The sequence below is a fragment of the Rhizobium hidalgonense genome (assembly GCF_002914525.1).
In the GTDB taxonomy this organism is placed as follows: domain Bacteria; phylum Pseudomonadota; class Alphaproteobacteria; order Rhizobiales; family Rhizobiaceae; genus Rhizobium; species Rhizobium hidalgonense.
In genome coordinates, this window is record NZ_LODW01000059.1 from 1 (window position 1) to 224,997 (window position 224,997).

General features: G+C 61.6%; 207 protein-coding genes and 11 pseudogenes (1 of these 218 only partly in view). 147 read left to right on the forward strand and 71 right to left on the reverse strand.

Annotation, left to right across the window (positions count from 1 at the left end; genetic code table 11):
• Positions 1-306: 306 nt before the first annotated feature.
• Positions 307-495, reverse strand: a complete 189-nt coding sequence (locus ATY29_RS37745) for a DNA cytosine methyltransferase (protein ID WP_244597417.1) — start codon at positions 493-495, stop codon at positions 307-309.
• 32 nt (positions 496-527) lie between these two features.
• On the opposite strand from ATY29_RS37745, the pseudogene ATY29_RS17415 reads away from it, so the two are divergent.
• From ATY29_RS17415 to ATY29_RS17480, 15 genes and pseudogenes are all read left to right on the forward strand, one after another.
• Positions 528-650: pseudogene (locus tag ATY29_RS17415) on the forward strand (LysR family transcriptional regulator); the annotation flags it as partial.
• Between the two features lie 237 nt (positions 651-887).
• Positions 888-1,115 (forward strand): hypothetical protein, encoded by a 228-nt coding sequence (locus ATY29_RS36415; RefSeq protein ID WP_133118155.1) that lies wholly within the window; start codon positions 888-890, stop codon positions 1,113-1,115.
• Positions 1,116-1,634: 519 nt separating this feature from the next.
• On the forward strand, positions 1,635-2,519 hold the full coding sequence (locus ATY29_RS17420) for a dihydrodipicolinate synthase family protein (protein ID WP_097532836.1): 885 nt from the start codon (positions 1,635-1,637) through the stop codon (positions 2,517-2,519).
• A 7-nt stretch (positions 2,520-2,526) separates the two neighbouring features.
• The gene (locus ATY29_RS17425; RefSeq protein ID WP_003572574.1) at positions 2,527-3,204 is read left to right on the forward strand and encodes a GntR family transcriptional regulator; all 678 of its coding nucleotides are present in this window, start codon (positions 2,527-2,529) and stop codon (positions 3,202-3,204) included.
• Positions 3,205-3,259: 55 nt separating this feature from the next.
• Positions 3,260-4,588 (forward strand): ABC transporter substrate-binding protein, encoded by a 1,329-nt coding sequence (locus ATY29_RS17430; RefSeq protein ID WP_097532837.1) that lies wholly within the window; start codon positions 3,260-3,262, stop codon positions 4,586-4,588.
• Complete coding sequence (locus ATY29_RS17435) at positions 4,588-5,529, forward strand: carbohydrate ABC transporter permease (protein ID WP_097532838.1); 942 nt, start codon at positions 4,588-4,590, stop codon at positions 5,527-5,529. Before ATY29_RS17430 ends, ATY29_RS17435 begins: the two co-directional genes overlap by 1 nt.
• The gene (locus ATY29_RS17440) at positions 5,529-6,344 is read left to right on the forward strand and encodes a carbohydrate ABC transporter permease (RefSeq protein WP_097532839.1); all 816 of its coding nucleotides are present in this window, start codon (positions 5,529-5,531) and stop codon (positions 6,342-6,344) included. The genes ATY29_RS17435 and ATY29_RS17440 overlap by 1 nt, the downstream gene beginning before the upstream one ends.
• 18 nt (positions 6,345-6,362) lie before the next feature.
• Complete coding sequence (locus ATY29_RS17445) at positions 6,363-7,313, forward strand: sugar kinase (protein WP_003572570.1); 951 nt, start codon at positions 6,363-6,365, stop codon at positions 7,311-7,313.
• 394 nt (positions 7,314-7,707) lie between these two features.
• Entirely contained in the window at positions 7,708-9,030 is a 1,323-nt protein-coding gene (gene ugpB / locus ATY29_RS17450) for a sn-glycerol-3-phosphate ABC transporter substrate-binding protein UgpB (protein ID WP_097532840.1), read from the forward strand.
• 67 nt (positions 9,031-9,097) lie between these two features.
• The gene (gene ugpA, locus ATY29_RS17455; protein WP_003572567.1) at positions 9,098-9,982 is read left to right on the forward strand and encodes a sn-glycerol-3-phosphate ABC transporter permease UgpA; all 885 of its coding nucleotides are present in this window, start codon (positions 9,098-9,100) and stop codon (positions 9,980-9,982) included.
• Between the two features lie 12 nt (positions 9,983-9,994).
• Complete coding sequence (gene ugpE, locus ATY29_RS17460) at positions 9,995-10,843, forward strand: sn-glycerol-3-phosphate ABC transporter permease UgpE (protein WP_064844154.1); 849 nt, start codon at positions 9,995-9,997, stop codon at positions 10,841-10,843.
• Between the two features lies 1 nt (position 10,844).
• Positions 10,845-11,891: a sn-glycerol-3-phosphate import ATP-binding protein UgpC gene (locus tag ATY29_RS17465; protein WP_097532841.1), complete on the forward strand. Its 1,047-nt coding sequence runs from the start codon at positions 10,845-10,847 to the stop codon at positions 11,889-11,891.
• A 52-nt stretch (positions 11,892-11,943) separates the two neighbouring features.
• Positions 11,944-12,693, forward strand: a complete 750-nt coding sequence (locus ATY29_RS17470; RefSeq protein WP_097532842.1) for a glycerophosphoryl diester phosphodiesterase — start codon at positions 11,944-11,946, stop codon at positions 12,691-12,693.
• A 9-nt stretch (positions 12,694-12,702) separates the two neighbouring features.
• A complete protein-coding gene (locus tag ATY29_RS17475; RefSeq protein ID WP_097532843.1) occupies positions 12,703-13,488 on the forward strand; it encodes a DeoR/GlpR family DNA-binding transcription regulator in 786 nt (261 codons plus the stop codon).
• Positions 13,489-13,502: 14 nt separating this feature from the next.
• Positions 13,503-14,324 carry an HAD-IIB family hydrolase gene (locus tag ATY29_RS17480; protein WP_097533072.1) on the forward strand — a complete coding sequence of 274 codons (822 nt, stop codon included), beginning with the start codon at positions 13,503-13,505 and terminating at the stop codon, positions 14,322-14,324.
• Positions 14,325-14,352: 28 nt separating this feature from the next.
• On the opposite strand, the gene ATY29_RS17485 is transcribed toward ATY29_RS17480, so the two are convergent.
• The 3 genes from ATY29_RS17485 to ATY29_RS17495 all read right to left on the reverse strand — a co-directional run bounded on the left by ATY29_RS17485 (position 14,353) and on the right by ATY29_RS17495 (position 17,478).
• Positions 14,353-15,198: a carbohydrate ABC transporter permease gene (locus tag ATY29_RS17485; RefSeq protein ID WP_097532844.1), complete on the reverse strand. Its 846-nt coding sequence runs from the start codon at positions 15,196-15,198 to the stop codon at positions 14,353-14,355.
• A gap of 5 nt (positions 15,199-15,203) precedes the next feature.
• A complete protein-coding gene (locus ATY29_RS17490; protein ID WP_003572555.1) occupies positions 15,204-16,142 on the reverse strand; it encodes a carbohydrate ABC transporter permease in 939 nt (312 codons plus the stop codon).
• 88 nt (positions 16,143-16,230) lie between these two features.
• Entirely contained in the window at positions 16,231-17,478 is a 1,248-nt protein-coding gene (locus tag ATY29_RS17495) for an ABC transporter substrate-binding protein (RefSeq protein WP_003572554.1), read from the reverse strand.
• Positions 17,479-18,048: 570 nt separating this feature from the next.
• On the opposite strand from ATY29_RS17495, the gene ATY29_RS17505 reads away from it, so the two are divergent.
• Entirely contained in the window at positions 18,049-19,083 is a 1,035-nt protein-coding gene (locus tag ATY29_RS17505; protein ID WP_097532846.1) for a LacI family DNA-binding transcriptional regulator, read from the forward strand.
• 21 nt (positions 19,084-19,104) lie between these two features.
• On the opposite strand, the gene ATY29_RS17510 is transcribed toward ATY29_RS17505, so the two are convergent.
• Together ATY29_RS17510 and ATY29_RS17515 are read right to left on the reverse strand one after the other, a co-directional pair.
• Positions 19,105-20,040: an alpha/beta hydrolase gene (locus ATY29_RS17510; protein ID WP_097532847.1), complete on the reverse strand. Its 936-nt coding sequence runs from the start codon at positions 20,038-20,040 to the stop codon at positions 19,105-19,107.
• A complete protein-coding gene (locus ATY29_RS17515) occupies positions 20,037-21,185 on the reverse strand; it encodes a Gfo/Idh/MocA family protein (protein WP_097532848.1) in 1,149 nt (382 codons plus the stop codon). Before ATY29_RS17515 ends, ATY29_RS17510 begins: the two co-directional genes overlap by 4 nt.
• Before the next feature lie 278 nt (positions 21,186-21,463).
• Here ATY29_RS17515 and ATY29_RS17520 point away from each other — a divergent pair, with 278 nt between their 5' ends.
• Positions 21,464-22,282 (forward strand): sugar phosphate isomerase/epimerase family protein, encoded by an 819-nt coding sequence (locus tag ATY29_RS17520; RefSeq protein WP_097532849.1) that lies wholly within the window; start codon positions 21,464-21,466, stop codon positions 22,280-22,282.
• An 86-nt stretch (positions 22,283-22,368) separates the two neighbouring features.
• On the opposite strand, the gene ATY29_RS17525 is transcribed toward ATY29_RS17520, so the two are convergent.
• Positions 22,369-23,130 carry a DeoR/GlpR family DNA-binding transcription regulator gene (locus ATY29_RS17525; protein ID WP_097532850.1) on the reverse strand — a complete coding sequence of 254 codons (762 nt, stop codon included), beginning with the start codon at positions 23,128-23,130 and terminating at the stop codon, positions 22,369-22,371.
• A 230-nt stretch (positions 23,131-23,360) separates the two neighbouring features.
• On the opposite strand from ATY29_RS17525, the gene ATY29_RS17530 reads away from it, so the two are divergent.
• The 8 genes from ATY29_RS17530 (at position 23,361) to ATY29_RS17565 (ending at position 31,108) form a co-directional block, all read left to right on the forward strand.
• Positions 23,361-24,161, forward strand: coding sequence for a class I fructose-bisphosphate aldolase (locus ATY29_RS17530; RefSeq protein WP_003572548.1), 801 nt, complete (start codon positions 23,361-23,363; stop codon positions 24,159-24,161).
• Between the two features lie 3 nt (positions 24,162-24,164).
• On the forward strand, positions 24,165-25,097 hold the full coding sequence (locus ATY29_RS17535) for a PfkB family carbohydrate kinase (protein WP_097532851.1): 933 nt from the start codon (positions 24,165-24,167) through the stop codon (positions 25,095-25,097).
• A gap of 332 nt (positions 25,098-25,429) precedes the next feature.
• Positions 25,430-26,575 carry an ABC transporter ATP-binding protein gene (locus ATY29_RS17540; RefSeq protein WP_097532852.1) on the forward strand — a complete coding sequence of 382 codons (1,146 nt, stop codon included), beginning with the start codon at positions 25,430-25,432 and terminating at the stop codon, positions 26,573-26,575.
• 128 nt (positions 26,576-26,703) lie between these two features.
• Positions 26,704-27,780: a Gfo/Idh/MocA family protein gene (locus ATY29_RS17545; RefSeq protein WP_097532853.1), complete on the forward strand. Its 1,077-nt coding sequence runs from the start codon at positions 26,704-26,706 to the stop codon at positions 27,778-27,780.
• A complete protein-coding gene (locus ATY29_RS17550) occupies positions 27,780-28,625 on the forward strand; it encodes a sugar phosphate isomerase/epimerase family protein (RefSeq protein ID WP_003572542.1) in 846 nt (281 codons plus the stop codon). Before ATY29_RS17545 ends, ATY29_RS17550 begins: the two co-directional genes overlap by 1 nt.
• Positions 28,622-29,431, forward strand: a complete 810-nt coding sequence (locus ATY29_RS17555) for an alpha/beta fold hydrolase (protein WP_097532854.1) — start codon at positions 28,622-28,624, stop codon at positions 29,429-29,431. The genes ATY29_RS17550 and ATY29_RS17555 overlap by 4 nt, the downstream gene beginning before the upstream one ends.
• A 4-nt stretch (positions 29,432-29,435) precedes the next feature.
• The gene (locus ATY29_RS17560; RefSeq protein WP_097532855.1) at positions 29,436-30,137 is read left to right on the forward strand and encodes a ribulose-phosphate 3-epimerase; all 702 of its coding nucleotides are present in this window, start codon (positions 29,436-29,438) and stop codon (positions 30,135-30,137) included.
• A 14-nt stretch (positions 30,138-30,151) separates the two neighbouring features.
• A complete protein-coding gene (locus ATY29_RS17565) occupies positions 30,152-31,108 on the forward strand; it encodes an ROK family protein (RefSeq protein ID WP_097532856.1) in 957 nt (318 codons plus the stop codon).
• Between the two features lie 25 nt (positions 31,109-31,133).
• Here ATY29_RS17565 and ATY29_RS17570 read toward each other — a convergent pair whose 3' ends face one another.
• From ATY29_RS17570 to ATY29_RS17590, 5 genes are all read right to left on the reverse strand, one after another.
• Positions 31,134-31,526: a DUF4112 domain-containing protein gene (locus ATY29_RS17570; RefSeq protein WP_003572538.1), complete on the reverse strand. Its 393-nt coding sequence runs from the start codon at positions 31,524-31,526 to the stop codon at positions 31,134-31,136.
• A 58-nt stretch (positions 31,527-31,584) separates the two neighbouring features.
• Positions 31,585-32,658: an alcohol dehydrogenase family protein gene (locus ATY29_RS17575; protein WP_097532857.1), complete on the reverse strand. Its 1,074-nt coding sequence runs from the start codon at positions 32,656-32,658 to the stop codon at positions 31,585-31,587.
• Between the two features lie 11 nt (positions 32,659-32,669).
• Positions 32,670-34,049, reverse strand: coding sequence for an aspartate aminotransferase family protein (locus ATY29_RS17580; RefSeq protein ID WP_097532858.1), 1,380 nt, complete (start codon positions 34,047-34,049; stop codon positions 32,670-32,672).
• Positions 34,050-34,089: 40 nt separating this feature from the next.
• Complete coding sequence (locus ATY29_RS17585) at positions 34,090-35,586, reverse strand: NAD-dependent succinate-semialdehyde dehydrogenase (RefSeq protein ID WP_097532859.1); 1,497 nt, start codon at positions 35,584-35,586, stop codon at positions 34,090-34,092.
• Positions 35,587-35,706: 120 nt separating this feature from the next.
• The gene (locus ATY29_RS17590) at positions 35,707-36,204 is read right to left on the reverse strand and encodes an Lrp/AsnC family transcriptional regulator (RefSeq protein WP_003572534.1); all 498 of its coding nucleotides are present in this window, start codon (positions 36,202-36,204) and stop codon (positions 35,707-35,709) included.
• A 101-nt stretch (positions 36,205-36,305) separates the two neighbouring features.
• On the opposite strand from ATY29_RS17590, the gene ehuR reads away from it, so the two are divergent.
• The 10 genes from ehuR to doeB all read left to right on the forward strand — a co-directional run bounded on the left by ehuR (position 36,306) and on the right by doeB (position 45,906).
• Positions 36,306-37,691 (forward strand): MocR-like ectoine utilization transcription factor EhuR, encoded by a 1,386-nt coding sequence (gene ehuR, locus ATY29_RS17595; protein WP_097533073.1) that lies wholly within the window; start codon positions 36,306-36,308, stop codon positions 37,689-37,691.
• A 122-nt stretch (positions 37,692-37,813) separates the two neighbouring features.
• Positions 37,814-38,599, forward strand: a complete 786-nt coding sequence (gene ehuA / locus ATY29_RS17600) for an ectoine/hydroxyectoine ABC transporter ATP-binding protein EhuA (protein WP_097532860.1) — start codon at positions 37,814-37,816, stop codon at positions 38,597-38,599.
• A 55-nt stretch (positions 38,600-38,654) separates the two neighbouring features.
• Positions 38,655-39,503: an ectoine/hydroxyectoine ABC transporter substrate-binding protein EhuB gene (gene ehuB, locus ATY29_RS17605; protein WP_097532861.1), complete on the forward strand. Its 849-nt coding sequence runs from the start codon at positions 38,655-38,657 to the stop codon at positions 39,501-39,503.
• 76 nt (positions 39,504-39,579) lie between these two features.
• A complete protein-coding gene (gene ehuC / locus ATY29_RS17610; protein ID WP_003572530.1) occupies positions 39,580-40,239 on the forward strand; it encodes an ectoine/hydroxyectoine ABC transporter permease subunit EhuC in 660 nt (219 codons plus the stop codon).
• A gap of 4 nt (positions 40,240-40,243) precedes the next feature.
• Positions 40,244-40,903, forward strand: a complete 660-nt coding sequence (gene ehuD, locus ATY29_RS17615) for an ectoine/hydroxyectoine ABC transporter permease subunit EhuD (protein WP_025417758.1) — start codon at positions 40,244-40,246, stop codon at positions 40,901-40,903.
• 2 nt (positions 40,904-40,905) lie between these two features.
• A complete protein-coding gene (eutA, locus tag ATY29_RS17620) occupies positions 40,906-41,685 on the forward strand; it encodes an ectoine utilization protein EutA (RefSeq protein WP_003572528.1) in 780 nt (259 codons plus the stop codon).
• Between the two features lie 4 nt (positions 41,686-41,689).
• Entirely contained in the window at positions 41,690-42,688 is a 999-nt protein-coding gene (gene eutB, locus ATY29_RS17625; RefSeq protein ID WP_097532862.1) for a hydroxyectoine utilization dehydratase EutB, read from the forward strand.
• Positions 42,685-43,677, forward strand: coding sequence for an ectoine utilization protein EutC (gene eutC, locus ATY29_RS17630; RefSeq protein WP_003572525.1), 993 nt, complete (start codon positions 42,685-42,687; stop codon positions 43,675-43,677). The genes eutB and eutC overlap by 4 nt, the downstream gene beginning before the upstream one ends.
• Before the next feature lie 32 nt (positions 43,678-43,709).
• A complete protein-coding gene (gene doeA, locus ATY29_RS17635) occupies positions 43,710-44,891 on the forward strand; it encodes an ectoine hydrolase DoeA (protein ID WP_003572520.1) in 1,182 nt (393 codons plus the stop codon).
• A 7-nt stretch (positions 44,892-44,898) separates the two neighbouring features.
• Positions 44,899-45,906, forward strand: a complete 1,008-nt coding sequence (doeB, locus tag ATY29_RS17640) for a N(2)-acetyl-L-2,4-diaminobutanoate deacetylase DoeB (RefSeq protein WP_097532863.1) — start codon at positions 44,899-44,901, stop codon at positions 45,904-45,906.
• 27 nt (positions 45,907-45,933) lie between these two features.
• On the opposite strand, the gene ATY29_RS17645 is transcribed toward doeB, so the two are convergent.
• Entirely contained in the window at positions 45,934-47,751 is a 1,818-nt protein-coding gene (locus ATY29_RS17645) for a methyl-accepting chemotaxis protein (protein WP_003572516.1), read from the reverse strand.
• Between the two features lie 254 nt (positions 47,752-48,005).
• On the opposite strand from ATY29_RS17645, the gene ATY29_RS17650 reads away from it, so the two are divergent.
• Complete coding sequence (locus tag ATY29_RS17650; RefSeq protein ID WP_003572515.1) at positions 48,006-48,254, forward strand: hypothetical protein; 249 nt, start codon at positions 48,006-48,008, stop codon at positions 48,252-48,254.
• Entirely contained in the window at positions 48,251-48,664 is a 414-nt protein-coding gene (locus tag ATY29_RS17655; protein ID WP_025417765.1) for a type II toxin-antitoxin system VapC family toxin, read from the forward strand. Before ATY29_RS17650 ends, ATY29_RS17655 begins: the two co-directional genes overlap by 4 nt.
• A 28-nt stretch (positions 48,665-48,692) precedes the next feature.
• Here ATY29_RS17655 and ATY29_RS38345 read toward each other — a convergent pair.
• A pseudogene (locus ATY29_RS38345) lies at positions 48,693-49,461 on the reverse strand (EF-hand domain-containing protein); the annotation flags it as partial.
• A gap of 27 nt (positions 49,462-49,488) precedes the next feature.
• Between ATY29_RS38345 and ATY29_RS38200 the strand changes: the two are divergent.
• The 3 genes and pseudogenes from ATY29_RS38200 to ATY29_RS38350 form a co-directional block, all read left to right on the forward strand.
• Positions 49,489-49,617 carry a hypothetical protein gene (locus ATY29_RS38200; protein WP_280176733.1) on the forward strand — a complete coding sequence of 43 codons (129 nt, stop codon included), beginning with the start codon at positions 49,489-49,491 and terminating at the stop codon, positions 49,615-49,617.
• Positions 49,618-49,624: 7 nt separating this feature from the next.
• Positions 49,625-50,272, forward strand: coding sequence for a TetR/AcrR family transcriptional regulator (locus ATY29_RS17665; protein ID WP_003572513.1), 648 nt, complete (start codon positions 49,625-49,627; stop codon positions 50,270-50,272).
• Positions 50,273-50,386: 114 nt separating this feature from the next.
• Positions 50,387-50,638: pseudogene (locus ATY29_RS38350) on the forward strand (DUF1217 domain-containing protein); the annotation flags it as partial.
• A 211-nt stretch (positions 50,639-50,849) separates the two neighbouring features.
• Here ATY29_RS38350 and ATY29_RS17675 read toward each other — a convergent pair.
• Positions 50,850-51,173, reverse strand: coding sequence for a type II toxin-antitoxin system RelE/ParE family toxin (locus tag ATY29_RS17675; protein ID WP_097532864.1), 324 nt, complete (start codon positions 51,171-51,173; stop codon positions 50,850-50,852).
• Positions 51,173-51,454: a type II toxin-antitoxin system Phd/YefM family antitoxin gene (locus tag ATY29_RS17680; protein WP_097532865.1), complete on the reverse strand. Its 282-nt coding sequence runs from the start codon at positions 51,452-51,454 to the stop codon at positions 51,173-51,175. Before ATY29_RS17680 ends, ATY29_RS17675 begins: the two co-directional genes overlap by 1 nt.
• Positions 51,455-51,672: 218 nt before the next feature.
• On the opposite strand from ATY29_RS17680, the gene ATY29_RS17685 reads away from it, so the two are divergent.
• The 16 genes and pseudogenes from ATY29_RS17685 to ATY29_RS17750 all read left to right on the forward strand — a co-directional run bounded on the left by ATY29_RS17685 (position 51,673) and on the right by ATY29_RS17750 (position 64,390).
• Positions 51,673-52,665, forward strand: a complete 993-nt coding sequence (locus tag ATY29_RS17685; protein WP_097532866.1) for an LLM class flavin-dependent oxidoreductase — start codon at positions 51,673-51,675, stop codon at positions 52,663-52,665.
• Positions 52,666-52,688: 23 nt separating this feature from the next.
• The gene (locus ATY29_RS17690; RefSeq protein ID WP_097532867.1) at positions 52,689-54,038 is read left to right on the forward strand and encodes an LLM class flavin-dependent oxidoreductase; all 1,350 of its coding nucleotides are present in this window, start codon (positions 52,689-52,691) and stop codon (positions 54,036-54,038) included.
• 17 nt (positions 54,039-54,055) lie between these two features.
• A complete protein-coding gene (locus ATY29_RS17695) occupies positions 54,056-55,255 on the forward strand; it encodes a M20 aminoacylase family protein (protein WP_097532868.1) in 1,200 nt (399 codons plus the stop codon).
• Complete coding sequence (locus tag ATY29_RS17700; protein WP_037092698.1) at positions 55,252-55,815, forward strand: GNAT family N-acetyltransferase; 564 nt, start codon at positions 55,252-55,254, stop codon at positions 55,813-55,815. Before ATY29_RS17695 ends, ATY29_RS17700 begins: the two co-directional genes overlap by 4 nt.
• 37 nt (positions 55,816-55,852) lie before the next feature.
• Positions 55,853-57,631, forward strand: a complete 1,779-nt coding sequence (locus ATY29_RS38205) for an amino acid ABC transporter permease/ATP-binding protein (protein ID WP_097532869.1) — start codon at positions 55,853-55,855, stop codon at positions 57,629-57,631.
• Between the two features lie 92 nt (positions 57,632-57,723).
• Positions 57,724-58,668 (forward strand): ABC transporter substrate-binding protein, encoded by a 945-nt coding sequence (locus ATY29_RS17710; RefSeq protein ID WP_097533074.1) that lies wholly within the window; start codon positions 57,724-57,726, stop codon positions 58,666-58,668.
• A 65-nt stretch (positions 58,669-58,733) separates the two neighbouring features.
• Positions 58,734-59,669 carry an ABC transporter substrate-binding protein gene (locus ATY29_RS17715; protein WP_097532870.1) on the forward strand — a complete coding sequence of 312 codons (936 nt, stop codon included), beginning with the start codon at positions 58,734-58,736 and terminating at the stop codon, positions 59,667-59,669.
• 30 nt (positions 59,670-59,699) lie between these two features.
• Positions 59,700-60,734, forward strand: a complete 1,035-nt coding sequence (locus ATY29_RS17720; RefSeq protein WP_097532871.1) for an LLM class flavin-dependent oxidoreductase — start codon at positions 59,700-59,702, stop codon at positions 60,732-60,734.
• Between the two features lie 41 nt (positions 60,735-60,775).
• Positions 60,776-61,372, forward strand: a complete 597-nt coding sequence (locus tag ATY29_RS17725) for a 2-hydroxychromene-2-carboxylate isomerase (protein WP_097532872.1) — start codon at positions 60,776-60,778, stop codon at positions 61,370-61,372.
• A gap of 157 nt (positions 61,373-61,529) precedes the next feature.
• Positions 61,530-62,090, forward strand: a complete 561-nt coding sequence (msuE, locus tag ATY29_RS17730) for an FMN reductase (RefSeq protein ID WP_025417775.1) — start codon at positions 61,530-61,532, stop codon at positions 62,088-62,090.
• Positions 62,091-62,101: 11 nt separating this feature from the next.
• Positions 62,102-62,299, forward strand: a complete 198-nt coding sequence (locus ATY29_RS17735; RefSeq protein ID WP_025417776.1) for a hypothetical protein — start codon at positions 62,102-62,104, stop codon at positions 62,297-62,299.
• 121 nt (positions 62,300-62,420) lie between these two features.
• On the forward strand, positions 62,421-62,585 hold the full coding sequence (locus ATY29_RS36925; RefSeq protein ID WP_165779350.1) for a hypothetical protein: 165 nt from the start codon (positions 62,421-62,423) through the stop codon (positions 62,583-62,585).
• Between the two features lie 12 nt (positions 62,586-62,597).
• Complete coding sequence (locus ATY29_RS36930) at positions 62,598-62,750, forward strand: hypothetical protein (RefSeq protein WP_165779351.1); 153 nt, start codon at positions 62,598-62,600, stop codon at positions 62,748-62,750.
• Positions 62,747-63,328 carry an RBBP9/YdeN family alpha/beta hydrolase gene (locus ATY29_RS17740; RefSeq protein ID WP_097532873.1) on the forward strand — a complete coding sequence of 194 codons (582 nt, stop codon included), beginning with the start codon at positions 62,747-62,749 and terminating at the stop codon, positions 63,326-63,328. The genes ATY29_RS36930 and ATY29_RS17740 overlap by 4 nt, the downstream gene beginning before the upstream one ends.
• A gap of 9 nt (positions 63,329-63,337) precedes the next feature.
• Entirely contained in the window at positions 63,338-63,646 is a 309-nt protein-coding gene (locus ATY29_RS17745; RefSeq protein ID WP_097532874.1) for a hypothetical protein, read from the forward strand.
• Between the two features lie 3 nt (positions 63,647-63,649).
• Positions 63,650-64,390 (forward strand): annotated as a pseudogene (locus tag ATY29_RS17750) (gamma-glutamylcyclotransferase).
• Between the two features lie 24 nt (positions 64,391-64,414).
• Here the strand turns inward: ATY29_RS17750 and ATY29_RS17755 are convergent.
• Genes ATY29_RS17755 through tauA form a run of 3 tightly spaced genes read right to left on the reverse strand, consistent with a single transcriptional unit; the run spans position 64,415 to position 67,120 of the window.
• Positions 64,415-65,269, reverse strand: coding sequence for an ABC transporter permease subunit (locus ATY29_RS17755; protein ID WP_097532875.1), 855 nt, complete (start codon positions 65,267-65,269; stop codon positions 64,415-64,417).
• The gene (locus tag ATY29_RS17760) at positions 65,266-66,054 is read right to left on the reverse strand and encodes a taurine ABC transporter ATP-binding protein (protein WP_097532876.1); all 789 of its coding nucleotides are present in this window, start codon (positions 66,052-66,054) and stop codon (positions 65,266-65,268) included. The genes ATY29_RS17755 and ATY29_RS17760 overlap by 4 nt, the downstream gene beginning before the upstream one ends.
• A gap of 52 nt (positions 66,055-66,106) precedes the next feature.
• Positions 66,107-67,120: a taurine ABC transporter substrate-binding protein gene (tauA, locus tag ATY29_RS17765; protein ID WP_097532877.1), complete on the reverse strand. Its 1,014-nt coding sequence runs from the start codon at positions 67,118-67,120 to the stop codon at positions 66,107-66,109.
• Positions 67,121-67,340: 220 nt separating this feature from the next.
• Between tauA and ATY29_RS17770 the strand changes: the two genes are divergently transcribed.
• Positions 67,341-68,717 carry an FAD/NAD(P)-binding protein gene (locus ATY29_RS17770; RefSeq protein ID WP_193550365.1) on the forward strand — a complete coding sequence of 459 codons (1,377 nt, stop codon included), beginning with the start codon at positions 67,341-67,343 and terminating at the stop codon, positions 68,715-68,717.
• Between the two features lie 145 nt (positions 68,718-68,862).
• Positions 68,863-69,558: a GntR family transcriptional regulator gene (locus ATY29_RS17775; protein ID WP_097532879.1), complete on the forward strand. Its 696-nt coding sequence runs from the start codon at positions 68,863-68,865 to the stop codon at positions 69,556-69,558.
• A gap of 150 nt (positions 69,559-69,708) precedes the next feature.
• Here the strand turns inward: ATY29_RS17775 and ATY29_RS17780 are convergent, their stop codons facing one another.
• Positions 69,709-70,305: a TetR/AcrR family transcriptional regulator gene (locus ATY29_RS17780; RefSeq protein ID WP_097532880.1), complete on the reverse strand. Its 597-nt coding sequence runs from the start codon at positions 70,303-70,305 to the stop codon at positions 69,709-69,711.
• Positions 70,306-70,424: 119 nt separating this feature from the next.
• Between ATY29_RS17780 and ATY29_RS17785 the strand changes: the two genes are divergently transcribed.
• From ATY29_RS17785 to ATY29_RS17855, 14 genes are all read left to right on the forward strand, one after another.
• Positions 70,425-70,847, forward strand: coding sequence for a tautomerase family protein (locus tag ATY29_RS17785; protein ID WP_097532881.1), 423 nt, complete (start codon positions 70,425-70,427; stop codon positions 70,845-70,847).
• Between the two features lie 59 nt (positions 70,848-70,906).
• Positions 70,907-71,302 (forward strand): VOC family protein, encoded by a 396-nt coding sequence (locus tag ATY29_RS17790; protein ID WP_097532882.1) that lies wholly within the window; start codon positions 70,907-70,909, stop codon positions 71,300-71,302.
• A gap of 704 nt (positions 71,303-72,006) precedes the next feature.
• Positions 72,007-72,609, forward strand: coding sequence for an amino acid synthesis family protein (locus ATY29_RS17800; protein WP_025417784.1), 603 nt, complete (start codon positions 72,007-72,009; stop codon positions 72,607-72,609).
• 15 nt (positions 72,610-72,624) lie between these two features.
• On the forward strand, positions 72,625-73,470 hold the full coding sequence (locus ATY29_RS17805) for an alpha/beta fold hydrolase (protein ID WP_097532883.1): 846 nt from the start codon (positions 72,625-72,627) through the stop codon (positions 73,468-73,470).
• Positions 73,467-74,402, forward strand: a complete 936-nt coding sequence (locus tag ATY29_RS17810) for a flavin reductase family protein (RefSeq protein ID WP_097532884.1) — start codon at positions 73,467-73,469, stop codon at positions 74,400-74,402. The genes ATY29_RS17805 and ATY29_RS17810 overlap by 4 nt, the downstream gene beginning before the upstream one ends.
• On the forward strand, positions 74,399-75,439 hold the full coding sequence (locus ATY29_RS17815) for an LLM class flavin-dependent oxidoreductase (protein WP_097532885.1): 1,041 nt from the start codon (positions 74,399-74,401) through the stop codon (positions 75,437-75,439). The genes ATY29_RS17810 and ATY29_RS17815 overlap by 4 nt, the downstream gene beginning before the upstream one ends.
• Positions 75,440-75,443: 4 nt before the next feature.
• The gene (locus tag ATY29_RS17820) at positions 75,444-76,907 is read left to right on the forward strand and encodes an aldehyde dehydrogenase (protein ID WP_097532886.1); all 1,464 of its coding nucleotides are present in this window, start codon (positions 75,444-75,446) and stop codon (positions 76,905-76,907) included.
• Between the two features lie 5 nt (positions 76,908-76,912).
• Positions 76,913-77,236 (forward strand): NIPSNAP family protein, encoded by a 324-nt coding sequence (locus ATY29_RS17825; protein ID WP_097532887.1) that lies wholly within the window; start codon positions 76,913-76,915, stop codon positions 77,234-77,236.
• Positions 77,237-77,285: 49 nt separating this feature from the next.
• On the forward strand, positions 77,286-78,296 hold the full coding sequence (locus tag ATY29_RS17830; RefSeq protein WP_097532888.1) for an ABC transporter substrate-binding protein: 1,011 nt from the start codon (positions 77,286-77,288) through the stop codon (positions 78,294-78,296).
• A 110-nt stretch (positions 78,297-78,406) separates the two neighbouring features.
• The gene (locus ATY29_RS17835; protein ID WP_097532889.1) at positions 78,407-79,279 is read left to right on the forward strand and encodes an ABC transporter permease; all 873 of its coding nucleotides are present in this window, start codon (positions 78,407-78,409) and stop codon (positions 79,277-79,279) included.
• Between the two features lies 1 nt (position 79,280).
• Positions 79,281-80,081: an ABC transporter permease gene (locus tag ATY29_RS17840; protein WP_097532890.1), complete on the forward strand. Its 801-nt coding sequence runs from the start codon at positions 79,281-79,283 to the stop codon at positions 80,079-80,081.
• Positions 80,078-81,154, forward strand: a complete 1,077-nt coding sequence (locus ATY29_RS17845) for an ABC transporter ATP-binding protein (RefSeq protein ID WP_097532891.1) — start codon at positions 80,078-80,080, stop codon at positions 81,152-81,154. The genes ATY29_RS17840 and ATY29_RS17845 overlap by 4 nt, the downstream gene beginning before the upstream one ends.
• Positions 81,155-81,164: 10 nt before the next feature.
• On the forward strand, positions 81,165-82,619 hold the full coding sequence (locus ATY29_RS17850; RefSeq protein ID WP_097532892.1) for an NAD-dependent succinate-semialdehyde dehydrogenase: 1,455 nt from the start codon (positions 81,165-81,167) through the stop codon (positions 82,617-82,619).
• Between the two features lie 39 nt (positions 82,620-82,658).
• Positions 82,659-83,459, forward strand: coding sequence for a phosphate/phosphite/phosphonate ABC transporter substrate-binding protein (locus ATY29_RS17855; RefSeq protein WP_097532893.1), 801 nt, complete (start codon positions 82,659-82,661; stop codon positions 83,457-83,459).
• A gap of 298 nt (positions 83,460-83,757) precedes the next feature.
• Here the strand turns inward: ATY29_RS17855 and ATY29_RS17860 are convergent, their stop codons facing one another.
• Complete coding sequence (locus tag ATY29_RS17860) at positions 83,758-84,699, reverse strand: phosphatase PAP2 family protein (protein ID WP_097532894.1); 942 nt, start codon at positions 84,697-84,699, stop codon at positions 83,758-83,760.
• Positions 84,700-84,794: 95 nt separating this feature from the next.
• On the opposite strand from ATY29_RS17860, the gene ATY29_RS36420 reads away from it, so the two are divergent.
• On the forward strand, positions 84,795-85,262 hold the full coding sequence (locus ATY29_RS36420; protein WP_133118156.1) for a hypothetical protein: 468 nt from the start codon (positions 84,795-84,797) through the stop codon (positions 85,260-85,262).
• Between the two features lie 314 nt (positions 85,263-85,576).
• Here the strand turns inward: ATY29_RS36420 and ATY29_RS17865 are convergent, their stop codons facing one another.
• The 5 genes from ATY29_RS17865 to ATY29_RS17885 form a co-directional block, all read right to left on the reverse strand.
• Positions 85,577-85,930, reverse strand: a complete 354-nt coding sequence (locus tag ATY29_RS17865; protein WP_097532895.1) for a RidA family protein — start codon at positions 85,928-85,930, stop codon at positions 85,577-85,579.
• 14 nt (positions 85,931-85,944) lie between these two features.
• Entirely contained in the window at positions 85,945-86,766 is an 822-nt protein-coding gene (locus ATY29_RS17870; RefSeq protein WP_097532896.1) for an ABC transporter permease, read from the reverse strand.
• Positions 86,766-88,022, reverse strand: coding sequence for an ABC transporter permease (locus ATY29_RS17875; RefSeq protein ID WP_097532897.1), 1,257 nt, complete (start codon positions 88,020-88,022; stop codon positions 86,766-86,768). The genes ATY29_RS17870 and ATY29_RS17875 overlap by 1 nt, the downstream gene beginning before the upstream one ends.
• A 64-nt stretch (positions 88,023-88,086) precedes the next feature.
• Positions 88,087-89,136 carry an ABC transporter substrate-binding protein gene (locus ATY29_RS17880; RefSeq protein WP_097532898.1) on the reverse strand — a complete coding sequence of 350 codons (1,050 nt, stop codon included), beginning with the start codon at positions 89,134-89,136 and terminating at the stop codon, positions 88,087-88,089.
• 49 nt (positions 89,137-89,185) lie between these two features.
• Positions 89,186-90,268: an ABC transporter ATP-binding protein gene (locus tag ATY29_RS17885; protein WP_003572440.1), complete on the reverse strand. Its 1,083-nt coding sequence runs from the start codon at positions 90,266-90,268 to the stop codon at positions 89,186-89,188.
• Positions 90,269-90,504: 236 nt separating this feature from the next.
• On the opposite strand from ATY29_RS17885, the gene ATY29_RS17890 reads away from it, so the two are divergent.
• The 3 genes from ATY29_RS17890 to ATY29_RS17900 all read left to right on the forward strand — a co-directional run bounded on the left by ATY29_RS17890 (position 90,505) and on the right by ATY29_RS17900 (position 93,549).
• Positions 90,505-91,902 carry an aminotransferase-like domain-containing protein gene (locus tag ATY29_RS17890; protein ID WP_097532899.1) on the forward strand — a complete coding sequence of 466 codons (1,398 nt, stop codon included), beginning with the start codon at positions 90,505-90,507 and terminating at the stop codon, positions 91,900-91,902.
• A gap of 3 nt (positions 91,903-91,905) precedes the next feature.
• Complete coding sequence (locus tag ATY29_RS17895; protein ID WP_097532900.1) at positions 91,906-93,198, forward strand: NAD(P)/FAD-dependent oxidoreductase; 1,293 nt, start codon at positions 91,906-91,908, stop codon at positions 93,196-93,198.
• A gap of 99 nt (positions 93,199-93,297) precedes the next feature.
• Positions 93,298-93,549 (forward strand): ribbon-helix-helix domain-containing protein, encoded by a 252-nt coding sequence (locus ATY29_RS17900; RefSeq protein WP_097533075.1) that lies wholly within the window; start codon positions 93,298-93,300, stop codon positions 93,547-93,549.
• 216 nt (positions 93,550-93,765) lie between these two features.
• On the opposite strand, the gene ATY29_RS17905 is transcribed toward ATY29_RS17900, so the two are convergent.
• The 5 genes from ATY29_RS17905 to ATY29_RS17925 all read right to left on the reverse strand — a co-directional run bounded on the left by ATY29_RS17905 (position 93,766) and on the right by ATY29_RS17925 (position 100,155).
• Positions 93,766-94,743, reverse strand: a complete 978-nt coding sequence (locus ATY29_RS17905; RefSeq protein WP_097532901.1) for an ABC transporter ATP-binding protein — start codon at positions 94,741-94,743, stop codon at positions 93,766-93,768.
• Positions 94,744-94,747: 4 nt separating this feature from the next.
• Complete coding sequence (locus ATY29_RS17910; protein ID WP_097532902.1) at positions 94,748-95,575, reverse strand: carbohydrate ABC transporter permease; 828 nt, start codon at positions 95,573-95,575, stop codon at positions 94,748-94,750.
• On the reverse strand, positions 95,572-96,450 hold the full coding sequence (locus tag ATY29_RS17915) for a carbohydrate ABC transporter permease (protein ID WP_097532903.1): 879 nt from the start codon (positions 96,448-96,450) through the stop codon (positions 95,572-95,574). The genes ATY29_RS17910 and ATY29_RS17915 overlap by 4 nt, the downstream gene beginning before the upstream one ends.
• A 65-nt stretch (positions 96,451-96,515) precedes the next feature.
• Complete coding sequence (locus ATY29_RS17920) at positions 96,516-97,799, reverse strand: ABC transporter substrate-binding protein (RefSeq protein ID WP_097532904.1); 1,284 nt, start codon at positions 97,797-97,799, stop codon at positions 96,516-96,518.
• Between the two features lie 37 nt (positions 97,800-97,836).
• The gene (locus ATY29_RS17925; RefSeq protein ID WP_097532905.1) at positions 97,837-100,155 is read right to left on the reverse strand and encodes a family 78 glycoside hydrolase catalytic domain; all 2,319 of its coding nucleotides are present in this window, start codon (positions 100,153-100,155) and stop codon (positions 97,837-97,839) included.
• Between the two features lie 140 nt (positions 100,156-100,295).
• Between ATY29_RS17925 and ATY29_RS17930 the strand changes: the two genes are divergently transcribed.
• Entirely contained in the window at positions 100,296-101,354 is a 1,059-nt protein-coding gene (locus ATY29_RS17930; RefSeq protein WP_097532906.1) for a LacI family DNA-binding transcriptional regulator, read from the forward strand.
• 86 nt (positions 101,355-101,440) lie between these two features.
• Here the strand turns inward: ATY29_RS17930 and ATY29_RS17935 are convergent.
• Both ATY29_RS17935 and ATY29_RS17940 read right to left on the reverse strand, forming a co-directional pair.
• Positions 101,441-102,784, reverse strand: a pseudogene (locus tag ATY29_RS17935) (alpha-L-fucosidase); the annotation flags it as partial.
• Positions 102,785-102,805: 21 nt separating this feature from the next.
• Positions 102,806-103,813: a LacI family DNA-binding transcriptional regulator gene (locus tag ATY29_RS17940; protein ID WP_097532908.1), complete on the reverse strand. Its 1,008-nt coding sequence runs from the start codon at positions 103,811-103,813 to the stop codon at positions 102,806-102,808.
• A 187-nt stretch (positions 103,814-104,000) separates the two neighbouring features.
• Between ATY29_RS17940 and ATY29_RS17945 the strand changes: the two genes are divergently transcribed.
• From ATY29_RS17945 to ATY29_RS17990, 10 genes and pseudogenes are all read left to right on the forward strand, one after another.
• Complete coding sequence (locus ATY29_RS17945) at positions 104,001-105,926, forward strand: ABC transporter substrate-binding protein (protein ID WP_003572419.1); 1,926 nt, start codon at positions 104,001-104,003, stop codon at positions 105,924-105,926.
• Between the two features lie 104 nt (positions 105,927-106,030).
• On the forward strand, positions 106,031-107,017 hold the full coding sequence (locus ATY29_RS17950; protein WP_097532909.1) for an ABC transporter permease: 987 nt from the start codon (positions 106,031-106,033) through the stop codon (positions 107,015-107,017).
• A gap of 11 nt (positions 107,018-107,028) precedes the next feature.
• Positions 107,029-108,162, forward strand: coding sequence for an ABC transporter permease (locus ATY29_RS17955; RefSeq protein ID WP_003572416.1), 1,134 nt, complete (start codon positions 107,029-107,031; stop codon positions 108,160-108,162).
• Complete coding sequence (locus ATY29_RS17960; RefSeq protein WP_097532910.1) at positions 108,152-109,201, forward strand: ABC transporter ATP-binding protein; 1,050 nt, start codon at positions 108,152-108,154, stop codon at positions 109,199-109,201. The genes ATY29_RS17955 and ATY29_RS17960 overlap by 11 nt, the downstream gene beginning before the upstream one ends.
• Positions 109,201-110,259 (forward strand): ABC transporter ATP-binding protein, encoded by a 1,059-nt coding sequence (locus tag ATY29_RS17965; RefSeq protein ID WP_025417811.1) that lies wholly within the window; start codon positions 109,201-109,203, stop codon positions 110,257-110,259. The genes ATY29_RS17960 and ATY29_RS17965 overlap by 1 nt, the downstream gene beginning before the upstream one ends.
• On the forward strand, positions 110,259-111,092 hold the full coding sequence (locus tag ATY29_RS17970; protein WP_097532911.1) for a 5-deoxy-glucuronate isomerase: 834 nt from the start codon (positions 110,259-110,261) through the stop codon (positions 111,090-111,092). Before ATY29_RS17965 ends, ATY29_RS17970 begins: the two co-directional genes overlap by 1 nt.
• A gap of 51 nt (positions 111,093-111,143) precedes the next feature.
• On the forward strand, positions 111,144-113,018 hold the full coding sequence (locus ATY29_RS17975) for a GH39 family glycosyl hydrolase (protein WP_097532912.1): 1,875 nt from the start codon (positions 111,144-111,146) through the stop codon (positions 113,016-113,018).
• 11 nt (positions 113,019-113,029) lie between these two features.
• A pseudogene (locus ATY29_RS17980) lies at positions 113,030-113,859 on the forward strand (sugar phosphate isomerase/epimerase family protein).
• A pseudogene (locus ATY29_RS17985) lies at positions 113,852-114,865 on the forward strand (hydroxyacid dehydrogenase). Before ATY29_RS17980 ends, ATY29_RS17985 begins: the two co-directional pseudogenes overlap by 8 nt.
• 1 nt (position 114,866) lies before the next feature.
• Positions 114,867-116,282: an enolase-like domain-containing protein gene (locus ATY29_RS17990; RefSeq protein WP_097532913.1), complete on the forward strand. Its 1,416-nt coding sequence runs from the start codon at positions 114,867-114,869 to the stop codon at positions 116,280-116,282.
• Between the two features lie 281 nt (positions 116,283-116,563).
• On the opposite strand, the gene ATY29_RS17995 is transcribed toward ATY29_RS17990, so the two are convergent.
• Together ATY29_RS17995 and ATY29_RS18000 are read right to left on the reverse strand one after the other, a co-directional pair.
• A complete protein-coding gene (locus tag ATY29_RS17995) occupies positions 116,564-119,716 on the reverse strand; it encodes an efflux RND transporter permease subunit (protein ID WP_097532914.1) in 3,153 nt (1,050 codons plus the stop codon).
• A complete protein-coding gene (locus ATY29_RS18000) occupies positions 119,716-120,786 on the reverse strand; it encodes an efflux RND transporter periplasmic adaptor subunit (protein ID WP_097532915.1) in 1,071 nt (356 codons plus the stop codon). Before ATY29_RS18000 ends, ATY29_RS17995 begins: the two co-directional genes overlap by 1 nt.
• Positions 120,787-121,022: 236 nt before the next feature.
• Here ATY29_RS18000 and ATY29_RS18005 point away from each other — a divergent pair, with 236 nt between their 5' ends.
• The 3 genes from ATY29_RS18005 to ATY29_RS18015 all read left to right on the forward strand — a co-directional run bounded on the left by ATY29_RS18005 (position 121,023) and on the right by ATY29_RS18015 (position 124,533).
• Positions 121,023-121,709, forward strand: a complete 687-nt coding sequence (locus tag ATY29_RS18005) for a response regulator (protein ID WP_003572404.1) — start codon at positions 121,023-121,025, stop codon at positions 121,707-121,709.
• Positions 121,710-121,711: 2 nt separating this feature from the next.
• The gene (locus ATY29_RS18010; RefSeq protein WP_097532916.1) at positions 121,712-122,980 is read left to right on the forward strand and encodes a HAMP domain-containing sensor histidine kinase; all 1,269 of its coding nucleotides are present in this window, start codon (positions 121,712-121,714) and stop codon (positions 122,978-122,980) included.
• Between the two features lie 101 nt (positions 122,981-123,081).
• The gene (locus tag ATY29_RS18015) at positions 123,082-124,533 is read left to right on the forward strand and encodes an efflux transporter outer membrane subunit (RefSeq protein ID WP_097532917.1); all 1,452 of its coding nucleotides are present in this window, start codon (positions 123,082-123,084) and stop codon (positions 124,531-124,533) included.
• A gap of 17 nt (positions 124,534-124,550) precedes the next feature.
• Here ATY29_RS18015 and ATY29_RS18020 read toward each other — a convergent pair whose 3' ends face one another.
• The 5 genes from ATY29_RS18020 to ATY29_RS18040 are packed head-to-tail and all read right to left on the reverse strand — an operon-like array spanning position 124,551 to position 130,462.
• A complete protein-coding gene (locus ATY29_RS18020; RefSeq protein WP_003572401.1) occupies positions 124,551-125,387 on the reverse strand; it encodes an HpcH/HpaI aldolase/citrate lyase family protein in 837 nt (278 codons plus the stop codon).
• Positions 125,384-125,836, reverse strand: a complete 453-nt coding sequence (locus ATY29_RS18025) for a MaoC family dehydratase (protein ID WP_097532918.1) — start codon at positions 125,834-125,836, stop codon at positions 125,384-125,386. Before ATY29_RS18025 ends, ATY29_RS18020 begins: the two co-directional genes overlap by 4 nt.
• Positions 125,836-127,701 (reverse strand): acetyl/propionyl/methylcrotonyl-CoA carboxylase subunit alpha, encoded by a 1,866-nt coding sequence (locus ATY29_RS18030; RefSeq protein ID WP_097532919.1) that lies wholly within the window; start codon positions 127,699-127,701, stop codon positions 125,836-125,838. Before ATY29_RS18030 ends, ATY29_RS18025 begins: the two co-directional genes overlap by 1 nt.
• A gap of 8 nt (positions 127,702-127,709) precedes the next feature.
• Positions 127,710-129,320 carry a carboxyl transferase domain-containing protein gene (locus tag ATY29_RS18035; RefSeq protein WP_097532920.1) on the reverse strand — a complete coding sequence of 537 codons (1,611 nt, stop codon included), beginning with the start codon at positions 129,318-129,320 and terminating at the stop codon, positions 127,710-127,712.
• Positions 129,317-130,462, reverse strand: a complete 1,146-nt coding sequence (locus ATY29_RS18040; RefSeq protein ID WP_097532921.1) for an isovaleryl-CoA dehydrogenase — start codon at positions 130,460-130,462, stop codon at positions 129,317-129,319. Before ATY29_RS18040 ends, ATY29_RS18035 begins: the two co-directional genes overlap by 4 nt.
• 136 nt (positions 130,463-130,598) lie before the next feature.
• Between ATY29_RS18040 and ATY29_RS18045 the strand changes: the two genes are divergently transcribed.
• The gene (locus tag ATY29_RS18045) at positions 130,599-130,859 is read left to right on the forward strand and encodes a type II toxin-antitoxin system Phd/YefM family antitoxin (RefSeq protein WP_097532922.1); all 261 of its coding nucleotides are present in this window, start codon (positions 130,599-130,601) and stop codon (positions 130,857-130,859) included.
• Complete coding sequence (locus ATY29_RS18050; protein ID WP_097532923.1) at positions 130,849-131,268, forward strand: hypothetical protein; 420 nt, start codon at positions 130,849-130,851, stop codon at positions 131,266-131,268. The genes ATY29_RS18045 and ATY29_RS18050 overlap by 11 nt, the downstream gene beginning before the upstream one ends.
• Before the next feature lie 2 nt (positions 131,269-131,270).
• On the opposite strand, the gene ATY29_RS18055 is transcribed toward ATY29_RS18050, so the two are convergent.
• A complete protein-coding gene (locus ATY29_RS18055; protein WP_097532924.1) occupies positions 131,271-132,332 on the reverse strand; it encodes an AraC family transcriptional regulator in 1,062 nt (353 codons plus the stop codon).
• 83 nt (positions 132,333-132,415) lie between these two features.
• Between ATY29_RS18055 and ATY29_RS18060 the strand changes: the two genes are divergently transcribed.
• The 7 genes from ATY29_RS18060 to lpdA all read left to right on the forward strand — a co-directional run bounded on the left by ATY29_RS18060 (position 132,416) and on the right by lpdA (position 140,485).
• A complete protein-coding gene (locus ATY29_RS18060; RefSeq protein WP_003572391.1) occupies positions 132,416-133,183 on the forward strand; it encodes a 3-hydroxyacyl-CoA dehydrogenase in 768 nt (255 codons plus the stop codon).
• Positions 133,184-133,205: 22 nt separating this feature from the next.
• The gene (locus ATY29_RS18065; RefSeq protein ID WP_097532925.1) at positions 133,206-134,411 is read left to right on the forward strand and encodes an acetyl-CoA C-acyltransferase; all 1,206 of its coding nucleotides are present in this window, start codon (positions 133,206-133,208) and stop codon (positions 134,409-134,411) included.
• Complete coding sequence (locus ATY29_RS18070) at positions 134,408-135,535, forward strand: acyl-CoA dehydrogenase family protein (RefSeq protein ID WP_097532926.1); 1,128 nt, start codon at positions 134,408-134,410, stop codon at positions 135,533-135,535. Before ATY29_RS18065 ends, ATY29_RS18070 begins: the two co-directional genes overlap by 4 nt.
• A gap of 64 nt (positions 135,536-135,599) precedes the next feature.
• Positions 135,600-136,832 carry a 3-methyl-2-oxobutanoate dehydrogenase (2-methylpropanoyl-transferring) subunit alpha gene (locus ATY29_RS18075; protein ID WP_097532927.1) on the forward strand — a complete coding sequence of 411 codons (1,233 nt, stop codon included), beginning with the start codon at positions 135,600-135,602 and terminating at the stop codon, positions 136,830-136,832.
• A gap of 1 nt (position 136,833) precedes the next feature.
• On the forward strand, positions 136,834-137,847 hold the full coding sequence (locus ATY29_RS18080) for an alpha-ketoacid dehydrogenase subunit beta (RefSeq protein WP_003572383.1): 1,014 nt from the start codon (positions 136,834-136,836) through the stop codon (positions 137,845-137,847).
• A 3-nt stretch (positions 137,848-137,850) separates the two neighbouring features.
• Complete coding sequence (locus ATY29_RS18085; protein ID WP_097532928.1) at positions 137,851-139,083, forward strand: dihydrolipoamide acetyltransferase family protein; 1,233 nt, start codon at positions 137,851-137,853, stop codon at positions 139,081-139,083.
• 4 nt (positions 139,084-139,087) lie between these two features.
• Positions 139,088-140,485 carry a dihydrolipoyl dehydrogenase gene (gene lpdA, locus ATY29_RS18090; protein ID WP_003572379.1) on the forward strand — a complete coding sequence of 466 codons (1,398 nt, stop codon included), beginning with the start codon at positions 139,088-139,090 and terminating at the stop codon, positions 140,483-140,485.
• A 695-nt stretch (positions 140,486-141,180) separates the two neighbouring features.
• Here the strand turns inward: lpdA and ATY29_RS18095 are convergent.
• The 3 genes from ATY29_RS18095 to ATY29_RS18105 are packed head-to-tail and all read right to left on the reverse strand — an operon-like array spanning position 141,181 to position 143,230.
• Positions 141,181-141,546, reverse strand: a complete 366-nt coding sequence (locus ATY29_RS18095; RefSeq protein WP_097532929.1) for a GtrA family protein — start codon at positions 141,544-141,546, stop codon at positions 141,181-141,183.
• Entirely contained in the window at positions 141,543-142,247 is a 705-nt protein-coding gene (locus ATY29_RS18100) for an HAD family hydrolase (RefSeq protein WP_003572375.1), read from the reverse strand. The genes ATY29_RS18095 and ATY29_RS18100 overlap by 4 nt, the downstream gene beginning before the upstream one ends.
• On the reverse strand, positions 142,244-143,230 hold the full coding sequence (locus tag ATY29_RS18105) for a UbiA family prenyltransferase (protein ID WP_097532930.1): 987 nt from the start codon (positions 143,228-143,230) through the stop codon (positions 142,244-142,246). The genes ATY29_RS18100 and ATY29_RS18105 overlap by 4 nt, the downstream gene beginning before the upstream one ends.
• Positions 143,231-143,643: 413 nt before the next feature.
• On the opposite strand from ATY29_RS18105, the pseudogene ATY29_RS18115 reads away from it, so the two are divergent.
• Positions 143,644-144,382, forward strand: a pseudogene (locus tag ATY29_RS18115) (hypothetical protein).
• A gap of 6 nt (positions 144,383-144,388) precedes the next feature.
• Here the strand turns inward: ATY29_RS18115 and ATY29_RS18120 are convergent.
• Positions 144,389-145,806 (reverse strand): annotated as a pseudogene (locus ATY29_RS18120) (ISNCY family transposase).
• 291 nt (positions 145,807-146,097) lie between these two features.
• Positions 146,098-147,003 (reverse strand): sensor domain-containing diguanylate cyclase, encoded by a 906-nt coding sequence (locus ATY29_RS18130; protein ID WP_097532931.1) that lies wholly within the window; start codon positions 147,001-147,003, stop codon positions 146,098-146,100.
• Positions 147,004-147,404: 401 nt separating this feature from the next.
• Here ATY29_RS18130 and ATY29_RS18135 point away from each other — a divergent pair, with 401 nt between their 5' ends.
• Positions 147,405-147,881 carry an Lrp/AsnC family transcriptional regulator gene (locus tag ATY29_RS18135; RefSeq protein WP_003572365.1) on the forward strand — a complete coding sequence of 159 codons (477 nt, stop codon included), beginning with the start codon at positions 147,405-147,407 and terminating at the stop codon, positions 147,879-147,881.
• A 198-nt stretch (positions 147,882-148,079) separates the two neighbouring features.
• Here the strand turns inward: ATY29_RS18135 and ATY29_RS18140 are convergent, their stop codons facing one another.
• On the reverse strand, positions 148,080-149,456 hold the full coding sequence (locus ATY29_RS18140) for an aspartate aminotransferase family protein (protein ID WP_097532932.1): 1,377 nt from the start codon (positions 149,454-149,456) through the stop codon (positions 148,080-148,082).
• 13 nt (positions 149,457-149,469) lie between these two features.
• Positions 149,470-150,303, reverse strand: coding sequence for a GNAT family N-acetyltransferase (locus ATY29_RS18145; RefSeq protein ID WP_025417834.1), 834 nt, complete (start codon positions 150,301-150,303; stop codon positions 149,470-149,472).
• A 399-nt stretch (positions 150,304-150,702) separates the two neighbouring features.
• Between ATY29_RS18145 and ATY29_RS18150 the strand changes: the two genes are divergently transcribed.
• On the forward strand, positions 150,703-151,371 hold the full coding sequence (locus ATY29_RS18150; protein ID WP_025417835.1) for a haloacid dehalogenase type II: 669 nt from the start codon (positions 150,703-150,705) through the stop codon (positions 151,369-151,371).
• Between the two features lie 303 nt (positions 151,372-151,674).
• Here ATY29_RS18150 and ATY29_RS18155 read toward each other — a convergent pair whose 3' ends face one another.
• The 3 genes from ATY29_RS18155 to ATY29_RS18165 all read right to left on the reverse strand — a co-directional run bounded on the left by ATY29_RS18155 (position 151,675) and on the right by ATY29_RS18165 (position 156,123).
• Positions 151,675-153,132 carry an NAD-dependent succinate-semialdehyde dehydrogenase gene (locus ATY29_RS18155; protein WP_025417836.1) on the reverse strand — a complete coding sequence of 486 codons (1,458 nt, stop codon included), beginning with the start codon at positions 153,130-153,132 and terminating at the stop codon, positions 151,675-151,677.
• Positions 153,133-153,394: 262 nt separating this feature from the next.
• A complete protein-coding gene (locus ATY29_RS18160; RefSeq protein ID WP_097532933.1) occupies positions 153,395-154,849 on the reverse strand; it encodes an aldehyde dehydrogenase family protein in 1,455 nt (484 codons plus the stop codon).
• Positions 154,846-156,123 (reverse strand): NAD(P)/FAD-dependent oxidoreductase, encoded by a 1,278-nt coding sequence (locus tag ATY29_RS18165; RefSeq protein WP_097532934.1) that lies wholly within the window; start codon positions 156,121-156,123, stop codon positions 154,846-154,848. The genes ATY29_RS18160 and ATY29_RS18165 overlap by 4 nt, the downstream gene beginning before the upstream one ends.
• A gap of 251 nt (positions 156,124-156,374) precedes the next feature.
• Between ATY29_RS18165 and ATY29_RS37770 the strand changes: the two genes are divergently transcribed.
• Positions 156,375-156,662, forward strand: coding sequence for a hypothetical protein (locus tag ATY29_RS37770; protein WP_025417839.1), 288 nt, complete (start codon positions 156,375-156,377; stop codon positions 156,660-156,662).
• Here the strand turns inward: ATY29_RS37770 and ATY29_RS18175 are convergent.
• The 3 genes from ATY29_RS18175 to argE are packed head-to-tail and all read right to left on the reverse strand — an operon-like array spanning position 156,653 to position 159,091.
• Positions 156,653-157,009 carry a cupin domain-containing protein gene (locus ATY29_RS18175; protein ID WP_097532935.1) on the reverse strand — a complete coding sequence of 119 codons (357 nt, stop codon included), beginning with the start codon at positions 157,007-157,009 and terminating at the stop codon, positions 156,653-156,655. The two genes, ATY29_RS37770 and ATY29_RS18175, sit on opposite strands and share 10 nt — an antisense overlap.
• Positions 157,010-157,023: 14 nt before the next feature.
• Positions 157,024-157,947 carry a 2-hydroxyacid dehydrogenase gene (locus tag ATY29_RS18180; protein WP_097532936.1) on the reverse strand — a complete coding sequence of 308 codons (924 nt, stop codon included), beginning with the start codon at positions 157,945-157,947 and terminating at the stop codon, positions 157,024-157,026.
• 16 nt (positions 157,948-157,963) lie between these two features.
• Positions 157,964-159,091, reverse strand: a complete 1,128-nt coding sequence (gene argE, locus ATY29_RS18185; RefSeq protein ID WP_097532937.1) for an acetylornithine deacetylase — start codon at positions 159,089-159,091, stop codon at positions 157,964-157,966.
• A gap of 239 nt (positions 159,092-159,330) precedes the next feature.
• Here argE and ATY29_RS18190 point away from each other — a divergent pair, with 239 nt between their 5' ends.
• From ATY29_RS18190 to ATY29_RS18235, 10 genes are all read left to right on the forward strand, one after another.
• Complete coding sequence (locus ATY29_RS18190) at positions 159,331-160,206, forward strand: GNAT family N-acetyltransferase (RefSeq protein ID WP_003572345.1); 876 nt, start codon at positions 159,331-159,333, stop codon at positions 160,204-160,206.
• Between the two features lie 136 nt (positions 160,207-160,342).
• On the forward strand, positions 160,343-160,639 hold the full coding sequence (locus tag ATY29_RS18195; protein WP_097532938.1) for an acylphosphatase: 297 nt from the start codon (positions 160,343-160,345) through the stop codon (positions 160,637-160,639).
• Positions 160,640-160,747: 108 nt separating this feature from the next.
• Positions 160,748-161,398, forward strand: coding sequence for a Rieske 2Fe-2S domain-containing protein (locus ATY29_RS18200; protein ID WP_097532939.1), 651 nt, complete (start codon positions 160,748-160,750; stop codon positions 161,396-161,398).
• Positions 161,395-162,240: an aromatic ring-hydroxylating oxygenase subunit alpha gene (locus ATY29_RS18205; RefSeq protein WP_003572339.1), complete on the forward strand. Its 846-nt coding sequence runs from the start codon at positions 161,395-161,397 to the stop codon at positions 162,238-162,240. The genes ATY29_RS18200 and ATY29_RS18205 overlap by 4 nt, the downstream gene beginning before the upstream one ends.
• Positions 162,237-162,896, forward strand: a complete 660-nt coding sequence (locus ATY29_RS18210; RefSeq protein ID WP_003572337.1) for a glutathione S-transferase family protein — start codon at positions 162,237-162,239, stop codon at positions 162,894-162,896. Before ATY29_RS18205 ends, ATY29_RS18210 begins: the two co-directional genes overlap by 4 nt.
• Before the next feature lies 1 nt (position 162,897).
• A complete protein-coding gene (locus tag ATY29_RS18215; RefSeq protein ID WP_097532940.1) occupies positions 162,898-164,277 on the forward strand; it encodes an amidohydrolase in 1,380 nt (459 codons plus the stop codon).
• Between the two features lie 24 nt (positions 164,278-164,301).
• Positions 164,302-165,399, forward strand: coding sequence for a BMP family ABC transporter substrate-binding protein (locus ATY29_RS18220; protein ID WP_003572332.1), 1,098 nt, complete (start codon positions 164,302-164,304; stop codon positions 165,397-165,399).
• A gap of 3 nt (positions 165,400-165,402) precedes the next feature.
• Positions 165,403-166,926 (forward strand): ABC transporter ATP-binding protein, encoded by a 1,524-nt coding sequence (locus ATY29_RS18225; protein ID WP_097532941.1) that lies wholly within the window; start codon positions 165,403-165,405, stop codon positions 166,924-166,926.
• A complete protein-coding gene (locus tag ATY29_RS18230) occupies positions 166,923-168,023 on the forward strand; it encodes an ABC transporter permease (protein ID WP_003572328.1) in 1,101 nt (366 codons plus the stop codon). Before ATY29_RS18225 ends, ATY29_RS18230 begins: the two co-directional genes overlap by 4 nt.
• Entirely contained in the window at positions 168,020-168,931 is a 912-nt protein-coding gene (locus ATY29_RS18235; RefSeq protein WP_097532942.1) for an ABC transporter permease, read from the forward strand. The genes ATY29_RS18230 and ATY29_RS18235 overlap by 4 nt, the downstream gene beginning before the upstream one ends.
• A gap of 38 nt (positions 168,932-168,969) precedes the next feature.
• On the opposite strand, the gene ATY29_RS18240 is transcribed toward ATY29_RS18235, so the two are convergent.
• Positions 168,970-169,503 (reverse strand): NUDIX hydrolase, encoded by a 534-nt coding sequence (locus tag ATY29_RS18240; RefSeq protein ID WP_097532943.1) that lies wholly within the window; start codon positions 169,501-169,503, stop codon positions 168,970-168,972.
• 469 nt (positions 169,504-169,972) lie between these two features.
• Between ATY29_RS18240 and gabD the strand changes: the two genes are divergently transcribed.
• Positions 169,973-171,424, forward strand: a complete 1,452-nt coding sequence (gene gabD, locus ATY29_RS18245) for an NADP-dependent succinate-semialdehyde dehydrogenase (RefSeq protein ID WP_097532944.1) — start codon at positions 169,973-169,975, stop codon at positions 171,422-171,424.
• A gap of 105 nt (positions 171,425-171,529) precedes the next feature.
• Positions 171,530-171,610: pseudogene (locus ATY29_RS37775) on the forward strand (2-oxo-hepta-3-ene-1,7-dioic acid hydratase); the annotation flags it as partial.
• A 30-nt stretch (positions 171,611-171,640) separates the two neighbouring features.
• On the opposite strand, the gene ATY29_RS36425 reads toward ATY29_RS37775, so the two are convergent.
• On the reverse strand, positions 171,641-171,850 hold the full coding sequence (locus ATY29_RS36425; protein WP_133118157.1) for a hypothetical protein: 210 nt from the start codon (positions 171,848-171,850) through the stop codon (positions 171,641-171,643).
• A gap of 49 nt (positions 171,851-171,899) precedes the next feature.
• On the opposite strand from ATY29_RS36425, the gene ATY29_RS18255 reads away from it, so the two are divergent.
• Positions 171,900-173,087 (forward strand): alpha-hydroxy acid oxidase, encoded by a 1,188-nt coding sequence (locus ATY29_RS18255; RefSeq protein ID WP_097532946.1) that lies wholly within the window; start codon positions 171,900-171,902, stop codon positions 173,085-173,087.
• Positions 173,088-173,133: 46 nt separating this feature from the next.
• Here the strand turns inward: ATY29_RS18255 and ATY29_RS18260 are convergent, their stop codons facing one another.
• Together ATY29_RS18260 and ATY29_RS18265 are read right to left on the reverse strand one after the other, a co-directional pair.
• On the reverse strand, positions 173,134-173,718 hold the full coding sequence (locus tag ATY29_RS18260) for a cysteine hydrolase family protein (protein WP_003572318.1): 585 nt from the start codon (positions 173,716-173,718) through the stop codon (positions 173,134-173,136).
• A gap of 79 nt (positions 173,719-173,797) precedes the next feature.
• A complete protein-coding gene (locus ATY29_RS18265; RefSeq protein WP_097532947.1) occupies positions 173,798-176,164 on the reverse strand; it encodes a putative bifunctional diguanylate cyclase/phosphodiesterase in 2,367 nt (788 codons plus the stop codon).
• A 125-nt stretch (positions 176,165-176,289) separates the two neighbouring features.
• Here ATY29_RS18265 and ATY29_RS18270 point away from each other — a divergent pair, with 125 nt between their 5' ends.
• Positions 176,290-177,096 (forward strand): ABC transporter substrate-binding protein, encoded by an 807-nt coding sequence (locus tag ATY29_RS18270; protein WP_003572314.1) that lies wholly within the window; start codon positions 176,290-176,292, stop codon positions 177,094-177,096.
• A 100-nt stretch (positions 177,097-177,196) separates the two neighbouring features.
• Here the strand turns inward: ATY29_RS18270 and fdhA are convergent, their stop codons facing one another.
• A complete protein-coding gene (gene fdhA / locus ATY29_RS18275; RefSeq protein ID WP_003572311.1) occupies positions 177,197-178,387 on the reverse strand; it encodes a formaldehyde dehydrogenase, glutathione-independent in 1,191 nt (396 codons plus the stop codon).
• Between the two features lie 659 nt (positions 178,388-179,046).
• Here fdhA and ATY29_RS18280 point away from each other — a divergent pair.
• Positions 179,047-179,481, forward strand: coding sequence for a hypothetical protein (locus tag ATY29_RS18280; protein WP_003572309.1), 435 nt, complete (start codon positions 179,047-179,049; stop codon positions 179,479-179,481).
• 37 nt (positions 179,482-179,518) lie between these two features.
• On the opposite strand, the gene ATY29_RS18285 is transcribed toward ATY29_RS18280, so the two are convergent.
• Complete coding sequence (locus ATY29_RS18285) at positions 179,519-180,424, reverse strand: DMT family transporter (protein ID WP_003572308.1); 906 nt, start codon at positions 180,422-180,424, stop codon at positions 179,519-179,521.
• 112 nt (positions 180,425-180,536) lie between these two features.
• On the opposite strand from ATY29_RS18285, the gene ATY29_RS18290 reads away from it, so the two are divergent.
• Positions 180,537-181,412 carry a LysR substrate-binding domain-containing protein gene (locus ATY29_RS18290; RefSeq protein WP_003572306.1) on the forward strand — a complete coding sequence of 292 codons (876 nt, stop codon included), beginning with the start codon at positions 180,537-180,539 and terminating at the stop codon, positions 181,410-181,412.
• On the opposite strand, the gene ATY29_RS18295 is transcribed toward ATY29_RS18290, so the two are convergent.
• Complete coding sequence (locus ATY29_RS18295) at positions 181,387-182,379, reverse strand: GlxA family transcriptional regulator (RefSeq protein WP_003572303.1); 993 nt, start codon at positions 182,377-182,379, stop codon at positions 181,387-181,389. The genes ATY29_RS18290 and ATY29_RS18295 overlap by 26 nt on opposite strands.
• Positions 182,380-182,484: 105 nt before the next feature.
• Between ATY29_RS18295 and bcoG the strand changes: the two genes are divergently transcribed.
• From bcoG to ATY29_RS18340, 9 genes are all read left to right on the forward strand, one after another.
• Positions 182,485-183,387 carry a 3-dehydrocarnitine:acetyl-CoA trimethylamine transferase BcoG gene (gene bcoG / locus ATY29_RS18300; RefSeq protein WP_025417857.1) on the forward strand — a complete coding sequence of 301 codons (903 nt, stop codon included), beginning with the start codon at positions 182,485-182,487 and terminating at the stop codon, positions 183,385-183,387.
• A gap of 7 nt (positions 183,388-183,394) precedes the next feature.
• A complete protein-coding gene (locus tag ATY29_RS18305; protein ID WP_097532948.1) occupies positions 183,395-184,882 on the forward strand; it encodes a carnitine 3-dehydrogenase in 1,488 nt (495 codons plus the stop codon).
• A gap of 10 nt (positions 184,883-184,892) precedes the next feature.
• Positions 184,893-186,053 carry an acyl-CoA dehydrogenase family protein gene (locus ATY29_RS18310; protein ID WP_097532949.1) on the forward strand — a complete coding sequence of 387 codons (1,161 nt, stop codon included), beginning with the start codon at positions 184,893-184,895 and terminating at the stop codon, positions 186,051-186,053.
• 4 nt (positions 186,054-186,057) lie between these two features.
• Entirely contained in the window at positions 186,058-188,112 is a 2,055-nt protein-coding gene (locus ATY29_RS18315) for an acetate--CoA ligase family protein (protein WP_097532950.1), read from the forward strand.
• A 6-nt stretch (positions 188,113-188,118) separates the two neighbouring features.
• Positions 188,119-188,901: a carnitinyl-CoA dehydratase gene (locus ATY29_RS18320; protein WP_097532951.1), complete on the forward strand. Its 783-nt coding sequence runs from the start codon at positions 188,119-188,121 to the stop codon at positions 188,899-188,901.
• A gap of 118 nt (positions 188,902-189,019) precedes the next feature.
• Positions 189,020-190,609 (forward strand): ABC transporter substrate-binding protein, encoded by a 1,590-nt coding sequence (locus tag ATY29_RS18325; protein WP_003572292.1) that lies wholly within the window; start codon positions 189,020-189,022, stop codon positions 190,607-190,609.
• A gap of 97 nt (positions 190,610-190,706) precedes the next feature.
• Complete coding sequence (locus tag ATY29_RS18330; protein ID WP_097532952.1) at positions 190,707-191,714, forward strand: ABC transporter permease; 1,008 nt, start codon at positions 190,707-190,709, stop codon at positions 191,712-191,714.
• Entirely contained in the window at positions 191,711-192,538 is an 828-nt protein-coding gene (locus ATY29_RS18335; protein WP_003572288.1) for an ABC transporter permease, read from the forward strand. The genes ATY29_RS18330 and ATY29_RS18335 overlap by 4 nt, the downstream gene beginning before the upstream one ends.
• Positions 192,531-194,162, forward strand: coding sequence for an ABC transporter ATP-binding protein (locus tag ATY29_RS18340; protein ID WP_097532953.1), 1,632 nt, complete (start codon positions 192,531-192,533; stop codon positions 194,160-194,162). Before ATY29_RS18335 ends, ATY29_RS18340 begins: the two co-directional genes overlap by 8 nt.
• Before the next feature lie 59 nt (positions 194,163-194,221).
• Here ATY29_RS18340 and ATY29_RS18345 read toward each other — a convergent pair whose 3' ends face one another.
• The gene (locus ATY29_RS18345; RefSeq protein ID WP_097532954.1) at positions 194,222-195,007 is read right to left on the reverse strand and encodes a helix-turn-helix domain-containing protein; all 786 of its coding nucleotides are present in this window, start codon (positions 195,005-195,007) and stop codon (positions 194,222-194,224) included.
• Between the two features lie 121 nt (positions 195,008-195,128).
• Between ATY29_RS18345 and ATY29_RS18350 the strand changes: the two genes are divergently transcribed.
• Entirely contained in the window at positions 195,129-196,709 is a 1,581-nt protein-coding gene (locus tag ATY29_RS18350; RefSeq protein ID WP_097532955.1) for an ABC transporter substrate-binding protein, read from the forward strand.
• A 21-nt stretch (positions 196,710-196,730) separates the two neighbouring features.
• Positions 196,731-198,734, forward strand: a complete 2,004-nt coding sequence (locus ATY29_RS18355) for a CocE/NonD family hydrolase (RefSeq protein ID WP_097532956.1) — start codon at positions 196,731-196,733, stop codon at positions 198,732-198,734.
• A gap of 3 nt (positions 198,735-198,737) precedes the next feature.
• Here the strand turns inward: ATY29_RS18355 and ATY29_RS18360 are convergent, their stop codons facing one another.
• Complete coding sequence (locus ATY29_RS18360) at positions 198,738-199,649, reverse strand: alpha/beta hydrolase (RefSeq protein ID WP_097532957.1); 912 nt, start codon at positions 199,647-199,649, stop codon at positions 198,738-198,740.
• A 264-nt stretch (positions 199,650-199,913) separates the two neighbouring features.
• Here ATY29_RS18360 and ATY29_RS18365 point away from each other — a divergent pair, with 264 nt between their 5' ends.
• Both ATY29_RS18365 and ATY29_RS18370 read left to right on the forward strand, forming a co-directional pair.
• Positions 199,914-200,438 (forward strand): RNA polymerase sigma factor, encoded by a 525-nt coding sequence (locus tag ATY29_RS18365; protein ID WP_097532958.1) that lies wholly within the window; start codon positions 199,914-199,916, stop codon positions 200,436-200,438.
• Entirely contained in the window at positions 200,435-202,555 is a 2,121-nt protein-coding gene (locus tag ATY29_RS18370) for a vWA domain-containing protein (protein WP_097532959.1), read from the forward strand. The genes ATY29_RS18365 and ATY29_RS18370 overlap by 4 nt, the downstream gene beginning before the upstream one ends.
• A 293-nt stretch (positions 202,556-202,848) precedes the next feature.
• On the opposite strand, the gene ATY29_RS18375 is transcribed toward ATY29_RS18370, so the two are convergent.
• Positions 202,849-203,775: an SMP-30/gluconolactonase/LRE family protein gene (locus ATY29_RS18375; RefSeq protein WP_097532960.1), complete on the reverse strand. Its 927-nt coding sequence runs from the start codon at positions 203,773-203,775 to the stop codon at positions 202,849-202,851.
• 181 nt (positions 203,776-203,956) lie between these two features.
• Here ATY29_RS18375 and ATY29_RS18380 point away from each other — a divergent pair, with 181 nt between their 5' ends.
• Positions 203,957-205,027 carry a LacI family DNA-binding transcriptional regulator gene (locus ATY29_RS18380; RefSeq protein WP_097532961.1) on the forward strand — a complete coding sequence of 357 codons (1,071 nt, stop codon included), beginning with the start codon at positions 203,957-203,959 and terminating at the stop codon, positions 205,025-205,027.
• Between the two features lie 12 nt (positions 205,028-205,039).
• Here the strand turns inward: ATY29_RS18380 and ATY29_RS18385 are convergent, their stop codons facing one another.
• Both ATY29_RS18385 and ATY29_RS18390 read right to left on the reverse strand, forming a co-directional pair.
• A complete protein-coding gene (locus tag ATY29_RS18385) occupies positions 205,040-206,071 on the reverse strand; it encodes an L-idonate 5-dehydrogenase (protein WP_097532962.1) in 1,032 nt (343 codons plus the stop codon).
• Between the two features lie 10 nt (positions 206,072-206,081).
• Positions 206,082-207,023 (reverse strand): 2-hydroxyacid dehydrogenase, encoded by a 942-nt coding sequence (locus tag ATY29_RS18390; protein WP_097533076.1) that lies wholly within the window; start codon positions 207,021-207,023, stop codon positions 206,082-206,084.
• Positions 207,024-207,156: 133 nt separating this feature from the next.
• Here ATY29_RS18390 and ATY29_RS18395 point away from each other — a divergent pair, with 133 nt between their 5' ends.
• From ATY29_RS18395 to ATY29_RS18435, 9 genes and pseudogenes are all read left to right on the forward strand, one after another.
• Positions 207,157-207,921 (forward strand): SDR family oxidoreductase, encoded by a 765-nt coding sequence (locus ATY29_RS18395; protein ID WP_003572267.1) that lies wholly within the window; start codon positions 207,157-207,159, stop codon positions 207,919-207,921.
• 13 nt (positions 207,922-207,934) lie between these two features.
• A complete protein-coding gene (locus ATY29_RS18400) occupies positions 207,935-208,489 on the forward strand; it encodes a gluconokinase (RefSeq protein WP_003572266.1) in 555 nt (184 codons plus the stop codon).
• Complete coding sequence (locus ATY29_RS18405; protein ID WP_003572265.1) at positions 208,479-209,372, forward strand: NAD(P)-dependent oxidoreductase; 894 nt, start codon at positions 208,479-208,481, stop codon at positions 209,370-209,372. Before ATY29_RS18400 ends, ATY29_RS18405 begins: the two co-directional genes overlap by 11 nt.
• A 107-nt stretch (positions 209,373-209,479) precedes the next feature.
• Positions 209,480-210,976: a sugar ABC transporter ATP-binding protein gene (locus tag ATY29_RS18410; protein WP_097532963.1), complete on the forward strand. Its 1,497-nt coding sequence runs from the start codon at positions 209,480-209,482 to the stop codon at positions 210,974-210,976.
• 18 nt (positions 210,977-210,994) lie between these two features.
• Positions 210,995-212,035: an ABC transporter permease gene (locus ATY29_RS18415; protein WP_003572263.1), complete on the forward strand. Its 1,041-nt coding sequence runs from the start codon at positions 210,995-210,997 to the stop codon at positions 212,033-212,035.
• Between the two features lie 51 nt (positions 212,036-212,086).
• Positions 212,087-213,184, forward strand: coding sequence for an ABC transporter substrate-binding protein (locus ATY29_RS18420; RefSeq protein WP_097532964.1), 1,098 nt, complete (start codon positions 212,087-212,089; stop codon positions 213,182-213,184).
• Between the two features lie 92 nt (positions 213,185-213,276).
• Entirely contained in the window at positions 213,277-213,615 is a 339-nt protein-coding gene (locus ATY29_RS18425; RefSeq protein WP_097532965.1) for a hypothetical protein, read from the forward strand.
• A gap of 45 nt (positions 213,616-213,660) precedes the next feature.
• Positions 213,661-214,048 (forward strand): annotated as a pseudogene (locus ATY29_RS18430) (hypothetical protein); the annotation flags it as partial.
• Positions 214,049-214,454: 406 nt separating this feature from the next.
• Complete coding sequence (locus ATY29_RS18435) at positions 214,455-216,419, forward strand: HAMP domain-containing methyl-accepting chemotaxis protein (RefSeq protein ID WP_097532966.1); 1,965 nt, start codon at positions 214,455-214,457, stop codon at positions 216,417-216,419.
• A 77-nt stretch (positions 216,420-216,496) separates the two neighbouring features.
• On the opposite strand, the gene mctP is transcribed toward ATY29_RS18435, so the two are convergent.
• From mctP to ATY29_RS18460, 5 genes are all read right to left on the reverse strand, one after another.
• Entirely contained in the window at positions 216,497-217,972 is a 1,476-nt protein-coding gene (gene mctP / locus ATY29_RS18440) for a monocarboxylate uptake permease MctP (protein ID WP_003572259.1), read from the reverse strand.
• Positions 217,962-218,159, reverse strand: a complete 198-nt coding sequence (locus tag ATY29_RS18445) for a DUF3311 domain-containing protein (RefSeq protein WP_003572258.1) — start codon at positions 218,157-218,159, stop codon at positions 217,962-217,964. Before ATY29_RS18445 ends, mctP begins: the two co-directional genes overlap by 11 nt.
• A 247-nt stretch (positions 218,160-218,406) precedes the next feature.
• Positions 218,407-219,078: a two-component system response regulator MctR gene (gene mctR, locus ATY29_RS18450; RefSeq protein WP_097532967.1), complete on the reverse strand. Its 672-nt coding sequence runs from the start codon at positions 219,076-219,078 to the stop codon at positions 218,407-218,409.
• Positions 219,075-220,460 (reverse strand): two-component system sensor histidine kinase MctS, encoded by a 1,386-nt coding sequence (gene mctS / locus ATY29_RS18455; protein WP_097532968.1) that lies wholly within the window; start codon positions 220,458-220,460, stop codon positions 219,075-219,077. The genes mctR and mctS overlap by 4 nt, the downstream gene beginning before the upstream one ends.
• A gap of 99 nt (positions 220,461-220,559) precedes the next feature.
• Complete coding sequence (locus tag ATY29_RS18460; protein ID WP_003572254.1) at positions 220,560-221,024, reverse strand: Lrp/AsnC family transcriptional regulator; 465 nt, start codon at positions 221,022-221,024, stop codon at positions 220,560-220,562.
• 162 nt (positions 221,025-221,186) lie between these two features.
• Between ATY29_RS18460 and ATY29_RS18465 the strand changes: the two genes are divergently transcribed.
• The 5 genes from ATY29_RS18465 to ATY29_RS18485 form a co-directional block, all read left to right on the forward strand.
• On the forward strand, positions 221,187-221,966 hold the full coding sequence (locus ATY29_RS18465) for an ABC transporter ATP-binding protein (RefSeq protein WP_097532969.1): 780 nt from the start codon (positions 221,187-221,189) through the stop codon (positions 221,964-221,966).
• Between the two features lie 47 nt (positions 221,967-222,013).
• The gene (locus tag ATY29_RS18470; protein ID WP_097532970.1) at positions 222,014-222,787 is read left to right on the forward strand and encodes a transporter substrate-binding domain-containing protein; all 774 of its coding nucleotides are present in this window, start codon (positions 222,014-222,016) and stop codon (positions 222,785-222,787) included.
• Positions 222,788-222,799: 12 nt separating this feature from the next.
• Entirely contained in the window at positions 222,800-223,525 is a 726-nt protein-coding gene (locus tag ATY29_RS18475) for an ABC transporter permease (protein ID WP_003572251.1), read from the forward strand.
• A 12-nt stretch (positions 223,526-223,537) separates the two neighbouring features.
• On the forward strand, positions 223,538-224,227 hold the full coding sequence (locus tag ATY29_RS18480; RefSeq protein WP_097532971.1) for an ABC transporter permease: 690 nt from the start codon (positions 223,538-223,540) through the stop codon (positions 224,225-224,227).
• A 118-nt stretch (positions 224,228-224,345) separates the two neighbouring features.
• Positions 224,346-224,997, forward strand: the 5' portion of a protein-coding gene (locus ATY29_RS18485; RefSeq protein ID WP_097532972.1) for a homocysteine S-methyltransferase family protein. Its footprint extends 257 nt past the window's final position; only the first 652 of its 909 coding nucleotides appear in the window; its start codon is at positions 224,346-224,348; its stop codon lies beyond the right edge, outside the window.

A 224,997-nucleotide genomic window follows, 5' to 3' on the forward strand; every position in this document is an offset into this window, starting at 1 on the left:
AACGACATTATTCTCTGGGAACACTCTTGGGTGAGGCAATACGAATCTCACCGTGATTGTCGCCGCGCAGCAAGGGCGCCTTTCAGCTCTACGCCGTCCCGAACGACCACCGTCTGGCGACGAGCCTCGGCCCAGGCCTTCGCACCCTGCCACCCTAGCTCAGCCATCATCTCTCCTAGGGCGTCACCGAGATTGGTCCGCCATTCGGGGAACCGCGGCGGGGCGCGGAACCCGCCCATGTGCTCGGCCGACATGCCCACGATAAGAATGCGCGTGCGCTCCTCAGGAACACCGTAGTCTTCCGCTTCAAGTCGAACGATGAACCATATAGCCGGTCTTCTTCAGTCGCTTGAGGAAGTTTCCGAGGTGATCAGCGTGCCTCGCATGCAGCAACCCCACGACGTTCTCGAATACGAAGCTTCGCGGCCTGATCTCGTCGACTGCTCGCGCTCCTTCCAACAGCAGGTCGCGCGGGTCATCCTTGCCTCGACCCATGCCCTCGATCGAGTAGGGCTGGCATGGCAGACCTCGTGCGCGTTCTGGAGGACTGGTGCCCGCAGTTCGCGGGCTACCACCTCTACTACCCGAGCAGGCGGCAACCTTCGGCGGCGTTCTCGGTCCTGGTGGACGCGCTGCGCTACCGAGGATGAAGGTTGGGAAATGGACGAAACAACTATTAGCCGATCCTGCAGGGCGATGCCACAGTCCACGTCAGACCGGCTACGGATGCCGATGCCGAGATCCTGGGCCCATTCGGTGCGCAGCTCATGGCGCTTCATCACCACTTGGACAGTTTGCGCTCCATATCAGCGCGCGACAGTGCGTGTCTTTACGTCCTTATCTTCATGCATTGATCGTGTAGACGCTACACGCTGGCCGGAAAACGCTTGCAGATCACGCTCGCGGTCGCCACCATGAAAGGAAGTAATCCTGAAAAAATGAGCGGAAGCTTACACTTAGTTCGCTTCCTTGGACGTTTACGTCCGACCGTGGTAGCTATTTCATTTTACGCAATTGGGGGTGCATTTATGGCTATGGGGCAGTCTTCACATGCAGAAGACCTTCGGCAGGAACGTAGATCTGAAGCTTTGGGATCTCATGAAGGAAGACCGTAAGCGCCATCTTGAGGGGGCCGAAGATTACCGTTATCGGCACTGAGGCAAGTCAAGACTTCCCATGACCAGGTCGACTGGATCGGTGTCCGCCTATTACCTCCGGCGGCCCCCGCACTCGCGTTCAAACTTAACGCGGAGAAACCGCAAGACCTTATCTATAGGCGCAAACCTTCGCGGGCTTACCACCACAGGACGTTCTTGCCTGACCTGCAGCGTCGAAGGCGAGTGGTGCATCCGATGAGACTCGAGCACTCGACCTCAGCCTTCGGGCGGCATCCCATCCCGCATTCGCAGTGACCGCGATCGGCGCTCCGTGTCTGTGGATCGGACTATTTCCACTGCGAGCGATGCCCACGGGGGACATCGATTCCAGATACTTTGGGGCCTTTTCGGGGGTGCAAAAGGACATTGTGGAGGAGCGGGACCACCACCTCCCAGGCGTTGTAGTACGCAATCACCTCTTTACAGCTAACATGTCAGCCTGCTACATCTAATCTCCAGCAATCGGGAGGGATTTATTTGACCCAGAAATTTGGGCTGTCAGTCGCTCTCGCCACGCCGTTCGACGGTAACGGCGATATCGCGATCGATGTTATGATCGCGCAGGCGAGGCGATGCCTTGCGGCCGGGTGCTCGAGCGTCACGCTGTTCGGGACGACGGGGGAAGGCTCCTCGATCGGAAGCCGGGAACGTGACCGCGTCTTCGCGGCCTTTCTCAATGCCGGGATCGCGGCGAAGAACATCATCGTCGGCGTGCTGGTCGACGCCGCCGAGGATGCGGCGATGCAGGCCGATCATGCGCTTTCCAACGGCGCTCGCAATATCCTTCTTGCCCCGCCATCCTATTTCAAGAACGTTAGTGACGATGGCGTCTTCCAGTGGTTTTCGGCGGTATTCGCCATGCTAGGCGACAAGGCGCGCGACATCATCGTCTACAACCTTCCTTCGCTCACCATGGTTCCGCTGACCGTGTCGCTGATCGGACGGTTGCGGACCGCCTTCCCCGATATCGTGGCCGGCGTCAAGGATTCGTCCGGCGACTGGCCGTATACCGAAAGCCTGCTCAAGGCGCATGGCGATCTCATCATCCTGGTGGGTGATGAACGACATCTCGCCAAAGGCGTGCGGCTCGGCGGCCAGGGGGCGATCTCTGGGATGGCGAATTTCGTACCCCGCGACGTCAAGCTGATGGCCGAAGAAGGCAAGGACGACCCCCGCATCGAGGGTTTCGTGGCCGAACTTCTGAAATATCCTGTTGTCCCCGCCGTGAAGGCGATGGTGGCGCACGTGATGTCGGAGGAAATCTGGCTTGCGGTTCGTCCGCCGCTTGCTTCACTATCCGGCGAAGGACAGTCGCGGCTTGCTCTGGCTTTCGATAAGCTTTTTCAGTCGCAAGCGGCATAGGTCAGGCATGTTTCGGGAAGAGGCGATGGACGGAACGGACGAGCAGCCGACGCTGCGGGAAAAGGCGTATGCGAGCTTCACGCGCCATCTTCTTGCGCGTGACGTGCGTCCCGGCCAGTTCGTTTCCCAGCGCCGCCTCGTGGAACTGACGGGACTGACGCTCGGCGCTATCCGTGAACTCATCCCCAGGCTTGAAGCCGAAGGGCTGATCAAGACCGTGCCGCAGCGGGGGTTGCAGATCGCTCACATTGATCTCAATCTCATCCGCGAGGCATTCCAGCTACGCGTGTTCCTGGAGAAGGAGGCCGTGGCGCTCTTCACCCGGTCCGCGTCGGACGAGACGATCGCAAGGCTTTTGAAGCAGCATCGCGATATCGCCGACGCCATTCGCAGCGGCGACGGCTCGCATGAGCTGGAACTGCGCGCGCAGGCCGTCGATTGGGGCATGCACGACGCCTTTATCGATGCGCTTGGCAACACTATCATCTCGAACGCCTACCGCGTGAACTCGATCAAGATGCGCCTGATCAGCCAGGACCGGTTTCGCATCGACGGTCACGTCGGGCCTGTCATGGGCGAGCACCTGAAGGTGCTCGAGGCGATCGAACGACGATCGGCGGAGGACGCCGTCAACAGCCTTGTCGCACACATCAACGGTGCAAGGGATCGTGCGCTGAGGATATAATCGGGAATAATCAGCCGGAGATGAGGAGATCGACGGCAAAAGGAGGAGGAATCACATGCCATCATTTTCGAACCCGACGCGCAGAGGCTTTCTGGCGGGCACGGCCGCGCTTGGGGCCAGTAGCATGCTCGGCATGCGCTCGGCATTTGCTGCCGTCGACTGGAAGCGCTTCGCCGGCACCACGCTCGAAGTCAACCTGGTCAAGAGCCCGCGCAGCGAAATCCTTCTGAAGTACCTGCCCGAATTCGAGGAGCTCACCGGCATCAAGGTCAATGCCGAAGCGACACCGGAGCAGCAGCAGCGCCAGAAGACGACGATCGAACTCAGCTCCGGCAAACCGAGTTTCGACGTCGTGCATATGAGCTATCACGTCCAGAAGCGGCAGTTCGAAAAGGGCGGCTGGCTTGCCGATATCGGTGGGTTCCTCAAGGATCCCTCGCTGACCGATCCATCCCTGACCGAGGGTGATTTCGCCGAAGCCGGCCTCGCCTTTGCCAAGGACGCCGAAGGTGTTCTGCGTTCTCTTCCCTTCTCGGTCGACTACTGGATCATCTACTGGAATAAGGCGCTGTTCGAGAAGAAGGGGCTTTCCTACCCGACGACGTTCGAAGAGCTGGCAAGTGCGGCCGAAGCCCTCACCGATCCCTCGACCAACACCTACGGCTTCGTTGCCCGCGGCCTGAAGAACGCCAATACGCCGGTCTGGACGTCGCTGCTGCTTGGTTACGGCTCGAGCCCGCTCGGCCCTGACGGCAAGCTGCGCACGACATCGCCGGAAGCGATCGATGCGGCCAAGCTTTACCAGAAGCTGATGACCAAAACCGCGCCTCCCGGGGTCTCCGGCTTCAACTGGGCCGAGGCCCAGTCGGCCTTCCTGCAGGGCAAGATCGGCATGTGGCTGGATGGCGTCGGCTTTGCGCCGCCGATCGAGAATCCGGAAAAATCGCGCGTCGTCGGCCAGGTCGGTTACGGCATCATGCCGAAAGGCCCGAAGGCACAGGCCGCCGGCACCTTTGGCGACGGGCTTGGGGTCGTCGCGGCCAGCCGGAACAAGGAAGCAGCTTATCTCTTCTGCCAATGGGCGATTTCGCATGACATGGGCGCCCGCCTGCTGCAGGCCGGCGCCGGAGTTCCTTTCCGCCAGTCCGTGCTGGAGGATGCGAAGGTTCGCGAAGGCGTCAAGATGCCGGGCGCTTGGCTGGATGCCGTCGTCGGTTCCGGCAAGATCTCGCAGCTCGCGCTGCCGGTCATCATTCCGGTCACCGAGTTCCGTGACATCTATGGCGTCGGCCTCACCAACATGATCGGCGGCGCCGATCCTGAGGCAGAGCTCAAGGCCGCGACGGCACAGTTCGAACCCGTCCTGGCGAAAAGCGAGGGATAATGGCCTCGGCAAGCATCGAAACGGCCGCAGCCGCCAAGGCCGCCTCGAGGGCAAGGAGCAACGCGGGTCGCGTTGCTCCCAATTACTGGCCCTTCGTTATCCCGGCGCTGATCGTCATTGCGGCGGTCATCGTTTTTCCATGGGTCTTTACCCTTTGGATGAGCGTCAACAGCTGGACGCTCGGCCAGTCCCAGGTCTTCGCGGGGCTGGACAACTATGCCCGGCTGGCCGTCGACATGCGCTTCTGGGAGTCGCTGTGGCATACGGTGCTTTATACGACGCTCTCCGTGGTGGCGCCCCTTTTTCTGGGGACGCTCGCCGCGCTGATTTTTGATACGCAATTTCCGCTGCGCGGCCTTCTGCGCGGCATTTTCGTGATGCCGATGATGGCGACACCGGTCGCCATCGCCCTTGTCTGGACCATGATGTTCCATCCGCAGCTCGGCGTGCTCAATTATCTTCTTTCCTTCATCGGCATCGGCCCCCAGGAGTGGATCTACAATCAGAGCAGCGTCATCCCCTCGCTGGTGTTGGTCGAAACCTGGCAATGGACGCCGCTGATCATGCTGATTGTGCTAGGCGGCCTGGCGGCGGTTCCGCGCGAGCCCTATGAAAGTGCCGAGATCGACGGCGCCAATGTCTGGCAGAAATTCCGCTATCTGACGCTGCCGATGATCGCGCCGTTCCTGATGATCGCGGTGATCATCCGCAGCATCGATGCGGTGAAGAGCTTCGACATTATCTATGCCATGACCCAGGGCGGCCCGGGCACGGCCTCGGAAACGATCAATATCTATCTCTACAACACCGCTTTCGCCTATTACGATATCGGCTATGGCTCGGCCATGGCGGTGGTCTTCTTCGTCCTCATCGTCCTGCTCTCCTTCGTCCTTCTGATGCTCCGGCAGCGCGCCAACTGGACCGACGGGGAGGCACGCTGATGAACCGCAAGACACTCGATCGCATCGGACTGTTGTTTGTTGCGCTGGTGATGATCTCGCCGGTCGTCCTGTTCTTCCTCTGGATGATCTCGCTGTCGTTGAAATACGAGATCGACAATGGCGCCTATCCGCCGATCTTCATTCCGGAGCGTTTCGCCTGGACGAACTATCTGAAGGTCTTTGAGGAGAACAACTTCTTCCTCTATCTCTGGAATTCGGTGCTGGTGACGGGTGCCGCGACGCTTCTGGCACTGCTGATCGGCGTACCCGCCGGATACGGCATCGCGCGGCTGAAGGCGGAGAAGTCCGCAATGGTCATCATGATCGCGCGCATGACGCCCGGCCTTTCCTTCCTGATCCCGCTCTTCCTGCTGTTCCAATGGCTGAACTTGCTCGGCACGCTGATGCCGCAGATCATCATCCATCTCGTTGTCACAGTGCCGATCGTCGTCTGGATCATGATCGGTTATTTCGAGACGACGCCGATGGAGCTGGAAGAGGCTGCAAGCATCGACGGCGCCACACCCTGGCAGACATTCCGCCTGGTCGCCTTGCCGATCGCCAGGCCCGGGATTGTCGTCGCCTTCATCCTGTCGGTGATCTTCTCGTGGAACAACTTCGTCTTCGGCATCGTGCTTGCCAGCCGCGAAACGCGCACGCTTCCGGTCGCCGTCTACAACATGCTATCTTTTGAACAGGTCAGTTGGGGACCGCTTGCCGCGGCCGCCTTGATCGTCACCTTACCTGTGCTGATATTGACGGTGTTTGCGCAACGGCAGATCGTGGCGGGGCTGACGGCCGGCGCCGTCAAGTGAGCCGATGAGACGACAGCCGTGACGACTTCTTCTGCCTTAGACCCGCCTTCCGGTTCGGCGCGCAGCGTTTTATGTGTCGGCGCTGCCGTCCTGGACACGCTGTTTCGCGTGCGCTCGTTGCCGACTGGCCAGGGCAAAATTCTGCCTTACCATATGCTGCAGGTCGCCGAGGGCATGGCGTCGAGTGCGGCCTTTGCGGTCGCCCGGCTGGGTGGTAATGCCAGCCTCTGGGGTGCGGTCGGTGATGATGAAACCGGCGATCGCATCATCGCCGACCTCGGCAATAGCGGTATCGATACCAGCGGCATGGTCCGTGTGGCAGGCGCCCGCTCGGCCGTCTCGACGATCCTTGTCGATGATCAGGGCGAGCGCCTGATCGTGCCCTTCTACGATGCGGCCCTGCACGAGGTGGTCAAGCCGGTCGCAAAGCAGGACGTATCCGCTTTCGATGCGGTGCTGGTCGACGTTCGTTGGCCAAAGCTTGCATTGCGGACGCTGTCGGCGGCCCGAGAGGCGGGCAAGCCGGCCATTCTCGATGGCGACGTTGCAGGCGAGGGCGTCATCGAAATGCTGGCACCGGCTGCCAGCCACATCGTGTTCTCGCAGCCGGCCGCCGAGCGCCTTACCGGAACTACCGAACTCGTCGGGACCGTCCGCCTTCTGAAGCGAAAGTTCGCGCATGCCTTCATCAGCGTCACGGCAGGCGAAAACGGGTGCTTCTGGTTCGATGACCGAACCGGCGAAATCGTCCATCTCGCCGCTCCCAAGGTGAGGACGGTCGATACGCTCGCAGCAGGTGATATCTTCCATGGCGCTTTCGCGCTGGCTATCGCCGAAAGCTTGCCGATCCTAGAGACGATGCGCTTGTCGTCCATGGCGGCGGCGCTCAAATGCCAGGTGTTCGGCGGTCGTACAGGCGCGCCCACCAGAGCGGAGGTCTGCGATGCCCTGCGGCAATGGAATGGTTGATGTCCCCGACAGCAGGCAGATCGCAGGAGCGACGCATATGAGGCTTCAAAGCCGAGTTTACGAAAGTGCGCCATCAATTGCCAGCCACAAAGCAGGAATCAGCTAAAGGCCGGCAGCCTTCAATCGCCCGAATGGATAGCCTTGCGATCACGCTTTTTGCGCCGGCAACAAGTGCGCTCAGCCACATCGCTGATCAACATTTGAAATCAATTTCTGGCAGGCGCAGCCTCACGTAGAAATGAGGGGGTCGTCGCTCCTACAGAGATTGATCTGTCGTTGTGCAACAATCAAATGTTCATTTGAACATTTGATTGTTGCAAAGTGAAGATCGCCTGTTAGCATCGGCTCACGTTCGTAGCGGGAGGTTGCGGACCGACAACAAGTGGGAGTGAACATGAACAAGATCGCTTTTTTCCTGTCGGCAGGATTGACCAGCCTGTTCTTATCCGTTCCGGCAATGGCCGCCACGAAGATCCAGTGGTGGCACGCGATGGGCGGCGAGAACGGCGCGAAGCTTGAACAGATCGCCAAGGGGTTCAACGCATCTCAGTCCGATTACGAGATCGTGCCGGTCTACAAGGGCACCTATGACGAGACGCTGACGGGTGCGATCGCCGCGTTTCGCGCCAACCAGCAACCGGCAATCGTACAGGTTTATGAAGTCGGCACCGGCACCATGATGGCAGCCCAGGGTGCGGTCTATCCCGTTTACCAGCTGATGAAAGACGAAGGCGAGGCCTGGGACCAGAGCAAATTCATTGCCCCTGTCGTCGGTTATTACTCAGACACCAGCGGCAACGTCTTGTCTTTGCCGTTCAATTCCTCGACGCCGATCATGTATTACAACAAGGACGTCTTCAAGAAGGCCGGGCTTGATCCGGAAACACCGCCGAAAACATGGGCGGAGGTCGAATCCTTCTCGCGGACGATCATGAAATCAGGTGCTGCCAAATGCGGCTTCACCAGCGCCTGGATCTCCTGGATCCAGACCGAAAATCTCAATGCCCTGCACGACAAACCCTACTCCACCAAGGCCAACGGCTTTGGCGGCCTGGACGCCGAATTCACCTTCAACAACGATCTGACGATCCGTCACTGGGACAACTTGAAGAAGTGGCAGGACGAAGGCCTCTTCAAATTCGGTGGACCTGTCGGCGGCGACAACGCGCCCCCGATGTTCTATTCGCAGGAATGCGCGATGTATATGAACTCGTCGGCCGGCCGGGCTGGCGTGATCAACAACGCGAAAGGCTTCAAGGTCGGTTTTGCACCGCTTCCCTTCTATGATGACGTCATCAAGCAGCCGCTCAATTCGATTATCGGCGGTGCCACGCTCTGGACGCTGAAGGGCCGTCCGGAAGAGGAATACAAGGGCGTGGCGAAGTTCTTCACATACCTGCAGAAACCCGAAGTTCAGGCCGATTGGCATCAGTTCTCCGGCTACCTGCCGATCACCGAAGCTGCTTACAAGCTCGGCCAGGATCAGGGCTACTACGAGAAGAACCCCGGCTCCGATATCGGCATCAAGCAACTGACGCGGGTGACGCCCACCGACAATTCCAAGGGCATCCGCTTCGGCAACTACGTCCAGGTGCGTGGCATCATCGACGATGAGTTTGCCGCATTGCTGGGCGGAAAGAAGACGGCGAAGGAAGCAGTCGATGCGGTGGTTTCACGCGGCAACGAACAGCTTCGCGATTTCGAGTCCGCCAACTAATGGGCATCACGACGGGGGCTGATGAAAAAGACCGGCCCCCGTTTTTAATCCGTCAGTGTGAGGACTCATGCAAACCAAACGGACCGTATTTCCCAACAAGCTTTTACCTTACCTGCTCATTGCCCCGCAGATATTCGTGACCGTGGTATTCTTCCTCTGGCCCGCCGCAACTGCATTCTGGCAATCCTTCCTGCGCCAGGACGCCTTCGGCTTCAAAACGAATTTCGTCTGGTTCGAAAACTACCGTCGGCTTTTTGCCGATCCGATCTATATCAATGCCTTCGGCCACACCCTCATTTTCGCCATTCTGGTAACGGTGCTGTCAACGGCGATCGCGCTGCTCCTGGCTGCCGCGGCAATGCGGGTGCTCCGCACCTCTCGAATTTATTCGACTCTGCTGATTTGGCCCTATGCGGTCGCCCCGGCGATTGCCGGTATTCTCTGGTGGTTCATGTTCAATCCGTCGATCGGCATCGTCGCCTATATGCTGCGCGCGATGGGCGTCAGTTGGAACCATCTGATCAATCCCGACGATGCGATGATCCTCATCGTGATTGCCGCGACCTGGAAACAGATATCCTATAACTTCCTGTTTTTCCTGGCTGCGCTGCAATCCGTGCCGCGCTCGCTTCAGGAAGCCGGGGCCATCGATGGGGCCGGTCCTGTGAAGCGTTTCTGGACGATCGTCTTCCCGCTGATCTCGCCGACGACCTTCTACCTGATCGTCATCAATATCGTCTACGCGATGTTCGATACTTTCGGCATCGTTCATGCGACCACCCAGGGCGGGCCGGCGCGCGCAACCGAGATCCTGGTCTACAAGGTCTACTTCGACGGCTTCATCGGACTGAATCTGGGCTCGTCGGCGGCCCAGTCCGTCATTCTGATGGTGATCGTCGTCGCCCTTACGGCGGTGCAGTTCCGCTTCATCGAACGCCGCGTGCAATATTGAGGGAGCTTAAGGATGGTTGAAAATCGCCCTTTCCTAAATTTCCTGGCCCACCTTGTTCTCATCCTCGGCGTCACGATCGTCGTGTTTCCCGTCTACGTGGCTTTCATCGCATCGAGCCACGGTCCCAATGACTTCCTGTCAGGCGTCGTGCCGCTGACCCCGGGCAGCCACATCATCGAGAACTATTCGACGATGCTCTCTTCCGGGATGACAAGCTCGGGAGCGCCGCCGATCGGGCCGATGATGATCAACTCGCTGATTATGGCGGTCGGCGTCGCCGTCGGGAAGATCGCCATATCGATCCTTTCGGCCTTTGCCATCGTCTATTTCCGGTTTCCGTTTCGGACCTTGGCATTCTGGATGATCTTCATCACGCTGATGCTGCCGGTCGAGGTTCGCATCGTGCCGACCTATAAGGTGGTCGCCGACCTCGGAATGCTGAATAATTACGGCGGCCTCATCATTCCGCTGATCGCCTCGGCAACGGCGACCTTCCTGTTTCGTCAGTTCTTTCTGACAGTGCCTGACGAACTGATGGAAGCCGCCCGTGTCGACGGGGCGGGGCCGATGAAGTTCTTCCGTGATATTCTGCTGCCTCTGTCGATCACCAACATCGCAGCGCTCTTCATCATCCTCTTCGTGCTCGGCTGGAACCAGTATCTCTGGCCGCTCATCATAACCACCGACCAGAGTTTCTACACCGTCGTGATGGGAATTCAGCGCATGGCAGCGGTCGCCGATGCCGAGCCGCGCTGGAACCTTGTGATGGCGGCCGTCATTCTGGCTGCCCTGCCACCCGTCCTCGTCATCGTCGCCATGCAACGCCTTTTTGTCAAAGGCCTGGTCGAAACGGAGAAATGAAATGGCCACGATCAATATCATCGACGTCAAGAAGAACTATGGCGCCGTTCCGGCTGTCAAAGGCATCAACCTGTCGGTGGCGGACGGCGAACTCATCGTGCTCGTCGGCCCCTCCGGCTGTGGCAAATCAACCCTGCTTCGCATGGTCGCCGGGCTGGAAACGATCAGCGAAGGCGATGTCGAGATTGCCGGCCGCAACGTGAACAAGGCAGAACCGGCCGACCGCGACATTGCGATGGTCTTCCAGAATTATGCGCTTTATCCGCACATGACGGTGCGCGGAAATCTCGAATATGGTTTGAAAAACCGCGGCACTGAACGGGCCGAAATCAACCGCCGGGTGGCGGAAGCCGCCGAGATCCTCGAAATCGGGCCGATGTTGGATCGCAAACCGCGCGAACTCTCCGGCGGGCAGCGTCAGCGCGTGGCGATGGGACGCGCCATCGTCCGCGAGCCGGCCGCCTTTCTTTTCGACGAGCCGCTGTCCAATCTCGATGCCAAATTGCGAGTGCAGATGCGCGTCGAGATCCGCCGGCTGCAACGGCGTTTGAAGACGACCAGCATCTACGTCACCCACGACCAGCTTGAAGCAATGACCCTTGCAGATCGGTTGGTGGTGATGAACGGCGGGCTTGTCGAACAGGTCGGCACGCCCGTGGCGGTTTACGACCGGCCGGCGAGTTTGTTTGTCGCCAGCTTCATCGGCTCGCCGCCTATGAACCTTGTGCCGGTCGACGTGGTGAGGGCCGCTGATAGTGCAGGCACCCTGGTATTGCCTGCCGGCACCGACATGGTCGGCCTTCGCCCCGACGCCTTGCTCGTCATCAAGCCGGTGGAGCCTACCGTTCGCCTGAATGCGACGGTCGAGTTGCTCGAACCGATCGGCGGAGAAAGCCATCTGCATGTGCGATTGGGTAAGAGCCAGCGGACAGTTGTCCTGACCGTACCGGGTCGCCCGGACTTTGCCGAGAATGCGAATATCGACGTTTTCGCCCGCGTTGACGCGATGCACCCCTTTAACAGCGATACCGGAAAACGCACGGATTGACGCAGGATTTTCATTTGTTCATTCAGCAGAAAACGACGAAAGAGATGAGACGATGACGCCCGTAGAGCCGCGATCCGGCCCGACACGCAGTGAAGTTCAGGCCCATCGCGGCGCCTCAGCCGTGGCGCCCGAAAATACCATTGCAGCCTTCCGTGCCGCCGCCGAACAAGGCGCTGAATGGGTCGAGCTCGACGTCGCACTTCTGGGGGATGGTACTCCGGTGGTGATCCACGATGTTTCCATTGACCGCTGCTCGTCGTCAAAGGGAAATCTCGCAGACCTCACAGCGTCGGATCTCAAGGCTATCGATGCCGGCGCATGGTTTGCCCCGCAATTTATGGGCGAACCGCTGCCGACGCTAGCGAGCGTCGTTTCGGCACTCGGCGAATTGGGCCTCAACGCCAATGTCGAGATCAAGCAGCATGCCCATCACAAATCGCTCGACCAGTTGGTAAACATCGTCGACCGACATCTGAAGGCGCGGGCACCGCACACCAGGATCATGATCTCGAGCTTTGATGCGGCTGCGCTGAGAGGAATGCATGCGCTCGATCCAAGCTACGAACTCGCCATGCTGTGGAGTAGGGTGCCTGCGGATTGGCTTGATATCCTTCGGTCGATCCCGGCATCGACCATCCATCTTGACTATAAGGCTCTGAGTATCGGCTTTCTCGAAGAGGCCGTCCGTTGCGGCATCAAGGTTCGGGCGTGGACCTGCAACGATCCAAAGCGGCTCGCATCTTTCTGGGACGCGGGTTTGGCCGGCGTGATAACAGACGACCCCAGTGTCTACCTCACCTAAGGAGCGGCGATGGGGCAGCGGATCATATCGAGCCGACAACGCGAGATCCTTGGGCTGATCGAGACCGAAGGTGTTCAGTACATCGAGGACTTGGCACGGCGGTACGATTTGACGACGCAGACCATTCGGCGCGATATCAATGCTTTGTGCGATCTGGGGCATGCGCGCCGCTTCCACGGCGGCGTCGACCTGCCGGTCGAGGGCAGCAACATCTCGCTCAATGCACGCGCCCAGCTCAACCGGCGGGCCAAGCGGCTTATCGCACGGCGCGTCGCAGCCGACATTGGAGCGGAGGCGACAGTATTCCTCGGGATCGGCAGCACGGTCCAATTTGTTGCTGACGCGCTGCGCGATCACCAGGGTCTGACGGTGATCACTAACAACATCCATGTCGCCTTGAGCCTTTGCGACGCGCCGAGTGTCGAGGTCCATTTGACCGGCGGTCTTCTGCGTCACGATGACCGCGACGTGGTCGGCACCGATGTGATCCGGTTCATCGAAAAATTCTATGCAACCCACGCGGTGGTCGGCGCAGGTGCTCTGAGCCCGCTCACCGGCCTGATGGATTTCAGCTATAGCGAAGCCCAGATCACCAACGCGCTTTTAGAAAATTCACAAACGAAGTTTCTCGCGGCAGACGTCAGCAAGTGGACGCGCACCGCCTCCGTGCGGGTTGCGCCATTCAGCAAACTCACCCGGTTTTACACGGACCGGCTTCCTGGCGAAGCGTCGGCCGCCAATGCTCTCGCCGAAAGCGGCTTGGAAGTGGTGACATGCAGCGAGGAGACAACATGAGCTCCGTAGACGACATAAGCTACGTAGACCGGGCGCCATCAGCGCGGGAACTGCAGGAAGTGCGTTACCTGTTCACCGACATCGACGATACGCTGACGACAGAGGGAAAGCTCCTGCCGCAAACCTACGAGGCGCTGTGGGATCTCAGCCGGGCCGGCATTGCCGTCGTGCCGGTCACGGGCGGTTCAGCCGGCTGGTGCGAACATATCGTCCGCGCCTGGCCGGTGGCCGCCGTCATCGGCGAAAGCGGCGCATATTGCGTGACCCGCCGGGATGGCGATGTCGTCTTCGCCTATTGGGAGGACGCCGCGCTGCAAGGTGAGCGGCAACGCCAGCACATTCAGGCGATCAAAGCGCTGATCGCGCAAAAGAGCAGGCCGTTCAGGATCGCCCACGATCAGGTCTTCCGGCTGGCGGATGTCGCAATCGACATACAGGGTCACGATCCGCATGACGTCGAGGATCTCGCCTCCAGCATCAGAGCTATCGGCGGAACGGTGGCGATCAGTTCCATCCACATCAACACCTGGATCGGCGACTACAACAAGCGGTCGATGAGCGAGCGGGTTCTAACCGGGCTGTTTGGTGTTGATCCGGCGGAGACGCCAGCCGTTACCGCCTTTGTCGGCGACTCTCGAAACGACGCGCCGATGTTCGGCTTTATCCGCAACTCCTTCGGCGTCAACAACATCATCCCGGTCCTGTCACAATTGCAGCACGCGCCGAAGTGGGTCTCGTCGCAACCCGCCGGCCTCGGCTTTGCCGATATTGCCCGGACGATCCTGCACGCGGTCGCCGAGAGGCACGCCCCAATACCTGGGAAGAATGAGCTCTAGCCTCGACGGGCTGGTAGCCAGGCCACCATCAGCTTTTGACCGAGCCGGCGGTCATACCCGCCAGGAAATAGCGTTGGGCAACCAGGTAAAGCACCAGGAGGGGAAGGGAGCCGAGCACGCTCATCGCCATCATTTCATTCCATTCGAAAGCGTGCTGGCCCATCAGCAGCTGGATACCGATCGGAACGGTTCTGAGGTCCATCGATTTTGTCAGCGTCAGGGCGAAGAGGAATTCGTTCCACGCCAGCAGAAACGTATAGACCGCGGTGGCGACGATCCCGGGGATGGAGACGGGAACGATGACGCGCCAGAGCGCTGTCCAGCTCGAGCCGCCGTCGACGAGCACGGCCTCGTCCAGCTCCTTCGGCAATGTGTTGAGGTAGCCGGTCATCAGCAGGACGGCGTAAGGCAGCGTGAAGACCATATAGGTGAGGATCAGTGCGAGATACGTATCGAAGATCCTGAAGGCGACGACCATGCCGAAATAGGGGATGAGAAGGGTGATCGGCGGAACGGTCTGCGTGCTGATGATGAAGATGTTCAAGGTGTTCTTGAAGCGGAACTGATAGCGGCTGAAGCCGTAGGCAGTCAGGATCGCGATGACGAGGGTCAGGCAGGTGACGACGCCGGCGACGAAGTAGCTGTTGATGAAGAACCGCACTTTCACCGGATCGTTGAAGATCGTCAGATAAGCGGCCACCGTGAAATCCTCCGGCAATAGCCGCGGCGGAAGAGCGAAGATTTCCGTATTCGATTTCAGCGAGCTGAAAAACATCCAGACGATCGGGAATGTCGAAAAGATGAGGCCGACCACAAGCCCGAGATAAGTCAGGATGGTCGGCAGTGCCGAGCTCTTGAAGGAACGCTTTGCCATGGCGGTCACCTGCGCTGCTGGTGTTTGATGTAGAAGTAGGTGACGCTCATCGAAATGATGAGGATGATCATTGCACTGGCCGAAGCCAGAGAGAATTCATATTGGGAGAAGGCGAGCTTGTAGGTGAAGGTGGAGAGCACTTCCGTCGAATAGATCGGACCGCCGCCGGTCGTCATCCAGACGAGCGGAAAAACCTGCATCGTCCAGATAAAGTCGAGAAGCGCGATGCTGATGATGATCGGCATCAGTTGCGGAATGGTGATGTACCAGAATTTTTCCAGCTCGTTGGCGCCGTCGATGCCGGCTGCCTCATAAAGCTCCTTCGAAATGCCTTGGAGGCCGGCAAGCAGGCTGACCATATAGAGCGGATAACCCGCCCAGATATTTGCGAAGGTCAAAGCGTGGATGGCGGTGCGTGTGGAGGAGAACCACTCGACCTTAAAATTGATGATATGAAGCGCCATCAGCACGCTGTTGACGACACCGTTCGGGTCGAGCAGTAGGCGCCAGATGATGGCGATGATGACGGCGGTGAACAGCCAGGGCAGGATGAAGAGCACACGCAGGATGCTGCGGATGAGCGGATCGACGCGGTTGGTGTTCAACAGCAGCGCGAAGGCCAAGCCGATGATGAAGTGGAAGACGACGCTCATGATCGTGAAATAAAGCGTCTGCACCACCGACTGCCAGAAGACCGGATTCTCGAAGATGGTCAGATAGTTCTGCACCCCTGCGAAGGCCGCGTCCTTTTTCATGATGGCGCCGTCCATCAATGAATATTTGAGGACCATCACCATCGGGAACAGCATCAGCAGAACCAGCAGCAAGGTCGCCGGCGACACGTAGAAATACGGCACCAGCTTCCTCAAAGTGCTGTAACGAAACCTTCTTTTCCCTCGCGCTTTGACTTGGGCAGCGACCAGAGCCGGAGCGGAATGATTCATGAGCAGTAACTTCCCATTCTGCCGAGATTGACGACTTGCACCGGCAGCGTCAGGTTATGCTGCCGGTGATCTCGTGAAAGCGACGTGCTTAAAACTTTGCGAGCCACGCCTTCTCGGTATTGGCAGCGGCATCCTTGGCTGACTGCCCACCGTCGAACATCTTCTGAACTTCCACATTCATGTCGCGCATCAGCTCTTCGGCAACTGGAAGGCCGACGAATTCGTTTGCAGGATAGCCGCTCTGGAAGATTTTGAAAGCTTCCGCAAAGATCGGGTCAGATTTGACGAAGTCCGGCTTGGCATGGACGTTGCCGGGGAAGGCGTTGGCAATCGACACCAGGCGGCCATTGACGTCAGGGCTCATCAGATATTCCACAAGCTTCCAGGCTTCCTCCTTATGCTTGCTGCCCTCGCTGATGCCGATGCCCCAGGAGGCATAGGGCATGCCGCGTTTGCCGGTATAGCCATCGGTGGCCGGCAAGGCGGAGATGCCGAACTTGAGTTTCGGATTGCGCTCGCGGATGAGGTTCACATGGGCGAGGGAATCGACCATCATGCCGACGCGGCCATTGACGAATTCCTCGACCTTGTCCTGTTCTTTCTTGGCGAAAATGCCGGGAGAAATAACGCCTGCCTTGTTGAGGGAGGCGATATAGTCGAGCGTGCCGACGACAGCGTCATTTTCGAGGTCGGGCTTGCCAGCCTTCAGCATCGAGGCGCCGGAGGCCCAGACCCAGGACATCACGTCGTTCTGAATGCCGCTCGGCGACTGCAGCGATAGCGGCAGCACCCAGCCATACTGGTTCTTCGGCGCATCGGTCATCTTCTTCGCAGCTTCGGCAAATTCCGTGCGGGTGGTCGGCAGCTTGTCGACGCCGGATGCCTTGGCGATATCGAGGTTGACGAAGACGGGATAGACGAAGGATGCCAACGGGAACATCACGCTTTTGCCGTCCACCTTGACGATATCGGTGATCTGGCTCTTGTCGTATTTCGCCTGGTCCATCAGTTCGTCCATGGAGGCGATCGCGCCCTGCTTGGCAAGCCCGTTTACCCAGGCGCCATCCAGGCCCACCACATCACTCAGCGTTCCGGAGGCGGCGCCGACGACGATCTGGTCACGCGTCGTGGCATAGGGTCCGCTGACCAGCGTCACCTTGATGCCGGGGTTGGCTGCCTCGAAATCGTTCATGATGCCGCGGAGCGCACCGGACGGCATTTCCGGTTCCCACCATTGAATGAATTCGATGGTGGTGTCGGCAAACGCCGATGTGGCGCAAAGCGCCCACACAGCGGCGGCCGCCCGCATCGTCACGCCGAATTTTCTGATTTTCATGTGTGCCTCCCAGAGATTTCAGTTAATCGATCCTCCTCAAGATCGTAGGCAAAGTAGGGTCCCTGAGGTCCCCGCCTGTCAATGAAGAACTGTCATAGGGAAAAAACGGCAAGCCGGCATTCACGGTGTTTCGTATGTTAAGTTATTGATATAACTGAACGAAGTATGTGTACGTCGCTGCTGATTTTTTGCAGCATTTGTGTTGCTTGTGACGCATTTTTTCTTTACTTTCGTAAACAAATGAAAGTTTGCCCAGCAAAACGAAATACGCGGCGCCATGGTTTCCCGACTGCAGATTTGAATTCAGGGCCTGAAACAAGCCCATTGTGCAATCACGCGGCGCAGGCTTGCCCAAGGCACAAATGAAAAATATTTCGATTTTCGAAAGACAGGCGTTGGTGGTACCGAAGATGATAGATGACGCCGGCTTGCCCGGCGAGTTCCGAAAAATCCGGAAAGCAGATCGTGCTGTACAAATTGCCCCATGCGTGATTTGGCGCGTCGATGAATTTGCTGCCGATGTGAGATCATTGCGATCCAGCGTGTCGTCGCCCCTCCGATAGGAACTGAATGGCCAAGAAGAGTTATAAATCGATGGACGACTTCGCGGCCGCCTCTGGCGTATCGCGTCCGACATTGTCGAAGTTTTTCGATGATCCCTCGCAGATCAAGGAGGTGACCCGCAAGCGGATCGAGGCGGCTCTCAAGAAGTCGAATTTCGAGCCCAACCTTTTCGCGCGGCACCTCAATCGCAAGCGGACCAGGAATATCGGGATTCTTGTCCCGACCATGTCGGATCCCTTTTATGTGCAAGTCGTTTCGCTGATCGAGCTGGAGTTGCGCGAAAAGGGGTTCTGGCCTGTCCAGATCTCTTCGCACACGCGGCCGGAATTGGAGGCGGAGGCGGTCAGGACCTTGCTCTCGCTGAAGGTCGCCGGCGCGATCGTGGCGCCGCTCGGAGCCGGTTCGCGCCGTTCCGCGTTGGAAAGATTAAAGGATGCGATTCCAGTCGTCTGTTTCGACAATCCTGCCAGCGCTGACCTTCCTTATGTCGGCAACGACAATGCGCAAAGCATGGCAGCCATCGTGCAATATCTCTGCCGGTCCGGTGAGCCACCGATATTCCTGGAAATCCCGCATATGACGGAAAATGCCGGCGAACGGCAGGCGAGTTACCGCGCGACCATGGTGAGGGAGGGACATTCGCCGCTGGTCATCGATTGCGACGCGCCACCCTCCTGGGAGTTCGAGCGCCTCGGATACGAGCAGATGCAGAGGATGCTCGCGAAAGGCAGCCTTCCCGGCAAAACGCTTCTCTGCGCAAACGACCGGTTCGCTTTCGGCGCGATGGCGGCGGCATTCGCTTCGGGACTGAAGATCGGCCGCAACGATGGCTGTGACGTGCGCATTGCCGGGCACGACGACCACCCGTTGAGCCGATATACCTGTCCGTCGCTGACGACCATGGCTCAGAATGCGTCCGAAATCGCCGCGAAATCCGTGGAGCTTTTACTGGCGCACATCGAGAGCGAGGACGACGGAACGACACCCGCGACGAACAAGGTGATCCTCGAAGCGACGCTTGTTATGCGCGACTCGGCTTGAGATCCAATCGCGGCTACGGCTTCAGCGGGTAAGCGCAGGGTCCATGCCGCGCCACGCCATTGCAATGGCTTCAATGGCCTCTTGGGCCTCCGGAATGGCTCGTCTTTTCGATACGAAGCCATGGATCTGTCCGGGCCAGGTCCGGCTTATGGCCTGCGCTTCGGAACGGAGCCGCTCGGCATAGGCGGCGCCTTCGTCGAACAACACGTCGTGTCCGGCAAGGATGACGAAGGCCGGTGCCACACCCGTCAGCGACGCCGCGCTTAGCGGCGAGGCCCGCCAGTCCACCATGCTCCCGGCTTGCGGCAGATAGTGGTCTCGAAACCATTTCATCGCCGCTGCGGTCAGGCCGAAACCTGATGCGTAGTGTGAATAGCTGTCGGCAACCTGCAACTGGTCGGTCACCGGATAGAGCAACACCTGGCCGATGATATCAGGCACCTGTCCGTCGCGTGCGAGCAGAGCGATGACGGCGGCGAGATTTCCGCCGGCGCTATCACCGGCGACGACAATTCGCAAGGGATCGACGCCGAGTGCGTCAGCCTGATCCGTCATCCAGACGAGTGTCGCTGCGCAGTCTTCGATCGCTGCCGGAAAGGGATGTTCCGGGGCGAGGCGGTAGTCGGGCGAAACCACGACGGCGCCGGCCATATTGGCGAGGCTCCGGCAAATATCCTCGTGGGTTTCCGGTGCGCCGATCACAAATCCGCCGCCATGGAGATAAAGCATGGCGGGCGCTGCCTGGCGCGGCGCGCTTCGGCCGCGCCATATCTTCAACCTGATTGCGCCGGCATACCTTTCCCGGACCTCCGCCACGTCTTCGAGCGGCCACTGGATGTCTGCGAAACTGTTTAGATACTGTCGCCTCGCCAGCGCCGGCGTGCAGCTTTCCACAGGCTCTTGCGGATCGCCCGGCCATTCAAGTGCAAGTCTTGCAGATCCATCCAGTTGCGTCATGCCAGCAAGCTCCTTGCTTCGTCTTCTTTCAATTCCCTCGGCTGCACGACAGTCCCGGGGATGGTCTGCGCGACACCGGTTTCACCGGCGCGAAGGATTGCCTCCATGACGTCGAGCACATGCAGCGCGAGCTCGCCCGAGGCACGGGGCGCACGACCTTCGATGATGGCGCGCGCGAGATCGGCAAGACCAAGCATGCGATAGTTAGCACGATCAGGCGCTGCGACCGGCCAATTGACCGCGCCGAAGAGTGCGCCTGATGTATCCGTTTCCTGCCAGGGCGCGCCCCGGCTGGAGAACGCGACGCGGCCGCCGAAATTATCCGGGTCGGGCAGGCGCAGCGAGCCTTCGGTGCCGTGCAGCTCGATCGGGTGGTTCGAGTGGCGGAACACGTCCCACGAAGTGCCGAAGGTGACCGTGGCGCCGCAGTCGAATTCCAGCAGCGAAAGCACGCTGGTCGGCGTGCCAACCTTGAATGTGGTGCCCTGCTTCGGCCCCTCGGCGGTGATCAGCCGCTCCTTCTGCCCGCTTGTAGCGACGGCCTGTACGCGGCGGATCGGCCCCATCAGATTGACCATCATCGTGAGATAATAGGGACCCATGTCCATGACCGGGCCTGCCCCGGCCTGGTAATAGAAGCATGGATCCGGATGCCAGTGCTCCATGCCGCGGCCCATCATGAAGGCTGTTCCCGTCACCGGCTTGCCGATGGCGCCGGCCTCCATCTGCCACCGGGCATGACGTCCGGCCGCCCCCAGGAACGTGTCGGGCGCCGAACCGAGCATGAGGCTCTTTTCGGCGGCCGCGTTCACCAATCGGCGTCCCTCCGCGGCCGTGACGCCGAGCGGCTTCTCGGTGAAGACATGTTTGCCCGCCGACAGCGCCCGCATCGAGACATCGAAATGTGCAGCCGGAATCGTCAGGTTGAGGACGAGGTCGATGTTCTTGTCGTCGATCAGATCATCGACGTCGGCCGCACGCAAATTGAACTCAGATGCACGGCGCTTGGCGGCGTCGGCGTTGAGATCTGCGCAGGCGGTGATTTCGACGCCGCGAAACAGCGGCGCGTTGCGCATATAGGCGAGCGAAATGCTGCCGCATCCCACAACGCCGATTCTAAGTTTCATATTATTCGCCTGTGCCATCTAAGAACCTGACCTTGCCGTTTCGTGCTCGGAGAGTTGGGGATTTTTTGCGTCGGAGGCGCGAGGAAGAAATTATGTTGACGCACGCTAACATTTTCCCCTACGAAATGACAAGACGTTGGCAGGCGTCGTAAGATCCGATGACGAACTCTCCGTTCGCGATCTCGACCGCCTCGTGAAGGGTGACTTTCTGCAAGGTGGGCGCCAATGCCCACAATGATCGGCTTCGCTCCGACTTCGATATCGGCTGTCAAAAACGAGTAGGTCAGGACCAAGATATGAACAATGCTGAGCTGAAGATCGGCTGCCAGACATTCACCTGGGAAATGCTGGGTAAGGGCTGGCGCGGCGGGCCGGATGATCTGGTGCGCGCCATCGCCGATGGCGGGTATGCCGGTCTCGAAATCACCGACACGATGATCGGTTACTACGCGCTTAGGCCCGCCGACTTCGCCCGGACTCTCGCGGTTGCCGGCCTGACGCTGGTTTCCTTTGCCTTCGGCTCGGGCAGCGGCTTCACGGTGGCGGAAAAGATTGCCTCCGATCTGGAGGCGGCGCGGCGATGGGTAGATTTCGTAGCGCACTTTCCCGGTGCGATGGTGTCGATGGGCTCGGCCACCGTCGTTTCGGACGGCCGGCGTGATGAGAAATTCGCGATTGCGGCTGAGTGCTATAATCGGGCGACCGAGATCGGACGCTCGGCCAGCGTCGCCGTTGCCGTCCACCCTTCCTCGCACCACAATACGCTGCTCTTCACCCGCAACGACTATGATCGGCTGTTTGCTCTGCTGGATCCGCGGGTAGGTTGGGTGCCGGATACCGGCCATATTCTGCGTGGCGGCCAACAGGTCGACGATACGCTTTCGACCCACCGGGACCGCATCCGCTACGTGCATCTGAAGGATGTCGACGCCGGCGGGATCTGGGTAATGCTCGGCGAAGGTGTCTGCAATGTGCCTGCTGTGATTTCGGCCGTTCGGGAGGCACCGCTGTTCGCCGGCTGGATCGTAGTAGAGGAAGAATCGGACCATGCCGGAACCGATCCTGCCGCGGCGGTTCGCAAGAACCGCGAGACGCTTCGACGACTGGGGTTTTAGCCGACTGCGTTTCCCCGGTCTGGCCGAAACCTTTCGCGAGCGCCCAAACCCCTCCAGGCTCCGTTCGAAACTGGGCAGGCTGCCTGTCACGCGTAACGCACCTCCACGCCGAGTTTTTCCAGTCGGTGGCGAATGCTGTGTGGCATGTTGCTGTCGGTGATGATCAGATCGACACGCGACAGCGAGAAGGCTTTGGAGGAGGCGCCGATGTCGAACTTGCTCGAATCCGCCACGAGCACGACGCGCCGGGCCATGCGAACCAGGTTGCGCTTGGTGCGCGCAATATCCTCGGAAACATCGACGACGTCGAAGGCCTGATCGATTGCATGGGCGCTGACAAAGGCCTGGTGGGCGACGAGTCCGCCGACCGCCTTGTCGGAATCCGAGACGATCGTGCTGACGGTGCTCGGAAACACCCGGCCGCCGATCATGTGCACGTCGAGCCCCGGCCGGTACATCAGATGCTGGGCGATGTTCATCGCCGTCGTCGCGACCACGACATTGTTGACCGGCGGCATCTGCATGGCCACCTGCAGCAGCGTTGAGCCGCTGTCGAAGACAATCGACTGATTGTCGATGATCTGCCGCGCCGCCATTTGGGCGATGCGTCGCTTCGCATCGAAGTTGCGCTGCATGCGTTCCTCGAAGGCTGCTGCCGGCGAGTCGGATGGCAGGGCGATTGCCCCGCCATGCGTTTTGATCAGCTGCTTCTTGGCGTCCATGATTTCGAGGTCGGAGCGGATCGTGACTTCCGAGACCTCGAAGAATTCCGCGAGCTGCCGGGTGCGTGCCTGACCGACCCGTTGAAGTTCCAGCATGATCTGCTGCCGCCTCTGTTCTGCAAGCATATGTGATCCCGACCAGCCGCTATTGGCGACATCCTGACTTTTGAAAAACGAAAGTTCGCCGCCTTGGTTTTCGGCTCATCCAGTAGAAATAGCGCCTTAGCGGCGGAAATGCACGTTGAAAATTCGGCATTCACCCAAAAACGAAAGAAATCGAAATATTGAATGTTTGTTTATTTTCGAGTTAGGGTTTTCTCAGCCTCGCCATCAGCAATCACAAAGGAAGTATCGCCATGGGTCTCGGCACCAAAATCCGCCTCGCACGCCTGTTCTCGAATCCATCGGGCCATCTGTTCGGAGGCGCGGTTGATCACTTTGTCGGTTATGGCAATGTGCGTGAGGGCGGGCTTGCCGATCTGCCGGGCGCGCTCAAACGCGTGATGGCCGGAGGCCCCGACTACATCAGCATCCAGCCGGGTGCGGCGCGCCACCTCTGGTCGGATTATGCCGGAAAGGCAGCGCTCGTCATTCAGGGCGGCTGCTTCACCGCCGACGACCGCATTCGACAGCTCATTGCCACCCCGGAAGACGCGGTGCGTTATGGTGCGGATGCGCTGGCTGTTGCCATTCCCGTGCGCGGCGCCACCGAAGGAGAATACATCCGCTGGCTTACCGACACGGTCAACGCCGCCGCCCGCTTCGAGATGCCGGTCGTCGCCCATGTCTATCCCCGCGATTTCTCCGACGGCGGCAAGATCGTGTTCACCCCGGATGAGATTGCTTACGCGGTGCGCATCGGCTTCGAGGCCGGTGTCGACGTGATCAAGGTCGGCTACACCGGCGATTTCGAGTCCTTCCGCGAGACCGTTGCGACTTGCCCTATACCCGTGGTGATCGCCGGCGGCCCGAAGACCGATACGCTGCTCGGAGCGCTCATCCAGACTTCGGAAGCATTGCGGGCCGGAGCCAAAGGCGCGGTCGTCGGCCGCAACCTTTGGGGTCACGGCGATACGACCATGGCCGCGCGCGCCTTCAAGCTCGTCATTCACAAGGGGATGGCGCCGGAGGATGCGCTGGCTGCGGCCGGTGCTTGAGAGGTGTCGCGCCCTTTCCAGGTTCTGGGCTTCGGCGCCCTTGCCATCGATGACATCATCTATGTCGATCGCGGGCTTTCGGCCGGCAAGGGGAAGGTGACGAAGCGTGCCACCGACCATGGCGGCAATGTGGCGACGGCTCTTGTTGCCGTCGCCCGGCTCGGCGGGCGCGCCGGCTTCATCGGCTGGCTTGGCGATAAGCCGGCGGACGATGTAGCCGGTGCCGAACTCGAGCGTGACGGCGTCGACATATCACTTGCACCCCGCCACGCCGATGCGGCGCCGATCCGCTCCGTAATTACGGTCGGCCCTGACGGCGACCGGTTCATAGCCTATGACGACGATGTGCTGCACGGCACCTCGGATGCGCTGCCCGACCACGTTCTGACCCAGGCCCCGGTATTGCTGATCGATGGCTATGCCACCCATTCGGAAAGTGTCGTGGCGCGGGCCCGCGCGCTTGGCCTTGCCGTGATCGCCGATATCGAATGGACAGTCGGCACTGCGACGGACCGCATCCTGGCTTTCGCCGATCATCTGGTGCTCCCGCTCGCCTTCGGGCAGCAATACACCGGTGAGGGTGATCCCACGATGATCCTCGACAGGCTCTGGTCCGCAGATCGCTCCGCTGTTGTCCTGACCGATGGCGAGCGCGGGACCTATCTCCGCCAGAGCGGTGATTCCGTCAGGTGGCATTTGCCGGCCTATGCGGTTCAGGCGGTCGACACGACCGGCGCCGGCGATTGTTTTCACGGCGCCTACGCTCTTGCGCTTGCCGCGGGAAAGAGCCCGCTTGATTGCGTAGCCTATGCCACGGCGGCTGCCGCCATTTCCGTGACCGCACGGGGAGGGCGCAGGGGCTTACCGGACAATCGGACGTGCCTGGCATGGATGGCGGCCGAGAACGCACCAATGCCGATCCCGATGCCCGGATAAGCGTCTTCCGGATATGAGCCAGGTCCACGCGGTGACCAATGTCGATGCTGGTCGACTCACGGCTGATGAAAAATCATCGCTTGGCGAGATCTCAATGCCCGCCAAGCCCGCCAAAAAGTTACGCGCGATAAAAAATATAATCTCGCAAATAAAACGAATAAAATCGTTAAATTTCAGTTTGATAATCGGAATAGGCGGGCGCTCGCCGCGAGGCAGACTTCGATTCTTTTATTGACTTTGACGCCCAGTCCTGAGCCTTCTTGTCGAAAGGGTCGGAGACGGCAGGGGGCGCCGTTTGAGATCTGTTCCGGACTGATGCGGGAGGACGAGACGTGGCTGTGGTTGTACTGGACAAGATCTGCAAGACCTATGGAAACAGCTACCATGCGATCAAGGATCTGAGCCTGACGATCCATGACGGCGAGTTTCTGATTTTGGTCGGTCCGTCCGGATGCGGAAAATCGACCGCTCTGCGCATGATTGCCGGGCTCGAGGAAATCAGCAGTGGTACCTTGAGCATCGGCGGTCAGGACGTCGTCGATCTGGCGCCGAAGGACCGGGACATCGCCATGGTCTTTCAAAGCTATGCCCTTTATCCGCACATGACCGTTTTCGAAAACATTGCCTTTTCGATGAAACTGGCTGGAAAGAGTAAGGCCGAACGCACCAAACGCGTGCACGAGATCGCCAAGATCCTGCAGCTGGAATCCTTGCTGGGCAACAAGCCCGCACAGCTTTCCGGCGGCCAGCGCCAGCGTGTTGCGATGGGCCGCGCCATGGTCCGCGAGCCCGCAGCATTCCTCATGGACGAACCGCTCTCGAACCTCGATGCGAAACTGCGTGTTCAAATGCGGGCAGAGATCGCCAGCCTGCAGAGACAGCTCGGCGTGACGACGATCTACGTGACGCACGACCAGACCGAAGCGCTCACCATGGGCGATCGCGTCGCGGTGCTGAAGGGCGGCGTGCTTCAGCAGGTGGATACGCCGAAGGCCTTGTATCACCGCCCGGTCAATGCGTTCGTCGCCGGCTTTATCGGTTCGCCGTCGATGAACCTTTTCGAGGGGCGTCTGGAGGGCGGGCGAATCCATCTACCCGGCTTCTCCATCCCCTTGTCCGCCGGCGCCTTCGAGCGCGCTCCCGGTCTTTCCGACTTCGAAGGAAAGGCTGTAATTTTTGGGGTCAGGCCCGAGGACCTCTACGACAGCCGGTTGCCGTCTGGAGCCTCCCATCCGACGATCCCAGTTGTCGTGAGATCGATCGAGGAGCTTGGCTCCGAGTTGATCGTGCATCTGAAGGTCGACGCGGTCCGGATCGACTCGGGCGATCCCGATGCCGTCGAAGACCTGAGCGGGGCCGCCAACGCGGTTGCGCGGTTCGAAGCGGTCAGCACCGTCGAGACCGGACAATCGATTGATCTAGCAATCGACCCGGCAAAACTGCACTTTTTCAATCCTCAAACACATGTTGCGCTCTGACGACGAGGAGAGCGGCTCGCCCTGGTTGCGGTCGGCCAGAAGACGCGTTCGGCGTTTGATGTCTTGAAAGCATTCCAGTCCACGCCGAACCGGCGTTCTTCTTCAATATCCTGCTCAAAGGTTTATCGATGCCAGCAAAACAGGAACGACGTCTCCGCATCGGCGTATTGGGTGCGGGCCAGATTGCCCAGGCCGCGCATTTCGAGAGCTGCACGAAAGCAGCCAATGCAGACCTCTATGCGATTTGCGACGTTGCCGAAGATCTCCGCGAACGTATGGCAATCACCCACGGGGCGGAAAAAACCTATGACGACTACGATAAGATGCTGGCCGATCCCGACCTCGACGCCGTGATCATCGCGACCGCCGACGCTTTTCACGTCCCGGCCTCCATTCGCGCCCTTCAGGCAGGCAAACATGTGCTGTGCGAAAAACCCGTCGGTGTCACCGTCGAGGAGTGCCATGAACTGAAGGCCGCGGTAGACACATCGGGAAGGGTGTTTCAGGTCGGGCATATGAAGCGTTTCGACGCAGGGCTCCAGGCTGCCAAATCCTTCATCCGTGATGAAATGGGAGAGATGGTCGCTCTGAAAGCCTGGTATTGCGACAGCACGCACCGCTATCCGATGACCGATGCGGTCCAGCCCCTGATCGTCACCAGCGCCAACGCGAAGAAACCTTCGGCCAATCCGAAGGCCGACCTGCGGCGCTACTATATGCTCGCGCATGGCTGCCACCTGATCGACACGGCGCGCTATTTCGCCGGCGACATCGTCTCCGTCACCGCTCGCCTGTCGGAACGGGCCGGTATCTGGTGCTGGTTCGTGGACGTCGAATTTGCCTCCGGCACGCTCGGCCATCTCGATCTCACCGTCCAGGTGCGCATGGACTGGCACGAAGGCTTCCAGATCTATGGCCGGAACGGCAGTATTTTGGGCAAGACCTATAACCCGTGGTACTACAAGACCAGCGAGGTGGATATTTTCCGCGAAGCCGACGGCGCCACCCATCGCGTTCTCGGTGCCGACGGCCATTTTTACCGCCGCCAGGTCGAAGGCTTCGCTCGCACCATTCTCGATGGCGCTGTCATGGAAGGCGCCGGCATCGATGACGGCCTGGCATCCGTCCGTGCCATGGTCGCCGTTGCCCGTTCGGCCGAAAGCGGCAAGGCGGTTGCGCTGGCTGACGTCACGGGTGGCGTGTGATGAAGCTCGGCATCTTCGCAAAGACTTTCGAGGGAACGGAACCCACAACCGTTCTGAATGCGGTCGCCGAGGCTGGATTCGCCTGTGCACAATACAATATGGCGTGCTCCGGTCTTGCCCCGATGCCGGAGACGATTACCGAAACACAGGCTCGTTCGGTTGCCAATGCGGCGCTGAGCAGCGGCGTCGAGATTGTTGCCGTTTCCGGCACCTTCAACATGATCCATCCCGATCCTTCCGTTCGCGCGGCCGGCCTTCGCAATTTGGCGACGCTGGCCGAGCGCAGCACCGGCATGTCGACCGGCCTGATCACGCTCTGCACCGGCACGCGCGACCCCATCGACCAGTGGAAGTCCCACGCCGACAACGACACGCCGGAGGCGTGGCGGGATCTCCTCGAAGCCATGGAGACGGCCAGCGAGATTGCCGAGCGCCACAATGTGGACCTTGGCATCGAGCCCGAGCTTGCCAATGTCGTCAACTCGGCTGAGAAAGCCCATCGGCTGATCACGGCACTGAAGAGCCCTCGCATCAAGATCGTGCTCGATCCGGCCAATCTCTTCGAGGTTGCGACGCTGGATGAGCAGCGGCGCATCGTGTCTTCCGCCATCGACCTCCTGGCCGATCGGATCGTCATGGCGCATGCGAAAGATCGCAATCCCGACGGCAGCTTCGCGACCGCCGGCAAGGGCGTCCTCGACTATCCGCATTATCTGGGCCGGCTCAGGGCGATTGGCTTTGCCGGCAGTCTCGTCACTCATGGTCTTTCGGCCTCGGAGGCGGCCGGAGTGGCGATCTTCCTGAAAAATAACCTCGACGATGAAACCGCGGGGACAGGAGGATGAGACGAGCTGACCCGTTCGAAACCAGAGACGGGACCATTCTTAACGTGGATATGGCAGGCGACGGCGCGTCCGTCATATTCCAGCATGGCTTATGCGGCGACGCGGCGCAGACCGACGAGGTCTTTCCGCCCGACGCGGGTTTTCGCCGGGTGACGATCGAAGCGCGCGGCCACGGCTATTCCCAAGCCGGCAATCTGGAGCAGCTATCGATCGCGACCTTCTGCGATGATATCGCCGCTTATATCGAGAAGAACCTTGCAGCGCCGGTTGTGATCGGCGGTATCTCGATGGGGGCCGCGATCGCCTTGCGTCTCTCAGTCAAGCGGCCCGATCTCGTCAAGGCTCTGATCATCGCAAGGCCGGCCTGGCTGGCTGCATCGGCGCCGGAAAACATGGCGCCCAATGCCGACGTCGGGGGGCTTCTGAAAATCCTGCCGCCGGATGAGGCAAAGCAGGTGTTCCTTGCCGGATCGGTCGGTGTACGGCTCGCCGCCGAGGCTCCGGACAATCTGGCCTCGCTTGCCGGGTTTTTCTCCCGCACGCCGTTGGATGTGACCGCCGAGCTGCTGACCAGGATTTCCAACGACGGCCCTGGCGTGACCGACGCGGACATTTGCAATCTTGCCCTGCCGACGCTCGTCATCGGCCATGAACGTGACAGCATCCATCCTCTTGGCCACGCGCGTGCTCTCGCCGCGCGGATCGCCGGCGCGCGTTTCGTGCAGATCACGCCGAAAGCTGAGAGCCGGCCGCAATATGTCGCCGACTTTCGGCTTGCCGTCGGCAATTTTCTGAAGGAGCTCTGAAACAATGACGACCCCCTCCAAGGCCTGGATCGACGATCTCCCCAAGGATCGCCTGATTGCCGAATTTTCCGTCTGGTCGGCCGATCTCGTGCATCTGGCGGATGATCTGGCGCGTGTCGATCCTTACGTCGACATCCTCCACATCGATGTCGCCGATGGCCATTTCGCGCCGGCAATGTTGTTTTTCCCTGATCTTGTTGCCGGTGTGCGCAAGCTTTCCGCGCGCGCGATCCATGTTCACCTGATGGTCGCCGACAGCATCCTCCTGTCGCAGATCGAGCAGTTTGCCGATGCGGGCAGCGACCTTATCAGTCTTCATGTTGAAAACGAAAGCGTTGCCGAGGAGGCCCTCGATCTTCTCGATCGCCGCGGTGTCGCAGCCGGCATGGTCCTCAAGGTCGAAACTCCTGTCGAGCGGATCGAGAAATACGTGTCCCGGCTGCGCTTCGTGACGCTGCTCGGCACGGCGATCGGTGTGAAGGGCCAGGGTCTCGACGAAAAGGCCGGGGCCAGGCTTCGACAGGCCAAGCAGATCATTTCCAATTGCGGTGCGGCTCATCGGATCGTGCTTGCGGCCGATGGTGGTATTCGCGAGCACACGGTTCCTCTGCTGCGCCAATCCGGTGCGGAAACGGTCGTTCTCGGTTCTCTGGCTTTCAATGCGCCCTCGCTCGATGAGCGGATGACGTGGGTTCGGGGCCTCTAACTCTTGGTCTTCACATGCAGCAGGTTGCCATTGGTATAGACCTAGGCGGAACGCAGGTGCGCGCAGCCCTTGTCGACGAGCAGGGCAGGATCCTGGCACGCTTGGCCGAGCCAACGGATGCGCTGGCAGGTCCCGACCGGGTGCTCGCCCAGATTTGCGGCCTGGCCGATCGATTGCTTGCAGCGTCGAAGCCTGCTTCGGTGGTGGGCGTCGGCGTATCCGCCCCGGGCCCACTCGACACGGTTGCCGGTGTCGCAACCGATATCCCGACCCTTCCGGGCTTCGTCGATTTTCCGCTGAAGGCGGAATTGCAGAAGCGGTTTCCGTTTCCGGTCGACCTCGAAAACGACGCCATCGCCGCGGCGATCGGGGAGTGGCAGTTCGGTATCGGCAAGGGGCTCGATAACCTCGTTTATGTCACGGTCAGCACCGGGATTGGCGGCGGCGTCATCTCGGACGGCCGCGTGATCCGCGGCCGCAAGGGCATGGCAGCCCATGTCGGCCACATGTCCGTGGTGCCGGACGGCGAGCTTTGCCCTTGCGGTAACAGGGGCTGTTTCGAGGCCTATGGATCCGGACCGGCTTTTGCGCGGCGCGCCCAATTGAGGGCGATGGAAAGTCGCGGGACGACGATCGGTCGCGATGGCGGCGCCATCGACAGCCGCAGCGTTTTCGCGGCGGCCAGAAATGGCGACCCTCTGGCAAATCAGCTCGTCGACGAGGAAGCGGAAATTCTCGGTCGCGGCTTCACCAGCCTGATCCATATCTTCAGTCCCGATATCATCGTCATGGGGGGAGGGCTCTCCCACGAATTCGATCGGCTGCAACCGGGCATTCAGGCTTATATCAGCCAGTGGGCAATGTCGGCATTCAAAGATGTCAAAGTGATGCTGGCGGCTTTGGATCAGAACTCGGGTCTCATCGGCGCGGCGGGTCTGGCATTTCTGGCGGGGAAGGTCGCTCCGACGTGAGCGGGTCCCCGGACGATCGGTTTTGTCAAATTCGGCGATCGAGCTCGTCTTCGTTCACGCCGAAATGCTCGAGAATGATGCCGACGTTGCGGCGGTGAGACTTGAAATAGACGTCGAAGAGATCGCCGATCAGGGGGACCGTTCCGCCGGCGGCGTCGATCCCGAGATTGACGGCCATGCGGGCGAGCTTGTGGGTGGGAAGGCCAAGCCGCCTTGCCTCATCGATGATGAAAAGACCGATCAGCGATCCGGCAATATCGCCGACGGCCGGGATGAGGCCGAGGACCGAGTCCGCGCCGATCCTGACGCCGATGACCGGCAATCGAACCGCCGTATCCATCAGACGGGCTATGCCGACAGCGCGCCGAATTCGCCCGAGTTCGGCAGAGTTGAGGTATGTCGTTTTGCCGGTGTCCATGGCCCTGAAACGCCGCAAAACCGATAAGGTTCGCCTGCGGCGTGATCGGAGATCGCGCTTATCTCTTGTCGGGCACCACGACCAATTTGCCGACGAAGTGCTTCGCCATGAAATCGGTCTGGGCGCGGTGAAATTCCGACAGCGGATAGACGCCGCCGACGAGAGGCCGGATCTTCCGGCTCTCGATATAGCTGATAAGCCGGCGGAAATCGGCGCGGCTTCCCTGGCTCGATCCGTGCAATTCCAATTGCTTCAGATACATGGTGCGCAAGTCGAGCTGGACGACCGGGCCGGCAATGGCGCCGGCGGTGGTGTAGCGGCCTTCCGGGCGCAGGATCTTAAGGAGGTCGTTGAACAGCGGCCCGCCGACCAGATCGGCGACGACATCGATCGGTTGACCACGGCTCGCGGAATGCACTGCTTCGACCAGTTCGCCCCTGCCGCGGGTCACCACCGCTTCGGCGCCGATAGCGAGCATCGCCGCCTCCTTGCCGGGGCCTGTGACAGCAATCGGGATGGCGCCGCGAGCACGCGCGAGCTGAATGATCGCCGAGCCGACGCCGCCAGAGGCGCCGGTGGCGAGGACGCGTTCGCCAGCCGTAAGCCTTGCCCGTTCCAGCATCCGCTCGCCGGTCAGATAGGCGCAGCAGAAGGTAGCGAGTTCGACGTCAGTCAGGTCGGTGGCGACGACATGCGCGTTTTCGGCCGGCAGCGCCATATATTCGGCATAGCCGCCATCCCTCCCGTGCCCCATGTAGTCGATGTCGGCGAGGCTGTCGTCGTCGCGGTTATAGATCGAGAAGTCGACCATGACGCGCTCGCCGATCCGCGCCGGGTCGACGCCGGCACCGACGCCGACGATATGGCCGACCGTATCGGTGCCCTGAATGCGCGGGAAGGTCAGCGTATTGCCCTGCCGGCGCCAGGTGGAGACGGCGGCCGGGTCATCCTCGGTGCCATAGGCGCCCTCCCGCACCCAGACGTCGGTATTGTTCATGCCGCAGGCGGTGACGCGGATGAGCACCTCGCCGTCTGCGGGCGCCGGCACCGTCACGTCACTGCGGTAGATGAGCTTGTCCAAGCCGCCATGGCCGGTCAGCAATACGGCCGCCATCTTTTCCGGGATCGTCATGCCGCTTCCCCTCAGAGACCGTTGAAGACGGTTTCGATCGTCTCTGCCGCGGCCTTAACGACGATGTCTGCCTCCTCGCGTGTCAGGCAGAGCGGCGGGGCGAAGCCGAGGATATCGCCCTGCGGCATGGCACGGCCGATGACGCCGCGTTCGAGAAGGGCGGATGCCACCTGCGGGCCAATCTTGCGGTCGGCATCGAAGAATTTGCGGTCGTCCCTGTCCTCGACAAATTCGATTGCTGCCATCAGCCCGTCACCGCGGACTTCGCCGACATTTCGGTGGCTGCCGACCGCCTTTGCCAGTTCCGAGCGGAAATAGGCGCCGGTGGCGCCGGCATTCTCGACGATGCCGAGTTCATCGATCAGTTCGAGATTGGCAATGCCCGCGGCAGCGCAGATCGGATGCGCGGAATAGGTCCAGCCGTGGCCGATCGCCCCCATCTGATCGGAGCCTTGCACCAGCACTTGCCACATCTTGTCGGAAACGATCGAGCCGGAAAGCGGAGCGTAGGCAGAGGTCAGGCCCTTGGCGATGGTGATCAGATCCGGCTTCATGCCGTAGTGATCCGAGCCGAACATCGTGCCGAGACGGCCGAAGCCGGTGACGACTTCATCGGCGACGAGCAGGATGTCGTATTTGTCGAGCACGGCCTGGATTTTCTGCCAGTAGCCCTTCGGCGGCGGCACGATGCCGCCGGTGCCGAGGATGGGTTCGCCGATGAAGGCTGCGACCGTTTCCGGGCCTTCGGCGAGGACCATCTCCTCCAGCCGGTCAGCGCAATATTGCGAGAACTGCTCCTCGTCCATGGAGCGGTCGGACCGGCGGAAATAATAGGGCGCTTCGGTGTGCAGCACCGGCGCACGCGGGAGGTCGAAAGCATTGTGGAAGAGCGCCAGGCCGGTGAGGCTGCCGGTCATGACGCCGGAGCCGTGATAACCGCGCCAGCGCGAGATGATCTTCTTCTTCTCGGAACGACCGAGGATGTTGTTGTAGTACCAGATCAGCTTGATGTTGGTCTCGTTGGCATCAGAGCCGGAAAGCCCGAAATAGACCCTGGACATGCCGTCAGGCGCACGGTCGATGATCATCTTCGAAAGCATAATCGAGGCCTCGGTGCCATGTCCGACATAGGCGTGGTAATAAGCGAGGTTCTTCGCCTGTTCGGCGATCGCATCGGCAATCTTCTGGCGGCCGTAGCCGACATTGACGCAATAGAGGCCGGCAAAAGCGTCGAGGCTTTTGCGGCCTGTCGTGTCGGTGATGTAGACGCCTTCGCCGCCGGCAACGACGCGTGTCGGCGTATCGCCGCGGGCGTGCCCGCCCATATGGGTCGAGGGATGGAAGAAGTGATCGCGGTCCCAGGCGGTGAGTTCGTTGCTTTTCTCGAGCATGTCCTATCCTCTTTCTTGAAATGGGCTGACTTGAAATGGGTCAGGCGGCCGTGTCGATGCAGAGATATTTGAGCTCGGTGAAGGCCTCGAGCCCATGGCGCGAACCCTCGCGGCCGAGGCCGGACTGTTTCCAGCCGCCGAAGGGAACGGGGCCGCCGGTGACCTTCACGCGGTTGACAGCCACCATGCCGTATTCCAGCGCGCGGCCGAGGCGCATCTGCCGGGCGCCGTTTTCGGTAACGACATAGGCGACGAGGCCGTATTCGCTATCGTTGGCGCGGGCGATCACCTCTTCTTCGGTGTCGAAGCTGGCAACAGCCGCAACAGGTCCGAAGGTCTCCTCGCGCATGATCAGCGCATCTTCAGGCACATCCGTCAGCAGCGTCGGCTCATAGAAGAACCGGCCGGCCCTGTGGCGCTTACCACCGATGACGAGCTGCGCGCCGCGCGCCAGTGCATCGGAAACCTGTTCCTCGACCTTGGCGATGGCGCGTTCATGCATCAGCGGTCCGATGTCGACGCCATCCTCAAACCCCGTCCCGACCTTGAGATCGGCGATGCGGGCGGCAAAGGCTTGAGCAAAAGCATCGGCGATGCGCCGCTGGACGAAGATGCGATTGGCCGCGAGGCAATCCTGGCCTGACGTGGCAAACTTGGCGTTGACGGCGATCTCGACTGCCTTTGATATATCGGCGTCGTCGAAGATGATCAGCGGCGCGTGGCCGCCGAGCTCCATCACCAGCCGCTTCATGGTCGGAGCGCACTGGGCGGCGATCAGGCGGCCAACCTCGGTGGAACCGGTAAAGCTCATGGCGCGCACACGGACGTCGGCGCACATCCGTCCGACGATCGTTGCGGCATGGCCGGTGACGACATTGAAGACGCCGGCGGGAATGCCGGCGCGTTCGCCGAGTTCGGCAAGGGCAAGGGCGGAAAGCGGCGTCTCGGAAGAGGGATGGGCGACGACCGTGCAGCCTGCCGCAAGCGCGGCGGCGGCCTTTCGGGTGAGCATGGCAGAGGGGAAATTCCAGGGTGTAACCACGCCGACGACGCCGAGCGCCTCCCGCCGGACGAGCATTTCCGCGCCGGGCAGATGGCTGGTGACGCTCTCGGCATTCAGCCGTTTGCCTTCCTCGGCGTACCATTCGACGAAGGAGGCGGCGTAGTCGATCTCGCCGCGCGCTTCCGCCAGCGGTTTGCCCTGTTCGAGCGTCATGATCAGTGCGAGATCCTCCCTGGCGGCGAGCATCAGCTCAAACCATTTGCGCAGGATCGCTGCGCGGCTCTGCGGCAGCATGGCGCGCCAGGCGGCCAAAGCCTGCGAGGCCGCATCGATCGCCGCCGCCGTTTCCTCCGCGCCGAGGCTTGCAACCCAGGCCAGCGTCACCGAAGAAGCCGGATCCGTAACCTCGAAGCTCTTTCCCGCGGCGCCGGCGATCCAGCGACCGCCGACATAGGCGAGATCGCGCAGGAGATGACGGTCGGCAAGCTGCGACAGCGCGTCATGAAAGGCGGGGCGGGCAAAAACGGCGGTCATGTCCAATCTCCTCGTTGCGGAAGAGCCGAGTCTTCCACGGAAGCGGGCGAGAGATTGTCTGTTGGCGGATGCGGAAAGAGAGAGATGGTCTAAAGGGCAGCGCTCTCGTAGAGAGATTGTCTACGACGCGGACTGCTCCTCACTGTCGGCCACGAAGGACGAAACCGGAAGCACCGTTTCCTCCTTCACCACCTTGGTGACGATGTAGGTGAAATAGCGGTCGATGCCGAGTTCGCGGTCGAGAAGCCCGTCGACCAACCGCTGATAGGCGTCGATATCGGGCGCCATGATCTTCAGGATGTAATCGACGCCGCCGCCGACCGACCAGCAGGCGACGATCTCAGGGATTGCCGTGACGGCGCGCTCGAAGCGCTCGAAATCCGCCTGGCGATGGTTGGCGAGCGTCACTTCCATCATCACACTGGCGACCGGTGCAATCCGCCGCGGTGCCAGGCGTGCGTGATAGCCGGTGATGATCCCAGCCTTTTCGAGCTTGCGCAGCCGCATCCAGCACGGCGTCGGCGACAGGCCGGCCTTTTCGGCCAGCGCCAGTTTGGTGATGCGGCCGTCGCGCTGGACGGCGTCGAGAATACGCAGGTCGATGGCGTCGAGCTTCATGGGGCTTTCTTTGGAAAGAAATCATTTCAAACGCTGCGAAAAGACAATGGGAGCGCACTTTGGCATTGTCAATTGAACTGATTTTCAGCAGTGTTAAAATCATGACAAAGTGGCGCCCCGATCCCTCGCAACTTCGCCGACCGGCCTACCTCTCGCTCGCCGAGCAGATCGCCAGCGCGATCACCGACGGCAAGCTTTACGATGGGGCGCAATTGCCGCCGCATCGCAAGCTGGCGGATGATCTGCATCTTTCCGTGCAAACGGTGAGCCGCGCCTATGAGGAGCTCAGCCGCCGGGGGCTGATATCAGGCGAGATCGGGCGCGGCAGCTTCGTACAGACGAGGCCGCGCGAGCCGGAGCCGCCTTATCTGCCGGAACGGCTGGGAGAACTGATCGATCTCTCGATCCTGAAACCAGTCTGCGAGCAGATCCATCTCGAAAAGATGCGCCAGGCCTTCGGCTGGCTTTCGGAAAACCTGCCCTCCAGCTCGGCGCTTTCGTTCCGGCCGAACATGGTCTTTCCGCGCCACCGCATTGTTGCCACCGAATGGCTAGCGCGCTGCGGGCTGGAGGTGTCGCCGCTGAACATCAGTGTCACGAACGGCGCGACATCGGGCATGACGGTGGCGCTGATGAGTGTTGCGCCGCCCGGCTCGACGGTGGCGACCGAGGCGATCAGCCACCATACGCTGGTGCCGCTCTCCACCTATCTCGGTCTGCATCTCGAGGGGATCGCGATCGACGAGGAAGGCATGATCCCGGAGGCGCTCGACGAAGCCTGCCGGACGGGGCCGATCCGGGCAATCTTCCTGCAGCCCTCGGTAATCAATCCGATGGCGGCCCTGATGAGCGCGAAGCGCCGGCAGGCGCTTGCCTCCGTGGCCGCCAAACACGACATAGCCATCATCGAAAACGATATTCTCGGCCCGATGGTCGAGGACCGCGCGCCGCCGATGGCGGCATTCGCGCCGGAGCGCACGCTCTACGTCACCAGCTTCACCAAGATCACTGTTCCCGGCTTGCGGATCGGCTATCTCACGGCACCCGACCGCTATGTCGCCGCTGTCGCGAACCGTCATCTGGTCTCCAACTGGATGGCGACGCCGGCCATGGCCGAGATTGCCACCCGCTGGGTCAGCGACGGCACGGCGATGGAATTGGTCAACTGGCAGCGCCGCGCCCTCTCGAGCCGGCATGCGATCGCGGCGGAGATGCTGACCGGGCTTACCTACCGATCCCACCCGCAAAGCCTGCACGTCTGGCTGCCGCTCTCCGGCAATCATACCGAGGACGGTTTCGTGTCGCAGGCACGGCTGCACGGCGTGGCAATCGCCCCCGGCAAATCGTTCCGCACCGGGGATCAGGGCTGGACGCCGGCGGTGCGCATTTCGCTTGGTTCGACGACAGAAAGCGAGCTGCGGACCGGGCTCGGGATCGTCGCCTCACTGGCGCAAGGAAATCCTGAAGAGCTGCTGCTTGCAATTTGATGCAGCTGCCGCGTGTTTGAGCAGGCGCAGAATAATTGTCATGATATTATTTTACGAATTGACATGATTTTGATGCACCGTCATCGTTAGGGCATTGCTTGTCTCAACAGGGAGAGACATGGATGCCTTCGCCCATCATTCGCATCGACAATATCGTCAAGAGATACGGCCCGCTGACCGTGCTCGACGGCCTGTCGATGAATGTCATGCCCGGCGAAAAGCTGGCGCTGATCGGGCCGTCCGGCTCCGGCAAGACGACGATCCTGCGCATCCTGATGACGCTTGAGACGATCAGCGGCGGCCATATCGAGGTCGACGGCGAGCAGCTCTATCACATGCCTGCCGGCAGCGGGCTGGTGCCGGCCGATGAACGGCATCTGCACCGGATGCGCGAAAAGATCGGCATGGTCTTTCAGCACTTCAACCTGTTTCCGCATAAATGCGTGCTCGACAACGTGACCCTGGCGCCGATGCTGACCAAGGGCATCAAGCGCCCCATGGCCGAAAAGTGGGCAATGGAGCTTCTCGACATGGTCGGCCTGGCCGACAAGGCGAAGAGCGTCCCGGCGCAACTGTCCGGCGGGCAGAAGCAGCGCGTCGCCATTGCTAGGGCGCTGGCGCTGTCGCCGAAGATCATGCTGTTCGACGAGGTGACCTCGGCGCTCGACCCGGAACTGGTCGAAGAGGTGCTGAGTGTCATGCGGCGGCTCGCCTCGGAGACCGACATGACCATGCTACTCGTCACCCACGAGATGGGCTTTGCCCATGATTTCGCCGACCGTGTGCTGTTCTTCGATCGCGGCAAGATCGTCGAGGAAGGCAAGCCGGCCGACATCTTTCGCAACCCGACGCAGGAAAGGACGCAGACCTTCCTGCGCAAGATTATTGCGGCTGGGCACCGCGTCTGAACCAGACACTGCCCGCAAAAACAAACTCAAACGAAAGCCAGAGGAGTTGGGAACGATGAATGCAGGATATCTTTTGACCGCCGCCAGCCTGTCGGTGCTGCTGATGGCCGCCGCCTGCCCGGCATCAGCTGCCGATGACAAGCTCGAACAGTTGAAGGAACAGGGCTTTGCCCGTATCGCCATCGCCAACGAGCCGCCGTTCACCGCCGTCGGCGCCGATGGCAAAGTGTCCGGCGCCGCCCCCGATGTGGCGCGCACGATCTTCGAAAAGCTCGGCGTCAAGGAAGTGGTCGCCTCGATCTCCGAATATGGCGCGATGATCCCCGGCCTGCAGGCCGGCCGCCACGACGCGATCACCGCAGGCCTGTTCATGAAGCCGGAGCGTTGCAACGCCGTCGCCAATTCCGAACCGATCCTCTGCGACGCCGAAGCCTTCGCTCTCAAGAAGGGCAACCCGCTGAAGCTGACGAGCTACAAGGATATCGCCGACAATCCGGATGCCAAGATCGGCGCGCCGGGCGGCGGCACCGAGGAGAAGCTGGCGCTTGAGGCCGGCGTGCCGCGTGACCGGGTCATCGTCGTTCCGGACGGCCAGAGCGGCATCAAGATGCTGCAGGACGGCCGCATCGACGTCTATTCGCTGCCGGTTCTGTCGATCCACGATCTGATGGCCAAGGCAAACGATCCGAACCTCGAAACCGTCGCTCCCGTCGTCAATGCGCCAGTCTATTGCGATGGCGCCGCCTTCCGCAAGCAGGACGTCGCGCTGCGCGATGCCTTCGACGTCGAGCTGAAGAAGCTGAAGGAATCGGGCGAATTCGCCAAGATCATTGAGCCTTACGGCTTCTCGGCTAAGGCGGCGATGTCGACGAGCCGCGACAAGCTCTGCGCCGCGGCGAAGTAACCAGGGGTAAGCAGCCGGCCGTGCTTTGGGCATGGCCGGCTTTTCCTCGCACCATCTCCAGAGAAGTGAGTTGCCGATGTCGGTATGGTCCGGCTATCTGACATTGATCCTTGAGGGCGCCCTGGTGACGCTCGAACTGACGGTCATGGGCTCAGTGCTGGCGCTTGTTATGGCGTTCCTGGCAGGCCTCGGCCGCCTGTCGCGCTTCTTTGCCATCAGGGCTCTGGCGACGGCCTATATCGAGTTCTTCCGCGGCACGTCGATCTTCGTCCAGCTCTTCTGGGTCTATTTCGTGCTGCCCTTCGCGGGATTGACGCTGACGCCGCTGCAGGCGGGCGTGCTGGCGCTCGGGCTCAACGTCGGCGCCTATGGCGCGGAAGTGGTGCGCGGCGCCGTCAAGGCGGTCGGTCGGGAACAGTCGGAAGCCTGCATCGCGCTCAATCTCTCGCGCTATCAGCGCATGCGCCACATTATCCTGCCGCAGGCGCTGCCGCTGATGCTGCCGACCTTCTGCAACAATGCGATCGAGCTGTTGAAGGGCACGGCCGTCGTGTCGCTGATCTCGCTGACGGATATGACCTTTCAGGCGCAGGTCGTGCGGGCGCAGACCGGCAATACGCTGGTGCCCTTCGCGACGATCCTCATCCTCTATTTTCTCATGGCTTTGGCAATCTCGGCTGCGATGCGCTGGCTGGAGCGGCGCATGGCACGTGGCGTCGACGGCATAAGGACCTGATCATATGGAATGGGATTGGGACTTCGTCTGGCAGATCATGCCGACCCTTCTCGAAGGGTTCAAGATCACCATTCTCGCGACCATCCTCGGGGCGGTCGTCGCCATGGTCGTCGGCCTCGGCCTCGCCATCGCGCGGCGGTCACCGATCGCCGCCGTTTCCAGGACCGTCGCTTTCGTCTGCGAATTCATCCGCGGCACGCCGCTTTTGGTGCAGCTCTACTTCATCTTCTACGTGCTGCCGGATATCGGCATCCGGCTGGCGCCGCTGGTCGCCGGCGTCATCGGCATGGGCATTCACTATGCGACCTATACCGCCGAGGTCTATCGTGCCGGCATCGAGAATGTGCCGCGCGGACAATGGGAGGCGGCCAAGGCCACCAATCTGACGACACGCCAGGCTTGGATCCACGTGGTCATTCCACAGGCGATCCCGCCGATGATTCCGGCGCTCGCCAATTATTTCATCGCCATGTTCAAGGAGACGCCGTTGCTTTCGGCGATCACCGTGCTCGAACTGATGAACCAGGCGAAAAGTATCGCCAACAGCAACTATCGCTATATCGAACCGATGACGCTGGTCGGCGTCTTCTTCCTCGTCGTCAGCCTGATCTCGGTTCTGGGCTTGCGCTGGCTCGAAGAACGTTACGCCAGGATGGATGACTGAGCATGACTGCAAAGATCGAGATCATAACCGCCGGCCGGGTGCCGCGACTGGATGACCGCCCGCTCAAAAAACGCGTCGGCCTGGTGATCCTTGCCACCGACCATACGACCGAAGTCGATTTCCAGCGGATGGTCGCCAGCGACGATATCGGCGTCTATGTCAGCCGTATCCACTACGCCAATCCCGTGACCCCGGAAAACCTTTTGAAGATGCAGCCGTCGCTGACGGCGGGTGCTGCGCTGATCTTGCCGGACGAGGCGCTGGATGCGCTCATGTATTCCTGTACCTCTGCCTCGGTCGTCATTGGCGACCGCAACATCGAAGCGGCGATCCATGCGGCCAAACCGGGTGCTCCCGTGGTGACGCCGACGGCGGCGGCGGTGAAAGGGCTGCAGGCGCTCGGCGCCAGACGGATCTCGGTGCTGACGCCTTATACAGTCGAGACCAGCCGGCCAATGGCCGATTATTTCGCGGATCTCGGCTTTGCGATCGACCGCTTCACCTGTCTTGGCCTCGCGGATGATCGCGAGATGGCGCGGATCGCGCCCGATGAAATCGCAGCCTTCGCGCGCCAGGCGACGGCGCCACAATCCGATGCGCTGTTCATCTCCTGCACGGCGGTGCGCGCCGCTCAGGTCGCGGCCCGGATCGAAGCGGAGATCGACAGACCTGTCGTCACCAGCAATCTCGCCACCGCCTGGGCTTGCCTGAGGCTCTGCGGCGATGACCGGCCGCGGCCCGAACTCGGGCGGCTGATGGCCATGCCCTATCCGGAGGGTTGAGACGATGGCGAGCACATGGCCGGTTTCATTGGAGGATATCCGTGCTGCGGCGCGCCGGATAGCTGGTCGGGTGCGCGTGACTGCGATGGCGCAGTCGGTTTCGCTAAGTGAAATCGCAGGCGTGCCCGTCCATCTCAAGCTCGAACATCACCAGACGACTGGCAGCTTCAAGCTGCGCGGCGCGACCAATGCGGTGCTGTCATTGTCACCGGCTGAACGAGCTCGCGGTATCGTTGCGGCCTCGACTGGAAATCACGGCCGGGCGCTTGCCTATGCCGCAGAGGCGGAAGGCGCGGTTGCGACCATCTGCATGTCGCGGCTGGTGCCTGAGAACAAGGTTTCTGAGATTCGCCGCCTCGGCGCCGATGTCCGCATTGTCGGGCGCTCGCAGGACGAGGCGCAGCAGGAGGTTGACCGGCTGGTGCGCGAGGTGGGGTTGGTGATGGTCCCGCCCTTCGACCATCCCGCCGTCGTGGCCGGGCAGGGCACGCTGGGGCTCGAAATCATCGGGGCATTGCAGCAGGTGTCGACGGTGCTGGTGCCGCTTTCGGGCGGTGGCCTTGCGGCGGGTGTCGCCGCCGCGATCAAGGGCGTCAATCCGAAGACCAAGGTGATCGGCCTGACGATGGAGCGGGGCGCGGCGATGAAGGCGAGCCTCGATGCTGGGCGGCCGGTGCAGGTCGAGGAATTGCCGAGCCTCGCCGACTCGCTCGGCGGGGGCATCGGCCTCGACAATCACGTGACCTTTGCCATGTGCCGCGATCTCCTCGACGACGTCATCCTGCTTTCGGAGGCGGAAATCGCCGCCGGCATGCGCCATGCCTATGCCCTCGAACGCGAGATCGTCGAGGGAGCGGCAGCCGTCGGCATCGCGGCCCTTCTTGCCGGAAAGGTCAGGGCCAATGGTCCTGTCGTTGCGATACTGTCCGGACGGAATGTCGACATGGAGCAGCACCGGCGCGTGATCAATGGCGAGATGCTGTTTGCGGAGGATGGGCGATGAGCCGGATGATCATTCTGACGGAAGCGGAACTGAGGAACGTCATCACGCTCAATCGCGATGCCGTCGGCTGCGTCGAGCAGGCTTTCGAAGCGCTGGCGACCATGGCGGTCGCCATGCCGCCGATCCTGCGGCTCGATATTCCGGAGCATCGGGGCGAGGTCGATGTGAAGACCGCCTATATCCCCGGCGTCGAAGGTTTTGCGATCAAGATCAGTCCCGGTTTCTTCGACAATCCCAAGCTTGGTCTGCCAAGCACCAACGGTATGATGGTGCTGCTATCGAGCCAAACCGGGCTGGTGCAGGCGCTGCTGCTGGACAATGGCTACCTCACCGATGTGCGCACCGCGGCGGCTGGCGCCGTCGCGGCCAAACATCTGGCGCGTGAAAATTCCACCGTCGCCGCAATCTTCGGCGCCGGCATGCAGGCGCGGCTGCAGCTCAAAGCGCTAACGCTGGTGCGGCCGATCCGTGAAGCGCGAATATGGGCGCGCGATACCGCAAAGGCTGAAGCTGCGGCCGCTGACCTGACGAAAAAGCTTGGGTTTCCCGTCACTGCTATATCGGACCCCGGACGGGCGATTGCCGGCGCCGATATCATCGTCACCACCACGCCTTCCGAAAAACCGATCATCGAGGCCGGATGGCTGGCACCCGGCCAGCATCTGACGGCCATGGGCTCGGATGCCGAGCACAAGAACGAGATCGACCCGGCTGTCATCGCCGGCGCCGGCCTTTACGTCGCCGACAGCCTGAAGCAGACGCGCCGCCTCGGCGAGCTGCATCACGCCATCGAAGCCGGATTGGTCGCGAGCGATGCTGAATTCACCGAGCTCGGGCAGATCGTTGCCGGCCGAACTCCGGGGCGGACGAAGAGCGACCAGATCACCATTGCGGACCTCACGGGAACCGGCATCCAGGACACCGCCATCGCCACGCTCGCCTTTGCGCGGGCCGGTGCGGCGAAGGCCGGAACCACTTTCGAAAGCTGACCGGCACCGCGCCGGACAAGAAGGGAAGAGACATGACCCAGCCCAATCTCAAATTCTCGCTCGGCGAATATGCCGCGCGGTTGGAGAAGACACGTCGTGCCATGGAAGCGAAGGGTGTCGAGCTTTTGATCGTCAGCGACCCCTCGAACATGGCCTGGTTGACCGGCTATGACGGCTGGTCCTTCTATGTGCACCAGGCGGTGATCGTGCCGCCGTCCGGCGAGCCGATCTGGTTCGGCCGCGGCCAGGATGCCAATGGCGCCAAGTTCACCGCCTATCTGAAGCACGACAACATTGTCGGTTATCCCGATCATTACGTACAGTCGACCGAACGCCATCCGATGGATTACCTCTCCGGCATCCTGACCGAGCGTGGCCTCGGCAAGCTGACGATCGGCGTCGAGATGGACAATTACTGGTTCTCGGCCGCAGCCTTTGCGGCGCTGCAGAAGCATTTGCCCAATGCCCGTTTCGTCGACGCCACCGCGCTCGTCAACTGGCAGCGCGCGGTCAAGAGCGAGACCGAGATCAAATACATGCGCAACGCCGCCCGTATCGTCGAAGCGATGCACGCCCGCATCTTCGACAGAATCGAGGTCGGTATGCGCAAGTGCGATCTGGTCGCCGAAATCTATGATGCCGGCACCCGTGGCGTCGACGGCATCGGCGGCGACTACCCGGCGATCGTGCCGCTGCTGCCGTCGGGCGTCGAAGCCTCGGCACCGCATCTAACCTGGGACGACCGGCCGATGAAGAAGGGCGAGGGCACCTTCTTCGAGATCGCCGGCTGCTACAATCGCTACCACCTGCCGCTGTCGCGCACCGTCTTCCTCGGTAAGCCGACACAGGCTTTTATCGATGCGGAAAAGGCAACGCTCGAAGGCATGGAGGCCGGCCTTGCGGTCGCAAAGCCCGGCAATACCTGCGAGGACATCGCCAACGCCTTCTTCGGCGTCTTGAAGAAATACGGCATCGTCAAGGACAACCGCACCGGTTACCCGATCGGTCTGTCCTATCCGCCGGATTGGGGCGAACGCACCATGAGCCTGCGCCCCGGCGACCGGACGGAATTGAAGCCCGGCATGACTTTCCATTTCATGACCGGCCTCTGGCTGGAGGACATGGGTTTTGAGACGACCGAGAGCATTCTCGTCACCGAGAGCGGCGTCGAATGTTTCGCGAACGTGCCGCGCAAACTGATGGTCAAGGATTGAGGCTGTCATGAACGAGATTGGCTTGCGGCCGTCGCCGATCAGCGCGACGGTGGATTTCGCTGCCGAGGGCATCCAGCACGGTTTCCTCAGGCTGCCTTACAGCCGCGACGATTCCGCCTGGGGCTCGGTGATGGTCCCGATCACGGTCGTCAGCAACGGCAACGGTTCGACGGCGCTTCTGACCGGCGGCAATCATGGCGACGAGTATGAAGGACCGATCGCGCTCTTCGATCTCGCCCGCTCGCTGAAGGCCGAGGAGGTCAGCGGCAGGGTCATCATCGTACCGGCGATGAACTATCCGGCGTTTCTGGCGGGAACCAGGACGTCGCCGATCGACCGGGGCAATATGAACCGCAGCTTCCCAGGCCAGCCGGACGGGACGGTGACGCAGAAGATCGCCGACTACTTCCAGCGTGTGCTCCTGCCGATGGCCGATCTCGTTCTCGACTTTCATTCCGGCGGCAAGACGCTCGATTTCCTGCCCTTCTGCGCAGCACACATCCTGGCGAACAAGCAACAGGAGGCAAAGGCTTTCGAATTCGTCACGGCCTTTGCAGCGCCTTATTCGATGAAGATGCTGGAGATCGATGCGGTCGGCATGTACGACACCGCGGCCGAGGAGATGGGCAAGGTTTTCATTACCACGGAACTCGGCGGCGGCGGGACGGCTACGGCCAAGAGTGCGGCGATTGCCAAGCGCGGCACCATGAATGTGCTGCGCCATGCCGGGATCGTTGCAGGCGCCGCCCATATTGATCCGACGACCTGGCTCGACATGCCGGACGGCCGCTGTTTCTCCTTTGCGGAGGAGGGCGGCCTCATCGAGCCTCTTATCGATCTCGGTGAAGCCGTCAGTGAGGATGCAGTCATTGCTCGGATCTATCCGACCGGGCGGACCGGGGTGGCCCCCTGCGAGATCCGCGCCGGCATGAGCGGCATTCTCTGCGCACGGCATTTCCCGGGCCTGGTCAAACCAGGCGATTGCGTTGCCGTCGTCGCAACCGTCGACGAATGAGGTGACGGAAGAAGCCCGACCGTCGCGTCAAGCGGCTTGACGCGGCCTTGACATGCTGGCTGCCGCGTCGATCTGAAAGCGTCTGACGACCCCTTCCAATGTCTGCGTTTGGGCGCCGAGCGCGCGACAGGCCGAAGCGGTTTCGACCGCCATCGTCGCGTTGCGTTGCGTCACCTGGTCGAGAGCGTTGACGGAGGCATTGATCTCGCGGATCGCGACCGCCTGCTCGGAGGATACAGTAACGATCCGGGCGATCAGCCCGGCAACCTGCTCGACCTGTCCTTCGATTTCCTGAAGCGCCTTGCCGGTGCGGTTGACAAGCTCCACCCCGGTGGAGACCTGAGAGGAGGATGTGGAAATCAGAGCCCTGATCTCCTTGGCGGCGTTGGCCGAGCGCATGGCGAGTTCACGCACCTCCTGTGCCACGACGGCAAAACCCTTGCCCGCCTCGCCTGCGCGGGCCGCTTCAACCCCGGCATTGAGCGCCAGAAGATTGGTCTGGAAGGCGATTTCATCGATGACATTGACGATGTCGCCGATCTGTGAGGACGAGCCTTCGATCCGTTCCATGGCGGCGATCGCTTCGCGGACGACGGCCGCCGAACGTTCGGCGCTGCTGCGGGTCTCGGTCATCATGCCGGTCGCCTTGCCGGCATGATCCGAGGCGTCTTTCGCCTTGGCATTCATCTCGCCGAGCGCGGCTGCGGCCTCTTCAAGCATCGCGGCTTGCTGTTCCGTGCGCGATGCGAGGCTCTCGGTTGCACCCGTAATGTCGGCCGAGGCGCTATCCACCTGTTTGGAGGTTTGGGCGATCTCGGCCATCGAGGCGCAAAGCGCATCCATGCTGTCGTTGAACTTGGCGCGCAAAGTCTCGTAGGCGGTGGCAAAGGGCGTGGTGATCCGGCAATCGAGATTGCCGTGCGATAGCTGGTCCAAGCCATGGGTCAGCTGAGCGATCACCGTTTCGCGGATCTGCTCTTCGGCGGCTTTTTCGGCCATCTGGCTGCGTTCACGTTCAAATTCCGCATCGCGAAGTGCCGTCTCGCGCTTCTGCGCCTCCTGGCGCTCGAGCGCGTTGCTGCGGAATACCGCCACGGCCTTGGACATTGCGCCGATCTCGTCGGGACGGTCGGCATAAGGGACGTCGGTTGAAAAGTCGCCGTCCGCGAGGTTGCCCATATAGGCTTTCATGCCATCGAGCGGCACGATTGCCCGGCGGCGCAGAAGATAGAGTCCGACCAGCAGCAGCCCGAACGATCCGAAGCCGGCAGCGCCGGCATAGATCGTCCAGGTGACGATTTCGGAGGCTGCGTTCTTTTCCTCGCCCTTCAGGAAGGCATCGGAATTGGCGACGAGTTTCTCCACCGCGTCCTGGTGCGCATGGAAGGCGACGCGCAATTGCTCGATCGCACCGTGCGCCTTGTCCTCGTCCTTTGCATTCAGCGCCGGGATGATCTCACGGTTCATCACGTCCCAGAATGTATCACCCTTGGCGATAACATCGTTTTCGAGTTCGTCCTTCAAAGCCTGCGGCAGCCGGGTGGTTTTCCAATAGGCGCGACGGTCGTCGTAAGCGGCTTTGAGATTGGCGATCTTGGCGAGATTGGTGGCGGTGAGTTCGGGAAATTTGCTCGCCTCGAAGGAGAGCATATAGGATTCGACCACGAAGAGCGGGGGCGGCAGGATATCGGCGATCAGATCTTTGCCGTAGACGACCTGCTCGTAAACCGGGCCGTTGACTTTCAGCCGTTCGAGCGCCGATTGCTGCAATCCGATCGACATGAAAAGGCCTGTCGAAACGGCGACACCAAATGCCACCAAGCTGCGCGCAATAGTAAAGGCCAAAGGACCGTCTCCAAATAACTTGTGGCTTCGCCCGCAAGACGCCTGATCTACGTATGGCATTATTTCGCGCGAACGCTGAAATATGGTTAATTCTTCTAAGTATCAGAGGTTGATTGGGCCTGTCCGAGGCGGTGCAAGCGTCCAAAATTGGGGTGTTTGAGGGATCGTTCAGGTTATTTTTTGGCACCAAGCCACCATCTGCCATCTTGATGGCTTGCGGCGAGGCCGCTATATCTATCGCAAAGGAGATCAACATGGCTGAACCTCAGCTTTCCGTACGGAGCGCGAGGGCGCGTGACCTTGCTCACCGGCTTGCCCGCCGCGAAAACCGTTCGATAGCCGACATTGTCGAGCGAGCGCTTGAATCCTATGAAATACGCGAAGCGGGTCGTGAACCGGCATCATCCTTCTACACCAGGCTTTCGCAGCAAAGCGGGACGGATATCGACCTTGAAGCCGTTGTCAGGGCAGGCCGGCAGGCGCATAAGGGCCTCGAGCTTTGATTTTTCTCGATACTAACATTGTTTCGGAAACTTTGAGACATTCGCCGGATGAAGCGGTGATCGCATGGCTCATCCGGCATGATGCTGAATTGGCTCTGCCGACGGTGACGATCGCCGAGATCGCTTTCGGCATCCAGAAGATCCGGCCCGATCATCGGGCCGAACGCCTCGAACGGGGACTGTCCGACTGGCGGCGTCGGTTCGCGGACCGGATTTTTGGCCTGACCGAGGAGGCCGCTCTTGCCTATGGCGAGATCATGGGGACGGCAACTCGTCACGGGCGCGGCATGTCAGCGCCGGATGGCATGATCGCAGCTATTGCGCAGGTGAATGGTGGTCGACTTGCCACGCGAAACCTGGGCGATTTCGTCACCACGAACCTTGAATTGATCTCCCCGTGGGAGTTTTGATCTCCCGAAGCAAGCAGCGGCCTAAATCCACGTCCTCCGGCTTGCCGGCCATGAATTCCTCCAATGTCACGCGCCCGTCTCCATCCGTGTCGAGATCGGAGAGCAGGGATGCAGACTGGTCATCGTCGGCGGGCGGCGGTCCGTCGGGACGCTGCGACGAAGGAGAGGACATAGCCTCGGTCAGCGCATCAGCCGATAGCGAGCCGGCGCTTTCGCTGTCGAAGCTGTCGAACAGTGTGCCGGCCTGATCCTCGCTCACATCGGACGGCCGGCCTGCGACGAATTCTGCCCTGCTCACCAGCCCGTCTCCATCGGTATCGAGATCGGAGAGCAGCGATGCAAGCTCGTCATCACCTTCGGGCGGCGGCCGTGGTCCGCCCGCCCGCGCGGATCTCTGGGCGGACATGGCCTCGGAGCGCATCGACCGACAGCGAGCCGGAACCTTCGCTGTCGAAGCTGTCGAATAGCGTGCCGGCCTGATCCTCGGTCACATCAGACGGTCTGGCTGCGACGAACTCGGCCTTGCTCACGTAGCCGTCGCCATCGGTGTCAAGCTGCGCAACGTCCGTGCCGTCATCGCCGTCCTGCCCCCCGTTGGAGCCGGACTGTCCGGTAAGGCCGTTCATCGCCAGCGACATCAGCTGGGACATGAGTTTCTCGGCGCTGTCGGACTGCTGGCTTGTGGTTGATTTTTTTGCCGAAACCGTACTACAGGATAGAATGTCCTGGGCTGCGGATGTCGAATTCTTACTACAGGAATAGGAGGAAATCGATGTCGCGGCGGAAACGGTTGTCATACGCGCTCCATCGCTAAGAGGGTCGGGATGCAACGCATTGCAGAACTGATTAGTTCTCTAATAGAAATTGCTAATGCCACAACCGAAAAAATCATCCCTCAGATTCGCGGTTTGCTTTTCAGGGCGGTCGGCGTGCACTTCGGTAAAGCGGTTTAAGATCGTCATGGGTGGTGTTGATGAGCCCGCAGATGAGCCGCGCAAGCGAGGCCGGCCGAAAGTCTCCAGCGATGAGGACAAGCGGACGCATATCGTCGAAATCGCCCGCCGCGTTTTCGTAAAATACGGTTATGCCGGAAGTACGACCGCGGTCGTCGCCGCCGAGGCCGGCGTCTCGAAACAGACGCTCTACAAGTTGTTTCAGAGCAAGGAAGAGCTGTTTGCCGCCGTGGTCGGTGCGCATCGGCGTCTGATGCTCGACCTGCCGAGGCCCGCGGAAGACCTTCCGATCGGCCAGAGCCTCGAACATATCTTCATGATCGACATGGATGAGGAGAAGGATGCGGATCACGCCGGTTTTCTGCAGCTTGTCTTTCACGAAGCGTCGCAGTTTCCTGAGCTTGTCGACATTCTGCAGCGCGAAGGCATCCTTGCTAGCCGTCAACACCTCGCCGAGTGGTTGAGCGATCGCCAGGCGGAAGGCCAGCTGACGCTCGATGATCCGGCGAGTGGAGCCCGGATGCTGATGGACATGATCTTCGGAGGGATGGTCCCGCCGGAAGGGCGCGCTCAGGCCTGGCCCGACCGGGCCGAACTGCTCGCCCATCTTCGCCGCTGCATCGCAATCTTCGCAGCCGGCGTCGGGGCCTCGTAGGCCCAAAAAGGCATCCTCCGCCTTTTGTTCCAATTCCATATTGGATGAATAATAGAACTATACAGTTCGTTTAAATTGATTCAGGCTTTCGCGCCCGTTGGCCGCGCCCATGACATGGGACAGACGTTGGTCGCCACTTAGGTAAGCTATCTCGCAGTCGCACCAAATCCGACGCCAGCCTCTCGAGCGTGGCGTCCCAGGCCACGGTTGCGCGACAGAGCCTATTACAAGGAAAACATCGGCAAGGTCACCACTGTCGATCAGTTCAGGGCGATTACGAACTCTACTCCTATGCCATGAAAGGCCAACGGGCTCGACGACACGACCTATGCCAAGGCCTTCATGAGGGCGCTGGCTGAGCAAGACAACCGGGCCGCGGCCGAGGCGCGAGAGCAGGGCAGCGGGGAGACGGCCGTTTCGAACCGGCAGGACGAAGCGCAAGGCGGGCGACCGGGCAACCACGATGAGGGTGGCTGACTGAAAACCTTCCCGCTCGGCCTCGTTCTGCAAGCTCGCCCGGCGTGCGTTCTTTTGGCCGCACAAAGGACGCTCTAACACTTTGAAACAGCGCGCCGTGTTAGCGGATGAGCCTTCGCTCCAGAAACGCCTGCATGTCGCGGCGTCCGTCTACGACGCAGTAGACGACGACATCGGTGCCGAGGATGCGATAGATCATGCGCCATGGCTTGTGGTGGAGTTCGCGATATTCGGAGATTCCGATACTCGCCAGTTCCTTTGGAATATTTCCGCTGGCCGGGAATTCTTCGAGATCGGCGCAGGTGCTTTCGATGTCGCTTAGCACCCGCTCTGCAGTCTCGGCGCCGTCGCGGCCGGCGATGAACCGATAGAGATCCTCGATGTCCCGTTCCGCGTCCTCGGCGAAAAGAACACGATAGGCCATCAGGACTGGCTATCGGCCAGACGTTTGCGGAGGCGCGCGAAGGTTTCCGCAGCGGGGCGCAATTTGCCCTCGTCGACCTGCCGGTTGGTGAGGGCCAGCACTTTCAGGAGCGCCAGCGTCTCCTGGGTTTCTTCATATTGTCCGACATCCTGAAGGATCGCCTTCGCCTCACCGTGCAGCGTGATGACCACCGGCTGCGGGTTATCTTTCAGCGTCCGGATGATCTCGGGCGCATGTGCCTTGAGGTAGCTGATCGGCTTGACCTGTGCTGAAAGCTTCATGCGAGCTCCATTTCGACCAGAATATAGATCATTAAATGGTCGATTGAAAGACGACTTTCAATCGACGGCATAACACGTTCGCGACATCCGATTGTCCGATTCAGGTGCGCTGCTTTTTTCACACAATGCGTCCGAAAGAGAATGCCATTTCTTATAAAGGAGTTTGTCTACTGATTTTATAGACTAAGATTTGCAACCAGCGATCGGATCGTGGTCTCATGACTTACCTTCTCAGCCTGCTCGACAAAAGTCCAATCGAAGAGGGGCTTACCGCGGCGGATGCGCTGCGGGCGACGGTCAAGATTGCCGCCCGCGCCGAGGAACTCGGTTATCACCGTTTCTGGGTCGCTGAACATCATAACATGTCCAATCTGGCGAGTTCCGCGCCGGAGGCGCTGATCGCCTACCTCCTCGCCAGGACCTCGAATATCCGGATCGGTTCGGGCGGCGTCATGCTGCAACATTACAGCGCCTATAAGGTCGCCGAGACCTTCAATCTACTGGCATCGCTTGCGCCCGGCCGTGTCGATCTCGGCGTCGGCAAGGCGCCGGGCGGTTTTCCGTTGTCGACCCGGGCTCTGCAGCTTGCTGTCGATCCGGCCAGGAAGCCGGATTTCGCGAGCCAGCTTTCCGATATCAACACCTATCTCGCCGCCGACCCGAATTACCAGGGCGCCCAGGCAACGCCGTTCCCGCCGACGGCGCCTGAACGTTTCCTGCTCGGCGCCAGCGTCGAGAGCGCCGAACTCGCCGCGGAGAAGGGCTGGGAACTGGTCTTTGCCGGCCACCTGAACGGCGACCCTGACAATCTGCGCCGGACTTTCGAGGCCTATGAGCGGGCATCCGGCGGTAAACGACCGATCCTGGCGCTCGCAGCCTTTGCCGCCGAAAGCGAGGATTATGCCCGCGAGCGTGTCGGCAGGCTGCGCATCGTCAAGGTGTTCCTGCCGAACGGCCAGACCGTCAATGTCGGCAGCGAGGAACAGGCGGCCGAATTTGCCCTCCAGGCCGGCGTCACCGACTACCGTGTCGAGGAGAAGGTGCCGAGCGTGCTGCACGGCACAGCAAAGCAGATCCGTAAGGAGTTGGACGAACTTCACCACCGCTACGGCGTCAAGGAGTTCGTGCTCGACACGCCGGCGCTTTCGGTCGCCGAGCGCCTCGCCTCCATCGAGCTGCTCGCCGAGGAGCGGCTTTCGCTCGTCGCCTGACCGTTTCAACAAGGATTGATCCCATGGCTCAGAAACACGTCACATTCGGCATCATGCTGCAGGGGCCAGGCGGCCATATGAATGCCTGGAAACATCCCAGCGGACCGGCTGATGCCAGCGTCAATTTCGACTTCTTCGTCAAGACGGCGCGCAAGGCGGAGGCAGCCGGCATCGCTTTTGCTTTCGTCGCCGACGGGCTCTATATCAACGAGCAGTCGATCCCGCATTTCCTCAACCGGTTCGAGCCGATCGCCATTCTCTCGGCGCTTGCCGCCTCGACCTCGAAAATCGGCCTCGTCGGCACGGTCTCGACCTCCTACAGCGACCCCTTCACCATCGCCCGCCAGTTTGCCTCGATTGATCTCATCAGCGGCGGCAGGGCAGGGTGGAATGCGGTGACCTCGCCGCTCGAGGGCTCGGGGCGCAATTACAGCCGCGAACACCCCGAACACGAGCTGCGCTATGAGATCGCCGAGGACTATATCGATGCGATCAAGGGCCTCTGGGATTCCTGGGACGATGACGCTTTCGTGCGCAATCGCGAGACCGGCGTCTATGCCGACAAGACCAGGATGCATCGCCTCAACCACAAGGGCCGCTTCTTCCGCATCGAAGGGCCGCTCAACATCGGCCGTTCGAAGCAGGGCCAGCCGGTGATCTTCCAGGCAGGAGCGTCGGACTCCGGCATCAGGCTTGCCGGCAAACATGCCGATGCCGTCTTTACCAATGGCGGGCCGTTCGAGGAGGCGCAGGCCTTCTATCGACAGCTGAAGGACAGCGTCATCGCGCATGGGCGCCGGGCGGCCGAGGTCGGCATTTATCCCGGCATAGGCCCGATCGTCGGGAGGACGGCCGAGGAAGCGGACGCCAAATATCAGGCGATCCGAAATCTCGTCACCATCGAGGAAGCGCTCGCATATCTCGGCCGCTTCTTCGATCACCACGACTTCAGCACCTATCCCCTGGACGAGGCTTTCCCCGAACTCGGTGATATCGGCAGGAACAATTTCCGCGCCACCACCGACCGCATCAAAAGGACGGCGCGGGAGAAAGGCCTGACGCTCCGCCAGGTCGCACTCGATTCGGCAACACCGCGGACCGCCTTCATCGGCACCGCCAAGCATATCGCCGACGAGATCATCCGCTGGGTGGATCAGGGTGCGGCCGATGGGTTCATTCTCGGCTTTCCCGTCATCGCCGAGGGTTTCGACGATTTCTCCAGATATGTTCTGCCGATCCTTACCGAACGCGGTTATTTCGATCCGATCCTGAAGGGCGAGACGCTGCGCGACCATCTCGGTCTGCCCTTCCGCGAAAGCCGCTATGCGGCTGAGGCCAGCCAGGTCGAGCCCGGAAAGGCTGTCGGCGCCTGAGGCGCCGGCGAACCGCCATGGATATCATCGCTCAAAACCCACGCAGCAACGATCCGGTCGAGAAGGGCATCGCCTCTTATCTCGACGAGATCATCGCGCTTCGCCATGACCTGCATCAATATCCGGAGCTGGCGTTCCAGGAGCTGAGGACCAGCAAGCTCGTGGCATCCCGCCTGTCCGCCTGGGGCTACGAGGTGGCTACCGGCATTGCCGGCACCGGCATTGTCGCCACCCTCAGGCGTGGTGACGGCAGAAAGCGGATCGGCATTCGCGCCGACATGGATGCGCTGCCGATCGAAGAGGCGACCGGTCTTGCCTATGCCAGCAGCAATCCCAACGTCATGCATGCCTGCGGCCATGACGGCCATACCTCGATCCTGCTGGCGGCTGCCCGCTATCTCGCAGAGAACGGCAATTTCAGCGGCACGCTGAGGCTGATCTTCCAGCCCGCCGAGGAAATCGGCGCCGGCGCCCGCAAGATGATCTCGGAAGGTCTGTTCGAGCGTTTTCCGGTCGATGCTGTCTTCGGGCTGCACAATTGGCCGGGTGTGGAGACGGGCCAATTCGGCTTCGTCAGCGGCCCGGCCATGGCCTCGGTCGACAAGGCGATCATCAAGATCGTCGGGAAGGGCGGCCATGGCGCCGAACCGCACAGGACCGTCGATCCGGTGCTCGCTTCCGCCTCCTTCATCACGGCTCTTCAGAGCGTCGTCTCGCGCAATGTCGACCCGCAGGACATGGCGGTCGTAACCGTCGGCTCGATCCATGCCGGCTCCGCCTCGAACGTCATCCCGGAAAGTGTCGAGATGCAGCTGACCATGCGGGCCTTCAGCGAGACGGTTCGCCAGCTGCTGCAGCAGCGCATTCCAGCCCTTGCCCGCGCCCAGGCCGAAAGCTTCGGCGCCGAGGCGAATGTGAATTATCGCCTCGGTTTTCCGGCCTTGGTCAATCACGCCAAAGAGACGGCGTTTGCCCGTGATGTCGCCTATGACGCACTCGGCCTCGCGGCGATCGAGAAGGATTTCCGGCCGAGAACCGCGAGCGAGGATTTTGCCTTCATGCTGCAGGCAAATCCCGGCAGCTACCTTTTCGTCGGCAATGGCGACAGCGCGCCTCTCCACAGCGCTCACTACAATTTCAACGACGCGATCATCGCGCCCGCCGCCCGCTACTGGGTGCGGCTCGCCGAAACCTTCCTCACTGATGACAACGGGTGACGAGCGATATGAGCGAAACGTTTCTCTATACGAGCCCTCTCGATCCGCGCGCCAAGCCGCTGATCGACGAATTGATCCACGAATATGACAGCCGCTACGGCACCTATTTCAATGCCGAAGGTGCCGCGGCCGAGCTCAACCGCTATCCCGCCGAAGCGTTTGCGCCGCCTCAGGGCAATTTCCTGCTGCTGATCCGTAATGGTGAAACCATCGGCGGCGGCGCCTTCAAGCATTATGACGAGCGCACGGCCGAGTTCAAACGCATCTGGACGCGTTCCGACCTGCGCCGCCAGGGGCTTGCCCGCAAGGTACTGGTGGAACTGGAGATCCAGGCCGCCCGCCAGGGCTACGGCCGTATCTACCTCACAACCGGTTTCCGCCAGCCGGAGGCCGTCGGCCTCTATCTGAAGGACGGCTACACCGCTCTCTTCGACACATCGGCCGACCCAGAGATCTACAAGAGCCTACCCTTCGAGAAGGATATCAGCCATCTGGCCGGGCTTGCCCTGGAGGATGTGGCGGCCGAACCGCGCCTGCGCGTGGCCGGCGCAAATCACTGAAAACGGCAAAGATCGACAATCATAAAAGGGAAGCGCAATGGCACTGACAACGGATTTCGTCGGTATCGACACCGGCAGCAGGAAGGTCGAATCGAAGCAGGATTATTCCCGTTACCGGATCGTGCCGGCACGCCATCCCGGCCGTCTGGCAGGCACGATCTTTGCCGCCGTCGTCATCATTGCCGTGCTCTATTCGACCTTCACCAATCCGCGCTGGGGTTGGAACGTCTTTGCCGAGTGGTTCTTTGCCGAGCCGGTGCTCGTCGGCCTCGGCAGGACGTTGCTCCTGACCGTGCTTGCCGCCATATCGGGTTCCATTCTCGGAACGGCGCTGGCGCTTGCCCGCGTCTCCAGGTCGCCGCTGCTATCGGGTCTTTCCTGGGGCTATATCTGGCTGCTGCGGTCGATCCCCGTCATCGTGCTGCTTTTGATATTGAATAATCTCGGCTATCTCTACGAAACGATCAAGATCGGCATTCCCTTCACCGATACGGTCTTCATCGACTATCCTACGGTGCAGCTGCTGACGCCTTTTGCCGCCGCTTTCCTCGGCCTCACGCTCAACCAATCGGCCTTTTTCGCCGAAATCGTCCGCGGCGGCATTCTGTCGGTGGATCATGGGCAGCTGGAAGCCGCCGCCGCACTTGGCTTGCCGCGCCGTCGCCAGGCCTTTCGCATCGTCCTGCCGCAGGCCATGCGATCGATCCTGCCGACCGGCTTCAACGAGCTGATCGGATTGGCGAAGAGCACGTCGATGGTCTATGTGCTGGCGCTGCCGGAACTCTTCTACACGGTGCAGGTGATCTATCGCCGCAATCTCGAAGTCATCCCGCTGCTGATGGTCGCGACCGTCTGGTATCTGATCATCATGACGGTGCTGTCGGTCGCGCAGCGCTATATCGAGCGCTACTTCTCCAAGGGCGCCGTGCGCAATCCGGCTCCGCTGCCCTTTCAGGCATTTTTCCAGCGCTTCCGCCGTCCGCTTCCTGTCGTCGATACGGCGACCGACATCGCGCGCAAGGTCGGATTCCGGGATGCGGCGGTCCTCAGGGCCGCAGGCGGCGCAGTGCGCATTCAAGGCATCTCCAAGAGTTTCGGCACTCTGAAGGTGCTTGACAATGTCGAGCTCAGCCTGCCGGCCGGCAGCGTGACCGCCATCCTTGGTCCGTCCGGCTCCGGCAAGTCGACGCTGCTGCGCGCCATCAACCATTTGGAGCGTGTCGACGAGGGTTTCATCTCGGTCGACGGCGATTTCGTCGGCTACAGCAGGAAGGGCGACACGCTCTACGAGCTCAAGGAGAAAGAGATCCTCCAGTCCCGCGCCGATATCGGCATGGTCTTCCAGAGCTTCAATCTCTTTCCGCATCTGACCGTGCTCGAGAACCTCATCGAGGCGCCGATCCAGGTTCGCGGAATCGGCCGCGAGGATGCCGTGCAGTTGGCGCAGGAGCTTTTGGCGCGCATCGGCCTCAGCGACAAGATCAACGCCTATCCGCGCCAGCTCTCCGGCGGCCAGCAGCAGCGTGTGGCGATCGCCCGCGCATTGGCGCTGCGTCCCAAGGTGCTGCTCTTCGACGAGCCGACCTCTGCACTCGATCCGGAGCTGGTCGGCGAGGTGCTCGACGTCATCAAGGAACTCGCCCGCACTGGCACGACGCTGGTTGTCGTCACCCATGAAATCGGTTTTGCCCGCGAGGTCGCCGATACCGTCGTCTTCATGGAAAGCGGCCGCATTCTGGAGGCCGGCCCGCCGGCCCGCATTTTCACGCAGGCCGAGCATCCTCGTACACGCGAGTTCCTCGCCAAGGTTCTCTAGCGCCCGATAGCGCTGGCGAAATGCCGGGCCGCGACGGGCTGCTCCGGTCGAATGACAACAGTCACAACCTGAAGATGAAATGGAGATGGGGCATGACATTTGCAGTTAAAGCAAGGCTTCTGATAGCAGGAGCCGTGACGGTTGCCGCGATCGGCTTCGGTTCGGCGCAGGCGCAGCAGAAATTCGATCTCGGCCCGGAACAGCCGAACCGGCTGCGGGTGGAAAAGAACGAGAAGCGCATTGCCGAAGTCAAGGACTTCAAATTCGTCGAAAACGGCGTCTTCACTGTCGGTATCAGCTCGAGCGGCAACCTGCCGCTGCATGATTATGCCTCCGATTCCAAGACGGTTATCGGCTACGACGTCGATCTCGCGCAGGTCATTGCCGACAGCCTCGGCCTGAAGCTCAATCTCGTTTCCGTCGCCTGGGCCGATTGGCCGCTGGGGCTGACGTCAGGAAAGTTCGACGCGGTGATCTCGAACGTGACCGTCACGGAAGAGCGCAAGGAGAAATTTGACTTCTCGACCTACCGGAAGGACGAGCTTGGCTTCTACGTCAAGGCAGATAGCCCGATCACGGCGCTCAAGCAGCCGAAGGATATCGCCGGCCTGAAGGTCATTACCGATGCCGGCACCAACCAGGAGAAGATTCTACTGGAATGGGACCGGCAGAACGTTGCGGCCGGCCTCAAGCCGATCGAGGTGCAATATTATGACGACGACGCGGTCAAGGATCTCGCCGTCCAGTCGGGCAGGGCCGACGCCATCTTCAGCGTCAACGCGACGCAGGCCTATTCGGCCGGCATCAACGGCAAGACCAAGCTCGTCGGTACCGTCAGCGGCGGCTGGCCGATCACCGCCGAGATTGCGGTCACCACTCGCAAAGGCAGTGGCCTGGCGGCGCCGGTGACCGATGTCGTCAACGACCTGATCGCCAACGGCGCCTATAAGAAGATCCTCGATACCTGGAATCTCGACCCGGAAGCGATCGACAAAGCGCAGACCAACCCGCCCGGCCTGCCGAAGAGCGGCTCCTGATCCTTGTCCGGCCGGCAGTATTCCTGCCGGCCATTCCTGCCTGCCAAATTAGGAGATTGAAGACGATGACTGCCTTCCCGGCATTCCGGACCCTGCTGATCGCCGCCATGACGTCCGGCCTTTCCTTCGGTGCAACCCGTGCCGCCGATGATTTCGACCTCAGCCCGCAGCAGCCGGGCAGGCTGCATGCTGCCAGGAACGAGGCGGCGATTGCCTCTATCCCTGTGGCATTCAAGTTCGTCACGCCGAGCAAGTTCACCATCGCCGTCAGCCCCGGCGGTCCTCCGCTTGCGACCTATGCCACCGACGCCAAGACCGTAGTCGGGGCAGATCCCGACTATGCCTACGCCATTGCTGACAGCCTCGGCCTGACGCTGGAGATCGTACCCGTTGCCTGGATCGACTGGCCGCTCGGCCTCGCCTCGGGTAAATACGATGCCGTCATCTCCAATGTCGGCGTCACCGAGCAACGCAAGGAGAAGTTCGATTTCTCCACCTATCGCCAGGGACTGCACGGGATCTTCGTGAAATCGGACAGTCCCGTTGCCTCGATCAAGGAGCCGAAGGATGCGGCCGGGCTTAGGATCGTCGTCGGCGCCGGCACCAATCAGGAGCGCATCCTGGTGAAATGGAGCGAGCAAGATGTCGCCGCAGGCCTGAAACCGATCGAGCTGCAATATTACGACGATGAGGCGACGAGCCTTCTGGCGCTGCAGTCGGGCAGGGCCGATGTCATCGTCCAGCCGCATGCGCAGCTCGTCTTCATCGCCGCGCGCGACAAGAACATCAAGCGGGTCGGCACGCTGAGCGCCGGCTGGCCGGATCGCTCGGATGTGGCGATCACCACGCGCAAGGGAAGCGGGCTGGCGGACGCGCTGACCATCGCTACCAACGGCCTGATCAAGGACGGCACCTACGCCAAAATCCTCGAGCACTGGCATCTTTCCGAGGAGGCCTTGCTGGCGTCCGAGACCAACCCGCCCGGCCTGCCGAAATACTGATCGTCTGATGGCAGCAGGAGAAGGGACGACATGAGTAGCCGCAATATATCCATCAGCCATATCGGCTTTCTCACCCCCGGCAATTATTCCGACGACGATCCGCTGTCGGGATTGGAGCAGACGCTTCAGCAGTTGCAATATGGCGAGGAGCTGGGCTTCGAGAGCGCCTGGGTCCGCCAGCGGCACCTGGAGCCGGGAATTTCTTCGGCGAGCGCCTTCCTGGCGGCGGCGACGCAGCGAACCAGCCGGATCGAGCTCGGAACCGCGGTCATTCCGATCGGCTATGAAAGCCCCTATCGGCTGGCCGAAGACCTGGCGACCGTCGACGTTCTCGCACGTGGGCGGCTGAACATCGGCGTCAGCGCCGGCCGGCCGCTGCACGCTGAGCTGATCGCCCCGCTTGTCTTCGACGGCGACTGGAGCGGTTGCGATTTCTCGCATGATCGCGTGCTGCGCTTTGCCGACAATCTGCGCGGCGCCTATCTCGGCGACGCGCAGACTTTGATCAAGACGCCCTTCGGTCCGCAGCGGCCGCGCCTGCAGCCTTACGCCAAGGGTTTGATCGACCGGATCTGGTACGGCGGCGGGTCGCAGCGTTCGGCCGCGTGGGCCGGCCGTAACGGCTTCAACCTGTTGACGGGCAATGTGATAGCGGGCGAGGGGACGGATGATTTCTTCGTTGCCCAATCGCGATTGATCGAAACCTTTCGTCGCGCGGGCAGCCATCGCCGCGTCGCAGTCGGCCGCGTCATCGTGCCTTTCGACAGCGCCGATGCGGCAACGCGCCGGCGGTATCGAGACTATGCCAATGGCCGCCACGAGCGGACGCTTTCGCCGCAGGGCGAACGGCGCACCTTGTTTGCTCGGGATGTCGTCGGCACGTCGGACGAGATATTGGAGCAGCTTTTCGCCGATCCCATCCTGCCCGAGGTGGGCGCGTTGCGGCTGGAGCTTCCCTACGAGTTCGAGCACGAGGAATATCGCCAGATCCTCCACGACTTCGTGACGACGATCGCACCGGAGCTCGGCTGGAAACGGCAGCCGGACATCCGGGTTGCGTCCTGACGGACGTCACGTCGGAACAACCATCTACGAGGAATTGATCAGTGACCAAAACCGTGGATTATTTCTTTTCGATCGGATCGCCCTGGTCCTACATCGGCTTCGACGCTTTCACCGAACTGGCAGCGAAGAACGACGTCGTCGTCACGCCCTATCTGACGACGGTCGTCGAGGAAAATGGCGGCATCTTCTCACGCAACCGCCCGGAAATCCGGCGCGCTTACTGGATGCGGGATCTCAAGCGCTGGGCGCGCGTCCGCGGCAAGGAGCTGCGGCTCGATCATCGCCCGGAGCTCGGCGATCCGACGCCGGCTTCCCTCTTCGTGATTGCAGCCTATCTCGACGGACAGGATTGGATCGGTGTTGCCCGCTCCCTCCAGCACGCCTTCTGGAGCGAAGCGAAGGATATCGGTAGGCCCGATGTGCGCGAGGCGATCGTCGTCGCCGCAGGTTTCGATGGCGCCGCCCTTCTCAGGCGGCAAGCCGACGACGATGTCCAAAACAAGTGGTCGGCGGACCGCGTCCATGCCCGTGACAGCGGCGTCTTCGGCTTCCCCACCTATGTCTATGATGGCGAGATCTATTGGGGACAGGACAATTTGCCTTTCCTCGAACGGCATCTTCACGGCGACAAGCCTTGATCATGGAGTCGCTCCTCCGTCGATCAGGGTGCAGCTTATGCGTGCTCACGCGACGGCGAACGTTTTTTTCAACGGCGCAAACAAGGAGAGATGCACATTCCTTTAATCTATGAATTTGATAGACAATAATTGAGGCAACCTAAAGAGAGGAAAACTCATGTCAGGTTTCAAACTCGTCGGCATTGCCGGCAGCTTCAATCGTCCATCGAAGACACTGGCGCTCGTGCGGCACGTCGCCGAACGTGCGAGTATTCGCTACGGATTTGCAAGCAAGACCTATGATCTGCATGATGTCGGTCCGTCGCTGGGCAGCGCCTTGTGGCGCAAGGACCTCGACGAGCAGGCCAGGCGGGTCGTCGACGAGATCGTGCAGGCCGATGCCCTCGTCATCGGCTCGCCAACCTACAAGGGTTCCTATCCCGGCCATTTCAAGCACCTGATCGACCTGATCGACCCGCAGGAGCTTCGGGGCAAGCCGATCATCATCACGGCGACAGGCGGCGGTGACCGGCATGCTCTGATGGTCGAGCATCAGCTTCGGCCGCTGTTCGGCTTTTTCATGGCCCATACGTTGCCGACGGCCGTTTATGCGTCCGATCGCGATTTCACCGATTATGCGGTCTCATCCGATCCGATTCTGAGCCGCGTGGGCGAGGTGGTCGGCGAATTGGCAGCCTTCTTTCCGGGCGCAAACCCGGCATTGGCGGCGGCGGAATAAGGACCGTCGCCATGGCCCGATCTCAGGAAGCAACGATCCCCGATGCGGAGCGGCCGGCCGCCGGCGAGCAATTGTGGAGCGTCTTCGAATTCGCCCGACGGTATCGGCTGGCGAAACGCGAGGAGAACCGTCTGCTGATGCTCTACGGACCGACCGCGTCGCTTCACGATCTTCTCGCCAATGCGCAACGCCATTCGCTGCTTTCGTAAAAAAGGTCGTGGAGAGCTGTGCAGCGGTTTGCGTGAACGACGCGCTTTAAACGATGCGTCGATTTAAAGAGTGAGAGCACGGCTCCAGCTGCAGAATATCGGTCCCTGACAGGAGGTTCGCATGACGCTTGATTTCCATTTGTGGCTGAAACGCGCGCTCGGTCTGCTCATGCCGAAGATGTCGAAGCCCGTAGACGCATTGTTCGCGCGGGACGACGAGCGCGACCTGTCCGCCCGAGAATACGAGCTTCACTATTGGGGCACTGTGCCCGGCCTTTGGTATTGAGGAGATAGCGTCATGGCAGTCGTCTTTGAGAGCGGCCTTGGTCGGCACGGTGGAAGCAGAACATCGGCGAGCCTCATGTCGCAATTTCGGCATGCGGTCGGGCTCTGCACGATCGCCGGATCCTTCACCTTCCTGTTTGCTCTGGTGATCGGGCTGATTCGATGAGCGAAGTCCTCATCCTTCCCGGCCTTTTCGGCTCTGGAGAAGGGCATTGGCAACACCACTGGCTGGAGGACCAGCCGGGCAGTCGTTGCGTCGCTCAAGATGACTGGGATCGTCCGAACCTCGAGGCTTGGCTGCCGCGGCTGGAAGGCGCGCTTGAAGAGGCCGGCGAGGCCTATCTGGTTGCCCATAGTCTCGGATGCCTGCTTGCCGCCCGCCTGGCGGGGCGAAGTGCGGCGCGCCGCGTCAAGGGGGCGCTGCTCGTCGCTCCCTGCGATCTGCAGGACACCGAAATTCTGCATCCGGGACATATCACGTTCGGCGGCATGCCGACGGCGCCTTTGCCTTTCCCCAGCATCGTCGTCGGCAGCATGAACGATGCCTATATGACGGTCGACCGGCTCAGCCTTTTCGGCCGTCTGTGGAACGCCGAGACCAGGAATATCGGCCTTGCCGGCCACATCAATGTCGCCAGCGGCTTTGGTCGCTGGCGCAGCGGTTACCGGCTGCTGGAGGCCTTGAAGACGCAGGCGCGCGGGCGCAGGCCCGCCGTTTCCATGCTGCCGGCCTTTGCGGTGTGAGACAGCGCAATGTCCGATATCGTCGCCGATCTCTTGCGCCTGAGTGAAGGTCCGAACGCCGATCCAAGGAGACGGCGCCGGCAGACGATGGAACGGTTGGTGCAGACGCTGCTGGCCATGGCCGATGCCGAAACGGGATCGGAAGATGCGCAGCATCGCACGTCGATCGTCCAACTGACGACGATCATCCGCGACATGACAGGAAGGATCGCAGAGGCCGATGATGCGACATTCTCGGCAATCGTCAGGGAAGCCGCGATGCTCCTGCGCAGCTTGCAACTGCGGCAGGCCGAGCCGGCCACATCCTCGGTGCATTGACGGATGAGCGACCTGGGGAGCACGATATTGATGACCGGACCGGGAATGGCTCTGACCGACGAACTCGTGTCGCTGAGCCTTCGCCCCGAGGTCGATGTCGGTCCGGAGCCGCACCGAAAACCGTTGACGGACGCGGAGCTGGAGATGCTTGCCGAGCGGCTCCTTCACGAGTCGGCGGGCGCGCCGCTTTGGATCTTCGCCTAAGGATCATTGATATGGAAGCCGGACTTTGACGCCGTCGAAGCGCAACATGGCGCCACACGAGGGTGGCACCGCTCCTTCTGCCTGGAGATGACCCGCTGGCGGGGAACGCGGGCGCAGCCCGGCCTGATGATGGCGCTCGACCGGGGTGGCCGTTGCAACGGCATCGTCTTCAGGCTCGCCGACGACGATCGCCTTGGCCAGCTCCCGCGGTTGATCCGGCGTGAGGTCGGCACGATGGACGACGCCGCGACGGTTCGCTGGATCCCGGTCGTGACTGCGCATGGGCTCGTGCGCGCGCTGGTTTTTTGGGCTGGCCCCAAGGGCGAGCGTGTTGCCCGCAAGTTGCCGCTGGAGACGGTGGCGCGGGTGTTGGCGCGCGCCTGCGGGCACATGGGCTCCTGCGCCGAATATCTCTATCTGACCGTGAAGCATCTGGAGGAACGCGGCATTCGGGACCGCAATTTATGGCGGCTTCAGCAACTGGTCGCAGCCGAACTCGTCGCCATACACGGGCTGAACGGGGCGACAGGCAGCCATTGAACATGGCTGCCTGTAGCCGTTCGGTCAGAGCTTGCCTTTCCAGGGGACGAGGAATGCCTCGAGGAACCGGATAGCGGCCGAGAAGGTGAAGGCGCAGATCGCAATGATGCCGATCCCGACGAAGACGACGTCGGTCGCCAGGAACTGCGATGCCGACATGATCATGAAACCGATCCCGCGCGTCGAGGCGATCAGCTCCGCCGCAACCAGCGTGCCCCAGCCGACACCAAGCGCAATCCGGATGCCGGTGAGGATCTCGGGCAGGGCGGATGGCAGGACGATGTCGAGGAAGAGCTGCAGCCGGCTCGCGCCGAGCGACCGGGCGGCATTGACGCGCTCGATCGGGAGAGACCGAACGCCTGCTTGAGCAGAGAGGCAGATCGGCGCGAACATCGCCAGCACTAGCAGCGTGATCTTCGACGTTTCGCCGATGCCGAGCCAGATGATCATCAGCGGCAGGTAGGAGAGGGGCGGAAGCGGCCAGTAGAACTCGATCGGCGCGTCGAGCACGCCTTTCGCCCAGCGGTTCAGTCCCATGAGCAATCCGAGCGGAATGCCGGCGGTGATGGCGATCAGGGCAGCGACGACGATGCGGAACAGGCTTGCAAAGACATGTTCGGAGAGCGACGCTCCGGCGTAACCGTCGCGATAGATGGCGCCGATCTGCGTCAGCACTTCATCCGGGCGCGGCAGAAACAGGTGCGGGACGACGCCGAGCGCGGATACGAGCCACCACAGCAGCAGGATCGCCAGGGCGGTGGCGATGCTGATGGCCACCGTGGATTTCTCGCCGGCGCCGAAGCTCGCCATTTTCACCAGCTTGACCTGACGGTCCTCTCTATGCGCGCCAATCGGCGGGGCCTGGACGATATCGCTCATGCCGCACTCCTCAAATCTTCGCTGCTGTGAAGGATGGCGCGGATTTCCTCGCGCAGTTCTGCAAATCGCGGCGACGCCTTGATCGAGCGGGCATCGCCGGTTTCGGCGAAGCGGCGGACAAAATCCAGATCGAAACGCGCCACGACACGCCCCGGCCGAGGCGACATGACGAGAACCTGGGTGCCGAGGAACAGGGCCTCTTCGATCGAATGGGTGATGAAGAAAATCTTCTTGGCCGTTTTATCCCAGATGGACACCAGTAGTTCCTGCATCTGCTCGCGGGTCAGGCTGTCGAGCGCGCCGAACGGTTCGTCCATCAGCAGAATGTCGGGATTTGTCGCGAGCGCTCGGGCGATGCCCACACGCTGGCGCATGCCGCCCGACAGTTCATAGGGAAAAGCGCCGGCGAATTCGTCGAGGCCAACGAGCCGGAGCAGTTCCAGGGCGCGGGCTTGCCGCTCCCTCCGATTGACGCCGGCGAATTTCAAACCGAGCGCGACATTGTCGGCAACCGTTTTCCACGGCAGCAGCGAGTCCTTCTGAAAAACGACGCCGCGATCGGCGCCCGGCCGTTCAACGGCCCGGCCATCGAGCGTGATCCGGCCATCGGAAATCGGGAGAAAGCCGGCAATCGCGTTGAGAAGGGTTGATTTGCCGCATCCGGACGCCCCGAGCGCAACCACGAAGCCCCGATCGGGAATATCGAAGGAGACGCGATCGAGCGCTTGGACGGTGCGTCCGTCGCGGGCTGAGAAGAAAACGCTGGCGTGGTCGACTTTAAGCATGGTGCCGCTCGCAGGTTGACCCTGGCGCGTACCGCGCCAGGGTCGGGGAGGATCAGTTGCTGACGCCGGTGAGCGCGTCTGCGGTGACGAAGGCGCCGTAATTTTCCAGCACATCGGAGACCTTGCCCTGCCCCTTCAGGAACGAAGCGGTGTCCTTGAGGATCTTGCCGGCCCCCGCCTTTTCGCCGCCGCCGAGCCAGGCGTCCGATGCCTGGACGTCAGGCGTCAGAAGCGTCAGGTTCTTCAGGGCCGATGCCTGCTGTTCGGGCGTGCCGCCGAGAAGCTTGGAGAGCGACTTGGCATTGTCGCTGTCGGGACCCCAGGCAGCTTTATCAGATGCGAAGGAGGCGTAATATTTGTTAATGACCGAGGCGAAGCCCTTCAGGAATTCCGGGTTGTCGCCGGCAAATTTCGAGGTCGCGACCCAGGCCGAGAATGTCGGGGCCCCCTTGTCTGCCACGTCCTTGGAGGTGACGAGCACCTTTCCGTTCTTCTTGAGCTCGGTCAGGGCCGGATCCCAGACGAAACCGCCGTCGATATCGCCGCGGTTATAGCTCGCGACGATTTCGGGCTGCGGGATGGCGAAGACCTGAACGTCTTTCTCGGTCAGCCCGAGCGATTTGATCAGCGCCAGGAGCTGATAATGGTCGGTGGAAACAGGCGCGGCGGCAAGCTTCTTGCCCTTCAGATCGTTCAGGCTGTCGATGCCGGATCCGTTGCGCACGACGAGCGCTTCGTCGATGCCGGAGATGGAGGCGAGGTAGAAAGCCTTGACCTCGAGCCCGCGCGAGACCGCAGCCGCAAACGGACTGGAGCCGACATAGCCGACCTGGACGTCGCCGGAGGCGATGGCCGCAAAGATCTCGGCGCCCGAATTGAACCTGCGGAAATCGATCTCATATCCCGTCGTCTTGGCGAATTCGCCGTTGGCGATCGCCACGGAAGACGGCAAGGCATCGGTTTGATAGCCGACGACGACCTTCTTGTCTGCCGCCTCAGCGATAACTGCCGTTGCAAGAGTGCCGACGCCGATCGCGATCGCGGCAACCAATTTTTTGAAATTCATCCTAAGCCCCTTTGTTTGAGGGCCACCCGGCCCCCTTGATCTCACCCTCAAAAGGGTAATCGTTGAGAATGGGCTGGCGGGAGAAATAACAAACTATATTTATAGACTATAGAGATAATTGTTTTCGTGATTCTGCCGCTGGTGCGATCAGCAGGGACCGGTGAGCGACACGGGGCTTGAATGACGAAATGTCTCGATGACGTTCTGAGCTTCAGGGAGAGTGCATTTGACATATGATGTTATCGTGGTTGGTTCCGGTTTTTCGGCGATAGCGGTTACCTGTAATCTCATCGAACAGCTTCCCGCTTCGGCGAAAGTCGCCGTCGTCGGCGACGATCCTGGCTTCGGCCGCGGGACGGCGTACCGGACGGAACTCTATCTCCATCGCCTCAATGTTCCCGCCGGCCGCATGAGCCTGTTGCCGCATCAACCCGACGACTTTGTCGACTGGCTGAAAAACCATGGACGTCAGTTGCAGGCCGGCGATTTCGCCTCGCGCGGCGATTACGGTCTTTATGTCAGGGATACGCTTGCGCGGCTGCTTCGAAAGCGGGACGGCCGTTGCCGGGTGGACTTCATCAAGGCCAAGGCGGCGGGATGCGTTGAACGTTACAGCAGCACGCTGGCATTCCATCTCGGCAATGGTGACGAGATTGCCGGGAAGAACGTGGTGCTCTGCCTCGGCGTGGGGAACGCGACCCTTCCGGTCGCTCCGGACGGAGTCCCGCCATCGCTGCGATCACGGATCATCGAGAACCCGTGGCGGCTCTCCTGGCTCAGGCGCGTCGCACCCTTCGATGCGGTCTGCATCCTCGGCTCCGGTTTGACGATGATCGATCAGGTTCTGGCACTTCGCGCCCACGGCCATCGGGGCAGGATCGACGTGCTTTCACGGCGCGGGCTTGCACCGCTCGGACATGCGAGGACGCCGCCGGCGCCTCTGCCGATCGACGTCGCGAGGCTCCCGGATACGATCAGCGGCCTATTGAAGACGTTGCGGGAAAAGAGTCGGGAGGTCGCCGACTGGCGGAGCGTGATGGACGGCCTGAGACCGGTCACGCAAATTCTCTGGCAACGGCTTTCGAGCGAGGAGCGGGCGCGTTTCCTGCGACATGCGCTTGCATGGTGGAACATCCACCGTCACCGGGTCGCGCCGGACGTGTTTTCCGCGTTCGAGAAACTGGTTTCGGACGGAACCGTTCGCTTCCACGCGGGCTTCTTGAAATCGCTGGAGGCCGGGGAAGACGGGCTCATCGCCTGTTACAGGGTCAGAGCGAAGGGGGAGATCGCAGAGATCCGGGCGGACTGGCTGGTCAACTGCACGGGTATGGAGCGCGCCGGGATCAGCCACTCGCCGCTTTTGAAGGAAATGAGCCGATTTCAGCTGATCGTTCCCGATCCTCTCGGCCTCGGCATCCAGGTGAATGCGGCTTCCGAAGTGACCGCCCCGTGTCGAATCTCGCCCGCTCGGCTGTTTGCCGTCGGCGCCTTGACTGCGGGGCAATTCTGGGAGATCACCGCCGTCCCCGACATTCGGGTACAGGCAAAGACCGTGGTCGAAGAGATTGTCAGAGCGCGGTCGAATTCCGATGCATAGGCTGACCATCCTGGGATCGGCACGGTGCTGTTGAATTGCCGGCCGCCGACAGTTACAGTATTTGGTAGGCCATAATACGATTCCTGAATTCGGCTGTCGCGGCAGAACGTGAGCGTGCGAAGTCAATCCAATACTGAGGTACAGCATGAGCGGTGCTCTGAAGGACGCAGCAATCAGGGTCGAGCGTCCTGCGAAGACATTGCGGGAATTGGCGCTCGACAAGGTCCGCGAGGCCATCGTCAATGGATATTTTCGTCCTGGAGTCCGGCTTGTCGAGCGTGACCTCTGCGCCCAGCTCGGCGTCAGCCGCACAGTCGTGCGCGAGGTTCTGAGACATCTGGAATCAGAAGGGCTGGTTGCCAATCTGCCCAACAAGGGACCGATCGTCGCCCAGCTGGATATCGACGAAGCCAGACAGATCTATGAGATCCGCGGTGCGCTCGAAGGCATGGCGGCGCGGCTGTGCGCCGAACGCGGCAGCCCCGAGATCGTCACAGCACTCGAGGAATCCCTGACCGCAATCCGCAACAGCTATCACGATAACGATATGGCGGGCGTGCTTGCCAATACCTCTTCCTTCTATCAAACGCTGTTCAACATGGTCGACAGGCATGTCGCCTGGGGCGTCGTCAACCTGCTGACCGTGCGCATCAACCACCTGCGCTCGATGACGATCAAGACGGAAAGGCGCAGCATCGAAGGGCCGCTGCAGATGTCGAAGATCATCGACGCCATCCGGCGCGGCGATGGCGAAGGAGCCCAGCGGGCGGCGATGGATCATGTGGCCGCCGCCTGCGCAATTGCCGAAGCGGTATTGTCGACGCAGAAGCCTGCCGAATAGGGCTGGAGCCGCCAGAGCTTTCTGTTGGACGTAGGCGGGCTGGGCGTGGTGGGCATATCGCTTGGTGTTAGAAGGCCGTCGCTGAATATTTTCTTCAGAAAGATGTTGATGGGCCGCCAGAGCCGGCGAGCGTTAGAACGGCTCGCGGCCTCATGCTTCCGGCCTCTCCCCGCGCAATGCTTCCGTTGTTACAAGCCGAGCGATCTTCTCGGATAGCGCAGGATTCGAGACAGCCCGGGCAAGAGTAACACCGCCGGTAAGCAGGGCGAGTAACACAATGGCCCTATCTTCCCGCGAGGAACCTTCAGGAGCGTCTGGTGCATCTGGGAGGCCAGCAGCGATTTCCGCGATGAGGCGCTCCAGTTTTTCGGTATAAGCATCTCGGGTTTCGTTGTCGGTGCGCATCACGTCGGCTGACAAAGTTGGCAATGCGCAGCTTTCGCCGAGATCGCAGGTCCGCTTGTAGCCCAAATAATAGTTGACGAAGGTTTTCAACCAGCCCCGTTTGTGTTGGGCCCTGAGGGCCGATATTCCCAGCCGCAACTCTTCCAACCCGGCAAGGACGGTAACGCGGAAGGCTTCGCTCTTGGATCGAAAATGCCCGTAGAAGGCACCGTTTGTCACTCCTGCTGCCTTTGTCAGTGCGTCGATCCCCGCACCACCATAGCCTTCTTTGCGGAACACCTGTCCAGCTGCGGTGATGACTTTCGCCTGAGTACGCTGCTTATGTTCAGCGCTGTAACGCATTTAAAACCCCATAAAGAGAGATCGCTCTCTTTTATATTGCATAGAGAGTTATTGCTCTCTACTGATAGAGAGCGTTCGGTACATATTGCATCCGGACATGTTGAAAACAAGGAGAGACCATGCCCATCACATTGACCATACCGGAAGGCCTGCTGTCCCCTAGCGCGCAAGCGGAGGCCTTTGCAGGGCTGACGGAGGCCGTCCTCGAGGTCTCCGGCCTCGATGGAAATGCGTTCATGACTTCGAATGTTGTCGGCTCGATCAACGTGCTTCCCAAAGAGCACGTGCTTGTGGCAGGGAAACCAGCGCAGGCAGCGTTCGTGGAACTGAAACTGCCCGAAATCGCCCTGGCGACGCCGGAAACGAAGAGAGCGTTTATCGAGAAGGCAACGGACGTCGTCGAACGCGCTGCGGCCGGGCGGCTCCGGCGCGAAAACATCTGGTCGAACATTGTTTATGCGCCCGAGGGAGCTTGGGGGATTGCCGGCCGCAGCTACAGCAATGCTGACCTGGTAAGCGCCATCACGGGGTCAGTTGCCTAGACGGTTGGACATCGGGAAAAGCCGGGCCAGAAGGCCCGGCAACTATAGGAATTTGATGTATGCAATTGGCCAACTATCTCTTCTTCACCACCCAGTGTGAGGCTGCGTTAGCCTTCTATACGGAATGCGGCCTTGGTCGGACAACGATTTTGATGCGCCACGGAGATCACGGCATTCCACTCGCCAGCGAGGAAATGAAGAGTAAGGTGATGCATGCCCGTTTCGAGGGACCGGGCATTTTGTTCTTCGCCTCGGACAATGACGACGCAGAGCCGATGAGAGGCTCTGCCCATATTCTCCTCCTGGACGATCGTGGCCGGACTAACGATCTGTTTGCGAAGCTAGCGGCTGGCGGCAAGGTGACGACGCCTCTCGCGATGCAGCCTTGGGGGAGCTACTATGGGAAGCTCACGGATAGGTACGGGGTTCAGTGGATGTTGGATTGCAAAGTCTAGAGCGATAGCGCTGGACGATGCTGGTCACCGTATTCTTGCCGATGCCAAGGTCGCGCGCAACCCAACGGTAGCTGCGGCCTTCAGTAATCAACGCCACGACTTTCGGTGCGAGCCGGTCTGATTTAGGGCGTTCGCCGGGTTGCGGCCAAGCCTTTTACCCGCGCCTTCGCTGCAGCAAGCCCGGATTCATCCGCTCACTGATAAGGTCACGCTCAAACTCGGCAATGCCAGAGGAAATGTTGCGAGCATGCGGCCATGGGGCGACGAGAGATCGAACGCCATTCCGTTCATGGTAATGGCCGAGACTTTCCCACCTCCAGTTCGCGAAGGGTGTGGAGCAGATCCACTGTGGAGCGGCCCCAGCGAAAAAGCTCTGTGACCAGCAGCGCGTCAGTCTGGCGCGCGGCTTGAAGCGGTTGGCGCGTGCCGCACGATGTCTCCAGCGATCTCGCAGGATACCGTCGGCAGCGCTATCGCATCGACACTTGTCGTTGCCTCCCGCATCACATTCTACGGGAACGATGAGAATTCAAACTCCAAGCTTGACACCCAACTTTGCTCGATGTGATGGTATGCCATAATCAATAATATAAGGCGGCATCATATGAACTGGGCCGGATCTCGACCTGCGTCTCAGCAGAAAGAAACTTGACACCCATATATTATGGTATACCATAATACGGAATAGAGAGACGAGGTGTTCCATGGCCATTCAAATTCGCAAGACGGGACTGCAGATCGAAACGACGCTGATTGAGGGCGGCAAGGCCGCGGCGGTGCCGCTGAAGCTGTTCACCGCCTTCGCGGTGGTGAACAATCCCTGGGCGGGACTTGGCTTTGTCGAGAACCTCAAGCCGGAAATCCATGCGGCGGCTCCCATTCTTGGCGAATTGCTGACCAAGATGATCATCGATGCGGTCGGGTCCGGCGAGGCTGTCGAAGCCTATGGAAAGGCTGCCGTCGTCGGCCTGAATGGCGAGATCGAACATGCCTCTGCGCTCATCCACACGCTGCGCTTCGGCAATTTTTATCGCCATGCCGTCGGCGCCAAGTCCTATCTCGCCTTCTGCAACACCCGCGGTCCTGCCAATGCACCGATCATGATCCCGCTGATGGACAAGAATGACGAAGGCCGCCGTTCGCACTACCTGACCATCCAGACCTCGATCCCCGACGCGCCTGCCGCAGACGAGATCGTCGTCGCTCTCGGCGCTTCGGTCGGCGGACGTCCTCACCACCGCATTGGCGACCGCTACCAGGATCTGAAGGACCTGGGGCAGGACGTCGCCAATCCTGCGGGCGTTTGAGGGAGCGCGTCTGAGATGCTGACAGCCGGATCGACGACGGGCACCGCTGCAGCAAAGAGCGCCGCCGCTGACTTGACCCGAAAGAAGACCGCAGGCGGAACGGCCTATCACGAGGCCGGCAGCGGTGAGCCGCTGGTTCTGATCCACGGCGTCGGCATGCGGCTCGAAGCCTGGGCTCCGCAGATCGCATTTCTGTCGGCCGGCCATCGTGTCATCGCCGTCGACATGCCGGGCCATGGCGAGAGTGCAAAACTGCCGGCGGGCAGCCGCCTCGAGGAGTTCGTCGCCTGGTTCGGGCGGTTTCTCGACGAGATGGCGATCGACGCGGCAAATGTTGCCGGCCACTCGATGGGCGCGCTGGTATCGGGAGGGGCGGCGGCGACGTTCGGCGAACGGATCAGACGTGTCGCCTACCTCAACGGCGTCTACAGGCGCGACCGGCAAGCAAAGGCCGCCGTGCTCGCACGGGCCGCGGCCATTCCGGTTACAGGCGTGGACAAGGAAGGTCCCTTGGCGCGCTGGTTCGGTGACGATCCCGATAGCGTCGTTGCGCGTGAATTGACACGGAAATGGCTCAACCTCGTCGATCCCCAGGGGTATGCTGTCGCTTACGCCGCCTTTGCCGGCGGAGACGAGACTTATGCCGATCGCTGGAAGGACGTCCAAGGTCCGGCCCTGTTCCTGACGGGGTCCGATGACCCGAATTCGACGCCCTTGATGGCAGAGCAAATGGCGGCGCTCGCGCCGAAGGGCTGGGCCCGTATCGTGGAAGGGCATCGTCACATGGTGAACCTGACCGCGCCTGATCTCGTCAATTCGCTGCTCGCTGAGTGGCTATCGTTCGGGGAGGATGGACGATGACAATGCAGACTGTCGACCCAAGAGCATTGCGAGATGCATTCGGGGCTTTTCCGACCGGCGTGACTGTCGTCACCGCCTGCGACGGGGATGGAAATCCGATCGGCTTCACCGCGAACTCCTTCACATCGGTCTCGCTCAATCCACCCTTGCTGCTCGTATGCCTTGCCAAGACCTCGCGCAATTTCGCCGTCATGACCGGCGCGGACCATTTCGCGATCAACGTGCTGTCGGAAACGCAGAAAGACGTGTCGAACACCTTTGCCCGACCGGTCGAACACCGGTTTGCGGCGGTCGAATGGGCCAAGGGATCGGCAGGCTGCCCGGTCTTCTCGAATGTGGCGGCCTGGTTCGAATGCGCCATGGAAGAGGTCATCGAGGCCGGCGACCACGTCATCCTGATGGGACGCATCGAATCCTTCGACAATAGCGGCCGCAATGGCCTCGGTTATGCCCGTGGCGGTTATTTCACCCCGACGCTCGCAAGCAAGGCGGTTTCCGCCGCAAGCGAAGGCAATATCGAACTTGCAGCCGTCGTTGAACGCCGCGGCGAGGTTCTGCTCCTCGGCGACGATGTGCTCTCCCTCCCAAGCATCGACGCCCATGACGGCAATCCGACCGAGGCGCTGGAAAAATATCTGGAGACGCTTACCGGGCTGAAGGTCAGCATCGGCTTTCTCTATTCGGTCTACGAGGGCAAGAGCGACGGCAAGCAGCACATTGTCTATCACGCCGTTGCCGGGGATGGCGAGCCTGCCGGCGGCAGGTTTGTAAAACCTGACGCACTGGCTGCGGCAAAGTTCAAGACCAGCTCGACCGCCGATATCGTCAACCGTTTCGCGATGGAAAGCTCGATCGGCAATTTCGGCGTCTATTTCGGTGACGAGACCGGCGGCAAAGTTCATCCCATTCCAGCCAAGGGCGCAAAAGCATGAAGTTCTCCCTCTTCGTCCATATGGAACGGCTCGACGCCAGCCAGAGCCATAAGAGCCTTTACGACGAATTTGTCGCGCTCTGCGAGATCGCCGACAAGGGCGGCATGCATGCGATCTGGACGGGTGAGCACCATGGCATGGATTTCACCATTGCCCCCAACCCGTTCGTGACCATTGCCGATCTGGCGCGCCGCACATCGCGGGCAAGGCTCGGCACGGGAACGGTGATCGCTCCCTTCTGGCATCCGATCAAGCTTGCCGGCGAAGCTGCCATGACCGACATCATCTGCGACGGCAGGCTCGATATCGGCATTGCGCGCGGCGCCTATTCCTTCGAATACGAGCGCCTGCTGCCCGGCCTCGACGCCTGGGGTGCCGGCCAGCGCATGCGTGAGCTCATCCCGGCGGTCAAGGGCATATGGGCCGGCGACTACGCCCATGACGGAGAGTTCTTCAAGTTCCCCGCGACGACGTCTGCGCCGAAGCCGCTGCAGCAGCCGAACCCGCCGATCTGGGTTGCCGCACGCGATCCGAACTCGCATGAATTTGCCGTCGCCAACGGCTGCAACGTTCAGGTCACGCCGCTTTGGCAGGGTGACGACGAGGTCCAGTCGCTGATGGAGCGCTTCAACGATGCTTGCGCCAAGAATCCCGATGTCGAGCGGCCGAAGATCATGCTGCTGCGCCACACCTATGTCGGCTCTTCTGAAGAAGACGTTGCCCAGGCGGCCCATGAACTCAGCGTTTACTACAACTACTTCTTCGCCTGGTTCAAGAATGAGAAGCCGGTGACCCAAGGGCTGATCGAACGGATCCCGGACGAGCAGATCCAAGCGAACGCGATGCTCTCAGATCAGGTCATGCGCACCAACAATGTCGTTGGCGACGCCGAGACCGTCATCAGCAGGCTCAAGGCCTATGAAGCCCTCGGCTACGACGAATATTCCTTCTGGATCGACACCGGCATGAGCTTCGAGCGCAAGAAGGCGTCGCTCGAACGTTTCATCACCGAAGTCATGCCGGCATTTCAGGAGTAGGACCATGCGGCCTTTCCAGCATTATATCGACGGCGAATTCTCGGATGGCGAAGCCTCCTACCCGAGCATCGATCCCGCGACCGGCGCGGTCTGGGCTGAAATGCCGGAAGCGCGTGAAGGGGATGTCGATCGGGCGGTCAACGCTGCCGACAGGGCACTTTACGAAGGCGCCTGGCCGAAAATGACGGCCACGCAGCGCGGCAAGCTGCTCTATAAGCTCGCCGACCTCGTTGCCGCCAATGCGCAGGTGCTCGCGGAGCTGGAAACGCGCGACACCGGCAAGATCATCCGCGAAACATCCGCGCAGATCGCCTATGTCGCCGAGTACTATCGCTACTATGCCGGCATCTCAGACAAGATCGAAGGCGCCTATCTGCCGATCGACAAGCCCGACATGGATGTCTGGCTGCGCCGCGAGCCGATTGGCGTCGTTGCCATGGTCGTGCCATGGAACAGCCAGCTCTTCCTGTCCGCGGTCAAGATCGGCCCGGCGGTTGCGGCCGGTTGCACCATGGTGGTCAAGGCCTCGGAAGATGGTCCGGCGCCGCTGCTCGAATTCGCCCGCCTCGTGCACGAAGCGGGCTTTCCCGCTGGCGTCGTCAACATCATCACCGGTTTCGGCGCCTCCTGCGGTGCGGCCCTCGGCCGTCACCCGAAGGTCGCCCACGTCGCCTTCACCGGCGGTCCCGAGACCGCCCGGCACGTCGTTCGCAACTCGGCCGAAAACCTCGCTTCGACATCGCTGGAACTCGGCGGCAAGTCGCCTTTCATCGTCTTTGCCGATGCCGACCTCGAAAGTGCTGCCAACGCTCAGGTCGCCGGCATCTTCGCCGCAACGGGACAAAGCTGCGTTGCCGGATCGCGGCTGATCGTCGAACGCAGCATCAAGGACAAATTTGTCGCGCTGCTGCGTGAGAAGGCGGAGGCGATCCGGATCGGCGCGCCGCTCGATATGGCGACCGAAGTGGGCCCGCTTGCCACCAGGCGCCAGCAGGACAATATCGGCGCCCTCGTCGAGAGGTCGATCGAAAGCGGCGCCCGTCTCGTCACCGGCGGGCGCAAGATCGACGGCGAAGGCTTTTACTTCGCGCCGACGATTCTCGATTGCGACGATGTCGCCTCGCCCTCGCTGATCGAGGAATTCTTCGGCCCGGTCCTCTCCGTCGTGTCCTTCGAGACCGAGGCCGAGGCGCTGCGGCTTGCCAACGACACCCGCTACGGCCTGGCCTCCGGCGTTTTCACCCAGAACCTCACCCGGGCGCACCGGCTGATGAAGAGCATTCGCGCCGGCATCGTCTGGGTCAACACCTACCGCGCCGTATCGCCGATCGCGCCCTTTGGCGGCTTCGGCCTGTCGGGCCACGGCAGGGAAGGCGGCATGGCCGCAGCCCTCGACTATACCCGCACCAAGACGATCTGGCTGAGGACCTCCGACGATCCGATCCCCGATCCCTTCGTGATGAGGTGACGCCGATGTTTTACGAAATCCGCACCTATCGGCTGAAGAACGGCACGATCCCGCAATATCTCAAGGTCGTCGAGGAAGAAGGAATCGAGATCCAGAAGAGCCATCTCGGCCGGCTCGTCGGCTACTTCTTCTCGGAGATCGGGACGATCAACGAGATCGTCCACATCTGGGCCTTCACAAGCTTGGACGACCGGGAGGCAAGGCGCCAGCGGCTTCTGGCCGATCCCCGATGGCAGGCCTTCCTGCCAAAGATTCGCGATCTCATCGAGGTGGCGGAAAACAAGATTATGAAGCCGGCAAGCTTTTCTCCCAGGGGCGAGGCGCACTGACGGCATAAGGCATAACCCGTAGGACAAACCAAAACAGGGATAAGGGAACATGAAAACGACATTTGCATTCGCGGCGGTTGCCGCATTCGTTGCGGTCTCCGCGCCGGCCAAAGCCGACAACATGGTCTTCTCCAGCTGGGGTGGGACGACCCAGGACGCGCAGAAGGCGGCATGGGCGAGCCCGTTCACCGAAAAGTCCGGCATCACCGTCGTTCAGGACGGCCCGACCGACTACGGCAAGCTCAAGGCCATGGTCGAGGCCGGCGAAGTCACCTGGGACGTCGTCGACGTCGAAGGCGATTATGCCGCCCAGGCCGGAAAGAACGGCCAGCTCGAGAAGCTCGACTTCTCCGTCATCGACAAATCCAAGCTCGACCCGCGCTTCGTCACCGACTATTCGGTCGGGAGCTTCTATTATTCCTTCGTCATCGGCTGCAATGCCGACGCCGTTAAAGCCTGCCCGAAGACATGGGCGGACCTGTTCGACACAGCGAAATTCCCGGGCAAGCGCACATTCTACAAGTGGTCGGCTCCCGGCGTGATCGAAGCGGCGCTGCTTGCCGACGGCGTGGCTGCCGACAAGCTCTATCCGCTGGATCTGGACCGTGCTTTCAAGAAGCTCGACACGATCAAGTCCGATATCATCTGGTGGTCGGGCGGCGCCCAGTCGCAACAGCTCCTGGCATCCGCCGAAGCGCCCTTCGGCAGCGTCTGGAACGGCCGCATGACGGCGCTTGCTGCGACCGGCATCAAGGTCGAAACCTCCTGGGAACAGAACATCACCGCCGCCGATGCGCTCGTCGTGCCGAAGGGTTCGGCGAATGTCGACGCTGCGATGAAGTTCATTGCACTGGCGACCTCGGCCGAACCGCAGGCAGCCCTGGCAAAAGCCACCGGCTATGCGCCGATCAACGTCGATTCGGCCAAGCTGATGGACCCGGAAACGGCCAAGACCCTGCCGGACCAGCAGACCGCAAGCCAGGTCAACGCCGATATGAACTACTGGGCTGATAACCGCGATGCCATTGGCGAGAAGTGGTACGCTTGGCAGGCGAAATAAGACTGAAGCTTAAGATCAACGGGCACGGCGAAGGTCGCCGTGCCCCGCAGCGCCAGTGCCAATCGGTTGCACCCCCGGCGCCCGCGGATTGACGGGTGGGAAGGACTGTCATGTCGACGTATAGCGATGCCTCCGGCGTAATTGCGCCCTTGCCGAAGATACGCAGGCCAACAGGGTTTAGCGGAGTCGTTCCGGCTTTCGCCTTCGTCGGCATCTTTTTCGTCGTGCCGGTGGCGATACTGCTGCTGCGAAGCGTGCTGGAACCCGTGCCCGGTCTCGGAAACTATGCGCAGCTGATCGGGTCTTCGACCTATCTGAAGATTTTCGCCAATTCATTCATCGTCTCCGGTCTCGTCACGGTGATTTCGCTCGCGGTCGGTTTTCCGGTCGCCTGGGCGCTGGCGATCATGCCCGGACGGCTGACCTCGGTGATCTTTGCGATCCTGCTCCTGTCGATGTGGACCAACCTGCTCGCCCGCACCTATGCCTGGATGGTGCTGCTGCAGCGGACCGGGCTGATCAACAAGATGCTGATGGGAATGGGGCTGATCGACCAGCCCTTAGCGCTCGTCAACAATCTGACCGGCGTGACGATCGGCATGACCTATATCATGCTGCCTTTCATCATCCTGCCGCTCTATGGCGTGATAAAGAAGATCGACCCGTCGATCCTGCAGGCGGCGGCCCTTTGCGGCGCCAACCGCTGGCAGTGTCTGACGCGGGTTCTACTGCCCCTGGCCACACCCGGCATGGCGGCCGGCGCCCTGATGGTCTTCGTCATGTCGCTCGGTTATTTCGTTACGCCCTCGCTTCTCGGCGGTACCGCCAACATGATGCTCGCAGAACTGATCGCGCAGTTCGTGCAGTCGCTGGTCAACTGGGGAATGGGCGGCGCCGCCGCACTGGTTCTCCTGGTGGTGACCCTGTCGCTTTATGCCGTGCAGCTGCGTTTTTTCGGCAACCAGAACCCGGGAGGGCGTTGATATGTTGCTCAATTTCGACCGTCTCGGCTGGTGGAAATATGTCCTTCTCGGCATAACGCTTCTAACCGCTGCTTTCCTTCTGCTGCCGATCGTCTTCATTGCGGCGCTGTCCTTCGGCTCCTCGCAATGGCTGATCTTTCCGCCGCCCGGCTGGACGTTTCGGTGGTACGGCGAGCTCTTCGCCGACCCGCGCTGGCTGGAATCGGCTCTGACGAGCTTCAAGATCGCGGTCATCGTGACCATCCTGTCGGTGCTGCTCGGGCTCGTGACGTCCTTCGGACTGGTGCGCGGTTCGTTCATGTTCCGGGATGCGCTGAAAGCGCTGTTCTTGACCCCGATGATCCTTCCGGTCGTGGTCCTCGCGGTCGCCCTCTACGCCTTCTTCCTGAGGATCGGCCTTGGCGGCACTCTGACCGGCTTCGTCATTTCGCACCTCGTGCTCGCACTGCCCTTTTCGATCCTGTCGATATCCAATGCGCTGGAGGGTTTCGACAAGTCGATCGAAGATGCGGCGGTGCTCTGCGGCGCCTCTCCCCTGGAAGCCAAGATCCAGGTTACGCTTCCCGCGATCAGCCATGGGCTGTTCTCGGCTGCCGTCTTCTCATTCCTGACATCCTGGGACGAAGTGGTGGTGGCGATCTTCATGTCCAGCCCGACCCTGCAAACGCTGCCCGTAAAAGTATGGGCGACGCTGCGGCAAGACCTGACGCCTGTTGTCGCGGCCGCGTCGACCCTTCTCATCCTTTTGACGATCATCTTGATGGCCCTGGTTGCCGTCGTGCGTAAGGTACTGAAACAATGAACGAACCATTCCTTCAGATCCGCGGCATACGCAAGGAATACGGCCCTGTCGTCGCCGTCCACGATGTCACGCTCGACGTTCGGCGCGGGGAGTTCCTGACCTTTCTCGGGCCCTCCGGATCCGGCAAGAGCACGACGCTCTACATCCTGGCCGGATTCGACAATCCGACGAAGGGCGACATTACGCTGGAGGGCAAGACCCTGCTCGCCACGCCCTCGCACAAGCGCAACATCGGCATGGTGTTCCAGCGCTATACCCTGTTTCCGCATTTGACGGTGGGTGAGAACATCGCCTTTCCGCTGAAGGTCCGGCGCAAATCCAAGGCCGAGGTCGACAGCAAGGTGAAGGAGATGTTGCGTCTCGTCCGGCTCGAAGGTTTCGAGGATCGCAAGCCGGCGCAAATGTCCGGTGGCCAGCAGCAGCGCGTCGCCCTTGCTAGGGCTCTGGCCTATGATCCGCCGGTGCTTCTGATGGACGAGCCGCTGTCGGCGCTCGACAAGAAGCTGCGCGAGGAAATCCAGCACGAGATCCGCCGCATCCACCAGCAGACCGAAGTCACGATCCTCTACGTCACGCACGACCAGGAGGAGGCCCTGCGGCTTTCCGACCGCATCGCCGTCTTTTCCAAGGGCGTCATCGATCAGATCGGAACCGGCCCCGAACTCTACGCCAATCCCAAGACCCGCTTCGTCGCAGAATTCATCGGCGATAGCGACTTCATTTCCTGTGATCTGGTGTCGTCGTCCGATGGGCAGGCCACCATTTCGCTCGGCCGCGGAACTGTCTTCAACCGCATTCCGGTGCATGGAAAAGCCGCCTCGGGCACGAGGGCGGCCCTGATGTTGCGACCGGAGCGCATTCGGCTGTCGCGCGCCCAAGCGGGCGCGGGTCTCGCCGCCACCGTCAGCGACATTACCTTCCTCGGCAACAACATCCACGTTTCCACGGAAACGGCGAATGGCGAGGCGTTGGCGGTTCGCCTGCCATTCGGTCATGAGGCGATCACCGGCCTCAGCCGCGGCGATACAGTCCATCTGGATTTCGATCCGGGTGCTGCTCACGTGTTCTGTTGAGAGTTGTCCTATGAAGCTCAATGATCCCTCGCTGTTTCGTGAGGCGTGCCCGGTCGCCGATCGCTGGATCGAAGCGGAAGGCCGGCAAGCAACGACGATCCGCAATCCTGCGACAGGCGAGGCGCTCGGCGCGGTCCCCGATCTCGGCGCCGCGGAAACGGAAGAGGCCATCCGCGCCGCCGTCATTGCCCAGAAGCTTTGGGCGAAGAAGACCGCCGGCGAACGCGCCGCCGTTCTCAAGGCATGGCACCGCCTGATGATCGAAAACCGTGACGATCTGGCGATGATCCTGACGCTGGAGCAGGGAAAACCACTCGCCGAGGCCAAGGGGGAGATCACCTATGGCGCAAGTTTCATCGAATGGTTCGCCGAGGAAGCAAGACGTATCAACGGCGAGACCATACCGGGACATCAACCGGACAAGCGCATCCTCGTCCTGCGCCAGCCGGCAGGCGTGGTGGCGGCGATCACACCTTGGAACTTTCCGAACGCGATGATCACCCGCAAGGTCGGGCCCGCGCTTGCCGCCGGCTGCGCCGTCGTTCTCAAACCGGCGCCGCAGACGCCGTTCTCGGCAATCGCGCTTGCCGTTCTCGCGGAGGGAGCCGGCCTGCCGCCCGGTCTGCTCAGCATCGTGACCGGCGACGCGGCAGCAATCGGCGGAGTGCTGACCTCAAGCCGCGACATCAGGGTCCTGACCTTCACCGGCTCCACCCGGACGGGCGAGCTACTTTACCGGCAATGCGCGCCGACGATCAAAAAGCTCGGCCTCGAGCTTGGCGGCAATGCCCCCTTCATCGTCTTCGACGATGCCGATCTCGATGCCGCGGTCGAGGGCGCGATCATCGCCAAGTTCCGCAACAACGGCCAGACCTGCGTCTGCGCCAACCGGCTCTATGTCCAGGACGGCGTCTACGAAGCCTTCGCCGCCAAGCTCGCCGAGGCCGTATCGGCATTGAAGGTCGGCAATGGCCTGGAGCGTGATGTCGCGCTGGGGCCGCTGATCGACAACAACGCCGTCGCCAAGATTGAAAGCCATATTCACGACGCTGTTGCAAAAGGCGCCGGCATCGTATCGGGGGGCAAGCGCCACGCCTTGGGCGGCCATTTCTTCGAGCCAACGATCCTGCGCGATGTCGATGCCGGCATGCAGGTCGCGCGCGAGGAAACCTTCGGGCCGCTTGCACCGCTTTTTCGTTTCCGCGACGAGCAGGATGTCATTGAAAAGGCAAACGACACCGAGTTCGGGCTTGCTTCGTATTTTTACGCGCGTGATCTGTCGCGGGTATTCCGTGTCGCCGAAGCGCTCGAATACGGGATGGTCGGCGTCAACACCGGCCTCGTCTCAACCGCCGAGGCGCCGTTCGGCGGCGTCAAGATGTCGGGCCTCGGCCGCGAAGGGTCGAGGCACGGGTTGGACGAATATACCGAACTCAAATATGTATGCCTGGGCGGCATCGCCTGACCTGGTCGATGCCTGCGCTTCGCCGCAGGAAAAATCGGAATGCCTCTCGTCAGCATCGCCATGTATGTCACATCGGAACCGCTCGCGGCTGCGACGGCTGAGCTCTGGTCGTTCCTCCGGCATTATCTCGCGCAAGCCGGCCTGACGGACTTGCCTAAGACACCCGATCGGACGGTGCCCTATGACGAGGCCTGGCTGAGACCGGATCTCCTCCTCTCGCAGACCTGCGGCTATCCCTTTGCCAGAAGCCTGCGCGGCAGCGTTCGCCTGGTGGCGACGCCGGTCTACGACCATCCCGGCTGCGACGGCCCGCTGATGTGCAGCTTCATTATCGTCCGCAAGGATTCGTCGCTTGGTTCGCTGGAGGATTTGCGCGGTACCACGGCTGCGATCAACAGCCCTGACAGCAATTCCGGCAGCAATCTCTTTCGCGCCGCCGTCGCTCCGCTTGCCCAGGGCGGCCGCTTCTTCGGCCGGATCATCGACACCGGCAGCCATGGCAGCAGCATTGCGGCGGTTGCTGAAGGTAGGGCCGACAGCGCGGCCATCGATTGCGTCACCTATGCCAATATCCGCCGTTTCGATCCCGCCCTTGTCGAGGGAGTCCGCATTATCGCAGAAACGCCCAAAGGCCCGGGGCTGCCGTTTATCACCTCCGGCAACACCTCGGACGACCAGGTCCTTCTGATGCGGCGCGCACTCGGCGCCGCCATCAGGGAGCCCTCGCTGGCTGCCATGCGCGCCACGCTTGGCCTTGTCGATTTTGCCGTGCTTTCCGAGGATGACTACCAGCCGCTCTTGTCGCTGACCGGCGAGGCGTTGCCGCAGCTGCGAGCTTGAACGGCAGGCCGATTTTACCCAGATTTTTCTTGTTTCAGAGCCCTGGCTTTGCTCTCGTTTCGGCGAGACGATGAGCGATGCGGTCGGCATTGGCCATGATGACCTGCCACTGAGAATTTCCTTCAGAATGGATTAGAGTCCGGCCGATTAAAGGACGGACGACTGAAGAAACGGAGCTTTACGGAACAGCAGAACCAGCCGTGACGAGCGCCGGCTTCATCGACAGATGGCATTTAAGCATTTGCTGGTGCGATGGTCGCGGATTGCTTCCAAGGAGTCCATCTGAATCATCAGGGGATTATAACTGTTGCACGTTTCTTGAAAATTGGCTGCGATAGAATTGAACGCTCCCGCTACGCGAAATATACAGCACCGATGCTATGCTGAAGCCGGCAACACCGATTCCAGCAACCAGATCGACGACATAATGTCCGCCTTCGGTGATGGCGGCCAGCAACATTAGCGTATTTAAGAGCATCATCGGAAATCTTATCCATCGTATTGCCCATGCGCCCCAACTACACAAAACCGCTACCGCCGCATGGACTGAGGGGAATGAGATTATGCCACTTGCATGCTCCAATTGCAGGACAAAATTCGGGTCATCTCTGACGGCTAAAATTTGTGGAACGTATTCGACGCCGAGTATGCCATTGATGTTTTTGAGATCGCCAGGACGCAGGGAAAAATCAGTGTAGGTTCCGAGCGCTGGATACCAAATGGTGATGATACTCGCGATGACGCAAATGAGGCCATATGTACCAACGACCTGATACGCACGCGAGCGATGACCGCACAGGCTCAGCACGATGGGAAGGAATAGAAGCTGATAGTGGAATGCTTGATATGCAAGCATCAGTGACTTTGCGAGCAGCGGATGAGCGTCGAAAAAGGCAATCAAGCTCATCCAGTCGATGCCAAGAAAGCGATCCAGTTGGAGAAGCTGTTGATCCTGCAGAGGCAGCTTCAGAGCAAAAGCAATGTAGGTGGATACGACAAGCGGGCTTGTTAGCAATAAGCCAAAGCCAGTGCATTCAACAATGCAGAGTAGTGACGGGATCCCACGCCAATGGCACAGGAGGCCGAAGCCCAAAAGAAAAATCAGGGCGACCGTGCTTAGCTGCGCGAACCCTCTTGGATCCACTGACAGGCCAACGAGCCAAGCCAGTATCGGAACAATCGCGTAAACGAATCCGGTAAGGCCTATCAAAAAGGCTCGCGCTCTGGATGTCTCGGTCATGAGATAAGCCTTTAACGTGTTTGCGAACTTCTACTAATCACAAGTTAAGGTTTAGTAGATTTTTGCGACCATCCGTTGCTAATTCTGAATGCTCGTTGATTGCGTTTCCGGCAGGTATGAGGGTCTGGATCGCGGGCGGCGTGACCGGCCAAGAACGGCTTGGCCTGATCCTTATCGCCACGAGGTCTTTTGCTTTCGCGGTCGAAGACGATCTGATCAATGTCCTTTCGTTTAACGGGGTCGGCAGACCGCTTCATGTGAGCGACTGGAAACAGGCAAATTCATCTGGCCCTGTCAGCCAGAGCGGCTCCGCCGTGCGAAAATCTTCAGCCCTCGACTATGGAAGGAACCGGCTGACGCAATCGCTGCTGCACGCACCGACCTTCCAAGGTAGGCTGACCACGTTGATGTTCTTCTGTTTGTTATGGATTTTGCCAGCGGCATTGGCCCTATCCCATGCGATGCTGCAATCCGGAGATTGCCGGATTTCTCGTCTTGGCTGTGGCGCCGGGAGCACGTTCCGCTGCTGCGGAGGCCAATCTTGCACAACTGCGCCATCGTGACGACCCCGCTTTGGCTTCCTTGCGAGAGCCAAGCTTCGCAACGCCCGCGGCCGGCGAGGCGGCGGAAGGGCTGAGGAAAGAACACAAGGCTAAAAAAAGCTGCTCGCCAACAGATGCTTGATGCAGCAGCACTCCCCGAGCTTCTATCATAAAGTGGCAGAGCCCGTCGCCAAGCGTGAACCTAACGCGCTTATCGGCTCTCATGGGCCTATTCGTCGCTCGTGATCGCGCAAAATGCCTGTGGCCATCGCGGCTTCAACTCCGCGAGTGTGATCTTGCTATTGTCACAGGAATGTCCAGCGACGAGTTCTTTGTTATGCGGCGGCAGCGATAATTCCGATTTCGACACTGTATTGTCGCTCGGCGAGCTTAGCTTCGACCGTGGCGCGCGCCGGCGCATGGCCCGATGGCACCCAGGCATCCCAGACGGCATTCATCTCTTCGAAGCTGGACATATCCGCAAGCCAGATCGTCGCGCTGAGGATGCGTGTGGGATTGCTGCCCACGCGTTCCAGGAGATTCGTGATCCGTGCCAGGATGTTGGCCGTCTGCTCGCGGACGGACGAACCCGGCGCATCGATGGCGACCTGGCCTGCGAGGAAGACAAAGCCGCCATAGATCACGGCTTGGCTCATCCGCTTTCCGGTTTCGTAGCGTTCGATCTGCATGCTCACCCCTTGGATCAATCCCTATGCGCAATCTTCTGGCGTTCGGCGCGTCGCTGCAGCCACTGGATCGTGGCAAGGAACAGCGTCGAAAACAGGATGAGCAACGTGGCGACGGCGGCGATCGTCGGGCTCAGCGTTTCGCGCACACCGCTCCACATCTGGCGCGGCAGCGTGCGCTCCTCGGAGCCGGCGATGAAGAGCGCGATCACCACTTCGTCGAACGACGTCACAAAGGCGAAGAGAGCGCCGGATGCTACTCCCGGGGCGATGACGGGAAGCATAATGCGCAACGTCGCTTCAACAGGCGCTGCGCCGAGGCTCGATGCCGCCCGCATCAGATTGTGATCGAAGCTTGCGAGTGTCGCCGTCACGGTGATCACCACGAAGGGCGCGCCGATCGCCGTATGCGCCAGCACCAGCCCGGTCAGGCTGTTGAGCAGCCCGACGGCGGCGAAGGCATAATAGATGCCGACCGCCGAAACGATGACCGGCACGATCATCGGCGAAATCAGGATGGCGGTCAGCGTCGCCCGCGCCGGGCAAGATGGCCGGCTGAGGCCGATGGCGGCAAGCGTGCCGAGAAAGGTCGACAGGACAGTGGCGCAGACGGCGACGATGATGCTGTTCTTCAGCGCCAGCTGCCAGACGTCGGAATCGAAGAATTCGCGATACCAGCGCAGCGACAGGCCGGGCATCGGATAGGTGAAGAACGGCTCGGCATTGAAGGAGAGCGGCACGATCGCCACGATTGGTGCGATCAGGAACAGGATCACCAGGCCGCCCATCAGCCACAGAAGGATCGAAAACAGCCGCGGGAAAGAAAGGAAGTTGATCATCAGCCGATCCTCAGCCTGTCGATGCCGACGATGCGATTGTAGACGGTATAGAGGATCAGCACCGCCACCAGCAGGATCGTGCTCAAAGCCGCCGCCATGCCCCAGTTCGTGACCTGATTGGAGTAATAGGCGATGAAATAGCTGACCATCTGGTCTCCCGGCCCGCCGACCAGGGCCGGGGTGATGTAGTAGCCAAGCGCCAGGATGAAGACGAGCAGACCGCCGGCGCTGACGCCGGGCATGCTCATCGGTAGATATATGCGAAAGAAGGCCGAGACCGGCGGCGCACCGAGCGACGAGGCGGCCCTGAGATAGACCGGCGGTATGCTCTTCATGACGCTGTAGATCGGCAATATCATGAATGGTAGCAGAATATGGGTCATGGCGATCAGCACGCCGATGCGATTGTAAATCAGATCGAGCGGATGGGCGGGATCGATCAGGCCCAGCCAGATGAGCCCTGAGTTGATCACGCCGCGCCCCTGCAGTAGCACGACCCAGGCGCTGGTGCGGACCAGAAGCGAGGTCCAGAACGGCAGAAGCACCAGGATCAGCAGCGTGTTGGCAACTGCGCCTTTCGACCGGGCGATCAGGGCGGCGAGGGGATAGCCGAGAAGCAGGCAGATCACGGTCACCGAAGCGCTGACGACGAATGTGCGGATCAGGACATCGACATGCACCGCATTTTCAGCCGAAACCCTGCCGATGGCGCCCGAGGCGTCGCGCTCCAGGTCGAGAGAGGCGAGCAGGTAATAATCGGTGAAGGGCGGCAACGCGTTCTTGATGATCGTCCAGTAATGCGGGGTCTCCCATTTGGGATCGATGGCAACGAAGGCGGGTTTGTAAGGCGGCTGCGCGTCACGGATCGTGCGTGCGGTTTTCAGGAGCATCGAGCGCATGCCCGTCTCGTAATAGTTGAGACGTTTGGCCACCTCGGCGATCTGATCGCGCGGCGACTGCTTCAGATCGGCGGCAAAGGCGGCAAACAGCGCTTCGTCGGGAGGCGATTGTTCCTCCCAGGCTGAAAGCGCCGACATCGTATAGGGCAGGGCGGCGGAAGCCGCCCTGTTGTCAACGGCGCGCGTCAACAACAGGGCGATCGGGAGGACGAAGACGAGCAGCAGGAAAACCAGCAGAGGCGCGACCAGCAGCAATGCCCTCAGCTGCGCGTTGGTTTTTGCGCCGCCGAGGGTTTTCACCCGTATGCGGGCTGCACTCGTCGCCTCGTCGCCGTCATTCATTGTCGCGATTACCATCGCTGATGCCTTCCTGAGAGAAAGGGGCGGGCGAAGCCGGGGGACACTCGCCCGCCCGACAAGGTTACTGTGCGAGCCACTTGTTGAAGCGCTCGGTCAACTCCTCATCATGGTCGGCCCAGAATTCGGAGGAGACGACAAATGCGTTCTTCGTGTTGTCAGGCGCGGTCGGCAGATCGACGAGAATATCCGGCGGAACCTTGGCGATGGCCGCTTTCAGGGTCGGGCCATAGGAGATGTATTTGGACTGCTGCGCCATCACGTCGGGATTGACGGTGAAGGCGACGAATTTGTCCGCTAACTCCTTGTTCTTCAAGCCCTTCGGCTCGGCCCAGAGATTGAAATCCATTCCCTGGCCGTCCCAAACGATCTTGAAGTTCTTGCCGCTATTCTTGACGGCATCGAAGATGCGCCCGTTCCAGGCCGTGGTCATCACGACTTCACCGTCGGCGAGAAGCTGCGGCGGCTGGGCGCCTGCCGTCCACCAGACCTTCACATCCTTCTTGATCGTGTCGAGCTTCTTGAAGGCGCGATCGACGCCTTCAGGCGTTCCGAGCACGTTGTAGACCTCGGCGGGTTTGACGCCATCGGCAATCAGCGCGAATTCCAGCGTGGTCTTCGGCGACTTGCGCAAGGCGCGCGGTCCAGGGAATTTGGCCGTATCGAACAGATCGGCCATGGTCGTCGGCCCGCCATTCGGAAACTTGGCAGCGTCATAGGCATAAATGGTGCCGAAGACGATCGTCGCAACCGCGCAATCCATTGCGGCACCGTCGATGAAGGCATCCTTGCCGCCGAGCTTCGAATAGTCGATGGTTTCAAGCCAACCTTCGTCGCAGCCCTGCAGCGCATGGCTGGGCTCGATGTCGACGACATCCCAGGTCACCTGGCCCGTTTCTACCATGCCCTTCAGCTTGGCGGTCGAGCCGTCCCATTCATCCTGGAGAATCTTGGTGCCGGTTTCCTTGGCGAAGGGTTTGAAAAAGGCCTCCTCTTGGCTCTTCGTATAGGCGCCGCCCCAGGATGTGACGGTCAGCGTGTCTCCGGCAAATGCTGCACCTGCGATCGCAAGAGCCATGACGGAGCTGAGAAGCATGCAGTTTAAACGCATCATGGTGGTTCCCCTTTTTGTAGCTGCGTTTGCGAAAGAACGAGTGGTCCGGTCAGGACAGCGCGAGCGCGCGGCAATCCTCCGGCGCCCAACCGATGACGGCATTCGCGCCGAGTGACTGGACCGGAATATCCTGTGCGGCGGCGACTTTGATGAAGACGTCGTCGCAACCGCAGGCTGAGACGCGCAGTCTGACGTGGTCGCCGTGGTAGATGATTTCCTTGAGCGTTGCCGTGAACCGGTTCGGAACCTCGGCGGCAGGCGCCAGCTGGATCCGCTCGGGCCTCAGGACCAGGGTCGCCCGCGCCCCTTCCTTCAATCCTTCTCCGGCCTGGCCTGTGATGACCGAACCGTCGGGCGCGCGAATCCGGCAGAGGGCATTGTCGATCGCGACGACGTCGCCCAATATCGCATTGTTCTCGCCGATAAAAGTTGCGACGAAGGGGTTTGCCGGCGTCTCGTAGAGCGCATGCGGTGGGGCGATCTGCTGCAGGATGCCGTCATTGAACACGCCGACCCGATCCGACATGGTCAGCGCCTCGCTTTGATCGTGGGTGACATAGACGACGTTGATGCCGAGGCGGGCATGCAGGTGTTTGATCTCGAGCTGCATATGTTCGCGAAGCTGCTTGTCGAGCGCGCCGAGCGGTTCGTCCATCAGCACGAGCTGCGGTTCGAAGACCAGCGCGCGGGCAAGCGCGATGCGTTGCTGCTGTCCGCCCGAGAGCTGATTGGGCCGCCGGGTCTCGAAACTCGCCATGCGCACCATGTCGAGAGCGCGGCGAACCCGCTCGGTGATCTCAGCCTTGCCGAGCCGGCGCATCTTCAGCGGGAAGGCAAGATTCTCGCCGACGGTCATATGCGGGAAGAGGGCATAATTCTGGAACACGACGCCGATATTGCGGCGATGCGGCGGAACGCTGTCGATCCTGTTGTCGGCAAGGATGATGGTCCCGCTGCTCGGGGCCTCGAAACCGGCCAGCATCATCAGCGTCGTGGTCTTGCCGGATCCGGAAGGGCCGAGAAGGGTCAGAAACTCGCCCTTGGCGACGTCGAGGTCCAGGCCACGCACGACATAGCTGACGCCGTCATAGGATTTTCGCACGCCCTCGAAAGCAATGAAGCGCTCGCTCATGAATTCCTCCTGTTTGCATCGGCCGGGTCCCTGCCTCTTTGTCTCGATGCATGACCATATTGTCTCGGTCAGTTTCTGTTTGTCAAGCCACACAAATTATTTTGTATGGCAGCGACTGTGGGTCTCGAAAACCTAAGGAAAGCGTGTTATGTCGCAGAAATCGAGCTGAATCGCGATACGGCAACCAAATACCTTGCGTCCGGCCGATGGAATTGTACACGGATTGCAGGAATTGTATGTCTGAAGGATCGGAACTGAGCCAGACAAACCAGGAGCGGGAAACGCGCATGCCGGCCTATCTCGAACTCGCGAGCGAGCTCGAGGCGAGGATTCGCTCGGGCGCCCTGCCTCCCGGCAGCCAGCTCCCGCCGCAGCGCGAGCTCGCACGCGAGCGCTCGCTCAACGTCTCCACGGTCACGCGCGCCTACCGGGAATTGCAGAACCTCAATCTTGTCATGGGCAGCACCCGGCGCGGCACGATCGTCACCGGCGACGGCGCCATGCCGCGGGTCGACCGGGCGGCGAGCCCGGCAGGCATCATCGACTTGACCGTCAACCGGCCGGCTGTCGACGATTTCCAGCAGCGCCTTGCCCAATCCCTGCCGGACCTGTCGTCTGACCCGCGCTTTCGCCAGATGCAGGAGTATCAGCCGCCGGAAGGGCCGGCCTGGGCGCGCCGTGCGGCGAGAAAATGGATATCGCTCAACGGCTTCGATCCGTCCGAGGATGATATCGTGGTGACCAGCGGCGCCCAGCACGCTTTGCTGGCTGTCATCAGCAGCCTCGTAGAGCCCGGCGACACCATCGTCTGCGATCGGCTGACCTATTACGGCCTGATTGCGCTTGCCCAGATGTTCCGCTTTCGCATCATCGGCATCGGCAGTGACGATCAGGGCATGTCGGCGGTGGAGCTTGACGATCTTTGCAGCCGCGAGAGAGTGCGTGCCGTCTTTACGGTCCCCTCGATGCACAATCCGACCGTCGTCACGATGAGCGAGGCGCGCCGCCGGGAGCTGGTCGAAGTCGCGGAAAAGCACGATCTCGTCATCATCGAGGACGATGTCTACGGACCGATGCTCGGGACGCGCACGAGCGCGCTGATCACGCTCGCTCCGACCAGGACCTACCATATATCGGCGCTCTCCAAGGCCTTGGCGCCGGGTCTGCGCGTCGGTTATCTCACGTGCCCGCCCGGCCGCGCGCTGCTCTCCGCCGAGGCGGTCCGCACCACCGCCTGGATGCCGTCGCCACTGCCGCTGCTGCTGGCGACCCGCTGGCTAGAGGACGGCACGGCCGATGCGATCCTGAAGGCCCAGCTTGCCGAGCTGCGCGCCCGCCATGCGATCGTCGCGACGATCCTTGCCGGCCACGCCTTCTCCGCTGATCCGCGCTGCATGTTCCTGTGGCTGAGGCTGCCGGCGCCGTGGCGATGCGAGGATTTTGCCGCCAATCTGCGCGCCCACGGGGTTGCCGTCATGGCTGCCACCGCCTTTGCCTGCGATCGTCAGCCGGTCGAGCACGCCGTCCGCGTCAATGTCGGCTGCGCGTCGTCACGGGACGAACTTGCGACGGCGCTGCGCATCATCGCCGCGACGCTGAACGATCGTCCCCGTGCTCTGGCGGGCCTGGTCTAGGCCATGAACAAGCCGCTGCCCGAGCTTCAGCCCTTGCCCGACGCAGAGCGCCGGCATGTGGCCGTTGTCGGCGCGGGACTGGTCGGCCTCTGCTCGGCTCTCTGGCTGCAGAGGATGGGGTATCGGGTCACGATCATCGATCCGGCGCCGCCATTGGGTGATGCATCTTATCGGCAGGCTTGTTCCTACGGGAATGCCTGCACCTTTGCGCCGCACGGCGTCGTTCCCGTCGCGATGCCTGGCGTCATCTGGCGCGTGCCGGGAATGCTGCTCAATCCGCTCGGTCCGCTGGCGATTGTCTGGAGATACCTGCCGCAACTGGCGCCGTGGCTGCGCGCTTTCCTCGCCTCGAGCACGAAGGCCGAGGTCGAGCGGATCGCTGGAACACTGGCAGTGCTGCTGTCTCACGCCGATGCCGCCTGGCAACCGTTGGTGACGCAGGCAGGCGCCGAACGGCTAAAGCGGCATGACGGCTGCCTCTATCTCTACAAGACGGAAGCGCAATTCCGGGCGGGCGATGCCGAGTACGGGCTGCGTGAACGCCATGGCGTCGCCATGGACCTCTTGGACCAGGCCGATATCCGCGGCATCGAGCCCAATCTGGCGCCGCTCTACCACAAGGGCGTGCTGTTCCGTGACGCCTATATGTTTTCCAGCCCCAGGCAACTCGCCTTCGCGCTGGCGCAAGCGCTGGTAACCGGCGGCGGAGACATCGTCCGCGGCGAAGTTTCGGCGATCGAGCCGCGTAACGACGGCATTGGCCTCAGGATCGCGGCCAAGAAGATCCTTGCGGACCACGCTGTCGTCGCCGCCGGCGCCCATTCGCGCAAGCTTGCTGCATCGGTCGGCGACCGCGTTCTGCTCGATACCGAGCGCGGTTATCACGTCCTGTTCCCGCAGGCGGGCAATCTCTTGTCGCGTCCCGTCTGCTATCCCGAGCACGGCTTCTACATGGTGCCGATGGCAGATGGATTGCGCGCGGCCGGAACAGTCGAACTCGGCGGGCTTGCCGCTCCGTTGAACCCGAAGCGGACCGCGATGATCCGGGAGGGCGTGAAAAAGCTTCTGCCGGGAGCAGGAGAAGGCAGCGACGAGTGGCTGGGTTTTCGTCCGTCCATGCCGGATTCGCTTCCTGTGATCGGCGCGTCCCGTCGCTGGCCTCGCATCACCTATGCCTTCGGCCACGGCCATCTCGGCCTGACATTGTCCGCTTTGACTGGCTATCTGGTTTCCCAGCTTGTCGCGGGACGGATCCCGGCCATCGATCTCACGCCCCTGCGGCCCGACCGATTCTGAACCGCGGACGGACCTCGGGTGAGCGAAGGTCGGCGTGATGAATATGGACAATATATGCTACGCTATCCATGATAAGGCGAAGCGAAAAAGGACATGCCGATGGCATCGGGCAGCATTCATGTGAAGGTCAGCGGTCAGTTGCAGCATCATATCCAGCAGCAGGTCGGCGATGACGGCCTCTATGAAAACGCCAGCGAATATATTCGCGCCCTCATTCGCCGCGACTTGCAGACTTGTGATAAGGCCTGGGATGTGCTGCAGAAGGAGCTGGCGCCGGCGATGCGGGCCGACGACAGCGAATTTGTCGCCGTTTTGGCCGAAGACGTCATCCGCCGCAACAGGCGCCGATAAGCCTGATGGCGGCCATCGATTTTATTCGCGCGCCGATGCCGCGAAAGACAAGATCTGGCGCGATACGGTCTAGAAGCAGGCCGAGGCATATGATCTGGGGCTGCACGCCTTATTTGCAGCGTTTATGCGAGGATCGGCTGATCTGGCGGCTCTCTTAAATAAACAACGGTAGGGATACTTGGTCGGCAGGACTGCTCCTTGGGAGCTTTGATCGCCTCAGAACCGGTGTTCTGTCCCTTCGACCGGATTTGCCCAGACCGTCATGCCCGATGCAAACGGCGTCTCGCCATCGGCGCGCACGACCATCTCGCCGAGTTCGGGCACATCGAGATAGAGGATCGCGTCGGCGCCGAGCCGCTCGACATGCCGGATCTTGCCCTGCCACTTGCCGGCGCCTTCCGAGAGCCTGATATGTTCCGGGCGGATGCCGTAGGTCGTGCAGTTCAATCGCCGTGCGATCTCGCCGCCATAGAGGTTCATCTTCGGGCTGCCGATGAAGCCGGCGACGAAGGGGGTGGCGGGATTGCGGTAGAGTTCCATCGGGCTGCCGATCTGCTCGACCGCTCCGCCGTTGAGGACGACAATCTTGTCGGCCATCGTCATCGCCTCGACCTGGTCATGGGTGACATAGATCATCGTCGATTTCAGTCGCGCGTGAAGATCGGCTATCTCAAGACGCATCTGGGCTCTGAGCGAAGCGTCGAGGTTGGAAAGCGGCTCGTCGAACAGGAAGACCTTGGGATTGCGAATAATCGCGCGGCCGATGGCGACGCGCTGGCGCTGGCCGCCGGAGAGCGCTTTCGGTTTTCTCTGCAGGAGGTGGGTGAGCTGCAGCGTTTCTGCGGTCGCCGCCACCTTGGCGGCGATTTCCGCCTTCGGGCGGCCGGCAAGCGAAAGTCCGAAACCGATATTCTCGGCAACGGTCATATGCGGGTAGAGCGCATAGCTCTGGAAGACCATGGCAATGCCGCGGCCCGAGGGTTCGGCATAGGTCACATCCTTGCCGCCGATGGTCAGCGTGCCCGACGTCGTCTCCTCCAGGCCGGCGATGATGCGCAGCAGCGTCGATTTTCCGCAGCCGGACGGACCGACGAAAACGACGAATTCGCCGGAGGCAACCTCCAGATCGACGCCCTTGATGACCTCGAGAGCGCCAAAGCTCTTGCGAACCTGTTTGAGAGTGAGCTCAGCCATTCTGCTACCCTTTGACCCCGCCTGCCGTCATGCCCGCAACGATCTGGCGGTTGAAGAAGATGAAGACGATCAGCGGCGGGATCGTCACGAGAAGGATGTTCATGAAGAGCAGATTGTACTGGCTCGAATACATGCTCTGGAAGTTATAGAGCGTCAGCTGCACCGTCACGTTCTCCTTGCCGGGAAGGTAATAGAGCGGATTGGTGAAGTCGTTGAAGATCGCGATCGATTGCACGACGATATTGGTGACGGTCACCGGTTTCAAAAGTGGCAGCACCACCCTGAAGAAGATCTGCCGGGGCTTGGCGCCGTCGATCAGCGCCGCCTCATCGAGATCGCGGGGGATGGTCGAAATGAACGACCGGTAGAGCAATATCGAAAAGGAGAGATTATAGGCGACCTGGATCAGGATCATGCCTGTCATGGTCTTGAAGAGACCGATCTCCTGCAGCAGGCCGATGGTGGGCACGACTGCCGGCGGCATCATCAGGCCCATGAAAAGGGCAATGAAGGCCACTTTGTTCCAGGCGGTCTTGCGGCGCTGCATGACATATCCGACCATTGCCGACAGCAGGATCAGGATCGTGACGGAGATGACGGTAATCAGGGTCGAATTGAAATAGGCGAGCGCCAGCTGATAGTCGCGCGCTTTGAAAACGGCGACGAGATTGTCCCAGAACAGCCATTGCTCGGGTAATTCAAAATCGAGGCGGGACGCTTCCGATTTCGATTTGACCGCCTGGAGAGCGACGAAAACAAACGGCATGACGAAGATGACGGCCGCCGCCGCAAGGGCGATCGCGCCGGTCACATAAGGTCGGGTCCCTCTCATTCTTCGACCCCGCGCCGATTGAACCACAGTGTGAATGGCAAGATGATCACGGCAATCAGCGCGAACAGGATGACGTTGCCGGCGGTCGACAGACCATAAAAACCCGCTTGGTATTGCTTATAGATGACCGAGGCAATCACGTCGGAGGAGAAGCCGGGTCCGCCGCGGGTCATGGCCCATATCAGGTCGAAGGAGCGAAGCCCGCCGATCAGAGACAACGTCACCACGATGACGGTGGCGGGCCGCACGAGCGGCAGGGTGATCCGAAAAAATTGCTGGAGGCGCGTCGCGCCATCGATTCTCGCCGCCTCGTAATAATCGGGGCTGATGGCAGCGAGACCGGCAATAAAGATCAGGGTGGCGAGGCCGACACCCTTCCAGACATCGACCAGGGCTACGGAAAAAAGCGCGAGCGCCGGATTTGTCAGCCATCCCGGCCCCGGAATGCCGAGGGTCTCGAGCGTGACATTGATGATGCCTTTGGTCGGATGCATCATCACCGTGAAGGTGATGCCGATGCCGATCGTCGAGACCAGGACGGGAAAGAAGACCAGGGTGCGCAGGAAGCCGCGGGCAAAGATATTGCTGGTCAAGAGCACCGCCAGCAGCAGCCCGCAGACCGTCTTCAGGCCGGAGGTCGTGACGGCATAGATCAGCGTGTTGACCAGCCCTTTGACCAGGAACGGTTCGGAAAAGAACTGCTGAAAGTTTTCAAGCCCGATGAATTCAGCCGTTGAAAGATCCCAGCGGGTGAGGCTGTACCAGAGAGACGATACCGTCGGAAACAGAAATAGCACGCCGTAGATGACGGCGGCGGGAATGAAAAACCATAGCGGATAGGGCGATTTGCGCGAGCGGGGGCGTGTCTCGGTCATGACTACCTCTTCGATCGGGTGGAACCTCGCTCCTTCAGGAGCGAGGTGATTGGCCCGAAAGACCGCTACCAGTTCGGCAGGCCGAGCTGCTTGGCCTGTTTGCGCACATCGTCGTCATAGAGTTTCGCAGCCTCGGCCGGCTGGCGAATACCGGAGCCGACCTCGACGGTGATCTGCTCGAGCGCCGGCCCCTTGACCGGCGAGACGAATTCCAGCGCCGGGGTCGTCTTCCCTTCGGCCTCGAAATAGGGGAGCATGTCCTTTACCGCAGGCGGTACGTCGGCGGGCAGATCGCAGCCGTCGATCAGCGGAGGCCCCTGCACGGTGTTGGTTTCCACCATGATCTTGCAGCCTTCGACGCTTCCGGCGAAATCGACGAACTTCTTCGCTTCCTCGGCGTGCTGGCTGGTCAGAGGAATATAAAGGGCCGGCGGCATCCACACCGTCAGGCCGTTCGTCGCCGCATCATCGCTCGGCTGCGCGAAGAAACCGACATCTGTAAGGTTCTCGGGATAGTTCTGCTTGATCGCGCCGATGGCGAAGCTCAGCATCGGATAATGCGCGGCCTCACCGGTCGCCACCATTTTCAGGCCGTCATCATAGCTTGCCGCGCCGAAATCTTCGTTCATCAGGCCGGCGTCGTGAACGTCCTTCAGCCGTTCGAAGCCTTTCATGGCTGCCGGCGTCTCTGCATATTTGGCCTTGTTGGCGGTATAGTCGGCGGCGAAGTTCGGCACCGTGGCATGCAGATTGTAGTAATCGGCCAGAACGAACAGCTGCGAGGTCCAGGTGTCGCGATAGGTCTGCGCCACGGCAACCTTGCCAGATGCCTTGACCTTGGCGTTGTTGGCCATGAAGTCCGCCCATGTCTTTGGAACGGTGAGTCCGAGGTCCTGATAGATCTTCCTGTTATAGAGGATGCCGCCGGCCATCGCCGTGCCGAAGGGAACGCCGTAGAGCTTGCCATCGGCGCGGACGACCGACTTGAAGCCGTCGTCAACCTTTGCCTGCGCCGGCAGGGCGCTCAGATCGACGAGCGTCTGCGCCGGCTTCAGCGCCTGAAGCAGCGAGCCGGAATTATAGAGGAACACATCGGACATCTCGCCCGTTGCCAAGCGCGTCTTGATGATGTTGTCACCCTCGCCGCCGCCTGCGCGCGGCTCGATTTCGATCGTCACGTCGGGCGCCTTGGTCTGGTAGGCGGCAACGAGAGCCTCGGCCGCTGCGACCGTGTCGGGGTTGTTGTCGATCAGGAAAGACAGCGTGGTTTCCGCATGCGACGTGCTGGCCGCGACCAAGGCCAGAAGCGCGGATGCGCCGGCGAGAATGCGCTTTATCCGATATGTCATGACGTTCCTCCTCTGAACGATGTGACGTGTATGCTCCTCAAATAAAGGGTAGCGAAAAGACCAGCCGGTGTGTGCCCGGGGGAAGAACGGCTTCCTCGCCGACAGGCTCTCCGTTGAGTGTCGGGTTCCGGTGCCGCCGCCCGGGCCGGAAGCGGCCGGTGCAGCCGTCCGGAAGCGTCAGCACATAGGTGACCTGATTGCCGGTGCAATGCCAGCCGGCCTCAATGCGCCCCCGGCTGATGTCATGATGGGCTGAAACAGGTGACAGGGACGAGATCGGTGCAGGATCGACGATCACCTCGGCAAAGCCGGGTGCGTCCGGGTTCGGCGAAATTCCGGCGACGCTTTCGAACAGCCATTGGCAGACGGCGCCATAAGCATAGTGATTGTAGCTGTTCATGTCGGGTTCGTAGATGGTGCCGTCGGGCGCCATCGAATCCCAGCGCTCCCAGATCGTCGTCGCTCCCTTCGAGACCTGGTAGAGCCAGCCTGGCACATCCTCCTGCAGGAAGACCTTTTCGGCGAGATCGTCCATGCCGAGCTTGGTCAGGGCCGGCAGAAGGGCGGGCGTGCCGATGAAGCCGGTGCCGATCTTGTAGTCGGCATCGATGATCACTTGGCGGAAATGCCGCTCGGCGGCTTGCCGATGCTCTGCCGGTATCAGGTCATGGAGGAAGGCCAGCGCATAGGATGTCTGGTCGTTATGCGCCAGCCGTCCAGCCGGCGTGATGAACTCGTTGGCGAAGGCCGATCGGATTTCGCCGGCGCGCCGCTTCATCTCATTTTCAATCTTATGCTCGCCGAGAACGGCTGCGATCTTGGCCAGAAGCTCGGTCGAGATGAAGTGATAGAGTGTGGCCGCGCAATCGTCGGCAATCGTCGGACGCGGCTTTCGGTTATCGCCAACCGGCTGCAGCCAGTCCCCGAAGGTAAAGCCGCGATCGCCCCAGCGCGACGGCGGGCGCACGAGCGGACCATCCGAGATCGACCAGACGAAATCGACCCAGCGAACCATGGAATCCAGGCACTCTGACAGAACGGCGCGATCGCCGTAATGAGTGTAGAGAACCCAGGGGATGACGACGATCGCGTCGCCCCAGCCCGTCGATCCGGCAAAGCCCGGGAAATTGGCGGGATGCAGGCGTGTCGGATCCGGCGAAAAATGCGAGACGGCGCCGTCCTCGCGCTGGTCGGCCATCACGTCGCGCAGATATTTCCTCAGGAAAGACTGGCTGTCGCTCAGCCAGCAGGCCGTTGCGGCAAATACCTGGGCATCGCCCGTCCAGCCCAGCCGTTCGTCGCGCTGCGGGCAGTCCGTGGGCACTTCGACGAAGTTGGCGCGCTGCGACCAGATAGTATTCTCAACGAGGCGATTGACGAGCGGGTTGCCCGAGGTGAAGCCGCCCGCGGGCTCCGGCACCGACGAGATCGGCACGGAGGCAATGGCAATGATTTCGGCATCGCCCTTGATCGTCACCCGGGCATAACGGAAACCTTGGAAGGTGAAATGCGGGGCGTAGGTCTCGTCGCCGTCGCCGCTGAGCGTATAGATGGTCTGCGCCACGGCGGTGCGATAGTTGCGATTGTCGAAGTGACGGTCGGGGCCGAGCACTTCCGAATGCTCGACCCGTACTTCGGCGCCGGCAGCGCCCCGGACCGTATATCTGATATAACCACCGGCATTCTGGCCGAAATCGTAGACCGTCCTGCCGTCGTCGGTCCAGCTTTCAACGGGGGCGAGCGGCGGCAATTCGCGTACCGCCGCGGTTTCATGGGCGACGAGCAGCGCCTTGTCGAACGGCAAATTCTCGGTGCCATGGGTCTCGACAAGATTTTCCGCGCGAGCATCGTAGACCTCGCCGAAATAGATCCCCGACTTCACGATCGGCAGAAGACCGCTCCGCCAGGTGGTGTCGGTGGAAAGAAGGGTGCCGCCCGGCCCGATCAGATCGGCGATGGCGCCGATCCTGTCGCCCCAGCAGTTCGGGATTGCCTGGGCGCCCCACATCAAGGGCGACCGGTACCATCCGTCGGCCAGCCAGATCTCGATGCGGTTCCGGCCCGGCTTGATGAGGTTCGAGACATCGTATCGCTGATAGGCGATGCGATCGTCGTAATTCGTCCAGCCCGGCGTCAACAGGTCGTTGCCGACACGCTCGCCGTTGATGAAGCAGCGGTAAAGGCCGAGTGCGGAGATGAACAGCTCGACCGGAAGGCCGGGGCCATCATGTTCGAAGCTTTTGGCGATGAAGCTTGCCGGCGTTCCCTGACCGCCATCCGACAGCGGCGCGATCATATTTCCGGACCAGGGGCGCGAAACGAGATTGCCGCTGATGGCTGCCGGCTGAAAGTTCATCAAAGCCTCCCGATGATTTGTAGAACGTTCTCCATATAACGTTCTACATTTTCTTCGGAAGTGCAATAGAAATTTCGTTGCCAGTCTGCCATGGTGGTTTTGCGGGCGATTGACGACCCGCAGCCGAAGACAGAGATTTCATGTCCATCGACGACAAACAAACGCGACAACGAAACGATCGGGTGACGATCCGGACCGTGGCAGCCCGTGCAGGCGTCTCGGTCGCAGCGGTTTCCAAGGTGATGCGAAACGCCTATGGCGTCAGCGAAGCGCTGCGTACAAAAGTGACCGACGCGATCGATGCGCTCGGATATCGCCCTTCCCGGGCGGCGCGGGGGTTGCGTGGCCGGAGCTTCACCATCGGCGTGCTCCTGATCGACATCCGCAATCCTTTCCTGCCGGAGGTGATTGCCGGCGTCAATGGCGTGCTGGCGCCGTCGCATTATCAGGCGATGATCGGCGTCAGCGATGCGCGGGTGCAGCTCGAGACGTCCCTGATCGAGTCGATGATCGACTACAAGATGGACGGGCTTATCCTGGTTGCGCCGCGGCTGCCCTCGGAGATCATCGCAAAGTTTGCGGTGCAGATCCCGATCGTCGCCGTCGGTTACCACGCTGCCGGCGCCACGGCCTTTGACACCGTCAATGCCGACGACCAGCGCGGCGCTGAGATTGCGGTCGAAGCGCTGATTGCCTGCGGCTATCGCAATATCGAAATGCTCAGCCTCGGCGAGCGCGAGGGGCATGCCGTTTCGGTCGTGCGCCAGCGAGAGATCGGTTTCCGCCGAGCGATGCAGCGCGGGGGCTTGGGGTCCTCCGCGCCGATCGGCAAAATTCCAATCGCCTCGCCAAAGCGGGAAGAGGCGATGCGAAAGTTCCTATCGAGGAAGGACAGGCCGCGTGCCGTTTTCTGCTGGAGTGATCTCGACGCGATCACGCTTCTTTGCCTGGCGATGGAGATGGGCGTGCGTGTGCCCGAAGATCTCGCCGTCGTGGGATATGATAACTCGTCGACCGCAGCCCTTGGACTCGTCAATCTCGCCAGCATCGATCAATCGGGCAGGGAACTCGGCCAGGTCGCCACCCAGACGCTGATTTCCAGGGTCGAGGGCCGCACCGGCGCCGAGCATATTCTCCAGATACCCTCGCTGGTCAGCCGCGGCAGCCTTGAGCTTTCTGACGGCACGAAACAGGGCTGATGGTAAGGGCCGGTAGCGGGACCAGGCGAGCTATTTCCGAAGCGGACTACGTCTTGCCCGCTCCGGCAAACGCCGAGACTCATTAGCTAGTCCTGAATACCGGACGCACTCCCCGCCTTGAGCTTGACCTCGATGACCGGGACGACGACCTTGGGGCGGCGCACCGGCAGGACGAATGTCAGCTCGTCCTCGCCGACGGGGAACTGGGTGTTTGCCCATAGCGTATTCGCCGACGGTCGCAGCCAGGTGACCTCGCTGGCATCATGCAGGAATTGCGCATATTCGATTTTGCCCGCCAGCGCATCGAAATGCAGATGTTTGTAGGGCCAGTTGAAGAGGTGGATATAGAGGCGGTCGCCGTTCTGGGTCAGGCGGCAATCGGGTGGGGCGGTGAAATCGGACTGGGTGCAGCCGACGATGCTGCGCTCGTGCAGCGCCATCCAGTCCTCATAGGCTGAAAGCGCCGATATGGCGCGGTGGTCGAGCGTGCCACGCGCCGTCGGGCCGACATTCATCAGCAGATTGCCGCCTATGGCAACGGTGCCGACCAGCATCTGCACCAGTTGCTCCGTGCTTTTCCAGGTATCCTCGTCGCGGTGATAGCCCCAGGAACCGCTCAGCGTCTGGCAGGCTTCCCAGACGACGCGCCTGCCGTCGCGTTTCGGCCAGGCGCGCGGCATATATTGTTCTGGCGTGACGATATCGGGCTGCAGGCCGGCAAGGTCGAGCCGGTTGTTGATGATGATATCGGGGGCAAGCTCGCGAACCAGGCGCACGAGCTTCTCGCTTTCCCAATCCTGGTGGCCCTTTCCCACAAGTTCACCGAGCTTCCACTGCGGATAGCTAAAGTCGAACCACATGATGTCGATCTGTCCGAACTCGGTCAGCGGTTCACGCACCTGCTCGCGCATGAAGGCTGCATATCGCTGCATGTCCCGGCCTTCGTTGATCTTCGAGGCATCCGGATGATTGCGCTGCGGGTGGCGCGGATCGACCGTGAAGTCGGGATGGTGCCAGTCGATCAGCGAATAATAGAATCCGATCCTCAGGCCCTCCGCCCGGAAGGCGTCGACAAAAGGCCGCAGCAGATCCTTTCTGTAAGGCGTGTTGGTCACCTTGAAACCGGTGGCCTTGGTATCCCAGAGGCAGAAGCCTTCATGGTGCTTGGTGGTCAGCACCACATATTTCATGCCCGCCGCCTTGGCGCGTCTCGCCCATTCGCGGGGGTCGTAGAGGTCGGGATCGAAGTGATCGAAATATTTCTGGTAGTCGGCGTCATCAAGTTCCTCGCGGCTTTTGACCCATTCGTGGCGCGCCGGCAGGGCATAAAGGCCCCAATGCACGAACATGCCGAACCGGTCATGGACGAACCAGGACTTTTTCTCCTCGGGCAGGGCCAGTGACTGCAGATTGCCGGCATCCATCGGATATTCCTCCTGTTGGTCTTGGAGTCAGGTCGTTTCGCGGATGATGAGTTCGGGCACGATGATGATGCCGTGCTGACGGTTCTTGGTGGCGATGCGGCTGAGCAGCAGCCGCACGGCCTCCTCTCCCATTTCGCGTTTCTGCACCCTGAGCGTGGTGAGCGCCGGAGACAGCAGTTCCGCGGTCGGGATGTCGTCGAAGCCGATCAGGGCGATCTGCTCGGGGATCGAAATGCCGGCGGCCCGGCAGGCCTTCATGGCGCCGATCGCATTGAGGTCGTTGTAGCAGACGAGGGCGTCGATGCCGGGCGTTTCCGCCAGCAATTCGGCCGCCGCCGTCTGTCCGCCCGCGGCCGTCGGATCGCAATAGACGATGCCGTGCGCCTTGAGCCCATGGGCCGCCAGAGTCTTGCGAATGCCGACAAGGCGGCTCTTGCCGCCGAACGAGCTGCGCGGCCCAGCAATGACTGCGATTTTGCGGCGGCCGCGCTCGACCAGATGGTCGACGGCCCGCGAGGCGCCCGTCTCGTAATCCGTGACGATGGTTCCGGCGATCTCGTTCGGAGCCTCGCGGTTGATAAGCACGACGGCGCGATGCGGTGCCAGCGCTTTGTGAAGTGCTGCATCGGGCAGTCGCGCGCTGCAGACGATGATGCCGTCGACCCGATGCCTGAGCAGCGTCTCGATCAGTTCCTCTTCCCGCTTGCTGCTTTCGACGACATTGGAGAGAAGCAGGTTGTAGCCGGCGGCGCTCGCCGCATCCTCGGCGCCCCGGATGACCTCGGGAAAGAACGGGTTGGTGATGTCGGGAACGAGTAGGCCGATGGTCTTCGATCGATCGGACCGCAGCCCGCGCGCAAAGGGATTGGGCCGGTAATTAAGCTCGTTCGCCGCTGAGAGAATGCGTTGACTGGTTTCGGCGCTGGCGCCGCCCCGGCCGTTGAGGACGCGCGATACCGTCATCGGCGAAACGCCGGCGGCGTGGGCGACGTCGGCGATGGTGATTTTGGAATCTGGTTCTTTGGAGCTGCTCAAGGGCTGTCTCTGAGAGGGCGATATTTACGATAACGATAACTAACATAGTTTCGGCGAAAGCCAAGCTTTGGCGGGTCTGAATTGGTCAATACGAATTTTTTTTGACAAGATGCAACGATAACGTTAACGTTCGGAGTTGAGGAGAATACGTTAACGATAACCTAGACGAGATCATTGGGAGGAAACAATGCAACACGTCAGAATCCTACGACGGCAGGTAGTTTCGACCGTTGCCGGTGCGATCCTCATCGGTTCCACTTGGGCCGGCGCCGCTCTCGGCTTTCAAGAAGCGCCGGAGCTCAAGGCGCTCGTCGATGCCGGGAAGCTGCCGCCTGTCGAAAAGCGGGTGCCCAGGGAACCTCTGGTCCTGACGCCGCTGGAATCGGTCGGTACCTATGGCGGCACCTGGCGCACGGCGACCTTCGGCGGCGGCGACAGCGAGATCGAGCGTTCGATCGGTTATACCAGGCTGGTCCGCTGGAACCCGGAATGGACCGAGGTCATCCCAGACATCGCCAAGAGCGTCGAGGTCAATGACAACGCCACCGAATATACGTTCACCCTGCGGGAAGGCACGCGCTGGTCGGACGGTGAGCCCTTTACCGCCGACGATCTGGTGTGGTGGAACGAGAATGTGCTGCGCAACACGAAGATCACGCCTGCCGCACCCGACTGGCTGACCGCAGGCGGGGAGCCGGTCAAGGTCGAAAAGCTTGCCGGCGACAAGGTCGTCTTCAAGTTCGCCGCGCCGAACGGCCTGTTCCTGATGAATATGGCGACCGTGCGCGGCTCCGACATCCTGGCGGCCGCACCGGCGCACTACCTCAAGCAATTCCACAAGGATTTCAACCCCGACGGCGTCGACGCCCTGGTCAAGGCAGCCGGCGCAACCGACTGGGTCCAGCTCTTCAACAACAAGATCGGCTTTCCCGGCCGCTGGCGCGATCTCGGCCGGCCGACGCTCGATGCCTGGGTGCTGACCGCGCCCTATAACGGCACCACACAAGTCGTCGCCGAACGCAATCCCTATTATGCCAAGGTCGATACCGCAGGAAACCAGCTGCCTTACTTCGATCGCATCACCATCGACGTGATGCAGGATACGCAGGCGATCATCCTGAAGGCGATCAGCGGCGAAATCGACATGCAGAACCGCTTCATCGAGACGACGGACGCCCGCACGGTGATCGTGCAGAACCAGCAAAAGGCCGGTTACGGGCTGTTCATCGCCCGGCCGGCATGGTCGAACGCTCTGCTGATCACCCTGAACCAGACCCACAAGAATCCGGCGCTCCGCGCTGTCTTCTCCAACAAGGATTTTCGCATCGGCCTCAGCTACGCGATCAACCGCGAGGAGCTCAACCAGCTGATCTATGCCGGACAGGCCAAGCCCTATCAGGCAGCTCCGCGCGAAGGCACGGCCCTCTACGATGAGAAGATGGCGACGCAATATCTGGAATATAATGTCGACCTTGCCAATCAGTATCTCGACAAGGCGGGCATCACCAAACGTGACGCCGAAGGCTATCGTCTCGGTCAGGACGGCAAGCGGATCACCTTTGCGATCGATGCGCTGACCGGAAGCCCGATCCAGGTCGACGCGCTGGAGATGATCCAGCGCTATTGGCGGGCCGTCGGCATCGACATGCAGCCCCGCCCGGCCGAACGGTCGCTGATCTTCTCCCGCCTGCAGAACAATGAGAATGACGGCCTCGGATGGGTTGGCGGCGGCGGCTACGACTTCCTCGGCCTGCTCGATCCCAAATGGTATTTCCCGCACGAATATGAGTCGAGCTTCGCCACGGCCTGGGGCCTTTACTACCAGAATCCCAAGGATCCGAACGCTGAGGAGCCGAGCCCGGCCGCCAAGAAGCAGATGGAGCTTTACCGGCAGGTGCAGGAAGCCCCGACGCTGGAAAAGCAGCTCGCCGCCATGAAGGAATTGCTGGCGATCACCCGTGACGAATTCTACGTCATCGGCACGAACCTGGAGCCGGATCGCGTCGGCATCGTCAAGATTAATATGCACAACGTGCCGAAGGTCATTCCGAGCACCTCGTTCTACATGACGCCGGGACCGGCAAAGCCGGAGACCTTCTACTACCAGCAGTAAGGGTAGACGATCGGCCGGAATGGCGTCCGCGGTCGCCATTCCGACACCAGCCCAGTCCCAATCATCCAGTCCGATCGGCGGTCGCTGGTCGAAGGAGCTTGAACATGGCCGGCTTCATCATCAGACGTCTGCTTTATATGATCCCGATGATGTTCGCGATCTCGGTCGTGACCTTCGTCATCATCCAATTGCCGCCGGGGGACTTCCTGACTGCGATGACCGCGCGCCTGGCCTCGCAGAACGAAACGATCGATCCCGGCGTCATCGCTAGCCTGCGCGAACGTTATGGCCTCGATCAGCCCTGGGCGGTGCAATACTGGAAATGGATCAGCGGCATCCTGCTGCGCGGCGATTTCGGCCAGTCCCTCGACTGGAATAAGCCGGTCAGCGAGCTGATCTGGGCGCGCATGGGCCTGACCATGGTGGTCTCGGTCACCACGCTGCTCTTCGTCTGGGCGGTGGCCTTTCCGATCGGCATTTATTCGGCGGTGCGGCAATATTCGGTGGGCGATTACTTCGCCACCTTCTTCGGCTTTCTCGGCCTCGCCATCCCAAACTTCCTGCTGGCGCTGGTGCTGATGTATGTCTCGGCACAGTATTTCGGCCAAAGTGTCGGCGGCCTGTTCTCGCCCACCTATATCAATGCGGTCTGGAGCTGGGCCAAATTCGGCGACCTGATTTCGCACATGTGGATCCCGGTCGTCGTGCTCGGCACCGGCGCCACGGCAGCGCTGATCCGCATCATGCGCGCCAATCTCCTGGATGAACTCTACAAGCCCTATGTCGATATGGCCCGCGCCCGGGGCCTGAGCGAAATCCGGCTGCTGCTGAAATATCCGGTGCGGGTGGCGCTCAATCCCTTCGTCTCCACTGTCGGCTGGGTGCTGCCGCACCTCGTCTCGGGTTCGGTGGTGGTTTCCATCGTCCTCAGCCTGCCGATCACCGGGCCGCTTCTGCTCAATGCCTTGTTTGCCCAGGACATGTATCTGGCCGGCACCTTCATCCTGCTGATGAGCATGCTGACGCTGATCGGCACGCTGATCTCCGACCTGCTGCTCGCCTGGCTCGATCCCCGCATCCGCAACGGCTGAAGGAGACAGAAATGACCGATCAAGCCATCGCGCTATCTCCTGAACCGATCAGAAATACTGCCGCCGTCGCAGGGCAGTGGAAGCTCATCTGGTGGCGCTTCTGCCGCCACCGGCTGGCGCTGGCGGCAGGCGTTGTCATCTTCCTGATCTACATGGTCGCCCTCTTTGCCGAGGTTCTCGCCCCGGTTTCGTCGCAGGCCTATGATTCCCGTTACACCTATGCGCCGCCCCAGCAGCTGCGGTTTGCCGGCTACGACGCGGCGGGGCAATTTCATCCGCTCTATGTCAACGGCTATTCGATGAAGATCGACCCGATTGCGCTCAGCCGCAATTACGTGGCCGATCCGGCCGTCGTCATTCCCGTCGGCTTCTTCGTCAAAGGCGAACCCTATCGGCTCTGGGGACTGTTCGATCTCGACCGGCATCTGATCGGCCCGAACGAGGCAGGCAAGCCGTTCTACCTGTTCGGCGCCGACCGGCTCGGTCGCGATGTCTTCAGTCGGACGGTGCATGGCACCCGCGTTTCGATGTCGGTCGGCCTGATCGGGGTGGCGATCAGCCTGATCCTCGGCATTATCCTCGGCGGCATCTCCGGCCTCTACGGCGGTTGGGTCGACGATGTCATCCAGCGCTGCATCGAGCTCATCAACTCGATCCCGACCATTCCGCTGTGGATGGGTCTTGCGGCCGCCGTTCCGATCAGCGCCGATCCGATCCTGGTCTATCTCTGGATCACGGTCATCCTGTCGTTGATCGGCTGGACCGATCTCGCGCGGGTGGTGCGCGGACGTTTCCTGTCGCTGAAGACGGAAGATTTCGTCATCGCCGCCCATCTCGACGGCTGCTCGCGGATGCGCATCATCTGGCGGCATATGGTGCCGTCCTTCATGAGCCACATCATCGCCTCGGTGACGCTTGCCATCCCGACGATGATTCTCGCCGAAACCGCGCTCTCCTTCCTCGGCATCGGCCTGCGTCCGCCTGTGGTGAGCTGGGGCGTGCTGCTTCAGGAAGCGCAGAACATTCTGGCGGTCTCGAGCGCCCCCTGGCTGTTCCTTCCCGGCCTTGCGGTGATCGTCACCGTGCTCGCCCTCAATTTCCTCGGTGATGGATTACGCGATGCTGCAGATCCCTATGAATACTGATAGAAATTTCGCTGCCGCCGGCGGCCGGCGCGCCGATCGCGACCCGCTAATCGAGGTCGACGACCTCAGGACCCATTTCTTCGGCAGGGCGGGCACGGTGAGGGCGGTCGACGGCGTCTCCTTTTCCATCCCGCGCGGCAAGACGGTCTGCGTCGTCGGCGAATCCGGCTCCGGCAAGAGCATCACTGGCCGCTCGATCCTCAACCAGGTTCCGCGCGGTGGGCGGATCGTCTCGGGCGCGATCCGCTACCGGCCCGATCCGGCAGCCCCCGCCATCGATCTCGCCTCACTCGATCCGCGCGGCCGCGACATGCGGGCGATCCGCGGCGCCCAGATCGGGCTGATCAGCCAGGAGCCGATGGCTGCCCTTTCGCCCGTCCATACGATCGGCAATCAGATGGTCGAGGTGATCCGCCTGCACCTCAAGATGGGACGCAAGGAGGCGCGCGAACATGCCATCGAGACGCTTGCCCTGGTCGGCATCCCCCGTCCGGCTGAGCGCATGGAAAGTTACGCGTTCCAGTTTTCCGGCGGCATGCGTCAGCGCGTCTGTATCGCGCTTGCGCTCGCCTGCCGCCCCAAACTCCTGATCGCCGACGAGCCGACCACCGCGCTCGATGTGACCACCCAGGCCAATATTCTCGATCTGCTCGCCTCGCTGCAGGCCGAATTCGGGCTCTCGGTGCTGTTCGTCACCCATGATCTCGGCGTCGTCGCCGAGATCGCCGACGAGGTTGTCGTCATGTATGTCGGCCGGGTGGTGGAGGCGGGCGATGTCGACACGATCTTCCATGCACCTGTTCATCCCTACACCAAAGCGCTGCTGCAATCGGTGCCGCGCATGCATGGCCAGCCGACCGAACGGCTGGCGATCATTGACGGCATGGTACCGTCGCGTTTCCACAGGCCCGAGGGCTGCAGCTTTCATCCCCGATGCAAACAGGCGAGGGCGGGCCTGTGCGACCAACGGGATCCGCAATCCGTCGCCATCGGCGAAGGGCACGTCGCCAGCTGTCTGCTTTATGAGGGAGGACGATGATGGCCGATCCCATGACACAACCAAGTCCGCTGCTCGAACTCAACGATCTCAGGATGCATTTCCCCATTCGCAAGGGCGCGTTCCGGCGGGTGGTCGGGCATGTCAAAGCAGTCGACGGCGTCTCGCTTCGCGTCGAAGACGGCGAGACGCTCGGCATCGTCGGGGAGTCCGGCTGCGGCAAGTCCACACTGGCCCGCACCGTGCTGCGCATCTACCAGCCGACCAGCGGAGAAATCCGCTATCGCGACCGCAGCGGCGGCACGGTCGATCTCGCTACTTTGTCCGGTCCGGCGTTGGACGAAATCCATCGCGACCTGCGCATCGTCTTTCAGGATCCGCAATCCTCGCTCAATCCGCGCCTTCCCGTCATCGACATCATCGGCGAGGTGCTGAGCGTCAACGGCATCGCCAAGGGCCGGGAACTCGAACACCGGGTTGCCGAGCTGATGCAGAGCGTCGGCCTGCGGCCCGAATATATGCGCCGCTATCCCCATGCTTTCTCCGGCGGTGAACGCCAGCGCATCGGCATTGCCCGGGCGCTTGCATCCAATCCGCGTCTGGTGATCGCCGATGAGGCCGTCTCCGCGCTCGACGTCAGCGTGCAGGCGCAAACCATCAATCTCCTGCAGGACCTGCAGGAACAGTTCGGCCTGACCTATCTCTTCGTCGCCCACGACCTCTCGGTCGTCCGGCATATCTCCGACAATATCGCCGTCATGTATGTCGGCCGCGTCGTCGAAAAGGCGCCGACCGAGCAGATTTTTTCGCGTCCGCTCCATCCCTATACCGAAGCGCTGCTGTCGGCTGTGCCGATCGCCGATCCGAGGCTGCGCCGTCACGGCCGGCGCATCCGGCTGGGAGGCGAAGTCGCCGACCCTGCCCATCCGCCTCCCGGCTGCGCCTTTCATCCGCGCTGTCGCTACGCCACCGAGCTGTGCAGGCAGGAGGTGCCAGGCTTGCGCACCGTCACCGCCGATGGACATGCGGTGGCCTGCCATCATGCCGAATCCCTGACCCTCAATCCTTTCGCCGATCGTACCGTTCCGGAGTTCAATTGATGCCCGAATTCATTCCACGCTCCGAGCAGCGTCCCATTGTGGATACCTCCTCCAGGACGCTCGATCTCATCTACTTCGACCTCGTCACGCTTCCGGCCGATGGCCGGGACACGCGGCGGCTGCCTCTGCACGAAAGCCTCTACGTCGTGCTGTCGGGGCAGGTGGATATCGAGGTGGACGAGATCAGCTTCGAAGCTGTGGGCCGGCGAGCCGATATCTGGGGAGGCGATGCGGATTCGGTTTACGCGCCCGTCGACGCCAATGTCCGGATATCGGCCCGTGGCGGCCCGGCGGAAATCGCCATCGCCGGCGGCCTCTGCGAGACCCGTTACGCCCCGTTCCGGATCTCGCCCGACGAGGTCGACGCCGTCAATGTCGGTTCGCCCGACACGCATAGCCAGCGGCGGATCGTCCACCTGCTCGGGCAACGCCAGAACGGCCGCTGCGGCAATCTGCTGGTGAGTGAACTCTATGCCGGTGAGGGCTGCTGGTCGGGCTATCCTCCCCACAAGCACGACACCGAAGACGGCGATGCCGAGACCCTGCATGAGGAGCTCTATCACTACCGTTTCCAGCCAGAGACCGGCTTCGGCAGCCAGATCACCTATGACGACAATGGTCCGGTCAAGATCCTCATGACCCGCAACGGCGACACTGTCCTGGTCGACCGGGGTTACCATCCGACCGTCACCTCGCCTGGGCATCGTGGCTATATCTTCACCATCCTTGTCGGCAAGCATCGCCGGGGGCTGATCCAGCGCTTCGATCCCGCCCATCAGCATCTGACCAAAACCATCCCCGGCATCGATGCGATGCGCGACAAGTTCAAATAATCCGGTGCGCCCCGGCGTACTGCCAAACTTCCGCCCACGGAGATATCAGCGATGCGTGACCGTACGCGAATAAACGTCGATGCCAGCCAAGCGCTGCGTCCGTTCAACCGGTTCTGGCGCGGCACCGGCTTTTCGCCGGCCGAGCTGCTGCTCGAACCCGAGATGCGCCAGATGCTCGCCTATATCGGCGGCCTGCCGAACGAGGGCATCCGGTATTTGCGCGTCCACTACCTCTACAATCTGCTGCGCGCCATCGGCGGCGAAGACAAGGTCGTCTATGACTGGTCCCTGCTAGATCGCGCGCTCGACGTGATGATCGAACACCGCCTGAAGCCGTTCTTCGAGCTGATGGGCAATCCGTCGGGCATGTTCACCGACTATGAGGACATGGATCAGGTCAAGCGCTGGCGGGATCTCGTGACTGCAACGGCCGACCGCTATGGCGCGCGCTACGGTATGGGCGAACTGCGCACATGGTATTTCGAGACGACCAACGAGGCCGACTCCGGCTGGTGGACCTACGGGATCAAGAGCTATACCAACTATTACGACGCCTGCGTCGCCGGCCTCGACGCCATCGATCCCGGCCTGCCCATGGGCGGGCCCGGCACCGCCCGCACGCTCTCGCCGATCTTTCGCGCCCTGATGGCCCATTGCGACAGTGGCACGAGCTGCCTGACCGGCGACGGCCCGCCGCGCATCGACTACATCTCGATCCACGAAAAGGGCGTCAACGGCAGCAAGGAAGACCTGACGCCGAAAACCAACGCCATCGTCGACCGCACGCTTCTCGTCGTCGACTATCTCAAGGAGCACCACCCGCGGCTTGCGGGCCTGCCGATCGTCAACGACGAATGCGATCCACAGCTCGGCTGGAGCGATCATCACAGCTGGCACGGCAAGGCCTACTACGCCGGGATCATCGCCCGCATCATCGAGCAGCACGACCGGCGCATCATTGCCCCGAAAGCGGCGGATTTCACCTTCCTCAGCAATGACCACGCCTTTATCGGCGGCTGGGGCCAGCGCACGATCTTTGCCTATTTCGGTCCGCGCAATTTCACCAAGGCGCAGTGGGAGCACAAGACCGATTTGGGCACGCTGGTCACCGATGTCGATGCCGCCCCGCCGTTCGATCTCATCAAGAAGCCCGGCCTGACGTCGATGGAATTGCTGGCAACGCTTGGCGACACTGTCTGCAAAGTGACGGCCGAACCCCCGCTGGCTCCCGACCAGGATGGCCTGGCAATCCTGCCGACACGGCTGCCGGGCGGCGGTGTTTCCATCAGCCTCATCCACAGCGTCGACGCCATCAATCGGTCGGGCCGCACCGCCGTTCGTCTTGAAGTGGACGGCTTGGTCCCTGGCCGCCACGCGCTTTGCCTGCTGCGCATCGACGAGGAATTCACCAATCCGATGGAGGTGTGGGAGGCCCAACGCGACCAAAGCAATCCCCGCGGGCTCTTCGAGCCGGTCGGCGCGCCGCCTCAGCCTGATGAAGCGCAGTTTGCCGAACTGCGCCGCGCGCAGGAACCCGCCTTGCTGCATCCGATCAGCATCGTCGATTGCGAGGAGGGCCGGATCAGTGTCGACATCGATGTGCCGCTGCCGTCGCTGACGCAAGTGATTGTCGTTCCCGACAGCGGCGCGCCGCCGGCCGCACCCACCGGTCTCGTCGTCGAGCGTTACCTTGGTCTCGGCGGCCGGGAAGAGCGCATGCTGTTCTGGGCGGCGGGTGATAACAGCCCCGCCATCTTCTATGATGTTCTGGCCTGCACCGATGGCCAGACCTTTGAAAAGGTCAGCTCCGTGCCGCTGATCTCGACGGCATTTCTGCACATGTCGGCGCCGGAGGGGGCGCGATACGCGGTGCGGGCCCGCGATGCGTTCGGCCGCCGCAGCGAGCTTTGCCTTTCCAGTCGATGAGCAGGGAAATCATGAATATCGCCTATTTCACCAAGTCCCTGGAGGGCCTGCCGCTGGAGAAGGCGGCGGAGATCACGGCGGGCTTGGGGTTCGACTGTGCCGATCTTCTCGTTCGCGACGGCCAGGCCGTTACCCCGGAGAGGCCGGAGGAAATCGTCAAGGCCGCAAAGCTCTTTGCCGCAGGCGGCCTGCGCGTCCCGATGGCGACCATCGACGCCATCCGGCCCGACGATGCTGCGTCCCGGCTGCTCGGCTTTTGCGGCGAGGCCGGCATCGGCCAGGTCCGGCTCGGCTTCTGGCGTTATGATCCGTCCCAGCGCTGGAAGGTTCAGGTCGATGAAGCCAGGCGTGACCTCGATGGTTTTGAGCGCCTCGCCGAACGGTTCGCCGTCAAGCTGACGATCCAGCTTCACGGCGGGACGCTTCACAGCTCGGGCGCTCTGGCGATGCACTTGCTGGCTGGGCGCGATCCCGTCAGGATCGGCGCCTATCCCGATCCGGCCAACCAGGTCATTCGCGAGGGGACCGAGGACTGGCGTCTGACCCTCGACCTTCTCGATCCGTGGTTCTGCTGCATGGGCGTCAAGAACAGCGGCTGGTTTCCCGGCGTCTATGGGGCAGAGGGCCAGCGTACCTGGCATTCGGATTGGTATGGGCTCGACGACGGCATGGTGCCCTGGAACGAAATCATTCCGCATCTGGTCGCCACGGCTTTGCCGGGGTGCTCTCGATGCATTCCCAATACCGGGTCCCCCGGGAACAGGCGCTCGACAAGATCCGCGCCGATCTCACCCATCTCAGGCGCCTGGTCGCCGCAGCGAAAGAGCAAAATCTTGCGTGAACAAGCTCCCGTCATTGCCGTCCTTTTGACCGAAAAGACCCGCCGCATGATGTTGGACGATGCGGCGACCGCTGAGTTGAATGCCCTCGGCGAGGTACGCTGGCCGACCGGCGCCACAATCGATGCCGCCGATGCCGACCGGCTGCTGCAAGGCGCCACGGCCTGTCTGACCGGCTGGGGCACGCCACCCTTCGATCCCGCCGCGCGCCAACGCCATTCGCAACTTGCCCTCGTCGCGCATTCGGCCGGCAGCGTCCGCACGCTCGTTCCCGCCGGTCTGTTCGAAGACGGCCTTCGCGTCAGTCATGCCGCTTCGAAAATTGCAATTTCGGTTGCGAATTCGTCGTCGCCGAAGCATTGCTCGCCATGCGCGGCATTCATCGGTTGCATCAGCGATTGCGCAAGGGCGGCGAATGGCTCGACGTCCGCGCTGCAGTGCCGCAGAGATTGCTCGGCGCCAGAACGGTCGGCATCGTCGGCGCCGGCTATGTCGGACGGGCGGTTATGCGGCTGCTCCTTCCCTTCGGCTGCCGCGTGCTGGTCGTCGATCCCTATCTCAGCGACAGCGAGGCCGCAGCGCTCGGCGTCGTCAGAACAGGACTGGACGATGCACTCGCTGCGAGCGATGTGATTTCCTTGCATGCGCCCGTTCTGCCCGAAACGCGCCGGATGATTGGTGCCCGTGAATTGGCGTTGCTGAGCCCCGGCGCATTGTTCATCAACACCGCGCGCGCAGAGCTGGTCGATGAGACCGCCTTGCTCGCCGAGATCCGCTCCGGCCGTATCGAGGCGGCTCTCGATGTCTTCGACAACTAGCCGCTGCCGCCGGACAGTCCCTTCCGCGCCCCCGCACTCGTCAATGTCACCATTTCGCCGCATGCCGCCGGCCACACCGAGGAGGCGCATTTTGCCCAGGGGCAGGCCATGGTGGATGAGATAGGCCGGCTGCTGCGGCGAACCGCTCCAGCACGAAGTGTCGCGCGCCATGCTCGACCGGATGGCATGACATGGACAGAAGTAGGGGAGCTTCCGTGACGGCGCCGCGTGTCAGAATCGCCGAGATCGACGCTTTCGAGCGCGACATCAGGCTGCGCCTGCCGTTCCGCTTCGGCGCAGCAACTCTCGAAAAGGCGCCGCAGGCCTTCCTCAGGGTGCGCGTCGAGGATGAAGGGGGAAGGACGGCCATCGGCGCTGCCGCCGAAATGATGGTGCCGAAATGGTTCGACAAAAACCCGGCGCTGACGCCGGCACAGAATGTCGATCAATTGCGCGGTTCGATCCGCACCGCCGCCGCCGCCTCGCTCGAAGCCTCCGCGCCGACGACATTGTTTGCCGCCGCCCGCCTGAACGAGATGGAAACCCTGCGGCGCCTGCCCGGAAATCTATTGGCCGCCGGCTTCGGGCCTTCGCTCATTGCCCGCGCTGCGCTCGATGCCTATTGCCGCCTTGCCGGCATTTCCTTCTTCGATGCGGTGCGCGGCAATCTTGTCGGCATCGGCGGCCCGATGCTGCCCGACGATATCGGCGCGGACGAGGCTTCCGCCGTGCTCGCCGGCCTTCGCCCGGCCGGTTCGATATCGGCGCGCCATACGATCGGACTTGTCGACCCGATCACCGAAGGCGATATCGTCGATCCCATCGGCGATGGCCTGCCGCAAAGCCTTGAGGCAGTGAGCGCGCGCTATGGCAATCGCTGGTTCAAGATCAAGCTTTCGGGCGCGGTCGACGCCGATATCGACCGCCTGGCGCGGATCGCCGCCGTGCTGGACCGTCTGCCCGATTATCGGGTGACGGTCGATGGCAACGAACAGTTTGGTGCGGCCGAGCAGTTCGCCGCCTTGCTGGCACGGATCGATTCAACACCGCGGCTGGCGAGGCTGCGTGCGGCCATCGCCTTTGTCGAACAGCCGTTCTCGCGCGATATCACCATGCAAACGCCGCTCGGGGATCTGGCGGCGCGGTTGGCCTTCCTGATCGACGAGAGCGATGACGGCGACGATGCCTTCGCCCGCGCCCGGGGGCTCGGCTATACCGGCGTGTCCTCGAAAACCTGCAAGGGCGTTTACCGCTCGCTCATGAAGGCGATCCGCATCCGAACCGGACCGACGCCGGGGCTGTTCCTGTCGGGGGAGGACCTGACCTGCCAGGCCGGGCTCGCCGTGCAGCAGGATCTGGCGCTGGGTTCTCTGCTCGGCCTTTCCCATGTCGAGCGCAACGGCCATCACTATGTGGCCGGCATGCAGGGTGCGCCGCAGGCGGAGAAAGAACGCTTTGCCGCGGCCCATCCCGATCTCTACGCGTGGGGTGCCGACGGCCCGCTGCTGTCGATCCGCGAGGGTCGGATCGCGATCGGTTCGCTCGCCGCTGTCGGTTATGCCAGCGGCGTCTTGCCCGATTTTGAAGCGATGACGCCATTGTCATGACGCCCGGCAATGGTCGGAATTCTAATAGCTGTGCTGATATTAAGCGCGGTTAAAAGCGCGATGCCGCCAAAAGGAGCGAGGGCAACTGCAACCGGGGTGATGAGTGCCTGGACTACCGCTTTCAACAGGCAGGACGCGCAGGCGGCATGGGGCCGCCTGCGGGGGATATACGTCCCGCGGTCTCGTTCCGGGGGAGGGAATTCGACCGAAGAGGTTGCCGTGAAAGTCGCCAGGCGTTGCCCGCATCGGGTGCGGGAGCATCTGGCAGCTAGCCGAAAAGATCATCGCTGACCGTGCCCCCGTCTTGATTGCTCGGGCTGGAAGGCGATCGCTGCATGATCGTTGGAGGCATGCGGTTTATCCCCGGCGATTTCCTGGACCAGTCCGATCCGGCGCAGCAGCCGTTTGAGGATCTGTTCCAGATCGTCGACGAAGGTGAAGATGACGGGGATGACGATGAGGCTGAGCAGCGTCGACATCATCACGCCGCCGATCACCACGATCGCCATCGGCTGGCGGAAGCTCGAATCCCCGCCCATCAGGCTGAGTGCGGCCGGCAGCATGCCCGAGGCCATGGCGATGGTGGTCATGACGATCGGCCGTGCACGCTTGTGGCAGGCATCCACCAAGGCATCGAACCTGGCCATGCCACGCTGGCGCGACATGATCGCATATTCGATGAGCAGGATGGAGTTCTTGGTCACCACGCCCATCAGCATGAGCAGGCCGATGACGGCAGGCATGGAGAAGCTCGTTCCGGTCAGCACGAGCGGCACCAGTGCGCCGCCGAGCGAGAGCGGCAGAGCCATCAGCAGGGTGAGCGGCTGCAGGAAATCGTGGAAGAGCACGACGAGAACCGCGTAGATGCAGAACACGCCGATTGCCATTGCAAGGGCGAAGCTCTGGAACAGTTCCGAACTGCGCTGGAGTTCACCCTGTTCGACAAGGGTGACGCCCGGCGGCAGGTGCTGGAGCGCCGGCAGCGCTTGCGCCTCGCGGTTGACGTCGCCGAGGATACGGCCATTCAGTTCGACGGAAATGGTGACATTGCGCATCCGATCGATCCGATCGATTTGAGAGGGGCTGCCGCCGATCCGGATATCGGCAATCGATCCGAGATCGACGTTGCCGTGCGTTCCCGCCACCCGCATATTCCTGATGTCGTCGAGCTTGGTGCGTGACTCAGGGCTGAAGCGGACGACGATCGGAACCTGTCGCTGAGGGAGGTTGAGCTTCGGCAGATCGGAGGAATATTCCCCGTTCGTCGCCACGCGCACGGCGCTGGCAATGGCGCTCGACGTTACCCCGAGCGCTGCGCTGCGCGCAAAGTCGGGTGTGATCTGGATTTCCGGCGCCTGCCGGGCCGCCGTCGATGTCACCGCGCCGATGCCCTGCAGCGAGCGGAGCTGTTCCTCGAGCGCCGTGCTTGCGCTGTCGAGGAGGTTTGCATCGTCGCTCGCCAGCGTGAGCTCGAGCTTCGTGCCATTGCCGCCGCCACCGACCTCCACGCGCACGCCGGGGAGGGCGGAGAGCGCCTGCCGGATGTCGTTTTCGATTTCCGATTGTTTGCAGCTGCGCTCGTCGATTGGCGGCAGCACGGCGACGATCGTGGCGGATCCGACATCGCTCGTGGTGCTGGCATTGGGTCCGCCGCCCGAGGATACCGATCCGACGGCAGAGAAGACATGCGTCACGTCGGGAAGCTTGCTGACGATATCCGCGGCCTGCCTGCTCGTGGCGTCGGTCTGTTCGATGGTGGCGCCCGGCTGCATGGTGAGCGTGATCTGGGTTCGCGCGTCGTCGGAAGCGGGCAGGAAGCCCGATTTCAACAGGGGAATGGTCGAAAGCGAGAGCGCAACGACGATGGCAGTCATGGCCACGGTCGTCTTCCTGCGGTTCATGGCGGTCTTCACGATGGCGATATAGGCACGCATGATTCGGCCATCCTTCTGCTCGGTCGGATGGGCCTTCATGAAATAGGCGGCCATCATAGGCGTCAGCAGGCGCGCGACAACGAGCGAGGCGAGGACGGCGACGGCGGCGGTGATGCCGAACTGGCGAAATATAAGGCCCGGTATGCCGCTCATGAACGCCGTCGGCAGGAAGACGGAGACCAGCGTGAAGGTGGTTGCGATGACGGCAAGTCCGATCTCGTCGGCCGCTTCGAGGGCGGCATCGATCGGCCGCTTGCCCATCTGCAGGTGGCGGGCGATATTCTCGATTTCGACGATGGCATCGTCGACGAGGATGCCGACCACCAGCGACAGCGCGAGCAGCGTGACGATATTCAGGCTGAAATCGGCAAGGTACATCACAAGAAAGGTCGGTATGACAGACAAGGGCAGCGCCACGGCCGACAGGATCGTCGCCCGCCAGTCCCGGAGGAAAAGCCAGACGACGATGATCGCCAGGATCGCGCCTTCATACAGCATGTGCATTGAACCATCGTAGTTGCCGATGATCGGGCCGATCGTGCTGTAGGCCGCGTCGATCTGCACGTTGGAATGCTTGGCTGCGAACTGTTTGATCGCCTTGTCGATGTCATCAGCAACACCGCTGTCGGAAAATCCGTTCGAGCGCTTGATCTCGACCGCGATCACCGGCTTGCCGTCGAGATAGGCCATCGAGGACCGCTCGGCGAAGCTGTCGGTAATGGATGCGACGTCATCGAGGCGAACCTGCTGGCCGTTGGCCAGGGGGATTTTGAGCCCTTTCAGCGCCTCCACCGACGGCAGGGCGCCGAGTGTGCGCAAGGTCTGGCGGGCGCCACCGATTTCGCCAAGGCCGCCCGACGTATCCGTCTGCACGGCCTTCAGCTGCGACGATACGGTGGCCGCGGTGACCCCGAGCGACGCCATCGTGGCGGGATCGAGATCCACATGAACCTCGCGGTCGATCCCGCCGATGCGGTTGACTTGCCCGACGCCGGAGACCGAAAGCAGGGCCTTGGTGAGATCATTGTCGACAAACCAGGAAAGTTCTGTCTCGTTGAGCGCAGTCGAGCCGACGGCATAGGTGACCAGCGCCGAGTTTTGTACCGTGACCTTGGTGACACCAGGCGTCTCCATCTGCGCCGGCAGGTCGCCCTTGACGCTGTCAACGGCATTGCGGACTTCGTTCAGCGCCGCTTCGCTATTCTTTTCCAGCTTGAACGACACCTTGATCGAGACGGTACCGTCGGTGATCGTCGTGGTGATATGGTCGAGATAGGTGAGCGCGGCAAGACTATCCTCGATGGTGCGGGCGACCTCGGTTTCGAGCTGCGTCGGCGCCGCGCCGTCGAGCGTGGCGGTGACGTTGATCGTCGGAAGGTCCATATCGGGGAAGTTCTGGATCGGCAGCTGTTTGAAGGCCAGGAGCCCGCCGCCTGTCAGCATCACAAACAACAATATCGCCGGTACGGGGTTGCGGATCGACCAGGCTGAGAAGTTCATCAGTTTTTCTCCGCAATCTTCACGAGGTCGTTGTCAGACAGGAAGGCGCCACCCGAGATCACCACCGTCGACGAGCGATCTATTCCGGAGACGATTTCCACTTCGCCATTGTTGCGACGGCCGGTTTCCACCCGGACCCTTTGCACCCGTTGATCCTCGCCTGTAGTGAAGAGGTAGCTGATCCCATCGCGGAAGACGATCGCCGTTTCGGGAACGGTCAGCGCCGGGGAGGTCTGGAGCTCGATGTTGCCGGTCACGTAAAGTCCGGTGCGCGGACGCATGTCTGCGGGAAGCGCGACATAGACGATCGCCCGGCTGGTATCGGTGCTGACCGATGGACCGACGAGTCTCACCTTGCCTTCGATGACGGTGTCGTCCGCCCCGTCGATCCTGACGCTCAATCCTTCCGAAATGCGCGGGAGGTAGCGTGCTGAAACTTCAGCCTGCCATTCGATCCGCTGTTGGCGAACCATGCGGAACAGCTCGGTGCCGGCCGAGACGACGGCGCCGAGATCGGCAGAACGCGAGGTGATGAGACCGTCATCGACGGCGGTGATGGTCGTCTGCGCAAGCTTGATCTTTTCGCTGTCGAGTGCGGCCTCTTCGGATGCAAGACTTGCCGTTGCCGTCTGCTCGTCGGCCAGATATTCGACGATCTTCTCGTCGGAGAGCGCGCCTGAAGGTTGGAGCTGCCGCGCCCGGTCGGCGTTGGCTTTGGCCTTCGAAAGGCTCGCCTTGGCGGTCGCGACGGCTGCCTCCTGCTTGCGAAGATCGGCGAGCACGCTTTCCTGGGAAAGCCGGACGAGTGTCTGGCCCTCGGTGACCACGGAGCCGACATCGACCAGAACATCGGTTATGCGCAGGCCGCTGGTCTCGGAGGCGATGACGGCTTCCTGCCACGGCTTCAGCCATCCGCTCGCCGGAACGGTCTCCGGCCAGTCCCGCTGCGCCGGTGTCGTCAGCGAGACGGTGAGAGCGGGTGCGGCTTGTTCGGCCAGGGCATTGCGCAAGGGAAAGAAAAGCGCGGCTGTCACGAACGCGGCGACCCATAGCCTTGATGGTCTTCTCAACGATGCACTCCTTTGTGGTCAAGGGCATCGCTGCCTTTTCCCGATCCGGGATCAACTCGATGGTGGATTGCGGCTCATGCACGCCAATCCGATCCCGGCTCGCGTCGATGTCATGGCAGGATATGTAGCGGGGCGAACGTTAAGTGCGGTCAAGTTAGTGTTAAGTTGGGTAAAACTTGGCCGCCTGATGGTGTTCGTGCTGTATGGCTTGCCGGGATTGATAATGGATAACGCGAATGAACAAGGTTCTCCTCATCGACGACGATGCCGAGCTGACGACGCTTCTGCAGGAATATCTGGTCGAGGAAGGATATGACGTTGTCACCGATACCGACGGGCGCGCCGCCATTGCTGCGGCTGCCGGTAATACGGTCGACATCATCGTGCTCGACATCATGATGCCCCGGATGAACGGCATCGAAGTCCTGCAGCGGATCAGGAAGCTGAGCCAGGTGCCCGTGCTGATGCTGACGGCCAGAGGCGACGACGTGGACAGGATATCCGGTCTCAATCTCGGCGCCGACGACTATGTGCCGAAGCCATGTTCGCCGGGCGAACTTGCCGCGAGGCTGCGCGCCATCCTGCGCCGGGCGGGTCAGCCGGCGGCCGGCGCCGCGAACGACACGGTGAGGGCGGGGCGGTTGGTTATCCATCCGGGCAGCAGGATCGCCGAGTGGCGCGGCGAGACCCTTGACCTGACCGGCACCGAGTTCAGCCTGCTCGAAGTTCTCGCCCGCAGCGCCGGCCAGCTCGTGTCGAAACAGGATATTTCGAAGCGGGCGTTCGGCAAGCCGCTCACCCCGTTCGACCGCCGGATCGACGTCCATATCAGCAGCGTTCGCCAGAAGCTCGGACTGAGGGAGGACGGGCAATCCTGGATCCAGTCCGTTCGCGGCCAGGGCTATCAACTTCTCGTGGATTGACCATGCCCCGGCTTTTCTGGAAGTTCTTCGCGACAATCTGGTTGACGCTGGCAACGACGCTCGCGGTCATCATCGTGATCGTCAACCTGTTTCAGATCCCGCCCCCCGGCCGCGATCGGGAGTACCAGGAGCGGGCGATCATTCTGAAGCTGACGGCGAACGTGCTTGCCAGGGATGGCGAGGACGCCGCCGCGCGCTTCGTCCGCAGCAGCCAAGATGCGGTGCCGCTTGGCCTGACGCTGTCGAAAATCGCCGATTCAACAGTGTGCGGAGACGAGAGCACGGCCGAGGCGAGATCCATCCTCAAGGGCGGAACTTGTTACCGGATCTCCGTGGCGCCGGAAGCCAGCTTCTTTCTCAACGTGATGGACAATCTGGCTCTGCTGGTGCCGTGGCTTTCGATTTTCGTTTCGAGCACGGTCGCAGCGGCAGCACTCGCCAGATACCTCATTCGTCCCGTCGTCCACCTTCGCGACGGGCTGAGTGCGCTTGCCCATGGCCGCTTCGACGTCCGTATTGGAGAGAAGATGGCGGGACGCAGGGACGAGGTCACCGCACTTGCGCATGATTTCGATTCCACCGCTGCCAGGCTTCAGGAGCTTCAGGCTGCGCAGCAGAGGCTCTTCCATGACGTGTCTCACGAACTGCGTTCGCCCTTGTCCCGCCTGCAGGCTGCCGTCGGCGTGCTCCGGCAGAGCCCGGCCAAACTCGGCGCCATGCTGGACCGGATGGACCGGGAGGTCGAACGGCTCGATGCGCTGGTGGGCGAAGTTCTGACCCTTGCCAGGCTGACGGCAGGGTCCGGCCTGCCGCTGCAGACGCAGGCGGTCGACGTCATCGAGCTGCTGAACGAAATCCTCGGCGATGCGGCTTTCGAGGCCCAGGCACGGGAGGTCTCGATCACGACGAGTGTCGAGGGCGTCTTCCGGGCCGAGGTCGAGGGCGAGCTGATCTACCGGGCGCTCGAAAACGTCGTTCGCAACGCCGTCAAATATACGGCCGATCATTCGTCCATCTCGGTGTCCTGCGAGACGACAGCTGACCGCCTCAAAATCTCCGTTACGGACCAGGGGCCGGGCGTCAAACGGGATGAACTCGAACGCATCTTCCAGCCGTTCTCACGCGGGAAAGACGCGGTGCCGAGAGGCGGATACGGTCTCGGTCTCGCCATCACCAGGCAGGCCATCGAACGTCATGGCGGGCGCGTGCATGCGTCATTGCCGGAGGCGGGGGGGCTGGCGATCACCCTGGAGCTTCCGAGAAGGCGCTGATCCCTTCTGCCGGCTTTTACCTAACTTTACAGTTTCTTAACCGCCATTAACGCTGGCGTCGCTAAGCCTGAACCCACGATCCAGGTTCGGAAGGCTCCCCAGTGAGTACGTCGCTTTGCACAAGACTATCATCCCTCCGCTACGCGACATCGGCACTCGCGCTTCTGCTGGCAGGCTGCGTCAGCGGCCCGGATCACGTTCCTCCGCAGATGCCGCTTCCGGCGAAATTCGAAGAGGGGAGCAGCAAGAGCAACGGCAATGTCGTGACGGCCGAGTGGTGGACCGCTTATCGCGACAAGCGGCTCGACGACCTGGTAACCCACGGCCTCGCCGAGAACCTCGATGTGCTGCAGGCACTCGAAAGCATCAATTCGGCTTCAGCCAATGTCACGGTTGCCGGCGCCGGCGCCCTGCCGAGCCTGACGGTCGACGGATCGCATACGCTATCCGGCGAGAAGGGGCGGTTGCGCACGACCGTCGGCACGACGAACACGTCAGGCGGGGAGGCCAGCCTTTCCTGGCTGCTCGACATCTTCGGCCAGTACCGCCGCTCGAAGGAGAGTGCGCTTGCCTCGCTGGGGGCCGCCTATGCGACGGCCGACAATGCAAAGCTCACCTTCCTGAAAGACCTGGTCGAGAGCTATATCGACGCGCGCTATTATCAGGAGCGGATCGCGCTTTCACAGACGAGCTTGAAATCCCGCCAGCAGACTTACGAACTCACGCAGCTGCAGCTGAAAGCCGGTGCGGCCTCCCGCCTCGACGTCGTTCAGGCCGAAGGCTTGGTACAGTCGACGAAGTCCGACATTCCCGGCCTCGAACAGAGCTTCACCGAATCGGCCCATCACATTGCTACTCTGCTCGGGATGCCGGCAGCTTCGCTGACGGACGAACTGCGGAAGGGTGTAGGCCAGCCGGTTTTCCGCGGTGACATTCGCGCCGGCATTCCGGCCGATCTCCTCCGCAACCGTCCCGATATAAGAAAGGCCGAACGCGAGTTGGCCGCTGCCGTCGCCGATATCGGTGCTGCCGAAGCCCAGCTTTACCCGTCGATCGCGCTTTCCGGCTCAATTTCGCCGAGCTGGGTCAAACCATCGGGCGCCAGCGGCGCCAGCCTGACCAGTTGGTCCTTCGGACCATCGCTCAACCTGCCGATCTTCGATGGCGGCAAATTGCGGGCCAATGTCAATATCGAGAAATCCGATGCCAGAACGCAATATCTGGCGTGGAAAGCGGCGGTGTTAAACGGTGTCGAAGAGGTCGAAAACGCGCTTTCGGCCGTTCGCCGTGACACGCAGAAGCTCGAGCCATTGCGCAGGCAGGTAGAGACGTCGCAGGAATCGCTGGCGCTTTCGACCACGAGCTACAAGGACGGCGCCTCGTCGCTGCTCGACGTGCTGGACGCGCAGCGTTCGGTCTCCGATGCTCAAGCAAGTCTTGCGGCCGCGGTGCAGCAGGTCGCCAAGGATTATGTCGATCTCTACGTCGCCATCGGCGCTGGTTACCTCGGGCCGGAGCATGCCGCTGCCAAGCCAACGGCAAAATCGGGCTGATTCGCCGTCACTTCGGCCTATCGCCCGGCGCTTTCCAGAAGGCGGAGCGCGAGCTTGAGATGCGGCAAGTCGAGCATGCGCCCGTCAAGCTGGATGACGCCGGCGTCGGGCCGGGCGGCAAAGGCGGCGGCGACTTTCTCTGCCCAGGCGATTTCGGAAACGTCAGGCGTGAAGGCGTGATTGATCGCTTCGACCTGGCTCGGATGGATGGCCATCATGCCTGAAAAGCCGTCGCGCCGGGCGCGGCCGACATAGGCGCTCAGACCCTTGAGATCGCGGAAATCGGGATAGACGGTTTCGATCGCGGGAACGGCGGCGGCATGGGCCGCGAACAGCGTCAGCGAGCGCGCAAGTTCGTAAGGCGGGGTATAACGGCCATCCGTCCTCCGCGCAGTCGTAGCCCCGATCGCGGCGGGCAGATCCTCGGCGCCCCAGGTCAGGCCGCAAAGGTTCGCCGAGACCTCCCGGTAGCTGCCGATCTCGAAGATCGCGGATGGCGTTTCGGTGGCGATCGGCAGGATGGGAATGGCTGGCGTCAGCGAGACTGCGAGTTTGCGCACGGAAGCGGCGCCCTCGGCCTTCGGCAACATGACGGCGAAGGGATGAAGGCCGCTGAGAGCGGCAAGGTCGGCTTCGAATTCGGGGGAGGTCAGGGGATTGATGCGGATCAGGAGTGCGGTCTGGCCACCATAGCGGAGGACGAATTCGCGCACGGCCTCCCGTGCTCGCGGCTTGTTCGCTGGCGAAACCGAATCTTCCAGATCGACAATGACGGCATCGGCGCCGGAGGCGAGCGCTTTTTCGAAACGCTCCGGCCGGTCGGCGGGCACGAAGAGCAACGAGCGCAGCCTCATGACGGTTTCACCTTCAGCATCGCCGTGCGCAGGCACTGGCAGACGATCTCTTCACGCTGGTTCAACGTGACATGCCGGAAGGTGACGATACCGGCATCGGGGCGGGAGTTCGAGCGGCGCAGCTCTGTCACCTCGGTTTCCACCCGCAGCGTGTCGCCGATGAAGACCGGTTTCGGCATCGTCACCTTGTCATAGCCGAGATTGGCGACGAGCGTGCCGAGCGTGGTGTCGCCGACCGAAAGGCCGACGGTCAGCGCAAAGGTGAAGGTGCCGTTGACGACGATCCGGCCGAATTCGGTGCCGGCGGCATAATCGGCATCGAGATGCAGCGGCTGCGGATTGTGGGATAGCGTCGTGAACAGCAGGTTGTCGGTCTCGGTAACCGTGCGACGGATTGCGTGGGCGATGCGGTCGCCGACCGTCCACTCGTCGAAATAGCGGCCGGCCATCATGCCTCCTCCTTGATGACACTGATGACTAGCTGGTTTTCCGAGACCCTGGCCCCAGTGGAAACCTGCAATTTTCCGACGATGCCGTCGAAGGGTGCGCGCAACGCATGTTCCATCTTCATCGCTTCCACCGTCAATAGACGGTCCCCCTTGGCGACAGGGTCGCCTTCGGCGACATCCACCGAGATGACGAGGCCTGGCATGGGCGAAAGGATCGCGCCGTCGCCCGCGCCGTGATTTGCCTCGATTTCGCCCGCATGGGGCAGGCCGATCGACCAGGCATTTCCCGCATCGAAAAGCACGGTCGCCTCGTCCATCTCGATAACGTTTGCTTCGAGATCGGCGCGCGCGCGTCCCCAATGGAGGTGACCGTCGATGCGCAGGCGCACGCGGCTGTCGCTTGGCCCGGCAATGCGGAAGCCGGCAAGTGCGGACCAGGGGTCGCCACACGTATCCTTCGAAAGTGCCGTGGCTGCCCTGTCGATGACCGTCTCGTCAGGCTCGCTTGTGACAAGGCTTTCGCCGTGGCGGTCGAGAAAGCCGGTATCGATGCGTGCGGCGCGAAAATCCGGATCGACGGCGATGCGGGCGAGCAGGCCGGCATTGGATCTGACCGGCCAGACCTCGATGCCGGTGCAGGCGGCTGCGAGCTTCGACAGTGCGGCCTCGCGGGTCGGTCCATGCGCAACGATCTTGGCGATCATCGGATCGTAGAAGGCGGTGATCTCATTGCCCTGTTCGACGCCGCTATCGACGCGGACCCTCGCCGGGAGTTTGAGATGTTCGAGCCGGCCGATCGAAGGCAGATAGCCCGCGGCGGGATTTTCGGCATAGAGCCGGGCTTCGAAGGCCCAGCCGTTGATGACGATCTCGTCCTGGCTTTTCGGCAGCGGCTCGCCGCTCGCGACCTTCAGCTGCCAGAGCACCAGATCCTCGCCTGTTATGGCTTCTGTGACCGGATGCTCCACCTGCAGGCGCGTATTCATCTCCATGAACCAGATACGGTCGGGATGCAGGCCTTGAGAAGCGTCGGCGATGAATTCGATGGTGCCGGCGCCGACATAGTTCACCGCTTTTGCCGCTTTCACCGCCGCATCGCAGATCGCAGCGCGGGTGGCGGCATCGAGGCCGGGGGCAGGGGCCTCCTCGATGACCTTCTGGTGACGGCGCTGCAGCGAACAATCGCGTTCGAAGAGGTGGACGCAGTTGCCGAACGTGTCGGCAAAGACCTGCACCTCGATATGGCGCGGATTGGCGATATAGCGTTCGATCAGGACGCGGTCGTCGCCGAAGGCGGCGGCTGCCTCGCGGCGGCAGGAGGCGAGAAGCTCGGCAAAATCCTGCGGGCGGTCGACGCGGCGCATGCCCTTGCCGCCGCCGCCGGCAACCGCCTTGATGAGCACGGGATAACCGATGGCATCGGCCTCGGCCGCCAGTCTTGCTTCGCTCTGGTCCGGCCCGAGATAGCCCGGGGTGACGGGCACGCCGGCTGCCTGCATCAGTTCCTTGGCGGCATCCTTAAGCCCCATCGCCCGGATGGCAGCCGGCGGCGCGCCGACCCAGATGATTCCGGCCATCTCAACCGCTTCGGCAAATTCGGCATTTTCCGACAGGAAACCATAACCGGGATGGATGGCGGCAGCACCGGTTTTGCGGGCTGCTTCCAGGATGCGGTCCGGCGAGAGATAGCTTTCGCGAGCCAGGGAGGGGCCGATGGCGATTGCCTCGTCCGCTTCTCTCACGAAAGGCAAGCCGGCATCGGCTTCGGAATAAACGACGATCGTGCGGATGCCCGCAAGCTTTGCGGTGCGGATGATGCGGCGGGCGATTTCGCCCCGGTTGGCAATGAGCAGGCTTTCCATCATATCGCGCCTCACATCCGGAACAGGCCGAAGCGCGGCCCTTTCGGGATCGGCGTATTCAGGCAGGCGGAAAAGGCAAGACCCAGCACATCGCGCGTCTGGCGCGGGTCGATGATGCCGTCGTCCCAGAGGCGGGCGGTGGCATAATAGGGATTGCCCTCCGCCTCGTAGCCGGCGCGGATCGGCGCCTTGAAGGCCTTCTCGTCGCCAACAGGCCAGTTCTCGCCGCGCGCCTCCATTGCGTCGCGGCGGATGGTGGCGAGAACGGAGGCCGCCTGTTCGCCGCCCATGACGCTGATGCGGCTGTTCGGCCAGGTAAAGAGGAAACGCGGGCGATAGGCGCGGCCGCACATGCCGTAATTGCCGGCGCCGAAGCTGCCGCCGATGATGACGGTGACCTTCGGCACGGTCGCGGTGGCGACCGCCGTCACCAGCTTTGCCCCATCCTTGGCGATGCCGCCCGCCTCATAGCGGCCGCCGACCATGAAGCCGGAGATATTCTGCAGAAAGAGCAGCGGCACCCGGCGCTGACAGGCGAGCTCGATGAAATGCGCGCCCTTCAGCGCACTTTCGGAAAACAGCACGCCGTTATTGGCGATGACGGCAACCGGCATGCCCCAGATGCGGGCGAAGCCGCAGATGAGCGTTGTGCCGTAGAGCGGTTTGAACTCATGCAGTTCCGAGCCGTCGACGATCCGGCCGATCACCTCGCGCACGTCATAGGGCGAGCGCACGTCATCGGGGATGAGGCCGTGGAGATCCTCGGGATCGAGTTTCGGCGGCCGCGGAGGCTGGATGTCGATATCGACCGATTTCACGCTGTTGAGGCTGGCGACGATATCGCGCACGAGGAGCAGCGCATGTTCGTCGTTCTCGGCGACATGATCGACGACGCCGGAGCGGCGGCCATGGGTTTCGGCGCCGCCGAGTTCTTCGGCCGAGATGATCTCGCCGGTGGCGGCTTTGACCAGCGGCGGGCCGGCGAGGAAGATCGTGCCCTGATTGCGCACGATCACCGTTTCATCAGACATGGCCGGCACATAGGCGCCGCCGGCCGTGCAGCTTCCCATGACGCAGGCAATCTGCGGAATGCCTTCGGCCGACATCTGCGCCTGGTTGTAGAAGATCGCGCCGAAATGATCGCGGTCGGGAAAGACTTCAGCCTGATGCGGAAGATTGGCGCCGCCGCTATCGACCAGGTAGATACAGGGCAGCCGGTTCTGCAGGGCGATCTCCTGCGCCCTGAGATGTTTCTTCACCGTCAGGGGGTAATAAGCGCCGCCCTTTACCGTCGCGTCATTGGCAACGATCATCACCTCGCGGCCGGATACGCGGCCGATGCCAGCGATGATGCCGGCGCCGGGCGCCTCGTCGCCGTACATGCCGTTGGCCGCCAGCGTGCCGATCTCCAGGAAGGGGCTGCCGGCATCGAGAAGCAACTGGATGCGGTCGCGCGGCAGGAGCTTGCCTTTGCCGGTGTGGCGTTCGCGCGCCGTCGGCGATCCGCCCTCGCGCGCCTTTGCCGAACGGTCTTGGAGTTCGGCGACGAGGGCTCGATTCTTGGCTGTGTTGGCTTGGAAGCTTTCGCTGTCGCGGTCGATCGCCGTCGAAATCACGGTCATGATGCGATGAGCTCCCGGCCGATGAGATAGCGGCGGATTTCATTCGTGCCGGCGCCGATATCATACAGCTTCGCATCGCGTAAAAAGCGCTCGACCGGCCACTCCTTGGTATAACCGGCCCCGCCGAGCGCCTGGATCGCCTCCAGCGACACTTTGACGGCATTCTCGCTGGCAAAGAGGATCGCGGCCGCCGCATCCGTGCGCGTCGTGCGGCCGGCATCGCAGGCCCGGGCGACGGAATAGACATAGGCGCGCGCCGAATTCAGCGCGACATACATGTCGGCGATCTTGGCCTGCATCAGCTGGAAATCGCCGATCGCTTTGCCGAACTGCTTGCGATCGCGCACATAGGGCAGCACGACATCGAGGCAGGCCTGCATGATGCCGAGCGGACCGCCAGCAAGCACCGTGCGCTCGTAGTCGAGGCCGGACATCAGGATTTTCACGCCTTCTCCCTCCCGGCCCATCAGCGCCTCGGCCGGCACCTCGCTATCCTCGAAGACCAGCTCGGCAGTGTCGCTGCCGCGCATGCCGAGCTTGGAGAGCTTTTTCGAGACGCTGAAACCGGGCAGGCCTTTTTCGATGATGAAGGCGGAGATGCCTTTCGCGCCGGCGGCCGGATCGGTCTTGGCGTAGACGACGAGCACATCGGCATGCGGCGCATTGGTGATCCAGAACTTGGTGCCGTTCAGGATATAGCGGTCTCCCTTTGGCTCGGCACGCAGTCGCATCGAGACGACATCCGAACCGGCGCCGGCCTCGGACATGGCAAGCGAGCCGACATGTTCGCCGGAGATCAGCTTCGGCAGGTAGTGGCGTTTCTGCTCCGTCGAGGCCCAACGGCGGATCTGGTTGACGCAGAGATTGGAATGCGCGCCGTAGCTAAGACCCACCGAGGCCGAGGCGCGCGAGACTTCCTCCATGGCGACGACATGCTCGAGATAACCGAGACCGGCGCCGCCGAACTCTTCCTCGACGGTGATGCCATGCAGGCCGAGTGCGCCCATTTCGGGCCAGATCTGGCGCGGAAACGTGTTGCTTTCGTCGATTTCCGCAGCCAGCGGAGCAATCTGATCGGCAGCAAATCGCGCCGTCGTTTCACGGATCGCGTCCGCAGTTTCCCCGAGCGAGAAATCAAACATGGCACTCCTCCCGCTGAAATATGTAGCGCGGGTTGCGAAAGGTTCAAAGTGCCTCGGAAGGAGGTGTGCAAGAACTCTGTTTTCTTGAAAACATGGAAAACATGGAATATATGGAAATAACGTGGGAGATTTTATCATGCGACAGTTCACGACAGGGGATCTCAACAAGCAGGTCGGCGACGTTACCGATGCTGCGAGCCGCGAACCGATCGTTCTCACCCGGCATAACAAGCCGCGTTTCGTGCTGATGAGCTATGAGCACTACGAACGGATGCGTAGCGGCATGGATCCGCGTCGCGCCCATACTACCTCGGAGATGCCGGATGAGCATGCCGAATTGTTCGGTGAGTCGATCGAGCGACTGGCACAGGGCGAAGGCTACGACGATGAGCCATGAGTTTCGCCCCGGTGAGGTGATAAGCTATCCTTATCTCTGGGCATGGCAGCAGCAACGCGGCGAGACAGAAGGACGAAAACCGCGACCGGTCTGTATCGTGATCGCAATTCGTAGTGCGCGTGACGGAAATACGCACCTTGTGCTCCTGGCAATTACCACGCAGCCGCCGCAGGCGGGGAGAATTGCCCTTGAAATTCCCGATATCGAGCGTCGGCGGGCCGGCCTTGGAGATCTCAAGCAGAGCTGGATCGTCGTAGACGAATACAATTACGATATCGTCGAGCACTCCTGGTACATCGAGCCCTATCAGGCAGTCCTCGGTCGCTTCAGCAAATCCTTCGTGATGAAAATTGCCGCGTTGTTCGCAAAAGTGCGAAGTCAATCGGGTCAAGTTAAGCGGTTCGACTGACCCTACGATAGATTCTCTGCTTCCTCTCGCCGGAAAGTCTCAGGGCTCTTGCCCACCCATTTCCGGAAGGCTCGAAAGAAGGCACTGGGTTCGGAATAGCCGAGTTGCACGGCGATCTCGCCGATCGTTTTCGAGGTATTCAGCAGCAGTTCGACGGCGAGGTCCCGGCGGATGTCGTCCTTTATGGCGGCATAGCTTTGTCCCTCGTCGTGCAGACGGTGGCGCAGCGTCGAGGGCGGCATGCGCATGTCGGCGGCGAGTTCGGCGAAGCTGCGCCACGTGGCCGGCGTCACCTGGTTCAATCGCCGGCGGACGGCGGCGGCGATGCCGGCATCGTAGCGGTAGCGCACCAGAATATTGGCGGGCGCGCCGCGCAGGAACTGTTTCAACGCCAGCTCGCTGCGTGAAATCGGTAGGTCGAGCAGGGCGCTGTCGAAGCCGAGCCGGCTGACCGGTTGCGAGAAGCGTACTGGTGCGCCGAAGAAAAGCCGGTAGTCGGCGCCTTGCTTCGGCTCGGCGCAGCAAAAATCGACGAGCCGGATCGGAATGCGCCGGCCGACCAGCCAGCAGGTGATCCCGTGCAGGATGATCCAGTAGGTGCGGTAGGCGAAAGCCGAGCGCGGGCCGCCGGCATCCTGGAGCTCGACCTCGGCGAGGCCGTCGCGAATGACGAGCCTGCCGCAGGGGTCGTCGAGCACGACATCGAGGAAGCGCAGCGCCCGGCGCAGCGCATGACCGAGCGTCGGTGCATGCAGCACGCAATGGCAAAGCAGCGTGAAGCTGCCGCTGCGCATCGGACGGCAGCCCATGCCGAAGAATTCATCATCGAGTTCGGCGGCGATCGCCAGCCAGAGCGCGCCATAGGTTTCCGCCGAAACCGGCTGGTCGATGACGACCGGCAGCCCAACGCGGTCAAGGATCGGTTCCGTCGGCTTGCCCAGCCGCCGCAGGCTGTCGAGCGCCTCCTCGACAAAGCCCGGTGCGATCATCCGTCGCTCGATCTCGGCCATATCAAACCTCACGCTATGGCAAAACTGGCCGAAATAATGGAGCACTTCTGTCATCGCTTGCAATAGGCGGAGTGAATAAAATCATCTCTGCCGGTTGCGCTTCGAGGAGGGCATGGCCGGCGGGGAGGAACAGATTGATGCTGATCCGTGGAGCAAGTTTCATCATCACCGGCGGCGGTTCCGGGCTGGGAGCGGCGACGGCGCGCATGCTGGTCGAGGCCGGCGGACGCGTGACGATTGCTGATCTCAACGTCGACGCGGGCGAAAGGATTGCCCGGGAATTCGGCAGCGATGCCCGCTTCGTCAAAGCCGACGTGACCGATGGCGAGGGTGGGGCTGCGGTGGTCGCCGCAGCGGTGGAAGCCTTCGGCGCCTTGCACGGCTTGGTCAATTGCGCCGGCATTGCGCCGGCCGAAAAGGTGATCGGCCGCGACGGGCCGCACCGGCTGGAGAGTTTTGAGCGCACCATCAGCATCAATCTCATCGGCACGTTCAACATGATCCGGCTTGCCGCAGCAGCGATCCGGACGGCGGAGCCGGATGCGGAAGGCGAACGCGGCGTCATCGTCAACACCGCGTCGGCTGCCGCCTTCGACGGCCAGATCGGCCAGGCGGCTTATGCCGCTTCCAAAGGCGGGGTGGCGGCGATGACCTTGCCGATTGCCCGCGAGCTTGCCCGCCACGGCATCCGCGTCGTCTCGATCGCGCCCGGCATTTTCGAGACGCCGATGATGGCCGGCATGCCGGCCGAGGTTCAGGCAGCCCTTGGCCAAAGCGTGCCCTTTCCGCCGAGGCTCGGCCGGCCGGCGGAATTTGCCGGGCTGGTGCGCCATATCTTTGAAAACAACATGCTGAACGGCGAGGTCATCCGCCTCGACGGGGCATTGCGAATGGGCGCGCGGTAAGCGCTTGCCCGAAGGAGGAAAGATGGCACAGCAGGATCCCATCGTCATCGTCGGTGCGGCACGCACGCCGATCGGCAGTTTCCAGGGAGAGCTGAAGGAGGCGACGGCGCCGGGCCTCGGAGCTGCGGCAATCCGCGCGGCGCTGCAGAGCAGCCGCGTCGAGGCCGAGGCGATCGAGGAGGTCGTCTTCGGCTGCGTGCTGCCGGCAGGCCTGGGGCAGGCGCCGGCGCGACAGGCGGCGATCCATGCCGGCCTGCCTTTTTCGACCGGGGCCAGCACCGTCAACAAGATGTGCGGCTCCGGCATGAAGGCGGTCATGATGGCCCATGATCTGATCGCCGCCGGCAGCGGCTCGATAGCCGTCGCGGGCGGCATGGAAAGCATGACGAATGCGCCCTATCTCCTTGATCGAGCCCGCGCCGGCTATAGGCTCGGCCATGGGCGTGTCGTGGATCATATGTTCCTCGACGGGCTGGAGGATGCTTATGACAAGGGGCGCTTGATGGGCAGCTTCGCGGAGGAATGCGCTGAGGCCTATCAGTTCACGCGCGAGGCGCAGGATAATTACGCCATCACCTCTCTGACGCGGGCGCAGAAGGCGATCGCGGAGGGCAGTTTCGAAAGCGAGATCGTGCCGGTCACGGTGAAATCGGGGCGGACCGAGCAGGTGGCGAGCCGCGACGAACAACCCGGCAAGGCCAGGCTCGACAAGATCCCGACCCTGAAGCCCGCCTTCCGCGACGGCGGCACGGTGACGGCCGCCAATTCCAGCTCGATTTCCGATGGCGCGGCAGCCTTGGTGCTGATGCGCCGCTCCGAGGCCGAGCATCGCGGCCTGACGCCGCTCGCCACGATCCTCGGCCACGCCACCCATTCACAGGCGCCTAATCTTTTCGCCACCGCACCGATCGGCGCGCTGCAGAAGCTGTCGGACCGCACCGGCATGGCAATCTCGGACGTCGATCTCTTCGAAATCAACGAGGCTTTCGCCGTCGTCGCCATGGCGGCGATGCGCGATCTCGACCTGCCGCATGAAAAGGTCAATGTTCATGGCGGTGCCTGCGCGCTGGGCCATCCGATCGGCGCGTCGGGCGCCCGCATCCTTGTGACGCTGCTTGCGGCGCTTGCGCGCTACGATCTGAAGCGCGGCATGGCCGCGCTCTGCATCGGCGGCGGCGAGGCGACGGCCGTCGCCATCGAGCGGACTGAGGGGAGGGCAGGCAGATGATCCTTTCCGACCTTCAGCAGCAGATCTCAGATGTCGCCCGCGATTTTGCCCGCGATCGGCTGGCGCCGGGGGCAGCCAGACGCGACCGGGAGCATCTCTTCCCGCGTGAGGAACTGCAGGAGATGGGCGAGCTCGGGTTGCTTGGCATGCTGGTGCCGGAGGCCTATGGCGGCTCGGATACCGGTGTGCTCGCCTATGCTGCAGCACTCGAGGAGATTGCCGCCGGCGACGGGCCGTGCTCGACGATCATGAGCGTGCATAGCTCCGTCGGCTGCGTGCCGATCCTCAAATTCGGCACCGAGGAGCAGCGGCAGCGCTTCCTGCCGAAACTCGCAAGCGGCGAATGGATCGGCGGCTTTGCATTGACCGAGGCGCAAGCCGGTTCCGATGCCTCGAACCTGAAAACCCGGGCGCGGCGTGACGGCGACCACTACGTGATCGACGGCGCCAAGCAGTTCATCACCTCGGGAAAGAACGGCAATGTCATCATCGTCTTTGCGGTTACCGATCCCGACGCCGGCAAGAAGGGCATCACCGCCTTCATCGTGCCGACGGAGACGCCGGGCTACGAGGTGATCCGCGTCGAGGAAAAGCTCGGGCTGCATTCCACCGATACCTGTCAGATTGCCTTCAACGCCATGTGCATTCCTGCGGATTTGAGGTTGGGCGCGGAAGGCGAAGGCTATCGCATCGCGCTTGCCAATCTCGAGGGCGGGCGGATCGGCATTGCGGCGCAGGCGGTCGGCATGGCGCGGGCGGCTTTCGAGGCGGCGCGCGACTACGCTAGGGAGCGCACCGCGTTCGGCAAGCCGATTTTCGAACATCAGGCCGTTGCCTTCCGTCTTGCCGATATGGCGGTGCGGATCGAGGCAGCGCGCCAGCTCGTCTTTCACGCGGCTTCCCTCAGGGAAGCCGGGCTGCCCTGCCTGTCGGAGGCGTCGATGGCAAAACTCTTTGCCTCGGAGATGGCCGAACGCGTCTGCTCGGACGCGATCCAGATCCATGGGGGTTATGGCTACATGGCCGATTATCCGGCCGAGCGCATCTACCGCGATGTGCGCATCTGCCAGATCTATGAGGGAACGAGCGACGTGCAGCGCATGGTGATCGCCCGCAATCTATAAGAACCACATCCGGCCCTGCTTCCGGGGAGGGGAGCACGGCTGGCACAGGGAGGAAAACAAAAACATGGTGGATTCCGCTCGTTTGAGCCTGCACGTCCCCGAACCTGCTGTCCGTCCGGGCGGCCAGCCCGATTTTTCCAACGTCAAGATCGCCAAGGCCGGCGCCGTGCCGCGGCCGGAGGTGGATGTCGCATCCGAGGATATCCGTGACCTTGCCTATTCGATCATCCGCGTCTTGAACCGTGACGGTGAGGCCGTCGGTCCCTGGGCCGGGTCGCTCGCCGATGAGGAATTGCTGACCGGGCTTCGCAACATGATGACGCTGCGCGCCTTCGATGCCCGCATGCTGATGGCGCAGCGGCAAGGCAAGACCTCCTTCTACATGCAGCATCTCGGCGAAGAAGCCGTCAGCTGCGCCTTCCGCAAAGCGCTCGCGAAAGGCGACATGAATTTCCCGACCTATCGCCAGGCAGGCCTTTTGATTGCCGACGACTATCCGATGGTCGAGATGATGAACCAGATCTATTCGAACGAGAGCGACCCGCTGCACGGCCGTCAGCTGCCGATCATGTATTCCTCCAAGGAACACGGCTTTTTCACCATCTCGGGCAATCTCGCCACCCAATATGTGCAGGCCGTCGGCTGGGCCATGGCCTCGGCGATCAAGAACGACAGCCGCATTGCTGCGGCCTGGATCGGCGACGGATCGACGGCGGAATCCGACTTCCATTCGGCCCTCGTCTTCGCCTCGACCTACAAGGCGCCCGTCATCCTCAACATCGTCAACAATCAGTGGGCGATTTCGACCTTCCAGGGCATTGCCCGCGGCGGCTCCGGCACGTTTGCCGCCCGCGGCCTCGGCTTCGGCATTCCGGCGCTGCGGGTGGACGGAAACGATTATCTCGCCGTCCATGCGGTCGCCCGCTGGGCGGCCGAACGCGCCCGGCGCAATCTCGGGCCGACCCTGATCGAACATGTCACCTATCGCGTCGGCGCGCACTCGACCTCGGACGATCCGAGCGCCTATCGGCCGAAGACGGAATCAGAGGCCTGGCCGCTCGGCGATCCCGTGCTGCGGCTGAAGAAACATCTGATCGTCAAGGGCGTCTGGTCGGAGGAGCGGCATGTGCAGGCGGAAGCCGAAATCATGGACGAAGTGATCGAGGCGCAACGCCAGGCGGAGGCGCACGGCACGCTGCATGCCGGTGGCAGGCCGTCGGTGCGCGATATTTTCGAGGGCGTCTATGCCGAGATGCCGCCGCATATCCGCCGCCAGCGGCAGAAGGCGGGGTACTGACATGACCAGAATGACGATGATCGAGGCGGTGCGGAGCGCCATGGACGTCTCGATGGCGAAGGACGACAATGTCGTGGTTTTCGGCGAGGATGTCGGCTATTTCGGCGGCGTCTTCCGTTCGACGCAGGGACTGCAGGCAAAATACGGCAGGACACGCTGCTTCGATACGCCGATCAGTGAATCCGGCATCGTCGGCACGGCGATCGGTATGGCCGCCTATGGGCTCAAACCCTGTGTCGAAATCCAATTCGCCGATTACATGTACCCGGCCTATGATCAGCTGACGCAGGAAGCAGCGCGCATCCGCTACCGCTCCAACGGCGATTTCACCTGCCCGATCGTCGTGCGCATGCCGACAGGCGGTGGCATATTCGGCGGCCAGACGCACAGCCAGAGCCCGGAGGCGCTTTTTACCCATGTCTGCGGGCTGAAGGTGATCGTGCCCTCCAATCCCTATGACGCCAAGGGCCTGCTGATTGCGGCGATCGAGGATCCCGATCCCGTCATGTTCCTGGAGCCGAAGAGGCTCTACAACGGCCCCTTCGACGGTCACCACGAGCGGCCGGTGACGCCCTGGTCGAAACACGATCTCGGCGAGGTACCCGATGGCCATTACACCATCCCGATCGGCAAGGCCGAGGTGCGGCGGGTGGGATCGGCGGTAACCGTTGTTGCCTATGGCACTATGGTGCATGTGGCGCTGGCCGCAGCCGAAGATGCCGGAATCGATGCCGAGGTGATCGATTTGAGAAGCTTGCTGCCGCTCGACCTCGATACGATCGTCAATTCGGTCACGAAGACCGGGCGCTGTGTTGTCGTCCATGAGGCGACGTTGACGTCGGGCTTCGGTGCCGAGGTCGTATCCCTGGTGCAGGAACATTGCTTCTATCATCTCGAAGCGCCTGTTGTGCGCGTCGCCGGCTGGGACACGCCCTATCCGCATGCGCAGGAGTGGGACTATTTCCCCGGTCCGGGCCGTGTCGGTCGCGCGCTGGCCGAAGTCATGGAGGCCTGAGCCATGGGCGAATTTATCATCAAGATGCCGGATGTCGGTGAAGGGGTGGCCGAGGCCGAGCTGGTGGAATGGCATGTGAAGGCAGGAGATCCCGTCCGCGAGGATATGGTGATCGCCGCCGTAATGACCGACAAGGCGACCGTCGAAATTCCTTCTCCCGTCAACGGCACCGTCATCTGGCTCGCCGGCGAGGTCGGAGACCGCATCGCGGTCAAGGCGCCGCTGGTGCGGATCGAGACGGGGGGCGATGCCGTCGAGGCTCAGCCTGTGGTGGTTGCGTTGGCGCCGGTTGCCGAGACGACGAAAGTCGCGACTGCGAAGCCGGCCCCGGCCACCCCGGCTCCTGCGGCGGCTGCGCCTCCCGAAAAACCGCTTGCCTCGCCCTCCGTGCGGCTTTTTGCCAGGGAAAGCGGCGTCGATCTGAGGCAGGTGCAGGGGACCGGGCCGGCCGGGCGGATCCTGCGCGAGGATATCGAGCAGTTCCTCGCCCAGGGGAGCGGGCCTGTCGCGGCAAAGAACGGTCTTGCCAGGAAGACGGCGACCGAGGAGATCAAGCTGACTGGCTTGCGCCGCCGCATCGCCGAGAAGATGGTGCTGTCCACCTCGCGCATTCCCCACATCACCTATGTGGAGGAAGTGGATATGACCGCGCTCGAGGAGCTGCGCGCCACCATGAACGGCGACCGCCGGCCGGGTCATCCGAAGCTGACGGTCCTGCCGTTCCTGATGCGGGCGCTGGTCAAAGCCATTTCCGAGCAGCCGGAGGTCAACGCCACTTTCGACGACGATGCCGGCATCATCACGCGCCATAGTGCCGTCCATATCGGCATCGCCACGCAGACCCCGGCCGGCCTGACCGTACCGGTGGTGCGGCATGCGGAAGCCCGCGGCATCTGGGATTGCGCCGCCGAAATCGGCCGGCTGGCGGAAGCGGCGCGGTCGGGCACGGCCACGCGCGACGAGCTTTCCGGTTCCACCGTTACCATCAGTTCGCTCGGCGCGCTCGGCGGCATCGTCTCGACGCCCGTCATCAATCACCCCGAGGTGGCGATCATCGGCGTCAACAAGATCGCCACACGGCCGGCCTGGGACGGTACGCAATTCGTGCCGCGCAAGATGATGAACCTCTCCTCCAGCTTCGACCATCGCATCATCGACGGCTGGGATGCGGCGACCTTCGTGCAGCGCATCCGCACGCTGCTGGAAACGCCGGCGCTCATTTTCATCGAAGGCTGACCCAATGAAAGAGATTGTCTGCAAGCTCCTCGTCATCGGCGCCGGTCCGGGCGGTTATGTCTGCGCCATCCGCGCTGGCCAGCTCGGCATCGATACCGTCATCGTCGAGGCCGGCAAGCCGGGCGGCACCTGCCTGACGGTCGGCTGCATCCCCTCCAAGGCGTTGATCCATGCCGCCGAGGAGTTCGACGCAACGCAAAAGATGCTCACCGGCAAGAATCCGATGGGCATTCGGGTCGAAGGCGCCTCGATCGATCTCGGCAGGACGATTGCCTGGAAGGACGGTATTGTCGGCCGGCTGACAAGCGGCGTCTCGGCGCTCTTGCAGAAGGCGCGGGTGAAGATCGTCCACGGGCGAGCCCGTTTCCGCGACGGCAAGACGGTGGAAGTGGAGACGGAAACCGGCCAGCAGCTCATCCGCGCCGAAACCGTGGTGATCGCTACTGGCTCCGATCCGGTGGAACTTGCCAACCTGCCTTTCGGCGGTCGCGTCATTTCCTCGACGGAGGCGCTGTCGCTGACGGAGCTGCCGAAAAAGCTCGTGGTGGTCGGCGGCGGTTATATCGGGCTGGAGCTGGGCACGGCCTTGGCCAAGATGGGATCCGAGGTGACGGTCGTGGAGGCGACGCCGCAGATTCTGCCGCTCTATGATGCCGAGCTGGTGCGCCCCGTCATGCGCAAGCTCACTGAGAGCGGAATTTGGGTGCTGACAGGTGCGAAAGCGATAGGTCTTGCCGGCAGCGGCGAAGCATTGATCGTCGAGACGTCCGATGGCCACCAGCAGACTTTGCCGGCGGACCGCATCCTCGTCACCGTCGGCCGCCGCCCGAGGACGGCGGGCTCCGGTCTTGAGGAGCTCGATCTCGATCGCGCCGGGCCTTATCTCAGGATCGACGATCGCTGCCGCACGTCGATGCGTGGCATCTTTGCGATCGGCGATGTGACCGGCGAGCCGATGCTGGCCCATCGGGCCATGGCGCAGGGAGAGATGGTGGCTGAGATCATCGCCGGCAAAAAGCGGGCCTGGGACAAAAGATGCATTCCCGCCATTTGCTTTACCGACCCCGAAATCGTTAGCGCTGGCCTCTCGCCGGCGGACGCGCGGACGCAAGGCTATGAAATTCGCACCGGCCAGTTTCCATTCAGCGCCAATGGACGGGCAATGACGATGCAGTCGGAGGAAGGCTTCGTGCGCGTTGTCGCCCGCGCCGACACCAACCTCGTGCTCGGCCTGCAGGCGGTGGGAGCCGGGGTTTCCGAACTCTCGGCGGCCTTTGCGTTGGCGATCGAAATGGGCGCGCGCCTGGAGGACATCGCCGGCACTATCCACGCGCATCCGACCCGCAGCGAAGCGGTCATGGAGGCGGCACTGAAAGCTTTGGGAAGCGCGTTGCATATTTGAGGTGAGGCTTCTACATATCCAATTACAGGAAATGCGAAGCTCGGGAATTTACTTCGCGACGCCGTTAACCGCTATTCCGCTCAAGGGGTCTCCAGATGCTCGGAGCACACCATCTTGACCAGTTAAAGTAACAAGGCGGTTTGCTCTGAAAGCCAGCCGAGAGCCTCACCGCAGAGAGACGAAAATCATAAAAATGGCTGACGGAACGCCAGTCCTGCGCGTCTGTTACCAGATCACCAAAGACTTTTGCAGCTCAGACATTGCTCCTGTCCCGCTCGTCCAGGCTTGCGAATTGATGCCGTCGAGTTCCCGAAATACTCGGGCTTCGCTCTTGTTCAGCGACGGCTGAATGGTTGCATCTCTGAAAGCTTTCGAGTTCGGCTATGCGAACTCCGCCGCTTCAGTGCCGATTGCCAATTCTTTACGGTATAAATGGCCGTTCGCGCGTGTGTTTTATGCCTGGTACTGAAAGGCGGGAGAGTGGTTCGCTTCCCATCAAGAGCTTCACCATGTCTTCTTCCCTTCGGGGCGGACATTAAGCAAATATTCACTAGACGCTGGCGGACGCATATCTAACGCATGATTATATCGCGCCACTGTCGAACACATTCCGAGCGAAAGCTCGCTGAACGCCTCTTATCCTCGGCACCGTCCTTCAGAGGTCGGGAAAGATATAGCGCCGTCACTTGCGGGCTCTACCTAAACACCCAAAGAAGGTTTATCAGGAAATTGAAGACGAAGGCCGTGCCGATGCCGAAAAGCTTTGCCCACAGGGGCGAGAGCCCGACCTGTTTCACAAGGTTCAGTGTCACGCAGACATTAATCGACAGGCCGAGCAGCGCGCCGATCAGGAATAGTAAAGCGCGCTTGCGGCTTATTGCCTGATTGAAGACGTAGCGGCTGGTGACGCTGTAATTGACGGCGGCCGCGATCAGCCAGCTGGATGTTGCCGAAAGGCTGAGGGGCATGCCAAACGCCAGCAGGAAACGAAACACCGAGAGGTCGACGAACGCAGCCAGACCTCCGGTGAACACATAGCGGATAGCCTTGGACAACATCATCCGAAGGCTTCCTCTGCCCGCAGCGCTGCAAACACCGGGTCCGAATAGGTCGAAAAGGTCAGCCAGCCCGCCCGCGGTCCGTCGGAGCGAATGAGCGGCAGGACACCGGCGCGGCGCGCCGCAAGGCCATCCCGCTCGGGTCTGTCGCCTATCAGAACGGATTGCGCCGGACCGACGCCGGCGCGCTGCATCAGTATTTGCAGGCCGCGCGGATCAGGCTTCTGGATGCCGACGCCCGGATCGCTTGCGGCCAATATGTAATCGGCCGACAATCTCAACCTCCGCAGCTTCTCGTCGGCAGGATAATCAGAATAGATCCCAATCGCCTTGTTCTGCCGCCTAAGCCCGGCAAACAACTCCACCAGCCCGTCGTACCGGCAGGATGCGATATAGGCGAGCGGACGGCGCTCGATCCATTCGCTGACGATGGCAGTTATTCTTTCAGCTGGCTGGCCGGTTTTCGCGACGGTTCGCGCCATAAGGCTCGCCTGAAAATCGTCGATCTCCTCCTCGCCGATGGTTTCACGCAGGGCGCGGTATGCGCGCAACACACGCAGATTGGTCAGGCTGGCTCTCGCCACCGCATCAGCAATCAATTCGGCGGCCATCCTAAGGCGCAGCCTGCGCTGGTTGTATAGCGTTCCGTCGACGTCGAAGATGACGAAGTGGATACTGCCCCAGTCGACATCCCTCGCGATCATCGGATGGTGATGTAATGCTGCTCGGTCAGGGTGACTAGAAGCGGAATGTCGACGAACGTCGTGAAGATGAAGGCCGCCACAAGGGCCGCAACGATCGCGATCAGGCCGGGCTCGCGAAACAGCTTTTCCGGTTTCTGCGCCGTAGAGCCCGGCTTCGTCGCCATTACGAAATACGCCGTGAACAAGGCAACGACGAACGGCAGGACGAGCAGGTACTCGATGCGATACTTGACCAGGAAGACGGACAGAAAGGCAATCGAAAAAAGTGAATAGCCAATGCAGGAGGCGGCCAGCGAGACCTGGGTATACCGGGCGAAACTCGCCCGGTAACGCGACAGCAGCTCCTTGCCATGCGACGCAACGATCTCGTCATATTCCGATAAGCGCTTGGCCGCCATAAGGAACGCGCCGCCGAACCAGTAAGCCAGGATGATCGATCCCGGCGGCAGGCTCGTTGAGTCGATCATTGACCAGCCGATCACCAGGCGGATCGGATTGTTGATCGATTCTGAGATGACATCGAGATAGGCCCTGTCCTTGCTTCTGATCGGATCCAGATTGTAGAGGATTCCTTGAATCGCAAACAGGCAGGCGACGAAGAACAGAAGTTTGCTCGATAGGATTGCGCAGCCGAGGCCGACGATGAGCAGCACAGTCCATTCGAGCTGAACCAGCCTGCCGTTCATCGCGCTTTGCACGGCGGACCGCAGCGATTTCGTCGGATGATGCCGGTCAAACTCGCGGTCGAACCACTCGTTTATGCAATAGTTGGCGGATGCGATGCAGAGCGCGGTCACAAGTCCGAGCAGGATCGAGGACGCCGGGTCGTCGTTTCTCACCCCCCGTAGAAGATAGGCGAGGATGATGCCGGGAACGATGAACACATGCTTCGTGCTGTGATCGAGCCGTGCAATGGCGATATAGTCGCGCAAGCCCGCTCGTCCCAATGCGCTCACCCTGCGGTCACTTAGGCTTGTGTTCATGCCGGACGCTCCTTCATCGCCAGACGGTCTGTTTCCGATCACCGTCCAACAGATACACATCATAGGTTTCGAAATAATTCGCAGGGCCGAATTCGGCGAGCAGCGTCGTCGACGACAGGAAATCGTCGATCTGTTGGCGCGAGGCACGGAAGGTCCAGTTGTAGCCCTCCCGGTAAATCTGGTCCGGAACTATTGAGGCGCGACGTCCTCAGCCACTTAGAAATGCGACACTCAGCATCGTCGCTGGCGCTGATGGCAGCCCCCGATCCGACCGGCTGGGCCGGGTTGAAATGGCGGAGCGGGGGCGGGTGATAACACTCCTCTCGGCTTTAGCTTTCTCAGTAGCAATTGTTTCGTCGCCGACTGATACTCATTCGCACCTGATGAGGCAGGGTAGGGATCAAAGCCGCACGATGCTTCCGGAAATCAAGTTGCAGGGTGACGTCGACGTCGCCGCGCTGTCACCACTTGTTCGCGGCATGCTTCTGTCCGTTGCCTATGCTGACGGTGAAGGTGGCATTGGATTGACGGCGACCGGCGCCATGAACCGCAAGTTCGTGCATTGGGCCGCTGTGAACTTCCTCTGGCCCGACTTCACAGCAAAAGATCTCTACAGCATGAACAAGGTGCTCAATGAAAGCGACATGCCGCCGCTTTGGGTGGTGCGCGACATGACCCGTCATCTAAAGCCTGCTGCGCCGGAGAAAGGATGTGCTGCTGCCAACCAGACGCGGCCGGGAGTTCCTGATGAACCCGCAAGCCTTCTTCGATCTGGTCGCCACAGATTACCTCTATTCCTATGTCCACGCCACCGAGCGGGAAGAGGAGGTCCAAGCGCGGTTACGCTGGTGGCGCATGTTCCTCAACCTTCTCAACATCAAAGCCAGAGAAGGTTGTACGCCATTGGATGTTGTGAAGATCCTCTATCCAGATCTGGCGCCTCTTTCAGAAACCGAAATGACCATAGAAGCCTGGGAGCTGAAATCCGATCTAAAATACGGCGTCTTTCGACGCTTGTGCTGGCTCGGCTTGCTCTATGAGGCAAGAGAAGGGCTCACACTCTTCCAGGACGGATCCTTCCACAAGACACCACTTTGGTCCGCCTGCTTGCAATTGGAATCGGATACGCAGAGCGACATCGGCGTGCACTGACGATTTTTATTCCGCCGCTGGCTGCCTCAATAACGCTTTCTCTCGCCGTGCAATCACCGTCGGATCGTTCATGTAATCTGTCCTCGGCTTGCGTCCCCGCTTCTGATAGCCGTTGGCGGTGCTGCCGTCGCGAATGGCGAACATATGATCCGTCTGGCCAGTGCGGCGAGGGCCGCTCTTGCTGCGCTGCTGTTGGCGTCCGGCCTGCATCTCGGCGACAATTGACAGCATGTCGTCCAGCCGCTTGTTGTCGACAACCTCGGCACGATGCACCGAGCGTAACGTATCGAAAGTTCTGTAGGGCAGGGCAAAGCTCTCGTGCATGATCTCGAGCCGGCCGTCCGGATAGTCGCAAACGATCACTTTCTGACCGGCCAAAGGTCTGGAAATCTCGGTCGGATCGAGAATGAACAGCACCTTGTCGTAACGCAGTGGGACTGCGACAGGGTACGGACTTCCTTGCGGCACATGGCACCATCGAGATTCTCATGATCGGCCAGTGGCCGATGCATATCCTTCGGATTACGTGGCGGCTTGCCAAAACGCGCGTTGAAATCAGCAATGAACTCAGCCGCATAGGCATTGGCAGCTTCGATCGTATCAATGCCGCGAAGCCGCATCTCCTTGACCAGTCGATCCTGCAATGTCTGGTTGGCACGCTCCACCCGGCCCTTGGCCTGCGGAGTGTTGGCGCAGATAATGTCGATGTTCAGCTCATAAAGCGCCCGACCGAACTGCGTCAGACCACTCGTGCGGTCTTTCTCCGACGCATGGGTGGAGCGAAAGACGCCGTGCTTGTCGCTGTAGAAAGCCAGCGGCTTGCCCCATTGCTGCAGATAGGCCTTCGTCGCATGCAGATAGTCGAACGTATTCTCCGATCCAGCAAAGCGAAGATGTAAGAGCTTTCCGGTGGCATCGTCGATATAGACGAGCAGGGCGCATTTGGGCCCGCGGTTCTCGAACCACCAGTGATGCGACCCGTCGATCTGCACCAGCTCACCAAAGCAGTCGCGCCGGCCGCGTGGCTGGAAAACCCGCTTCTTGCGCTCGCGACGCGAGATCCAGATGCCGGCCTCGGTCATCCATTGCCGCAGCGTTTCCTTGGCCACAGAGATCCGGTGCAGCTCGATCAGCTTCTCGCGCGCCAGCGTCGGACCGAAATCCAGATAGCGCTCGCGGATCAGGTCCAGCGCCGCATTGCGAAATTCCTCGCTGTGGCGCCGGTTGCTCGGTTGAGATCGCTTCTTAGAAACGAGCCCGGCCGGACCATACTGGTCATAAGCCTGCAGCAGCCGATGGACCTGGCTTCGACTGAGGTCGAGCCGTTCGGCAGCCTTGACGACGCTCAGACGTTCGTCACGGATCTTCTGAATAAGTTCGAGGCGATGCAACTCTTTCTGCGACATGGTGATCAAACAGGACATGACGACTCCGACCGCTCATGGTCTCAACCAGGCTGAAGATCGTCATCCTTGCTCCCAACGTTGGCTTTGACCAGTGCGTCGAGAGGCGAGACTGTCGCATCTCTAACTGGCCCAACTGTCGCATTACTAAATAGCCCTTACACAACTTTGCGGCATAAGCTGAATTATGGAACTGGTTGCTTAACTCACACGAATAGCAGAAGGAAGCGTTCGATGCGCGCGCCCTTTGGCCGCATGGACGTCCGCTTCAAGGTCATATCCGCCTTTCTCAGCGGTCGATAACTCTTTCCCTTAGGCGACGATCTTCAACCGGTCTCGACCGCTTTGTTTTGCATGGTAAAGCGCCTCGTCCGCCCGGGCGTAAAGTTCGCGTGCCGTCTCGCCCGGGTGTAATTCGGCGAGCCCAGCCGAGCAGGTATAAGAGAATGTCGGCGCCGAGCGGATGGGCCGCGCGCCTCGAACCGCCATAAGGATCCGGTCGACGATCAGTTCGCCTTGCCCGAGCGTCGTATCGGGCAAGATCAACATGAATTCCTCACCGCCGATGCGCCCAAAACTGTCGCGGCGGCGAACCAGAGGCTGGACGCGGCGTGCAAAATCGATGAGCACGCCGTCTCCAGCTTGATGTCCGTAAACGTCGTTTATGCGTTTGAAGTAATCTAGATCCATGATGCAGGCGCAGCCGCTGACCGACTGCGCCAATGCCTGGCGCGCGACCATGCTCTCGAGCGCTGCCATCATGAAGCGGCGGTTGGAGACGCTGGTCAGTTCGTCCGTCTGCGAAGCCCGCAAGGCAAAATCACGATCTTGCCTTAGGTCACGCTCGCTCGTCTTCATAGGCGTGATGTCGCTGGCGATGCATAGCATCCATCCGTCGCCCTGGACGGTCTCGGTCATCCAGAACCATCTTCCGTCGGCCACATCGGTTTCGAAGGCACGGAACGGGAGCTTGCCACGCCGCGACTGTGCCGAGACCAGCCATGTCTCGAAGTCGGCGGTCTTGATGATCGTGCCCTTCCCCGCCTTGGTATTTCGTCGCATGAGATCAGCCCATAAGGGCGTTTCCTCAGCTTCCAAGGCGTAGGTGGAACGAAACGCGGCGTTTGCATAGCGCAAACGATCATCCTGATCGTAAAGCGCAATCAGGACTGCACTCTCCTCACTCAAACCCGCGAGCCGCTCCGATATCTTGGTCATTCGACTGTTCCAAGCATTTTCAAAACAACGATAGAATCAGACTATGTTAGCAAAACCTAAAAAGATGATGGATGCGATGCCGCTATCGCAATATTATTGGCCGCGACAGCCAAACTAGCTCTACCCCTGCCCCTCCTGCACTCGGCGAGCAGAGTGCTTCGGCCCGTCTCATGCGCGCCGCGGAAGCGGTCAAAGGCGCGGGCGCGCTCACCCAGGACCTCGGCGGCACCACCGCGTCGCCGGAGGACAGCATAAAATGCTGTCAGAGGCCCGGCAGCATCCTGTTTGTCCCTCCCGGGGCCGGCGAATCGCGATCGACTCGCGCCTTCAATGTGGTAGTGTGGCGAGGTGGCGGCACAATATGCTGCGGCGTTGGCAGGTTCGACAGGCGGAGTGGAACGATGAAACTCGACCGGATCGATGTAAAAATTCTGCATGAGTTGCAGAAGAATGGCCGTGTCACCAATGTCGAGCTCGCCGAGCTCGTCAACCTGTCGCCGAGCCCCTGCCTGATGCGGGTGAAGAAGCTCCAGTCGGAAGGCTATATCGAGGGTTATTCCGCGCAGATCAACGTCGCCAAACTCGGCCAGACGCTGACCGTTTTCACGGAGATCACCCTCAAAAATCACCGGCAGATCGATTTCGCCCGGTTCCTGACAACTGTCGAGAAGATCGATCAGGTGATCGAATGCCATCTGGTCTCTGGCGGCTACGACTATCTGTTGAAATTCGTGACGGCCGGCATCGGCGAATACCAGACGATCATGGAGCGGCTCTCCGATATGGAGATCGGCATCGACAAGTATTTCAGTTTCGTCGTTCTGAAATCGCCCATCGTCAAATCGCACATGCCATTGACGAGCCTGTTTCCGCTTTAGTGCGATTGTCGGCCCGGCCGCGGCGGCAACAAGGTCAGAATGCACGCGTGACATCGCCTTGCACCACACGTTTTTCTCCGATCAAAAGGAGTGCTGCTTGCGATGGGGCGATCGGTTGAGCCCTTTGCGGGCGCACCAGCTCCAGCAGGTGGTGCGGCACAACTTGTTATGGGTTGCTGTATCAGCAGTTGGCTGCGGTCAGCCCTTCATGGCCGCGCGTATATCGGGGTCATCAAGCGTGTCATCCAGCGTTCTGCGCGTGCGCTCGATGATGGCGTCGATATCGGCGTCGGTGCAGCAAAGCGGCGGCGCATAGCCGAGGACGCCGTTGGCGAAGGCGCGGATGACCAGGCCGTTTTCCCAGGCGCGGTCGAAGACCCGGCGCGCCGGGTCGGCGGCTGCCGGCAATAGTGTCTTCCTTTCCTTGTCGACCACCAGCTCGATGGCGGCCAGCATGCCGCGACCGCGCACGTCACCGACGAGCGGATGGTCCTTGAGACCCACAAGTCCTTGCATCAGCCGTGCACCGGCCTTGCGGCCGTTCTCCAGGAGGCCCTTTTCATAAAGATTAAGCACTTCGAGGCCGACAGCGGCGCTGACGGGATGGGCCGAATAGGTATAGCCGTGACCGACGGCTGCACCGCCGGCGCCATCGGCGATCGTCTGGTAAACGTGGTCGGTCATGAAGACCGCGCCCATCGGCACATAGCCGGAGGTCAGGCCCTTCGCCGTGGTGATGAAGTCTGGAACGATCTCGTCCTCCTCGCACGCAAAGAGCGGGCCGGTGCGGCCGAAGGCGGTGATCACTTCATCGGCGACAAAGAGGATTCCGAGCTCACTGCAGAGCCCGCGCATCGCCTTCATCCAGCCCTTCGGCGGCACCAGCACGCCGCCGGAGCCCTGGATGGGTTCGGCATAAAAGGCGGCGACGCGCTCCGGGCCGATCTCTCCGACCTTGCGCCGCAGTGCCGCGAGGGAGGCGTTGATGATGGCCTGCGGATCCTGGCCGACAGGGTTGCGGTAGGCGTAATGTGAGGGGATTTTATGCTGCCAGTCGAAGGGGATGCCGAAGCCGGCGTGGAATAACGGAAGCGCCGTCAATCCTGCCCCGACGGTCGATGAACCGTGATAGCCTTGCTCGATGGAGATGAATTGGTCGCGCTGCGGCTGGCCGCGGGCGATCCAGTAGTAGCGGATGAACCGGATCGTGCTATCGACGGCATCCGACCCGCCGAGCGTGAAGTACACATGGTTGAGATCCCCCGGCGCCCGTTCGGCCAATGCCGCGGCAAGCCGGATCGCCGGTTCCGAGCCGAGACCGAAATAGGTGGTCGCATAAGGCAATTCGCGCATCTGCCGCGCTGCCGCCTCGACGATTGATTCATGACCGTAACCGGCATTGACGCACCATAGGCCGGCAAAGCCATCGACCAGCTGCTTGCCGGAAGCATCGGTCACAGTCGCCCCCTTGGCGGAAGCGAGCACACGTACGCCGAGCCTTTCGTGATTGCGGTAGGAGGCGACAGGGTGGACCAGATGGGCGCGGTCGAGTTCGACAAGAGAATTGCTGTACATGTTGCTCTCCGGATCAGCCGAGTGCCTGGTTGGCGAGGGCGAAGATAGTGGCGACGGGTTCGGCGCCGGGAAACGAGGGCTTCATCATGGCGATGCCGCCGCCGACATGGGCGAAACCTTGTTCGGCCACCCAGTCGGACAGTCCTGATGCAGCTGTGGTATCGATTCTGAGGAACGCGCCGGGCCGCAGTGCGATGAAATGCGCGACGAGTGCTTTGGCGTCTTCCAGGTTGCCGGCAACGACGGGGCCGATGACCTCGCCCCGGCCGAAGGTGCGAAGCACTGCAAAACCGGCGACGCCTCCGTCGCGGCGGACCACGGCGAGTTCACCGACCTTGGCGAGATAGGCGATCAGATCGGCGCGATCGGCGCCGAAGGCCTGCCGATCGAGTTCGGTGACCGCGGAGAAATCGGTCATGGTGGCGGCTGACGTGGTCATCGGCGTGGCCACTTCTGCTGCGATGCCCTGATGCTGCAGAATGCGGCCGGTCTGGCGGAAGCCGAGCTTCTCGTAGAGGGGAAGGCCCTCGGCGGTTGCAACAAGCCGGAGCGGTCGTTCGCCGGCAAGCTCTATTGCAGCATGCATGAGCTTGCGGCCAAGGCCGCGGCCGCGCATGGTTTCATCGACGATGACCATATTGATCGTGGCGCAATCCTGCTTGTAGGGGGTCACGAGCACGGTGCCGACCACCCGGTCGTTCTCAATGGCCACGACGCCCTTGCTCAAGGCGAGCGCCATCTCCCAATCCTGAACGCGATGGGGCCAGCCGGCCTGCCGCGACAGCTGGACGGCGGCACCCAGGTGTTCGGTGCCGAAAGCGGCAAAATCGATCTGGCTTGTCTGCATGACATTTCCTTCATTTCTCAAGTGGAAGTGTGAAGGAGTGCGGGTTGGCTAATCGTCTGAAGGCTGCGCTTCGAGCGGTATCTTATCGTTTTCCCTTTGTCGCCCGCCGCATCTTATGCTGGCATGTGCCCAGAGCTCGCTGCGACCGGCCAGGCTGATGCAATAGCCGTCTCCAGTGCGATGAGCTGATCGAAGCAGAGCAATATAATATAGGGGGACGCAGCTCCCGTCCCCCGTCGTTCAGCATTTACCGGAGGGTTGAGATGCACAAGCATCTGCCAAAGCCGCTTTGGATACAAAATAATCTGCTTCGCCAGCCGCCACATTCAGGCAAGCAGGGGGCGGGACGCGTCTATTATGACTTCACATGCCCCGGTTCACTCTCCAAAGGATATGCCCATGACCCTCTTGCGCCCGAAATACGTCACCTTCGACTGCTACGGCACACTGACCAACTTCCAGATGGCGGAAGCGGCCCGTGACCTTTACCGCAACCAGCTCGACGAGGCGCGGATGGCCGAGTTCATCCGCAATTTCGCCGCCTATCGCCTTGACGAGGTTCTGGGTGACTGGAAGTCCTATGCCGAGGTCGTTCACAATTCGATCGAGCGCACCTGCAAGCGCAACGGTATCAAGTTCAACGAAGAAGACGCTCGCATGGTCTATGAGCGGGTGCCGACCTGGGGTCCGCATGCGGATGTGCCGGCTGGCCTTGCGAAGGTCGCGAAGGAAATCCCGCTGGTGATCCTGTCGAACGCGATGAATTCGCAAATCATGTCGAATGTCGAAAAGCTCGGCGCTCCGTTCCATGCGGTTTACACCGCCGAACAGGCACAGGCCTACAAGCCGCGCCTGCAGGCCTTTGAATATATGTTCGACATGCTTGGATGCGGCCCCGAAGATGTCGTGCACTGCTCCTCGTCGTTCCGCTATGACCTTATGTCGGCCAACGATATCGGCATCAAGAACAAGGTGTGGGTCAACCGCCGCCATGAACCCGCCAACCCGTACTATGGCTATGTCGAGATCGCCGACATTTCCGGCCTGCCGGGCGTTTTCGGTCTCTGACCCAAACGAGGAATGCGCGGGCGTGTCTGCCCGCGCATTCCTCGAAGTGGTTGATCGTGCTCGCAGACTCGCAATTCGATAGTGGCCGTAGCGCCCCTACAATGTGGTTCCCTCCTTGTCGGCCTTAAGCCTGCCTGTGAGGACCACGCGAACTCTCCAAAGACGTAAAGCTCGAGGGCCGGCCTGCAGCCGGATCGATCGAAGCCCGAGATTGCCAAGATGTGTGTCGCGATGGCCGTTACGCAAAAATGTGGCGCCCGCGTGCGCCACATTGCCGGTTCTCATCTCGCTAGCGCGCCAGGCTCAGCTCAGCCCGCCGATGTGGAAGCTCTTCATTTCGAGATATTCCTCGATGCCGACCTGCGCTCCCTCGCGGCCGAGGCCGGACTGCTTGACGCCGCCGAAGGGGGCGACTTCGGTGGAAATCGCGCCGGTGTTGAGTCCGATCATGCCGAATTCGAGGGCTTCGCCGACGCGCCAGGAGCGCTTCAGGTTTTCGGTGTAGAAATAGGCAGCAAGGCCGAAGGGTGTGCCGTTGGCGATTGCAATCGCCTGTTCTTCCGTCTCGAAACGGAAGAGCGGAGCAACGGGGCCAAAGGTTTCTTCGCTGGCGAGCAACATATCGGTCGTCGCCTCCGTCAGCACCATGGGCGCGGCGTATTGCGGCCCTTCCGCCACCGAGCTGCTCCGGGCGGAAATCCTGGCGCCCTTGCCCAGAGCGTCGTCGACATGGCGGGTGATCTTTTCGATGGCCGCAGCGTTGATCATCGGGCCGACGACAGTGCCTGGTTCCGTTCCGGGACCGACCTTCATGGCCTTGACGCGGGCGCCGAGCTTCTCGGCAAAGGCGTCGTACACCCCGGCCTGCACCAGGATGCGGTTGGCGCAGACGCAGGTCTGGCCGCCGTTGCGGAACTTGGCCATGATGGCGCCTTCGACCGCGAGATCGAGATCGGCATCGTTAAAGACGATGAACGGTGCATTGCCGCCCAGTTCGAGGGAGAGCCGCTTCACGCTGTCGGCGGCGCCGCGCATCAACAGCGAGCCGATCCGGGTCGAGCCGGTGAAGGAGATCTTGCGCACCGTCGGGTTTACCATGAACTCGTTGCCGATCTGCGTCGGCATGCCGGTGACGATGTTGATCACGCCTGCCGGAATGCCGGCACGCTCGGCAAGGACACCCATGGCGAGCGCCGAATAGGGTGTGAACTCCGAAGGCTTGATGACAACCGTACAGCCGGCCGCCAAGGCAGGCGCCACTTTTCGGGTGATCATGGCGATCGGGAAATTCCACGGGGTGACGATGGCGCAGACGCCGACCGCCTCCTTGAGCACGACGATGCGGCGATCCGGTGTCGGTGAGGGAATGGTGTGGCCGCCGATGCGGCGAGCCTCTTCGGCAAACCATTTGACGAAGGAAGCACCGTAACGGACCTCGACACGCGATTCATCGAGTGGCTTACCCTGTTCAAGCGTGATGAGCAGCGCCAGATCCTCGAGATTTTCGATCATCAGCGCGTACCAACGCTCGAGCAGAACGGCGCGTTCGGCGTGTGTCCTCTTCTTCCACGACGCGAAAGCTGCCTGCGCTGCCTCGATTGCCGCGCGGGTCTCGGCGGTCCCCATGTCCGGAACAGTGCCAAGGTTCTCCTGGGTGGCGGGATTGACGACGCTCACCGTCTGGCCCGAAGTTGCAGGCGACCAGATTCCGTCGATCAGGCCTGCCTGCTGGAAAAGGTCTTTGTCTCTCAACTCAAGCATCTGGTTTCCTCTCTGACCATTGGCTGCGGCCGCAAGAGCCACCGTGTTGGATGAATTCGGTCTTGCGCCGTCATCGATGCGTGTTTCTGAACAAAGCCTACCGAAACGGGACAAGCAGCATGCATCGACTGTGGGGGCCGCTGCGGTGGAAAATAACGTTTTCAGCGATGTCACAGTCATCTCGGCGCGGCAGAGGGCAAGCATGCCGTACAGTCGACCGCGAAGGGATCCCAAACGCGCAGTCGGGCCTCGGCATCATGCTCTAGAAGTAGCCGAGGATAGATTTCACCTCGAGATATTCCAGCATGCCCTCAACGCCGTACTCGCGCCCATTTCCAGATTGCTTGAAGCCGCCAAAAGGCGCGTGTGGATCCCAGGTAGGGTAGTTGAGATGCACCTGACCGCAGCGGATCTGGGACGCGACGTCCCTAACGACGTCCATATTCCCGCCCTGCACATGCGCACCCAGGCCGTAGACAGTATGGTTGGCGATGGTGATGGCCTCCTCAACCGTGTCGTAGGGAATGAGGCAGAGAACTGGGCCGAAGATCTCCTCCTGGGCGATGCGCATCTCCGTGTGCACGTCCGAGAAAATCGTCGGCTTAACGTAGAAGCCTGCATTCAGACCGGCGGGGCGACCCTCGCCGCCGGCGACGAGCGTTGCGCCTTCGGCAATACCAACGCCGATCATGGTCTGGATCCGATCGAACTGGGCGCGGTTGGCGATCGCACCGTGCGTAGTGGCTTCTGAGAGGGGATCACCGATCACGATCTTGTCTGCGGCTTTTCTGGCGAGCGACTCGATTTCGGGCAGTCGCGCCCGCGGCACGATCATCCGCGTCGGCGCGCTGCATGATTGGCCGAGATTGCGGAAGGCAGCGGCGATGCCCATGGAAACGGCGAAATCGAGATCGGCGTCCGGCAGGATCACGTTCGGGGACTTACCGCCGAGCTCCTGGGCGACGCGTTTGACGGTCGGCGCGGCCGCCTGGGCCACCGCGATTCCCGCCCGGGTAGAGCCGGTAATGGAAATCATGTCCACATCCGGATGGGACGCGAGAGCCGAACCGACGGACGGGCCGTCGCCATTGACGAGGTTGAAGACGCCAGCAGGAAAACCCGCTTCCTCGATCGCCTCCGCAAACAGCAGCGCGTCGAGGGGAGAAAGCTCGCTGGGCTTCAGCACGACCGTGCAGCCTGCGGCGAGCGCCGGCGAAACCTTGGCGGTGATCTGGTAGAGCGGCCAGTTCCATGGCGTGATGAGCGCGCAGACGCCGATCGGTTCGTGGGCGATGGCGGTGTGGCCGCGCTGCTTGATGAAGGGGAATGCTTGCAGGACATCACGAGCGGCCTTGACATGGGCGATCGCCAGCGGCACTTGCGCGGTGCGGGCATATCCGATCGCCGCGCCCATTTCGAGGCTCAGGCATTGTGCGAAGAGCTCGCTGCGCGCTTCGAGCAGCGCCTGCAGGCGATCAAGCAGTCCGATACGATAGTTCGGCTCGGTACGGCTCCAGGTGGCAAAGGCCCGCCGGGCCGCGGAAACCGCAGCGTCGACATCCCAGTGGTTTCCAAGCGCAAACCGCGTCACAGCCTCTTCCGTGGCAGGATTGACCAAGGTGCCCTTGGCGGCGCCCCTGGCTTCGAGCCATTGACCGTCGATGAAGAATTTGTCGAGACGACCGCCGCGGGACAGGTGTTCGAGAGGTGCTGTCATCCGACAAGGTCCTTAACGCGGTAATAGGCACCGACGACGGGCAGGAACCACGGGTTTCCGGTATGCATCGGAACAGCGGGCCAGGCGAAGCCGTCGAGCGGATTGGCGTCCTTGCGCCCCATCGCCATATTGGCCAGCGCGCTGCCCATGAGGGTCGACAACTGGGCGCCATGGCCGGAATAGCCCATGCTGTAAATGACACCGTCGGCGTTGCCCGCGCGGGGATAACGGTCTTGCGTGCAACCGACGAGGCCGCCCCAGCAATAATCGATCTCGACGTCTGAAAGCTGCGGAAACATGCCGACCATCTGCTGGCGCAAAAGCTGGCCGGAGCTGACGTCGGTTTTCTGGTTGGACACGGCCGAAAATCTCGCCCTCCCCCCGAACAGCATGCGGTTGTCGGGCGTCAGGCGGAAATAGTTGGAAATGTTGAGCGAGTTGGTGAAGTTGCGGTTGCCGGGAACCGTCGCGGCGACCTCCTGCGGGGTTAGCGGACGTGTCGCAATGATGAAGGAAGCGATTGGCATCAGCCTTCGGCGGAAATAGTTAAAGGCGCTTGGCGTATAGGCGTCGGTCGCCAGGATGACCTGGCGCGTTGTGAGCGAGCCGGTCGATGTGGTGAGCCGCCAACCATTGGGCACCTGCTCTCGGCCGGTGACCGGGTTCCGCTCCCAGATCACCGCGCCATGGCGGTGGGCCGCTTCCGCCATGCCGTTGGCGTAGCGCCCCATATGCATCATGGCGGATTTCGGATAGAGAATCCCGCCATGGAAGGCATCCGATACCACCTCCTTGCGGAGATCCTCGCGCGTAAGCCATTCGGCTGAGGGGTCGACCTCACGACGGATTTCTTCGGACATCGCCTGCAGCTTGCTGACATGAGACGGCTTCGCGGCAAGTTTGAGCTTGCCGCCCCTGCGGAAGTCGCAGGCGATCTTTTCTTCCTCGATGATCCGTTCGATCATGTCGATCGAATCATCATAGGCGCGCCACAAGCGGCGCGCCCGGTCTTCTCCGAGATGCTGCCTGGCGGCGCCAAAGCTTGCGAAATGACCGCTGTTAAGGTGCCCGCCATTGCGGCCGGACGCACCATACCCAACGTGCTCGGCTTCCAGCAGAGCGACCTTCGCACCGGATTGGGCCAGCGTGCGCGCGGCATTGAGCCCGGTGAAGCCGGCTCCGATCACCGCAACCTCGAAATCGCCCGAGACCGGGTCGGCGCTGCTTCCGGCGAATGGGATCGAGGTATCATGCCAGTAGGAAGCAAATTTCATTGGCGTATGCCTTCTGCTCGTCAATTTGAATGCATGGAGTATATGCCCGCTTGCGTTGGAGGAGTGCGGCGCGGGCGGCCTTGTTTCGCAACAATCGCCTGTGTTCGGGGCAGCAAACCACAGCATATTCTGTTTATGCGCCAACCCCGCAGTCCACCCCCGGAAGCCACAGATTCGGATCTATGCAGCATTCTGTCCCTTGCCCGGATTCAAGGAAGCCGGGCGAACAACGGCCCGGCACCGAGGTGCGGATGGGCACCGGCACCAAAAATGGGAGTGACATGATGACCGGTAAACCCATGCTGCTCATCGAGGCGAAAAGCGTATCAGCCTCTGAAGGCAAACGAAGCACCTTGGGACCAGACGACATATTTGGGACCGACCGCGACGTCGTTTGGAGCAGCGCCTCGGGCGGGTTCCCGCCGGATCGGCTTGGCGAGATAACCGGATCGGCCGCCCCGATCTGCTTTTCAGACATCAGCCGATATGAGAGGCGCGCCGTCATTCGGCGCGCCTCGTCGGCGAGTGCTCAGTCGTAAACGCAAACGTAGATCTTGCGCACGGTTTCGATGGTACGCCAGACGCCGACAAAACCGGGCTTCATCACGAAGCTGTCGCCAGCTCGATAGGTCATCGTCTCGCCGCCTTTCTCATCGATTTCGACAACACCGGAAAGGATGTGGCAGAATTCGTAGACCGTGCCCTTGATCGAATGGTGTTCGCCGGGCGTCGCCTCCCAAATGCCGGTGAGCACCTTTTCACCTTTTGAGGCATCCTGTGCCCAGGTCTTGTAGGCCGGATTGCCTGAAATCAGCCGTTCTGGGTCCGGCACGGCCTGCTTTGGGGCAAAATTCGGATCGGTATCGATAGTCAACAGAAGCGACATGTCATTTTCCTCGTTTAATAACCGCGTGTCCGATCGACCAGGCCGATCAGGTTTTTGCCGGCGCGGTGGCGCCGAATATTTTCAATGACCGAGTGCGCTGCCGTTTCCGGCTGCGTGACGGAGGCGATGTGCGGCGTGATCGCCACTTTTGGATGTTGCCAGAGCGGATGTTCTGCCGGCAGCGGCTCGGGATCGGTGACGTCGAGCATGGCCGCGGCGAGACGGCCATGGTCGAGCGCCTCGATCAGTGCCGTCTGGTCGAGATGGGCCCCGCGACCGACATGCAACAGTCGTGCGCCGGCCGGCAATTGGGAGAAGAGGTCGGCATTGAGTATGCCGCGCGTCTCATCGGTAAGCGGCAGCAGGCAGACGAGAATGTCGGTCTCTGCCAGAAAAGCGGCAAGCCCATCCGTGCCATGATGACAGGTGACGCCGTCAATTTGCTTTTTGCTTCGGCTCCATCCTGCGAGAGGAAACTGGAATGGCTTCAAACGCTCGATCGCCGCCTGCGCCAGGATGCCGAGACCCAGGAAGCCTATTCTGCGCCGGGCGGCCTGCGGTACGGCCAGCGGTTGCCAGGCACACTGTTTCTGCAGCTCCCGATAAGCCAGCATCTCCCGGTGGAGCGTCAGGATGCCAAGCGTGACATATTCCTGCATCATCCGGATAATACCATCCTCGACCATGCGGACGACCGCTACAGGCTCCGGCACGCTGTCCTGTTTGAATTGATCGATGCCGGCGCCGATGGAAAACAGCACTTCCAGATTGCGGTAGCGCGAGATGTCAGCGGGGACCGTCCAGGTCAGGAGATAGCGTACCTTGTCCGGATCCACCGGTTGGCCCGGCCCGACGAACTGCAGATCCGGAAGCTCGCGCGCAAAAATCTCCCGGAAAATCGCACCGCGGGCGGCATCGGAGTTGAAGAGAAACGCCATGGAAATCGCTTATCCTTCAGCCTTCGGCAAGATGGTTGCCGAGTTTGGCGATCATCGTCTGGCATGCTGCAAGCTCGCCGACCTCGATATATTCGTCGGGCCGGTGCGCACGGGCGATATCCCCGGGCCCGCAGATGATGGAATCGATGCCGGCCTGCTGGTATAGGCCTGCCTCTGTGCCGTAACTCACAGCGGCAAGCGGCTCCCGCCCGGTCAATTCCGTCAGCAGCGCCGCGAAATTGCTGCCTTCGGGGAGCGCAAGTCCGGGATAGGCGCTCAGCTCATGCCAGCCCACCTGGAATCCCTGATCTCTGAGTGCAGCGAGTCTGGTTTTTACCGGCTCGAGCAGCGATGACGGCGAAATATCAGGCACCGCGCGGACCTCGACATCGCAGGTGCAGCGATCCGGAATGATGTTGACCGACTGGCCGCCGGCAATGACCCCAACCTGCAGTGACGAATAGGGAGGCGCGTAATCATGGTGGAATGGGCCGCTCGTCAGGGACTGGCCGTATTCCGCGACCTCCGTGATCAGTTTGGCCATGGCATGAATGGCGTTCAGCCCCAGGTCGGGGCGCGAGGAATGACCTGACCGGCCGATCACCTCCAGCCGGACGGCTGCCTTGCCCTTATGCCCGCGCACCGCCTGCATTCGGCTCGGTTCGCCGATGATCGCCCCCAGCGGGGCATTGCACAGCTTCGGCAGCTCGGCAATGAGATGCGGGACGCCACGGCTGCCTGCCTCCTCGTCATAGGAGAAGGCAAGGTGAATTGGCCGCCGGAGCTTCATGGCGGCAAGTTTTGGCAGTGCGGCCAAGGCGCAGGCGAGAAAACCTTTCATATCGCTGGCGCCGCGTCCATAAAGCCTGTCTCCCGCCGCGCGCAGAACGAATGGATCCGAACTCCATTCCGGTTCGCCGGCCGGCACGACATCCATGTGCCCGGACAGAATGTAACCTCGGCCTTCGCGCGGTCCGACAGTCGCAAAAAGGTTGTATCGGTCACCTTCCGGGCCAGGATGGACTGTCACGTCGGCTCCCGCCTTTCGGCAATAGTCGCCTATCCAGTCGGCAATCGCGCCGTTCGGCGTTCCAACAACGGAGGGGAACGCGACCAGCTTCGCGAGAATATCGGTGACGTTCATGGGTGACCAAGTTGCCTTTTGAGGGGTCCAGATGCTAACTAGCCTAAGCAAAGGCAGGAGATTTGCCTGCTGAGTGGGGCCTTGGTTCAGCTGAAGATTTCGAATTGTTGCGGCGAACAGGCCAATCCTGCTGGCCTTGGTGTGCGATATTGTGACTTGGTTGCAATCGGCGCGGATCAAAGACGCTGTCTACCTCCAGTGCAGTCTGGTGATCTGGCGAATGGAGCGGATACCCGAATATGCAAAAATCAGTGCGGCTGAAATCGTTCGAATTGATCGCACAGGATATCAACAGTGTCGACGTCAGCCTGCTTCACGCGCTGTCGATCGGTGTCGGCTGGCCGCACCGGCCCAAGGACTGGGATTTCCTGCGGCGCGCGGGCCCGGGCATCGTCGCCGTCGATGGGATCGGACGTGTATTCGGAAGCGCGATGTGGTTTCCGCATGGAGAGGATTTCGCCACGATCGGGCTGGTGATCACGTCGCCACGCACGCAGGCGCAAGGGACCGGCCGATGGCTCATGGAGCAAGTGTTCGAGCAGTGCGGCGACCGCAATCTGAGTCTGAATTCAACTCATGCGGCTTATAGGCTCTATGTTTCTCTTGGCTTCACCAAGGAAGCGATTGTCTATCAATACCAGGGAGATGTAACGCCTAAGCTCCCTCCCCTGCCGGAGCTGAATGGGCAGCTGAGCGAATTGTCAAACGACAATGTCGAGGAGATCAAGGCTCTCGATACCCGCGCCTTCGGCACCGATCGCGGCAAATTGCTCGCCTTGCTTGCGGAAGGTGCTGCCATCTGCACGCTCCGGAGGGGCGCCGAAATCGTCGGCTATTCCATGTGCCGCGAGTTCGGACGCGGCCATGTGATCGGTCCGATCGTAGCAAGTAATGATCAGGACGCGATCCACCTCGCAGCCGTGCATCTCAAGGATTTGGCAGGCCGTTTCGCGCGCGTCGACACGCGGGAGAAGGGTCTGTTCGCCGAGTTCCTTCAGCAAAGCCGCCTTGCCGTCTCGGAAACCGTTACCACCATGTCCAGGGGGCGCCATTTCCTGAATGGGAAGAGCGGCGAGCCGGCGGTGTATGGTCTGGCCGGCCATGCCTTAAGCTAGGCAGCCGTGGAACGGAACTGCCGGGCGATACCGCAGAGTTTTTGCAAAGAAAACGCAAACGCCCTATCCTCGCTTCGACGATGACCCTGCCGCAACTGCGTCCAGGCGCTATGGTGAGGGAAAGCAAGGGCGAAGCATGGGACAGGTTACGAGCCTTCAGCAGAGGATGACGATTGTCGGCGATCTCAACGCTGCCTCCTTTGTCCCCTGGATCCGGCGCCATGCCGCCAAGCTCGGGCTCTCGCACCACATATCTCATACGAGTTCGATGCGGATCGAGGTTGAGGTTTCAGGACCGGAGGATTTGATCGACATGATGGAGGTGGGCTGCTCTCTGGGGCCAATCGACGTATGGGTCGAGAGCATAGAACGCACGGCGATTACCCGCGAAACAGCCCAGCGCCAGCCACAATCTTTTGGTGTGTGCATATAATTTAATCAACGTTGCCAATGCGAAATAATTATGCAAACGTGAGCCGTTGAGCGCGATGCCCCAGGGGGAGCGAGCTCGGCAAAACAGCCATGTTCAGGAAGTCTCGTCATGCCATCCGATACGACCGGCTTTTGGACGCCAGTCGCCCTCTCCCGGGATTTGCCGGCCGGAACCGCGATGCCGGCGCGGACGGCATCTGGTTCGATTGCCCTTTGGCGAAGCGCTTCGGGGCGCATATCGGCATCGGCGGACCGCTGTCCGCATCGCGGCATGCGGCTGTCTCACGGCTTCGTGCGCGGCGAGGCGCTTTCCTGCATCTATCACGGCTGGAGCTATGACCAGGCCGGGCATTGCCTGCGTATCCCCGCCCATCCGGGGCTAGCGCCACCGGAAACCATCCGCGTTGCCACCTATGATGTCGAGGAAACGGGCAGCGTGATCTGGGTGGCCATGGGCACGCCGGCGTCGAAGCCGCCGAGGCTTGACGGTCTTGTTCCCTTGCGTTCCCTGACGGCGTTCGCCAACATTGCGGCGATCGAGGCGGCGGCCGGCGCGAAGGCGAGCCCTGACGGTATCGTCGAGATCGATGCATCCACCGGGACCATCTCTCTGCTACTATCCCCCCAAGACGGACAGACGCTGATCCATGTGCTGCTGAAGGGCGATCTCGGCCCAGCCGGAGCCATCGGCGCGTCGCGGGCCGCCGAAAGCCTGCGCCGCCGGGCTGAGGGACTTCAGAAAAAGGAGGTCGCGCGGTGAGCATGCAGGCGATGATCGACGAATGGTATCCGGTCGGGCTTTTCAGCCAGCTTGACCGCGCCGGTCGCAAGACGGCGCTGATGGGTGAGCCGATCGACGTAGCATGCGATGCCGACGGCAATGCGAGGGTGACGGGCAGAGATGGTCGAGCGCTGCCGGTGCGCGTCCGCTACGGCCATGTCTGGTCCTCGCTGGGCGAGCCGAAGAAGGAGCTTTTCCCGATTCCCGAGGCCGACCAGCCCGGCCGCCGCTTCGTCGACGTCGGCGTGGTGCGGGTGCGCTGCTCGCCGCTGCGCGCCGTCGAGAATTTCCTCGATATCGCCCATTTCCCCTTCGTCCACACCGATATTCTCGGCGCCGAGCCGCATACCGAGGTCCAGAACTACAAGGTCGAGATCCGCGAGGAAGAAGACGAGGTCTGGGCAACGCAGGTGAAATTCTACCAGCCGCAGGCCGCCAAATCGGCAAGCGGGGGCATCACCACCGAATATATGTACCGCGTGCCGGCACCGACCTGCTCCGTGCTTTACAAGACCTGTCCGCCGCGCCCGAGCGAATGGGATGTCATCACGCTCTTCGTGCAGCCGCTGGCCGAGGACCTCTGCGACGTCTGGCCATGGATGGCGCTTTTCGACGACGAGACCGCGATGACAGATCTTATCCACTTTCAGCAGACGATCTTCCTGCAGGACCGTTCGATCCTCGAAAACCAGATCCCGCGGCTCCTGCCGCTCGACCCCGGCATGGAAATCCCCACACGGGCCGATCTGACGTCGATCGCCTACCGGCGCTGGCTGAAGCGGCACAATTATACTTACGGCGCACAGCTGGTGGCGCAATGAAGCTCTACGACTACATCCTCTCTCCGAGCTGCTACAAGGTGCGCCTGATGGCGGCGCTGACCGGCGTGAAGCTTGAACTGCGCCCGGTGGATTTCCATCCCGGCGCCGAGCATCGCGGCCCGGAACTCCTGGCGCTCAATCCGGCGGGATCCATTCCGATCCTGGAGGATGGCGATCTGATCCTGAGCGAATCCTCGGCCATTCTCGTCTATCTTGCCGCCAAGGCCGCACCCGTATGGCTGGGCAACGGTGCGGCCCGGGAAGCGGCCCAGGTGCAGCAATGGCTGTCCTTCTCCGGCCGGCTGACGGCAAGCCTCGGCAGCGCGCGGCTGCATGAAATGCTGCTGCGGCCCGGGGATATCGCTGCGCTGCAGGCCCAGGGCATTACAGCACTTCGCGAGCTCGAGGCCGGGCTTGTCGAGCAGGGTCTTCACGGCAAGCGCTTCCTCGCCGCCGACCGGCCGACGGTCGCCGACATCGCCTGTTTTCCCTATGTAGCGCTGGCGCCCGATGGCGGCGTAACGTTGGATCCTTATCCGGCCATCCGGCTCTGGTCCAGGGCGTTGCGCGCCCTCGACAACTTCATCGAGATGCCGGGTATCCACCGGCTGCACGAGTTGAAGCCCGAACCCCATATCGCACCGGGCGAGGCGTGACATGGCCGGCTATCTTCTGAAGAACTGCGCGGCTGTGATCGTCGATGAGGGCAAGGGGCCGGTCGCCCGTCGCAATGTCGACCTCCTGACCAACGGGCCGGCGATCGTGGCCATCGGCGAAAATCTGGCCGCGGACGCGCTGCCTGCCGGCACGACTGTTCAGGATGCTGCCGGCTGGTTCGTCTATCCCGGCCTCGTCAACACCCATCATCATTTTTTCCAATGCTTCGTGCGCAACCGCGCCGATCTCGACTGGACGAAGCTTTCGGTCATCGAGTGGCTCGATCGCATCTACCCGATCTTTTCGCAGCTCAACGAGGCATGTTTTTACCACTCCTCGGTCACGGCGATGGCCGAGATGATCAAGCATGGCTGCACCACGGCTTTCGACCATCAGTATAATTTCCCCCGGCATGCCGGAAAGCGGCTGATCGACCGGCAGTTCGAGGCGGCCGAACTGCTCGGCATGCGTTTCCACGCCGGCCGCGGCGGCAATACCCTGCCGAAGTCGGAGGGCTCGACCATTCCCGACGAGATGCTGGAAACGACCGACGAATTCATCGCCGACTGCGCCCGGCTGATCGACATCTATCACGATACTGGCCCCTTCAGCATGCGCCAGGTCGTGGTCGCGCCCTGCCAGCCGGTCAATTGCTATCGTGAGACCTTCGTGGAATCGGTGGCACTGACGCGCGATCGCGGCGTCATGATGCACACGCATGTCGGTGAGGGCGAAAGCCCGGTCATTCAAGCGCGGCATGGCATGCGCACCGTCGACTATCTCGAAGAACTCGGTTTTGCCGGACCCGACGCCTTCTATGCCCATTGCTGGGAACTGACCCACGACGAATTGAGGACGATGGCTGCCAGCGGCACTGGTGTCGCGCATTGCCCGGAACCGGTCTATCTGGTCGGCGCCGAGGTTACCGACATTCCCGCCATGGCGGCTTTCGGCCTGCGCATCGGCCTCGGCTGCGACGGCGCTGCCTCCAACGACAATTCCAACCTGATGCACTGCCTGCACTCCGCCTACATGCTGCAGTGCCTCGTCTCCTCCAGCCGCGCCCATCCCGTGCCGCCGCCGGCCGATTTCCTCGGTTATGGCACGACCGGCGGCGCCAGCCTGCTCGGCCGGCGCGATATCGGCCGGCTCGCCCCCGGTATGGCCGCCGACCTGTTTGCGATCGACACCCGACGCATGGATTATGTCGGCACGCGGCACGATCCGCTGAGCCTGATTGCCCGTGTCGGCATCAGCATGGCGACAGATTTGACCATGATCAATGGCCGCATCGTCTGGCAGAAGGGCGAGTTTCCCGGGCTTGACGAAGCCAAGCTGGCTGCCGACGCCGAGGCGGCGCTATCCGCCGTGGAATTTTAGAAAACCAAAGAGGGAACTGAGAACATGACAAGACTGACCCGCAGAAACCTGATGACGGCCGCTGCCGCCACCGGCCTTGCCGGCGTGCTCGGCAGCCGCATGGCTTTTTCCGCTGACGCGCCGCTCGGCATCACGCTCGTCGTCCCCTCGCCGATTGGCGACGTCGGCTGGGGGCACGCGCTGGCCGCCGGTCTCGAGCCGATCAAGGCCGCTTACGGTGACAAGGTGAAGGTCACCGTGCTTGAGAATATCGCGGAAGGCCCGGATGCCGATCGCATCATGACCAAGACCGTTGCCGATGGAAACAAGTTCCTGATCGCCGGCTCCTTCGGCTATCAGAACGGTGCGCTGCAGATCGCCCGCCGCGATCCGAGCGTCACGGTTCTGCATGCCTCCGGTTTCCAGGTGGCTCCGAACTTCTCGCCGTTCGCCGCCAAATATTTCCAGGGCACCTATCTGCTCGGCATGGCAGCAGCAGCGCTCAGCAAGACGGGCAAGCTCGGCTCCGTCTCGGCCTTTGCGATCCCTGAGCTCATCACCTCCATCAATGCCTTCACGCTCGGCGCCCAGGCAGTGAAGCCGGATATCGAAGTCTCGGTCGTCTGGGTCAATTCCTGGTTCGACCCGGCCAAGGAGCAGGAGGCGGCCAAGGCACTGATCGCGCAGAAATGCGACGTGATCTTCTCCAACGCCCAGGACACGCCATCCGTCATCTCGGCTTGCGAAGAAGCCGGCGTCTACGCCTTCAACCTCAATTCGTCGATGAAGAAATATGCGCCGAAAACCTATCTCGGCTGCGTCTCGACCGATTGGTCGCCGTTCTTCAAGGCTTCGGTCGATGCCCATCTCGCCGGTACGTTCAAGGGGGCCAATGCGTTCCTCGGCGTCGCCGACAAGGTCGTCGAGGTGGTCGACTGGAGCGCCGATATTCCGGCCGACGTGATGGCCAAGATCAAGGCGATCGAGGCAAAGATCGCCGATGGCAGCTTCTCGCCCTTCACCGGGCCGATCGCCAAAGCCGACGGCAGTGAAGGTGTCGCATCGGGCGCCACCATGGCCGACCCCGAGATCATCGCCATGAATTGGCACGTCAAGGGCGTGTCGACGCCGCTGCCGAAATAACGCATGACCGCTCCCCTCCTGTCGCTGCGCGGCATTTCGAAAAGCTACGGCCAGATCCACGCCAATCAGGCGATCGATCTGGACGTGGCTCCGCAATCGATCCATGCGATCCTCGGCGAAAACGGTGCGGGAAAATCGACGCTGATGAAGCTGATCTACGGCGTCGAGCAACCGGATGACGGGGACGTCATTTGGCAAGGAAAACCCCTGCGCCTCGCCTACCCCGCGGAAGCGAGGCGCAACGGCATCGGCATGGTCTTCCAGCACTTTTCGCTGTTCGAGACCCTGACCGTCCTGGAGAATATTCGGCTGGTCGTGCCGGGTGGGAAGGCCGACCTTAAAGAACGCATCCGCACACTCGGCCGGGAATTCGGCCTCGAAGTCGATCCGCTTGCCCATGTGCATTCGCTGTCTGTCGGTGAACGGCAACGGGTGGAGATCATCCGAAGCCTGATGGCCAATCCGAAGCTGCTGATCCTTGACGAACCCACTTCCGTCCTGCCGCCGCAGCTGGTGGAGAAGCTGTTCGACACGCTGCGTCGTCTGCGCGACGGCGGCGTTTCCATCCTGCTGATTTCCCACAAGCTCGAGGAAATCCGGGCGATCTGCGACCGGGCGACGATCCTGCGCGGCGGACGCGTGACCGGGCACGTCGACCCCCGTGAACATGATGCCCATGACCTTGCCGGCATGATGATCGGCCGCGATATGCCAACGCCCATCCCGGCGCTGCCGCGGTCGGGTGGGGAAAAGCGGCTGGAGGTCATCGGGCTGGATTACCGGCCCGACGATCCCTTTGCGGTGCCGCTCTCCGGCATCAGCCTCGAAGTGCGTGCCGGCGAAATTCTCGGCATTGCCGGCATTTCGGGCAACGGCCAGAGCGAGCTTGCCGCGTTGATTTCAGGCGAGACGGTGCTGGGGCGCGAACAGCGCGACCGGATCTATATGCTGGGAACGGATGTCGGCAGGCTCGATGCCGCCGCGCGGCGGAGGCTCGGATTTGCCTTCGTGCCGGAAGACCGGCTCGGACGCGGCGCCGTCCCCGAAATGTCGCTCGTCCTCAACAGCCTGCTGACGGCCCATCCGCTCAAGCTTTTGCGGAGTGGTCTCATCGACAGGACGCGGGCGGTGGCCTTCACCAGCGATTGCATCCACCAATACGATGTCCGCACGCCCGGCCCGGATGCGGAAGCCGGCACTTTGTCCGGCGGCAATCTGCAGAAGTTCATTGTCGGTCGCGAAATCATGCTGTCGCCGAAATTGCTCTTCGTGGCGCAGCCGACCTGGGGTGTCGATATCGGCGCCGCATCCGCCATCCGCAGCCGCCTGATCGCATTGCGCAACCAGGGCATGGCGATCCTCGTCATTTCCGAGGAGCTCGAAGAGCTGTTCGAACTCTGCGATTCCATCCACGTGATGTACCACGGCAGGCTCAGCCCGCCGCTCGCCACCCGGGACACGAAACCCGAGCAGATCGGCCGATATATGATCGGAGCACAAACCTCGCCCGAGAAAGTCCATTCATGAGTGCCTGGTCTCCTGCTTTCCTCCCCACGCTCGTGCGCCGGGAGCGCGCCTCGCTTGCCGCGGCCTTCCTTGCGCCGGTTATCGCACTCGGGGGGGCGATCGTTCTCAACCTTGGCCTTTACATTTTGATGGGCCGCGACCCCGTCGCGGTGGTCTATGCGCTGCTTTTCGAGCCCTTCCTCTCCTGGGCGTCATTTTCGGAAGTGCTTTTGAAGACCGGCCCGCTTCTCCTCATCGCTCAGGGACTGGCGATCGGCTTCCGCGCCAAGGTCTTCAATATCGGCGCTGAAGGCCAGTTCATTCTCGGCGCGATCTTCGCCTCTGCCATTCCCGTCTGGTTTCCGCAGGCGACGGGCCAGTGGATCTGGCCGGCGATGCTGCTGCTCGGCGCGCTCGGCGGCGCCTTCTGGGCTTCGTTCACCGCCTTCTGGCGCGTGCGTCTCAATGCCAACGAGATCCTCGTTTCGCTGATGCTGAGCCTCGTTGCGGTGCAACTGCTGAACTATCTGCTGCTCGGCCCCTGGAAGGATCCGAACGGCTTCAACTTCCCGCAGTCGGTGATGTTCCAATATGATGCGATGATCCCGACCCTGATTTCCGGCACCCGCCTCAACGTCTCGTTCCTCATCACGCTTGTCTTGTCCTTCGCGGCCTGGATCTTCATGCAGAAGAGCTTCATCGGCTACAAGCTGCAGGTCGGCGGTCTGGCGCCGCGGGCTGCCGGTTATGCCGGCTTCAGGGAGGGTTGGGCAATCTGGCTGTCGCTGCTGATCGGCGGCTTTGCCGCCGGTCTTGCAGGGGCAGCCGAAGTCGCCGGTCCGCTCGGCCAGCTGCAGCGTTCGATTTCGAGCGGCTACGGCTATGCGGCGATCATCGTCGCCTATCTCGGCGGCCTGCACCCGCTCGGCATCATTGTCTCGGCGCTTGTTATGGCGGTCATCTATATCGGCGGCGACAATGCCATGGTCTCGGCCAACCTGCCGATCGCCGCCGTTCGGGTTTTCCAGGGCAGCCTGCTGCTTGCCTATCTCGTTGCCATCGCCTTCGTGCGCTACCGTCTCGAATGGCCCCGCACCGCCCATCGGAGCCATTCATGAACGCCATCGAGTTCATTCTGGCCGGCATGCTTGCGGCGGCGACACCCTTTCTTCTCGCAGCGCTCGGCGAACTGGTGGCAGAGCGCGCCGGCGTCCTCAACCTCGGGGTCGAGGGATTGATGGCCCTCGGCGCCGTGCTTGCCTTCATCGTCGTCTACCACGGCGGCGGACATCTTCTCGGCTTTGTCGTCGCGGGGCTGGGCAGTGCAGCCCTGTCCCTGCTCTTTGCCTTCGTCACGCTCGGGTTCCGGGCAAATCAGGTGGCGGCAGGCCTTGCCATCGGCATTTTCGGCCAGGGCCTCTCCGCCCTTTTCGGCAAGACCTACGAAAGCCTGACGGTCAAAGGACTGCCGAAACTCGCCCTTCCCTGGCTTTCGGAATTGCCTGTTATCGGCGGCCTGTTCGTCCAGGATGTCGTCGTGTGGATTTCGCTCGCCGCCACCCTCGCTCTCTGGGCGATGTTTGCCTATACCAAGCTCGGTCTCATCGTCCGTGCCGTCGGTGAGAACCCAAAGGCCGCCCATGCCATCGGCTATTCGGTGATATCGGTCCGCGTCCTTGCCATCGCCTTCGGCGGCGCGATGGCCGGTTTCGCCGGCGCCTACGCGGCGGTGGTCTACACACCGCTCTGGGCCGATGGAATGATCGCGGGGCGCGGCTGGATCGCCATCGCTCTCGTCGTCTTCGGAACTTGGCTCACCGGCCGCATCTTCCTCGGCGCCTGCCTTTTCGGGGCGGTCTCGCTGGTCGGCCTTGCCGCCCAGGCAACCGGGCTCGACGTTCCCTCGCAGCTGCTGTCGAGCCTGCCCTATCTCGTCGCCATCATCGTGCTCGGCATCATCTCCGCCGATCGCCGCCTGCTGAAACTGAACGGCGTCGCCTCGCTCGGCGAACCATTCGAGCGATAAGGACGCGCGGCGCTGCGACGCGGCGAAGAAGCCCGTGGTCAGCCGCGAACACGCTTCTTGCGTCCCTGCGGTTCAAATTGGACGAGAAGCGATTTGAGTTCGATCTCGCGAACGCGGCGTGCCGCTTCGTCGGGGCTGACCCATTCGAGAATGCGCTGGTCCCGCTCCTTGAAATCGCTGCTGATATCAGTGACTTCAATCTGAAACATGTCGACAATACAGGGGCCCACGTCGCCATTGTCGAGTTCTTTCAGATAGGTATAGCGACCGACCGGTTTTTTCTTCACGGTCCCGCGCACACCGGCCTCCTCCCAGGCCTCGATCGCTGCTGCTTCGAAAGGCTTTTTCCCTTTCATCGGCCACCCCTTCGGAATGACCCAGCGTCCACTGTCGCGCGATGTGATCACCAGGATCTCGATCGCGGATCCGGCATTGCCGTGGCGGAAGCAGACAGCGCCGTACTGTTGACGGAATGCACCGGCGAACAGCATTTCAGGAACAGCAGCGAGCTGCCGTAGCAGTGGCTGGGACTTGTCCGGTCGAGGCTTCCTGCTTTTTCTGCTCGGTGTCATAACGAATGAATTACCGAATTTGTTTGCCGCTTCAATTGCCTGGGCGTCTTTATGACAGATTTATGACAATCGGCCGCATGAGGAAAGGTTCCCAGGCGTGGTGAGCAGGCTAAGCCCTCGACAGTCGCTCTTCGATCAAGTTTAACGCTCCGGCCCGGATTCCAAAGCGCGTCGGATCAAACGTGATTCATGCGCCGCGCTTTGATCCCTTTTGTTTTAGGCATGTCGCCCGGAACAGTTGCACTCTTCCGGAGGACATGCACTGAGGATCCAAGCAGGATGCCAATTCATGAACTTGCCGCGTTCGGAGCCGCAATGCTCCCAAATCCTGGTTCGAACATGGTAGGCTGCGCGCCGGTGCCTAAGTGGTCGAGCCTGATTTGAAGGCACAGCCGATTATCGCGCCTTGAACGTTTACCCCGAGAGCGGGCGAAATCGCGCGCTTTTCAACGTTGGCGAGGATAAAGTCATGGAATTGAACGACGCAACATTGTTCCGACAGGCCGCATTGGTCGGCGGCCATTGGATCGAGGCGGGGGACAATGGGATTGCGGTCGACAACCCGGCGACCGGCGAGATCATCGGCCGCGTTCCCAATCTGGGCGCAGCCGAAACCAAGGCGGCGATTTCCGCAGCCGAGATTGCGCAAAAGGAATGGGCGGCCCGCACCGCCAAGGATCGCTCGGTGATCCTCAGGCGCTGGTTCCAGCTGATGATGGACAATCAGGACGATCTCGGCCGCATCCTGACGTCAGAACAGGGCAAGCCACTTGCCGAAGCCAAGGGCGAGATCGCCTATGGCGCGAGCTTCATCGAATGGTTTGCCGAGGAAGCAAGGCGTGTCTATGGCGACATCGTTCCCGGCCACCAGAAGGACAAGCGCATCCTTGTCATGAAGCAGCCGATCGGCGTCGTTGCCGCCATCACCCCCTGGAATTTCCCCAATGCGATGATCACCCGCAAGGCGGGACCGGCCTTTGCCGCCGGCTGCGCCATGGTGCTGAAACCGGCCTCGCAGACGCCGTTTTCGGCGATCGCCATCGCCATTCTTGCCGAACGCGCCGGTTTCCCGAAGGGACTCTTCAGCGTATTGACCGGTTCGGCGCGCGCCATCGGCGGTGAAATGACCGCAAGCCCGGTGGTGCGCAAGCTGACCTTCACCGGCTCGACCGAAGTCGGCGCCGAGCTTTACCGGCAGAGTGCGCCGACGATCAAGAAGCTCGGGCTGGAACTCGGCGGCAATGCCCCCTTCATCGTCTTCGACGATGCCGATCTCGATGCGGCCGTCGAAGGGGCGCTGATCGCCAAATTCCGCAACAACGGCCAGACCTGCGTCTGCGCCAATCGGCTCTATGTGCAGGACGGCGTCTATGATGCCTTCGCCGAGAAACTTTCGAAGGCTGTCGGGGCGCTGAAGACCGGCAACGGCTTCGACGAGGGCATCAATCTCGGCCCGCTGATCGACGAATCGGCACTTGCCAAGGTCGAGGAACATGTCGCCGATGCGCTTTCCAAGGGTGGGCGCGTCGTTGCCGGCGGCCAGCGGCACCCACTCGGCGGACGCTTCTACGAGGCGACCGTTCTGGCGGACGTCACCCCTGCCATGGCCGTGGCCAAGGAAGAGACGTTCGGGCCGGTGGCGCCGCTCTTCCGCTTCAAGGACGAAGCTGATGTGATCATCCAGGCCAACGACACCGAGTTCGGCCTTGCCTCCTATTTTTACGCCAAGGATCTCGCCCGGGTCTTCCGGGTGGCCGAAGCACTGGAATACGGCATGGTCGGCGTCAACACCGGGCTGATCTCGACGGCCGAAGCGCCTTTCGGCGGCGTCAAGCTCTCCGGCCTCGGCCGCGAAGGCTCGAAATACGGCATCGAGGAATTCACCGAAATCAAATATGTCTGCCTCGGCGGCATCGCCTGAGGTCAAGAGAAGGCCCGAGAAAAAGCATCGGATTGCCGTCGAGGGCGGCGTCATCGACCTGTCGGCTCGCCACGGCGCAAGCTGGGCGAGCCTTCGCGACTCGGCGGCGGCCGCGCCGTTCGGCCAGACCAGATCGACATGCGTTGGATGGGCGCGATCGTCAGCCGCAATGCCGAGGTCGAGGAGAGGGACCGATGTGAAAGTCTACTGATCCTTTCAGCCGCCAGGCCCGCTTCTTTCCGAGGCGATCTGCAGGTCTTCCCGGAACGCCCGATCAGCGCTGCCCTGCTGTTGATTACCGCCGGTATGCTGATAACTTTGATATTTCCTGTCCATTCGGAAGGGTCGCAAGGAAGCATTCGAAGCAGGTGAAGTTTGAAGCTGTGGGGAGGCACAGTCCACAGCGGTGGATGCAATGGCGTTCATGCCCTCTCCCAGAAGATAAATTAAGTCTCTAATCCAACGGAGCAAGCCCATGAAAGTAAGCAGCGTCGACTCCCGTCGGTTGACCCGGCTGGCGCAGGCTATGCTATGCCTCGATGACTTCGAGCCAAAGGCAAAACGGCATCTGCCAAAGCCTCTCTACGGCTATATTGCCGGTGGAAGCGAAACCAACGCGTCGCTGCGAAAAAATGTCGAAGCCTTTCAGACTTATGCGTTGCGCCCGCGGATTCTCCAGGACGTATCGACGCGAAGCACGGAAACCACCTTATTCGGTCGGACTTATGCCGCACCCTTCGGTATCGCCCCAATGGGAATCAGCGCGCTCATGGCCTATCGCGGCGACATTGTTCTTGCCGCTGGCGCAGCGCAGTGCGGGATTCCGATGATCATGAGCGGATCCTCGCTCATTCGGCTCGAAGAGGTTATTGCCGCCGCGCCCGCGACCTGGTTCCAAGCCTACCTGCCCGGAGAGCCCGAACGCATCGATGCGTTGGTGGACCGCGTTGCTGCGGCAGGCTTTACCACCTTGTTGCTTACCGTCGATACGGCCGTTCTCTCGAACCGGGAAAACAATATCCGGGCTGGCTTCTCGACGCCTTTGCGGCCCAGTCTCGCTTTGGCATGGCAGGGTGTGACGCACCCGCAATGGACCATCGGGACGTTTTTGCGCACGATCGCGCGCCACGGCATCCCGCATTTTGAAAATTCCTACGCAACCAGAGGCGCACCGATCATCGCCTCCAACGTCATGCGTGACTTTGGCCGAAGAGACCATCTGAACTGGAGCCATCTCGAGCGCATCCGCAACCGTTGGAGCGGCAAGCTGATCGTCAAGGGCATTCTTCATCCGGACGATGCAGCGCGTGCTGCTGAGACAGGGGCTGACGGGGTGATCGTCTCCAATCACGGTGGCCGACAGCTCGATGGCGCCATCACTCCCCTGATGGCGCTTCCCGAAATCGTGGAACGTCTGGGCGACAGGATCCCGATCATGATCGATGGCGGCTTCCGCCGCGGAACTGACGTTATCAAGGCCTTGGCGCTGGGGGCACGTTTCGTGTTTGTCGGGCGGCCGTTTCTCTATGCGGCTGCTGTAGCCGGTCTGCCTGGCGTATTGAGGGCGGCAGGCATCCTGAAGGCTGAGATCCATAGCAACATGGCCCTGCTTGGCGTTACCACAATCGAGCAAGTTTCAAGCGGCCACCTCGTCCGGACTTGACGATCGCATCGTGAGCGGGGAGTGCGGCGGTGGCGAAACGGCTGTTTCAGCCAAAGCTCCGCAAAAACGCTTCGGTCTCCATGAGTTCGAGCTGCACGGAGAAGCGGTCGTGCAGGAGTTCCAGCGAGGCGTCATAGGTGTCGTCGGCGCTGCTGCAGACGGCGTCTTTCAGCACGATGACACGATAGCCGAGATCGATGGCACCAAGCGTGGTGGCAAGCACGCAGACATCGGTTTCACCGCCGGTGATCACCAGAGTATCGACCCGCTCCGACTGAAGGGTCTGATGAAGCCGTCCGTCGATCCAGGGGGAATAGGTGCGCTTGTCGAAGCGCCTTGCCGGCGGAACCAGCGACGCCAGCGACGAGGCCACATCGACGAGGTCGCGCGGAAGGTGCTCGCCGGTCATCATCCACCATTTCCGGTAATAATCACGCCATTTGCCCGGCATCTCGTCGGCGTGCTCGGGTGGCAGGAAGCGGGTGAAGATCGTTCGGGATGGGTGCCGGCCGGCGAGTTCCTCGATCTGCGGAGCGACCCGCGCCATCCAGGGAACGTGCCAGGGCGTGTCTTCGGCAAACATCCGCTGCATGTCGACGCAGAGGTGCCGCCACTCGCCGATCTCGCCCATCATATCCTCCATTCGGTCTTCGGGCGTCAACCGCCGTCCGCGGCGAAAGTTCCCGTGACCCATGGAGGATCGGAAGCCTTCAGGCGACGGCGCCGGAAATGGGCGTCAGCAATCCGGCAGCGCTCTCGGCTTCTCGGAAACAATCGAGTTCGCGTAGCGGAACTGGTTTGGAGAAGAAATAGCCTTGGAGGTCGGTGCAGCCGAGGGCGGCGAGGAAGTCGCGTTGATATTCGGTCTCAACCCCTTCCGCCGTCGTCGAGATACCGAGGTTGCGGCTGAGCGCGACGATGGCGCCGATGATCGCTGCCCCGTTGGCTTTTGTGCCGAGGAGCGAGACGAACGAACGATCGATCTTAATGCGGTCGATGTCGAAGCGCATCAGGTGGCTGAGGCATGAAAAGCCGGTTCCGAAATCATCGAGCGAAATCTGAATACCCTGGCTGCGCAGCGACTGTAGCACCGAATAGACGTCCGAGTTGTCCTCGATGAGCGAGGACTCGGTAAGCTCGAGCTCGAGCCGGGATGGCGGCAAGCCGCTCTCTTCAAGCACGGCGAAGACTTCCTCAGCAAAATTCGGCCGTCTCAGCTGAGCGGGAGACACGTTAACGGCAACAAACGTATGCTCAGGCCATTTGCAGGCGGTTCGGCAGGCTTCGCGCAGCACCCAGAAACCGAGAGCGTCGATAAGGCCGCCTTCCTCGGCGACAGGGATGAAGCTGGCTGGCGTCAACAGGCCGCGCTGGCTGTGACGCCAGCGCACGAGGGCCTCCGCACCCGAGGCGGGGTATCCTCCTTCGGCTCGGTGCACCGTCTGGTAATAGACCTCAAGCGATCCGAAGTCCGGCTTGGTTGCAATGGGATCCGACTGTAGGCCAGGGGTTGAAGACGTGCCTTTGGCCAGAACTTCGCGCAATTCGTTCTTGAGAATGTCGCGCGCGTTCCTGCCGCCGTCCATGGACGGCGAATAGAGCCGCCATTGACCTCTCCCGCCCATCTTTGCCTCGTAGAGCGCGACGTCGGCGTAGCGCATGACGTCGTCGGCATTCCGGCCGGCGTCCGGCACTACGGTCACGCCGATCGAGCCGCCGACGCGGGCGACCGCCTCGCCGCGCAAAAGCGGGAAGGGCTTGCCAAGTTCGGCAACGATCGCTTCGCATATCGCCGGCAAAACTAGATCTTGATCTTTGATGTCCCGCAGAAGCAGGGCAAATTCATCCCCTCCGAGCCGGGCAAGCGTGTCGCCTGGACGCAATATCGAGCGGATCCGCTCCGCAGCCATCTTGATGAGTTCATCGCCGGCTGCGTGGCCGAACGTGTCGTTGACGGCTTTAAAGCGGTCGAGGTCGAGAAGCGCAACGGCCGAGCGCTCGGTGGAATTCCGCGTCTCGGCCAGGCACTCTTCGAACCGCATCGCGAACAAGGCGCGGTTGGGAAGGTCGGTCAGCACATCATGCAAGGCAAGCTGCCGTGCATGCAGCTCGCTTTTCTTCAACTTGCCGAGACTGCTTCTGAGGCGCACCAGCAGAACCGAAAACAGGACTGCGATCACCAGGGCCGCGATCGACAGGGCCGGCATCAAACGGCCGATGACCCTTGAACCCGGAAGATCAGGCCGCCAGACGATGAAGCCGATCGGTTCACCGTTTGCCGTCGCGTCGATCTGAAATGCAACCTCGTTCTCGTCGGCATCGGCGGTGCGCGCGAAGCGTGCGCCGTTGAGCCCCTGTTGCCGGCTCAATTCGTCGAGTGCCGCACCATCGATAAACCGAACGACGATCAGGGATTGCCGCATTGGCTGTTGCCGTCCCTGACCGACATCGTTGATGGCGACGACGCCGACGATCGTCGGACGACCTTCGAGCCGCATCAGATTGGCCAACGCAGGGTTGGAGCCGGCGACGCTTGCAAGGCGGCTTTCCATCGAGGACGGCGTTCGTTCGGACGCCGCCCCTTGTGTGACCCCCAGGCGAGCATCCTGGAGGAGAGGCAAAAACAGAGGCTTCATCCAGCGATAACGCTTTTCCGTCTGGGCGTCCGCCAGCATGAGCAGTTGGGCCTTCTCGTCGACGACGAAAGCCTGGTCGTAGCCGAAGGCGGACATTGCCGTCTGGCTGATCGCACTGCCGGCTGCCGCCGTCAGGACGGCATCGAGGCTGGAGGAGCCTCCGGTTGACCGGGCGGCGGGATAAATCCGTGTGAGGTAGCCGTTGCCGAACTGGCCGATAACATGCGCGACTTGGTCGACCTGCTCGCGCAGGCGCGCATTCACGAGCTGGCGCTGGCGATCAAGGGCGGCCGCGTCGCTCTCGGTTCCTGCCCAGAGAGCCGAAAGCACGACGAGTCCAATCGCTCCAAGCCCGCTGACGGCAATCAGAAAGAGAATTCTTCCCGAGGCGATCCAGGATTGCTGAAACGTATTGGAGCTGGAAGGAACGACGATATGCAAGCCTAGACCCCTGAACACCACAATACGGGCGCATGCGTCGACGCTAACAAAGAAGCGTTCACGTAGAATTAAAAGCTACGGCGCACTATGGGCGAGATCGAATACGGCCCAAGGAGCTCCCGACGATGCTGCGCATATCCCTTCAGACGATGTTGCGCGGAGCGCTGATGGCGGGGGGCTTGGGTATGGTCTTGGCCGCGGCCTCGCCAATCCCAGCGGCCGCGCAGGATCGCATGCCGATGCGAATTGCCGTCGAAGGCGCATTTCCGCCCTTCAACTATCTCGATGCAAACAACAAGCTTCAGGGCTTCGACATCGATATTGCCAATGCGCTTTGCGAGGTCGGCAAGTTCGAATGCCAGTTCATCATCGAGAAATGGGACGATATCATCCCCAATCTGGTTGCCGATAAATACGACGCGATCATCTCGTCCATGTCGATGAGCCTCGAGCGCCGCCAAAAGGTTGCTTTCACCGAGAAATACTACAACAGCCCCTCCGTGTTCATCGCTCGGAAGGATTCGCCGATCAGCGATGTCAGCCCCGCTGGCCTCAGCGGCAAGATACTCGGGGTGACGTCGTCGACGGCTCAGGAATCCTACGCCAACCATCTCTATCCGGAGATGAAAAAGAAGGTCTTCCGGTCTTCGCCTGAATTGTACAAGGGGTTGTCGGACGGCAGCGTCGATATCATCCTGGAGGACAAACTCGCCATCTACGACTGGATCGCCAACACCAAGGCGGGAACCTGCTGCGAGTTCAAAGGGCCGGATCTGGTCGACGTCACATATTTCGGTGAAGGCGCCGGCATCGCGGTGCGCCTGGATGACAAAGAGCGTCTGACGCGCTTGAACGAAGCGTTGAAGAGCATCAAGGCGGACGGAACCTATGACATGATCAACGCAAAATACTTCCCGTTCAGCATCGAGTAGTTTCGCCGGCAATTTCTTATGATTGCGAGTTTCAAAATGCTACGGCGCCGCGCATCTGAAAGATACGCGGCGCCGCCAGTTTGCTCGTCATTCCTCGGTGTTAGGCGGCTTTCGCGACCTCTCCATGCGGGTCGAGGACGTATTTCGTCGCCGCGCCATGGTCGAAGCTTTCATATCCAGCAGCGGCATCGTCGAGGGGGATGACCTTGGCGTTGACAATATCGGCAATCGGCAGCCGGTCGTGCAGGATCGCCTGCATGAGCTGGCGATTGTATTTCAGCACCGGCGTCTGCCCGGTGTGGAAGGACTGGGCCTTGGCCCAGCCGAGGCCGAAGCGGAGTGACAGATTGCCATGTTTGGCGGCATTGTCGACGGCGCCCGGATCCTCGGTGACGTAGAGGCCGGGAATGCCGATCGAACCTGCGGCGCGGGTGATCTCCATCATCTGGTTGAGCACGATCGCGGGCTGTTCGCCGCCCGAATGCCCTCTCGCCTCGAAGCCGACCGCGTCGATGGCGCTGTCCACCTCATTGGTGCCGACCACCTGCGCGATCATGTCGCCAAGGCGGTCGCTCTGGGACAGGTCGATCGGCTCGAAACCGACCTTCGCCGCATGCGCCAGGCGGTCCTTGTTGAAATCACCGATCATGACGACGGCCGCGCCGAGAATGCGAGCCGAAGCGGCAGCCGCAAGCCCGACCGGGCCGGCGCCGGCGACGTAGACGGTCGAGCCGACCCCGACGCCTGCCCGCACCGCCCCATGGAAGCCGGTGGGCAGAATGTCGGAAAGCATTGTGAGATCGCGGATCTTTGCCATCGCCTTGTCGCGATCCGGGATTTTGAGCAGGTTGAAATCGGCATAGGGAATGGTGACGTAGCGTGCCTGTCCGCCGATCCAGCCGCCCATGTCGACATAACCATAGGCGCCGCCGGCGCGGGCCGGGTTTACCGTCAGGCAGACGCCGGTATCCTGGGATTTGCAGCAGCGGCAACGGCCGCAGGCGACGTTGAAGGGCACCGAGACGATATCGCCGATGTCGAGCATCTCGACGTCGACGCCTTTCTCGATGATCTCGCCGGTGATTTCATGGCCGAGGACCAGACCCGGCATCGCCGTCGTGCGGCCGCGGACCATGTGCTGGTCGGAGCCGCAGATATTGGTCGAGATCACCTTCAGGATGACGCCGTGCTCGATACGGCGGCCGTCGGGCGCTTCCAGCTTCGGATCGTCGATGTCGCGAACTTCGACCTTGCCGGGCCTCAAATAAACGACGCCTCTATTCTTGCTCATGGATTCCTCCCATTCGTTGAACGCCTCGATCTGCAACCGATGCAATCGATGGCAACTTTCCGCCGGCCTGCCTCCTCTGCAGCCCGGTATTCACAACGCCACATCCGGCGATATTCGAATTTCGCAAACTGGCGGGGACAGATTGATGGAGGGGAGAGTGAAGACGATAGGTCGGGCCTGTCGTTCCGCTCGTCATCGCCGCCGCAATCCGCCGATTTGCTGCGCAAGAGCTGGTTTCCGGGCTCCAGAACCTCCTTTCGATTCATCCTGGAATCTTCGGTCGGCCTTCCAACGGTTCTGTCGCCAGTGACGAGCGCCTTGAACACCATAAGCAAACCATGCCCGGCAGAAAACAGCGCCCGAAAAAACGACATGGGTGCAACTCAAAGACGACAGTCGGAAAACTCCGATAGCATGTCGCCGGCAGGTATGAGTTGATCCCCGGAATAGGGCGGTTTTCCGGATCGGTTCAGAAGATTTGATTGCAGGCCCCGGATGAAATGGCTTGCGCGATGCAGGGTTCCTCCATCACGCTGTGACCGCATCTGTCCAACCAGGGGCAAATGCCGTTTCCAATCGTGATTGGACATCGGCTGCGACCTGAGCGACGCTATTCTTGGGAGCGGACCATCTATTTTTCTCGAGGATAGGAGGCCGAAATGGAACAGTATGCACTGGAGCAGTTGAAAACGATTGCGAAGGTCAGCACGACCTGCAAGCGCCTTGAATTGACACGGCGCGAACGGATTGAACGGTGGGCCGAAAGTCTCGAACGCAGCCCCAAGCCGTTTCTTAGGACGCTTCACGAAACAGAATATCAGCCGATCGCAGATCGTATTGCCTTGCGCGATGACGATACTCCGATCTCTGTGGCATTTGCTGATCCCATTCTGCGGGCGGCAGGAATGGAAAATGACAGCTACGGAGAAGCCATACGATTCTTCGAACTCAGTGACGGGGAATTGCACGAGCTTGTCTGCTTCTGCCATTTCGGTGAACGCGTCAGCGCGGCAACAGTCGCTCGCCGTGTGCGTAAGATGGCAGATCCCCAACCAAGCGGATTTTTCGCTCAGCTTCGTGCGTTCTTCGGCTAATCGAGGCCAAAGACCATATGACGCTGTAAAGCTGGCTCTAGCCGTCTCGTAACCGCTGGCTGCGGTTGAAGTCGATTGCCGTATGCCAGAACACGGCGCCAAGGATGATCGCGCCGCCGAAATAGGTGGCGATCGGCGGTTGCTCGGAAAACAGCAGCCAGACCCAGAAGGGCGTCAGCACGATTTCCATCGTGCCGATCAGCGCGGCCTCCGCCGGCGCCATCCGCTTTGCCCCGGCGAGGAAGAGCACGAGCGCCAGCGAAAAATTGGTGGCGCCGAAGGCGGCAAGAACGATCCAGTTGTGCAGGTCGAGCGAGCCGACCGAACCGAACGGCGCGAATATGACGAGGGTCAGAAAGGCGCTGACGACGGTCGGCGGTAGGCTCGGCACGCCGGGACTGATGCGCGGAATGATGATGACGAGTGCGAAAGAGGCAGTCATGCCGAGCGCCAGCAGGTCGCCCCAACCGGTGCCGCCGCCGATCGACGAGGCGACGATAACCGCGACGCCGCAGAACGAGACGGCGCCGGCAATCAGGGTCCGCCGGGCAACTTTTTCTTTCAGAATGATCCAGCCGAACAGGGCCGCGATGAAGGGCGTGGTCGCATAGATCATCGTCACATTGGCGACGGTGGTCATATAAAGCGATCCGATGAAGCATCCCTGACTGAAGGTCTGGCATGCGATCATCGCCAGGCCCGACGGATGGAAGACGGAACGCCATTGCCGCCGCGAAATGCCCCCTTCGAGGAAAAGGCAGGGGATCAGCAGGAACAGGCCTCCGAACAACGACCGCCAGGCGATCGCCGTCCATACGTCGGTCGTGAGCAGCCGCGAGTAAACGCCGCTGGCACTCCAGGCAAAAGTCGCGGCAACGATGAGAAGCACACCCTTCTCGTGCTCGCTGCCTGCGAGGCGCGTGGTCGGATTTTGAATGGTCACGCTGATAGTCTCAAAGAAGGAAGTCGAACGCCGCCCATTTCTGCCCCAGCAATTGACATAAGACAAACGAATAGTAGAGATAGCTCTCATCGATTTTTTCTATGGCTATCTGATGCATGAACCCATCGAGAGCGAGCTGCTGAGGACCTTCCTGGTCGTCGCCGAGACGTCGAATTTCTCCGCGGCTGCCCAGCGCATCGGACGGACGCAGTCAGCCGTCAGCACCCAGATCAAGAGACTTGAGCAGACGATCGGCGAGGCTCTCTTCGAGCGTGGCGCCCGTGGCGTTCAACTCACGCGCCCGGGCATCCAGCTTGTGCCCTATGCCCGAAGGGTCATCGATCTGCTGAACGAGGCCGCCGCGACGATCCGCAGCAAACCGCTCGATGGACCGGTACGCATCGGCATTCCCGAGGAATATAGCCAGACGGTGCTGCCGGCAGCCCTTGCAGCTTTCGCCGTACGCCACCCGGCGGTCGAGGTCACCGTCTCCTGCGACTATACATCACGCAACCTCGCCGCCCTGGAGCGGGACGAGCTCGATCTGGCCGTCGTTTTCGACTGGAGCGACGAGACGAAAGGCGAAGTCATTTGCATTGATCCCACCGTCTGGGTCACATCGTTGGTCCATCGGCTGCACGATCTCGATCCGCTTCCCATCGCCACCTATCGCAACTCCACCTGGTCCCGCGACTTTGCGCTCCGGTCGCTGGAGCAGATCGGCCGCAATTACCGGATCGCCTTCATCGCCGATACGGGTTCGGGACTGAAAAATGCGCTGATCGCCGGCCTTGCCGTCACCACGCTTTCCCGCAGCAGCATCCCTCCCGGCTGCCGGGAGCTGACTGCCGAAGACGGTTTCCCGCCGGTTGATTCGTCGAAGGTCGTGCTCCGACGCAGCACCTACCGTTCCACCGAAGCCATCCGCGAGCTTGCCGAAATGATCCGGGAGGCGTTCCAGCCTACGTCGGCGGCGCCGATGGCATGATGCGCCGGCGCAAGCGGTGCCTCGTCTGCGATGGGCTCTCAGAGAAACTCGCCCGGTAGCTTCTGGCAAAGGCCGAGGCCGAATTGAAGCCGGTTGCCGCCGCGATGTCGGCGAAAGATGCTGTCGTCTCGATCACCTTGCGGCGCGCCGTGTTTAGACGCAGCGCCAGATAATGCACATGGGGCGGCGCGCCGATGCTCTGCTGGAAGAGATCCTGCAGATGCCGGGCGCTGACGCCTATCCTGCGGGCGAGTCGCGTCAAAACCAGCGGTTGCTCGATATGTTCTTCCATCAGTCGCACTGCCTGCGTCACGCGGGGGTCCTGCATGCGCAGGCCCGCCGAAGCTGCGAAAAGCGGTTCGTCCACATGGAAGGAAGGCTGCTCGTAGCGGAACAGCCGGCTGACCTCGAGTGCCAGCGAATAACCCTGCCGCTGCCGGATCACCTCAAGCATCAGGTCGACAGTCGGCAGCGAACCTGAGGTCGTCAGCCGCTTGCCGTCGACGACGAAACGATCCCTGACGGCCTGCACCTCAGGATAAGCCGTGGCAAAGTCCTCGTAATCCTCCCAATGGACGGTCGCCGGCTGCCCGTCGAGCAGGCTTGCTTCGGCCAGCAGCCAGGTGCCGGACTCGATACCGGCGATCATCGTGCGGTAGCGGGCAGCCTGCGAGAGCTGCATCTTCAGCGCCGGCGTCGCGCTTTTCCGCCAGTTGTAACTGGCCAGCACGAAAAGCGGCGTCTCCTCACTCGTCACCCGGAAGGTTCCGTCGGCCGGAATGGCGATATGGCTGGTGGTCGGGATCGGCGCCCCGTCCGGCGTCAGCAGCCGCCATCGATAGAGCTCGCTGCCGGCGATGCGGTTGGCGCCGCGCAGCGGCTCGATGACCGAGGCGACCAGGATAAGGTTTGTCTCCGGCAGGACGAGAAGGTCGATATCAAGCCGTTCCGTTGATCGCTGCAGCAAAGTCGCCTCCCGCTTGTTCCGATAATGTATCAATAGCTTCCGAGAATGCAAAGCATCTCCGCCCATCCTGCCGCGTAATGCTTGATAAGACGGGAGAACAAAAACATGCCTCTTGCGATGAACCGCGATGTCTTCATCACCTGCGCCGTCACCGGCGCCGGCGACACGGTTTCCAGATCCAGCCACGTTCCCATCACTCCCAAGCAGATCGCGGATTCCGCGATCGACGCCGCCAAGGCTGGGGCGGCCGTTGTTCACTGCCATGTCCGCGATCCGGAAACGGGGACCGCCAGCCGCCGCAACGATCTCTACAGGGAGGTCACGGACCGCATCCGTTCGGCAGATGTCGACGTCGTCCTCAATCTAACAGCCGGCATGGGCGGAGACCTGATCTTCGGCGATGTCGAAAGCCCACTTCCCCTCAATCCAAAAGGCACGGATATGGCAGGCGCTACCGAACGCGTCAGCCATGTTGCCGAATGCCTGCCCGAGATCTGCACGCTCGACTGCGGTACGATGAATTTCAACCTCGGCGACTATGTCATGACCAACACGCCGGCCATGCTGCGGGCGATGGCAAGCAAGATGACGGCTCTTGGTGTGCGGCCGGAGATCGAGGCCTTCGACACCGGCCATCTGTGGTTCGCCAGGCAGCTTGCCGAAGAGGGCCTGATCGAAGACCCGGTGCTGATTCAGCTCTGCATGGGCATTCCCTGGGGCGCGCCGGACGATCTCAATACCTTCATGGCGATGGTCAACAACGTGCCCGAGAGCTGGACCTTCTCGGCTTTTTCGATCGGCCGCAACGCCATGGCCTATCCGGCGGCGGCGGTTCTGGCCGGCGGCAACGTGCGGGTCGGCCTCGAGGACAATCTCTTTGTCGGCAAAGGCCAGCTCGCCACCAATGCGCAGCTCGTCGAAAAGGCCGCGCAGGTGATCGAAGGCATGGGCGCGCGCATCATCGGACCGGAAGATGTGCGCAAGAAGCTGAAGCTGACGAAACGCTGAGGATATCATGACCAAGATCAGCAAGGCGGCCTGTATCGGTGGCGGCGTCATCGGCGGCGGATGGATCGCCCGCTTTCTGCTGGCCGGCATCGACGTCGATGTGTTCGATCCGCATCCGGAAGCCGGCCGCATCGTCGGCGAAGTGATCGCCAATGCCGAAAAAGCCTATGCCATGCTGACCGGCGCACCGCTGCCGCCGCAGGGCAGGCTCCGTTTCTGCGCGACATTGCAGGAAGCCGTTGCCGATGCCGACTGGATCCAGGAAAGCGTGCCGGAAAGGCTCGACCTCAAGCGCGGCGTGCTGACCGAGATCGACGCCGCGGCGCGTCCGGACGCGCTGATCGGCTCGTCCACATCGGGCCTGTTGCCGACCGATCTGCAGCGCGACATGAGACACCCCGAACGGCTCTTCGTCGCCCATCCCTATAATCCCGTCTACCTGCTGCCGCTCGTCGAAATCGTCGGCGGTGCAAAAACCTCGGCTGCGACCATCCAGTCGGCGATGGAGAGACTGCCGCCGATCGGCATGAAGGGCGTCCACATCGCCAAGGAGATCGAGGCCTTCGTCGGCGACCGGCTGCTCGAAGCGCTCTGGCGCGAGGCCCTCTGGCTCATCCATGATGATATTTGCACCGTCGAGACGCTCGACGACGTCATCCGTTATTCCTTCGGCCTTCGCTGGGCGCAAATGGGCTTGTTCCAGACCTATCGCATCGCCGGCGGCGAGGCCGGCATGCGCCACTTCCTCGCCCAGTTCGGTCCCTGCCTCGCCTGGCCCTGGACCAAGCTCACCGATGTCGTCGATCTCGACGATGCGCTGATCGAAAAGATCGGCCGGCAATCCGACGAACAGGCGGCCGGCCTGTCGATCCGCGAGCTCGAACGCATTCGCGACGAAAACCTCGTCGGCATCCTGCAGGCGCTGAAGGGCGGCGATGGCGGCAAAGGCTGGGGCGCCGGCAAGCTGTTGAAGGATTTCGAGCAATCACTTTGGGCAGACGGCGGCGCGACCGCCTCACTCGACCCGTCGAAGCCGCTGAGGCTGGTCGAAACCAAGGTCAGCCCCGCCTGGGTGGATTACAACGGCCATATGACCGAACACCGCTATCTGCAGGTGTTCGGCGATACCTCCGATGCGTTGCTTCGCCTGATCGGCGTCGATCTCGCCTATGTCGAGGCGGGGCAGAGCTATTATACGGTGGAAAGCCATATCCGCCATCTCGGCGAAGCCAAACTCGGGCAGGCGATCCATTCCACCTGCCAGGTCCTCGCCGCTGACGAGAAACGGCTGCATCTCTTCCATACACTGCAAGACACGGCGACGGGCGCGGTGATCGCAACTGCTGAACAGATGCTGCTGCATGTCGACAGCAAGGCGGGCAAGTCCGTGCCGGCGCCGGCCGCTGTGCTCGATAAAATCAAGGCGATCGTCGTGGCTCATTCGGATTTGGCGCTGCCGGAAGGTGCCGGCCGTTCCGTCGGCCAGAGGCGGTAGGAGGAGCGACATGGATTTCGGGCTCAGCCAGGAACAGGAAATGATCGTCGATACGGTTCGCGCCTTCGTCGAAACCGAAATCTATCCGCATGAGAACGAGGTCGAGCGCACCGGCATGGTTCCGCCGGAACTCGGGCGCGAGATCCAGCGCAAATGCATCGAGCTCGGCTTCTATGCCTGCAATTTTCCGGAGGAACTCGGCGGGGCCGGCCTCGATCATGTCACCTTCACGCTGGTCGAGCGGGAGCTCGGACGCGGGTCCCTCGGGCTGACGGTTTTCTTCGGCCGGCCCTCCGGCATCCTGATGGCCTGCGAGGGCGAGCAGCGCGAACGTTATCTGCTGCCGGCGGTGCGCGGCGAGAAAATCGATGCGCTCGCCATCACCGAGCCGGATGCCGGTTCCGATATGCGCGGTATGAAATGCGCTGCTCGCCGCGACGGCGGCGACTTCGTGCTGAACGGCACGAAGCATTTCATCTCGCATGCCGACGTCGCCGATTTCGTCACCGTATTTGCCGCGACGGGCGAGGAGGAAACGCCGAAAGGCATCAAGAAGAAGATCACCGCCTTTCTCGTCGATCGCGGCACGCCCGGCTTTCAAATCCTCAAAGGCTACGAGTCCGTTTCGCATCGCGGCTACCACAACTCAACGCTCAGCTTCGAAGATTGCCGCATTCCGCAAGCCCAGGTGCTGGGCGAGGTGCATCGCGGCTTCGATATCGCCAATCAATGGCTTTACGGCACCCGGCTGACGGTTGCCGCCACCTGTGTCGGCCGGGCGCGGCGCGTCTTCGAGATGGCCCTGCCCTATGCCGCCGAACGCAAGCAGTTCGGCAGGCCGATCGGCGCCAATCAGGGCGTGTCGTTCAAGCTCGCCGACATGATCACCGAGATCGACGCGGCCGACTGGCTGACGCTTGCTGCCGCCTGGCAGGTCGATGCCGGCCGTCCCGCGGACCGGCAGATCGCCTCCGCCAAGCTCTACGCCTCCGAAATGCTCGCCCGCGTTACCGACGAGGCGATCCAGATCTTTGGTGGCATGGGTCTCATGGACGACCTGCCGCTTGCCCGCTTCTGGCGCGACGCCCGTGTCGAGCGCATCTGGGACGGCACCTCCGAGATTCAGCGGCACATCATCAGCCGCGATCTGCTCCGGCCCTTGGGAGCATGAGCCGATGACCTCTCGCCCGCTTGACCGCCTGCTCAGACCGCAAACGATCGCCGTCTTCGGCGGGCGCGAGGCGCGCAGGGTGATCGAGCAGTGCGACCGCATGGGCTTTTCCGGCGATATCTGGCCCGTCCATCCCAAGCTCGACGAGGTGCTCGGACGGCGGTGTTATCGCTCGGTATCCGATCTGCCTTCGGCTCCGGACGCCGCTTTCGTCGGTGTCAACAGGACGCTCACCGTCGACATCGTGCGCAGCCTTTCTGTGGCCGGCGCCGGCGGAGCGGTCTGTTATGCATCGGGCTTCAGCGAGGCGACGGCGGAACTCGGCGATGGCGCAGATCTGCAACGGGCCCTTCTGGAGGCGGCGGGAGACATGCCGATCCTCGGGCCGAACTGCTACGGGCTGATCAATGGTCTCGACGGCGCGCTGCTCTGGCCCGACCAACACGGCATGAAACGCATCGAATGTGGCGTCGCCATCCTCACGCAGTCTTCCAATATCGCCATCAACCTGACCATGCAGACACGCGGGCTGCCGATCGCCTATGTGGTCACGGCAGGCAATCAGGCGCAGACATCTCTTGCCGATGTCGCCTGCGCATTGATCGACGATCCACGCGTCACGGCGGTCGGCCTTCATGTCGAAGGTTTCGGAGATCTCGCCGGCCTCGAACGCCTTGCCGCCATTGCCCGCCGGTCTAAAAAGCCGGTCGTCGTGCTGAAGGTCGGCAGGTCCGAGAAGGCAAGACATGCGGCGGTGTCGCACACCGCCTCGCTTGCGGGCAGCGATGCGGTGGCCGACGCGGTGCTTGCCCGCCTCGGCATCGGCCGTGTCCAAAGCCTACCGGCATTGCTGGAAACGCTGAAGCTGCTGCATGTCGCCGGCCCTCTCCCAAGCCATTCGATCTCGTCGATGAGCTGTTCCGGCGGCGAGGCTTCGCTGATGGCGGATGCCGCCGTCGGCCGCGATGTCGAATTCCCTGCGCTTGAGCCACGGCAATTGCCGCGTCTTCGGCGAGCCCTCGGCGAGATGGTGGCGCTCTCCAATCCGCTCGACTACCACACCTTTGTCTGGGGTGATTTCGAACGCCAGACCGAAGCCTTCAGCGCCATGTTCGAAGGCGGTTGTGCCCTTAATCTCGTCGTCCTCGATTTCCCCCGGGGTGATCGCTGCGATGCGTCGGAATGGGCGACGACGGCAGACGCGGTCATCGCCGCGGCCTCCGCCACCGGTGCGCTGGCCGGCCTTCTCGCAACCCTTCCCGAGAATATGCCGGAGCCGATCGCCGACCGGCTGATAGCCAATGGCATCGTCGCCTTCTCCGGCATCGACGAAGCCATCATTGCGGCGGAAGTCGCTGCCGGTATTGGCAAGGTCTGGGATTGCCCGGCACCCCTGCCGCTGCTCGACGGGCCGTTCTTGGACGGTGAAATCGAGACGCTGACGGAAGCCGATGCGAAGACGGAACTTGCTGCCTGCGGCCTCCCTGTTCCCTGGGGGCTGCAGGCTTTTTCTCCCCGTGAAGCCGCCGAGCAGGCCGAGCGGCTCGGTTTCCCCGTCGTGCTGAAGGGGCTTGGCATTGCGCACAAGACCGAGGCCGGCGCCGTCGCGCTCAACCTGAGGGATAGTGGGGCGGTCTCAAACGCGGCCTTGGCGATGCCCCCGAATGGCGGTTATCTCGTCGAGAAGATGATCGATCCGCCGGTCGCCGAACTCATTGTCGGCGCCATCCGCGACTCCGTCTTCGGATTGTCGCTGACCTTGGGCGCTGGCGGGATTTTCGTTGAATTGCTTGAAGATTCCGTCATCCTGCCGCTTCCGGCGACGAAAACCGAGATTCATGCGGCGATTTCACGCCTCAAAGTGGCAAAATTGATCTATGGCTATCGAGGGCGCCCGAAAGGCGATCTCGACGCCGCGGTCGCCGCTATCGCAGCCGCGGCAGATTATGTCGTAACGAACGCCGCGCGGCTGGAGGAACTGGACATTAATCCATTGATGGTTCTTCCCGAAGGACACGGCGTTATTGCTGTCGATGCCCTGATACGGCGGAGGAGGTAGCATAGGTTGAGCGACTACATTCGCACACGACAGGACGGCGGCTTGCTCGAAGTCGTCATCGACCGGCCGAAGGCGAATGCCATCGACCTGGCGACCAGCCGCGCCCTGGGATTGATCTTCCGGGATTTTCGCGACGACCCGACCTTGCGTGTGGCTATCGTGTCGGGCGCCGGCGAAAAGTTCTTCTGTGCGGGATGGGATCTGAAGGCGGCTGCATCAGGCGATGCGGTCGACGGCGATTACGGTGTCGGCGGCTTCGGCGGCCTGCAGGAACTGCGCGACCTCAACAAGCCGGTCATCTGTGCGGTCAACGGCATCTGTTGCGGCGGCGGATTGGAGATCGCGCTGTCGACCGACCTGATCCTCGCCGCCGAGCATGCGACCTTCGCCCTGCCGGAAATCCGCTCGGGCACGGTTGCCGATGCGGCTTCGATCAAGCTGCCGAAGCGCATTCCCTATCACATCGCCATGGACATGCTTCTGACCGGGCGCTGGCTCGACGTTCACGAGGCGCATCGCTGGGGTTTCGTCAACGAGATCCTGCCGGCCGACCGGCTGATGGAGAGAGCCTGGGAGCTTGCCCGGCTGCTCGCAAGCGGGCCGCCGCTTGTCTATGCGGCCATCAAGGAAATCGTCCGCGAAGCGGAGGGTTCGACGTTCCAGACTGCCATGAACAAGATCACCAAGCGGCAGTTTGCAACAGTCGACAGGCTCTATTCGAGCGAAGACCAATTGGAAGGCGCACGGGCTTTCGCGGAGAAGCGAAGCCCCGTTTGGAAAGGAGAATAGGGAGGCGGCGGCAACCGCAGCATTTTCCCGCATGATGCGGGCACCCAAGGTGGAGAGGAAACCGCCTGCGGATCTGCCCGGAAGTTCTGTCAACGCACCATAAAGAAGGAACTGGGGAATGAACGACTATACGAAATATCTGACAAGCCGCGTCACCGCCGGCGGTCTCAGCCGCCGCGAATTCATGGGACGCGCCATGGCGGCGGGCATCACACTTGCCGTCGCCGACAAACTCTTCACCGAAAGCGCCGAAGCCGCCGAACCGAAGCGCGGCGGCCACCTGAAGCTCGGCCTCGAAGGCGGTGCGGCCACGGATTCCAAGGACCCGGCAAAATTCCTATCGCAAGTCATGTTCTGCATTGGCCGCTGCTGGGGTGACATGCTGGTCGAGTCCGATCCGCTGACGGGTGCCGCCGTGCCATCGCTTGCTGAATCCTGGGAGCCGTCGAAGGACGCCGTCACCTGGACTTTCAAGATCCGCAAGGGGGTCAAGTTCCACGATGGCAAGGAAATGACGATCGACGACGTGGTCGCGACGCTGAAGCGCCACACCGATGCCAAGTCGGAATCCGGTGCGCTTGGTGTTCTTGGCTCGATCAAGGAAATCAAGGCCGACGGCGGCAATCTCGTGCTGACGCTCAGCGAAGGTAATGCCGACATGCCGTTGCTGCTTTCCGACTACCATCTGGTCATCCAGCCGAACGGCGGCGTCGACGATCCGCTGGCCTCGATAGGCACCGGTCCGTACAAGCTGACGAGCTTCGAGCCCGGCGTCCGCGCCACGTTCGAAAAGAACAAGGACGACTGGCGCACCGACCGGGGCTATGTCGATTCGATCGAGATCATCGGCATGAACGATGCGACGGCCCGCATCGCCGCGCTTTCGTCCGGCCAGGTGCACTACATCAACCGCGTCGATCCGAAGACCGTCAACCTCTTGAAACGCGCACCCAATGTCGAGATCCTCTCGACCTCCGGCCGCGGTCACTACGTCTTCATCATGCACTGCGACAAGGCGCCGTTCGACAATAACGACCTGCGCCTGGCCCTCAAATACGCCATGGACCGGGAGACCATGGTGCAGAAGATCCTCGGCGGCTACGGCAAGGTCGGCAACGACTTCCCGATCAACAGCACCTATGCGCTCTTCCCGGAGGGCATCGAGCAGCGCGTTTACGATCCCGACAAGGCCGCCTTCCACTACAAGAAGTCGGGTCACAGCGGCTCGGTTCTTCTGCGCACCTCCGAAGTCGCCTTCCCCGGCGGTGTCGATGCAGCGGTCCTCTATCAGGAGAGCTGCAAGAAGGCCGGCATCGAGATCGAGGTCAAGCGCGAGCCGGGTGACGGCTACTGGACCAACGTCTGGAACGTCCAGCCCTTCTCGACCTCCTACTGGGGCGGCCGGCCGACGCAGGACCAGATGTATTCCACCGCCTATCTCTCGACGGCGGACTGGAACGACACCAAGTTCAAGCGTCCTGACTTCGACAAATTGCTGCTGCAGGCCCGTTCCGAACTCGACGAAGCCAAGCGCAAGGACATGTACCGCACCATGGCGATGATGGTGCGCGACGAGGGCGGCGTGATCCTGCCGATGTTCAACGATTTCGTGAACGCCTCCACCAAGCAGGTGAAGGGTTATGTCCACGACATCGGCAACGACATGTCGAATGGCTACGTCGCAACGCGCGTCTGGCTGGACGCCTGATGGCAAAGGGGCGGCTGCCCCTCCGATCTCCAACGAAACCGGGACCGTGGGATGAAACCCGCGGTCCCTCCCGACGTTTTAGCGCGAGGTCCTCGCCATGACCAATCCTGTCCCGAGCAACACCTTGCCCGGCCTCCGGTTCAGGCAGCGTTTTCCGCTGCTGGCCCTCATCCTCGAGCGTTTCGTGCTCAGCATGATCCTGCTCTTTGCCGTTTCGCTCCTGATTTTCGGCGGCCTGGAAGCCCTGCCCGGCGATTTTGCCACCACCTATCTCGGCCAGTCGGCAACGCCGCAGGCCGTCGCCAATATCCGTCAGGATCTCGGGCTGAACCGTCCGGTCACGACCCGCTACGTCGAATGGCTCGGCAACGCGGTTCAAGGCGACTTCGGCACCTCCTGGGCCAGCAAGAATTCGGTCAGCGAACAGATCGGCAAGCGCCTTGGAAATTCGCTCTTCCTGGCAGGTTTCGCGGCGGTGATATCGGTGCCGCTCGCTGTCGGCCTCGGCATGCTGTCGGTGCATTTCCGCAACCGCATGCCGGATAAGATCATCAACGTGATCTCGCTTGCGGCGATCTCCCTGCCGGAATTCTTCATCGGCTACCTGCTGATCCTGTTCTTCGCGGTAAAGTTCGGCATGGCAACCTTCCCGGCAACCGTCTATGACAGCATGGGCTTCGGCGAGCGATTGAAGGCGATCGCCCTGCCGACGGCGACCCTCGTGCTCGTCGTGCTCGCGCATATGATGCGCATGACGCGGGCCGCGATCCTCTCGGTGATGTCGTCTGCCTATATGGAGACCGCGGAGCTGAAGGGCCTCAGTGCCTTCCGCGCAATCGTCAAACACGCCGCTCCCAATGCGCTTGCGCCGATCATCAATGTCGTCGCCTTGAACCTCGCCTATCTCGTGGTCGGCGTCGTCGTTGTCGAAGTCGTCTTCGTCTATCCCGGCATGGGGCAATACATGGTCGATGCGGTGACCGTCCGCGATATGCCGGTGGTGCAGGCCTGCGGCTTGATCTTCGCGGCAGTCTATATCTTCCTCAACATGACGGCCGATATCCTCGCGATTATCGCCAATCCCCGGCTGAGGCATCCGCGATGAGATTGAGAGATATCCCCATCACCGCCTGGATCGGCATGACAGGCATCGCCATCGCCTTCATCTTCGCGATCTTCGCCCCCTGGATCGCTCCCTATGGCGAAACGCAGGTTGTCGGCGATGTCTGGCAGCTGCCGGATAATCAATATATCTTCGGTCTCGACAATCTTGGCCGCGACATCCTTTCGCGGCTGATCTACGGCGCGCGCACGACGCTGCTGGTCGCATCCGCCGCGACCATCATCTCCTTCTCGCTCGGCATCGTCCTGAGTTTTACCGCCGCCGTCTCGCGCGGCATCATCGACACGGTGTTTTCGCGCTTCAACGATCTGATGATGTCGATCCCGACGCTGATCTTCGCGCTGGTGGTGCTTGCGGTCCTGCCGCAAAATCTGATTGTCCTGATCCTTGTCATGGCGATCCTCGATTCCACCCGCGTCTACCGTCTCGGCCGCGCCGTGGCGCTCGATGTCGCGGTGATGGAGTTCGTCGAGGCGGCGAAGCTGCGCGGCGAAGGCAAGATCTGGATCATCTTCCGCGAGATCCTGCCGAATACGCTGTCGCCGCTGCTTGCCGAATTTGGGCTGCGCTTCGCCTTCTCGATCTTGTTCCTCTCGACACTGTCCTTCCTCGGCCTCGGCATTCAGCCGCCGGCGGCCGATTGGGGCGGCATGGTCAAGGACAACAAGGATGGCATCATCTTCGGCATCTCGGCGGCACTGGTGCCGGGCACGGCAATTGCGACCCTCGCCGTCTGCGTCAACCTCGTCGTTGACTGGCTCCTGAAACGCACATCCAGCCTCAAGGGAGGGCGCGGCGATGCCTGAGCTTCTTTCCGTCCGCAACCTGAAAATCGAAGCAACCAGTTACCCGCCGGGCGAAGCGCCCAAGCGGGTGACGATCGTCGACGGGGTTTCCTTCGATCTAGAAAAGGGCAAGGTTCTCGGCCTGATCGGCGAATCGGGCGCCGGCAAGTCGACGATCGGTCTCTCGGCGCTTGCCTATGGCCGGGGTGGCGCCGAAATCACCGGCGGCGAAGTGCGGCTCGACGGCGCCGATATCCTCGCGCTGGGCAAGAATGGCATCCGGAAAATTCGTGGGGCCCGGGTCTGCTACGTCGCGCAATCGGCCGCCGCCGCCTTCAATCCGGCTCACAGGCTCGGCGATCAGGTGATCGAGGCGTCCATCAAACATGGCCTGATGACCAAGGACGAGGCGCGCAAACGGGCGCTTTATCTGTTCGGAGTTCTCGGCTTGCCCAATCCCGAAACCTTCGGCGAGCGCTTTCCCCATCAGGTTTCCGGCGGCCAACTGCAGCGGGCGATGACGGCGATGGCGCTCTGCTCCAATCCCGAACTCATCGTTTTCGACGAGCCGACCACCGCACTCGATGTCACCACGCAGATCGACGTGCTGGCGGCGATCAAGCATGCCATCGAGGAAACCCACACTGCCGCCCTCTACATCACCCATGACTTGGCCGTCGTCGCCCAGATCTCGGACGACATCATGGTTCTGCGCTATGGCAAGCAGGTGGAATATGGCAGCGTCAAGCAGATCATAGAGGCGCCGCGGGAAGATTATACCCGTGCCCTCGTCAATGTCAGACAGGCTTATCGCGAAGAAGCCGCCGATCAGTCCGCAGCCCTTCTCAAAGTGGAGAAGGTCAGCGCCGAATATTCCAACGGCTTCAAGGTGCTCCACGATGTCTCGCTGCATGTGCCGAGGGGGCAGACGCTCGCCGTCGTCGGCGAATCCGGTTCGGGAAAGTCGACCCTGGCGCGCGTCATTACCGGCCTCCTGCCGCCGACCAGCGGGCGGATCGTCTTTGACGGCAAGCCGCTTATGCCTGGTCTGAAGAGCCGGCCGAACGACGACCTCAGGCGGATCCAGTTGATTTACCAGATGGCCGATACGGCGATGAACCCGCGCCAGACGGTGCGCGACATCGTCGGCCGGCCGCTGACCTTCTATTATGGCCTGAGAGGCGCCGAGAAGACCGTCCGCGTGAAGGAATTGCTCGACCAGATCGAAATGGGCAACGGCTTCATCGATCGTTATCCGGCCGAACTGTCCGGCGGGCAGAAGCAACGCGTGGCAATCGCCAGAGCGCTTGCCGCCAAGCCGGAACTGATCCTCTGCGACGAGCCGACCTCGGCGCTCGATCCGCTGGTTGCCGAAGGCATTCTGAAACTGCTGCTGAAGCTGCAGGAAGAGGAACAGCTCTCTTACGTCTTCATCACCCATGACATCGCTATCGTGCGCGCTATCGCCGACAGCGTCGCGGTGATGCATCGCGGCAAGCTCGTCCGCTTCGGTCCCAAATCCCAAGCGCTGTCGCCGCCCTTCGACGATTACACCGACCTGCTGCTGAAATCCGTGCCCGAGATGGAGATCGGCTGGCTGGAGCGGGTACTGACGACGCGGAAGATGGCAAGCGCTGGAAATTGAAGGCTCCAAATCTTCCGGCAGTCATCCGCATCTGATGGCTTGGTCGCAAATCGGTGTCTTCAATACTCTGCCGGCACCGCATACACTTCCGCGGATGGATCTGCGAGGAACGAGCGCACCGTCGGTGGCAGCTGGCGTGAAGACAGCGTGAGTGGTCCGCAGCGCGACAGAAGCTCGCGCAGGTCGGGCTCGGCGCCGACATGCCGCCAGATCATCCGCGACGCATAGGGGAGATTTTCCCTTCGCCAGGAAACTCCCATTGTCGTCCCGCGCAGATAGACGCGCTGGTACTCGTCGAATGGCAGGAGGATCGTCTGTGACAGTATCGGATTCGAGCCGACCACCCGCTCCGTAATGAAAATCCGGTTTCGATAGAAGGCAGCAAGGCCGACATATTTCGAAAACTGCTGGATGCCGTTTCCGGGGTCCCGCAGACGCTCCATTGATTTGACATGCGCAAGCCCACCCTTCTCCAAAATGCGACTGCAAGAACAGACAACCATTCCTGGCCAGGACGGTGAACGATGATAGGTTTGGAAATAGCCGATATGGCGCCTGAGCGCGGTCAGATCTCCTGGGAACGCCTTTAACAGTTCGGAACTTTGATTGAGGCCCAGAGTCGGTTTGCGAAGCCGCTCGCGAAAGAGCCTGGGAGCGAGACCAAAGTCGGCTGCGTCGAGATCGAAATACTTGGCTGTGCGCGCGAGATTATGGGCAGACGGGCTCGTCTGGCCGTTGATATATCGATTGAATTGCTGCCGATTGATATCGATCGCGCGGCACAGATGCGAAATGGAACGCTGCGTGGCGCAGGCAATCTTGAGGTTCTCGACCAGGTGACGCATCGACGGCTCCGTCTTAAATGTTAGTAGCGTAAACTCGCTTAAAGATGCGTCAAGTCGCGAAATTGCGTGGAGCAGCCTGACCTCTACGTTCCCTTCTAATAAAATTGAAAAGGGAACTGCAATGACACGTGAAAAGGATCAATCTTCGCCTCTGAGTATCGGCCGCCGTCACTTCCTGGGCGGTGCCGTCGCGCTGGGCGCTTTGCCTGCTCTCACCTCCGGCCTGCTGGTGCCGCGCGATGCCCACGCGCAGGAAGCGAAACGCGGTGGTCATCTGAAACTCGGCCTCAAGGGCGGCGCCACCAGTGATGCGCTCGACCCTGCGACCTATAGCGCTTCCGTGTTGTTCGTCATTGGCCGTCTCTGGGGCGACACACTTGTCGAATCCGACCCCAAGACCGGTGCGCCCTTGCCGTCGCTGGCGACTTCCTGGACGCCATCAGCGGACGCATCCGTCTGGACTTTCAAGATCAGGAACGACGTGCAGTTTCACGACGGCAGCAAGATGACCGTCGCGGACATCGTCGCGACACTGAAGCGACATGCGGACAAGAATTCGCAGTCGGGTGCTCTGGGGCTCATGGCCTCGATCACCGGTATCGAAGAAAAAGCGGGCGACCTGATCCTGACGCTTTCGGAAGGCAATGCGGACCTGCCTTTGCTTTTGACCGACTACCACCTGATCATCCAGGCGAAGGGCGGCGTCGACAATCCTGCGGCGGCCATCGGTACAGGTCCTTACATTTTGAAAAGCTTCGAACCGGGCGTTCGCGCAGCCTTCGAGAAAAACCCGAAGGATTGGCGCTCCGACCGCGGCTTTGTCGACAGCGTCGAAATCCTAGTGATCAACGACAACACCGCCCGCATTGCCGCACTTGCCTCCGGCCAGGTCCATTTCGTCAACAACGTCGACCCCAAGACCGTCCCGATGCTGCAGCGAGCACCGACCGTCGACATCCTCCGGAATGCCGGCAAGGGCTTCTATTGTTTCCTGATGCATTGCGACACCGCTCCCTTTCAGAACGCCGATCTTCGGCTTGCGCTGAAATATGCCATCGATCGTCAGGCGATCCTCGACAAGGTTCTGGGCGGCTACGGAACGATCGGCAACGACTATCCGGTCAATTCCAACTACGCCCTCGCCCCGACCGATATCGAGCAGCGCCCTTATGATCCGGACAAGGCCGCCTTCCACTTCAAAAAATCGGGTCTCGACCGCTCCATTCAGCTGCTCACGTCAGACGCGGCCTTTCCGGGCGCCGTGGATGCGGCGATCCTGTTCCAGCAAAGCGCGCGCAAGGCCGGCATCACGATCGACGTCAAGCGCGAACCGGAAGACGGCTACTGGACCAATGTCTGGAACAAGCAGCCCTTCTGCGCCTCGTTCTGGGGCGGTCGTCCGACCCAGGATTCGCGCTATTCCACCTCCTACCTGTCGACCGCAGAATGGAACGACACGCGTTTCAAGCGCGCGGACTTCGACAAAATCGTTCTGCAAGCAAGGTCTGAACTTGATGAGGCCAAGCGAAAAGTGCTTTATCGGCAATTGGCGCTGATGGTGCGAGACGATGGCGGTCTGATCTTGCCCGTCTTCAACGACTATATCATGGCCTCTTCGAAAACGCTGAAGGGATATGTCGACGATATCGGCAACGATATGTCCAACGGCTACATCGGCAGCCGTGTGTGGCTTAATGCCTAAAACTCTTCTGGATATATGACCATGTCAGACCGCAGCTTCACGACCATCGAAAACCAGTGGATCACCTTGAAGGACGGCACGCGGCTCGCCGCACGCATCTGGATGCCCGCCGGCACGGAGAAGGATCCGGTGCCGGCGGTCTTCGAGTTCCTGCCCTATCGTAAGCGCGACGGGACAAGCCCGCGTGATGAATCCACCTACCCCGTCTTCGCTGCAGCCGGGATTGCCGGCGTGCGCGTCGATATCCGCGGATCGGGAGAATCCGACGGCGTCATCGATGGCGAATATACCGAGCGTGAGCTTGCCGATGCCTGCGAGCTGATCGCCTGGATTGCCGCGCAGCCGTGGTCGAACGGCGCGGTCGGCATGATGGGCATCTCCTGGGGCGGGTTCAACAGCCTGCAGGTGGCAGCACTGCGTCCGCCGGCGCTGAAGGCCGTCATCTCGATCGCATCGACCGTCGACCGCTACAACGACGACATTCACTACAAGAACGGCTGCCATCTCTCCGCCCAGCTGTCCTGGGCGGCGACCATGCTCGGTTACCAGTCGCGCCCGCCGGATCCTGCCCTTATCGGTGAACGCTGGAAGGAGATGTGGCTGGAACGCCTGGCCGGTGAGCCCTTCTTCCTGGAGGAATGGCTGAGCCACCAGCGTCGTGACGATTTCTGGCGTCATGGCTCGATCTCAGAGGATTTTTCGAAGGTGCAGATCCCGGCGCTCGTCATCGCCGGGTGGGCGGACGGCTACCGCAATACGCCACTGATGGCGGTCGAAGGCCTGGGTAAAAAAGCAAAGGCGCTGATCGGTCCCTGGGTCCACAAATATCCGCATTTCGCCTGGCCGAAGCCGCGCACGGATTTCCACGGCGAGGCAATTGCCTGGTGGAATAAATGGTTGCGCGGCGAGGAAAATGGGATCGACCGGCTTGCCCAGACCCGCGCCTATATTCTCGATGCGATCCGCCCTGCCGCGCGCCGCGATAGCGATACGGGCTTCTGGATTGCCAAGGATGTCTGGTCGCCGCCGCACATGCAATGCTTCTATGTCGAGCAATTCGGCCGGCTGACGGAGGGTATGCCGATCCCGCATGCGCCCGAACATCCCGTCTATCTTCATTCGCCGCTCGATACCGGCACGGCAGCAGGCGAATATTTCACGCTGAAGCCCGACGCCGAAATGGCGATCGATCAGCGCTCGGACGATGCCGGCTCGCTGGTCTTCGATACGATGCCGCTCGCCGGCGATTGCGACTATCTCGGCCGGCCCGTGCTGACGCTTAGGCTGCGCGCCCACGCGGCGGGCGGCAATCTCTGCGCCCGGCTCGTCGACGTCCATCCGGACGGCACGGCAACGCGCGTCGCCTTCGGCGTCATCAATCTCACCCATCGCGACGGCAATGCCGATCCGAAACCGCTGGTGCCGGGCGAGACGGTGTCGGTCCGGCTGGTGCTCGACGCCTGCGGTTACCGCTTCCGCAAGGACCATCGCATCCGTCTTTCGCTTTCCACCGCCTATTGGCCGATGATCCTGCCGCCGCCGGAGGATGAAGGCATCGAAGTCGATATTGCGTCACTCGGCCTGGCGCTGCCGGTGATCGGCGACCATCGCCGGATCGAAATCAGCGAGCCGGCCAATCCCGATCCCCTGCCAAAATATATCGAACACGTGGCCGCGGCGACGAAGCGGCAGGTCATCCGCGATCTCTCGGCCAACCGGACGGACTATCATATCCATGAGGATACCGGGCTCACCGAACACCCTGAGACCGGCCTGTCGACCCGGCAATTGCGCGAGGAAGTCTGGTCAATTGCACCGGATGATCCGCTGTCGATGACGGGAACGTCGACCTGGACCTGCGATATGCGCCGACCCGGCTGGTCCGCCCGCACGGTCGCGACCGCGCGGATTGCATGCACCGGCACCGAGTGGATCATCGCTGCCATCGTCACCGCTTTTGAAGATGACGTGCAGATCTTCGAAAAGGTCTTTGCGGAAAAGCGGATCGCGCGCGACCTGATGTAATCATCAAGGCGTTGCAAAATGCCTGACGGCCTCGCAAACGGCGCGGAAGCCGTCTTGCGCGCCATCGCTGATGTGGCGGGCGCGCAGCCATGCATGCACCATTTGCGGCTCCTCCCGGAACCAGACTTCGACGCCTTCCGCGGTGAGCCGGGCGGCATAGTGCCGACCGTCGTCCCGGAGCGGATCGAAATGCGCCACAGTGATGAAGGCCGGCGGCAGTCCGGCAAGCGAAGATGCCTTTAACGGCTCGGCGATTTCGTTTCCATCAGGCGCCTGCAGGATATCGCGGTAATAGGCGACATCGGCCGTCGTCAGGCCGGGCGCCGCTGCCATTTCGACATAGGAACCGGCATCGAGGTCGCCGCCGAGCGCGGGGTAGATCAGGACCTGTCCGACAATTCCGGTCAGTCCTTCATCGCGCGCCCGCAAGGCAAGGCCGGCCGCAAGGTTGCCGCCGGCGCTGTCGCCGATCAGCACGACCTTATTGTTGGCGGCAAGAAGATGTTTGAGGACGGCGAAACCGTCATCCGTCTGTGCCGGCCAGCGATATTCAGGGGCCAGCCGGTAATCGACGGAAACCAGTTCCGCGCCGGAAAAATCGGCGATCTCGGCGCAGATGGCATGATGGCTCTTGAGCGAGCCGACGACGAAGCCGCCGCCGTGAAGGTAGAGCAGGATGGTGCGCGTGCTGATTTTCCGCGGACGATAGCGCCGGATCGGGATGCGCTGGAGCATGCCGTCCGCAAAGATCATATCAGGGGGCAGTGCGCGGTCGAAGCGCGCGCAAAGCGCGTCGTACCAATGCCGCTGCTGCTCGACCGATGCCTGGACGGCATCTGGCGGATAGAAACTGTCGCAGATGTCGAGAAACTGCAGAATGCCCTTTTCGGTGGGCGCAGGCGATGGAGCGGACATGCAGGGTCCTTTCGAGTTGGGACACACAGATCATGTCCCTGGCCGACTCTGACCCCATCATGCGCCTTTGCCCTGGAGGCAATCTGTCTGGCCGCGACCCAAGGATGTCGCGATGCTTGCTTATTTTGATCCTCTATTTCCGGGCTTTGCCGCTTTTTCAAAAAAATCCGATAATTTTTTCGTCGTCGACCCAAGGAAAGCTATTGGAGAAACGTCTCAATCCCGAAATAGCATCTTGGCTGATAGCTTGGGGGTAGGTGCGCATTGGATGCGGAGCTCATAGAACGAGCGCAGGGGGGCGACCGGGAGGCCTTTGGGCAACTGGTCTCGCGCCATTATGATTTCGTCCACGCGACGGCGTGGCGATGGTCGGGCAGTTCAACCGACGCCGACGACATCGCCCAGGAGGTTTGCGTCAAGCTCGGCGCGGCGATCAGCGGTTTTCGCGGCGCCAGCCGCTTCAGGACGTGGCTCTATACGCTGACGCTCAACGCCGCCCGCGACCATCGGCGCAAGATTGCGCGGGAAGAACAGACATTCCGCGCTTATGCCGCCGAACCGCAGCCGGACGCGCCGGGCAGAAATGATGACGAGCTATCGAGCGAATTATGGGCGGCCGTGCGTGCCTTGCCGGAACGGCAATGCGACGCGGTGCTGCTCGTCTATGGCGAAGGCCTCAGCCATTCGGCTGCCGCCGATGTCATGGGCTGCTCAGAGGCAACCGTGTCCTGGCAGGTGCACGAGGCGCGCAAGAGGCTGAAGACCACGCTCGGCAAGGAAGAGGTATGATGGACAAGGAACTCGAAAAGCTCTCCCGTCTCATAGCCCCGGCCGCCGATCCGGAAGCGCGCGCGCGCGCCCTTGCCGCGGCGATGCAGGCCTTCGACAGTGCGGAAACTAATGCGGCGGCAGCCCAAGGAAATGCGAAAGGCTGGCGTCCAAGCTCCATCATCAGCTGGATATGGAGCCCTGCCATGAACAAGAAATTCCTCGCCGGTTCAGCCCTCGCGACGCTGCTCGTCATTCCCGCCGCCGGTTACCTCACGATCGAGCTGACCCGCAACGGATCGCCGGTCGTCGACCAGACCAAGATCGCCGGCAACCTCGTGCAAAACAACATGCCGAAACCGGGCGATCAGCCGGCGGCGGCCGCACCTCAGCTTCCCGAGGCGACCGCCGAAGAGAAGAGGCTGGCAAAATTGTCGGCCGCTGGCGGCGCGCAAGCCTTGCGGGACGAGGAGCCGCAATCTGAAAAGCCTGATGCGGCGCCGCCCTCCGAATCCGATACCGGGGAGATCGCTGCTCTTAAGAACAAGTCGGAGGATTCCGCCGCGACCCTGGGGTTGGCCAAACGCGCTGCCCCCGCCACTCCCGGCATCGTGGCTCAAGGGCAGCTATTGGCCGAACCGATGGCCGTCGCTCCCTCACCTGTTCCGCCAGCGGAGGGACGTGCCCAGATCCAGCTCGATCCAAACCGCGAGCGGTTTGCCAATGCCGCGGCAAATCCGATCAAGAGCGTGGCGACCGATCCGGTCTCGACCTTCTCCGCCGATGTCGACAGCGCGTCCTATTCCTTCGTCCGCCGCTCGCTGACGGGTGGGGCGATGCCCGATCCGCAATCGGTTCGCGTCGAGGAGATGATCAATTATTTTCCCTACGACTGGCCGCGTCCCGACAAGGCCGATCAGCCTTTCAAGGCAACCGTGACAGTGATGCCGACGCCGTGGAATCACGACACGGAACTGATGCATGTGGCGATCAAGGGCTACGACATCGCGCCGGCGACCGCGCCGCATGCCAATCTGGTGTTCCTGATCGACGTCTCGGGTTCGATGGACGAGCCGGACAAGCTGCCGCTGCTGAAGAGCGCCTTCCGTCTCCTGGTCAACAGGCTGAAGGCGGACGACACCGTCTCGATCGTCACTTATGCCGGCAATGCCGGTACGGTGCTGGAACCGACGCGCGTGGCGGAGAAGTCGAAGATCCTCTCGGCAATCGAAAGGCTGGAAGCTGGAGGCTCGACCGGCGGCGCCGAGGGGATCGAGGCTGCCTATGGTCTTGCCAAGCAGGCCTTCGTCAAGGACGGCGTCAACCGGGTGATGCTGGCGACGGACGGCGACTTCAATGTCGGCCCGTCGAGCGACGAGGACTTGAAGCGCATCATCGAGGAGAAACGCAAGGACGGCATCTTCTTGACCGTTCTCGGTTTCGGACGCGGCAATCTCAACGATTCCCTGATGCAGACACTGGCGCAGAACGGCAATGGCAGCGCCGCCTATATCGACACTCTGGCCGAGGCGCAGAAGACACTGGTGGAAGAAGCCGGATCGACGCTGTTTCCGATCGCCAAGGACGTCAAGTTCCAGGTCGAGTTCAACCCGGAACGGATCGCCGAATACCGGCTGATCGGCTACGAGACGCGCGCCCTGAAGCGGGAGGATTTCAACAATGACCGGGTCGACGCCGGCGATATCGGCTCCGGCCACAGCGTCACGGCCATCTACGAGATTACCCCGAAGGGAAGCCCCGCGGTGATGAATGACGACCTGCGATATGGCGCAGCCGAGAAGGCTCCGGCAGCGACTTCGGACAACGCACGTCAGGGCGAACTTGCCTTCGTCAAGATGCGCTACAAGCGGCCGGGCGAGGACAAGAGCGCACTGATCACCACGCCTGTCGGTGACGACAACGCAGTCGCCAGCATCGACGCCGCGCCTGGGGATGTCCGCTTCTCCGTAGCCGTCGCCGCCTTCGGCCAGAAACTGGGCCGTGTCGCCGCCGTCGATGCCTATTCCTATCAGGCGATTGCCGATCTCGCTGCGGCATCGCGGGGACCGGATCCCTTCGGCTACAGATCGGATTTCCTCGGGCTCGTCAGGCTGGCGGACAGCCTCAGTCACCAATGAGGAGCGATGCACCGCAAATCAGGGACCGCCTGGGAAAGGCGGTCTCCGCGTCTGGCTTTGAAGATCAGAGCTAGAATTTTCAGCTTCGCGTTCAGTCTGACGACTGATGGATATGGCCAAATCAGTCCACAGGATGAAACAGACATCCATTAATACAGATCGTGGACTGATTTATTGCTAGGTGCAGAATAGCGAAGAGAGAAAAAGGAGCGGACTTCGCAAGCCCATCGGTAGATTCTTCGCAGGTCGACCACCACACACAACTCCTCAACCGAGACCGGAACGCCAGCGCTCTATCCCGGTCTCGATCCGTTAGCCGTAAGATAGACGGCGTAAAGAGAGGTTGTTGCGGTGATGAAGAGGCGGTTCCGTTTCTCGCCGCCGAAAGCAACATTGGAGACGATCTCGGGAATATGGATCTTGCCGAGCAGGGTGCCATCCGGATCGTAAGCATGCACGCCGTCGGCGGCGCTCGTCCAGATCCTGCCCTTGCGGTCGACGCGAAAGCCGTCGAAAAAGCCTGAAGTGCATTCGGCGAAAATGCCGAGATCGGTCAGCTTTCCACTCTCCGATACGCCGAGTTTTCGAATATGACGCGGACCGTCCGCCATGTGCGTCCCGCCGGTATCGGCGATGTAGAGCACCCTTTCGTCGGGGGAGAAAGCCAGCCCGTTCGGCTTGACGAAATCGGACGCCACCCGGTCGGTCGTACCTGTGGCCGGATCATGCCGGTAGACATGGCATCCGCCGATTTCCTCTTCGCCGTAATCGCCCTCATAATCGTGGAGGATGCCGTAGCTCGGATCGGTGAACCAGACCGTCCCGTCGGATTTGACGGTAACGTCGTTCGGAGAATTGAGCCGTTTGCCGGCAATGCGATCCGCCAGCACGGTAATCCCTCCATCGAAATCCGTCCGCGTGACCCGACGCGCCAGATGCTCGCAGGTAACAAGCCTTCCCTGATTGTCGACCGTGTTGCCGTTCGAGTTGTTGCTGGGCGAGCGGAACACCGACGTCTGCCCGCTGGTATCGTCGTAGCGCATCATGCGATTGTTGGGTATATCCGAGAAGACCAGATAACGCCCGGCGGCGAACCAGGCCGGTCCCTCCAGCCAGCGGCCGCCTGTCCAAAGCCGCTCGACGCGGGCATGGCCGACGAAGCAGTTTTCAAAGCGCGGGTCGAGAACCTCAAAGCCCGTACCCTCGATTTCCCCGAACATGTTGCTTCCTCATCTAAAATTGTTATCGATACCATTCTGCCTTGTTTTGCAGTCTTCGTATAGACGCCGACGGACTGTGGAAGGCCGCGTTTCTGCAATAATATCGATTGTACGATGATAGCGATAACTTTATCGTATCCTGAGTTGCCCAACTTGGAAGCTGTTTTGAAAGCGGGGGCCAGTGAAAAACGAGGATGAGCCAAAAGACAAGCGTCTCAAGGGAGGAGACGTCCAGAAGCTGACGATGGCTGAGGTCGCCAAATATGTCGGCGTATCGGCCATGACGGTTTCGCGCGCCTTTCGGCAGGATGCGAGTGTTTCCGAAGAGACCCGCAAGCGCATCATGGAAGCTGTCGACGCGCTGGGCTACGTGCTCGACCTTTCGGCCGGCAGTCTTTCCTCACGGCGCAGCGGCTTCATCGCGGCGTTGGTACCCTCCATCAACAATTCGAATTTCTCCGACACCGCGCGCGGCATTACCGATGCGCTGGAGGATACCGGCCTTCAGCTACTTCTCGGCTATACCGACTATTCCGCCGAAAAAGAAGAAAAACTGATCGAGGCGATGCTGCGCCGACGCCCCGAAGGCATCATCCTGACAGGCGGTTCGCACACCGCGCGCGCGCGCCGCATGCTTGATAAGGCCGGCATTCCGGTGGTTGAAACCTGGGAAATTCCGGAGGAGCCGATCAATCATGTCGTCGGCTTTTCCAATGGCGAGGCCATGTCCCTGCTGGTGCGCACCCTCGCCAGCCAGGGCTATCGGAGGTTCGGCTATATCGGCGGAACGACGGCGCGCGATACACGCGGCAGCCAGCGGCGAAGCGGTTTCCTGAAAACCGTCGAAGAACTAGGCTTGGGACCAGGCCGGGCGATTTCCTTCGGCGTGCCGCCAATCACCATGGAACAGGGCGGCCAGGCGATTGTCAGCCTGCTGGAGCGCTGGCCGGACACGGAAGTGGTTCTCTGTGTCTCCGACCTTTCGGCCTTCGGCGCGATCATGGAATGCAAGCGCAGGGGAATGAGCGTGCCAGGTGACATCGCCATTGCCGGCTTCGGCGATTACGAGATCTCGTCGATCTGTCATCCCAGCATCACCACCATCAATGTCGACTGTTACGGCATCGGCCGTCAGGCTGCCGCCCGCCTGCTCGATGCCCTGCAAGGCAGCGGCGAGGCGACCGGCGACGAGATCACATTGACGGGCTATAGGGTCGTTCTGCGCGAAAGTACCGACCGCGGCGCCTCATAGCTGGCGACGATATCAGAAGGCGATCTGCACCTTCATCGACTTGTTGCGGTCGCTGGCCAGCTCGAAGGCGGCGACGGCCTCGTCGATCCCGAAGACGCCCGTCAGCAGCGGTTTCAGATCGACGCGACGCGCGTTGATCAGTTCGACGGCAAGGGCGAATTCCTCGTGAAAGCGGAATGTTCCGCGCATCTCGATTTCCCTGGCGACGATCATGTTCTGCGGGATCGATACATCGCCGCCAAGGCCGAGCTGGACGAGAACGGCCCGGGGCTTCAGTACCTCGAGACCGGCGCGCACGGCGCGCTCATTGCCCGACGCTTCGAACATAACGTCGAAATATCCCTTGTCGGCGCCGTAATCGGCAAGGTCGGCGGCATGGGTGGCAACGTTGATCGTTCGATCCGCGCCGCTGGTGCGGGCGATTGCCAGAACGCTGTCGGTCACATCGGTCGCGACGATCTCGCGGGCGCCGAGAACGCGGGCGGCAACGATCGCCAGCATGCCGATCGGACCGCAGCCGGTGACCAGCACCCGCTTGCCCAGCAGCGATCCGGCGCGGCTAGCCGCATGCAGCGTCACGGCAAAGGGTTCGGCGAAGGCGGCCTCGTGAATGGAGATGCCGTCGGCGACCTTGTGGCACTGCCAGCGCTCAGCCACCAGCCGCTGGCGAAAGCCGCCCTGAATATGCGGCATCGGCATGGCGCTGCCGTAAAACCGCATGTTGAGGCAATGGTTCTGCTGTCCTTTCAGGCAATATTGGCAATGATTGCACGGCCGGCTCGGAGAAACCGCAACGCGGTCTCCGACAGCAAGGTCGCTCACACCGGCACCCAGCGCCTTGACGGTGCCGGCAATTTCATGGCCGAGGATCATCGGTTCGCGCAGGCGAACGGTGCCGAAGCCGCCATGATTGTAATAATGCAGGTCGGAGCCGCAAATGCCGCCGGCTTCGATGGCAACCTCCACCTGCCCAGCTCCCGCAACCTCCGGCTCGCGCTCTTCGATCCTGAGATCCTTGGCGGCATGAATGACGATGGCTTTCATATTGGGATCCTCATACGACCGGAGTCGGAAGCGCGCGACCGGCAAAATGCGCGGCGAGATTGTCTCTGACCAGCTGGCCCATGGCCTTGCGGGTTTCGACGGTACCGGAGCCATGATGGGGCTGCAACACCACGTTTTGGAGCGCCAGGAAACGCGCATCGATCTTCGGCTCGTTCAGGAACACGTCGAGGCCGGCGGCCTGGATGGTGCCGTCCTGAAGAGCTGAGATCAGCGCCTCTTCGTCAACGGTCGTCCCGCGCGAAACATTGATCAGCATGCCGTTGGGGCCGAGCGCTTTGAGCACATCGGCGTTGATGATCTTCATGGTCGCCTGCCCGCCGGGGACGATGACGATCAGGAAATCGGCCCAGTCGGCCAACGCGATCAGGTCCGGCTGGTAGGCATAGGCAACATCCCTATGCTCATTGCGGGCGAAATAGGAGACATCGCAGCCGAAAGCGGCAGCCCGCTTGGCGATCGCCTTGCCGATCCGCCCCATGCCGGCAAGCCCGACCTTCTTGCCGGAGACGCGGGTCACCAGCGGCATGGCGATATTGCCCCACTGGCCATTGCGGACGAAAACGTCGGCCTGAGGAATCTGCCGGGCCGTCGCAAGCAGCAGTCCGATGGCGATGTCGGCGACATCTTCGGTCAGCACGTCAGGGGTATTGGTGACGCGAATGCCGTTGGCGCGGGCATAGGAGAGGTCGATGGCATCGGTGCCGACGCCGTAACAGGAAACGATTTCCAGTCTCGGTAATTGTGTCATCAGGTCGGCGGAGGCGCCGAGTTCGCCGCGCGTCGCGATGGCGCGAATATCCTTGCCGACCCTTGCGATCAGTTCCTGCCGGTCTGCCGCTTCCCACAGGCGGTGAACGCGATACTTCGCCTCCAGATCGACCATGTCCCATTCCGGATAGGCTCCGGTCATCAAGATCTCTACCTCAGGCACCGCTTCCATCCCGCATTTTGACAATTGATTATGTTATCGATAACATATAATTCGGAAAAGCGATGTCAAGTGAGTTTCACCGCGAGTAGCGGTATAAGCCCTCATTCGCAGCGACACCGGAGGAGTGATTTGTATGAAGAACCTGTTTGATCTTAGCGGGCGGCTTGCCCTGATCACCGGCTCGAGCCAGGGGATCGGTTATGCCCTGGCCGAGGGCCTGGCGCAGCACGGCGCCGAGGTCATCATCAACGGCCGCACCCCCGAAAGCGTCAAACGCGCAGTCGAGAGCCTCAAGGCTCAAGGCCTGTCTGCGCATGCGGCCATCTTCGACGTCACTAGCAAGGACGCCGCCAAACAGGGCATCGACGCGATCGAAGCCGATATCGGGCCGCTCGACATCCTGATCAACAATGCCGGCATGCAGTTTCGCACGCCGCTGGAAGATTTTCCGGCGGACAAATGGGAACTGCTGCTGACCACCAATATTTCGAGCGTGTTTTACGTCGGACAGGCGGCCGCTAAAGCCATGATCGCTCGCGGTCAGGGCAAGATCATCAACATCGCCTCGGTACAGAGTGAGCTCGCCCGTCCCGGCATCGCCCCCTACACGGCGACCAAGGGCGCAGTGCGCAATCTGACGCGCGGCATGTGCGCCGACTGGGCCAAACACGGCCTGCAGATCAACGCGATCGCGCCCGGCTACTTCAAGACGCCGCTCAACCAGGCGCTCGTCGACAATCCCGAATTCTCGTCCTGGCTCGAGAAGCGGACGCCGGCCGGCCGCTGGGGCAATGTCGAGGAACTGGTGGGAGCTGCCGTTTTCCTGGCGGGTCGCGGCTCGTCCTTCATCAACGGGCATACGCTTTATGTCGACGGCGGCATCACGACCTGCCTCTGATAGAGACGCGACGATGGGCTTCGAGCAAAAGACACCGCCTCTGGCCGTCGTCGTCATGGGCGTCAGCGGCTGCGGCAAATCCTCGGTTGGTGAGCGTATCGCCGCTCAAAACGGCCTGACGTTTTTGGAGGGCGACCAGCTCCACCCCGCTCGCAATGTCGAAAAAATGGCTAAGGGCATACCGCTGACCGATGACGACCGCCTGCCGTGGCTCGACAGGATCGGCGCGGAAATAAAGGCTGCGCAAAACCAGTCGCAAGGCGTGGTGATTTCGTGCTCGGCGCTCAAGAGAAGCTACCGGGACAGGCTGAGACACGCGGCAGGCGGGCGCCTGGCTTTTGTTTTCCTCGACGGATCGCGCGAGCTCCTGCTGTCGCGGATGCAGGCTCGCCAAGGCCATTTCATGCCGGCGTCGCTGCTCGACAGCCAGCTGCAGACGCTGGAACCGCCGACCGGTGAGCCTGGTGTTGTGACGGTCGCGATCGATGGTGTTTTGGATGATATGGTGGCGCTGGCTTGTGAGGAGCTGAGAGGCGTGGCCATCAAGGGAGGGTTTCATGCAGGATGATTCTAGGGCAAATGTCGCCGTTATCGGAGCCGGCATTATGGGAACGGCGATCGTCACCCGACTGATTGAAACCGGCCACACAGTATCGGTCTTCGATCTCGATGCCGAAAAGGTCGCCGCATTGGCAGCCAAGGGCGCCAAGACGGCGAGCTCCGTGGCGGATGCCGTCTCAGCCGCGGAATTCTGCGTGCTCAGCCTCAATCACGCAAATATCGTGCGCGCAGTCGTCTTCGGCGAGAAGGGTGTTGCGGCGGCGGCAAATGCCGGCAAGTTGCTGATCGATATGTCCTCGATCGACCCGGCAGAGACCGCCGACATGGCGAAGCGGCTGCGTGCGGAAACGGGCATGGCATGGGTGGATTGCCCGCTTTCGGGCGGCGTGCCCGGCGCGCTTTCCGGCAAACTGACGATCATGGCCGGTGGCAGCCCCGAGGATTTCGAGCGGGCGCGGGTGGTGATGCGGCATCTTGCCGCCAATTATACGCTGATGGGTGCCTCCGGCGCCGGGCAGACCACCAAGCTGATCAATCAGCTGTTCTGCGCTGTGCTGTTCCAGTCGGTTGCGGAAGCCGTCAAACTCGCGGAAGCCGGTGGTGTCGATCCGGCCGCCATCCCGGCCGCCCTTGCCGGCGGCAGGGCGGACAGCCGGATAATGCAGGAATTCATGGAAAAATTTGCCGCCCGGGACTTCTCGCCGACAGGCAGGATCGACAACATGCTGAAGGACCTGGATTCGCTTCAGGCCTTCGCATTGAAGACGAAAACGCCGCTGCCGATGACGGGCGCAGTGGTCGAAATTCATCGCCTGCTTTGCGCAGCCGGCCTCGGCCCGAAAGACTCGGCGGAGATGATGCGTCTTCTCGACGGATTTCAGGCCGGCTGAAAATCTCTTGCGGGAATGCGAGATCACTATCTTTCTGCTTGACCATTCACGAATGTTATCGATAACATACATTCAGGATAACAACTGCAGCTTTGGGAGGAGCCACGGTGGAAGCCAAGAGACTGCTGGAGTTCCAATCGATCACCAAGAGCTTCGGCGGCACGCAGGCACTGCGTGACGTATCGATCGATCTGCGCGAGGGGGAGATCCTTGCGCTGCTAGGGGAAAACGGAGCCGGGAAATCGACGCTCATCAAGACGCTGGCCGGTATCTACAAGCCCGATAACGGCGACATCCTTTTTCGCGGCCAGAGTTACCATCATCGTCCGCCGAAGCCGAACGAGCGGCAGCCGGTCGCATTCATCCATCAGGACCTCGGCTTGATCGAGTGGATGACGGTCGGCGAGAACATGGGCCTGTCGCAAGGCTTCTCCATGCGTCGCGGCCTGATCGACTGGAACAGGACGCAGGCGCGCGCCAAAGAAGCCTTGAAGCTGGTCGGCTGCGATTTCGATCCGACGACCCGGGTCTCGGCCCTGTCGCGCACCGAAAAATCGCTCGTCGCCATTGCCCGCGCGCTTGCCGTCGAAGCCGACGTTTTGGTGCTCGACGAACCCACGGCGAGCCTTCCGGCCGACGAAGTCGATCGGCTGTTCAATGCGATCCGCCCCCTGAAGGAGCGCGGCGTCGGCATGATCTATGTCTCCCACAGGCTGGACGAGATTTTCCGCATCGCCGATCGCGTCGCCGTGCTGCGCGACGGATGCATGGTCGGACAGAAGCCCGTCAGCGAGACCACTCCCGACGAACTGGTGACGATGATCATCGGCCGCAGCGGCGACAGTCTCTTTTCGAAGACCGAGATCAAGCCCGGCAAGGCGATCGTCAAGGTGCGTGACCTGGTCTGCGCCGGCACCAGCCCGATATCCTTCGATATAAGAGAGGGCGAGCTGCTCGGCCTTGCCGGATTGCGTGGCGCCGGTCAGGAACGGATAGGCCGGGCGCTGTTTGGCTGCGAGCCCTTCGACGGCTCGGTTCTGCTGCATGACCAGGCGCCGGATCTTTCCAGCCCGCGACAGGCCATGGCGTCCGGCATCGGTCTGATTGCCCGTGACCGCACGGAGGAATCCGTCGCGCTCTCGCTCTCCATCCGGGAAAACACCTACCTCAATCCGGGCGCTGTCGGGCGCGGGCTGTTGTCCTTCCTGTCGCCGCGCGGCGAAGCCGATCTTGCCCATGCGATCGGCCATACCGTCGGCCTCAGGCCGAACGATCCGGATCTGCCTGTCGAGGCCCTGTCGGGCGGCAATCAGCAGAAGGTCGTCGTCGGCCGCTGGCTGGCGACCGGCCGCAAGCTGCTGATTGCCGAAGATCCGACCGCCGGCGTCGATATAGGTGCGCGGGCGGAGATCTACCGTCTGATCACCCAGGCGCTCGAAGCCGGCCTCGCGGTCGTCGTGGTGTCGACGGACTTCGAGGAAATCGCCCATATCTGCCACCGCGCGCTGGTTTTCTCGCGCGGCAAAATCGTCAGCGAACTGACTGGAAGCGCCCTGACGACGGAGGCAGTCATAACAGCTGCATCCGCATCGGAAGCGGCTTGAGCCATCGGGAGAACAGCCATGCAATCCATTGAATCCACCGCGCTGGAGCCGACCAAGAGCGAAATGGCCGGCCTGTCCGCAGGCCAGAAGATCGGACGCCTGATCCCGGTTTACGGGCTGGTGATCCTGACCCTCGGGCTGATCGTGCTCTTTTCGATCCTGCTGCCCGATACGTTTCCGACCGTCTTGAACGTCCGCTCGATCGTCTCCGACAAGGCGATCATCGCGCTTCTGTCGCTCGCCGCGATGATCCCGATGGCGTCGGGCCGCATCGACCTGACCGTCGGTTACGGCATCGTGCTCTGGCACATTCTCGCCATCAGCCTGCAGACGGCCTACGGCCTGCCCTGGCCGGTCGCGGTCCTGATCGTGCTTGCGCTCGGCGTTCTTACCGGCTGCATCAACGGCCTTTTGGTCGAGGTCGCCAAGATCGACAGTTTCATTGCGACGCTCGGCACCGGGACGGTCCTCTACGCGCTCGCCCTCTGGCATACCGGCGGCCGGCAGGTGGTCGGCGTCCTGCCTGAGGGCTTCTATGCGTTGAACGGCACCATGCTGTTTGGCCTGCCGATCACCGGCTTCTACGTGCTGCTGATCGCAATCTGCATGTGGATCGTGCTCGAATACCTGCCGATCGGCCGTTATCTCTATGCCATCGGCGCCAATCCCAAGGCTGCGGCCCTCAATGGCATTCCCGTCCGCAAATTCGTGATCGGCGCCTTCGTCACGTCAGGCCTGCTGGCGGCTTTGACCGGGGTCCTTCTCGCCTCGAAGCTGCGCATCGGCCAGGCGAGCGTCGGCCTCGAATATCTGCTGCCCGCGCTTGTCGGCGCATTCCTCGGGTCGACGACGATCAAGCCGGGCCGGGTGAACGTCTGGGGCACCTTGATCGGCGTCATCATCCTGGCGGTCGGCATTTCCGGAATTCAGCAATTCGGCGGGTCGTTCTTCGTCGAACCGCTGTTCAACGGTGTGACCCTGCTGATTGCCATCGGCATAGCAGGTTACGCCCAGCGCAAGCGCGGAGCTGTGAGGAGGATCACACCCGCATCCAAATGAAGATGCCGGCTCATCCCGGCATTTCATAACAAACAAAATGGAGGAGTGAACATGAAACGCAGAACGTTATTGCAGGCAACGGTCGCAACCGTCGCCGTTATGCTCAGCATGCCGGCATTGGCCGATTCCATGGCCGACGCCAAGGCGGTGGTCGAAAAGTATGCGTCCAAGGTGAGCGCTTGGGATGGCCCGACGAGCGGCCCCAAGGGCGCGAGCGGCAAGAACATCGTCATTCTTGCCGGCGATATGAAAAACGGCGGCATCCTCGGCGTGGTCAATGGCGTTCAGGAAGCAGCTGGCGCGCTCGGCTGGACGGTGAAGGCCCTTGACGGCGCCGGTTCGATCGGCGGCCGCACGGCAGCGTTCGGCCAGGCCATGGCGTTGAAGCCGGATGGCATCATCATCAACGGCTTCGACGCCGTCGAGCAGAAGCCGGCGATGGAAGCGGCCAAGGCGGCCGGCATTCCGATGGTTTCCTGGCATGCCGCCTCGGCCGTTGGCCCGGTTCCCGAAGTCGGCGTTTTCGCCAACGTCACCACCGATGCGATGGAAGTATCGAAGTCCGCGGCCGATTGGGCCTTCGCCGATGCCGGCGGCAAGCCCGGCGTCATCATCTTCACCGACTCGACCTACGCGATCGCGATCGCCAAGGCCGACCGCATGAAGAAGGAGATTGAGGATCTCGGCGGCACGGTGCTTGAATATGTCGATACGCCGATCGCCGAAACCTCGCAGCGCATGCCGCAGCTGACCACTTCGCTGCTGCAGAAGTATGGCGCCAAGTGGACGCATTCGCTGGCGATCAACGACCTATATTACGACTTCATGGGACCGTCGCTCGCCTCGGCCGGCATTACCGGCGACGGAAAGCCGGTGAATGTCGCAGCCGGCGACGGTTCGGAAAGCGCCTATCAGCGCATCCGCGCCAAGCAGTATCAGGCCGTCACGGTCGCTGAGCCGCTCAACCTCCAAGGCTGGCAGCTCGTCGACGAATTGAACCGCGCCTTCGCGAAAGCTCCATGGTCCGGCTACGTGTCGCCGCTCCACGTGGTGACCAGCGCGAATGTCGAATTCGACGGCGGGCCGAAGAACAGCTTCGATCCCGATAACGGCTATCGCGATCAATACAAGAAAATCTGGGGCAAATAAGCCTTCCCAAGGGCGTATCGACCGATACGCCCTTACCATCCTGACCACGCCAACATCGATCCAGCTCCGGCGAGTATTGGAAAAGAGAACCTATGATCATTCGTTATGCTTTGTTTGAAGGCGAAATCCATCCCGGCCGAGAAGAGGAATTCCGCGCCTTTGTCAGGCAGCGGCTCGTCCCTCTCTGGACGAAATTTCCAGGCGCCGAGGAAGTCCGGGTGCTTGATGGAATGGAGCGCGACGAAGGCGCCCCGGTCTATGCCATGGCTCTCGCCATTCGTTATCCCGATATGGATGCGGTCAACGCAGCGCTTCGCTCCAATGTGCGCTTCGAGAGCCGCGAGGTCACCGGCGAACTCCTGCAACTCTTCACCGGCAAGGTGCATCATCACGTCTTCCAGGCCAACGAATACCCGCCAGCCATTGCCTGACCTCCGGGCGGCTTCCACGCCGACTCGAGCGACGGACGCTGCCCGGACAGGACCGAACGGGCTTCGTCCGACTCCGAGGCGAAGGTCGCCGAGATGGCGAAGAGCGAGGGCATCGGCTGGCACGATCACCAGCGCGCCTTTGCCGTCGGCCAGCAGCGGCTGCTTGCGCTTTACGACGCGCGGCGACGTCCTTGACGACAATCTCTATACCGCGCCGGGCAAGTTCGGTGGCGGTGGCGCCGGCACCACATGGCTGGTCGGGTCGGCGGCAGATGTCGCTCGCTCGCTGCGCAGATACCAGGATCTGGGGATCACGCATTTCGTGCTGTCCGACAGTCGTGCCACCTCTGCCCTATTCCTTTCCGCACCGCAAGCTGCGAGAACTTCTAACAATTCTCAAAGAGTTGCGTTTAACGGCGAACTTCATCCCTGACATCGATGCCGGCAAGTGGAAACAAACGGCCCATTTGCAATAGGAAATGTATACCAATTCGAACCAACAACTTGGTGTACTCTTTCCGGGGTGGGCGCCGGGGCCATTGGGACGAAAAATGCGAAAAAATATACAAAAAGCGCAGTTTAATGGCGCCCTTTCGGCTTCGTTTACACTCTCTAAAATATCTCCTCCTATTTTTAAGGGTATCGGAGCGACGTTCTGAGGATCGTCACCTACGCCATGATGGCCGGCCAGGTCTCCCGAAATCTCGCATGAAATCGACGTTGTCACCTTGATGCTCGCCCGGCCTTCGACCGACGCGCAGTGGTGCCCGGCGAATCATTCGGGGACAGATCCTGGTCACAGACACCCTTAAACCTCGCCGACACGATGGAGAGCGCGAATGAACAGCATTAAGAGTTTCGGGATCGCGATGCGTCTCGCCCTTGGTTTCAGCTTTCTGATCCTGCTGATGGCAGGCCTGAGTATCTACTCGGCCGTGCAGGTCGCGGAAATCAACGACAATCTCGGGACGATCAACGACGTCAACAGCGTCAAGCAGCGCTTTGCCATCAACTATCGCGGCAGCGTGCACGATCGGGCGATTGCCATTCGCGATGTGACCCTGGTGACATCAGCCGATGAACGCAAGGCGGCCGAGGCGTTGATCGAAAAGCTGGCTGCTACCTATGCCGAGAATGAAAAGCGCATGGCGGAGATGGTTGCGTCTCCGGCCGGTGCGACGGATCAGGAAAAGACCATCCTCGGCGAAATCGCCGACATACAGGCGAAAACCAATCCCCTCGTCGCCCAGATCATTGCGCTGCAGGAAAAGGGTGACGGCGAGGCGGCTCGCAAGATCCTGCTCGAGCAGGCGAGGCCTGCCTTCGTTGCGTGGCTCGGCGCCATCAACAAATTCATCGACTATCAGGAAGCGCTGAACAAATCGATCGGCGGCGAGGTTCGCAGCACGGCAAGCGGCTTCAAGCCGATCGTGCTGACGGCATTGGGCATCGCAGCACTTCTTTCGATCGTCGCCGCCGCGATTACCGCGCGCACGATCGTCGGACCGCTGGCAAGACTGCAGCTTTCGCTGAAAGCGATGGGGGAAGGCAATCTCGACGGTGACCGTCGTCTCGAAGCCCGCGGCGATGAAATCGGCAAGCTTGCGCGTGCCGTGGCTGGCCTGCGCGACGCCATCTCGGCAAAGGCCGAGCGGGAAGCTGACGCGGAGGCCAAGAGGGCTGTCGCGGAACGGCATAGGCTCGAGCAGGATGCCGATGAACGCCGCACTCTTGCCGAGCAGACGGACCGGGCTGTCGGCCAGCTCGGCACCGCACTGCAGGCGCTGGCCGACGGCGATCTTACGCAGCAGATCGACACGCCGTTCATCCCGTCGCTGGAAAAACTCCGCGCCGACTTCAATACGGCAGTCGAAAAGCTCCGCGCCGCCATGCAGAAGGTTGCCCAGAACGCCAGCGCCATCGCCGCCGGGGCACAGGAGATCCGATCCTCCTCGGACGATCTTGCCAAGCGGACCGAACAGCAAGCTGCCTCCGTCGAGGAAACCGCCGCCGCTCTGGAGCAGATCACCACCACCGTCGCCGACTCGAGCAGCAAGGCTCAGGAAGCAGGACAGCTCGTTCGCAAGACGAAGGACAGCGCGGAACGCTCGGGCAACGTCGTTCAGGACGCGGTCGATGCGATGGGCAAGATCGAATCCTCCGCCACTGAAATCGGCAGCATTATCGGCGTCATCGATGAGATTGCCTTCCAGACCAACTTGCTGGCGCTGAATGCCGGCGTCGAAGCTGCCCGCGCCGGGGAAGCAGGCAAGGGTTTCGCCGTCGTTGCCCAGGAGGTGCGCGAATTGGCCCAACGTTCCGCCAAGGCCGCGAAGGAAATCAAGGAACTGATCAATGCTTCGAACGGACATGTCAAAAGCGGCGTGGCCCTGGTCGGCGAAACAGGCAAAGCCCTGAAAGAGATCGTCGCACAGGTGCAGCAGGTCGATGGCAATGTCGGCGCCATCGTCGGCGCTTCGCAGGAGCAGGCAACGGGGCTGAAGGAAATCAACACTGCGGTCAACAGGATGGATCAGGGCACGCAGCAGAATGCCGCCATGGTCGAAGAAGCGACGGCCGCCGCCCATAACCTCGCCAAAGAAGCCGACGCGCTGTTCCAGCTCCTCGGTCAGTTCAGTATTGGCGGCGCTGTGGCAGCGCCCAGGCGCATATCGCAGCCGGCTGCCGCCGCACAACATGCCCAGCCGGTTTCCTCGCCTGCCCGCCAGATGATTGCCAAAGTCGGCAAGTCGTTTCAGTCGAACGGCAATGCGGCCGTGGCCGGCGATTGGGAAGAGTTTTAAATCGCACTGATTTCTCTCCGGCTTCCGCCGGACGGCAATGGCGAAGGGCAGCGTTGGCTGCCCTTCGCATTTTCATCTTATGCCTGAACCGGAGCCTTGGCCGGAAGAAGGGCGTTGATCACGACGGCAACGCCGATATTTGCCGCAAGCGCCAGCAGTCCGGTGTAGACGGTGAAGGGCTCGCCGCCGAGACTGATCAGGTGCAGCGGCTTCCAGCCGGCATCCCAGACGAGGAAGGTGCCGCCGCAGAAGCCGACGAACCAGCCGGCAAGCAGAGCAGGTGCACGGAACCAGCCGGTGTAGAGACCGAAGACCAGCGCCGGGAGCGTCTGCAGGATCCAGATGCCGCCAAGCAGCTGCAGGTCGAGTGCGAACTGCGTCGGCAGGAAGATAATGACGAGAAGCGCGCCGACCTTCACCACGAGTGAGGTGATCTTCGCGACCTTGGCCTCGCCCGCATCGCTGACCTTGGGATCGACATAGGCCTTCCAGAAGTTACGGGTGAAAAGATTGGCAGCGCCAATGCTCATCACCGCGGCCGGCACCAGCGCGCCGATGGCGATCGCCGCAAAGGCGAAGCCGGAGAACCAGCCCGAAAACAGCGTCTTGAACAGCGTGGGAACGACGTCATTGGCGCTGTCGAGCTTCAGGTTGGCGGCGTGGCCCATATAGCCGAGCAGCGCCAGAAGGCCGAGCAGCAGCGTATAGGCCGGCAGCATGATGGCGTTCTTGCGGATCGTCTTGCCGCTGTTGGAGGCGAAGATGCCGGTCAGCGTATGCGGATACATGAAGGCCGCAAGCGCTGAACCGAAAGCGAGCGTGGCATAGGCGACATACTGATTGCCGCCGAGCAGCAGGCTGCCAGAGCCCTTGGCCTGGAAGGCCGCATCGGCGGAGGCGAAGACATTGGCATAGCCGCCGAGCTTCGACGGGATCAACGCGACGGCCGCGATCACCACGATATAGATCATGATGTCCTTGACGAAGGCGATCAGCGCCGGGGCGCGCAGGCCCGCCGAATAGGTGTAGAGCGCCAGCACGATGAAGGCGATCGCCAGCGGCAGTTCGCCATGCAGCCCGAGCGCCTTCAGAACCGCCGTCATGCCGACAAGCTGCAAGGCGATGTAAGGCATGGTGGCGACGACGCCCGTGGCCGCGACGGCGAGTTCGAGGCCGCGCGATCCGTATTGCCCATGCACGACGTCGGCCGCCGTCACATAGCCGAAATCCTTGGCGCGTTTCCACAGAACCGGCATGACCATGAAGACGAAGGGATAGACGACGATGGTGTAGGGCAACGCGAAGAAGCCGTAGGCGCCGACGGTATAGACCAGCGCCGGGACGGCGATCACGGTATAGGCGGTATAGAAATCGCCGCCGACGAGGAACCAGGTGATCCAGGTGCCGAAATTGCGGCCCCCGAGACCCCATTCATCGATATGGGCGAGTGTCTCGGGCTTGCGCCAGCGGCTGGCGACGAAGCCCATGACGGTGACGAGGGCGAAAAAGAAGATGAAGACGGCCAGCGCCGTGCCGTTGATATCAGTCGTCATGGCGGGTGCTCCGATAGGCGATCCAGGTCAGCGTCGCGGTGATCGGCACCCAGAGAAGCTGATACCAATAGAAAAAGGGGAAGCCGAAAAGCGACGGTTCGCGGAGATTGTAAAACGGCGGCCAGAGCAGACCGATATACGGAATGATCAGCAGCCAGAGCGCTGCCTTGCTACGTGGTTTTTCCATGTCGGGATCCCTTTCAGGCGCCGCGGGCCGCGGTCGCCATGTTCCAGTTGTCGGCGTGGAAGGCAGGCCTGTCAGCCGGCGGCGGCAGCAGGCCCGGTTCGGGTCGCTCGAGCTTTTCCGGACGTTCGGAAGCTGATGTAACGCATGTGAATTCCTCCCAACGGCCAGCGCTTGGCCAGCCGTGATTGGAGTCCTAGGGCGCTGATTTCATCCCCACAAGATGGGCGCAAGGGTGAAACGCCGGGGCCTACCCAGAAGTGGGTAGGCGCGAATTCGCATCGGCTTTTGCGACGATGCCGTGGTCGAGCGCATAGCGGATAAGGCCCGCCGTCGTTGCGATGCCGAGCTTTTTCTTGAGGTTCTTGCGGTGCGTTTCCGCCGTAGCGGAGCTTATCCCGAGCGCCTCGGCGATCTCGCGATTGCTCCGGCCAGCAACGATCAGCCCTAGAGTGTCACGCTCGCGCGGCGTCAAGGGATCGCTCCCCTCCTCTGTTCGTTCGCCCATCAGCGCGTCGAAAACACCCGACGAGAAATAGGTGCCTCCGCTGGCAACGGTCTCGATGGCCGAGACGATCTCGTCGGTCGAGACGTCTTTGAGGATGTAACCGGCGGCGCCATGCATGACCGACGAGGAAATATACTCGCGGCTGTCATGCATGGAGAGCATCACGACGCGGGTCTGCGGAAGTTCGTTCCTGAACAGTTCGATCGCATCGATGCCGCTGAGCTTCGGCATGTTGATATCCATCAGCACCACCTGCGGCTGGACCTGCCGAGCGATGTCGAGCCCGGTTTGCGCAAGCCCGGCGGTGCCTGCGACTTCGATATGGTCGAATGTTTCGAGCACGGCCTTCAGACCGTCGAGCACAAGCGGATGATTGTCGATCAAGAGCACCTTGATCTTGGGGCGTTCGGTCATGCCGCTTCCGCCTGCCGGTCGGAGGCACGATTGGCCGACTTCGGCAGCATCGCCGTCAGCGTCGTGCCGGCCTCGCTACTGTTGATCAGCAACAGGCCGCGGAAGTGCGCCATCCGCTCCTGCATGTTGCGCAGGCCGAGGCCTGATCTGCCCGATGCGCCGTCCTTGGCGCCATCGAAGCCGGCACCGTTGTCTGAAATCGTCATGCGGGCGCGGCCGCCATCGCTCCAGAGTTTGACCGCCAGCCGGGAGGCGCCCGAATGCCGCTCGACATTGTTGAAGGCCTCCTGCGCGACGCGATAAAGCGCGGTATTGGCTTCGGCCTTCAGCGTATCGCTGAAGCCTGAAGCATCGATATCAGTCTCGATCCCCGTCCGCTCGGCGAAATTGTAGCAGAGCGCCTCGATCGCCGCCGTCAGGCCGAGATCGTCGAGCACGCGCGGGCGCAGATCATGCGAGAGCCGCCGGATCTCCTTGATGGCGCCATTCAGCGCCTCGATACCGCGGTCGATGGTGACAGCCGCATCGTCGACATTGGTCCTGACTTTGCGGCCGGCGAGATCCATCGCGTAACGCACACCGACGAGATTCTGGGAAATGCCGTCGTGCAGTTCGCGAGCAAGACGGGCGCGCTCTTCTTCCTGGGTATCGATGACCCGCTGCGTCAGCGCCTTGAGCCGGCTATCGGCCATGCGGCGCTCATGGAAGGTCAGCAGCATGCAGGTGGTGAAGACGACGAGCACCGATGGAACGGCGATCAGGGCAACGATAACGAAGGTCCGCCGGATGTTGGCGCGCATCACCTTGTTGGCGGCGGCACTTTGGGCAAAGACGTCATCGAGGTAGACGCCGGTTCCCACGACCCAGTGCCATTTGTCGAGGCTGACGACAAAGGAGAGCTTGTCGGCGATCTGCCCGGTCGATGGTTTCTGCCATTTGTACTGATGCAGGCCGCCGCCCGCTCTTGCCGTGGCGATCAGTTCGGCAATCACCTTGTCGCCATCCGGATCGGTGAGATCGAGCCAATTGTGCCCATGCCGGAAACTCTGGCGCGGATGGACGATATTGTTGCCGTCGTAATCGTAGACGAAGAAATAGCCGTCCTTGCCGTAATCGAGCGAGGTCAGTATCTCAGCCACCTGCTGCTTGGCAGCTTCATCGTCGGCGCTGGCCCTGTCATAAATCGTCTGGATGGCGGAGAGGGCAAGATTGGTCAGATTAAGGATCTCGGCTTCCTTGGTCTTCAGCATGTTCTGCTCGAAGGTGTCGATGCTGTTTTTCGCGAGGTTTGCCGATTGCCAGGTGATAAAGGTGGTGATCGCAAGGATCGAAATGACGAGCGGGATGATCGCCAATGCGATGATCTGGTGTCGTAACGTCAAGGATCTCCCTCCCGAGGATTTGCGCCCGGAATCATGCCCTTTGCCGAATGCGAGTCCAGCGGCTTGTCCGGCGTGCGACGGTGGGCCGGCGCGTCAGCGCTATTCCAGGGGCACGAACAGGCCGAGCTTGACATCGCGCAGCACGACATTCGTATGCATGCGGCGGATCTGCGGATTGTCAGCCATGATCAGGGCGGCGATGTCGTCATAATGCTCGACGTCGCGGGCAGTGACGATCGCGATCAGATCGACCGCGCCGGTGACATAATAGACCTGCTGGATATGATCCTGCTTTTCCGCCCACAGGCGGAATTTCGCCAGAGCGTCGTAATTATCCCGCTCGATCTCCATCCCGACGATGAACACCATCGATGTCCCGGTCGCCTTCCGGTCGACGACGGCGACCTCCGCCTTGATGATCCCCTCCTCGCGCAGCCGCTTCAGCCGCCGCTGCACCGCCGAGACCGACAGCCCGACCTGTTCGGCGATGGTTTCGGCCTTCAGCTGGCAGTCGCGCTGAACGATATCGAGAATGTCGCGGTCAAAACGATCCAGTTGTTCCATTGTCCAATCCCAATTCCTACCAGAGCCCGTCACGCATTCTGCCGCATTCGCCGCGTGAAGAAGATTATTTTGCACAAATTATGCAGAAGAGACAAAAATTGCGCGAAAAAACCGCGCATCTTTATCATTATCCTTCGCAAATTCAGTTCACCGGAACCATGCATGTCGGATCAACCCTTTCCTGCTCTTCGCGTCGAAGATCTTCATAAAAGTTTCGGCTCGCAACAGGTTCTCAAGGGTATCTCAGCCGAGGCCCATAAGTCAGATGTCATCTCCATTATCGGCTCGTCAGGTTCTGGCAAGAGCACATTCCTCAGATGCATCAATTTTCTGGAAATGCCGGATCGCGGTCGTATTGCCGTGAACGGCGAGGAGGTCGTGCTCAAAGCCGGCCGCGGTGGCCACCTGCAGCCGCAGAGCTGGCGGCAGATCGAACGGCTGCGGACCGGGCTCGGGATGGTATTTCAGAGCTTCAATCTTTGGGCTCATCGCACGGTGCTCGAAAACGTCATCGAGGCGCCGGTGCATGTCATGGGCATTTCAAGGCGCGAGGCGATCGAAAAGGCGGAAGCCCTGCTCCACAAGGTCGGCCTCTTCGACAAGCGTGACGCCTACCCCGCCTTCCTTTCGGGCGGCCAGCAGCAGCGAGCGGCGATTGCCAGAGCGCTCTGCATTGACCCTGATGTCATGCTGTTCGACGAACCGACATCGGCGCTCGATCCGGAACTGGTCGGCGAGGTCCTCAAGGTCATCCGCGACCTCGCCGAAGAAGGTCGGACCATGCTGATCGTCACCCATGAAATGCGCTTCGCCCGGGATGTCTCGAGCCGCGTTCTTTTCCTGCATCAGGGACGGATCGAGGAAGAGGGGCCGCCCGAACAGATATATGGCGCCCCCGTCAGCGCCCGCTGCCGGGAATTCACCCGTCTCAGCACCCATTGATGCGCACCAAACTGTCATCGCCAACACAAATCTGGAGAACCCTGCGAATGAAACTACTCCCCATGCTTTTTGCCGGCGCCGCACTTGCACTTACGGCCGTCACGGCTCAGGCCGAAGTCCGCTTCGGTGTCATGAACGAATCCTATCCGCCCTTCTTCGCCAAGGACGCCTCGGGTGAGTGGCAAGGTTGGGAGATCGATCTCATGAACGCCGTCTGCGCCGAGATGAAGGAGAAATGCTCGATCGTCGACATTTCCTGGGATGGTCTCATTCCGGCCCTGCAGAGCAAGAAGTTCGACGTGATCTGGTCGTCGATGTCGAACACGGCGGAGCGCTCGAAGGTGATCGACTTCACCGACAAATATTACAACACGCCGAGCACCCTGATCGGTCCCAAGGACCAGAAGCCGGGCGCCAGCGCCGAAGACGTGAAGGGCAAGACCATCGGCATCCAGGTGTCGACGATCCAGTCTGAATATTACAAGAAGTATTTTGCCAGCGCCGCCGAGGAGAAGACCTATCAGACGCTCGATGAGGCTTTCCAGGATCTCGCTGCCGGCCGGATCGACTACGTCTTCGGCGATTCGCTGGCGCTCGACGCGTTCCTGAAAAGCGATGGCGGCAAGGATTGCTGCGCCAAGATGGGAGATGTCGCCGACGACAAGGAAATCCTCGGAGCCGGTGTTTCCGGCGGTCTGCGCAAGGAAGATACCGAGCTGAAAGCCAAGCTGAATGCGGCGATCGCTGCGGTTCGCGCCAACGGCCAGTATGACACCATCACCAAGAAATACTTCGACTTCGACATCTACGGCGCGAAGTAAGCAATCGTAGAGATGGCGACCGCGCAACAAGGCATTCTGGATCTGCTGTCTCCCTATCCTCCGGGATGGGGCGGCGTTCTTCTGGCAGGTGCGGTCTCCACGGTCGCCATCTCGGCTTGCGCCTTCGCGGTCGGACTTTTGCTCGGCACAGGCGGGGCGCTTGGAAAGCTTTCGGGCAATCGCCTGCTCCGTCTGCTGCTCGATTTCTACACCACCGTCATTCGCGCGGTTCCCGAACTGATCCTGATTGTCGGGCTCTATTATGCCGGCACCGACGGCCTCAACCGGCTGCTGGCGGCATTCGGCCTGCCGCCGGTCAATGTGAACGGTTTCGTTGCGGCCGTCGCCGTGCTCGGCTTCGTGCAGGGCGCTTATATGACGGAAGTGCTGCGCGGCGCGATCCTCGCCATTCCCGTCGGCCAGATCGAGGCGGCCAAGGCCTTCGGCATGGGGCCGGTGCTGCGCTTCCGCCGCGTCCTGCTGCCGGCGCTGTTGCCGAACGCCCTGCCGGGGCTTGCCAATCTGTGGATGTCGATCACCAAGGACAGCGCGCTGGTCGCGGTCGTCGGCTACCAGGAACTGGCGCTCGCCACACGGCTTGCCGGGGCAAGCACCAAACATTACTTCGTGTTTTTCCTGGCTTCGGCCCTTCTCTATCTTGCCATCACGCTCGTTTCCAACGTCGTCTTCAAACTGATCGAGGGGCGGGTACGGCGGGGGCAGCCACGCCTTGCCTGAGGAGCGCGCCCCATGAGTTTCACCTGGATTTCTTCCTATTGGCCGCTGCTTCTGACAGGCGCCTGGCAGACGGTGTCGCTGCTTGTCATCTCAGTGGTCTTCGGTTTCATCATCGCCATCGGTCTCGCCTTCGCGCAGGTCAGCGGCGGCAGGCTGACGCGGCTCGCCGCCCGCGGCTACTGCACCTTCTTTCGCGGCACGCCGCTGCTGATACAGCTTTGGCTTCTCTATTACGGGGTCGGCTCGCTGCTGCCCATGATCCCCGGCATCCGCCAGGGCCTGTTCTGGCCGATCCTGCGCGAAGGCTTCTTCTTTGCCGCCGTCAGTTTCACGCTGAACTACGCAGCCTATGAGGCCGAGGTGTTGCGCGGCGCGCTGCTTGCGGTTCCCAAGGGTGAGCTCGAGGCCGGGCGGGCCTTCGGCCTGTCACCCTGGAAGCTGATCCGCCGCATCTGGCTGCCGCGGGCCATTCGCATCGCCCTGCCGACCATTGCCGGAGAGATCGTCATGCAGCTGAAAGCGACGCCGCTCGCCTTCACCGTGACGGTGATGGATCTCTACGCGGTGGCCAACAAGGTTCGCCAGGACACGCTGCTGGTCTACGAACCGCTCATCGTCGTGACCGTCTTCTATCTTGCCCTGACCGCAGTGATCGCCCGCGTCTTTCGAGGTCTCGAAGCGCAGGTGCCGGTTCGCCGCTAGGCCGACGGAAAGGGATCGCCATGACCTTGCTGGCGCACGAACCACGCGCACCTCACCCAGTTTGTTATGAAAAGCCCGCCGCCGGTATCGGCGCGGCAGCCTGAATGGAGACGTCTTCATGAGCACGACCCGAATTCTCGATGGCGGCATGAGCCGCGAACTGCTGCGGCTCGGCGCCGAATTGAAACAGCCGGAATGGTCGGCGCTCGCGCTGATCAATTCGCCGGATATCGTCCGCGAGGTGCACAAGGAGTTCATCGCCGCCGGCTCCGAGGTGATTACGACGAACAGCTATGCGCTGGTGCCCTTCCATATCGGCGAGGACCGGTTCCAGAAGGAGGGAGCTGAACTGATCCGCCTTGCCGGTCGCCTGGCACGCGAGGCGGCCGATACCGTCACCGATCGCAAAGTGCTGGTCGCCGGTTCGCTGCCGCCGATCTTCGGCTCCTACGAGCCGCAGAATTTTCAGCCTTGGCGAGTGCAGGATTATCTCAAGGTGCTTGTCGAAAACCTCGCGCCTTTCGTCGATGTATGGCTCGGCGAGACGCTGAGCCTGATTGCCGAGGGCGAGGCCGTCCGCAAGGCGGTGGCGGTGTCAGGCAAGCCGTTCTGGATCTCCTTCACATTGGCGGACGACGCGGCGGCCATAGGGGGCGGCGAGCCAAAGCTTCGCTCCGGCGAAAGCGTCGAGGCGGCGGCAGCCTGGGCGGTGTCATCGGGCGCCACGGCCTTTCTGTTCAACTGCAGCAAGCCCGAAGTCATGCAGGCGG

What these genes read in the sequence shown, in the direction of transcription:
- ATY29_RS17755 (WP_097532875.1), bottom strand. Translation starts at nt 65,269, where the DNA reads ATGAGCGATATCGTCCAGGCCCCGCCGATTGGCGCGCATAGAGAGGAC.
- ATY29_RS18385 (WP_097532962.1), bottom strand. Translation starts at nt 206,071, where the DNA reads ATGAAAGCCATCGTCATTCATGCCGCCAAGGATCTCAGGATCGAAGAG.
- ATY29_RS18345 (WP_097532954.1), bottom strand. Translation starts at nt 195,007, where the DNA reads ATGCGTCACCTGGTCGAGAACCTCAAGATTGCCTGCGCCACGCAGCGT.
- ATY29_RS18270 (WP_003572314.1), top strand. Translation starts at nt 176,290, where the DNA reads ATGCTGCGCATATCCCTTCAGACGATGTTGCGCGGAGCGCTGATGGCG.
- ATY29_RS18255 (WP_097532946.1), top strand. Translation starts at nt 171,900, where the DNA reads ATGAAAGTAAGCAGCGTCGACTCCCGTCGGTTGACCCGGCTGGCGCAG.
- ATY29_RS17775 (WP_097532879.1), top strand. Translation starts at nt 68,863, where the DNA reads ATGAGCGGTGCTCTGAAGGACGCAGCAATCAGGGTCGAGCGTCCTGCG.
- ATY29_RS17715 (WP_097532870.1), top strand. Translation starts at nt 58,734, where the DNA reads ATGACTGCCTTCCCGGCATTCCGGACCCTGCTGATCGCCGCCATGACG.
- ATY29_RS17485 (WP_097532844.1), bottom strand. Translation starts at nt 15,198, where the DNA reads ATGGCAAAGCGTTCCTTCAAGAGCTCGGCACTGCCGACCATCCTGACT.
- ATY29_RS18280 (WP_003572309.1), top strand. Translation starts at nt 179,047, where the DNA reads ATGGAACAGTATGCACTGGAGCAGTTGAAAACGATTGCGAAGGTCAGC.
- ATY29_RS17875 (WP_097532897.1), bottom strand. Translation starts at nt 88,022, where the DNA reads ATGGTAATCGCGACAATGAATGACGGCGACGAGGCGACGAGTGCAGCC.
- ATY29_RS18005 (WP_003572404.1), top strand. Translation starts at nt 121,023, where the DNA reads ATGAACAAGGTTCTCCTCATCGACGACGATGCCGAGCTGACGACGCTT.
- ATY29_RS17570 (WP_003572538.1), bottom strand. Translation starts at nt 31,526, where the DNA reads ATGGACACCGGCAAAACGACATACCTCAACTCTGCCGAACTCGGGCGA.
- ATY29_RS17590 (WP_003572534.1), bottom strand. Translation starts at nt 36,204, where the DNA reads ATGAAGCTCGACGCCATCGACCTGCGTATTCTCGACGCCGTCCAGCGC.
- tauA (WP_097532877.1), bottom strand. Translation starts at nt 67,120, where the DNA reads ATGAATTTCAAAAAATTGGTTGCCGCGATCGCGATCGGCGTCGGCACT.
- ATY29_RS17930 (WP_097532906.1), top strand. Translation starts at nt 100,296, where the DNA reads ATGTCCATCGACGACAAACAAACGCGACAACGAAACGATCGGGTGACG.
- ATY29_RS18350 (WP_097532955.1), top strand. Translation starts at nt 195,129, where the DNA reads ATGACACGTGAAAAGGATCAATCTTCGCCTCTGAGTATCGGCCGCCGT.
- ATY29_RS17430 (WP_097532837.1), top strand. Translation starts at nt 3,260, where the DNA reads ATGCCATCATTTTCGAACCCGACGCGCAGAGGCTTTCTGGCGGGCACG.
- ATY29_RS17855 (WP_097532893.1), top strand. Translation starts at nt 82,659, where the DNA reads ATGCCTCTCGTCAGCATCGCCATGTATGTCACATCGGAACCGCTCGCG.
- ATY29_RS17550 (WP_003572542.1), top strand. Translation starts at nt 27,780, where the DNA reads ATGAAGCTCGGCATCTTCGCAAAGACTTTCGAGGGAACGGAACCCACA.
- ATY29_RS17475 (WP_097532843.1), top strand. Translation starts at nt 12,703, where the DNA reads ATGGGGCAGCGGATCATATCGAGCCGACAACGCGAGATCCTTGGGCTG.
- ATY29_RS17735 (WP_025417776.1), top strand. Translation starts at nt 62,102, where the DNA reads ATGGCCCGATCTCAGGAAGCAACGATCCCCGATGCGGAGCGGCCGGCC.
- msuE (WP_025417775.1), top strand. Translation starts at nt 61,530, where the DNA reads ATGTCAGGTTTCAAACTCGTCGGCATTGCCGGCAGCTTCAATCGTCCA.
- ATY29_RS18225 (WP_097532941.1), top strand. Translation starts at nt 165,403, where the DNA reads ATGACCGCTCCCCTCCTGTCGCTGCGCGGCATTTCGAAAAGCTACGGC.
- ATY29_RS17810 (WP_097532884.1), top strand. Translation starts at nt 73,467, where the DNA reads ATGACAATGCAGACTGTCGACCCAAGAGCATTGCGAGATGCATTCGGG.
- ATY29_RS17975 (WP_097532912.1), top strand. Translation starts at nt 111,144, where the DNA reads ATGCGTGACCGTACGCGAATAAACGTCGATGCCAGCCAAGCGCTGCGT.
- doeA (WP_003572520.1), top strand. Translation starts at nt 43,710, where the DNA reads ATGACCCAGCCCAATCTCAAATTCTCGCTCGGCGAATATGCCGCGCGG.
- ATY29_RS17920 (WP_097532904.1), bottom strand. Translation starts at nt 97,799, where the DNA reads ATGACATATCGGATAAAGCGCATTCTCGCCGGCGCATCCGCGCTTCTG.
- ATY29_RS18335 (WP_003572288.1), top strand. Translation starts at nt 191,711, where the DNA reads ATGAGATTGAGAGATATCCCCATCACCGCCTGGATCGGCATGACAGGC.
- ATY29_RS18145 (WP_025417834.1), bottom strand. Translation starts at nt 150,303, where the DNA reads ATGCAGACAAGCCAGATCGATTTTGCCGCTTTCGGCACCGAACACCTG.
- ATY29_RS18155 (WP_025417836.1), bottom strand. Translation starts at nt 153,132, where the DNA reads ATGCTTGAGTTGAGAGACAAAGACCTTTTCCAGCAGGCAGGCCTGATC.
- ATY29_RS17965 (WP_025417811.1), top strand. Translation starts at nt 109,201, where the DNA reads ATGGCCGATCCCATGACACAACCAAGTCCGCTGCTCGAACTCAACGAT.
- ATY29_RS18055 (WP_097532924.1), bottom strand. Translation starts at nt 132,332, where the DNA reads ATGACAGAAGTGCTCCATTATTTCGGCCAGTTTTGCCATAGCGTGAGG.
- ATY29_RS36925 (WP_165779350.1), top strand. Translation starts at nt 62,421, where the DNA reads ATGACGCTTGATTTCCATTTGTGGCTGAAACGCGCGCTCGGTCTGCTC.
- ATY29_RS18040 (WP_097532921.1), bottom strand. Translation starts at nt 130,462, where the DNA reads ATGTTTGATTTCTCGCTCGGGGAAACTGCGGACGCGATCCGTGAAACG.
- ATY29_RS17830 (WP_097532888.1), top strand. Translation starts at nt 77,286, where the DNA reads ATGAAAACGACATTTGCATTCGCGGCGGTTGCCGCATTCGTTGCGGTC.
- ATY29_RS17850 (WP_097532892.1), top strand. Translation starts at nt 81,165, where the DNA reads ATGAAGCTCAATGATCCCTCGCTGTTTCGTGAGGCGTGCCCGGTCGCC.
- gabD (WP_097532944.1), top strand. Translation starts at nt 169,973, where the DNA reads ATGGAATTGAACGACGCAACATTGTTCCGACAGGCCGCATTGGTCGGC.
- ATY29_RS17925 (WP_097532905.1), bottom strand. Translation starts at nt 100,155, where the DNA reads ATGAACTTTCAGCCGGCAGCCATCAGCGGCAATCTCGTTTCGCGCCCC.
- ATY29_RS17665 (WP_003572513.1), top strand. Translation starts at nt 49,625, where the DNA reads ATGGGTGGTGTTGATGAGCCCGCAGATGAGCCGCGCAAGCGAGGCCGG.
- ATY29_RS18260 (WP_003572318.1), bottom strand. Translation starts at nt 173,718, where the DNA reads ATGGGCGAGATCGGCGAGTGGCGGCACCTCTGCGTCGACATGCAGCGG.
- ATY29_RS18435 (WP_097532966.1), top strand. Translation starts at nt 214,455, where the DNA reads ATGAACAGCATTAAGAGTTTCGGGATCGCGATGCGTCTCGCCCTTGGT.
- ugpA (WP_003572567.1), top strand. Translation starts at nt 9,098, where the DNA reads ATGCAAACCAAACGGACCGTATTTCCCAACAAGCTTTTACCTTACCTG.
- ATY29_RS17525 (WP_097532850.1), bottom strand. Translation starts at nt 23,130, where the DNA reads ATGCTTGCAGAACAGAGGCGGCAGCAGATCATGCTGGAACTTCAACGG.
- ATY29_RS17885 (WP_003572440.1), bottom strand. Translation starts at nt 90,268, where the DNA reads ATGAGCGAGCGCTTCATTGCTTTCGAGGGCGTGCGAAAATCCTATGAC.
- ATY29_RS17515 (WP_097532848.1), bottom strand. Translation starts at nt 21,185, where the DNA reads ATGGCACAGGCGAATAATATGAAACTTAGAATCGGCGTTGTGGGATGC.
- ATY29_RS18470 (WP_097532970.1), top strand. Translation starts at nt 222,014, where the DNA reads ATGAAACTACTCCCCATGCTTTTTGCCGGCGCCGCACTTGCACTTACG.
- ATY29_RS17575 (WP_097532857.1), bottom strand. Translation starts at nt 32,658, where the DNA reads ATGACGATCCCGGAAAAGATGGCGGCCGTATTGCTGACCGGCCATGGC.
- ehuC (WP_003572530.1), top strand. Translation starts at nt 39,580, where the DNA reads ATGTCGGTATGGTCCGGCTATCTGACATTGATCCTTGAGGGCGCCCTG.
- ATY29_RS18355 (WP_097532956.1), top strand. Translation starts at nt 196,731, where the DNA reads ATGTCAGACCGCAGCTTCACGACCATCGAAAACCAGTGGATCACCTTG.
- ATY29_RS17580 (WP_097532858.1), bottom strand. Translation starts at nt 34,049, where the DNA reads ATGCTCGAGAAAAGCAACGAACTCACCGCCTGGGACCGCGATCACTTC.
- ATY29_RS18210 (WP_003572337.1), top strand. Translation starts at nt 162,237, where the DNA reads ATGAAGCTCTACGACTACATCCTCTCTCCGAGCTGCTACAAGGTGCGC.
- ATY29_RS17815 (WP_097532885.1), top strand. Translation starts at nt 74,399, where the DNA reads ATGAAGTTCTCCCTCTTCGTCCATATGGAACGGCTCGACGCCAGCCAG.
- ATY29_RS17895 (WP_097532900.1), top strand. Translation starts at nt 91,906, where the DNA reads ATGAACAAGCCGCTGCCCGAGCTTCAGCCCTTGCCCGACGCAGAGCGC.
- ATY29_RS17790 (WP_097532882.1), top strand. Translation starts at nt 70,907, where the DNA reads ATGCAATTGGCCAACTATCTCTTCTTCACCACCCAGTGTGAGGCTGCG.
- ATY29_RS17520 (WP_097532849.1), top strand. Translation starts at nt 21,464, where the DNA reads ATGAACAATGCTGAGCTGAAGATCGGCTGCCAGACATTCACCTGGGAA.
- ATY29_RS17835 (WP_097532889.1), top strand. Translation starts at nt 78,407, where the DNA reads ATGTCGACGTATAGCGATGCCTCCGGCGTAATTGCGCCCTTGCCGAAG.
- eutC (WP_003572525.1), top strand. Translation starts at nt 42,685, where the DNA reads ATGAGCCGGATGATCATTCTGACGGAAGCGGAACTGAGGAACGTCATC.
- ATY29_RS18070 (WP_097532926.1), top strand. Translation starts at nt 134,408, where the DNA reads ATGATCCTTTCCGACCTTCAGCAGCAGATCTCAGATGTCGCCCGCGAT.
- ATY29_RS17945 (WP_003572419.1), top strand. Translation starts at nt 104,001, where the DNA reads ATGCAACACGTCAGAATCCTACGACGGCAGGTAGTTTCGACCGTTGCC.
- ATY29_RS18240 (WP_097532943.1), bottom strand. Translation starts at nt 169,503, where the DNA reads ATGACACCGAGCAGAAAAAGCAGGAAGCCTCGACCGGACAAGTCCCAG.
- ATY29_RS18400 (WP_003572266.1), top strand. Translation starts at nt 207,935, where the DNA reads ATGGGCTTCGAGCAAAAGACACCGCCTCTGGCCGTCGTCGTCATGGGC.
- bcoG (WP_025417857.1), top strand. Translation starts at nt 182,485, where the DNA reads ATGCCTCTTGCGATGAACCGCGATGTCTTCATCACCTGCGCCGTCACC.
- ATY29_RS17545 (WP_097532853.1), top strand. Translation starts at nt 26,704, where the DNA reads ATGCCAGCAAAACAGGAACGACGTCTCCGCATCGGCGTATTGGGTGCG.
- ATY29_RS17950 (WP_097532909.1), top strand. Translation starts at nt 106,031, where the DNA reads ATGGCCGGCTTCATCATCAGACGTCTGCTTTATATGATCCCGATGATG.
- mctR (WP_097532967.1), bottom strand. Translation starts at nt 219,078, where the DNA reads ATGACCGAACGCCCCAAGATCAAGGTGCTCTTGATCGACAATCATCCG.
- ATY29_RS18405 (WP_003572265.1), top strand. Translation starts at nt 208,479, where the DNA reads ATGCAGGATGATTCTAGGGCAAATGTCGCCGTTATCGGAGCCGGCATT.
- ATY29_RS17890 (WP_097532899.1), top strand. Translation starts at nt 90,505, where the DNA reads ATGTCTGAAGGATCGGAACTGAGCCAGACAAACCAGGAGCGGGAAACG.
- ATY29_RS18475 (WP_003572251.1), top strand. Translation starts at nt 222,800, where the DNA reads ATGGCGACCGCGCAACAAGGCATTCTGGATCTGCTGTCTCCCTATCCT.
- ehuR (WP_097533073.1), top strand. Translation starts at nt 36,306, where the DNA reads ATGACAAAGTGGCGCCCCGATCCCTCGCAACTTCGCCGACCGGCCTAC.
- ATY29_RS17745 (WP_097532874.1), top strand. Translation starts at nt 63,338, where the DNA reads ATGTCCGATATCGTCGCCGATCTCTTGCGCCTGAGTGAAGGTCCGAAC.
- argE (WP_097532937.1), bottom strand. Translation starts at nt 159,091, where the DNA reads ATGAACGTCACCGATATTCTCGCGAAGCTGGTCGCGTTCCCCTCCGTT.
- ATY29_RS37770 (WP_025417839.1), top strand. Translation starts at nt 156,375, where the DNA reads ATGGGCACCGGCACCAAAAATGGGAGTGACATGATGACCGGTAAACCC.
- ATY29_RS18135 (WP_003572365.1), top strand. Translation starts at nt 147,405, where the DNA reads ATGAAACTCGACCGGATCGATGTAAAAATTCTGCATGAGTTGCAGAAG.
- ATY29_RS18425 (WP_097532965.1), top strand. Translation starts at nt 213,277, where the DNA reads ATGATCATTCGTTATGCTTTGTTTGAAGGCGAAATCCATCCCGGCCGA.
- ATY29_RS18165 (WP_097532934.1), bottom strand. Translation starts at nt 156,123, where the DNA reads ATGAAATTTGCTTCCTACTGGCATGATACCTCGATCCCATTCGCCGGA.
- ATY29_RS18160 (WP_097532933.1), bottom strand. Translation starts at nt 154,849, where the DNA reads ATGACAGCACCTCTCGAACACCTGTCCCGCGGCGGTCGTCTCGACAAA.
- ATY29_RS18130 (WP_097532931.1), bottom strand. Translation starts at nt 147,003, where the DNA reads ATGACCAAGATATCGGAGCGGCTCGCGGGTTTGAGTGAGGAGAGTGCA.
- ATY29_RS18395 (WP_003572267.1), top strand. Translation starts at nt 207,157, where the DNA reads ATGAAGAACCTGTTTGATCTTAGCGGGCGGCTTGCCCTGATCACCGGC.
- ugpB (WP_097532840.1), top strand. Translation starts at nt 7,708, where the DNA reads ATGAACAAGATCGCTTTTTTCCTGTCGGCAGGATTGACCAGCCTGTTC.
- ATY29_RS17840 (WP_097532890.1), top strand. Translation starts at nt 79,281, where the DNA reads ATGTTGCTCAATTTCGACCGTCTCGGCTGGTGGAAATATGTCCTTCTC.
- ATY29_RS17470 (WP_097532842.1), top strand. Translation starts at nt 11,944, where the DNA reads ATGACGCCCGTAGAGCCGCGATCCGGCCCGACACGCAGTGAAGTTCAG.
- ATY29_RS18370 (WP_097532959.1), top strand. Translation starts at nt 200,435, where the DNA reads ATGATGGACAAGGAACTCGAAAAGCTCTCCCGTCTCATAGCCCCGGCC.
- ATY29_RS18215 (WP_097532940.1), top strand. Translation starts at nt 162,898, where the DNA reads ATGGCCGGCTATCTTCTGAAGAACTGCGCGGCTGTGATCGTCGATGAG.
- ATY29_RS17530 (WP_003572548.1), top strand. Translation starts at nt 23,361, where the DNA reads ATGGGTCTCGGCACCAAAATCCGCCTCGCACGCCTGTTCTCGAATCCA.
- ATY29_RS18360 (WP_097532957.1), bottom strand. Translation starts at nt 199,649, where the DNA reads ATGTCCGCTCCATCGCCTGCGCCCACCGAAAAGGGCATTCTGCAGTTT.
- ATY29_RS18180 (WP_097532936.1), bottom strand. Translation starts at nt 157,947, where the DNA reads ATGGCGTTTCTCTTCAACTCCGATGCCGCCCGCGGTGCGATTTTCCGG.
- eutB (WP_097532862.1), top strand. Translation starts at nt 41,690, where the DNA reads ATGGCGAGCACATGGCCGGTTTCATTGGAGGATATCCGTGCTGCGGCG.
- ATY29_RS17505 (WP_097532846.1), top strand. Translation starts at nt 18,049, where the DNA reads ATGGCCAAGAAGAGTTATAAATCGATGGACGACTTCGCGGCCGCCTCT.
- ATY29_RS18025 (WP_097532918.1), bottom strand. Translation starts at nt 125,836, where the DNA reads ATGGCCGGCCGCTATTTCGACGAGTGGACGGTCGGCGACCGCATCGCC.
- ATY29_RS18035 (WP_097532920.1), bottom strand. Translation starts at nt 129,320, where the DNA reads ATGACCGTGATTTCGACGGCGATCGACCGCGACAGCGAAAGCTTCCAA.
- ATY29_RS18065 (WP_097532925.1), top strand. Translation starts at nt 133,206, where the DNA reads ATGGCACAGCAGGATCCCATCGTCATCGTCGGTGCGGCACGCACGCCG.
- ATY29_RS17800 (WP_025417784.1), top strand. Translation starts at nt 72,007, where the DNA reads ATGGCCATTCAAATTCGCAAGACGGGACTGCAGATCGAAACGACGCTG.
- ATY29_RS17720 (WP_097532871.1), top strand. Translation starts at nt 59,700, where the DNA reads ATGAGTAGCCGCAATATATCCATCAGCCATATCGGCTTTCTCACCCCC.
- ehuB (WP_097532861.1), top strand. Translation starts at nt 38,655, where the DNA reads ATGAATGCAGGATATCTTTTGACCGCCGCCAGCCTGTCGGTGCTGCTG.
- ATY29_RS18340 (WP_097532953.1), top strand. Translation starts at nt 192,531, where the DNA reads ATGCCTGAGCTTCTTTCCGTCCGCAACCTGAAAATCGAAGCAACCAGT.
- ATY29_RS17555 (WP_097532854.1), top strand. Translation starts at nt 28,622, where the DNA reads ATGAGACGAGCTGACCCGTTCGAAACCAGAGACGGGACCATTCTTAAC.
- ATY29_RS17780 (WP_097532880.1), bottom strand. Translation starts at nt 70,305, where the DNA reads ATGCGTTACAGCGCTGAACATAAGCAGCGTACTCAGGCGAAAGTCATC.
- ATY29_RS17990 (WP_097532913.1), top strand. Translation starts at nt 114,867, where the DNA reads ATGGACAGAAGTAGGGGAGCTTCCGTGACGGCGCCGCGTGTCAGAATC.
- ATY29_RS18140 (WP_097532932.1), bottom strand. Translation starts at nt 149,456, where the DNA reads ATGTACAGCAATTCTCTTGTCGAACTCGACCGCGCCCATCTGGTCCAC.
- ATY29_RS17880 (WP_097532898.1), bottom strand. Translation starts at nt 89,136, where the DNA reads ATGATGCGTTTAAACTGCATGCTTCTCAGCTCCGTCATGGCTCTTGCG.
- ATY29_RS18330 (WP_097532952.1), top strand. Translation starts at nt 190,707, where the DNA reads ATGACCAATCCTGTCCCGAGCAACACCTTGCCCGGCCTCCGGTTCAGG.
- ehuA (WP_097532860.1), top strand. Translation starts at nt 37,814, where the DNA reads ATGCCTTCGCCCATCATTCGCATCGACAATATCGTCAAGAGATACGGC.
- ATY29_RS18465 (WP_097532969.1), top strand. Translation starts at nt 221,187, where the DNA reads ATGTCGGATCAACCCTTTCCTGCTCTTCGCGTCGAAGATCTTCATAAA.
- ATY29_RS18085 (WP_097532928.1), top strand. Translation starts at nt 137,851, where the DNA reads ATGGGCGAATTTATCATCAAGATGCCGGATGTCGGTGAAGGGGTGGCC.
- ATY29_RS18420 (WP_097532964.1), top strand. Translation starts at nt 212,087, where the DNA reads ATGAAACGCAGAACGTTATTGCAGGCAACGGTCGCAACCGTCGCCGTT.
- ATY29_RS17805 (WP_097532883.1), top strand. Translation starts at nt 72,625, where the DNA reads ATGCTGACAGCCGGATCGACGACGGGCACCGCTGCAGCAAAGAGCGCC.
- ATY29_RS37745 (WP_244597417.1), bottom strand. Translation starts at nt 495, where the DNA reads ATGGGTCGAGGCAAGGATGACCCGCGCGACCTGCTGTTGGAAGGAGCG.
- ugpE (WP_064844154.1), top strand. Translation starts at nt 9,995, where the DNA reads ATGGTTGAAAATCGCCCTTTCCTAAATTTCCTGGCCCACCTTGTTCTC.
- ATY29_RS17440 (WP_097532839.1), top strand. Translation starts at nt 5,529, where the DNA reads ATGAACCGCAAGACACTCGATCGCATCGGACTGTTGTTTGTTGCGCTG.
- ATY29_RS17740 (WP_097532873.1), top strand. Translation starts at nt 62,747, where the DNA reads ATGAGCGAAGTCCTCATCCTTCCCGGCCTTTTCGGCTCTGGAGAAGGG.
- ATY29_RS18060 (WP_003572391.1), top strand. Translation starts at nt 132,416, where the DNA reads ATGCTGATCCGTGGAGCAAGTTTCATCATCACCGGCGGCGGTTCCGGG.
- ATY29_RS18230 (WP_003572328.1), top strand. Translation starts at nt 166,923, where the DNA reads ATGAGTGCCTGGTCTCCTGCTTTCCTCCCCACGCTCGTGCGCCGGGAG.
- ATY29_RS17900 (WP_097533075.1), top strand. Translation starts at nt 93,298, where the DNA reads ATGGCATCGGGCAGCATTCATGTGAAGGTCAGCGGTCAGTTGCAGCAT.
- ATY29_RS18305 (WP_097532948.1), top strand. Translation starts at nt 183,395, where the DNA reads ATGACCAAGATCAGCAAGGCGGCCTGTATCGGTGGCGGCGTCATCGGC.
- ATY29_RS17995 (WP_097532914.1), bottom strand. Translation starts at nt 119,716, where the DNA reads ATGAACTTCTCAGCCTGGTCGATCCGCAACCCCGTACCGGCGATATTG.
- ATY29_RS18190 (WP_003572345.1), top strand. Translation starts at nt 159,331, where the DNA reads ATGCAAAAATCAGTGCGGCTGAAATCGTTCGAATTGATCGCACAGGAT.
- ATY29_RS18415 (WP_003572263.1), top strand. Translation starts at nt 210,995, where the DNA reads ATGCAATCCATTGAATCCACCGCGCTGGAGCCGACCAAGAGCGAAATG.
- ATY29_RS18010 (WP_097532916.1), top strand. Translation starts at nt 121,712, where the DNA reads ATGCCCCGGCTTTTCTGGAAGTTCTTCGCGACAATCTGGTTGACGCTG.
- ATY29_RS18045 (WP_097532922.1), top strand. Translation starts at nt 130,599, where the DNA reads ATGCGACAGTTCACGACAGGGGATCTCAACAAGCAGGTCGGCGACGTT.
- ATY29_RS18030 (WP_097532919.1), bottom strand. Translation starts at nt 127,701, where the DNA reads ATGATGGAAAGCCTGCTCATTGCCAACCGGGGCGAAATCGCCCGCCGC.
- ATY29_RS17560 (WP_097532855.1), top strand. Translation starts at nt 29,436, where the DNA reads ATGACGACCCCCTCCAAGGCCTGGATCGACGATCTCCCCAAGGATCGC.
- ATY29_RS17860 (WP_097532894.1), bottom strand. Translation starts at nt 84,699, where the DNA reads ATGACCGAGACATCCAGAGCGCGAGCCTTTTTGATAGGCCTTACCGGA.
- ATY29_RS18200 (WP_097532939.1), top strand. Translation starts at nt 160,748, where the DNA reads ATGCCATCCGATACGACCGGCTTTTGGACGCCAGTCGCCCTCTCCCGG.
- ATY29_RS18315 (WP_097532950.1), top strand. Translation starts at nt 186,058, where the DNA reads ATGACCTCTCGCCCGCTTGACCGCCTGCTCAGACCGCAAACGATCGCC.
- ATY29_RS17690 (WP_097532867.1), top strand. Translation starts at nt 52,689, where the DNA reads ATGGCTCAGAAACACGTCACATTCGGCATCATGCTGCAGGGGCCAGGC.
- ATY29_RS17870 (WP_097532896.1), bottom strand. Translation starts at nt 86,766, where the DNA reads ATGATCAACTTCCTTTCTTTCCCGCGGCTGTTTTCGATCCTTCTGTGG.
- ATY29_RS36425 (WP_133118157.1), bottom strand. Translation starts at nt 171,850, where the DNA reads ATGAACGCCATTGCATCCACCGCTGTGGACTGTGCCTCCCCACAGCTT.
- ATY29_RS17695 (WP_097532868.1), top strand. Translation starts at nt 54,056, where the DNA reads ATGGATATCATCGCTCAAAACCCACGCAGCAACGATCCGGTCGAGAAG.
- ATY29_RS17820 (WP_097532886.1), top strand. Translation starts at nt 75,444, where the DNA reads ATGCGGCCTTTCCAGCATTATATCGACGGCGAATTCTCGGATGGCGAA.
- ATY29_RS18080 (WP_003572383.1), top strand. Translation starts at nt 136,834, where the DNA reads ATGACCAGAATGACGATGATCGAGGCGGTGCGGAGCGCCATGGACGTC.
- ATY29_RS17680 (WP_097532865.1), bottom strand. Translation starts at nt 51,454, where the DNA reads ATGAAGCTTTCAGCACAGGTCAAGCCGATCAGCTACCTCAAGGCACAT.
- ATY29_RS18375 (WP_097532960.1), bottom strand. Translation starts at nt 203,775, where the DNA reads ATGTTCGGGGAAATCGAGGGTACGGGCTTTGAGGTTCTCGACCCGCGC.
- ATY29_RS38205 (WP_097532869.1), top strand. Translation starts at nt 55,853, where the DNA reads ATGGCACTGACAACGGATTTCGTCGGTATCGACACCGGCAGCAGGAAG.
- ATY29_RS17905 (WP_097532901.1), bottom strand. Translation starts at nt 94,743, where the DNA reads ATGGCTGAGCTCACTCTCAAACAGGTTCGCAAGAGCTTTGGCGCTCTC.
- ATY29_RS18220 (WP_003572332.1), top strand. Translation starts at nt 164,302, where the DNA reads ATGACAAGACTGACCCGCAGAAACCTGATGACGGCCGCTGCCGCCACC.
- ATY29_RS18445 (WP_003572258.1), bottom strand. Translation starts at nt 218,159, where the DNA reads ATGGAAAAACCACGTAGCAAGGCAGCGCTCTGGCTGCTGATCATTCCG.
- ATY29_RS17760 (WP_097532876.1), bottom strand. Translation starts at nt 66,054, where the DNA reads ATGCTTAAAGTCGACCACGCCAGCGTTTTCTTCTCAGCCCGCGACGGA.
- ATY29_RS17915 (WP_097532903.1), bottom strand. Translation starts at nt 96,450, where the DNA reads ATGACCGAGACACGCCCCCGCTCGCGCAAATCGCCCTATCCGCTATGG.
- ATY29_RS17785 (WP_097532881.1), top strand. Translation starts at nt 70,425, where the DNA reads ATGCCCATCACATTGACCATACCGGAAGGCCTGCTGTCCCCTAGCGCG.
- ATY29_RS17845 (WP_097532891.1), top strand. Translation starts at nt 80,078, where the DNA reads ATGAACGAACCATTCCTTCAGATCCGCGGCATACGCAAGGAATACGGC.
- ATY29_RS17585 (WP_097532859.1), bottom strand. Translation starts at nt 35,586, where the DNA reads ATGACCGCCGTTTTTGCCCGCCCCGCCTTTCATGACGCGCTGTCGCAG.
- ATY29_RS17510 (WP_097532847.1), bottom strand. Translation starts at nt 20,040, where the DNA reads ATGACGCAACTGGATGGATCTGCAAGACTTGCACTTGAATGGCCGGGC.
- ATY29_RS17490 (WP_003572555.1), bottom strand. Translation starts at nt 16,142, where the DNA reads ATGAATCATTCCGCTCCGGCTCTGGTCGCTGCCCAAGTCAAAGCGCGA.
- ATY29_RS36930 (WP_165779351.1), top strand. Translation starts at nt 62,598, where the DNA reads ATGGCAGTCGTCTTTGAGAGCGGCCTTGGTCGGCACGGTGGAAGCAGA.
- ATY29_RS18290 (WP_003572306.1), top strand. Translation starts at nt 180,537, where the DNA reads ATGCATGAACCCATCGAGAGCGAGCTGCTGAGGACCTTCCTGGTCGTC.
- ATY29_RS17685 (WP_097532866.1), top strand. Translation starts at nt 51,673, where the DNA reads ATGACTTACCTTCTCAGCCTGCTCGACAAAAGTCCAATCGAAGAGGGG.
- ATY29_RS17970 (WP_097532911.1), top strand. Translation starts at nt 110,259, where the DNA reads ATGCCCGAATTCATTCCACGCTCCGAGCAGCGTCCCATTGTGGATACC.
- doeB (WP_097532863.1), top strand. Translation starts at nt 44,899, where the DNA reads ATGAACGAGATTGGCTTGCGGCCGTCGCCGATCAGCGCGACGGTGGAT.
- ATY29_RS38200 (WP_280176733.1), top strand. Translation starts at nt 49,489, where the DNA reads ATGCAACGCATTGCAGAACTGATTAGTTCTCTAATAGAAATTGCTAAT.
- ATY29_RS17565 (WP_097532856.1), top strand. Translation starts at nt 30,152, where the DNA reads ATGCAGCAGGTTGCCATTGGTATAGACCTAGGCGGAACGCAGGTGCGC.
- ATY29_RS18095 (WP_097532929.1), bottom strand. Translation starts at nt 141,546, where the DNA reads ATGATGTTGTCCAAGGCTATCCGCTATGTGTTCACCGGAGGTCTGGCT.
- ATY29_RS18235 (WP_097532942.1), top strand. Translation starts at nt 168,020, where the DNA reads ATGAACGCCATCGAGTTCATTCTGGCCGGCATGCTTGCGGCGGCGACA.
- ATY29_RS18175 (WP_097532935.1), bottom strand. Translation starts at nt 157,009, where the DNA reads ATGTCGCTTCTGTTGACTATCGATACCGATCCGAATTTTGCCCCAAAG.
- ATY29_RS17675 (WP_097532864.1), bottom strand. Translation starts at nt 51,173, where the DNA reads ATGGCCTATCGTGTTCTTTTCGCCGAGGACGCGGAACGGGACATCGAG.
- ATY29_RS17960 (WP_097532910.1), top strand. Translation starts at nt 108,152, where the DNA reads ATGAATACTGATAGAAATTTCGCTGCCGCCGGCGGCCGGCGCGCCGAT.
- ATY29_RS17910 (WP_097532902.1), bottom strand. Translation starts at nt 95,575, where the DNA reads ATGAGAGGGACCCGACCTTATGTGACCGGCGCGATCGCCCTTGCGGCG.
- ehuD (WP_025417758.1), top strand. Translation starts at nt 40,244, where the DNA reads ATGGAATGGGATTGGGACTTCGTCTGGCAGATCATGCCGACCCTTCTC.
- ATY29_RS17650 (WP_003572515.1), top strand. Translation starts at nt 48,006, where the DNA reads ATGGCTGAACCTCAGCTTTCCGTACGGAGCGCGAGGGCGCGTGACCTT.
- ATY29_RS18195 (WP_097532938.1), top strand. Translation starts at nt 160,343, where the DNA reads ATGGGACAGGTTACGAGCCTTCAGCAGAGGATGACGATTGTCGGCGAT.
- ATY29_RS17825 (WP_097532887.1), top strand. Translation starts at nt 76,913, where the DNA reads ATGTTTTACGAAATCCGCACCTATCGGCTGAAGAACGGCACGATCCCG.
- ATY29_RS18325 (WP_003572292.1), top strand. Translation starts at nt 189,020, where the DNA reads ATGAACGACTATACGAAATATCTGACAAGCCGCGTCACCGCCGGCGGT.
- ATY29_RS17465 (WP_097532841.1), top strand. Translation starts at nt 10,845, where the DNA reads ATGGCCACGATCAATATCATCGACGTCAAGAAGAACTATGGCGCCGTT.
- ATY29_RS18150 (WP_025417835.1), top strand. Translation starts at nt 150,703, where the DNA reads ATGACCCTCTTGCGCCCGAAATACGTCACCTTCGACTGCTACGGCACA.
- ATY29_RS17425 (WP_003572574.1), top strand. Translation starts at nt 2,527, where the DNA reads ATGTTTCGGGAAGAGGCGATGGACGGAACGGACGAGCAGCCGACGCTG.
- ATY29_RS17955 (WP_003572416.1), top strand. Translation starts at nt 107,029, where the DNA reads ATGACCGATCAAGCCATCGCGCTATCTCCTGAACCGATCAGAAATACT.
- ATY29_RS17710 (WP_097533074.1), top strand. Translation starts at nt 57,724, where the DNA reads ATGACATTTGCAGTTAAAGCAAGGCTTCTGATAGCAGGAGCCGTGACG.
- ATY29_RS17435 (WP_097532838.1), top strand. Translation starts at nt 4,588, where the DNA reads ATGGCCTCGGCAAGCATCGAAACGGCCGCAGCCGCCAAGGCCGCCTCG.
- ATY29_RS18310 (WP_097532949.1), top strand. Translation starts at nt 184,893, where the DNA reads ATGGATTTCGGGCTCAGCCAGGAACAGGAAATGATCGTCGATACGGTT.
- ATY29_RS18460 (WP_003572254.1), bottom strand. Translation starts at nt 221,024, where the DNA reads ATGGAACAACTGGATCGTTTTGACCGCGACATTCTCGATATCGTTCAG.
- ATY29_RS18020 (WP_003572401.1), bottom strand. Translation starts at nt 125,387, where the DNA reads ATGAGGCTGCGCTCGTTGCTCTTCGTGCCCGCCGACCGGCCGGAGCGT.
- ATY29_RS17865 (WP_097532895.1), bottom strand. Translation starts at nt 85,930, where the DNA reads ATGCAGATCGAACGCTACGAAACCGGAAAGCGGATGAGCCAAGCCGTG.
- ATY29_RS18050 (WP_097532923.1), top strand. Translation starts at nt 130,849, where the DNA reads ATGAGCCATGAGTTTCGCCCCGGTGAGGTGATAAGCTATCCTTATCTC.
- ATY29_RS18105 (WP_097532930.1), bottom strand. Translation starts at nt 143,230, where the DNA reads ATGAACACAAGCCTAAGTGACCGCAGGGTGAGCGCATTGGGACGAGCG.
- fdhA (WP_003572311.1), bottom strand. Translation starts at nt 178,387, where the DNA reads ATGAGCAAGAATAGAGGCGTCGTTTATTTGAGGCCCGGCAAGGTCGAA.
- ATY29_RS18075 (WP_097532927.1), top strand. Translation starts at nt 135,600, where the DNA reads ATGGTGGATTCCGCTCGTTTGAGCCTGCACGTCCCCGAACCTGCTGTC.
- ATY29_RS17495 (WP_003572554.1), bottom strand. Translation starts at nt 17,478, where the DNA reads ATGAAAATCAGAAAATTCGGCGTGACGATGCGGGCGGCCGCCGCTGTG.
- ATY29_RS18480 (WP_097532971.1), top strand. Translation starts at nt 223,538, where the DNA reads ATGAGTTTCACCTGGATTTCTTCCTATTGGCCGCTGCTTCTGACAGGC.
- eutA (WP_003572528.1), top strand. Translation starts at nt 40,906, where the DNA reads ATGACTGCAAAGATCGAGATCATAACCGCCGGCCGGGTGCCGCGACTG.
- mctP (WP_003572259.1), bottom strand. Translation starts at nt 217,972, where the DNA reads ATGACGACTGATATCAACGGCACGGCGCTGGCCGTCTTCATCTTCTTT.
- ATY29_RS18100 (WP_003572375.1), bottom strand. Translation starts at nt 142,247, where the DNA reads ATGATCGCGAGGGATGTCGACTGGGGCAGTATCCACTTCGTCATCTTC.
- lpdA (WP_003572379.1), top strand. Translation starts at nt 139,088, where the DNA reads ATGAAAGAGATTGTCTGCAAGCTCCTCGTCATCGGCGCCGGTCCGGGC.